This is a genomic window from Allobosea sp. 10L417 (assembly GCF_056395485.1).
In genome coordinates this window covers 337401-562989 of record NZ_JBFTJP010000002.1, presented here as the reverse complement: position 1 = coordinate 562989, position 225589 = coordinate 337401, and the positions used below count along the sequence as shown (strand labels likewise).

Here is a 225589-nt window from a genome sequence, read left to right as displayed (position 1 = left end):
CCGGAGCCGGTCGCCCCACCCTCCCCGTTCAGCGCGAGCGCAAAGGCTGGGCGGCGGAAGCGCTCCTTGAGCCGTGCCGCGACCAGCCCGACGATGCCGGGGTGCCAATCGGCGCTGCCGGTGAGCAGGACCGGCAGTTCGGCCATGCCGGCGAGCTCATGCTCGGCCTGCGACACCGCCTCCAGCACGGCGAGCCGCTCGATCTCCTGACGCTCCTGGTTGAGGCGGTTGAGCTCGGCGGCGATGCTGCGCGCCTCGACCTCGTCATCGCTCAGAAGCAGGCGCGCGCCGAGCGCGGCGTCTCCGATGCGTCCGCCCGCATTGATGCGCGGCCCGAGCAGGAAGCCGAGATGCCAGGGCTGGATCGGCCCATCAAGGCCGGAGACATCCATCAGCGCCGCGAGGCCAGGGCGGGCGCGGCTGCGCATCATCGCCAGCCCCTGCCGCACGAAGGCGCGGTTCAGCCCCTGCAGCGGCACGACGTCGGCGACCGTCGCCAGCGCGACGAGATCGAGCATCGCCAGCAGGTCGGGCTCGCCGCCGCGCACCGCCCAATGGCCCTGCCGGCGCAACGCCCGGCTGGTGGCGACCAGCGCGAGGAAGACCACGCCGGCAGCGCAGAGATGGCCAAGTCCCGAGAGATCGTCCTGCCGGTTCGGATTGACCAGCGCCTCGACCGGCGGCAAGCGCTCCGGCGCCTGATGGTGATCGAGCACCACGACGTCGAGGCCGAGCCTGCGGGCCTCTGCCAGCGGCTCCTCGCTGGTCGTGCCGCAATCGACCGTGACGAGGAGCGTGGCGCCCTCGCCCGCGAGCATCCGGATAGCCTCGCTGTTGGGGCCGTAGCCCTCGATCAGCCGGTCGGGGATATGGATGCGCGGGCGCGCCCCGCCCTGTGTCAGAAGGCCGGCGAGCAGCGCGGAGGAGCAGGCACCGTCGACGTCGTAGTCGCCGAAGATCGCGACGCGCTCGCCACGCATCGCCGCCTGCGCCAGCCGCGCCGCCGCAGGCTCCATGTCGGTGAGGACGGCCGGGTCCGGCAGCAGGTCGCGCAGCTTCGGCTCGAGGAAGCGCATCGCCTCGGCCGGCTCGACGCCGCGAGAAGCGAGCAGGCGCGACAGGATATCGGACAGCCCCTCGCGCTGGGACAAGGCCTCCGCCCGGCCGAGACCCGCCGTATCGAGCCGGTCGCGCCAGGGACGACCGAGCACCGAACGGGTGACGCCAAGGAAAACACGGGATTGTTGCATCGGACTCATTGTCCCAACGGCGTCGCGCAAGCCGGGCGCGAGGTCAACCAGTGTCGAGCTTGGCCGTATTGGGAGCGGCCGTCATATTGCGTGCAAGCCACCGGCAGAGGCGGCATCCCGGGGGGATCATGCAGCACGAAACCGATGTGGCGATCGTCGGCGCGGGGCTTTCCGGCCTCGTCGCCGCCTGCGAGATAGCGGAAGCCGGGCGCAAGGTCGTGCTGCTCGATCAGGAACCTGAGCAATCGCTCGGGGGGCAGGCCTTCTGGTCTCTGGGCGGGCTGTTCCTCATCGACAGCCCCGAGCAGCGGCGGCTGCGCATCCGCGATTCCCGCGAACTGGCGCGGGACGACTGGTTCGGATCGGCTGGCTTCGACCGGCCGGAGGATGAATGGCCTCGGCGCTGGGCCGAGGCCTATCTCGACTTTGCCGCCGGCGAGAAGCGCAGCTGGCTGCACGGCATGGGCATGCGTTGGTTTCCGGTCGTCGGATGGGCCGAGCGCGGAGGCGGCCTCGCGACGGGCCACGGCAACTCGGTGCCGCGCTTCCATGTCACCTGGGGCACGGGTCCGGGGGTGCTGGAGCCCTTTCTGCGCCGGGCGAAGGATGCGCAGGCCAAGGGCCTGCTCGCCTTCCATTTCCGCCACCGCGTCACCGGCTTCACGCGCAGCGCCGGGGCGATCGAGGGCGTCGAAGGCGAGGTGCTGGAGCCGAGCCATGTTGCGCGCGGCGAAAAGAGCGGACGCGGCGTCACCGGCTCCTTCCAGTTGAAGGCGCAGGCCGTCATCGTCACCTCCGGCGGCATCGGCGGCAATCACGAGCTCGTCCGGGCGCGGTGGCCGACGCGCCTTGGCAAGCCCCCGTCTCGGCTGCTCTCAGGCGTGCCTGATCATGTCGACGGCGCCATGCTCGCAGTGGCCGAGGCGGCCGGCGGGCGGCTGATCAACGGCGACAGGATGTGGCACTATGTCGAGGGCATCGCCAATTGGGCGCCGATCTGGCCGCGCCATGGCATCCGCATCCTGCCCGGCCCGTCCTCGCTCTGGTTCGATGCGCGCGGCAACCGTCTCCCGGTTCCGCTCTTCCCCGGCTTCGACACGCTCGGCACGCTCGAGCACATCATGACGACCGGCTACGACTATTCCTGGTTCGTGCTGAACCGCAGCATCATCGCCAAGGAGTTCGCGCTGTCGGGCTCCGAGCAGAACCCGGACCTGACCGGCAGAAGCTGGCGGCAGGTCCTCGGCCGCGCCGGCGGCGGCGTGCCCGGCCCGGTACAGGCCTTCATGGACAAGGGCGAGGATTTCATCGTCGAGAGCGATCTCAGCCGCCTCGTCGCGCGCATGAATGCGCTGACCCATGAGGCGCTGATCGACGAGGCGCATCTGCGCGGGCAGATCGAGGCGCGCGACCGGGCCCTCGCCAATCCCTTCGCGAAGGATCTGCAGATCACAGCACTGCGTGGCGCGCGCAACTATCTCGGCGACAGGCTGATCCGCACGGCCAAGCCCCATCGCATCCTCGATCGGGCCCATGGTCCGCTAATCGCGGTCAGGCTCAACATCCTGACGCGAAAATCGCTCGGCGGGCTGATGACGGATCTGTCGTCACGGGTCCTGGATGCGGCGGGCGAGCCCGTGCCGGGGCTCTATGCCGCTGGCGAAGCGGCCGGATTCGGCGGCGGCGGCGTCCACGGCTATCGCGCGCTCGAAGGCACCTTCCTTGGCGGCTGCATTTTCTCAGGGCGCGCCGCCGGCCGCGCGGCCGCTACGGCCATAGCCTGAGGGCGCAACTCCTTCCTTCGACAACTTACGGCGGCGTGTTTCCGAAGAGCCGCGCCACAGCCTGCGCGCGGCTGCGGGCACCGAGCTTACGCTTGGCGTTCTCGACATGGCTGTGGGCGGTCGTCTGCGCAATGCCCAGCTTTTCGGCAATCTCGCCATCGGACAGGCCATCGGCGACATAGGCAAGGCAGTCGCGCTCGCGTTGGCTGAGGCCAACCGCAAGCGGGGTGGGCATCGTCGCGAAGCGTGTCATCCGCTCATGCGTCAGCACAGCCGCCAGGGCGATAATCCGAATGTCTCGCGGCGAGAGATCCAAGCGCTCGAAGCCCATGCTGATGACACCGACGCGCCCGCCCGGTTCATGACAGGGAACGGCAAGGCCATCCTGCAAGCCGATCTCGCGCGCGAGCTTGAGGCCGCGCCAATCCATCAAATCGGGAAAGCCCGGATCGCTCCAGCGAAAGGGTGAAACCCGTCTGGCAGGAGCGAAGATCACGGGATTTCCGCGGTCGAGGCCGAGCCTCGTATATTCTTCGAGCCACCCTGGCGGCGAGAGCTGCGCATAGCGCCGACCGCCCGCGACAATGCGCTCCACGGGCAAAATCGGAGAAGCGGGAAATGAGCCCGCGAAGAAACCGCAATTTCCAAACGGGGCAAGGGCCTGACGCAGAACCAATCCCGCAGCCATTGGCGATGCGGCCTGATCGAGGCCATCGACCAAATCGAGCGCTCGGGCGAATGCGGACAAAAACAAACCCCGGAAAGATTGCTTTCCGGGGCTAGCATACGTTCGGTTATGTCAAAATGTCATTCGACATGCGCAACGCGCTCAGTCGAGCTGGAACTTCGAGAACTCACGGTGCTCGCCATAGATGCGGCGGACCGTGCCGGTGATCGAGCGATAGACCAGCGTCTCGGTCTCGATCACGTCCTTGCCGAACTTCACGCCCGAGAGCAGGCCGCCATCGGTCACGCCGGTGGCGCAGACGATGACGTCGCCCGAGGCCATCTCCGACATGTCGTATTTCTTGTTCGGGTCCTTGACGCCCATGCCCGCCGCGCGCACGCGCTTCTCCTCGGTGTCGAGGATAAGCCGGCCCTGCATCTGGCCGCCGACACAGCGCAGCGCGGCCGCCGCGAGCACGCCCTCGGGCGCGCCGCCGATGCCGAGATAAAGGTCGATGCCGGTCTTCTCTGGCTGGGTGCAGAAGATCACGCCGGCGACGTCACCGTCGGTGATCAGGCGGATCGAGCAGCCGGTCTTGCGGACCTCCTCGATCAGCTTGGCATGGCGCGGGCGGTCCATGATCAGCGTCGAGATCTCATGCGGCTTCACGCCCTTGGCCTTGGCCAGCGCATTGATGTTGTCGGCCGGCGAGGCGTCGAGGTCGATCACGCCCTTGGCATAGCCCGGGCCGCACGCGATCTTGTCCATGTAGACGTCGGGTGCGTAGAGCAGGCTGCCGGCGCCGGCCATCGCCATCACCGCGATCGAGCCCGGCATGTCCTTGGCGCAAAGGGTCGTGCCCTCGAGCGGATCGACCGCGATATGCACCTTCGGCCCCTGCTTGTTGCCAACCTTCTCGCCGATGAAGAGCATCGGCGCCTCGTCACGCTCGCCCTCGCCGATGACGATCTCGCCGTCGATCGGCAGACGGTTCAATTCGCGGCGCATGGCATCGACGGCAGCCTGGTCGGCGGCCTTCTCGTTGCCATGGCCGCGCAGGCGGGCGGCGGAGACGGCAGCGCGTTCGGTGACGCGCACGAGTTCCATCGAGAGATAGCGCTCGATGATCTGATCCGGGGAGATGCGAAGATCGACGGACATGAAATGGTTTCCCCTTGCAATGTTACGGGTAGAATCGACCCGAAGGCCTATTCCCGCTCTATGCGGATAACTTGCGGCGGTTCCGCGACATGGCCGTCCGCGGTGACCTTTTCGAGCGCGGTGCGGATGGCCGACTCGCTCGTGGCATAGGTGATCAGCACGACCGGAACCGGCGCGCCGGAACGGCCTCCCGGATCGCGATTGGCGGCTTCGGGCGAGCGGCGCTGGACGATGCTCTCCAGCGAAATGTCGGCCTCGGCCATGCGGGTGGCGATCGCGGCCGCCGCGCCCGGCCGATCCGCGACGGCGAGGCGGACATAGTAGCCGCCTTCGTGACGCTGCATCGGCGCGCGCTTGGCTTCCTCGAGACGGGCAACGGGCAAGCCGAACGGCAGGCCAGCCGTGCCGCGCGCGACATCGGCGATGTCGGCGACGACCGCCGAAGCGGTCGGATCGCCGCCGGCGCCGGGGCCGACCAGCGTGATCTCGCGAACCGCATCGGCGTCCACGCTGACGGCGTTGAGCACGCCCATCACCTGCGCGATGGCGGAGGATTTCGGCACCATGGTCGGATGCACGCGCTGCTCGATGCCAGTCTTGGTGCGCTCGGCGACGCCGAGCAGCTTGATCCGGTAGCCGAGCTCATCGGCCATCTTCAGGTCGAGCGGCGTGATCGCGGAAATGCCTTCGACATGAATCGCTTCGGCGTCGATCTTCGTGCCGAAGGAGAGGCTGGTCAGGATGGCAAGTTTATGGGCGGTGTCGAAGCCCTCGACGTCGAAGGTCGGGTCCGCTTCGGCGTAGCCCAGGCGCTGGGCGTCCGCCAGGCAGGCCTCGAAGGTCAACCCTTCCTGCTCCATCCGCGAGAGGATGTAGTTGCAGGTGCCGTTGAGGATGCCTGAGATGCGGCTGACATTGTTGCCGGCGAGCGCCTCGCGCAGCGTCTTCACCACCGGGATGCCACCGGCCGACGAGGCCTCGAAGGCAAGCGCCACGCCGTTGCTTTCGGCCAGTTCCGCCAGCGCGACGCCATGGGCCGCGAGCAGGGCCTTGTTGGCGGTGACGACATGCTTTCCGGCCGAAAGCGCGGCTTCGACCGCCGCCTTGGCCGGGCCGTCCGAGCCGCCCATCAGCTCGACCACACAATCGACGTCGTCGGATTTCGCCAGCGCGACAGGATCATCGAACCAAACCAGGCCGCCAAGATCGACGCCGCGGTCGCGCTTGCGATCGCGGGCCGAGACTGCAACCACACGGATCGACCGGCCGCAACGTGCCGCCAGCGCATTCTCCTGCCGTTGCAGGATCTTCAGGACGGAGGCACCGACCGTGCCGAGGCCGGCGAGGCCGACACGCAGAGGCCGGGAAGCGTTCGAAAGTGCAGCGCTGGTCATGGGCGCGGGGTCGCATGCGGCGCGATGCGAGTCAACGGAGGGCTAAGCCGTAACGCCCCGCAAATGCCGTCAGAGCTACTCGCGCTGGGCCGAAACAACGAAGGCGGCGAGGCCTCCTTCGATCGGGCCCAAGCCGAACCGGCGCTCCAGCGCCTTCGCGACGGCCTCGGTCGCCGCCATGAGCCCCGGCCCGCCTCGTGCCTCGATCTCTCCGCGGATCGGTGTCCCCTGGCAGAACGCCGTCGCGACATCGATCGCGGAATCGGCGCGGGCGCGCTTCTCGACACGCTCGATCGCCGGCCTTGCGAAGCCGCCGGCCATGAGATCGAGCTCTATCGTCCCGATATCATGGTAGCCATGCGGCGTGCGCTCGATGAAGCGAGGAGGATCGGCCGGGAAGGTTTCGGCGAGCGCCTCCAGGAGCACCACCGTGAAGTCGTTGCTGGCGACCGCGTCCCAGACATTGAACAGATAGCGTCCGCCCGGCCGCAGAACACGCCACACGCCGCGATGGCTTTTCGGCTTGTCGGGAAAGAACATCACCCCGAACTGGCAGGCCGCGACATCGAAGCTCCCATCCGCGAACGGCAGATCGAGCGCGTCCGCCTGCTGCCAGGCGACCCTGCCATCGCCCGCAAATTGCGCGGCGGCAAGGTCGAGCATCGGCTGATTGAGATCGGTAGCGAGGATGCTCGCCCCGCCGAGACGCGCCGCCATCGCCCGCGTCAACGCGCCCGTGCCGGCCGCAAGCTCGAGAATCTGCGAGGGCTGCGATGCCATGACGCGGGCGGCCAAATCGTCAGCATAAGGCCGAAAGATCAGAGGTACGAGCAGCCGATCGTAGATCTGCGGGATGGGACCGGCGAAAACCTTGTCCGTCGCTTCCATGGCAGCACCTGTGGCAGCGCCCCCTGGACAACATAGCTCAGCGCCTGACGCAACGAAACCGCGTTGTCAAAGCTGTCGCGCCCGAAGGGCGCAGGTGAAGCACCGGCCCCAAGGGCGCAGCGCCTCGGCGATTTCAGCAAGCGGTCTCAGCCGAAATGGCAGACCACTTCCGCAGCGACGCGCTTCACCTTTCCGTCCTCGAAGCCGAGATAGATGCGCAGCAGGTTGCTGCCGAAGGCCGTCGCCTTGATGGTGTGCAGCGCCTCGATGGAGTTGCCTTCGGAAACCGTGCTGTTCTCGACCGCCGGCGTCCAGAACCAGGGTTTCGGCGGATCGATCGTGATCTCGGTAAGCCTGCGCTCGGCCTCGGCCCGCTCCGTTCCGACGGGGATGAAACGGGAGACGATATCGGTCGCGTCGCGGGCGCATTCGCGCCCTTTCGTGACCGACAGCACTTCGGAAACCAGCGCCGAGCGCGTCTCCGGGATGCGCCCCTTCGAGTAGTCATAGGTCGCGACGAGGCAGACCAGGGCGAAGACGGCGAAAGCAACGCCGAGCAAGCGGCCTTTTCGGAGCATGGAGACGGGCCTCGGACGCGGTGCGGAGCAGGCTGTCCGCACCGCATCGGTTCCCATGTTTTGCGCCTCCGAGTCCAGAGGCCGCAGCACCACAGTCCCGGAGAACCGCCCTACCCCGCCTTCGGCATCTGGATGACGTTGTGCAGCGTCGCGTCAGCGCCCTTCAGGAAGCGGCCGATATTGCGCGCCGCCTGGCGGATGCGCTGCTCGTTCTCGACGATGGCGATGCGGACATAATCATCCCCGTGTTCGCCGAAGCCGATACCGGGAGCGACAGCGACCTCGGCCTTCTCGATCAGAAGCTTCGAGAACTCCAGCGAGCCGAGATGGCGGAACTTTTCGGGGATCGCGACCCAGGCGAACATCGAGGCCTCCGGCGCCGGGAAGTCCCAGCCGGCCTTGCCGAAGCTCTCCACCAGCGCATCGCGGCGCTTGCGGTAGATATCGCGCATCTCGCGGATGCAGTCGTCCGGGCCGTTGAGCGCCGCCGCGGCCGCGACCTGGATCGGCGTATAGGCGCCATAGTCGAGATAGGATTTCACCCGCGCCAGCGCCGCCAGCAGGCGTTCGTTGCCGACGGCGAAGCCCATGCGCCAGCCTGCCATGGAGAAGGTCTTCGACATGGAGGTGAATTCGACCGCAACGTCGATCGCGCCCGGCACCTGCAGCATCGAGGGCGGCGGGTTGTCGTCGTCGAAATAAACCTCGGCATAGGCGAGGTCCGACAGCAGGATGATGTCGTGCTTCTTCGCGAAGGCGACGAGGTCCCGGTAGAAGTCGAGCGTCGCGACATAGGCCGTCGGATTCGCCGGATAGCAGGTGACGAGCGCGATCGGCTTCGGCACGGAATGCGCCATCGCCCGCTCCAGCGCCGGGAACATCGCCGGCGTCGGCTCGGCCGGAACCGAACGAATCACGCCGCCCGCCATCAGGAAGCCGAAGGCGTGGATCGGATAGCTTGGATTGGGCACGAGCACCACGTCGCCCGGCCCGGTGATGGCCTGCGCCATGTTGGCGAAGCCTTCCTTGGAGCCGAGCGTCGCGACCACCTGCGTCTCGGGATTGAGCTTCACGCCGAAGCGGCGCTCATAATAATTCGCCTGGGCGCGGCGCAGGCCGACAATGCCCTTCGAGGCGGAGTAACGGTCGGTGCGCGGCTTGCCGGCAGTCTCGACCAGCTTCTCGATGACGTGCTTCGGCGCCGGCAGGTCGGGATTGCCCATGCCGAGATCAATGATGTCGACGCCCTTGGCGCGCTCGGCGGCCTTGATCTTGTTGACCTGTTCGAAAACGTAGGGCGGCAGGCGCTTGATACGATGAAAATCGGTCATTTCGAACAGGTCCTTGGCCGGGGGCGCCGGCAGTCATCCTCAGGCGCTGGTCACTTCTTTGCGCCAGAGGTGCTTAGCACCGCATCTTTCGTCCGCACAGAACAAAAAACGCAATATTTTGCCGCTGCGACGAAATGGCGACACGCGCGCCGAAAGCCCTCCTTTCGCCGAGGCTGGAAATCAGTTCTGCGGAATCTTCGCAGGCTGGGGAGCCGGCGTCTCGCCCAGCGACTTGGCCTGCGTGCCGGCGCTTTCGTTGGCCTGGCGCTTGGCCTCGAGCTGGGACTCGATCTTCTGGAAGTCCGAGCGCTTCTTGCAGGGATCATTGGGGCCGCGGGTCGGCTTGGGCGCCGCAAAGCGGGCCGCCTGCCCCGTCGGCACGTAAGGAGCCGGCGGATTCGGGCCCGGGCAAAGCTGATCGACCCCGATCGTGCTGCCGACGGGAATGTATTGCGCGTCCGCGGGCCGTGTCTCCCGGACGAAGCTCCTGGCCTCTTGCGGCGTCGTCGCCATGCCGGCCGCTTCCGCAACGCCCTTGATGCCCTCATTCCCGGCGCAGCCCGCCAGGGCGATGCCGGCAGCGGCCATCACCACCGCGATCCGGAGCGGCTTCGTCGCAGGCATCTCGATCGGCATGGGTTCTTCCAGCAGGTTTGTCGAATGTGCTTGGTAAAGCACAGCGGTTGCGTCCTTAATAGGACCAAAATGGGAAGCCATGCGCTATCCTATGACGACAAGGGGGAAGACGACTCATGAACCGCCATGTCGACGACCGCGCCAAGGACCACAAAGGTTCCGCCGAGTCCCCGGTTCCTGACTTCGACCAGTTCGCGCAGAACATGGGACGGCTGGTCGAGGAATACGGCAAGGTCACCGCCGCCTATCTGAAGCCCCTGGAACGCGGCCAGCCCAAGACAGGCCAGGCCGATGAGGCGAGCGACATGGTCAAGACGCTCGGCCGCGTCGCCGAGCAATGGGTCAATGATCCCGCCAAGATCATCGAAGCGCAGGCTTCGTTGACCCGCGACTTCATGAATCTGTGGAGCGCGGCGCTGAAGCGCGCCAGCGGCGAGGAGGTAGCCCCGGTCGCCGAGCCAGATCAGCGCGACAATCGCTTCAAGGATCCGGACTGGACGAACCTCCCGACCTTCGACTTCATCAAGCAGGCCTATCTCATCGGCTCGCGCTGGGCCGAGACCATGGTCGAGAAGGCTGACGACCTCGACCCGCATACGCGCAACAAGGCGCGCTTCTACATCAAGCAGATCGCCGGAGCGCTCTCGCCGACCAATTTCGTCGCGACCAATCCCGAACTGCTGCGCGAGACCTTGCAGCAGAACGGCGAAAATCTGGTGCGAGGCATGAAGATGCTCGCCGAGGACGTCGAGGCCGGCGGCGGCGAGCTCAAGATTCGCCAGTCCGATGCCAAGGCCTTCGAGGTCGGCGTCAACATCGCCACGACGCCCGGCAAGGTGGTCTTCCGCGACGAGGTCATGGAGCTGATCCAGTACGCGCCGTCGACGCCGCAGGTGTTCAAGCGACCGCTGCTGATCGTGCCCCCCTGGATCAACAAGTTCTACATCCTCGACCTCAATCCGGAGAAGAGCTTCATCCGCTGGTGCGTCGAGCAGGGGCTGACGGTGTTCTGCATCTCCTGGGTCAATCCCGACGCCCGGCATGCCACCAAGGATTTCGAAAGCTATATGCACGAGGGCATCTTCGCCGCCCTCGATGCGATCGAGCGCATAACGGGCGAGAAGCGCGTTTCGGCCATCGGCTACTGCGTCGGTGGCACGCTGCTCGGCATGACGCTGGCCTATATGGCCGCCATCGGCGACAAGCGGATCGAGAGCGCCACCTTCTTCACCACGCAGGTCGATTTCTCGCAGCCGGGCGAGCTTTCGGTCTTCGTGGACGAAGAACAGATCCACGCAATCGAAGAGCAGATGGCCAAGACCGGCTATCTCGATGGCTCACGCATGTCGGGCGCCTTCAACATGCTCAGGCCCAACGACCTGATCTGGTCCTATGCGGTCAACAATTACCTGAAGGGCAGGACGCCCGCGGCATTCGACCTGCTCTACTGGAACTCGGATTCGACCCGGATGCCGGCGGCGAACCATTCCTTCTATCTGCGCAACTGCTATCTCGACAACACACTCGCCCGGGGCGAGATGACGATCGGCGGGAAGAGACTCGATCTGCGGCGCGTGACGATGCCGGTCTACAATCTCGCCACGCGGGAGGATCACATCGCCCCGGCACAATCCGTCTTCAACGGCTCGCAATGCTTCGGCGGCCCGGTGGAGCACGTCGTGGCGGGCTCCGGCCATATCGCCGGCGTCGTCAACCCGCCCAGCAAGGTGAAGTACCAGTACTGGACGGGCGGGCCGGCCAAGGGGAGCTATACCGACTGGCAGGCGAAGGCCGAGGAGCACCCGGGCTCATGGTGGCCGCATTGGTTCGCCTGGCTCGAAGCGCAGGCGCCGAAGAAGGTGGCGGCGCGCGAACCGGGGGGCGGCAAGCTGCCCGCGCTCGCCGATGCGCCCGGCACCTATGTCAAGGTCCGGGTCTGAGACGATCAAGGGGATGCATCGTCGGCTGGCGAGGCCAATGCGCCGCGCCGACCTTCGCCACCTCGCCCGCGTCATCGCGCGGGCCCTGCATCGGGACCCGGCCATCGGCCAGTGGATCGGCACGCTCGCGAAGAGATGAATCAGCGGGATCTTGGCGACTGATCGCCGAGATCCCCGGAACCCTTGCTGGCGGATCGCCTCCGGCAACCTTGCCGAAGTCGGAAACAGAAAAGCCGGCCTGTCGGGCCGGCTTTTCCGAGCGCGTTCTGCGCCGAAATCAGTATTTGCGCACGACCGGATGGACCGGCACGGTCTGGGTCGGGTCGTCCCAGCGATAGGTGATGCCGACCGAGGCGATGTTAACATAGGGCTTGGCCTCGGCGGTATAGAACACGGCGCCCTGCTGCGGATGCGCGCCGTCGTAATTCACCTTGGCCTTCTTCACGTCGATAAAGGTGTAGCCGAGGTCAAGCTTGATCTTGTCGGTGAGCTGGTAGCTCGCACCCGCCGAAAGCCAGAGGCGATCATTGTCCGAGATGAAGATCGTGCGGTTGCGGTCGTTGACCGCCGAGAGTTCGTAGCCGACACCGGCGCGCAAAGTCAGCGCATTGCTGTACTTGTATTCCGCGCCGAGCGTGAAGAACCAGGCGTCGTCATACTGGAAGTTCAGGCTCGTCACCGGGATGCCGCCGAGCTTGCTGACGACCGGGATGTTGCGGAAGCGGCTCCAGTTCGTCCATTCGACGCCGGCATGGACCTGCCACTGGTCGTTGATCACCTGCGAGACGCCGAACACAACCGAGTCCGGCAGGTTGAGGTTCGCCTTGACGGGAACGACCGCGAGCGGCGTGCGGAAGGTGCCTTCCAGCGTCTGGCGGATTTCGGAACGATAGGCCAGGCCGATGCTGGTGCCCTGGAACGGCGTCAACGTGAAGCCGAAGCGGTAGCCGAAATCGATCGTGTCGCCTTCGATGATGACCGGCGGCGCCGTCGGGCCGATGCCGGCGGCCTGCTTGAGGCTCGCGCTGAAGTACTGAACCTGCAGCGCGGCACCGATCGAGAGCCAATCATTGACCTGATAGCCGACGGTCGGCGAGACGTTGATCGTCGTCACCTTGGCGGAGCGGCCATAGATCTGGGCGGCGTGCACCTGGTCGTCGGGCTTCGACCGGAGGCCGTAGGGCGCCCCGGTGTGCATACCGATCCAGAGCCGGTCGGTAAGCTGCCAGGCCGAGTAGGAGGCCGGGATGAAGCCGCCATCGCCCCCGATATTGCCCGTGCCGTTCTGGATCGGGCTCGCCGGGCCGTTGGGCGAGCCGAGGCGCGTAACCGAAGTCGGATCGTAGCTCGCATTGGCGTTGAGGTAGGTGAAGTTCCAGTTGCTGTTGCGGCCGGGGAACATCGTGATGGTCGCCGGGTTCCAGGCCATCGAGCCCATGCCGATGCCGCCGGACGCCGCACCGGCATAAGCCATACCCAGGCCTTCGGCGCTCTGGCCGCTGCGGATCGCGAAAGAGCTCGCGGAAGCGGCGCCAGCGGCGAGGAGAGCGGCAACCGAAACCGTGGCGGCTGCAGCAGTACGAACAAGGCCCTTCATCGAATCCATCCCGGTTAAGCTTTTCCGAGGCGCGCGGACCTCGGTTGATTCGAAGCATGACGCGAGCCGTTTCCTGCCGCAATCCCGCCTGCATCGCCCAAAATCCGTCTCCGGATCTCCTTATTCGCGGATACGAACGGCGAAAAACGGCCAAAAACTGCCCTTTCTGCGATGCCGACTGGCCGACCGTTCAGAAAAGGATGGTTTACATGCAAACTATTGTGGGTTTTGCGCGGGGGACATTCATGCGGGCCGGTTGCGTGCTCGCGGTTGAGAGAGTCGCTTTGGAGCGCGCAGTTGCAATCGGGCAACATCTTGGGCACCCTCCTGCTGCGGACGGCCATGCACAGAGACGGACTTGTGTTTCGCCGACACATCCGGTCAGAGTCGAAAGCCCATTTAGATCGTTTGAAACGGGGGAAACACCTTGAAACTGCTCCGCTACGGCGCGCTCGGCCAGGAAAAGCCGGCCCTTCTCGATGCCCAGGGCAAGCTGCGCGACCTGTCCGGCGTCATCCCTGATGTTGCCGGCAAGGCGCTGAGTTCGGCCTCGCTCGCCAAGGTCAAGGCGGTTTCGGCTGAATCGCTGCCACTGGTTTCGGGTTCGCCGCGCATCGGCGCCTGTGTCGGCGACGTCCGCAACTTCATCGCCGTCGGCCTCAATTTCGCGGACCACGCTGCCGAGACCGGCGCGGAGATCCCGAAGGAGCCGATCCTTTTCAACAAGGCGCCGAACTGCATCGTCGGCCCCAATGACGACGTCATCATCCCGAAGGGCTCCAAGAAGACCGATTGGGAGGTCGAGCTCGCGATCGTGATCGGCGACGGCGGCTCCTACATCGAAGAGAAGGATGCGATGGCCGCAATCGCGGGCTTCTGCGTCTGCAACGACGTCTCCGAGCGCGAATTCCAGCAGGAGCGCGGCGGGCAATGGGCCAAGGGCAAGGGCTGCCCGACCTTCGGTCCGCTCGGCCCCTGGCTGGTGACCACCGACGAGATCAAGGACATCCAGAACCTCGGCATGTGGCTCGAAGTCGACGGCGAGCGTGTCCAGAACGGCTCGACCAAGACGATGATCTTCGGCGCCGCCTATCTCGTCCACTATATCAGCCAGTTCATGCGCCTCGATCCAGGCGACGTGATCACCACCGGCACGCCTCCGGGCGTCGGCCTCGGCTTCAAGCCCCCGCGCTTCCTGAAGGGCGGCGAGGTCGTGGCGCTCGGCATCGAGGGCCTTGGCGAGCAGAAGCAGAACTTCGTCGCCTACAAGGGCTGAGTTCTCTCGCCTAGCGAGCCAACCGCCACTCAGGAACAGCATCGGACGCCGGCCATTGCCGGCGTCTTTTTTGGCGGTGGAGGCGGATAAAAAACGCCGCCAGAGCCGCTTGACCCGGCTTTGACGGCGCAAAGTTTCGTTCGCGGACGGCAAAGCCGTCTCTGCCTCGACACTCTCGCCCGCTTTCGCCGGGCTGGCATCCCCCAAATGGGGGGTCCAAGGCTCACCGCGGCGGCGCGGCGCTCTTGAGCAGCCCGACGAGATCCGCCTGCCGGCGCGAGCCCGTCTTCGCCAGAATGCGCTTCAGCGTCGTGCGGGCCGTCGCCTCGGTCACGCCGAGGCGCTGTGCGGCTTCGCGGGGCGTATGCCCGCCCGCGATCGCGGCGGCCAGACGCGCCTCCGCCGGGGTCAGGTCGAAGAGCCCGCCGATCAGGCCGGCCTCGAGCCCGGCCCCCGCCGTCACCGGCGTCGCGACCACGATGGCGCTGGCGAAGGAAAACACATCGCGCGCCTGCCCGCGCACCGGCGAGAGATGCAGCACCATCGGCACGCCGCCCCGCCGTGCCGGTATCGGGAGGGACCGTACCGGTTGCGGCAGATCGGGCCGCGACAAGGCCGCGATGGCCGCGGCCAACAGATCGTCCGCGGGGGCGTGCGCAACCGCGAGCCTTGCCGCGCGATCCTGGAAGACGCCCGGCATCAGATCCTGAAACAGCGCGTTGGCGTCGATGACCTGCCCCCGCAACCCCAGCACGGCCGCGGGGAGGCCCATCATCTCGAGGGCCTGCGACGCGGCTCGCGCCCGCTCCATCGCCAACCGGCGCCCCAGCAAACCGGCGCGCGCGAAATGCGACCGCAGGCTTTCCAGGGCGGAGATGCCTTTTGCATCCACATAGCCTTCGGTCACGGACCGCTCGCAATGAACAATCGTCAGGTCGCCGGACGGCGCCGCTATGGCGGTGGCGACAGCGGAACCATAGCCGGCCGGAATCAGGATGTCCTGATAGAGCGGCGCGCTTGCGATCTCGTCCTGGCTGAAAACGTCCTTGTCAGTGATGAAGCCAAGCCGGCCATGGACGAGCAGACGCTGCGCCCGCTCGTTGATGCCGAACGGGATGCGCCGCAGCAATTCTTCATAAGCTTGCCCGAACTCGGGAGAGGACGCGATCAGGCGGGCGTCGTCATCGAGGACCGTGCCGAGCAGCGCTTCCTTGCAACCGGCGAGCCGGGCCGTATCCCGCAGGACGCGGGACCAGCCCTCAGGCACGATCGCGGCTTCATAAATGCCGTCGATCAGCGCGTTTTCGAAATCGCTGCCCGCCACGTCTTCCTCTTTGACCGGCAGCATAGTCTTGCCACGACAACTTGGCCTCCCCTGTTTGGGGGAGACCAACTAAGCCTTTCGACGCAATCGGCGGTTGAAGTGCCCCGCGCGGCCTCAGCCTTCCGGCAGGCCGAGCATCAGGCGGATATTCTGGACAGCCGCGCCCGAGGCGCCCTTGCCGAGATTGTCCAGGCGCGCGACGAGCACGGCCTGGCCGAGATCGTCCTGCCCGAAGACGCGCAGCTCGAGCTTGTTGGTATCGTTCAGCGCTTCCGGCTCGATCTTGCCGCCCATCCCCTCCTGGGAGTGCACGCTGACATAGCTCGAGCCGGCATAGCGCTCGGCCAACGTATGATGAAGATCGGCGATGCTCGGCCGCCCGGGCAGCGTGTCGAGATGCAGCGGAATCGAAACCAGCATGCCCTGCCGGAAATTCCCGACGGAGGGCACGAAGATCGGCCGCCGCGTCAGCTTGGCATAGGCTTGCAGCTCCGGCAGGTGCTTGTGGCGCAGGCCGAGGCCGTAGAGCTCGAAGGCCGGTGCGACACCGGTCTCGTACTCCTCGATCATCGACTTGCCACCGCCGGAATAGCCGGAGACGGCATTGATCGTGACGGGATGGTCGTGCGCCATCAGTCCGGCATCGACGAGCGGGCGCAGCAGCGCGATGGCGCCGGTCGGATAGCACCCCGGATTGGCGACGCGATCGGCCTTGGCGATCTTCTCGGCATGGCCCGGCTCGAGTTCGGCGAAGCCATAGATCCACCCCGGCGCGACGCGATGGGCGGTGGCGGCGTCGACGATCTTGGGCGCGTTCGTGCCGAGTTCGTCGGCGAGCACAACCGATTCCTTGGCGGCGTCGTCCGGCAGGCAGAGCACGACGAGATCGACGCTCGCCATCATGTCCTTCCGCGCGGCCGGATCCTTGCGCTTGCCGGGGTCGATGCTCTTGACCGCGACCTCCGGCACCGCACCCAGCCGCTCGCGGATGCCAAGCCCGGTCGTGCCGGCTTCGCCGTCGATGAAGATGGTTTTCAGGTTCTGGCTCATCAGGACCCCCGATCGCTGGGTAGGCACGTCAATGGATGGGCTTCAGGCATAAAAAAACCGCGCTTCTCGGCGCGGTCGCGGGCGTTCGGTCATCGGCCGAGCGTCATCGCGGGCGCGCCGGAGCGGCCGAGTACGGGCGACGTCGGGACAGGTTACTGACCATCGCTTCGATATGAGGGAGCCACCGGGCCCTGTCAATAACGGCAGGCTTCGGCCCGAAGCATAACCGCACCGCGCCACGCTCGTGCCGGTTCGGCGGATCGAAGGCGGCGTTCCTCTTTTCCGAGTCGCCGCAACGGCTTGCGGGCAGCGGCTCGGAATTCGATTCCACCTGTTCGCAAACCGATTCAACCCGCCTGCTTCAGCGCCAGTGCCTGAATGTGATGCTGCACGATGGTCGAGGCGGCGATCGCGGTGATGTCGGCGTGGTCATAAGGCGGCGAGACCTCGACGACATCCATGCCGCGAATGTCGAGGTCTCGGAGCGCCCAGAGGGCACGCAGAGCCTGATCCGCACTGAACCCGCCCGAGACCGGCGTGCCCGTACCCGGGGCGAAGGCAGGGTCGAGCGCATCGATGTCGAAGGTGAGGTAGGCCGGACCCTGCCCTACCCGCTCCCGGATGCGCTGCGCCATCCCGGCGACGCCGAGTGCGTGTGCCTCATAGGCGTCGAGGATGGCGATGCCGCAGTCGCGCGGTGCGACGGTGCGGATGCCGATCTGGATCGAGCGCTCGACATCGATCAGCCCTTCGCGGACCGCCTCCAGCACAAAACTGCCATGACCGATCCCGCCGGGGCCGTCATCCCAGGTATCCTGATGGGCATCGAACTGGATCAGCGCCAGCTGGCCATGGCGGGCGACATGGGCGCGCAGCAGCGGCAGGGTGATGAAATGATCGCCGCCCAGCGTTATCAGATGCGCGCCGCCAGCAAGGATGGCGGCGGCCTCCGCCTCGATCGCCCCGGCACAACCCGAAAGGTCACCGCGCGGCAAGGCACAGTCGCCGTAGTCCATGGCCGAAAGACGGGCGAAGGGGTCGATACCCGACGGATATTGCGGATCGCCGTCGAAGATCGCGCTCGCGCGCCTGATCGCCTGCGGGCCGAACCGCGCACCGGGCCGGTTGGTGACGGAAAGATCGAAGGGCACGCCCCAGATCACGAGATCGCAGCCCGCGACATCCTTGCCATAGGGCCGGCGCATGAAGGAGAGCGCGCCTGCATAGGTCGGGTCGGCCGCGCCGCCACGCCGCTCGCCCGTGAAGGCGTGGTCGATCGGCGGCTTGTCGCTGGCTTCGCTCATGACGGTCCTTCGAATCAACGGCGCGCGTTGAACCAGACGAAGAGGCACCAGGGCAGGATCAGCGCCAGCGCCGTCAGCACGAGACGCAGCATCGTCCAGGCGTTGGGGTTGTTGATCGCGCGCCCGTCGAGCTCCGGGACGCCATGGATGAAGCCGAGCGCCACCGCCGGAGCGAGGAAGATGGCCAATGCCCTGCCTATCCGCCGAGCGCGCGGCAGATCCTCTTGCGCCAGCATCAGCAAGGCCGGCACCGCGATCATGCCGAAGGCGATCAGAATGAGGAGGACGCGCATAGGCTCTTGCTACATCAGCGGCGAACGACGCGCGAGAGGCGGCGCTCCCTACGCCCCGTCGGCTTCATATGCCTCCGTATAATAAGCACGCACATCATTGTGATCCTTGCCGCGAAAATGCCACGGATCAAGCTGCGGAGCGTCTTTTTTCCGGAAGCATCCTTGGGTGTTCCTGCAAGCGTGCAGGAACGAATAACCCCTTGCTTATCGATGCAGTGGTTTCGGAGACAGCGATGAAGAAGACACTGGCCGCAGCGGCGTTCGCCCTGACTTTTGCCCTTGGAGGCATTGCCGTGCAATCGGCAGCCTCAGCCCATCCGGCAACGCCGAATCCGACGCTGAGCAGTGCCGGCAATCTGGTCACCCCCATAGCCGCCAAGGCACATCAGCCGGCTGCGAACCAACTCGCTCCGCAACCCCAGGAGGAGCCGCAGGAATATCCAAAATACCATGATCAGGCGACGGATGCCTATTACTCGCCGCCCTTGAAGGCCAATCCCTGCCGATTCACCCAGGCTCCCATCGATGGCGCGATGAAGCAGGTCGAGGTCTGCGACTGACACTGTCGGGGCCCGAGGAATTCCTCGCCCCGCGACGAGTTGTTGCGTGCAAAGTAGCGTTGCGTAGCGTCGCGAGCGGGTCGTCAGACCCGCTCGCTCCCTGATCGCCCGCCGCGCGCTCCCGAAGCGGCCGGGCTCCCCGCTCCAGCGCAGCCCGGCATCGGCGTCAGCGGCCGCCAGATACTTTCAGGATCACGCCCGTCGTATAGCTGGATGCCTCCGACAGGAGGAACAGCACCGCCTCGGCGATCTCTTCGGCGGTGGCTGCGCGCTTGAGCGGGATCAGCGGCGCGATGCGTGCGACGCGGCCGGCTTCTCCGGTCGAAAGAGCGTGGATCTCCGTCTCGGTGATGCCGGGCGCCACCGCGTTGACGCGGATGCCATGAGGCGCCAGCTCCTTGGCGAGGCCGAGGGTGAGGGAATCGACGGCCCCCTTCGAGGCCGCATACCAGACATATTCGCCGGGCGAGCCGAGTTCGGCCGCGACCGAGGAGATGTTGACGATCGCCCTCCCCGGCGCCGCCTCATGGGCGATCAGCGCGCGGGCCGCCTCGCGCGCGACCAGAATTGCACCGGTGACATTGACGTCGATGCACTCACGGATCACGGCGGCATCCGCTTCGACCAGGGAACTCGACTTGCCGGTGATGCCGGCATTGTTGACGACATGGGTGAGCGCACCGAGCGCCGCCCTGGCTTCAGCGAAGACGCGGATGATGTCGGAGACATCGGCCATGTCGCCCTGCAATGCGAGAGCCTTTGCGCCGGCCGCCTCGCAGGCCTCGACGACCGCGGCTGCAGCCTTGCCGTTGCTTTGGTAGTTCACAGCAACATCATAGCCGCGCCTGGCCGCCATGATGCAGGTCGCCGCGCCGATCCCGCGGCTGCCGCCGGTGACGAGGAGGACGGGACGGCTCACGGCGGACTCCGGCTGATCTGGCGCGAAACTGCAGCCAATACGAAAAGGGCGGCTCTTGCGAGCCGCCCTTCCGCATAACGGTAATTCCGGAAACGATCAGCGCTTCGAGAACTGGAAGCTGCGGCGGGCCTTGGCCTTACCGAACTTCTTACGCTCGACGACACGCGAGTCGCGGGTCAGGAAGCCTTCCTTCTTGAGCGGGCCGCGAAGCTCCGGCTCATAGAAGGTCAGGGCCTTGGAGATGCCGTGGCGGACAGCGCCGGCCTGGCCGGAGAGACCGCCGCCCTTGACCGAGACGATGACGTCGTACTGGGTCAGGCGATCGACATGCTGCAGGGGCTGCTTCAGGACGAGACGCAGCACCGGACGGGCGAAATAGATCTCCTGATCGCGGCCGTTGACCGTGACCTTGCCGGAGCCGGGCTTGATCCAGACGCGGGCGATGGCATTCTTGCGCTTGCCGGTGGCATAGGCGCGGCCCTGGGCATCGACCTTCTTGACGTGGACCGGAGCTTCCGGCTGAGCGGGCTTGGCTGCATCGCCAAGCTGGGAGAGAGACTGAAGAACCTCGGCCACGGTCAGACCCTCTTGTTCTTGCTGTTGAGCGCGGCGACGTCGAGCGCCTCCGGCGACTGGGCAGCGTGCGGATGCTCCGCGCCCTTGTAGACGCGCAGATTGCCGAGGATCTGGCGGAAGAGCGGGCCGCGCGGCAGCATGCGCTCGATGGCCTTCTCGACGACGCGCTCGGGGAAGCGGCCTTCCAGGATGAACTTGGCCGAACGCTCCTTGATGCCGCCCGGGAAGCCAGTGTGGTGGTAGTACACCTTCTGGTCACGCTTGCGGCCGGTCAGGGAGACCTTCTCGGCATTGATGACGATGACGTTATCGCCGCAGTCGACATGGGGGGTGTAGGCGGCCTTGTGCTTGCCGCGCAGACGCATCGCCACCACGGAGGCGAGACGGCCGACGACGAGCCCGGAGGCGTCGATCACAACCCACTTCTTTTCGACATCGGCGGGCTTGAGCGAGACGGTCTTCATCGCGGGCACCCTTCGGTTGCGTAAGAAAAGGACAAGCCGCCGGAGGTCCGGCGGCGGTGTGGGCTGGCAATAGGAGGCGTGGAGCCGGCTGTCAAGCCGCTTCTAAAGTGCAGGTTTCCGAAAAACGCAATTTTCTCATAGCGATGAGAATAAAGGTATCCTGATACCGCATCATTCTTCCACGCAGGACCGGGGATCAGCGTGCGGGGATCGAATAGGTCCCCGTCGCGTGGCAGACCATCTCGGTCTCGCCCTGCGAATAGAGGCAGACCTCGCCGACGGCGAGCCGCTTGCCGAGCTTGAGCAGCTTCGCCTCCCCGATCAGGGCTGCCTGCCCGGGCTTGCGCAGGAAATTGAAGTTGAGGCTCGTCGTCACCGCGAGACCGACCGGGCCGATCTGGGCGAGGATCGCCGCGTAGAGCGCGAGATCGGCCAGCGCCATCATCGTCGGCCCCGAAATGGTCCCGCCCGGGCGCAGATGCTTCTCATGGTAGTCGCAGCGCATCCGGGCCGTCATCGGGCCGACCTCCTCGATGAAGTAGGTGCGGCCGCCATGGTGGAGCTGCGGAAAGACCTCGTCGAGATAGCTCTCGATCTCGGCGGCGCTCATGCGGATCGTCATGCGAAAAACCGAAGGCTAAGGCGGAAGTTCTCCCCTTGCAGCATGGCCGGCTGCCCCCGACAATAGGCCTAAACGCGAAGGCGGCTCGCGCAAATAGGGCAGCGCAGGCGGCGCCGGGAAGGATCGTCATGAACGCGCATCACCAACCGGCCACCGCCATCCTCCTGCGGCGGGATGCCGAGGGTATCGCGACGCTGACGCTGAACCGCCCGCAGGCTCGCAATCCTCTGAGCGAAGCAATGCTGACCGCGCTGAGCGAGGCCTTCACCGCGATCGCCGCCGACCGCTCGGTGCGCGTCGTCATCCTCGCCGCCGCCGGCCCCGTCTTCAGCGCCGGGCATGATCTGAAGGAAATGACCGCCCATCGCGCCGATGCAGATTGTGGGCGGGCCTATTTCACGGATATCCTCGGGCGCTGCTCAGGCGTGATGCAGCAGATCACCGCCCTGCCCCAGCCGGTGATCGCGGCCGTCGAGGGCACGGCGACTGCCGCCGGTTGCCAGCTCGTAGCGAGCTGCGACCTTGCTGTCGCCGGCAGCGACGCCCGTTTCTGCACGCCGGGCGTCCATATCGGCCTGTTCTGCTCGACGCCGATGGTCGCGCTCTCGCGCAATCTCTCGGCCAAGCATGCGCTGGAGATGCTGCTGCTCGGCGAGATGGTGCCGGCAACGGAGGCAGCCCGGATGGGGCTCGTCAACTGCGTCGTGCCGGCCGGCGACGCATTGGCGGAGGCGCAGCGGCTCGCCGGCATCATCACCTCGAAATCACCGGCAACGGTCAAGATCGGCAAGCGCGCCTTCTACGAGCAGCGCGAGATGGGGCTGAAGGCCGCATACGACCACGCTACGGCGGTCATGGTCGAGAACATGCTCGCGCGCGACGCCGAGGAAGGGATCGGCGCGTTCATGGAAAAGCGCGCGCCGATCTGGGAATCATAGCAGGCCCGGCGCATCGACTGCCGGGCTTATCTGCAGCGCATTCAGACGATTTCCCGATAGTGGTGTTCCACGACCGGCGCAGGCGTGGCGGCCTCGCCCTCGCGCGCCGGCTCGGCCGGCAATTGCAGGACCGTGGCGCACTGACCCTCCACCAGGCTCGTCACCATGACCAGGCGTCCATCCGGCAGCTCGAGTGCGTCGTGATGGACATAGGGCTTGTCGAGGTCGACCTGGCGGAACCGTGCGACCCGGGCGCGATATCTCCGGTTCGGCAGCAGCCCCATGCCACGATCACACTCGATATCGGCCGCGAAGGCCAGCTCCGTGCCGGGCATCACGCAGACGGCCACGTCCGGCCGGCCGACAGCGCAAAAGCCGCGGGTGCTCGCTTGCGGAAAGCGGGTCGAAACCAGTTCGTCGCCGACCTTGGCTGGAGTGGACATCACATTGTGCAGGCTATAGTCGCACATGGCAGGCCCTCCGTTTCTACTGACAAGTCGGGGGCCATCCCCGACGCGCCAGCAAAGCACCAAAGCATGGCGGGCCTATGTTGAGCGTACGTTGATATGCCGTTGGAGCGTTCCGGTACCCTTCACTTTTCTGCGAGTGCCCGCAATTGAGCCACGAATCCTACGATGACACCGCGATCCGTCGCATTCTGCGCGAAACGAAGCGGATCGCGCTTGTCGGTGCCTCCGCGAATGAGGCGCGCCCTAGCTGGATCGTGACGAAATACCTGCTCGACCGCGGTTACGACGTCGTTCCTGTCAATCCCGGCCTCGCCGGGCAGACCATCCTGGGCAGGACGGTCTACGCCTCGCTCAAGGAGGTTCCCGGCCCGATCGACATGGTCGAGATCTTTCGCAACTCTCAGGCAGCTGGGCCGATCACCGACGAGGCATTGGCGCTCGATCCCCTGCCCAAGGTGATCTGGATGCAGCTCTCGGTGCGCAACGACGAGGCCGCGGCCCGCGCCGAGGCGAAGGGCGTCACAGTCATCATGAACCGCTGCCCGAAGATCGAGTATGCTCGGCTGTCGGGCGAGATCGGCTGGCAGGGCATCAATTCGCGCATCCTCTCCGCCAAGAAGCCTGCGCTCGCAGGCAAGGGCTTCCAGAAGCTGACGATCAACCGGCCGGGGACATAAATCCGCGTCATTCTCGGGCTTGACCCGACCATCTCGGAGACCAGAGAGCTGGTCACGAGATTCTCGGGTCAAGCCCGAGAATGACGCGCAAGGGAGAGGCAGGACAATGCGCGAGCTTGCGACGACCTGCTGCATCGCCGGCGGCGGCCCGGCGGGGATGATGCTGGGCTTCCTGCTGGCGCGGGCCGGCGTCGATGTGACGGTGCTCGAAAAGCACGCCGACTTCCTGCGGGATTTTCGGGGCGACACCATCCATCCCTCGACGATGCAGCTGATGCAGGAGCTCGGCCTGCTCGACGACTTCCTCAAGCTGCCGCATACCGAGGAGCGCAGCATCGTCGCCCGCTTCGGCGATCAGGACGTGCCGATCGCGGATTTCAGCCATCTGCCGGTCGCGGCGCCCTATATCGCCTTCATGCCGCAATGGGACTTCCTCGATTTCCTGGCCGATCGCGGGCGCGAGCTGCCGCACTTCCATCTGCTGATGCGGGCCAAGGCGACGGGGCTGATCCGCGAGGGCGGGCGCGTCACCGGCATCACCGCGCAGACGCAGGATGGCGAGACGACGATCACCGCCGATCTCGTCGTTGCGGCGGATGGCCGCCATTCGGATCTGCGGCAGGCCGGCGGCTTCTCGGTCCACGAGATCGGCGCGCCGATGGATGTGCTCTGGTTCCGCCTGTCCCGGCGCGCGAGCGATGCGGCGCAGACCTTCGGGCAGGTTGCGCGTGGACGCTTCGCCGTGATGCTGAACCGCGGCGACTACTGGCAATGCGCCTATGTCATCCCGAAAGGGGCGCTGGAGAAGCTCCGGGCTGCCGGGCTCGACGCCTTCAGGGCGAACCTCGCCGAATTGCTGCCGATCCTGGCCGACCGTACCGGCGAGATCGCGAGCTGGGACGATCTCAAGCTGCTTTCGGTCGCGGTCGACCGACTGGCGCAATGGTGGCAGCCGGGGCTGCTCTGCATCGGCGATGCCGCGCATGCGATGTCGCCGATCGGCGGCGTCGGCGTGAACCTGGCGATCCAGGACGCGGTCGCGGCCGCCAACCGGCTTGCCGCGCCATTGCGCGAGAAGCGCGTCGCCGACAGCGATCTCGCCGCCGTGCAGGAACGCCGGGCCTTTCCGACAAAGGCGACGCAAGCCTTGCAGGTCGCGATCCAGAATCGCTTGATCACCCCGATCCTTGCCGGCAGCGGGCCGGTGCAGCCGCCCTTCCCGCTCAAGCTCCTCCGATGGTTCCCGCTGCTGCGCCGCATCCCGGCGCGGCTCGTCGGCATGGGCTTGCGGCCGGAGCATATCGGGCCGGAACTGGCGCCCCGCCCCTGAATTGACGCTGCCGACCGCGTTCGTTAAATCGAACGAACGGTTTCGTCAGAAGTGCCAGGGAGAACGCCATGTCCGATCGCGCACCGGGTTTCAGCACACTCGCCATCCATGCCGGGGCGGCTCCCGATGCGGCGACAGGCGCACGCGCCACGCCGATCTACCAGACGACCTCCTTCGTCTTCGACGACGTCGACCACGCAGCCTCGCTGTTCGGGCTGCAGGCCTTCGGCAATATCTATTCGCGCATCGGCAACCCGACCAATGCCGTGCTCGAAGAGCGTGTCGCGGCGCTTGAAGGCGGCACGGCTGCTCTTGCGGTCGCCTCAGGCCACGCCGCCGAATTCCTGTGCTTCCACGCACTGATGCAGCCCGGTGACGAGTTCGTCGCGGCCAAGAAGCTCTATGGCGGCTCGATCAACCAGTTCAACCACTCCTACAAGAACTTCGGCTGGAGCGTGATCTGGGCCGACTCCGACGATCTCGAGAGCTTTGCCGCCGCCATCACGCCCAAGACCAAAGCGATCTTCATCGAGTCGATCGCCAATCCCGGCGGCGTCGTGGTCGATATCGCCGGCATCGCGGCCATCGCCAAGAAGCACAACATCCCGCTGATCGTCGACAACACGATGGCGAGCCCCTATCTGATCCGCCCCTTCGAGCACGGTGCCGACATCGTCGTGCACTCCGCCACGAAATTCCTGGGCGGCCACGGCAATTCGGTCGGCGGCGTGATCGTCGATGGCGGCTCGTTCAACTGGGTCGGCGACGAGCGCTATCCGATGCTGTCCAAGCCGCGGCCGGAATATAACGGCATGGTGCTCGGCGAAACCTTCGGCAATTTCGCCTTTGCCATCGCCACCCGCGTGCTCGGGCTGCGCGACATGGGTCCGGCACTCTCGCCCTTCAACGCCTTCATGATCCTGACCGGCATCGAGACGCTGCCGCTGCGCATGCAGCGCCATTGCGAGAACGCGCTGACGGTCGCCAAGCATCTGTCGACCCATCCCGCCGTCGATTGGGTCAGCTATGCCAGCCTGCCGGGGAACAAGTATTACGAACTCGCCCAGCGCTATTCGCCCAAGGGCGGCGGCGCGGTCATGACCATCGGTCTGAAGGGTGGCTACGATGCCGGCGTCAAGCTGGTCTCGGATCTGAAGCTGTTCTCGCATCTCGCCAATATCGGCGACACGCGCTCGCTGGTGATCCACCCGGCCTCGACCACGCACCGACAGCTCAGCGATGCACAGAAGACGGCCTCCGGCGCGGGCCCGGAGGTGGTCCGGCTCTCGATCGGGCTCGAGGATGTCGCCGATCTGATCGACGATCTGGATCAGGCGCTGGCCTGAGCTTCCGCGTCTTGGAGCGGAGCCACGCACCTCCCGAGACCTGCAGACCAAAAAGGCGCCGGCGACGGCGCCTTTCTGTTTATGCGACGGTCGGCGAAAATCTCAGCAGCGCGCCGCCTGCTCAGTGCGCGTGAGGTGCACCACGCCCATCGCCAGAACGGCGAAGCCGAGCGCCTGATGGGCGAGCCCGGCCCAAAGCGGTACGACCAGCAGCAACGTAACGATGCCGAGCGCCGATTGGGCCAGCACGAGCCCGGCGATGGCGGTCGCGCGCTTGGCGCTGCCCGATCCCGGCGCGGCGCGGCGCAGCCGCAGGACGTTCCAGAGCGCGACGGCAAAAAGAACGTAGGCGCCGATGCGGTGGTCGAACTGCACGAGCGCAACATTGTCGACGAAGTTCTCCCAGAACGGCGTCTGGGCGAAGAGCAGCGAGCCGGGCGGGACGAGCGTGCCGTCCATCAGCGGCCAGGTGTTGAAGGTGAAGCCCGCCTTGGAGCCGGCGACGAGGCCGCCGAGCGCAACCTGCACGAAGAGCAACAGCAGGAGCAGCCAGGCGGTCGCCCTGCCCCGCGCCGGTTCGACCCGCCGCAGCGGCGTCAGCGTCGTCGCGAAGGCCACGACCGAAGCAAAGAACAAGCCGGCGAAGGTGAGATGCAGCGTCAGCTTCACCGGAGCGACCGCGACCATGCCGGGCTGGAGGCCGGACGCGACCATGATCCAGCCGATCGCGCCCTGCAGGCCGAGCAACAGCCCCATGCCGAACAGCGTCGCGATCTGCCGCGCCGGCAGCAGGCGGCGCAGCGCCACGACGAGGAAACCGGCGAGATAGATCAGCCCGATCAAGCGGCCGAGCTGGCGATGGCCCCATTCCCACCAGTAGATGAACTGGAATTCGCCAAGGCTCATGCCGTTGTTGAGGATCTGGTACTGCGGGCTCGCCTGATACTTGGCGAACTCCTCGGTCCAGGCCCCGGCCGAGAGTGGCGGCAGCGCACCTGTGATCGGCTTCCATTCGGTGATGGAGAGGCCCGAGCCCGTCAGCCGTGTCGCGCCGCCGACGACGACCATCAGGAAGACGAGGCCCGCCACCGCCCAGAGCCAGCGGCGGATGCCGGCATGAGCGGCCTTGGCGTCGGCGCGGGTCTGGTCGAGGGCGAGGGTCACGGGCGGGCTTTCGGTCGCAGATGCTGGCTGGCGCTTCACAAGCGCTGATTGCGGTGACATAGACCCGTCGCGACAGCGCGACAACGCCTGCAATGCCGCAGGAGCGATGCAAGGCCCGAGCGAGCGGCGGAGAACCCGATGAGACAACGCAACCGCAAGCTGCTCGGAACGGTGCTGATCCTCGTCTTCGTCTGCGTCTACGCGCTGGTTGCGATGGCGCTGGCGCAGGGCCGGATCACCGAGGCGCCGAAGCTCGTCCAGACGATCGCCTATGTCGCGCTCGGCCTCGCCTGGGTGCTGCCGCTTCTGCCACTGATCAAATGGATGGAGCGCAAGGACGAGGCCTGAGCCTCGTCAGGCGATATCAAGGCTGCGTCCCCGGTTCCGCAGCCAGAACGGCAGCCCTGACAACAGCGCCCGCAGCGCAGCCTCGTTCTGGTGGAGGCCGTTGAGCGAGACGCGCGGCAGGGCATGGAGATGGGCGGCGTGCTCGGCAAAAAGATGCCCCGGCCGCGTCGTGACAGCGCTTTCGAAGCCCGCCTCCCGCGCCAGCGCGAATTCGCGCGGCCCAGCCGAGCCGGGATCACCGACAGGATAGGCGAAATGGCGGATCGGCATTGCCAGTTCCGCCTCCAGCCGCGCCTTGCTCTCGGCGATCTCGCGGCGCGCGGCCTCGGCATCATGTTTGGCTAGCATCGGATGCGTCAGGGTGTGGGCGCCGATGGTGATGCCCGGCGCGCCGGAGAGCGACCGTAGCGTCTCCCATGGCAGGCATTCGCGCTCGACCAGAGCCGTGGCATCGATGCCGGCCTGCGCGGCAAGCTGGGAAATCGCCGACAGGAGAATCGTCTCCGGCCCTTTGCGCAGACGCCAATAGAGCCTGTCGAAAGCACGATTCTTCTCGGCGTCGGTCTCGGTGCGGGCCGTGCAGGGGCCTTCAGGCAAGGCGATGTCGAGCCGCGGCAAGATACGGATCGCCTCTTCCAACTCCAGCCACCAGAGCCGCGCCGTGCGATCGGCAAAGCCCGGCGTAACGAAGAGCGTCCACGGCGCGCCATGCTTCGCCAGCACCGGCCACGCGTGATCGACATTGTCGCGATAGCCGTCGTCGAAGGTCAGCGCGACGAAGAAACGGCCGCGCTTCGGCTGCTGCAGGCGCAGGACGGCCTCGTCGAGCGAAACGATGTCGTAGCCCTCGGCCCGGATGAGGCTGAGAGCCTCGTCGAGAAACTCGGGCGTGATCTCCAGCAACGCGTTGGGCGCGAAGCCACGCGCCAGCCGCGGACGGACATGGTGCAAGGTCAGGATCATCCCTGCGCCTTGCGCAAAGCTGCGGCCCCAGCGATCCGCGCCCGTCGCCGCCATCAGCTTGAATGCGGCCGCGATGGCCTTGTGACGTCCGTTCATCGCCATTCCGTGCAACCACCCGCTAACGCTGTTGCACAATGGCGCTGCCGGGCCGGAGGATCATGACCGATCCGTTCACAATGACGGGTTAAGGAGGATACGCCTCAATCCGCCGAGGGGCCGAGAAGCCATGCCTGCCATCGCCGCCGAAACATCGCACCCGCGAACCGATGCCGCTGCCAGCCATGCAGAGATGCGGCCCTGGGCATCGATCTCCGTGGAGAGCGACATCCGTTCGCTCGAGGGGGCCTGGCTTGAATTCGAGGCGCAGGCGCTGGTCACGCCCTATCAGGCCTATGGCTGGGTCCGCCCTTTCGTCGAGACGGTGGGCGCCGCCGAGCTAATGACATTCCGCTACGCGTTGCTTCGCGACGCGCAGGGAGCGCTCTGCGCGCTGCTGCCGCTGGTCATCACCCGTCGCAACGGCATCCGCTTCGCCGAGTTCATCGGCGGCAAGCATGCGAACTACCATATGGGTCTCTATGCTCCTGCCTTCGCCGCCAGGCTCGATGCAGCGCTTGCGCAGCAGATGCTCGCCGAGATCGGCGCGGCGATCGGCGGTCTGGACGCGCTCGTCTTCGTCAATCAGCCGGCGCGATGGCAAGGCCAGGCCAATCCGCCTGCCCTTCTCGCCGCCGGCCCGAGCCCGAGCCGGGCCTACAAGCTCGCGCTGATCGCTGGCGACGGCGATGCCACGCTGAAGCGCTCAATGAGCAGCCATGCGCGCAAGAAGCTCAAGAACAAGCACAGCCGCTTCAGGGATTTCGGCCCTTCGACGATGATCCGCGCGGGAACGCCCGACGAGATCGAGCGCGTCCTGTTGGCGTTCCTAGAACAGAAGGCGGCGCGCTTCCGCGCGATGGGTGTGCGAGATCCGTTTGCCGAGCCGGCAGTGCGCGCATTCCTGTCGCGCGCGGCAGTCGGCACGGATGAGGCGGCGCCGAGGATCGAGCTCTACTCGCTCGATCTGGCGGGGAAAAGCGTCGCCACCTATGTCGGCGCCGCGCAAGGCGAGCGGTTCTCGGGGATGGCGACCTCGTTCGACATGGACAGCGAAACCATCCGGACCAGCCCGGGAGAATTGCTGCTGGCCGAGCTGATCCGGCAGAAATGCAATGATGGGTCGGCCGTCTTCGATCTCGGCGTGGGCGAAGCACGCTACAAGACCACCTTCTGCGACGACCATGACGATCTGGTCGACACCTTTCTGCCGCTCACCTTGAAGGGCCGGCTCTTCGCCGCGACGGCCCGGGCGAAGCGGGAGCTCAAGCGGCGGATCAAGGCCTCTCCCTTAGCGCTCAGGCTGGCGCAGCGAGCATCGGGCTGGCTGCACGGCAAGAAGCGCGACGAGGAATAAGCTCCGCCGAGGCGATCATGCCCCGGCCGACACCTCGGTGCGCGGCGACGAGACCGCGGGAACGCCGCCTTCGGCATCGAGGACAAGCGTGACCGGCGCCTCGGTGAGCTCGCTCAGGCGATAGGCCGCTTCGAGGGCGTGGCCATTGCCGAACTGGCCGCTCATCACCAGCCCGCCCTGGGCGCGGCGGGCGACGGGGCTCAGCATGGCGCCATCGTCGCTGGAAGCCGCGGCGACCAGCACCCAGTCATAGGTTTCGCAGAGCGCATCGAGTGCTACGTCGACGAGATCGGGCGCCGCCAGCACGGCGGCACGGCCGGCACGGCCGGGCCCGATGCTGTGCAGGCGTGAGCCCGGCGCGCGCATGATGATGTCGGAGAACAGCGCCTCGCCTGCAAGGAGCTCGGAGAAGCCGGGCTCGTCGTGCTCATCATCTGCCGCCAGGTCGATAAGAATGCAGCGGCAGCGCTGCGCCAGCAGCTTGGCAAGGTCACGCGCGTTGGCAGCCCCCTCTCCGCCGCCATCGAGCACGAGCATCATCGGGGCCATGCCGCGCGGCGCCTCCTGCGTCCGCTCGGCGATCTCCGCGAGCACCCGCTCCGGCCGGTCGAGGTCGAGCCGCAGCTGACCCAGGCGCCCGGCATGGGTCAGCAAGCCGGCGACCCGCTCGTGCCGAGGCTCTTGCGGCGCAGGCCTTGCCTGCTCCGCCTCGTCCTCGTTCGTGCCGGCTGCGACCCAGCGCGGCCGGCGCGGAGAGTCCGGCAGCGGCCGGCCCTGGCCGTCGAGCAACTCACGCGTGACGATCGTCGCCAGCGCGACCAGGAAGGTCGCGAGCGTGGCAACCAATATGACGGGAACCTTCTTCGGGAAGGACGGCTCGGTCGGCTCGACGGCGCGCGAGATGATGCGGGCATCCGCCGGCGTGGCATTCAGCGTGTCCCGCGCCACCGCCTCGCGATAGCGCTGCATATATTGCTCGAGCTGATCGCGCAGGGTGCGCGCCTCGCGCTCCAGTGCCCGCAGCTGCACCTCGCTGTCATTGGCGGACGACACATTCTTCTTCTGTCCGTCGAGCGCCGCCTGGAAACTCTCGACGCGCTGGCCCGCGATCTTGGCTTCGTTCTCCAGGGTCCGCACGGTCCGCTCGGCTGCGGCGCGCAGCTGCCCTTCGAGGTCGAGAAGCTGGGCGTTGAGCTCCTTGATCCGTGGGTGCTCGGGCAGGAGACTGCGCGATTCCGCCGCGATCTGCGCGCGCAGATTGACCCGCTGCTCGATCAGGCGGCGGACGAGGTCATTGTTCGCGACATCGGGGATCTCGAAGGTCCGCCCCTGCTTGATCGCATCGCGGATCAGGCCGGCCTTGGCCTGCGCCTCGGTCTGCTGGCTGCGGGCGGCCGAAAGCTGGCTCGAAAGATCGGTGAGCTGCTGCGAGGTGATGGTCGTGTTGTTGGAGCCGACCAGAAGGCCGTTTTTGGAACGGAAATCCTCGACTTTCGCCTCGGCCTCGGCGACGCGCTTGCGCAGCGGCTCGATCGTGGTCGAAAGCCAGTTCGAGGCGCTGCGGGCATTCTCCTGCTTCGCCGCCTCCTGGAACTCAAGATAGGTCTCGGCGATGGTGTTCGCCGCTTTCGCAGCCAGAGCCGGATCCACCGAGGTGAACTCGATCGACACGATGCGTGAACGGCCGACAGGGAAGACCAGCAACCGGTCAAAATACTTTTCGAGGACGCGATCCTCCGGCGAGCGATCGGCGGGGTGCCCCCCCAACCCGATCATGACCGCCAGCTTGCGCACGCTGCTCAGCGCGCCGACGCCGGAATCGAACTCGGGGTTCCCGACGAGACCGATGCGCTTGATCGCCTCGCGCGCCAGATCGCGCGACATGATGACCTGGACCTGGCTCTGCACCGCCTCGGCATCGAACTGACCGGAGGTGTCCGGCAGCGACTGGCCCGGCAATGCGTAGAACGTGCCGCGGCTTTCCAGCAGCAGCCGCGCCTCGCCCGTATAGCGCGGCGTCACGACGTTGACCGCAAGGAACGACAGGCCGAGCGCCGCAACCGTCGGCCCGATGATCCAGAGCTTGCGCCGCTTGATCGCGGCCCACAACGCGGAGAGGTCGAGCATGTCGCCCCGGCCATCGCCGACGCTGCGCGCTTCAATCCCTGCCTGAGCGGTCATGACACACCTCTGAACGCAATACTCACGCCTCCCGGACAGGGACGCGGCCGTCATTGAAGCCTCAGTAAGGTTATTGCCCGGTTAAGACGGCCTTCCGCCGCTTAACGCAGGCGGCCGGGAAGCCTTTTTTAACCATATGGCGCCTAAAGCTCGGGCGTATTCTGCACGGATAGCCTTGTGATGAGTCGACGCCTCGCCTCTCTCGCTTTGGCCGCCGCCATGCTGGCGGGCGCATGCGCGCCCCAATATGTGGCGTCGGACTATACACTTGCCGAGCCGGCGGGCCCCTACAGGCTCGCCAGCGGGGACAGGCTGCGCATTATCGTCTTCGGGCAGGATAATCTGTCGAACATCTATGCGGTCGACGGTTCGGGCCGGATTTCCATGCCGCTGATCAACACCGTCGAAGCGCAGGGCCGCACCACCCAGCAGCTCGCACAGGCGATCGAAGCCAAGCTGCGTGGCGGCTATCTGCGCGAGCCCAAGGTCTCGGTCGAGGTCGACACCTATCGCCCCTTCTTCGTGCTGGGCGAAGTCACCACCTCGGGCCAGTTCCCCTTCGTCAACGGCATGACCGTGCAGACCGCAGTTGCGATCGCTGGCGGCTTCACCCCGCGCGGACAGCGCTCCTCGGCAGAAGTCACCCGGCAGATCGACGGCCAGACTGTCACCGCGACCGTGCCGATCACGTACCCCGTCCAGCCCGGAGATACGATCGTCATCAAGGAACGCTGGTTCTGAAGCACAGCGGATTCCTGCCATGACGGACGCTGCCGGCACGCGCCCCTTACGAATTCTGCATGTCTTCCGCGCGCCCCTCGGCGGACTGTTCCGGCACGTCCTCGACGTGGCCCGCGGTCAGGTGGAGCGTGGGCACGCCGTCGGCATCTTCTGCGACTCGAACACCGGCGGCCCGAGAGCCGACGAAGTCTTCCGGGAGCTGTCAGGCCAGTTGGCACTTGGCGTGACGCGCGTGCCGATGTCTCGCTATCCGAGCATGACCGACGCCAAGGCGCAGCTCTCAGCCGTCGCAGTGCGGCGCAGATTGGCCCCCGACATCGTGCACTGCCATGGCTCGAAAGGCGGCGTCTACGGCCGGTTCCCGGCGCTTCTCTCGCCCGGACGACGCTATGTCACCGCCTATACGCCGCATGGCGGCAGCTTCAATTATAACCCCGGCAGCCGCGAGCACGGGGTCTATATGGCGGTCGAACGCCTGCTCGAGGGCGCAACGGACATGTTCCTGTTCGAAAGCCGCTTCATCGCCGGGCGTTTCGAAGCGCATATCGGGCATGCGCCGCGGACCGGCCATCGCGTTGTCCTGAACGGGGTCTCGGATGCCGAATTCGAGCCGATCGATCATGCGCAGGCCCAATTCGATCTGCTGTATCTCGGCGAACTGCGCTCGGCGAAAGGCGTCGACACGCTGATCGACGCACTGCAGCTGCTGCGTCAGCGCGACGGGCTGAAGCCGCGCCTCCTGATCGTCGGCTCGGGGCCGGACGAGGCCGAACTGCGGCAGATGACGCATCAGCGCGGCATCGCCGATCAATGCGTGTTCGAACCTCCGGGCCCCATTCGCAAGGCGCTGGCGCAAGCGCATGTGATGGTGATCCCGTCACGCGCCGAGTCCCTCCCCTACGTCATCCTCGAGGCGGCGGCCGCGGCGCAGCCGCTGATCTCGACAGATGTCGGCGGGATCGCTGAAATCTATGGAGAGCGGCACCGCAACCGGCTGATCAAGACCGACGATCCGCAGATCCTCGCCGGTGCGATTCGTACGATGCTCGAAACACCGGAATCGGAGCGGCTGGCCCAGGCGGTCGATCTGGCCGCACATGTCCGCCAGAACTTCTGCATCCATAACATGGTCGACGGCGTCATCGCCGCCTATCGCGACGCCATAGATCGCCGCGCGTCCTATCGGACGCGGTAACAGCGATCTATCTATTTGTTATCGAATCGGATTTTTTCGAAAAGTGGATTCCACTTTTCGGTCCGATGCTATGGTCGCGCGCGGCATGGCCTGAGGCGGCGTCAGACCAGCTTCAGCGCGGCGACGCCGGCAACGACCAGCACAATGCCGAGCCAGCCAACGGGCCGGATGCGCTGACCGAAGACCAGCGCACCGACGACCGCCGTGATCACCAGACCAGCGCCGCCCCAGACGGCATAGGCGACAGCCAGATCCATGCCCTTGATCGCCTGAGCCAGGGCAGCGAAAGCCCCCATGACGAAGACGATGCCCCCGGCGCCGGCCACGCGATGGCTCATGCCGTCCGACAGCTTCAGCAGATAGGTGCCGGCGATCTCGAAAGTGACCGCCAGCAGCAGCCAGAGGAAGGGGGCGGCCTGAATGAACGAGACATTCACACAAGCCTCCCCTCAGCGACCGGCTCATCCTGCTTGCGGCCATGGCCGACGCCGTTCTCGATGAGCAGGATGCCGCCCAGGATCGAAGCAAGGCCGAGGGCGCGGCCGGCCGTGAGATGCTCCCCGAAGAGGAGATGGCCGATGACGGCGATGCCGACGATGCCCACCCCCTCCCAGACGGCGTAAGCCACCGCCATCGGGATGACGCGCAGCGCAATGCTGAGCAGGATGAAAGAAAAGCCGATCAGGACCAGCGGCAGGGCGCCGATGAGCCAGGGTGCGGAGACGGCCGACTTCAGCGCGGCCGTCGCGACGATCTCGACGGCAATGGCCGCGAGCAGAACCAACCAGTGAAAAGACATTTTGCACACGGGCGAAGCCGGCGCTGAACATCGCAGATGCGACGCAGGGACAGCCAAGCAATCGTTAGAGTTTTAAATCGACAGTTCCGAAAAGAAGCGATTGCGGAGGCTTGACCTCGACAATCGGCGCAAGGAGAAAAATAACGCTCCCGACGCCATGCCCCAAGCGGGCGATATATGCTTCTCAGACACTCATCGCAGAGGAATATGCCGGCGCCAATCGCGATTGTCAACTCTCGATAACTTGCAATAACAACGACTTACGAGAATCCGGCTGATTTTTACGTAGCTTTACCCCCGAGCAAGCCATTGGCCCGCCACGACAAAATCGGGTTTTCGCATTATGCTTTTTCAGGCCCCGTCGCACGGGGCATTTTGAGGTCAGGGACGCCTCCGTCTCGCCCGATCCCTTTCCGATCCTGCGAAAGAAGAAGCGGCCGGGTTAAGCGTTCCGTGAGCAATTTCGGATAGACCGCGACCGGGACCGCCGCGCCCGGCGCTGCGATCCGGCTTGAGGATTGGACGCTATGGGGACTTTCGATGTCCGCGATATGATGAAGGCGGACGCGGCCGCCTCGGCAACGCCGACGATGTTCGGCGGGGCGGAAGCGGGCCAGACGCGGCGCTTTCACCCCCTCGCCGAGCGCATCGCCGCCATCCCGGTCAAGCCGACATTATCACCCGTCATGATCGAAGGTGTCGCCCGGCTGGTCGACGCGTTCGCCGTGATCGCAACAGGCGCCCTGATCTACTGGCTCTACGTGGCGGGCAGGCACGAATATGCCCTCCCCTATCAAATCGCCATCCCGGCACTCGCCGTTTCAGCTCTCGGCACCTTCCAGGCGTTGCAGCTCTACCCGATCGGTGCGCTGCGCAACCTGATCGCCAGCGCCGTGCGTCTTCTCACCGGCTGGACGATGCTCTTCCTCGTCACAATGGCGGTCTTCTTCATCCTCAAGATCAGCGATCAGGTCTCGCGCGGCTGGTTGGTCGGCTTCTACTTCGCCGGCGCCGCCGCCTTGTTGAGTGGCCGGATCGTCGTCATGCTCGGCGTGCGCCACCTGACCCGCAACGGCCGGCTGGAACGGCGCACCGCGATCGTCGGCGGCGGCGAGGCGGGCGAGGCGCTGATCCGGGCCCTCGAAAGCCAGAAGGATACGGGCCTGCGCATCTGCGGCGTCTTCGACGACCGCAACGACGAACGCTCACCCGATCTTGTCGCCGGCTACCCCAAGCTCGGCACGATCGACGACCTCGTCGAGTTCGCGCGCCGCACCAAGCTCGATCTGGTGATCTTCACCCTGCCGATCTCGGCGGAGGCGCGGCTGCTGACCATGCTGCGCAAGCTTTGGGTGCTGCCGATCGACATCCGTCTGTCGGCGCATCTCTCCAAGCTGAGGCTGCGGCCGCGCTCCTACTCCTATTTCGGCACCGTGCCTGTGCTGGATGTCTTCGACCGGCCGATCGCCGACTGGGACATCGTCGTCAAATGGATATTCGACAAGGTCGTCGGCGTGCTGGCGCTGATCGCGCTTTCACCGGTGATGCTGGCGACAGCCATCGCCATCAAGCTCGATTCCAAGGGACCGGTTTTCTTCCGCCAGAAGCGCTACGGCTTCAACAACGAGATGGTCGAGGTCTTCAAGTTCCGCTCGCTCTACCATGACAAAAGCGACTATGCGGCGGCCAAGCAGGTGACGCGAGGCGATCCGCGCGTGACCCGCGTCGGCCGCTTCATCCGAAAGACCTCGATCGACGAGCTGCCACAGCTGCTGAATGTCGTCCTCAAGGGCAACCTGTCCCTGGTCGGGCCGCGCCCGCATGCCATCCACGCCTCGACCGCCAATCGCGCCTATGAGCAGGTCGTCGACGGCTATTTCGCGCGGCACAAGGTGAAGCCCGGCATCACCGGCTGGGCCCAGATCAATGGCTGGCGCGGCGAGACGGATACCGACGAGAAGATCCAGCGGCGCGTCGAGCACGATCTCTACTACATCGAGAACTGGTCTGTGCTGCTCGACCTCTACATCTTGTTCAAGACTCCGTTCTCGCTGCTGACCAAGAACGAGAACGCGTATTGAGCACCTTCGCCGAGCACCCGTCGCATGAGGCGCCGGGCCCCCGGCTCGCGATCTCATATGCGGCGATCCAGCGCGGGACGCTCTGGCTCCTCGGCGCCTCCAGCGGCTTCGCGCTGGTCGAGCCCTCGCCCTACGAACTCGTCTTCCTGCTGACGCTCTTCGTCTTCGCCCTCGCCGGCATCCGCTTCTCGCAGAAGCTGCTGCCGCTGGCCGTGCTGCTGCTCCTCTACAACATCGGTGGCATCTTCTCGCTCATTCCATGGATGGACGAGATCGATTCGGTCCGCTTCACCGCCGTCTCCGTCTATCTGATGATCACCGGCATCTTCTTTGCGGCAATCATGGCCGAGGATGCGACGAGCCGGCTGGAGACCCTGTGGAAGGGCTACCTCTTCGCTGCCTGGTATGCGGGCATCGCGGGCGTGCTGGGCTATTTCGACGTCGCCGGCCTGGGCAGCCTCTTCACGCTCTATGGACGCGCGTCCGGCACCTTCAAGGATGCGAATGTGCTGGGCCCCTACCTCGTCCTGCCGATCCTCTATGTCCTGCACCGGATCCTGACCGGCCGGTCCGGCCTCCTCCGCGGGCTCACCTTGATCAGCGTACCGTTGTTCGCGCTGTTTCTGACTTTCTCCCGCGGAGCCTGGGGCAATCTGGTCGCTTCCGCGCTGCTGATGATCGGGCTCGCATTCCTGACCGCCCCCAATGGCACGCAGCGCAGCCGCATCGCGCTGCTGACGCTTGTCGCCTTCATGGCCGCGGCAGCCGCACTTGCCGTCGCGCTCTCCTTCGAGAACATCCGCAGCGTCTTCGAAACCCGTGCGAGTCTCGACCAGAGCTACGATCAGGGCGTGACCGGGCGCTTCGGCAACCAGTTTCGCTCGATCTCACTTCTGCTCGAAGCACCGAACGGGTTCGGTCCCCTGCGCTTCCGCTGGCATTTCACGGAAGATCCCCACAACGTCTACATCAACGCCTTCGCTTCCTATGGTTGGCTGGGCGGCGTGGCGTGGCTCGGGCTGATGGCCGCGACCTGCTATGTCGGCTGGCGCCTCGTGTTTCAGCGCCGGCCGTGGCAGCAGCATGCGATCGTGCTGTGGCCGGTCTTGTTCGTGACGATCCTGCAGGGCCTTCAGATCGACACCGACCATTGGCGGCATCTCTATCTGATGATCGGCCTCGTCTGGGGGCTCGCGGCCTTGCCGAAGCCGGCCTCACCGGCAGAAGCCGCCGCGCGGTACGAATCCGGCCGCAATCAGCGATAGCGTCGATAGTCCTGCGGGCGCCGGCATGGACCCAAGCTGCGAGGGCGACAGCTCAAACCCCGGCTGCGCCGCATCCGATCGGATCCGCCACGATGACGCGGCTCGTCTTGCGCGCCTGCTCCGCCCGCAGAGCCAGATCGACATGACGGCGATACTCTGCCCAGGTGCCTATCCTGTAGCCGCAATTGGCGCATGAAACGATGCTGGCATCGGTGAGAGCCTGGGGAATCGACACCCCCGGCGAGCCGCAATCCTCGCAATGGAACCAGTCCAGCCTCAACACGACCTCGCCTGCATTCACTTTCGCGCGGCGACAAGGCGTCGCCGACGGTCGCATCAGAGGCGGCAGCGGATGACTGATTGCTGAACGGCCGCTTCGCCGGCAAGAGAATCGGGCCGCCTATTCGCGGGAGCGCGACGATCCCTCGCCTCCGCACGTAGCCTTGAGATGCTGGATGTTGTCGTTGGAGAAAACCAGACGGAGCTTCGGGCGCTCGGCCTCCTGAAGCCGGGATGCGTCCTTCCTGCTGGCGGCCGCGCGGCGAATCTGGGCACGCCGCACGATCAGCGACATTTGATGCCTGCGTTTCATGGATGTTCATTCCCGCGCCGCGCAATGATGATTGCAGCAGGGGGCTCGATCGGCACCCCCCATATGGGGGAGGCCGTCCAGATTTTTGCACTGCGAAACAAGGCTGGGTGCCGCCCGGGAATGGCCATTCTTCCAATGCGTGCAAGATTGCTGCGAAGCGCATTGCATCTGCCGCGGCCGGCCACTATAAGCCGAGCCGTCGGAGCGTAGCGCAGCCCGGTTAGCGCACTTGTCTGGGGGACAAGGGGTCGGAGGTTCGAATCCTCTCGCTCCGACCATAAAAATCAAGCACTTAGGCTTTGACCGGAGCCACTGGCTAAAAACTTTTTTAGCCACATCGTAGCCAGCCCCCCCAACGAATCCCGCTAGCGCTTGCAATTGAAGCGCGGACGCTCGAAGGGCGGTTGCAAACCAACCTGGCGCAGTTTTCCCGCGCGCCACTGATTGAACCCTCCTGCTTTGCTGCCACCGCGGAAGCTGTCGCCTCGGCACTCCGGCCACGGAACTGCAAGCTTGCCGAAGGAATCTGCCTGGTTATCGCCTGTCTGATGGCCGTGGGCACCTATGCCCGTTTCCGGAGCGCCGGAAGTTCGAACTGGGCAGTTTAGGTTGACGGCGTCGGAGACAATTTTCCCTTTGGGCACTGTGGGTGACGGTTTCGTCATGCATTGCGGGAGGATATCTCGCCGGCCGGATGCGGCAACCAAGCTTCGACGCGACCAGCGACGAGCGGAAGCTTCGGGACGTGCGCCACGGCCTTCTCGTATGAGCGACTGGCGCATTGCCGATTTCGGTTCTCGCAACGTCTTCCCGGCCAGGATGGGTGTCGGGCATCGGGACGAGAATCTGGCGGCCGAGATGGAGACGGAGGTTTAGCCGACGGTCGGTCGCTGGCTGAGCCCGCAGATGCGACGACGACAAGGCAGAGAGGATTCCGAGAGGTGTTCGATTTCGGACATCGAGCAAGGGCTGGAGGCCCGTGAACCCCGGCGTTCGTAACTCCCGCACCAACTGATCGATTCCATAGGGAACCAATTCTCGCTCTGTTCGTTTGCCACTCGTTTGTAGCGGTGACGTTGATGGTCGCGCAGCAGTGCTGCCTAGGTTACGCCTACTTTCTCGTCTCAGCCAGGAACGTCTCGCGAAAGAAAGGAAGATTGTTTCGAGTCAAAATCCGGCTTATGTTATTGATATGACAATCAAAAGCCAATAATATCGATCTTTCCTTCGGGGGTTACCTTTGACCGTTCGGCCCAAAATGTTTGTGGCTATAGAAGGACTTCGAGGCATCCTTGCCTGGTCGGTCGTGTTTTCTCACCTCGCCTACATCTCGGCGTTCAACGCCAATGGCGTGAGCTCGCTTCTTCGAGCCGTCGGTCTTCCGTCCGTGCTGGTCTTCATTATCATAAGTGGGTTTGTCATAACCCATGTCATTCTGGAGAAGCAGGAGGGCTATGTCCCCTATATTATTCGAAGGTTTGCTCGAATTTTTCCACTGTTTGCGGTGACATGCTTTTTCGGTTTCTTCACAAGTGAGTTGCTTGCGTCGGCCCTCAGCGCGCCGGGTTTTGGCGATCCAGAGTTCGCAAGAGTAGTGAACGAGGTCGCATCGAGCGATCGAGCTCATYTGCCGATGCATSTATTCTCTCATCTTTTCATGATGCATGGCGCCATTTCAAATAACATCCTTAGCTATTCCGAATACGCCTTCAACATGCCGGCTTGGAGCATATCGCTTGAATGGCAATTTTATCTGGTCGCGCCATTGATCCTATTCGTGCTGCGTGACAAGCGGCAATGGGTTATTCCGATGGCGATTGCTGTTGCGGCTTCAGAAGTGGCGGTMCGAAAATTTGGCCTCTCAACCGTCCAGCCYGGTGCCTTGCCCCTTGCGGCTTCCTATTTTGCAATCGGCATCCTAAGTCGCCTGATCTATTCGGAGAAGCTCTGCAATCCGCAAGGACTGTTATTCGCTACCGCGCTGGCCATCGTGTTGTTGCCGTTTGAGCCATTGCGTCCCGTTTTGGTTTGGATGGTCGTGTTYTTTGGCCTCTCCAACACAGCAGTTCACCACAAGACAGCGTTGGATGAACTCTATGCGGTTACTCTCAAGAGTCCGGCTGCGCTATATTTTGGACAACGATCATATTCAATTTACCTTTGTCACTATCCGGTCATYTCGGGCGTCGCGTGGGTGCTCTTTCGGTTGTCTGTGCCMTCGAACATGCTCGTTCTGACGATCGTCAGCATCCCCCTCATCATTGTGACCGCCGATCTGGCGTACCGGTGGATCGAGAAGCCGGGCATTGCAGCGGGCAGGATACTCGCCGCAGCAATCCAGAGAAGGCAATCGATGGGGCCGTCAGAAGCAGACGGGCTGGCAGGACGAACTGCGCAGCAGGGAGAGGCCGAGATGGCAGAGAMCGATTATTCCCGCGGCCCGCAGGATCACTCAGTTATCAACCTCTCCAGGGACCACGAAGTTAGGTATTGGGCCGACAAATTTGGCGTGTCGCAGGCTGCACTTGAAGACGCGGTGCGGAAGGTCGGTTCTTCGGCTCCCGCCGTCGAGGAGGAGCTTTGGAACGCCCGCTAGACAATGTCTGGTTGAGCGTTACCGCGCCGGGAACATCCTCGGCGGATCGAGGTTGTTGGGCAAAGCGGAGGAGGCAGCCGTGGCAAAGCAACCTGAATCTCTCGCCACTTTCTCGGCGACAGCGAAGAACGCCGGAAAGAAGCCCAAGGACGTTGCGCTGACGGCGACTCCCGAAACAATGCCCATCCCAACTGACCCAACGAAAAAGGCCGATGCTGCCACGAAGGTGTTGCGCGAGGGCGTGCTTCACCGGGACCAGGGCGCCGACAAGGCTATCGATGCATTACCCGATCGGACGCGCACCACGGGGAAGTCGCAACGCTAGCGAGTAATGCCCGGCTCAGGTCCCATTGCCAATCATCCCTACGCGATCATTCTAGAAACCGGTGACGAGCCGGTGGGCTGTCTGAAGCAGGTAGCGGTCGAGCTGTACAGCTCGACCGCTACCTTCAAGGCCAACGGTGGTGCTTCAGTCCGGCCGATCTCAGCTATTTCGACTGGGAATGGGTATATCCCGCCCCGTACAGGAGCAGGTTGAAGTAGCGGCTCTGACCCCAGACATCGCGTGAGCCTGACGAACTGCCGGGAGTCTATGTGCACGCCGTTCTTGGAAAGCGCGATGGCAGCACCGTTTCCGGTCACCTCGACGAGGGCGTTGTCCCCCACGCTCGACCTCATGCTCGAGCAAACGCCTGCGCATCTGTGGAAGCGTCGCGACGCCCTGACTGATCAAATGCTGATCGGCTTGGATGGCTGACTCACGCGCTTGTTACTTCTCGACATGTGCGCCCTTCACGTACCGCCCTGTTAGCGCGGCGATCTGATGTCTACTCCCCCGCGCCGGTTGCCGGCTTGGACGGAGCCATTTCGTCGTGCTCCCCAGAGGATGCTAACTTCGTTCGGTTCGGATCAATCGACACTTTGTCGAGGGAACTCTTGTCCGGTGTTCCCTGAATTGATCTTACCTTTTGCTCCTCTTCGAGGGAGAGCTTGTTCCCTTCTCCATCTCGCATGAGTGCCTCCGTATGTGCTGCTAGCCGTGCAACGAGCGGCTCGCTCGATGGTTCCGGATCTCCTCGCTCGCTCCTCGCGCGATCAACGATGCAAGCGTAACCGGCGCTCCCGCCAGATCTTGGTTTGCGAACACGTCGCCGAGAGGGGGAACGAGGTCGAGCTGCGCGCGTTCAGCCTCCGCAGCCTACCCAGGAGTTGGAGGGAAAGATGGCGAATGATAACAACCCCGCGGTCGAAAGTCTCCGGCAGGAGCAGAAGGCCCAACGGAAGGACGAGCGGGAATTGACCTCGGACCAAAAGCTCGAACGGGCGCTTAAGGATACCTTTCCAGCGAGCGATCCCGTGGCGGAGCAGGTTCCAACTACACCCGGCAGCGCGGAGGATCAGAAATGATCAGGGCAGCTTTTTCCGGCTTGGCGGGGGCCTGGATCGCGCGAAACGTTGAACAGGGAGAGATTCCCGAGAAGTTAGCGGTCCCGCTATCTCTCTTGGCGACCCGGCTTCCGACGCCCGTCATCCTCGCTGGCGCCATTGGCTATGCATTCTATCGGGCAAATTTGGAAGTACGGGCGCGGTTGGCGAAGGATATTTCGCCGAAACGGCGCGCACGACCGACAGCCCAAAGACCAAAGGCTCCTTCTCGCCGACCGTGGCGCCAGGCCCGGAAAGCCGAAACAAGCGGTGGTGGCAATGTTTAAGCTGTTCCGTGAAATGTCGATGCTAACATTCGAAGCTCAGCAGGCGATCTGGCTCAGGAGCATGAAGATCGCTACTGGCGGCGCGGCGGGAAAGCACGAAGCCAGTTTGATGGTAAAGGAGAAGGTTTCAGCCGCTCAGGCCGCGGTTATGAATGCGGCGACCGGGATGGCGCCGGTCGACATTGTCCGCGGATATCGGCGCAAGGTGCGCGCGAACATTCGGCGTTTGTCGAGATAGATGATGTCGATGCGGCGAAAATGGTCGAGCGACGTTTGCGGTCGCTGCATCCCGAGCGGGTAGAATACCTCTGAGGAAACGCCAGCTAGGCTAGGGAACCTGGTGCCGAAGGGAAGCGTTTGCTCCGGATAACTGGAGCATCTCATGAAACGTCGACTGATTGTGCTGGCGGCCGTGCTTGTCGTTGCCGGCGTCGCCATTGCCCAGACGATCCACCCACCGACCAAGGAAGGCGCCGGAGCGAAGCCTGATTCCGCGGAATCTCAGCGCGGTCGTATCCCCGAGCCGGCAGGAGCAAATCGCCCCGAGGCGCAGGGGGGCGCCAATTCCCAGCAGAACCGGGACTATGGGAAAGAGACGCAGCCGGAAGGTCAGAAATTGCACGAAGGCCAGCCGGCGAATGCGAAGCCTTAGCGGGCAAGACCCCTTGAGCAGATCGCGCCTATTTTTCCAAGCGAGCGATGGGGATCTCAAGTGTGACCACCAATCCTGACGATCGCCAATCAAACGTCATCTCCGCGCCCAATTGAGATTTCGCCGCCCGGTCGACCAACAAGCTGCCGAAGCCCCGCCGTCCCGGCATTTCGCCAATCGGGGGACCGCCGACTTCGCGCCACGTCAAACGCACGGTTCCGGCGGCGGTAGCAGCGTCAATCTGAACTGTTCCGTGGGGGGTCGAAAGCGCTCCATATTTGACGGCATTGGTGGCAAGCTCATGAATCACGAGCGCAACCGCCGTTGTCGAGGAGCGGCCAACCGCGACATTGTCACCCTGAGTACTTATTCGCTGATCCAGCTCGGCGTTATACGGCTCGATCAGCCTGGCGATAAGGTCGCAAAGATGGTCCGCGGGGCGGTCCGCGTTGCCATCCAAGACAATGCTGTGAGCTCGATAGAGAGCTCCGATTCGTGCAACGATGTCAGCGGCAAATTTCCGGGCGCTAGGCTCCGCCCGAGCTGACATTGTGATCAGACTGCCGATCACAGTGAAAACGTTCGAGATGCGGTGCTGCAATTCGCGAGCAATCAGTTCTCGCTGCTCTTCAGCCTGACGTCGGGCAGTGATGTCGATATGGGCCCCCACCAGCTTTAGGGGCCTTCCAAGCTCATCCCGTTGGATTTCTGCCTTGGCAAGTATCCAACGTACTTCCCCATCTGAGGGGCGAATGATCCGATACTCCGCCTCGTAGTCGGTCGCGGGGCTTCGGACACTCTGTTGAAAATGGTCGACGACCCGATCCCGGTCGTCGGGATGAATACGCGCAACCCACTCTTCGTGGGTTTCGTTCGCGGCCTCCGCTGGCAAACCATGAACTGCGAGATATTCAGGGGATCGCGTGTTGCGAAACGCGCCTTCCCACAAATCAACTTCGAGGCCACCGATCTGGCCGATACGCTGAACGCGCGCGAGCTCGGCTTCTCGGGATCGTAGCTGCCTTAAGGCTTCGTTCAACGGCAAGCAGCGCCCCCAGTGCTTTCAGAGCAAGAATACTTGCTTCGGTAACTCTGGTTCCGGGCTTTCGCCATCTTTTTTGACACCTCGGGCCACGATAGCCAGCGATCGGTCAGGGAGCGGACGCTGAAGCGAAAACGCTCGCTCCCATGGCGCGGTCATCCAGGTCTCGCATTCCTCCGGCGTCGTCAGGATGACGGGCATTGCCGTGGGATGGATCGCTTTCACCTCGGCATTCGGATCGGTGGTGAGGAAGGCATAGAGATCGGCTGTGACCTCCCCCTCCTTGACCTTGCGCACACTCCGCCACTGCGGCGTCCACACCCCGGCGAAGAATGCGGTTGGCCGCTCCTCTCCGAAGGCGAACCAGATGTCGCCGCCGGCATCCTTGTTGAACTCCGAGAAGGAAGTGAATGGCACCAGGCAGCGATTCTCGACCCCCAGGAACTTCTGCCAGTGCGAGTATTTCGTATCGCGGATATTCGTGTTGCCCGCGCTCGGCTCCATTCGGATCAACTCGGTCATATCGACGGCTTTGCCCTTCGCGGCGAATTTGTCCGCCCGCTGCTTTGCCGCCTTCTCGATGACGAAGAACGGGGACGGCATGCCCCAGCGCGCCATGGCAAGCTCAGGGACGCCACCTCCCGCCGGATTGCGGATCACCGGAGCAGTGTAGTCGGGGAAGATGCCCGGCTGCGGCACCACCTGCGCCGCTACGTCGAACTTCGCGAACAGCTTGCGCATCGCCTCGACGTTGCGGGTGTGGCTGTAGAGATTACACATCGTCACCGCCAATCGCCGACGCTCGATCGGCGCCGGCTCGGCCGGCAGCATGTCCGCCTTGCCGCCCTCGATCAAGCTGAGCCCCATCATTGGCGCAGGCCAGTGGGGGCGGTGACGCCTGCCATGGCGCGATCTCGGAGAAAAAGCAGAGACGCTGCACTGCCAGACATCCGCCGAGCCCTGGAGCCCTACCTTGAGTTCATGGGGCCGGAAGGCTGCGCTGTCAGGGAGCGGGTCGCCGCAGACCAGACTGGCACAATGGGTGGGGCTAATGCGAGCGGCCTGCAATTACCCGAGGTGGCCATGCAGATCACCACGCAGGCGAAGTATGATGTCGCGGTCAGCCGCATCCAGGAGCTGAGTGGCGCGTCGGAACATCCGAGGAGCGCCTCACTGCGACGCATCAAATGACATAGACAACCGGCGAGAATGGGCAGTTACTCACTCTGCAGTTGTCTCCATGCCGACGTTTGGGAATGACCGCAGCGGGGCGTTTTAGCGCCGCCAGGCGGAGACAAATCATGCATTCCGGGAATGGTACGCTCATCCTGAGTAGCGGGCACCGGCTCCGTGTCGTCTACAATTTCGGCACCGACCACGATGACGCTCGCGCTGGCTACTTGCTCTGCAACACGTCTGGCGTCGATCCGGTCGCGCTCCATGATCGGATGCATATGTTGTGCGACGACGGCACCAAGGTCGTCATGATGGTGACCCGAACGAGCGACCGATACCTCCTGATCACGGGGCGGGTCGCACCTCCGGCAGCCGCTTAAACAAGAAGAATGCCTGAGCCAGCAGATTGGCACCTCAGCCGTCTGAGTTATGGAGGGCAAGATGCATCTCACATCTCAAAGGCCGCGAAGTCGAAATGGGCGCAATCAATCGGACGCGCAGAGCGCGTGCGATCTTCAAGCGCGTTACGAACGCACCATCGCCTTGGCCCGTGGGGCGGAAGCGCTAGGTGACACGATTAATGCTGAACGCCTCTATCAGCAGGCCGATCACTATCGCCGGTTGTTGAACCAAAAGCCGCAAACCATTGGCGCGGTGCAATAAAGCGCTGGGCGGCCTGGCGGTAGGAAAAGACGCCGAGCCACACACGCCATGGGAGGGGGAAGACGGCAGCTCGGCGCCACGCCGCATCGAAGGCGCTCGGAGAGCTTGACCCCAAATCGTAAACGCCAGCCGAACGTCGACCGCGGATACATTCAAGAGCCAAAACGCAAAAATGGCCGCGCGCCATCGAGCCGAATGGCGGTCAGCGCGTGACGCGACGCGTCTCCCGCACGACCGTTGGCGCTGAAACCGCTCCCGCTGCTCCCCCGACGGACCGCGCCAACTGGCCCGCCCACTTCGGCGCCGGGCCGGCACGGCTGCGGCTCCGCCGACACTCTGCTCAGTCGTGCTGCAGGCGGTCGCGACGATCGCGGTAGTTCGCTGCTGCGCTAGCGATCAATATGCTCCGGCATCGCCTTGAGCTGCTCCTTGGTCCAGTTTGTGACGGCATGGACGTTGCCGTCTTCGTCGCGCATGAATTCAAGGTCGCTTATCGAGATCGCGACGGGCTTCGCGCCTATGCCCAAAAAGCCTCCGACATCAACGACGACCTGCGCCGTCGGTCCGGCCCCGTGGACATGCGAAACCGAGCCGATCTTTTCATCGCCAGGGCCGTAGATCGTCGCATCATCGAGGATGTCGGCAGTCAACTCGCTATCGGTTAGACGCGGATGCCTGGAATGGTCCATTGTCATCTCCCCTCGCTCAGAAGCGGATTGAACGAGCTGACGGCCTGGTCGTTCCTAAATGCCTGCGCCGCATGGCTAAGCGACAGAACGGGGGCAATGCTGTCGAGAGGCAGCGCTTTGCGACAATCGAAGTCCGGGAGGTTCGCCCGCGAAGGTGCCGACGTACATCCAGAGCAAGCAGCCCGGCCTCCACTCAGAGACCGGGCCGACCGCTGTCGAAAGGTCTCGACTTATCTCTTCCAGCGGCCCTCATACTTGAATTCCGGAGCAGCCTTCAGAGCGTCCTTCGTAGTGTCCATGGTCGCGGACCATTTCTTGTCGTTCTCCGAATAAACCACCTTCACCGCGGCCGGGGTCACCACGACATAGCGCTCACCGATACCAAGAAATCCGCCGACTGAGACGATTATTCCCGAGAGATGGCCGCCGCTGGAAACGACGAGGTCCTTGATCTCGCCAACATTTTCCTTGGCGTTGTTCTGCACGTTCAGGCCGATCAGGTTGCTGCTCAAAACATCCGTCGGCTGCGCTTTGATGTAGACTTCGCGCGTGGCAGTCGTCGCAGTCTGAGCTTGAGCCGCAGGCACTCCAGCAAACGCTGTGGCGAGAGCGATGGCGACGAGCGAATTACGCATCGAGAAATCTCCAAGGTGTTTTTCCATTGTGCGTCAATAACGTTCGCTCCTTGCGCTTGTTCCTTTCAACTCTCCGAGAAACGAGAACAAACCGATCATATTTCTGAGGCCGAGCAGTCGGGAACGAGCGTCGGGGTCGGCCACTCGTCAGGGAGGCTTGAAGCCAAAGCCCAGCGCTTCAAATGCTGTGGGATGAATTGCGCGATAGGCCGTCGTCCGCAGAGTGAAAACCAAAAGACCGTCGCAAACGGCGACGCGCCGACACGCCCTCCGCTATCCCCAGGCAGTTAAGACTCTTGGCGCTTTGCCGTTGCGTCAGTTTCGGTTCCTTCCGTATTTCGACGAGGTGCTGCAAGCCATCTCCATGGTTTGGCAAATGAGACCCTCTCGATGTCCATCACTCGCATCGCCGCCGGCGCCCTCATGCTCGGGCTCCTCGCGTTTCCAGCGTTCGCCAAGAACTTCGCCGTCCCGGCCAAGAACCCGTCGATCACCATCACTCTTCCCAACGATTGGTCGACCGAGGAAATCGAGTACGGCTTCCAGGCACGGCCGAAGGATGAGGGGGTCTTCCTCTCCGTGGAATCCGCGGAAGCACGTCAGATCGACAAGATGATCGGCGATACCCAAAAATGGATGCGCGACAACAAGATCAAAGCTGTCGAGCCGATCAAGGCCGACATGAAACTCAACGGCATCGACTCGACGGTTTTCCAGTTCCGCACGAGTGACGAGAACGGCCCCACGACGGTCGATCTGATCCTGATGCCAGCGGGCAATAATCGCGTGATGATGTTGACCGTCTGGGGCAACGACGAGGAGCGCGGGACCAACGGCAAGGCGTTGGACGCGATTTTCGGCAGTATCAAGTCGATCAACTAAACGGCTTGCCTGGGGCTGAGCGGCTAAGGCGGCGATGGCTGCGCCAGCCGCTCAGGCTCCAGATCATAACCGTCCTTTGTTCGCGCCGGGTGCGCCGATTTGCAACCGCCCCGCACGGCAACCCACCCCGCGACCAGGGCCGCGGGGTTTTTCGTGTCTGGAAGCGAAGACCGAACTCAGCTGCCGAGCGGGTTGAACTTGGTGACGCCGCGGAAGAGGTTGCGCAGGAAGCTCTGCTCCTCGCCACCGGTCGCGGTGGTGCGGCCGATGAAGTCGAAGATCACGCCATCCTGCAGGCCGTAGCGGGCGATGCGCTCCACCTTGAAGCCCTTGTTGAAGTAGATCACCAGCACCTGCTGGTCGATGATCTGCGGATCCTGGAACTGGAAGCGACGCCGCACCGTTTGGCTGATGTAGTAGAAGGTGCGATTGCCGACGGTCGAGGTCGTCGAGGGCGTGCCGAGGATCTGCAACACGGACTGGACGTCCATGCCCGGCTTGATCTGCGCGACCAGCCCGTCGTCCATCACGAAGCCGCGGGTGAAGGTATCGTTCAAACCGGTCGAGGTGGGCAGCACGAAGCCGCCGGCGTCGGGCCCGCAGCCGGCAAGCAAAAGGGAAGAGGTCGCGAGGGCTCCGAGCAGAGCCGCGCGGCGGGTGATGTGGGTCATGCGGGCACGATCCAAGGCAGCACGGCTCAGGAAAACCCCAAGCCGCTTGTCAAAAGGGTGAGGGTTGGCGTAACGCCCGAGGATGGCTTTGGCAAGGCAAGGACGCCCGCATGAATGGCGGGCGGAGGCAAACAGGTGATTTTCGGGTTGTTTGGCAAGCGCGCCCAGCGGCGTGCCCCTGTGGATGTGTTGTTTGGGCGCGTCGCGGAAGCGTCGCGCCAGCCTGGCCTCTATCTGGCCGGCGGCGTTCCCGACAGCTTCGAGGGCCGTTTCGAATCGCTCACCCTGCATGTCCTGCTGGTGCTGCGGCGTCTGCGCGAACTGCCGTCCCCAGCCTCCGAGCTGGCGCAGGAGCTCGTCGATGCCTGCTTCGCCTATCTCGAACTGGGCTTCCGCAATGGCGGTGTCAGCGATATCGCCGTGCCCAAGCGCATGAAAAAGATCGGCCAGATGTTCTATGGCCGCGTCCAGGCCTATGAGGCCGCCCTGGCTCAGCCTGGAGTCGACGCCCTCGCCGACGCGTTGCGCCGCAATGCCTGCACGCCGGAGGGCGCCCCGCGCCTCGCTGCTTATGTCCGTGAGGCGCAGGCAGCCCTCGCGAGCTGCGAGCTCACCGCGCTTCTCGAGCGCGATCCCCTGTTCCCGGCCTTTCCCCATGAGGAGGCTCGCCATGACGCCTGAACACGCGCCGGCTTCTCCGCTGCGCCATCCCATCCGCGTCGAGGCCATCCGCCTGCGCGGCACCGAAACCACGGTCCGCGCCGAACCTGAGCAGTTCGCCGCGATCGCTCGGCTGCTTGGCCTTGCCTCGCTCGAATCCCTGGAAGCGCGCTACCTGCTCTCGCGCAATGGCGACCGGGTGAAGCTCGAAGGCCGGATTGCAGCGCAACTGCATCGGACCTGCGTCGTCACGCTCGATCCTTTCCCGGTCGAGCTCGACGTGCCGGTAAAGCTCGACTTCGCGCCCGAGCAGGAGGCAGAGGTCGCTGGGCGCCGCGCGGAACGGGACGATGCCGAGATCGACATCGAGGTGCTGCTCAACGAAGACGACCCGCCGGAGCCGATCCTCGACGGAGTCATCGATCTGGGTAGCGTCACGCTCGAATTCCTGGCGCTGGCGCTCGATCCGTATCCGCGCAAGCCGGGTGTGGATTTCGAAGCCCCGGCCGGCGAAGCCGGCGCGGAATCGCCTTTTGCTGCCCTCGCGAAGCTGAAACGCGGTGACTGAAACTTTCATCGGCCCTTGCGCGTCTTGCGGCATCCGTCCAAGTCGCTATTGTCCGGCCGGCCGTGAGCCGTCCCGGATCGAAGGTCGGCCATTTCCGGGATACGCCAGAATTCCATGACAAGACCGGTTACAATCGCGCTCGATGCGATGGGCGGGGACCACGGTCCCTCCGTCGTCATTCCAGGCGCTGCCCTCATGCTGGAGCGCCGCCCGGACGCCCGCTTCGTGATCTTCGGCGACGAGAAGCAGGTGCTGCCGCTGCTCGAGCAGCATCCGAAGCTCAAGGCGGTGACGACGTTCCATCACACCGATGTCTCGGTGAAGATGGACGACAAGCCGAGCCAGGCGCTGCGCTACGGCCGCTACAAATCCTCGATGTGGCGGGCGATCGACGCGACCAAGACCGGCGAGGCCGATGTCACCGTCTCCGCCGGCAACACCGGCGCCCTGATGGCGATGTCGAAGTTCTGCCTGAAGTCGATGCCGCAGGTCGATCGGCCGGCGATCGCGGCGCTGTGGCCGACGCTGCGCGGGGAGAGCATCGTGCTCGATGTCGGCGCCACCATCGGCGCCGATGCACGCCATCTCGTCGATCTCGCGGTGATGGGCGCGGCGATGGCCCGTGTCGTCTTCGATCTCGACCGGCCGACCGTCGGCCTGCTCAATGTCGGCGTCGAGGAGATCAAGGGTGTCGAGGCGGTCAAGGAGGCCGGCCGCATCCTGCGCGAGAGCAACCTGCCGCACCTCACCTATCACGGCTTCGTCGAGGGCGACGATCTCGGCAAGGGCACGGTCGATGTCGTGGTCACGGAAGGCTTCACCGGCAATATCGCGCTGAAGACCGCCGAGGGCACTGCCCGGCAGATCGCCTCATACCTGCGCGCGGCGATGAACCGCTCGCTCATGGCCAAGATCGGGTATATCTTTGCGCGTGGTGCCTTTGCAGCCTTGCGCGAAAAGCTCGATCCGCGCAAATCGAACGGCGGCGTCTTTCTGGGGCTCGAAGGCATCGTCATCAAGAGCCATGGCGGGACTGACGCCATCGGCTTCGCAAGCGCCGCCGAACTCGGCTATGAGATGGCGCGAGAAGATCTGATGGCGAAGGTCCGCGAGATGGTCGCCGCAAGCACGCGCCCCGAGCTGCCCGCCGCGCAGCCGGCCGACGCCGAATAGGGAACGGTTTCCTTGTCCATTCTGCGCTCACAAGTCGTCGGTTGCGGCTCCTATCTGCCCGCCCGCGTCGTCACCAATGCCGAACTCGCAAAACAGGTCGACACGAGCGACGAATGGATCGTCCAGCGGACCGGCATCCGCCAGCGCCACATCGCCGCCGATGACGAGCCGACATCGATCGTTGGTCTCAAGGCCGCGCAGGCGGCAATCGCTGACGCCGGCATCGATCCATCCGAGATCGACCTGATCATCGTGGCGACGGCCACGCCGGACCACACCTTTCCGGCAACCGCCACCCAGATCCAGGCGGCGCTCGGCATCCATGGCGGCGCCGCCTTCGACGTGCAGGCCGTCTGCTCGGGCTTCGTCTTCGCGCTGGCGACTGCCGACAAGTTCCTGACGACGGGCGGAGCCCGGGCGGCGCTCGTGATCGGCGCCGAGACCTTCTCGCGCATTCTCGACTGGGAAGACCGCGCCACCTGCGTGCTGTTCGGCGACGGAGCCGGTGCGGTCGTACTCAAGGCGGTGCCGGGAGAAGGCACCCTTGCCGACCGTGGCATCCTGACGACCCATATCCGCTCGGATGGACGCTACAAGGACAAGCTCTATGTCGATGGCGGCGCGGGCTCGACCAAGACGGTCGGCTTCCTGCGGATGGAGGGCAAGGAGGTCTTCCGCCACGCCGTGACTAATCTCGCCGAAACCGTGCGCCACACCTTCCAGCAGACCGGCCTCACCGGCGCGGATATCGACTGGTTCGTGCCGCACCAGGCCAACCGGCGCATCATCGACGCCACGGCCGACAAGCTCGGCATCAGCCATGACCGGGTCGTCGTCACCGTCGACCGCCATGGCAACACCTCCGCGGCCTCTATCCCGCTGGCGCTGGCGGAGGCGCACGCCGATGGCCGCATCAAGCCGGGCCAGCTCGTCCTGATCGAGGCGATGGGCGGCGGCTTCACCTGGGGCTCGGCCCTGATCCGCTGGTGACGCAGCGGCAGCAAATTCGCGAAAATTGTCACTTTTCGTCGCCAATCCGGGTTGATTCAGGCCAAATCCGGCTCCGCGAGGGCGCTTAAGGATTGACCCGCGCGGCGCGGACGCCTAGCGTCCGCCATCCGTAATGGCGAAAGGCCGGCGGTTGCCGCCGATGCCTGCAATACGCCTTGGAGGATATGAATGGCGGGGCAAACGGTCACTCGCGCGGATTTGTGCGAGGCTGTCTACCAAAAGATCGGCCTGTCGCGGACGGAATCGTCGAAACTCGTCGAAGCCGTGCTCGACGAGATCTGCGATGCGGTCGCGCGCGGCGAGAACGTGAAACTCTCGTCGTTCGGTTCGTTCGTCGTGCGAGACAAAGGCGAGCGAATCGGGCGTAATCCGAAAACGGGTGTTGAAGTCCCGATCGAGCCGCGTCGGGTGATGGTCTTCAAGCCCTCGAATGTGATGAAGGCCCGCATCAACGGGCAGAGTGGCGAGGGTGAGACTGAGTGAATCTGGAGTTCCACGCCGGCGAAACCGAGGCCGAATTGGACACCAAGAGCCCAGATGCCTTCCGAACCATCAGCGAGGTCGCCGAAGACCTCGACATTCCCCAACATGTGCTCCGTTTCTGGGAAACCCGCTTCAGCCAGATCAAGCCGCTGAAGCGCGGTGGCGGACGCCGCTACTATCGGCCTGACGACGTCGCCCTGCTCAAGGGCATAAGGCGCCTGCTCTATGGCGAAGGCTATACGATCAAGGGCCTTCAGCGCATCCTGAAGGAACAGGGGCCACGCCACGTCCAGGCGATCGGCCGCGGCGCCCCCATTGGCGCCGCCAGCGGAGCACTTGCTGCGGCTGCAGCCGAGTCCCCGTCCGCCATGCAGGCCGACGAGGCGGCCGGCTGGGTGCCGCCGCGTACGCAGATCGTGCCGGAAGGGCTCGACGACATCACCGTGCTGACAGCGGTGATGGATGAGCTCGGTGAATGCCGGCGCATCCTGGAACGCGCCCTGGAGCCGGCAGCCGACGCTTCCTGAGCCCGTCAGTCAGCTTTGCGGCGTTCCGTCATCGGCACCCGGCGTTTCGGTGCGCTCGCGGCGGGCGACCGGCTTGTGTTTCCGATGCCGGGCAGTTGCGGCCTTCTTTTGCGGCACCAGGCTCGCCAACACCGGGTTTGGATAATGCTCCAAGGTAGAGCCGGTTGCGGCATCGACGCCCATGCCGACGAGGCCGCCGACGAGAACATTCCCGGCGAAGCCCACGGCACCTGCCTCTGCGATGCGCGTCGAAACCGGAACCTGAACGTCTTCATAGCCATTCTTCGTAAAATTGACGACGAATTCCGATTTGCGGCTCACCTCCCAGGTACAGGGCGTGGCCGTGCAAGCGTGCCCGAGGGACGACCGCGCCTCAGCTCCCGCCGGCTCGCTCGTGATCGTCACCTGGCTCGTCGTTCCCCGCGTAACCGTCGCGCAACCGCCCAGCGCGGCCGCTGCGGCGGCCGCTACAAGAACATTTATTTTCAGCATGTTAGCCCCCTTCAACCCCACATGACAGCTAGGTGGGGCACAAGGAGACGTGCAAGCCTTGCGTGCAAGCCAGCTGTGCACAACTTGCACACACGCCAGTTTCTCCCGGTTGACGTCATCGGCCTGCAACATAGCTCAAGTCCGAAAATCGGCTCGCTCGCTCCCATCGGGCGCGGACGGCAGCGCCACATCGCTTGGGAGTGCCGGAATGCCTTGGCTCTATCTCTTTGTCGCGGGTCTGTTCGAGGTCGGCTGGGCGATCGGCCTGAAATACACGCAAGGCTTCACCCGGCTCGTGCCGACGCTGTTCACCGCGATCAGCATGGTCGTCAGCCTCGGACTTCTCGGCCTGGCGCTGAAGTCTCTGCCGGTCGGCACCGCCTATGCGGTGTGGACGGGCATCGGCACGATCGGAACGGCAATCCTCGGCATCATCCTGCTCGGCGAGCCTGCGACCGTCCTGCGGCTCCTCTGCATCGGCCTGATCGTCGCCGGCATCGCCGGGCTCAAGCTGGTTTCGCCCTGAGGGCGCCGGCTCAGCGGCGCCAAGCCTCGGGCCAGTAGCCCCCGCGATCCAGCGCGACGATCAGGATGACGATCGCGAGCGTAACCACGATCGTCATCAGCTTCGCATTCCACGGCACGCCCCGGCCGATCAACCAGATCAGGCTCAGGCCGATGACGAGAGGGACCAGGATCTCCATGACGGGATCGTAGCCCGCGCATTGGTCGCACGGCAATCCGCCCGCCGCTTCGAAGCGCCGCCCTGCCCCTCCGATCAGGCGCCTTACTCTGCAGGCAGTTCCTTCGGCGGCGGGTTGCGCCCGATCGGGAGTGCGCCCTCGATCAGCGGCCGCAGCTTCGCGACCTCGGCGGCAAGAAAATCGAGGAACAGCCGAACCCTGGGCGTGTGCCGCAGATCCGGATGGGTCAGCAGCCACAGATCGGCCGATAGTTCGGGATCGGGCGGCGCCAGCCGGGTCAGGCCCGGGCGGGTGTCGCCGATAAAGCAGGGCAGGAAGCCCACCCCGATGCCGGCTTCGACCGCCTCCGCGAGCCCCAGCACCGTGTTGAGCTTGTAGACCACGCGTTCGGGCGCGACATGGCGGGCAAGGTAGCGGACGGCGCTCAGCATGGTGAACTGCTCGCCGAGCGAAATCCAGCTGCGCTCCCACAGGCTTTCCACGCCCGGCAGCTCGGTATCGGAAAAATCGGCGGCACGGCCATAGAGCGCCCAGGCGATGCGGGCAGGCTTGCGGCCGACCAGCGTCTCCGGCGGATTGTCGGTGGCGCGGATCGCGACATCGGCGTCGCGCTTGGACAGATTGGCCGCCTGATTGCCGATCAGCATGTCCAGCCGGATATCCGGGCATTGCCGGAGAAACTGCGCGAAGAGCGGCGTCAGCAGGTCGACCAACAGGGAATCGTTGGTGGCAACGCGCAACTCGCCAGCGGGCTTGATCTCCTGCCCGGCGAGCTTGCGGGCGAAGGCGGTGATGTCGTCGTCGACGCGCCCCGCGAGCTGGACCATCTCCTCGCCGGTCGGCGTCGCGACATAGCCGCTGCGGTGGCGCTCGAACAGCCTGACGCCAAGCGCCTCCTCGATCTGGCCGAGGCGGCGGAAGACGGTGGAGTGATTGACGCCGAGCGCCGCGGCGGCTGCCGGCAGCGCTCGCTTCTCGGCGATGGCCTTGATCAGGCGAAAATCGTCCCAGGCCAAGGGTGTCGCGGATTGATTCATCCGCGCACTCTTGGCCAAGGTTTCGATCCCAGCAAGTGCCGTCGGCTCAGGCAATGGCGGGCTTCGCCTGCCAATCGCTGCGACCGGACTTCAGCGCCAGCGCGCCGTCGCCGATGAGGGCATGGGCGAAAGCGGTGAGCGCCAGGAAAGCGGGGTATTCCCAACCGCCATTCGGAGCGTTGAAGACCCAGCCGTTCGGGGCGTGCACCGAGAGGGCGCCGAGCAGGATCGGGATGAGCGCCAGCGAGACATAGCGGCCGTAGAAGCCGAGGAGGATGGCGATGCCGCCGAGCAGCTCCGCGAGCATGATCGGCCAGGCGAGAGCGCCCGGCAGGCCGACCTGGCCGAGGAAACCGGTGAAGCCCGCAGGGGTGAAGATCACGAGCTTCAGATAGGCGTGGGCGATGAACATCAGGCCGAGCGCGACGCGCAGGCTGAGGGCGCCGTAAGGAGCAAGACGAGAGTCGATCATGGTGGTGTCTCCTGAGAACGGGACCGGTTGGTCTCGGGTCAGGATTTTGGATGAGCACGCACGCAAATCAAATTGTAAATCGATGCATCTTACATTGCAACAATGCAATGAATTACCTCTGGCGCTTTTGCGGTTCCGGGCCAATCTTTCGGCCAACAGGGCAGCCGCCCCGCATTATCCGGAGGACATTCACCATGCAGACCAACGGTCTTCACCACGTCACCGCCATTTCCGGCCCCGCCCGCCGCAATCTCGACTTCTACACCCGCGTGCTCGGCCTGCGCCTCGTCAAGAAGACGGTGAATTTCGATGATCCCGGCACCTATCACCTCTACTTCGGTGATGCCGATGCGGCGCCGGGCTCGATCCTGACCTTCTTTCCGTGGGAGCATGCCGCTCCGGGCCGGCTCGGCGTCGGCGAGACCCAGGAGACCGTCTTCCGGGTTCCCGAAGGCTCGATCGGCTTCTGGGCTCACCGCTTCGTCGAGCTGGGCGTGCCGCATGAAGCGCCCGCCAAGCGCTTCGGCGAAAGTGTGCTCAGCTTCCGCGATCCGGACGGGATGAGGCTCGCCCTCGTCGGCCTGCCCGGCGTCGAAAAGGAGCCGGCCTGGTCCGAGGGCAACATCGCGCCGGAGAACGCCATCCGCGGCTTCCACAGCGTCAGCCTGCTGCTGGCCGATGCGGCCCCGACGGGTGCAATCCTGAGCGACGTCTTCGGCTTCACCGAAGCGGCTCGCGAGGGCACGCTGATCCGCTACGAGGCCAAGGGGACCGCGATCGGCGGCGTGATCGACCTGCGCGTTGCCGGCGGATTCCTGCCGGCCCGCCAGGGCGCAGGCTCGGTGCACCACATCGCCTTCCGGGCCGGCGACGACGCCGTACAGGAGGAGATGGTGCGTCGCCTCGGCGAGAACCACGGCATCCGCACCACGGAGCAGCGCGACCGGAACTACTTCCGCTCGGTCTACTTCCGTGAGCCCGGCCATGTCCTGTTCGAAATCGCGACCGACATCCCCGGCTTCGCGGTCGACGAGCCGGCTGCCGAGCTCGGGCGGTCGCTGAAGCTGCCTGCCGGCCTCGAGGCCCATCGCAAGCAGATCGAAGCGGTTCTGCCGGAGCTTGCCTGACGACATCCTGCCGCCCGGCCGCAATCGGCGGGCGGCAGGCGATCATGCGAGGCGGATGGCCCGGCCCGCAATCCCACCGCCCTGCCCGCCCTTGTCGGGGGCAGGACGGCTCCGCTTTCCGAAGGGAGAATGACCATGAGCGATACGAAGACCGATACGGACTTCATCCATGTCTTCGAGGAGGGCAGTGATCCCACCCGCAAACCGCTGCTGTTGCTGCACGGCACCGGCGGCGACGAACGCGATCTCCTCTCGCTCGGCCGCACGGTCGCGCCGGGCGCGAGCCTGCTTTCGCCACGCGGCAAGGTGTTGGAAGGCGCGGCCCCGCGCTTCTTTCGCCGACTCGCGGAAGGTGTCTTCGACGAGGTCGATCTGCGTCGCCGCACGGACGAGCTGGCGGATTTCGTGCTGCAGGCGCGGGAGCGTTACGGCCTTCCCGCCCCGATCGCGCTTGGCTTCTCGAACGGCGCCAATATCGCGGCGGCGATGTTGCTGCAGCGTCCGGAAGCTCTGGCCGGCGCGGCGCTGCTACGCGCGATGATGCCCTTCGCGGATGCACCACGCGGCAGCCTCAACGGCAAGCCCGTGCTGATCCTCTCCGGAGCGCTCGATCCGATCGTGCCGGCGGCCAATGCCGATGGCCTGGCCTGCCAGCTCGAGGACAGCGGCGCGCAGGTCGAGCATCGCGTGCTGCCGGCCGGGCATGGCCTCGGACAGGCCGATCTCGGCTTGCTGCGCGACTGGCTGGCGCGGGTCTGAGAAGGCGGCGGGTTTTCCCGCCGCCGCTTCGGCTGGTATCGTCAGCCCGTGAGCGGAACGATGATCGCCAAGGCCACGGCAACGACGACAAGCGCGCGCAGCAACATGGCGCGGTGGCTCGAAAGTGGAATATCCGACGTACGCGATAGAGCGTGCATGACCGACTCCCATCAACGCGACAACGGCCGATGGTGACCTAGCGTTAGGTTAGTTGGCAAGCAGTATCGCCCCGTTAAGCGTGGACAACCACGCTTTCAGGCCGGTTTCATCGTCAAAAGGCCTATCTGCGGCTGCTTCAACCCCTGTCCTTGCGCACGACGGCATAGGCGTAGGTCGTGACGAAGCTCCAGCCTGTCCGAGCCGCCAGCGCATTGAAGGCATGGTCGAGCTGCTTCAGGCCGGGCATGCGATCGAAATAGCCATGCCCCCAGAAGCGCTGGATGTGGACATCGGTGAAGCCCGCCCGGTTCAGCATGGGTGTGAGCAGTGCCGGATTGCCGCGGCACCAATCATAGAGAGCCGGAAATTTCGGGTCGCCTCCGCCGTCGCGCCGCGCCGGAAAGAGCGCGTGAACAATGGCCCGTGAGGCCGTCTCCGGCAGGATATGGTTCAGAGCGAAGACCGGCGCCCACAATGTCGGGAAGAAGGCGAGCGCGACACCGCCTGGCGCTAGCAGCGCGTGGATGTTGCGCCAGGCCTGCTCGACGCCGTCGATATGCTCGAAGACCATGCGCGAGACCATCATGTCGTAGCTTCCGCGCGCGACATCCGGCTCCGAAAGATCGCCGGAGATATCGAAGCAGGCCGTCTTCAGGCCCGGGGGCGTCAAGGCGAGCTCGCCGGCGTCGATATCATTGACGATGAATTCGATGCCGGCAGCTCCCGCCTGCTCCCTCGTGAACAGCGGATCGCGCCCGCCGCCGATCTCGCAGATGCGGCGCAGGCCGAACTGGCGCGCCAAGGCGAGGATCGTCGGCTCGTAATTGTCCCATGCCCATTGCGAGTGCCAGTCCGGCGCAATGCGGTCAAAGTACTCGGCCATCGAGCCCGTTGCGGGACCGGACGCTTGCGAGGCCGGCTGCAAGCGAGCCGGTGCCGTGCTTGCCAGGGACATGCTTGCCTTCGCCTCCGTGTGCCCACGCTTCGGCATGTAAAATGGCCCTGCCCTAAGACGCCTGCAATCCTAGCCTTAATCCAAGGTTAACCGAAGGGTTGCGGTCACCTGCGGCAAGGCCTCTCCGCATGAGGTATCCCCAACGAACGGCACAAGCCGGGCTCAGCGCGGCGTGTCCGCGCGCCGTTCGGGCAATGTCATCGCCACCACTCCGAGCACGACGAGGCCGAGGCCGGTCCAGGCCGTCGAGCTCAGCCTCTCCCCCAGGAAGCCTATGCCGATGGCCACGCCGATCGGCACGCGCAGATAGGACACGGCCGTCGTCCCGACCGAGCCGAGCGAGCGGATCAGGCGGAAATAGATCGCGAAGGCGAGCGCCGTCGAGAAGACCGAGAGCGCCAGCAGCGCCAGGATCGATTCCTGCGATGGCGCCAGCGTCCAGGGCCGATCCACGACCAGCGCCGCCGGGATGAGCAGAGCCGTGCCAGCCAGCATCGAGCCCGCAGCCGGCAGCAGCGGGTCCATGCCGGCGAAATTGCGCCCGAACAGGGCCGCGCAGGCATAGGCGACGGTCGCCGCGACGATGGCAAGTTGCGGCAGGACGGCATGGCCGAGGCCGGAGAAGGCGTCGACGCCGACGATCAAGCTGACGCCGGCAATGCCGGCGACGACCCCGATTCCCTTGCGCCAATCCGGGCGCTGGCCCGGCTTCAACACCAGCGAGATCAGGAAGACGAAAACCGGCGTGGTGCCGTTGAGAATCGAAGCGAGGCCAGCATCGACGCTGCGCTCGGCCCAGGCGATCAGGGTGAATGGCACGACGCTGTTGAGCAGGGCCTGCGTCAGAAAGCGCTGCCATGACGCCGCATCCCGCGGCATCCGCAAGCCACGCCAGCGAATGACGGCAAGCAGGATCAGGCCTGCTATCAAGGTGCGCGCGGCGATCAGGGTCAACGGCGGAATCGTCTCCACGCCGATTTTGATGAAGGTGTAGGAACCGCCCCAGAGCGTGGCGAGCACGAGCAGCAGGGCAAGTTCGGTGGAGCGGTTCGGCACGGCGGCCGGGCTATCGAGCGCTTGCGTGGACATGATCTCTCCTCGGGTTGGCGAGACCATGCCAGCAACTCTGCGCGACAGCATGCGGCAACACTACGGTTTCGGCCGTAGCTTCAGAGCGTGATTCAACGGCCTATGGGATTGAATCAATCGCACCCGATAAGCCTTTGCTAGAAAAGAAGAACCCGCGGCTTTCGCCGCGGGTTCGGTCGTCACGACGACGCCTTCGGTCAGGAATGCGCCAGGATCGCCAGCAGCAGCAGGGCGATGATGTTCGTGATCTTGATCGCCGGGTTCACGGCGGGGCCCGCCGTGTCCTTGTAGGGGTCGCCGACGGTGTCGCCTGTGACCGAGGCCTTATGCGCCTCCGAGCCCTTCATATGGCGCACGCCGTCCTTGTCGACGAAGCCGTCCTCGAAGCTCTTCTTGGCGTTGTCCCAGGCGCCGCCGCCCGAGGTCATCGAGATCGCGACGAAGATGCCGGTGACAATGACGCCCAGCAGCATGGCACCGACGGCAGCGAAGGCCTGGTTCTTGCCGGCGATGGCGTTGATGACGAAGAAGGTCACGACCGGCGCCAGGACCGGCAGCAGCGAGGGGATGATCATCTCCCTGATCGCGGCCCGGGTCAGCATGTCGACGGCGCGGCCGTAATCCGGCCGGTCCTTGCCCTCCATGATGCCGGGCTTCTCGCGGAACTGCCTGCGCACCTCCTCCACCACCGAACCGGCGGCACGTCCGACGGCAGTCATGCCCATGCCGCCGAAGAGGAAGGGGATGAGTCCGCCGAGGAGCAGCCCGACGACGACGAAGGGGTTCGACAGCGAGAAATCGACTGTGACGCCCTTGAAGTACTGGAAGGTGGTCGAGCCCGCCTTGTTGGCCTCGGCCACGAAGAAATTCAGGTCCGAGGTATAGGCGGCGAACAGCACGAGGGCGCCGAGGCCGGCGGAGCCGATCGCGTAGCCCTTGGTGACGGCCTTGGTGGTGTTGCCGACCGCATCGAGCGCGTCGGTGGAGTGGCGGACTTCCTTGGGCAGGCCCGCCATCTCGGCAATGCCGCCGGCATTGTCGGTGACCGGGCCGAAGGCATCGAGCGCCACGACCACGCCGGCCAGCGCGAGCATGGCGGTCGTGGCGATGGCGATGCCGAACAGGCCGGCCAGGCTGTAGGCGACGATGATGCCGGCGACGATGACGATGACCGGCGCAGCGGTCGATTCCAGCGAGACCGCGAGACCCTGGATGACGTTGGTGCCATGGCCGGTGACCGATGCCTGGGCGATCGAGACGACCGGGCGCTTGCCGGTGCCGGTATAGTATTCGGTGATGATGACGATGCAGAGCGTCACGGCGAGGCCGACCAGCGCGCAGCCGAAGAGATTGCCTGAAGTGAAGCTGACGCCCTGCACGGTGGTGAAGGAGGCCGAGAAGCCGCCGAACATCAGATAGTTGACCACCGCGATCGCACCGACGGAGAGCACGCCCGCGGCGATGAAGCCCTTGTAGAGCGCGCCCATGATCGACTGGTTGGCACCGAGCTTCACGAAGAAGGTGCCGATGATCGAGGTGACGATGCAGGCCGCACCGATCGCCATCGGATAGAGCATCATTGTGCCCAACACTGGCTGGCCGGCGAAGAAGATCGCGGCGAGCACCATGGTCGCGACCAGCGTCACCGCATAGGTCTCGAACAGGTCGGCGGCCATGCCGGCGCAGTCGCCGACATTGTCGCCGACATTGTCCGCGATGGTCGCAGGGTTGCGCGGGTCATCTTCGGGGATACCGGCCTCGACCTTGCCGACGAGGTCGGCGCCGACGTCAGCGCCCTTGGTGAAGATGCCGCCGCCGAGACGGGCGAAGATCGAGATCAACGAGGCGCCGAAGCCGAGCGCCACCAGCGAATCGATCACCGTGCGGCTGGAGGGCTCGAAACCGAGATAGGATGTCAGGACGCCGTAATAGACGGCAACGCCGAGCAGCGCGAGGCCAGCCACCAGCATGCCGGTGACCGCGCCGGCCTTGAAGGCGACGTCGAGGCCCTCGCCCAGCGACTTCATCGCGGCCTGGGCCGTGCGGACGTTGGCGCGCACCGAAACGTTCATGCCGATGAAGCCGGCCGTGCCCGAAAGCACCGAACCGATCAGGAAACCGATCGCCACCCATTTGCCGAGCAGCCACGCGAGAACGAGAAAAAGCACGATTCCGACCATGGAAATCGTGAGATATTGGCGCTTGAGATAGGCTTGCGCGCCCTCGGCCACCGCGCCGGAAATCTCCTGCATGCGCTGGTTGCCGGCATCGCGCTTCATCACGTCGCCATAGGCCCAGATGCCGTAGGCTATCGACAGCGCACTCAATATGATGATGAGAAGCAGAGCTGACATTCGTTTTCCTGACCTTGAGCTTCCGAGCCGTCGGGAGCGCTGCCGCTCCTCTTTTGCAGCGTTGGACGTCAGGCAACGAAAAACGGGCCCTGAAGACTACAAGGCCCGCTCCGCGTCGCCAGTGTCAGGCGAATTTGTGGCAAGTTTCGGCGAAGAGCGCAAACGGCCACGCTTACAAATTTCGTCGAATGTCAGGCGAGCCTTGTCGCGCCTCAGAGTGCGACGTCGCGGTTGACGTTCTTGTAGAGCAGATAGCAGGCGTCGTCTTGGCCGGTCGGATAGAATTGCTGGGGGCAATAGCCGCCCATCCAGATGAAATCCTGCGCCCAGATCTCGTGCCATTCTTCGCCGAGCAAGTAGAGCCCCTGCCCTTCCAGCATGTAGAGGCCGTGCTCCATCACATGCGTCTCGACTGCCGGGAAGCAGACTCCAGGCTTGAACCACATCAGGTTCATCTCGAAGTCGAATCGCATGTCGCCATAGGGCAGCAGGAACTGGAAGCCGCGCCCTTCCTTGCCGGTGTGATTCGTCATCGGCACGGCGTCCTGATGCGACAGGATCGGCTCGGGCACGGCGAGGCCGGGGGCCGGCTCGTAGCGCTTGCGGAGCGCAAGAACGCGCGCCGGTCCCCCGCTCTCGTTGCGCAGCGTGAATAGCGTCGCCGGCGGGAGATAGGCGAAGCCGCCCGGTGCCAGCCCCCCTGCCGCCGCGCCGTCGATGGACAAGGCGACCTCGCCGGACAGGACGTAGAAGAAGTGCTGGACGCCATCCTCGCCGAAAGAAGCCGGCGTGCCGCCGCCCGGCGCGATTTCGAGAACATATTGGGCGAAGGCTGCGCCAAGGACCGGGGCGGCGAGCACGCGGACGATGGTGTCCTTATATTGCGGCAGGCGGCTGATCAGCACGCCTTCCGGCGGCATGAACGCATAGTTGGGGCGTACGACGCCGCGATTATGGCCAATCGCTCCCGGCGGCACGCGGCCGGTCGCGGGGGGAAACGCGCGGTTGCTCATCGGAAACTCCCGGAAGAAAGCGCCTCGCCCCTCAGGCGACGGCCGGACGCTGGAGACGCGCCCAGGCCACCATCGCCAGCGCGATTGCAACAGGCGGGAAGACGAGCCAGTTCACGCTGTCCCAGCCGCCATGGCTGAGCAGCCCGCCAGCCGAGAAGGAGGCGATGGCGACCGAGCCGAAGACGAGGAAGTCGTTGGCCGCCTGCACCTTCACCCGCTCCTCCGGCCGGTAGCAATCGGTCACCAGGGCAGTCGCGCCGATGAAGCCGAAATTCCAGCCGAGGCCGAGGAGGATCAGGGCCAGCCAGAAATGACCGACACTGAGACCGGTGAGGCCGACGACGGCAGCCAGTGCCGTCAGCACGAGACCGACGGATGTGATCGTGCCCTTGCCGAAGCGGGCGATCAGCCGGCCGGTGAAGAAGCTCGGCCCGAACATCGAGAGCACATGCCATTGGATGCCGAGGGCGGCATCGCCGACCGAATGACCGCAGGCAACCATCGCCATCGGCGCAGCCGTCATCACGAAGCTCATCAACCCATACGCAACCAGCGAGGCGGTGACGGAGGCGATGAACTTCGGTTGACGCATGATTTCGCCGAGCGGGCGCCCGCCACCGGAACGGACGGCCGCAACCCGCGGTGCACGGAGGCGGGAGACGATCAGGATGGCGATCAGCGCCAAGACGCCCTGCGCGAGGAAGCTCGCCGCGAACGGGGCCGAAGGCGTGAGATCGCGTGTCCAATAGACCGATTGCGGCCCGATGATGCCGGCGGCAAGACCGCCGAACATCACCCAGGAAATGGCGCGGGGCCGAAATTCCTCGCTCGCCGTATCGGCCGCGGCGAAGCGATAGCTCTGGACGAAGGAGCCGTAGAGCCCGCAGACAAATGTGCCGATGCAGAACAGCCAGAACAGGCGCAGCGTCGCACCGCCGGCGGCGAGGCTCGCTCCCGTTGCGCCGACGAGCGCGCCGATCAGATAGCCGCTGCGCCGCCCGATGCTTCGCATCACCATCGCAGCCGGAATTACTCCGACGGCGATGCCGAGCTGAAGCAGGCTGACCGGCACCGTCGCGAAGGCCTGGTCGGCGACGAGCTGCGCGCCGACGATGCCGCCGAGAGAAACGATGATCGCGGGATTGGCACCGCCGAGCGCCTGTGCGCCGGCCAGCACCAGAGCATTGCGCTTCGCGAGCCTGTCGCCATCGAGGACCGGAACATGCTGGTTCATCACAATGCCGCCTCGCGGTCGCAGTGACGCGCCGCTGTCAGAAGTGAGAGAAGGAGCCTTGCGCGAAACTGCGCAATCCACCCTTCTCGCGATATTCAACCACGCCGGCCTCTGCGGTGATCCGCCCGATCGGCGTCAGCGGAAGCATTGCCTCCTTTGCCGCCGCGATCAGAGCAGGATATTCCCCTTCTGAGGCCGTACAGAGAATTTCGTAGTCGTCTCCGCCGGTCCAGGCCAGTTCCGCCAGTGCGGGATCGGCCATGACCGCCGCGCGGACCGCCGACGAGAGCGGGACGGCATCGAGAGTGATCTCGGCGCCCACCCCCGAGGCCCTCAGCAGCTTGGCGAGATCACCGACAAGACCGTCCGAGACGTCCATCGCGGCCGAGGCGTGGCGCTGCAACGCCGTCGCAAGCGCATGGCGGGACTGCGGATGCAGATAGCGATCGATGAGGAAGGCGCGGTCCTCGGAGACGAGTGCAGCGACCCAGCCCGGTTTGTCCGGGCCGTGCACCTTCAGCCCAAGCGCGCCGTCTCCCATAGTGCCGGAGACGAGCACCACATCCCCCGGCTTCGCGCCGGAGCGCCGGACCATCCGCCCTGCCGGAACGGTGCCGAAGGCGGTGATCGACAGGGTGAGCGGCCCCGCCGTCGAGACGGTGTCACCGCCAATCAGCGGGCAGGCGGCGGCTTCGGCGATGCGGGCGAGGCCTGCCACGAAACCGGCGAGCCAGGCTTCGGTCCAGCCGCGCGGCAAGGCGAGCGTGAGGACGAAGCCCTCGGGCTTCGCGCCCTTGGCCGCGAGATCGGAGAGATTGACGGCCAGTGCCTTCCAGCCAATCGCCTCCGGTGGATCGTCGGCAAAGAAGTGCACGCCGGCGACCAGCGCATCGGCCGTGACGACGACCTCATAGCCGCGGCCCGGCCGCAGCAGGCCGGCATCATCGAGCAGCCCAAGCCCGCCCGGCCCGGCGATCGGCGCGAAATAGCGGGCGATCAGCTCGAATTCACCCGGGCGGGAGGTTTCGGACATCAGGCCGCCGGTGCGTCGAACTCGTCGGCGCGGAAGTCGCGGGCCATGCGGTCGAGCACGGCGTTGACCATGCCGATCTCGTCGCCCTCGTAGAAGGCGCGGGCGACCGCGACATATTCGGAAATGACGGCGCGAGCCGGCACGTCCTTGCGGAAGGCAAGCTCATAGGCGCCGGCGCGCAAGATCGCGCGGACCACGGCCTCGACCCGCTTCAGCGGCCAGTCCTTGGCCAGCAAATCGTCGACAGTGCGATCAACCAGGCGCTGCTCACGGACGACGCCGCCGAGAATGTCGCGGAAGAAGGCGATCTCCGCCTCCGGCAACTCGATCTCCTCGACCTCCTTGCCGATCCAGAAATGCTCGAACTCGGCCATCGCCTCGACGACGCCACGGCCGCCGATTTCCATCTCGTAGAGCGCCTGCACGACCGAGAGCCGCGCCCCGCGCCGCTTCTCGGCGCGGCTCATTGCGATTGCTCCACCAGGGAGCGCTTGTAGCGCAGCACGGCGAGCGCGGCTTCCGCCGCGCCACCGCCCTTGTTCATGTCCGAGCGGTTGGCACGGGCCCAGGCCTGAGCGTCGTTCTCGACGGTCAGAATGCCGTTGCCGAGCGGCAGAGCGAAGGCGACCGAGAGATCCATCAACGCGCGCGAGCTTTCGCCGGCGACGATGTCGTAATGGCCGGTCTCGCCGCGGATCACCGTCCCGAGCGCGACGACGGCTTCATAGGGATCGACGGCCTCGTCGGCGGCGCGCAGGCCGATGACGATGGCGGAGGGGATTTCCAGCGCGCCGGGGACGGTGACGACATCGACGCGGCAGCCGGCTTCTTCCAGCACGGCKACGGCGCCGGCCAGCAGCTCATCGGCGAGCTTGTCATAGAATCGCGCCTCGACGACGAGGACGCGGGCGCCGTCGATCTCGACGGCGGAAGTTGCGGCCTTATCGGCCGAGGTCTGCCGGGGTCCGGCCATTTCTTCTATCCTTCTTGCACACGGTCCAGTCGACGCGATCGGGCCGCACAGCGCTCGTCACGAGGAGCCATTTCGACAGAAATGGCGTCTCGAAGGATGATCCAGAGCGGGCTGGAACATCCGTCGAGACGCCGCTTCGCGGTTCCTCAGGATGAGGGCTCGAATTCTTGAGTTGAAGCAGGCTCTTACCCCTGCGGGCGCGCCTCCGCAAGCCGCGCGGCATACCGTGCCATCAGATCGACCTCGAGATGAACGGGGTCGCCCTCCTTGCGCTGTCCCCAGGTGGTGACGGCGAAGGAGTGCGGAATCAGCAGAACAGTGAAGACATCGTCCTCCACCGAATTGACCGTCAGCGAGGTGCCATCAAGGCAGATCGAGCCCTTGGTCGCGATAAAGCGGGCGAGCTCCTGCGGCGCGCGGATGTGGAAACGCGCGGTCGCGCCCCAGGGCTCGTCCGGGTCGGCCTCGATCGCATCGATCTTCAGGATGCGGGCGATACCGTCGACATGGCCGGTGACGAGATGGCCGCCAAGCTCCTCGCCGACCTTGAGCGAGCGCTCCAGATTGACCTGCGTGCCCGGCTCCCAATCGCCGACGGTCGTCTTCGCCAGCGTCTCCGCCGCGGCCTCGACCTGGAACAGGCAACCCATCGCGCCGTCCGTGCGGGGCCTCAGCGCCGTGACCGTCAGGCAGACGCCAGCGCAGGCGATCGAGGCGCCGATTGCGATGCCTTGCGCCTCATAGGGGCAGGCGATGGCGAAGCGCTTGAGGCTCGGCCCCTTGCGCTCAGCCTCCACGACCTCGCCGATGGCGGTGACGATGCCGGTGAACATCAGCCTCTCCTCACGAAATGCTCGAAACGGTCCTGACCGATCAGCCCGGTCTCGGCAAGGGCGTATAGATCGGGCGCGGCCAACAGCCCGGCAAGCCCCGGACGCACGGCAACGATGCCGGGCTGCCCCAGCGTTTTTGGCGAAGTGGAGACGATCACCTCGTCGGCAAGACCAGCCAGCGCCAGCTTCTCGCCTATGCGCGGGCCGCCCTCCGAGAAGACGCGGGTGATTCCGCGCGTGCCCAGCAGCGTCAGCGCTTCGCGCAGATCGAGATGGCCGTCGCTACCGGCCGAGACGCGCATGACCTCGACGCCGGCGGCGACCAGGGCCTCTTCGGGCTCGACCGGCGCGGTCTCTGCCGCGATGATCCAGACGGGCACCTCGCGCGCCGTGCGCACGAGCTTCGAGTCAAGCGGCAGGCGCAGATGCGTGTCGAGGATGACGCGGATCGGCGAGCGCGCGGCCAGACCGGGCAGGCGCACGGTGAGCTGCGGGTCGTCCGAGAGCACCGAGTTGACGCCGAGCATGATCGCATCGTGATGGGCGCGCTGCAGATGCACCCAGCCGCCGGCCACCGGGCTGGAGACTGCGATGGGCGTGCCCCCTGCCCCCCCGGCATAGCCATCTGCCGTGCGGGCGATCTTGAAGGTCACCATGGGCCGTCCCTGCGTGATGCGCAGGACATGGCCGCGATGGGCGCGCTGCGCCTCGTCCTCAAGCACGCCGACGGTGACCTCGATACCCGCCGTGCGCAGCAGCGCATGCCCGAGACCCGCGATGAAGGGGTTGGGGTCCGACATCGCCGAAACGACCCGCTTCACGCCCGACAGGATGGTGTGTTCGACACAGGGAATGCCGCCGCGCACCGAACGATGCGAGCAGGGTTCGAGCGTGACATAGAGCGTGCCACCCATCGACGCAGCACCGGCCCGCGAAAAGGCATGCGCCTCGCCATGCGGCCGCCCACCGGGCTGGGTCAGGCCGCGAGCAACGACGATCGGCCCATCGGGGGTGTCGCGGGTGATGAGGGCGCCGACGGAGGGATTCGGCCAGGTCGCGCCGAGATTGCGGGCGCCATAGGCGAGCGCCTGCGCCATGAAGGCGCGATCGACCGCGCTGCGGTCAGTCATCGGCGCGGCGCGGTGGGGCGGAGACGCCCTCCTCCTCGACGGTGCCGAGCTGGCCGAGCAGTTCCTCGAAGTCCTTCGCCTCGCGGAAATTCTTGTAGACCGAAGCGAAGCGGACATAGGCGACGTCGTCGAGGCCCTTCAGCCCCTCCATCACCAATTCGCCGATGGTCGAACTCGGAATCTCCGTCTCGCCCGAGCTCTCAAGCTGGCGGACGATGCCGTTGACCATGCGTTCGATGCGCTCCGGCGCGACGGGGCGCTTGCGCAGAGCATGCGCAATCGAGGTCTCCAGCTTATCCCGATCGAACGGCGCACGCCGGCCCGAGCGCTTGACCACCGTCAATTCGCGCAGTTGCACGCGCTCGAAGGTGGTAAAGCGGCCGCCGCAATCGGGGCAGACCCGGCGGCGGCGGATCGAGGCGTGGTCGTCGGTGGGACGGGAGTCCTTCACCTGCGTATCGAGGGAGCCGCAATAGGGACAGCGCATTCCGGTTCGCCAGCTTTTCTCAGAGCCCCTTCGAAACCGCCCTCAATAGATCGGGAAGCGCGCCGTCAGCGCCTTGACCTTGACCGTCACGGCCTGCTCGACCGCGGCATTGCCTTCCTCGCCATGGGCGGCAAGACCGTCGAGCACCTCGGCGATGAGCTCGCCGACCTGCTTGAACTCGGCGATGCCGAAGCCGCGCGAGGTCGCAGCCGGGGTGCCGAGGCGGATGCCCGAGGTGGTCATCGGCTTCTCCGGGTCGAAGGGGATGCCGTTCTTGTTGCAGGTGATGTGGGCGCGGCCGAGCGCGGCCTCGGCCGCCTTGCCGGTCAGCTTCTTCGAGCGGAGATCGACCAGCATCAGGTGGTTGTCGGTGCCGCCGGTGACGAGGTCGAAGCCCTTCGCCTTCAGCGTCTCGGCCAGCGCCTTGGCGTTGGCGACGACAGCGTGGGCATAGGTCTTGAACTCCGGCTGCAGCGCCTCCTGGAACGAGACCGCCTTGGCGGCGATGACATGCATCAGCGGCCCGCCCTGAATGCCGGGGAAGATCGCCGAGTTGATCTTCTTCGCCAGCGCCTCGTCATTGGTCAGGATCATGCCGCCGCGGGGGCCGCGCAGGGTCTTGTGCGTCGTGGTGGTGACGACATGGGCGTGCGGGAATGGCGAGGGATGCGCGCCGCCGGCGACGAGCCCGGCGAAATGGGCGATGTCGACCATGAAATAGGCGCCGACCTTGTCGCAGATCTCGCGGAAACGGGCAAAGTCCCAGTGGCGGGCATAGGCCGAGCCGCCGGCGACGATGACTTTCGGCTTGTGCTCGATGGCGAGGCGCTCCATCGCGTCATAGTCGATGGTCTGGTCGACGACGCAGACGCCGTAAGAGACGACGTTGAACCACTTGCCGGACTGGTTGACCGGCGCGCCATGGGTCAGGTGCCCGCCGGCGGCGAGATCAAGGCCCATGAAGGTGTCGCCGGGCTGCATCAGCGCCATGAAGACGCCCTGGTTGGCCTGCGAGCCGGAGTTCGGCTGGACATTGGCGAAGTTGCAGTCGAACAGCCGGCAGGCGCGCTCGATGGCGAGCTTCTCGGCGATGTCGACGAACTGGCAGCCGCCATAGTAGCGCCGGCCCGGATAGCCTTCGGCGTATTTGTTGGTCATCACCGAGCCCTGCGCCTCGAGCACCGCGCGGGAGACGATGTTCTCGGAGGCGATCAGCTCGATCTCGTCGCGCTGGCGGCCGAGCTCCAGATCGATGGCGCGGGCGATCTCGGGATCGGCGTCATGCAGCGAAGCGCCGAAGAAGGAGTTCGAGAGGTGCTTGTCGGCGGCGGCGTCATGGCTCATGGCGGGGCTCCATCGGCGCTGTATCATCGCCCACCAACGGCGTGCGACCCTGCGCGGCATGCGGTGCGAAGGCTTTGCGGAATCCGCGCGCGCGATCCCGCTGTCGCGGGTCCCGTAGCACTCGGGGCGCGCCTTTCCAAGCGTGAAGCGGATGACACGAGCGCAAGCAGCTCAAAAAATCCAAGGCGCCTCCCCGACCGACCAAGGAGCACGGCCCCGGGTCGCGATGACGGCCGGCCCGGAACCATGCCGGTGAAGACGAACGCTCCGCAAATTTAGGGCATCGCCTGCTCGGCTGCAGCGGTTTCACCACGAGTCTGCTCTCGGGCGCGCCGGCTTTCGCCGACAACCCCGAATCGGATGAGGCAACCGGGCTTCGCCTGCTGGCCGGCTCGCTTCTATCGGCGCCGGGGGACTGACATTCGCAGCCGGGCGAAAAGGGACGGCAAGGATCGCCAGCACCGCCGATCGTGCCGAACACATGATGCCGCGCGGTGGCCCGCTACCAGGTCGCGCGCAATCCCGCCGTCACGGCATGGGCGGTGTCATCCGCGTTGAGACGGACATCGTAATCGGCGATGAGCGTCACATTGCGGCCGGCCCGCGTCGACAGGCCGATGCCCAGGATCGCGCTATCGCGCGCCACCCGCGCGCCCTGCACGGCGAAGCTTGCCGCCGACGCCCCGATGAAGGCGGTGTCGAGGACGACGGCATCGTCGAGGAATTCGTGCTGCCAGCGGCCGCGCGCCTCGATCGCGATCCGGTTCGCACCAAGGTCGAACTGCCGGGTGAGACGGGCGCCGAGGCTGCCGAGCAGGCTCGATGCCGATTGCCAGCCGCTGGTCAGGCCGATGCTGCCGGCGCCGGTCTCGGCAAAGCCATCCTGCCGCACGTAGGTATAGCGCAGCCCGGCCAGCGGCTCGATCGTCGACCAGCCGAGTTCGACGGCATAGGCCGCCTCGAGAGCGCCGGTGAAGCGGTCGCCGCCGTAATCAGCGTCGGCTCGACGCGAGATGCCGCCGAAGCTGATGCTGCGCTGGCTCTCGAGATCGAGGCGGGCATAGCCGAGGACACCGTCGAGGCGCAGCGGCCCGCTCGCATAGCTGCCATAGAACGCGCCGTCATAGGCCTTGATGCTGCCCTTGCCGGCGAACTGCCGGAAATCGATATCGGTGCTGGACAGGCCGAGGCTGAAGCCGAGCAGCAGAGCGGGCGTGACCTGCCGATCGAAGCCGCCGGCCACGCCGCCGCCGCGGTAATCGGCGCCGCCGGCATTGGCATCGCCGCCGACCCTGCCGGCGAGGCCATAGCCACGCAGCCAGGCATTTTGGGAGGCCCCAGCCTCGCCCCAGGGTGCAGCCTGGCCGGAGGGCAGCCGCGCCAGCAGCGCCGCAGCCGGGCTGATTGCCCCACCCGACGCATAGGCCATCGCCGTATGCCCCGCCGTCGGCTCGACCTGGCCGGAGCGCAGATCGGTCAGGCGTTGCGCGATCATTCCGCCGAAGGGCGCGAAGCCGCCGAGTGCGATCGTACTGAGGCTGGCATGCGCCGCGCCCGAGAGGCCGGACAGCGCCGCGCGGGCGCCGTCGCGCGTGCCGGCGGCCTGGAGCAGGGTGGCCACGCCGCGCAGATCGGCATCGGCACCGACAAGGCCGCGCTCCAGAGCGGAGCCGGCAGCGCATTGATTGGCCGAGGCGCAGACGCCGGGCGCGTCGAAGGGGAGCGTACGGATGTCGAGATGCGCCGTGTTCGGCTCGTAGCGCAGGCTGGCCTGGACGAAGGGTGCCGAGCCGTCTCCGAAGGGACCTTCGACGCCTTCGAAGCGGCCGATGAGGCCCTGCCCGGCGGTGATCACCGGCATGGTCAGGAAGCGCGGCAGCAGTTGCGGGCCGCCGGCCAGCGCTACCTGACCGGCAAGGCTAGCCGTTCCCGTCACGGCGAGACGATTCTGCCCGCCCGTCGCGTCGAGCTGCTGGACCAGGAATCCGCCGGCCTGCTGCACATAGCTGCCGTTGACGGTCAGCGTCCCGACGCCGCGGTTGTTGCCGGCCCAGACCGCGCCGGCATTGTCGACATAGCCGTTGACGACGCCGGTGCCGGCAAGCGTGCCCGCCGGCGCGACGCTGGTGGCCGAGGCGATGCTGCCCATGACGGTGAGAAAGCCGCCCTCGACCCGCGTCGCGCCGGCATAGGCGCTGTGGCCGGTCAGGACGAGTTCGCCGTCGCCGCGTTTGACGAGGCCGCCTGCGCCGACAATATCGTTCTCGAAGAAGGCGACGCCGCCGGGCTGTTCGACGACGAAGTCGCCCCAGTCGAAGCGGCCGGGGCCGAGCACAGCCTTGCCGACATCGAGCAGGCCGTATCCGAAGATTTCGTCGACGCCCGGCGGGCCAATGTCCTTGGCTGTGCCGAGCAGGGTCTGGCGCACCTGGTCGGCGCTGAAGAAGGGAAACATCTGCCAGACCAGCGCCGCTGCGCCCGATACATGGGGAGCGGCGAAGGAAGTCCCGTAGACCCTGGAATAGCCGCCGCTGTTGTTGGCCACGACAATGGGATCGTTGGGATAAGGGTCGGGATACCACCAGTCGCCGCCGCCGGGGGCCGCGAGGCACCAGTTCTTCGCCACACCGCAGCGGTTGGTGTAGAACGGCTCATAATCGGGGCCGAGGGCCATAACCGCCAGCCAGCCGCGCTCCAACTCCGGGAAGAGATAGGGCAGCCCGGCCTCGGCGCTCGGTTGATTCCGGCCTTCATTCGCCGTGCCCCAGATGCTGAGAATTCCTGCGGCAACAGCGCGTCGATAGGCGGGGATGCCTGCCGGGTACTCCGACTGGTAGCTGCCGCTCGTGAATGCCGTAATCGGGCGTTCATCGCCGTAGCTGTTATTGATGATGCGGACGCCGCGCGCCTGCAGATCGGCATAGGCTCTCATCGTGAAAGCCACTTCCGTATATCCCAACTCGACTTCCGTTCCAGCGACGACGAGCGAGGCGCCGGGCGCGACCCCGTGCACGCCCTTGCCGTCACGGTTGGCGGCGATGACTGATGAAACGCTCGTGCCGTGCCCGCTGCGATCGATCGGCTGCGCCGTTTCGGTGGGATAGTCGTAACCCCCGGCATATCGGCCGATGAATTCAGGATGTGCGGCAAAGATCCCGGAATCGATGACTCCGATCAGCACCCCCGTACCATCGACGCCGCGCGCATAGGCATTCGCGGCGTTGATATAGTCGAGCCCCCACTGGGCCAAGTATTCGGGTGTGCGCCAGCTCTGGGGATCGGTGAGCGGGCCGCGCGACTGAGCCGCGGCGACATTCGTGAGAGCCGTCGACACCAGAAAGGCTGCAACGGTAGGCTTAGCCAGGAAATTCACGCAGCCCCCGAGACATCGGCGCAAGGCTCCATCCGGACGCGCCGGCTAAGAACCTGCCCACAGGCGGCCGGAGGGTCAACGCGAACCAGTGGCCGGCGCCTAGGCCGACAACGCATGGCTTCGGTTAGGGCCGCGGAAGCGCCGGGTGCTTTCTGTCACCTCGATCGCAGTGCGCCGCACTGGCTCCGGCCAGCAAAAAGCCCGCCGTCTCCGGCGGGCTTCATCGCTCTCGAGAGCCTCTCGGCCGTTCAGATGTCCTGATCGCCCTGAAGGGCCGCTACCGGCGCCGGGCCGAGGCCGTCCTTGTTGTAGATGTCGTCGCGGAACTGCACGCCGCCATCGGCCGTCGCCCACGCCGTGACATAGACCCAGTAGCAGGCCACCGGGTCGGAAATGCGGGCGTTGACGCGCTGCCCCGACTGAATGACCTCGTCGATCTTGGCGCGGTCCCAGCCGGGGGTGTTCTTCAACAGCCAGGCGACATAGTCGCGCACGTTCTGGACGCGCATGCAGCCTGAGGAGACGAAACGGTAATCGTCGCCGAAGATGCCCTTCGACGGCGTGTCATGCATGTAGACACCGTGCGGGCTGGGGATGTTGATGCGCACGAAGCCGAGCGAGTTGAAGTCGCCGCCCGGATCCTGCCGGAAGGTATAGCGCGTCGCCTCGTCCGAGTTCCAGTTCACGCTGGCGGGCGAAATCTCGCCGCCGCTCGGCGAGATGATGCGGATCTTGTTCTCGGCAAGATAACCCGGCTCCTTGCGCATCTTCGGGATCAGATCCTTGCGGATGATCGAAGCGGGAACCGTCCAGGTCGGGTTGAAATTGACTTCGGGAATCCGGGTCTGCAGCAGCGGCGACTGGCGGTCGATCTTGCCGACGCCGGCGGCGTGACGCGTCGCGACATGGCCGTTCTCGACGGTCTCCACCATCGCCGCGGGGATGTTGGCGACGACATAGCGGCCGCCGAGATTGCCGGACCAGGTGCGCAGGCGCACGACATTGGTCTCGAGCTGGCGGATGCGGCGGTCGATCGGGACGTTGAGCGCGACCACCGTGGCGCGGTTGATCGTGCCGGTGGTGGACAGGCCGACGCGCGACTGGAAGCGGCGCACACCTGCCTCGACATAGGAGTCATAGACTGCGCTGTCGCCTGCGGCCGCATCGAGGTCGCCGGTGACGATCAGGCGCTGGCGCAGAGCCACAACGCCCGGCCCCCTGGCGCCGACGCCCATGCGCTCCGGCAGCTGGACCTGCGGCCAGCCGCCACGGGCGGCGAGATCCCGATAGGCGGCGATCGCCTGCTCGGTAGCCTGCAGCGATTCCGGCGAAAGCATCGGCGTGGAGGAGCGGAGGACGGCGTTGCGCGGACCCGCATCGTAGCTCTGCCGCCACTCCGCCTGCTGGGCGAGCGCCGGGGCTGCGGCGGCCGTGGCGGCGCCCGAGAGCAGGGCCAACACGGTTTCGCGGCGAGTCAGGCTCAGTTGCGACATCTCATCCCTCTTCAAGACTTCACGCATGCAGGCAGGCCGCATAAAAACGTCGCCAAGAAGGCGACGCTGGCGCCGGACTGCCACAACAACCTCATGGCCGATGACGGTGTCCTAGCACGGTTAACGAGGCGTGATGACAGAGGCGAATTTAGGGCATGGCATGGTTTTGCCCCATGCATGGCAACAAAGTCACAGTCGATCCCGAAGCCCTGCGGGAATCGCGCCGACGCGGCCGAGACAGGTCCCAGCCGCGCAACAGGCAGGCAGATCGGCGAAGCCGTCGTTAAGCGACGGAGACGTCAGAGCTTGTAGCGGATCTGGTCGGTCCAGAAGCGCTCCAGGCGCAGCAGCGCGTTGTTCATGCGCTCGAAGTCATCCGCCGCGATGCCGCCGATCTGCTCGACGGTGCGGACATGCTTGTCGTACACGCCCTTCACGATATCGTGCACTTCGGTGCCCTTGTCGGTCAGGCTGATCCGGACCGAGCGACGGTCGATGCGCGAACGGGCGTGGTGGAGATAGCCGAGTTCGACCAGCTTCTTCACATTGTAGGACACGTTCGAGCCGAGATAGTAGCCGCGGGTGCGCAGCTCGCTGGCGGACAGCTCGGCATCGCCGATGTTGTACAGCAGCAGGGCCTGCACGCTGTTGACGTCGTCACGGCCGCGGCGCTCGAACTCGTCCTTGATGACATCGAGAAGCCGGCGATGCAGCCGCTCCACCAGGGTGAGCGACTCAAGATAAAGAGGCTTCACGTTGAGTTCGGCCTCTTTAGTCTTGGCAACATCCAAAGTCTTGACGCTCGCTTTCATGGTATATCCTGCCTGTTGTGTGTCGGCCAGGATTTGTCTCCCGGTCCGCTTCTGAAAAACACCATAAGCAGGGGCGGATGAAAACGAGTTTAAATATCAGGATGAATCAGGGATTTACCCCTTTGGGTGAATCGTAAGTGAAGCTAGAAACGCTTAAGCTAAAGCGATTCTTACCATGACTCGACGCAATCGAAGCGCTGGCCGCCGCGTTTGGAGCGCTGCGAGAACGCCGTGCGAGGGGAAGATCGTAGCGGCGATCGATCGCTACTCCGCCTCGTTCTCCGCCGCCCAGGTGGCGAGGAAATAGACGGCCATCAGCCCGACATAGAGCACTACGAGCCATGCCGTCATCGGCACGAAGCGCGGGAAGAAGAAGCCCAGCAACATCTGGCTGATCGCCGCCAGAAGCCAGAGCACGCCACCCCAGGTGGAAGTCAGCCAGAGGCCGACAGCAGCGACGAGGTCGATCACGGCGAAGTAGACGATGATGGCCTGATAGCTCAGCAGCCGGTTTTCGAAGGGCGGCTGCGGATTGCCGGGCAGGCCAAAGATCACGGCCCAGGCGGTGAGCCCCTTGGCGAGCCAGAAGGCCGAGAGCAGGCGCAGGAACCAGACGAGCAGGAGCTGCCACCGGCCTCGCCGCTTCTCGCCATCCTCGCCGGACCTCGCACCGCGCAGAGCCTCGCCATCGCCACCCAGACCCAAGCTCAATCCTCCAGCTCGAGTTCGTCGGCGCCGAGCGGCGCAAAATAGGCGTCGATATCGGCCTGCCTGACGGCATCGAGCGTCGCCGGCTGCCAGCGCGGCGCCTGATCCTTGTCGATCACGACAGCGCGCACGCCCTCATAGAAGTCATGGCCGCGCGCAATGCGCGACACGATGCGGAACTCGGTACGCATCGCCTCGGCGAAATCGAGGCCGGCGCCACGCCGCATCTGCTCGAAGGCGATGGCGACGCTGGTCGGCGATTTGGTGGCGATGGTCTGCAGCAGCTTGGCTGCGAAGGCGCTGCCGCTGGCGGCGGCCTTGTTCAGGCCTGCGATCACCACCGGCAAGGTCTCCCCGCCGAAGGCATCTGCGATCACCGCGCGCTCAGCCTGCAGGGGGCCCGGCCCTCGCTGGAGACTGAAGGCGGCGAGGATCTCGTCGAGCGCGCCACGACCCGTCAGCGCATCGGCCAGTTCCGCCATCCGCTCGCTCGGCACGCCATGGGTGGCAAGCCCGACCGTGAGCGCATCGGCGGCGCCGACACGCTCACCCGTCAACGCCAGGAAGCGGCCGAAGCCGTCGTCGAGACGCGGCAGCGCATAAGTCGCGCCGACATCGGGGAAGAAGCCGATGCCGACCTCGGGCATGGCGAAGAGATAGCGATCGCCCGCGATGCGGTGGCTGCCATGCAGCGATATGCCGACGCCGCCGCCCATGACGATGCCGTCGATCAGCGCGACATAAGGCTTGGGATAAGTCTTGATGCGGTGATTGAGGATGTACTCCTCGCCCCAGAAGGCGAGCATCTCGTCACGTCGCCCGGCCTTGCCGCAATCATGCAGCCAGCGGATGTCGCCCCCTGCCGAGAAGGCCTTCTCGCTCGTGCTGATGACGACGATGCGGGTGACCTGCGGATCGTTCTCCCAGGCGTCGAGCGCGCGTGCGAGCTCGCGGACCATGCCGAGGCTCAGGGCATTCAGCGCATTCGGCCGGTTGAGCACCACGACGCCGGCGGCGCCGCGGATCTCGCAGATGATCTCCTGGTCCTGCGTCATGGTCCGATCCTGCTTCCGTGGGCAGCGGTTCTGGAAGGCGGGGGCAGGCTTGTCAACGCGACGGAACGGCAAGTGCGGCTTGGCCCCGCCGCACCGCTCGGCTCGGCGCGCCCTGCGCCCGGCTGGCAGCAGCCTTGCGACCAAGCGCCCTGTTTTGGAATGGTTCCGATGTGATATGTAAACGGCTTGCCGACATCGCCCCTTCGACGAATGCCGGGCCGTTTTCGTTCATCGCTTGAGGCAAAGTCCATGGAATCCCGGGTCGTGCGGCCTTTCCCCGCTCCGCAGTCGCATCAGGACGAGGCGCACGGCGCGCCGTCGCTCGGGCTCACCCGCCGGATGCGCCGCAACCGCAAGGCCGACTGGTCGCGCCGGCTGGTGCGCGAGTCGCAGCTCACGACCGACGACCTGATCTGGCCGATCTTCCTGATGGACTCGGCCGAGGCCCGCTTGCCGGTCGAATGGATGCCGGGCGTCGACCGGCTGAACATCGAGGAAGCCGTGCGGCAGGCGGCGGAGGCTGCGGCGCTCGGCATTCCGGCGATCGCGCCCTTCCCCTATGTCGACAAGGCGCTGCGCGATCCCACCGGCTCGGAAGCACTCAACACGAACAACCTGATGTGCCGCGCAGTGCGCGCCATCAAGTCGGCGGTGCCGCAGATCGGCATCATCTGCGACGCAGCGCTCGACCCCTATACCTCGCATGGCCATGACGGCGTGATGGATGGCGAGCGCATCCTGAACGATGCCTCGGTCGCAATCCTCGTCGGACAGGCTCAAGCGCTCGCGGATGCCGGGGCCGACGTGATCGCGCCCTCCGACATGATGGACGGGCGCGTCGGCGCGATCCGTGCCGCGCTCGACGGCGACGGCCATGAGGATGTGCAGATCATGGCCTATGCGGCGAAATACGCTTCGGCATTCTACGGCCCGTTCCGCGACGCGATCGGCACCAACGCCACGCTGGTCGGCGACAAGCGCACTTACCAGATGGACCCGGCCAATACCGACGAGGCGATCGCCGAGGTGATGCTCGATCTCGAGGAAGGCGCCGACATGGTGATGATCAAGCCCGGCATGCCCTATCTCGACGTGGTCGCGCGGGTGAAGGACCATTTCCGCGTGCCGACCTTCGCCTATCAGGTCTCCGGCGAGTACGCGATGATCATGGCGGCGGCGAACAATGGCTGGCTCGACGGCGACAAGGCGATGCTGGAGAGCCTGCTCGCCTTCAAGCGTGCCGGCGCCGACGGCGTGCTGACCTATTTCGCGCCGCGCGTGGCGAAGAAGCTCAAGGCGGGCTGAACACGCCCGTCGCAGCTGCTAGAACAGCTCCTTCAGGCCGGCAGGCGTATTGATCCGGGCGCGGTAGCGCAGGCTATCGCCTCCCGTGATGGTAGGCCCGCGGTCGAGCGCGAGCTCGCGATAGAACTCCATGAGTGCGGCGGCGTCGGGGTGTTCGAGCGAAAAGCCCTCCAGCCGCGCGCCCATATCCGCGATCGTCGCCATCGAACGCGGCTTGCCACGCCTGTCGATCAGCGAAGGGGCCGCACCGCCAAGGGGCAGGGAGCCGTCATCCGGGATCGCAAAATCGAAGGCAGGTTCGGACCAGGGGAGCGAGACCTTCTTGCCGAAGACATCTTCGCGGCCGGCGAGCATCAGATCGATCGCATCCGTCCTCGCCACCCAACCACGCAGACGGCGGCCCGCATCCCAATCGGCCCTGACCGATTTCTGATCGTCCAGGCCGAACCACCGCGCGCGAGCCGGCCTGACGCCATCGGGATCCAACGCCACGATCTCCAGATAGATCCCCTCCCCCAGCCGCAGCAGATGGTTATGGGTGCCCATATAGGCGTGGCGCTGGCCGAAGGGGACGTCGAGCTCCAGACAATCCCGAACATGCGCGACGCCTTCCGACAAGGTCGGCGCGATGACCGTAAGATGATCGAGATGGAGCATGGCTGAACCGGCAAGGGAGCGGAGATAGGATGCTATTCTAGGCAGGGACCGGCGACGTTTTCCAGAATCCGGCTCGATTGGCCAGCGACTCGTTCGGCTCGCGGCAAGCTCCGAGATGCGTGTGTTTCAAACCAACCGCGCAAGCGCTACCGTCGCGCGGCATGCGTCCGCTCATCTTGCCGATTCTGGCCGTTGTCCTGCTCGCCCTTGCGGGGTGCGGCGCGGATTTCGACACCGATCAGATGCGGCTCTGCCGCCAGGCGATCCCACCGCTCAATCCGCCGAATGCCCGCATCGAGATCGAGCGCGCCACGAAAGGGCCCGTGCCGCGGGCGCTGAGGCTGCTCTACAGGGTGCAACTGGGCGACGACATCTCGCGCCACCGCAGCATCGATTGCCTGTTCGCCGGGGAAGGCGGCGGCCCCGGTCGCGGCGCGCTGGTCGGTATCGCCTCGGACGGGCGCCCGATGGCCGATGCCAGCTTCTATCTGCTGCGCCGCTTTTATCTCGAGGACAGGGCCGAGCCGCCGCCTGATCCGGCCGCCCCCTCCGCCGAGAACCTGCCGGCGATCCCGATCTCGGTCGCCTACGGTTTTCAGCAGGGGCTGAGCGCCCTGCCGTCGGCGGCGATCTACAGTCTGCTCGCCGCGGCCTATGCCCTCGTCTACGGGCTGACCGGGCGGATCATCCTGTGTTTCGGCGAATTCGCGGCGCTCGGCGCGCTTTCCTCCGTCGTCGGCGTGGCGCTGCTGCTCTCGCTCGCGATCTCGACGCCGCTTTCAGGGCTCGTGGTGGCCTTCGCCGTTGCGATCCTCGTTTGCGCCCTGCACGGCTTCGCCATGGGCCGCTTCGTGCTGCGTCACCTCGAACGCGCCAGCGGCCAGCAGATGCTGATCGCCACGATCGGGCTCGCGATCGCGCTGTCCGAATATCTCAGGCTGGTGCAGGGTCCGGAACTGCGCTGGCTGCCGCCGGTGTTCAACAGCCCGATTCCCCTGGCCCATTCCGGGACCTTCATCGTCACCTTGAACCCGCTGGCGCTGGCGCTCGCCGTCATCGGCCTCGCCGTCACGCTCGGCCTCGTCGCGCTGATCCGCCGCACGGCCTATGGCCGGGCCTGGCGGGCCGTCTCCGACGATGCGCGCACTGCGGCCCTGTTCGGCGTCGACGCCCGCGCCGTGCATGACGTCGCCGTCATCATCGCCTGCGCCGTCTGCGGCATGGCCGGCGTCATCGTGACCGCGATCTATGGCGGCATGGGTTTCGCCGGCGGTTTCTCCCTGGGTCTCAAGGCACTCGTCGCCGCCATTCTCGGCGGTATCGGCTCGGTCAGCGGCGCGGCGCTGGGCGGCCTGTGCATCGCCATATTCGAAGCCGCGTGGTCGGCGACGCTGCCGATCGAACAGCGTGATCTCGCCGTCTACTCCCTGCTGGCCGTTGTATTGATCTTGCGCCCCGGCGGCTTCTTCGGCGATGCAGACCTGACACCGCGGCAAGTCTGACACGCACGAGCTTGACGACATGACACCGGGATGGAGCGCATCATGAGCGAAGCCTTCGCCATCACCCCCGAGGATATCGACGCGGCGGCGAACCGCATCGAAGGGCATGTGCTGCGCACGCCGCTCGTGCCGGCGCCGCGCCTGTCCGAGCTGACGGGCGCGACCGTTCTGGTGAAGCACGAGAACATGCAGGCGACGGCCTCGTTCAAGGAACGCGGCGCCGTCAACAAGTTGCTGACGCTCAGCGAGAGCGAGCGGGCGCGCGGCGTCATCGCCATGTCGGCCGGCAACCACGCCCAGGCGGTGGCCTATCATGCCAAGCGCTTCGGCATTCCCGCGACGATCGTGATGCCCGAGACGACACCGCTGGTGAAGGTCGAGAACACCCGCGCCCATGGCGCCCGTGTCGTGCTCCACGGCGAGACGCTCTTCGAATCCAGCCAGAAGGCGCATGAGCTTGCCGGCGCCGAGCAACTCGTCTTCGTCCACCCCTATGACGATGCAGCGGTCATGGCGGGCCAGGGCACGGTGGCGCGCGAGATGCTGGCCGACGAACCCGATCTGGACGTGCTGATCATCCCGATCGGCGGCGGCGGGCTGATGGCCGGCAACGCCGTTGCCGCCAAGGCGATCAAGCCCGGGATCGAACTCATCGGCGTGGAGGCCGATCTCTATCCCTCCTTCTTCAATGTCGTGCATGCGCAGAACCGGCCGATCGGCGGGCCGACCCTGGCCGAAGGCATCGCGGTCAAGACGGTGGGCCAACTCACCCTGCCGGTGGTCTCCAGCCTGGTCAGCGATATCGTCCTTGTCGGCGAAGACCTGATCGAGCGTGCGGTCAACGCCTATGCCAGCCTGCAGCACAGCCTCGCGGAAGGCGCGGGCGCCGCCGGCCTCGCCGCGATGCTGAAGGACCCGCAGCGCTATGCCGGGCGTAAGGTCGGGCTCGTGCTCTGCGGCGGCAATATCGACACGCGCCTGCTCGCCGCGATCATGGTGCGCGAACTCGAACGCGAGGATCGCATCGTCGCCTTCCGCCTGACCAGCAACGACCGGCCGGGCCTGCTCGGCAAGATCGCCAGCCTGCTCGGCGATGAAGGCGCCAATATCCTCGAGGTCAGCCATGGCCGCTTGTTTCTCGACGTGCCTGCCAAGGGCGTCTCGCTCGACGTCACCGTGGAGACGCGGGGCGAAGCGCATTCGCGCGCGATCGAGAACATGCTTGCAAAAAACGGCTTCGCGCCAAGGCGAATCCTGCCACGCGGCCTTGCGGAACCGATGCGCTGATCAAACATATCCGCTCGGGCTACGCATCCCGCGCGCCGATGAAGGATTGAAGTCTCGATGAGCGATACCCGCTACAGCCAGCCGATCACGGCTCTGGAGCAGCGCCCCTACCAGAACGTCAGCGGCGTTCTCGGATCGCGCCTGTTCGCCTGGCTCGTCGATATCGTCGTGCTGTTCTTCCTTGGCTGGCTGGTCGTCTTCCTGCTGTTCGTGCTCGGCATCGTCACCTTCGGCGCGACCTGGCTGCTTCTCCCGATCGCGGCGTTCGCGACGGCGCTGGGCTATGCCGCGCTGACGATCGGCGGGCGGCGTCAGTCCACCTGGGGCATGCGCGTCGCGGGCCTGAGGGTCGAGACCGCTAATGGCGGCCGCCCGGACGGGCTGACCGCCGCTGTGCATGCGCTGCTGTTCTACGTCGCCGCTGGCACTTTCCTGCTCTGGCTTGTCGACGTCGCCTGCGGCTTCGCTCGCGAAGACCGGCGCATGGGCCATGACCTCCTGACCGGGCTGGTCGTCGTCCGGGCCTGATCAGAAGCGAAAGCGCAGCAGGCGCGCCATCTGCGACAGCGCGGGAATCCATCCGAACATCTGGATGGTCGCCCGCGCCGTGAGCGACATCCGCGCGACCTGTCGTAGATCGTACCCGTTCGCGCCATAGCCCGTGAGCTCCTGAACGAGCTTGAGTCGGGGGAGTTGTCGCATCAGCTCCCGGGGATCATCGAGCGCCCAGTGCAGCGCCGCGCCGGTCGAGCGGATGGCGGGCTGCCAGGCGATCAGCGTGAGGCCCACCCGGCTATAGGCATCGAAGGCAAATTCGCCGCCGGGGACGTGCCCCATCACCCGCGCCAGCAGAAGCACCACCTCTTCCTCGGGCAGATAGGGCAACAGGCCCTCGGCGATGATAAGAGCTGGCCGATCCCGCGGCACCGCCTCGAGCCATCCCGACTCGATCACCGACGATCCCAGCAAGGTGCAGTTTTCTCGGTCCGCATAGAGGCGCTGCCGCAAAGCGATGACATCGGGGTAGTCGACCTCGAACCAGCGGATGCTGGCGGGGGGCTCAAGCCTGAGAACGCGCGAGTCGAGCCCGCAGCCGAGATGCAGCACGGTAGCTTCGGGGTGCCGGGCAATGAAATCCCGCGTCCAGCCATCGATCACATGCGCCCGCAAGGCGACGCCGATCATCAAATCCCGATCGATTCCGAGCCGCGCGAAGTCGTAGTCGACCCACCCCATCGCCTCCGCGGCGAAGCGATCCTTCAGGAGCGAGTCGGGCAAACGGCTCTCGCCTGCCTTCGCGCAGAGCGTGATCAGGAGCGTTTCCTTCGCTCCTCTGAGCGCCACTTTCTCGCCGGGCATTTCAACTCCCGAGGCCAATCCGTTCGCAGCCCAGTCGACGCCGGGAAGTTGTCGGCAGCAAGATCGCCGCACATGCCGCCTCGCGCTTGTTGCCGCCGCCACCGATGCTACATTGAAGGCGCGCAGCTTTTTCGGAGCCCGCCGACGTGACGCGCCCATTGCGGGACGCCCCGCAATTCTACCTCACTTCCCCAACCGCGTGTCCCTATCTGCCAGGACGCGAGGAGCGGAAGGTATTCACGCATCTGGTCGGCTCCCGGGCGCGCGAGCTCAACGATGTGCTGTCGCAAGGCGGCTTCCGCCGTTCGCAGAGCATCGCCTACCGCCCGGCATGCGAGATCTGCCGGGCCTGCATCTCCGTCCGGATCTGCGTCGACGATTTCCGCTATTCGCGCAGCTTCCGCCGGGTGCTGGCGCGCAACAGCGACCTGATCGGCGAGGCGCGGCCGCCGCAACCGCGCTCCGAGCATTATTCGCTCTTCCGCGCCTATCTCGACGAGCGCCATCCCGATGGCGGCATGGCGACGATGTCGGCCCTCGACTTTGCGATGATGGTCGAGGACACCCATGTCGAGACGCATCTCATCGAATACCGCCGGCGCGGCCCCGATTCGGGTTTCACCGGCCGCGGCGAGGGCGATCTCTTCGCCATGGCCCTGACCGATACGCTCAAGGACGGGCTGTCCATGGTCTACTCGGTCTATGATCCCGGGCTGGAGCCGCGCTCGCTTGGCACCTTCATGGTGCTTGAGCACATCGCCCGGGCGCGGCGGCTCGGCCTGCCCTACGTCTATCTCGGTTACTGGGTCGAAGGTTCGCCCAAAATGGCCTACAAGGCGCGCTTCCTGCCGCAGGAGCGCTTGCTGCCGCAGGGTTGGGAACGCGTCGACCGCACTGATTCAACCGATTGAAACGCATCAGCGACGCGCGCAGAACGCGCTTGCGACGCCCAGCCCCTCCCGGCACTGTGCCGCCAACGGCCAGCGCGGCAAACCCGCCGCGACAAATGCCGACCGGAGGAAACATGAGCGAAGACCTGACGCAGCGGCTGGAGCGTTGCTACACCGGCATCATCCACGACACGATGCGGGCGATGGGCCTGAGGGACTTCGTGCTGCCGCCGGAACTGCGTCCGCTCCTGCCCGGCCAGAAGCTTGCAGGACCCGCCTTCACCGTCGAAGGCAAGACCGGCGAATTCGACGCGCATGAGACGCTGCTCGGCTGGACCGGCCTGCTCTCCGCCGCCAAGTCCGGCCATGTCTGGGTCTGCCAGCCCAACACCAACGAGATCGCGCTGATGGGCGAGCTCTCGGCCGAAACGTTGAAGAACAAGGGCGTGCGCGGCTGCGTCATCGACGGGCTCTCGCGCGACACCGAATTCCTGGTCGAGATGGGCTTCCAGGCCTATTTCAAGGCCTACACGCCGCGCGACATCGTCGGCGCCTGGCTGCCGAAGGCCGTCGACGAGCCAATCAAGATCGGCGATGTCTGGATCCGGCCCGGCGACTACATCCTCGCCGATCGCGACGGCGTCGTCCGCATCCCCGCCGAGATCATCGAGGACGTTCTGGAGAAGTCGGAAACCGCGATCTCGGCCGAGAACAAGGTCCGTACCGCGATCCTCGCCGGCACGGACCCTCAGCAGGCCTACCTGCAGTTCGGCAAGTTCTGAGAGAGTTGCAGCCCTCATCCCGAGAAGCCGGGCAGCCGCGCCTCGAAGGATGATCCAGATGGTTCAGGAGCCTCCGCGAGCATCCTTCGAGACGCCATTCCAAGGGAATGGCTCCTCAGGATGAGGGCTCCCTCCCAGGAGGACTCGATGTCATGTCCCACGATCCGCGCCTCATCCTGCTCGATCCGCGCGACAACGTCCTGGTCGCGCGGGTGCGGCTGAAAGCCGGCGAGAGCGTCGAGACTGGCTCAGGTCCCGCAGCGCTGGACCGCGACATCGCGCTCGCCCACAAGATCGCGCGCCGCGCCATCGCGGCCGGAGAAAAGATCCTGAAATACGGCGCGCCGATCGGCGTCGCGACCGAGGCGATCGCGCCGGCCGCGCATGTCCATGTCCACAACATGCGCAGCGACTACACGCCGACCTACCATCTGGAAGATGAACGCAAGGCGGGAGCCTCGGCATGAGCGAGATGCGCGGCTATCTCCGGTCCGACGGGCGCAAGGGCATCCGCAACACCGTCGCGGTCGCCTATCTCGTCGAATGCGCCCACCATGTCGCACGCGAGATCGCCCTGCCCTGGCGCGAAGAAGGCGTCCATGCCATCGGCTTTCCCGGTTGCTATCCGAATTCCTACGCCGAGCGGATGATGGAGCAGCTTTGCACGCATCCGAATGTGGGCGCCGTGCTCCTAGTTTCGCTGGGCTGCGAGAGCTTCAACAAATACGCGCTGGAGCGGGCGATCCACGCCAGCGGCCGGCCGGTGACGACCATCATCATCCAGGGCACGGGCGGCACCCGCTCGTCTATCCGCGAGGGCCGAGCCTGGGTCGAGGAGCAGCGCATCGCGCTCGACGCGCAGGAGACGGTGCCGATGGCGGTCTCCGAGCTGGTCGTCGGCACGGTCTGCGGCGGCTCTGACGGCACCTCCGGCATCACCGGCAATCCGGCTGCGGGTCGCGCCTTCGACAAGCTGATCTCGGAAGGCGCCGCCTGCATCTTCGAGGAAACCGGTGAGCTGATCGGCTGCGAGCACATCATGGCGGCGCGCGCGGTCACGACGGAGCTCGGCGTGGAGCTGGAGAAGTCCGTCGCCAAGGCAGCGCGCTACTATGCGACGCTGGGCTATGGCTCCTTCGCCGCCGGCAACGCCGAGGGCGGGCTCTCGACCATCGAGGAGAAGTCGATGGGCGCCTATGCGAAATCCGGGGCATCGCCGATCTCCGGCCTGATCAAGCCCGGCGACGTGCCACCGCATGGCGGGCTCTACCTGCTCGACGTCGTGCCGGATGGCGAGGTGCGCTTCGGCTTCCCCAACATCAACGACAATGCCGAGATCGCGGAGCTGATCGCCTGCGGCGCGCATTGCGTGCTGTTCGTGACGGGCAGAGGCTCGGTCGTGGGCTCGGCGATCTCGCCCGTGGTGAAGATCTGTGCCAACCCGGAAACCTATCGCCGGATGTCCGAGGATATGGACGTCGATGCCGGGCGCATCCTCGAAGGCCGCGCAGGCCTCGACGCGATCGGCCAGGAGATCCGCGATCTCGTGGTCTCGCTCGGCCAGGGCGGCAAGACGAAATCCGAGGAGCTCGGCCATCAGGAATTCATCCTGACCTATAAGAGCTTCGAGCCGCTCGGCCCTGCCTGCCTGCCGGCAGGATGAAGGCCGACGTAGCCAGCCCCCCGAGAAAACCTGCCCGCCCTCCAGAAAAAGAGCGAGACGCCTTAAGAGTAAATCAAGCTCGGCCGGGCATGATGGCGCCGCTGCTTTGCCGTGGGGGCCTTCATGTTGCGTAACCTGACCCGGATGCCGGCCGACATGTCGTCGGATTCGCGCCGGCAGTTGCTTCATGCGGTCACGGATCTGTTCCTCCTCGATCAGGAACCGAGCGAGACCGTCAAGGAACACTACGGGGAGATCGCGACGACTTCGCTCGGCCAGCTCGGCGACGATGAGCGCAAGGGCTATGCGGACCGCGTGGCGAGCATGCCGACCCTGCCGAACAATGTCGCCGTTACTCTCGGCAGCGATGGCAATGCCGACGTCGCGCGGCTTGTCCTGACCCTTTCACCGGTTCTCACCGACACCGACCTCGCCGCCATCGCCGTCAGCCAGTCGCAGCAGCATCTCGTCGCCATCGCCGAGCGCGCGCGCCTCTCCGAAAGCGTCACCGACATCCTGGTCGAGCGTGGCGACCAGAAGGTGCTGCACACGGTCAGCGCCAATGAGGGCGCAGCCTTCTCCGACCGGGGCTTCGATCGGCTGCTCGAGCGCGGCCACGGCGACGCCGATATCACCGACGCACTGGCCCGCCGCTCGGACCTTGCGCCGAACCGCGCCCAGCGCGTCCTGCGGATCGTCGAGCAGTTCGCGGAAGGGGCCGCTCCCGGCGCGAGCGCAACGCAGGAGGCCGCCTCCCTCGCCCGCCAGGCGCGCCAGCAAAGGCTCGAGGTCAAGCTCCTGCTCTCCGATCTCGTTGCGAAGGTCCGGGAGGTCGACGATGTGCTGACCATGCTGGCCGACGAAGACCGCGCCTATCATCTCGCGCAGGTCCTCGCGCAGATCGCCGACATCACGATCGACCAGGCGCTGCGCGTGCTGATGCAGCGCGATGCCAGCGGCATCGCCGTCACCTGCCGCTCGCTCGGGATCGGCACCACGGCCTTCCGCGCCATCCTGCAATTGCGCGCGCGGCGGCTCTACTTCTCCTCGCGCGACATCGACGACGATGTCGATGCCTACGCCAAGCTGGACCTTGCGACCGCCGAGCGGACGCTGCGTTTCCTCAAGCTCCGGACGAAGATCGCCTGAGCGACCGTGGCCGCGCCACAAAACCGCGACATTCACCCCGCCTCATGCTAGCTTCCCGCAGGGCGCTTCTGCGCGAGGATGGCTTCGACGTGAGATTTCCGCTTCTTTCGGCTGCGGCGCTTTCGGTTCTTTTCGCGGGCGCAGCGCAGGCAGAGACCCTCCTGCCCCTCACCGGTTTCGCCGCCTTGCCGTCCTTCGCCTGGGACGAGCCGATGATCTCGCCGCGTTGGGAGGGCTCCTACGCCCGCATCTCGTCAGGCTTCCAGGTCACAAGCTCGAAGCATATGCGCACGAACGCCGGGCCGACCTTCGGGCTCGAGGCCGGGACGATGCGACGCGAGGGCAACTTCGTTTACGGCATCGTGGGCGCGATCGACTACGCCCCCGCGATCGGCGGCTATGGCTATCCGAGCTTCGGCAACGTGGCCTACACGCGCGACTTCGCCGGCGCCTTCCAGGTCAAGACCGGCGTGCTGGTAGCGCCTGACGTGCTGCTCTACACCAAGGTCGGGATGTCGGCCGCCAACGAAACCTGGCGCTATGGCGCAACGCCATTCTCGGCGCCCTTCAACCAGAGCGAAATCGCCGTGCGGCCCGAGGCTCGCGCCGGCGTGGAATGGGCCGTCACCGACAAGATCACGCTCAGCCTCGAAGCCGGGATCCTCGGCCGGCCGATCCGCTGAGGATTTGATTCAGGCGGCTGCTGGGTTGATTCAGGAAGTCTGCGTAAGTTCCTGACAGCATTGACATTTGACAATGAAGGCGCAGGGAACCCCTCTGCTGCATCGAAGTCGGCTGTTGACGGCCTCGACACTTCAAGCGCCGATCTCGGGCAAGCCCGAAGACAGGCGCAGGGGTGAGTGTAGGCCGTTGGACAAGCGAGACGAGCCCTCACCGCGGCAACCGTCAGGTCACGGCTAAAGCGCCAACGGCGGTTCTGCGTTGCGGTTCTCGCGACTTCTCTGCGAGCATGAGGACGTCCTACTGGCTAGGCGCCCTCACCCCCCGAAGGTATTGCTCTTCGGGAAGCCCTTGGGTGGCAGGCGCCCGGCCTCGGCGCGATGGCCGAGCCATTCCAGCAGATCGGCCTGCGTCACCGTCCAGGTCCGGCCGGAGGTGTCGAGCCAGGTCAGGCCGTCAGCGAGGTTGAAGGTCTTGGCGTCGGAGAGGCCGCCATCCTTGTAGCGCTGCAGGCGCACGCCCTTGCCACGGCCCATCTCCGCCACTTCCGAGATCGGGAAGCAGAGCAGCTTGCGGTTCTCGCCGATGATCGCGACATGGTCGCCATCAGCCGGCACCGCTAGCACGGCGACGTGCGTGCCATCGACATTCAGAACCTGCCGCCCCTTGCGGGTGTTGGCGACGACATCGTCGGCGGGAGCTACGAAGCCCCTGCCCTCGCTCGTCGCCATCAGCAGCTTGGAGCCCGGCCTGTAGGGGAAAGCGGAGACGATCTCGGCCGTCTCCTCCAGTTCGATCATCAGCCTGATCGGATCGCCGAAGCCGCGCCCGCCCGGCAGCTTCGAGGCGTCGAGCGTGAAGACCTTGCCGTTCGAGGCGAGCACAAGCACTTTCGCGGTCGTCTCGGTGAAGAACGCCGTCTGGAGCGCATCGTCGCCCTTGAAGGAGAAGCTGGAGCGATCCTGCACATGGCCCTTCAGAGCGCGGATCCAGCCCTTCTTCGAGATGACGACGGTGATGGGCTCGCGCTCGACCATGGCCTGGGTCAGGTCGATATCGGCGGTGTCGGGCATGTCGGCGAAGTCGGTGCGGCGCTTGCCGATCGCCGTCTCCGGGCCGAAGGTCTTCTTCACCTGGCGGATGTCCCAGGCGATCGTCTTCCACTGTGTCGCCTCGGAGCCGAGCAGCTCCTCGATCTGCCCCTTTTCCTTGGTCAGTTCGTCAAGCTCGGTCTTGAGCTGCATCTCCTCAAGCTTGCGCAATGCGCGCAGGCGCGTGTCGAGAATGGCATTGGCCTGAACCTCCGTGAGATCGAAGACCTTCATCAGCTCGATCTTCGGCTCATCCTCCTCGCGGATGATTTTGATGACCCGGTCGAGATCGAGATAGACGATCAACAGGCCGCGCAGGATCTCCAGCCGCTTCTCGATCTGGCCGAGCCGGAAGCGCGAACGCCGCTGCAGCACCTCGCGGCGATGGTCGAGCCAGGCGCGCAGGGCCTCCGAAAGGCCGAGCACGCGCGGCACGAGGCCGCCGGTCAGCACGTTCATGTTCATCGAAATGCGCGCTTCCAACTCAGAGAGCCGGAACAGCGATTCCATCATCAGGTTGGGATCGACATTGCGGGCGCGCGGCTCGATGACGACGCGGATATCCTCCGCCGATTCGTCGCGCAGATCCGCGACCAAAGGCAGTTTCTTGTCGTTGAGCAGCTCGGCGATCTTCTCGATCAGCCGGCCCTTCGAAACCATGTAGGGGATCTCGGTGACGACGACCTGCCAGGCACCCCGCTCAAGATCCTCCTTCACCCAGCGCGCGCGGGTGCGAAAGGCGCCGCGACCGGTGCGATAGGTCTCCGCCATCGAGGCGCGGCTCTCGACGATGATGCCGCCGGTCGGAAAATCCGGGCCGGGCACGAAGGTCATGAGCTGCTCGGAGGAGGTCTCCGGGTGCTGGATCAGGTAGAGCGCGGCGTCGCAGAGCTCGGCGGCGTTGTGCGGCGGGATCGAGGTCGCCATGCCCACAGCGATGCCCTGCGAGCCATTGGCGAGCAGGTTCGGGAAGGCGGCCGGCAGGACGATGGGCTCTTCGTCCTCGCCGTTGTAGGTCTCGCGGAAGTCGACCGCGTCCTCGTCGATGCCGTCGAGGAGCAGGCGCGCGACCTCGGTCATGCGCGCTTCGGTATAACGGTAGGCGGCGGCGTTATCGCCGTCGATATTGCCGAAATTGCCCTGCCCGTCGACGAGCGGATAGCGCTGGGCGAAATCCTGCGCGAGGCGCACCAGCGCGTCGTAGACCGACTGGTCGCCATGCGGATGGAACTTACCGATGACGTCGCCGACGATGCGGGCGCATTTCTTGTGGACCTGGCCCGGATCGAGCCGCAGCAGCCGCATGGCGTGCAGGATGCGGCGATGGACGGGCTTCAAACCGTCGCGCGCATCCGGCAAAGCGCGGTGCATGATGGTGGAGAGCGCATAGGCAAGATAGCGCTCTTCGAGCGCCGATTTCAGATCGATGCGCTCGGATTCGTCCTCCGGCGGCGGATCGACCGGTTTGCCCATGCGTCTTCAGCCCTCGTCTCGTCGAAAATTCGCGCGGCTTCTATGGCACAGCGCGAATCAGCCCGCCAGAACAATGCAGGTACGCCGCCATGCGTGCAAACGCCGGCGCCGGCATTTTGCGCTCAATCAGTGGATGAATCCGCAGCGGGTGAATTCGCTGCGATGCGCGTCGCCAGTTCGATCAATCGCGCCCGCTCCGGCGGTTCGCGAAGCCCCCGAGGCTCGTAGAGGTGACGGCGCAGGAAATGCCCGGTCAGGGCGAAGCCCGCCAGAAGCTCGGCCGCGGACGGTTCACGCCCGCCCTGCCCCTCGACCAGGAAGGCCGGCAGCGCCAGCAGCCGGTCGAGATAGGGTTGCGCCGCCCGGCGGCTGACGGCCTTGCCCGATTTCGGCGAGACATGGCTGAGATCGTCGGGGGAGCCGGTCACGGCGCAGCGCGCAAGATCGAGCCCGAAGCCGAGTTCCGAGAGCATGGCGAGTTCGAAGCGCACAACCAGCGCCGGCGTGAAGCGCTGTTCGTCGAGATGAGCGATGAGGACGGCGAAGCCCTCGTAGAGGCCCGGATGCGGGTCCCGCTCAGGCAGCAGGCGAAGAAGCGCAGCGATCGTCCCCAGCCCGTAGAGCGCGACCGGGACCGCCATCAAACGGGCGGCATGCGAGGTCAGCAGTTCCACCCTGTACTCGCCGAGGTGTTCGTCGAGCCGGGCGCGCCATGTCACAGCGACATGATTGCCCGGCTGGAGCTGCGGCTGCGCCTTCCGCGAACGCCCGCCCCTGACGAGGCCGAGGTGACGGCCATGGTCGCGGGTCATCACCTCGAGGATCACGGCGCTCTCGCCATGAGCCTTGAGGCCGATGATCGTGCCTTCATCCGTCCATTCCATGGACAGGATTTAGGACAGGCGGGCGCAGGAAGAAACCGCGTCATGGCCGGGCTCGCCCCGACCATCGCGGAAACCGGCGCCCTCCCGCCCGGCACTTCCGGATCGACGCGACGCTTCCGCCAAGCAAGGTCGCTCTCAGGCCACGTACTGGGCGATTCCGCCCCCAAACGACCAGTCCTCGCGCTTGACCTCGACAAGGTTGATGAAGATGTCGTCCGGCTTCAGCCCGGGGTCGCGAGCAAGGTTCGCCGCGATCGCCGCATAAAGCTTCTTCTTCTGCGTCACGCCACGTGTGTTGGCCACCGTGATTTGGATGATGACCAGACCCGCACTGCGGTTGAAGCCGAAATAATTGGCATCGAAGACGAATTCGTCGGCGTCATGCTGATGCACGACGGCGAAGAGATCCTTCTCCGGCACCTCGAACGTCTCGCGCAGCGCCTTGTAGACACCGTCGATGATCGCCGCAGGTTCGGAAGCGGGCCGGCCGCGACGCATGGAAATCCGGATCAGAGGCATGGTTCTCTCCATCTGCGGTAGCCGGATGGCTGCCGGTCGATGGCCAGAAGCTAGCCTTGAATCATAAAGCAATAAACCGTATCGTACGAGATATCATAAATACGGATTTCTGATTTATGAGCACTCCTGCCCTCGATGTCGAAGCGGTTGCCGCCTTTCTTCAGGCCGCCGAATTGTCGAGCTTCACCCGCGCTGCCGAAGCGCTCGGCTCGACGCAGTCGCTGGTCAGCACGCGGATCAAGCGGCTGGAGACCACGCTCGGGAAGCTTCTTTTGCAGCGGCATCCGCGGCTGGTTCGGCTCACCTCCGAAGGCGAGCGCTTCCTGCCGGCCGCCCGCGCATTCCTCGCCGCCCACAGCCGGGCGCTCGCTGCCTTCAGCGAGGCGCCCGAGCGGATCGCCATCGGCATCAGCGAACAGGCGGCCGGCGCCGATGTGCCGGCCCTGCTCGCCCGACTGGCCGCGCGCGACCCCGACCTCATCGTCAATCTGCGCATCGAGCCGTCGAGCCAATTGGAGGCGGCTTATGAGGCGGGCGATCTTGATGCGGTGCTCGTGCGCAGGATCGGCGCCGGCAAGACCGGAGAGGTTCTGCGCGAGGACAATCTCGGCTGGTTCGCCTCTCCAGACTTGCCGCGCCGGGGCGACTCGCCGCTGCCGCTGATCAGCCTCGTCTCCGAGTGCCGCCTGCGGCAGCACGCCATCGCCGCGCTCGACCGGCGCGCCATAGGCTGGCGCGAAGCCTTCATCGGCGGCGGAATGGCCGCTGTGCAGGCCGCGCTTGCCGGCGGCTTCGGGGTCGCTGCGCTGGCAACCCGGGTCGCCCCGCCGGGCGCCGTCGATATCGGCGCGGATTGGGGGCTGCCGCCGCTCGGGCGCTCGCATGTCGTGCTGCGCAGCAACGCGGCCACGCCACGCGGCCGGGCCTTCGTCCGCGAGCTGGCAGCCGCGTTCCGGAACTAGCCGACCACCCGCTCGACGCGGCTTATCACGCGCTTCTCACGCAGCTCGCTGATGATCGCGGAGAGGTGCTTCAGATCCCAGACGGTGAGATCGATCGTGACATCGGTGAAATCCGGGTTCGGACGGTTCATCGAAACCGAGTCGATATTGCCGTCATGCTCGGCGATCGTCGTGGTAATCTGGGCGAGCGAACCTGGCTCGTTCAGCGACTTCAGCGCAATGCGAGCCGGGAAACGCTGCGGCACCTTGTCGTCGAGATCCCAACGCACATCGAGCCAGCGTTCGGGCTCGTTGTCGAAGGCGGCGAGCGCCGGCGACTGGATCGGATAGATCGTCACGCCCTCGCCCGGCGTCAGGATCCCGACGATGCGATCGCCCGGCACCGCGCCCCCCTGCGGAGCGAAGCGCACCGGCAGGTCACGGCCGAGGCCGCGGATCGGGATGGCGCTGTCGTCGGAGGGCTCCTCGCCCGGCAGTTTGAACTTCAGGTTTTCGCCCTGACGCAACTCGAACCAGCCTTTTCCGCTGGCCGCGGCGCCGGGCTTGGTCTCGGCCGAAGCGCGCTTCTCCGGCTCGAGATCGGGATAGACCGCCTTCACGACGTCGCCGGAATACATCTCGCCACGACCGACGGCGGCGAGCACGTCATCGACCGTGCTGCGGGCGAGGCGCCTGAGCGCAGCCTTGAGCTTGTCGTCGGAGAAAGCCCGCTCGGCGCGGGAGAAGGCACGTTCAAGGATCTGGCGGCCCAGGCCCGCATATTGCCGGCGCACGGCAGCGCGCGTGGCACGGCGGATCGCGGCACGGGCCTTGCCGGTGACGACGAGCGACTCCCAGGCAGCCGGCGGCGCCTGGCCCTCGGCGCGGGTGATCTCGACCTCGTCGCCGTTCTGCAGTTCGGTCAGGAGCGGCGCGATGCGTCCGTTGATCTTGGCGCCGACGGCGCTGTTGCCGACATCGGTATGGACGGCATAGGCGAAATCGATCGGCGTCGCCCCGCGCGGCAGGGCGATCAGCCGGCCCTTCGGCGTGAAGCAGAAAACCTGATCGTGGAAGAGCTCGAGTTTGGTGTGTTCGAGAAACTCCTCGGGGCTGTCGCCCTCGTTCAGCAAGTCGACGGTGCGGCGCAGCCACTGATAGGCGCGGCTCTCGTCGCCGAGCCGGATCGGCGCGCCGGGGCGGCCATCCTTGTAGTGCGCATGCGCGGCGATGCCGTATTCGGCGATGCGGTCCATGGTGTCGGTGCGGATCTGCAGCTCGACGCGGCTATGGCCGGGGCCGACCACGGTGGTGTGGATCGAGCGATAGTCGTTCTGCTTGGGCGTCGAGATGTAATCCTTGTAGCGCCCAGGCACCATCGGCCAAGTCATATGGACGATGCCGAGGACGCGGTAGCAATCCTCCGGCTTCTCGACGATGACGCGGAAGCCGAAGATATCCGAGAGCTGCTCGAAGGAGACTGACTTCCGCTCCATCTTCTTCCAGATCGAATAGGGGCGCTTGCGCCGCCCCGAGACCTGGGCCTGGATACCGCTGGCGGCAAGCTTCTCCTTCAGATCGCGCTCGATCTCGCCGATCACCTTGCCCTCGCGCGCGGTGACCTCCTCCAGCCGCTTGGTCACGGTGGCATGGGCTTCCGGCTTGATGTGGCGGAAGGAAAGCTCCTCCAGCTCCTCGCGCAGCTCCTGCATGCCCATGCGCCCGGCGAGCGGAGCATAGATCTCGATCGTCTCCTCGGCGATGCGCAGCCGCTTCTCGGGAGGGACGAAATGCAGGGTGCGCATGTTGTGCAGCCGGTCGGCGAGCTTGACCAGCAGCACGCGGACATCGTCGGCGATGGCGAGCAGCAGCTTGCGGAAATTCTCGCCCTGAGCCGCCTTCTTGGAGACGAGGTCGAGCTTCTTGATCTTGGTGAGGCCGTCGACGAGCCGGCGGATATCCGGCCCGAACATGCTCTCGATCTCCTCGAGCGTCGCGGCGGTGTCCTCGACCGTATCGTGCAGCACCGCTGCGACGATGGTGGCATCGTCCAGCTTGAGATCGGTCAGAATCGCTGCAACTTCGAGCGGATGCGCGAAGAAGGGATCGCCGGAGGCGCGCTTCTGGGTGCCGTGTGCGCGCATGGCATAGACATAGGCCCGGTTGAGCAGGTCCTCGTCGGTATTCGGATTGTAGCTCCTGACCCGGTCAACGAGCTCATACTGCCGCATTATGCCCATGCGGGCCCCTGCCTCGACATTCTCTTGTTGCAACTCATGATTATTTGCGCAGGCATGGACGGCAGCAAGGCGTTTTCCGGATGGCGGGCATGAAAAAGCCCGGCGGTGCCGGGCTTTAACTTCAAACTATGAACAATCGATTCACGCGGGCCGAGGATCAGTCCTCGTCGTCGGCGCTCTCGGTCGGCGGCACGAGGCCGTCGAGGCCGCGCAGCAGGTCCTCTTCGCTCATCCGGTCGAACTGGACTTCGCTGTCGGGCGTCGTTGCGCTGGCGGGGCTGGCGAGCAGCGGAACGGTCTCCTGCTCCGGCTCGTCGACCTCGACATGCTTCTGCAGCGAGTGGATCAGGTCTTCCTTGAGATCCTCGGGCTTCAGCTTCTCGTCGGCGATTTCGCGAAGCGCGACGACGGGATTCTTGTCGTTGTCGCGCGTGACGAGGATCGACGAGCCCGACTGGATCATCCGCGCGCGGTGGCTGGCGAGCAGCACCAGCTCGAAGCGGTTCTCGACCTTGTCGATGCAGTCTTCAACGGTAACGCGAGCCATGGGCGGCTTCTTCCGATCTCAGCGATGCAGGGGATAGGTTGAGCAGGCCCTTACAGCCAAAGCCGCCGGGATGCAAGAAATTCGCGCTCAGGCCCGCATGCGCCGGACCATGTCGTCCAGGGTCGGCTCCAGCCGGCCGCCGCCCTCGCCCGCGCGTCCGCCCATCGCCGGCAGCTCATGCGGCTTGAGCTCGGCGAAACGCATCCGCATCGTGGTGGCGACCCCCTCGCCGAAGGCGATCGCCTCGCGGTTGCCGATCGAGGAGAGGAAATTGATCGTGCTGGCCGAAGCGTCGGAAATCGCCGAGCGAATGATCTGCTGGTCGCGCTCGTTGGCCAGCCGCATGGCGAAGACGGTCGAGCACTGCGACAGGATGGTCGGGTCGAGTTCGCCCGGGCGCTGCGTGACCACGCCGAGATAGGCGCCGTATTTGCGCCCTTCCTTGGCGATGCGCGCGATCGCCTGGCGGGTTGGCGCGAAGCCGAGCGCCCGGTCGGACGGCACATAGCGATGTGCCTCTTCGCAGAGCACCAGGACCTCGCAGGCGCCCTGGCTCGCCATTGCGATGTCGAAGGCAAGCCGCGACAGCACCGAGGCGACGGCATTGACCACCTCGCCCGGCAGGCCACCGAGCTGGAAGGCGGTGATCGGCCGGCCATGCATCGGAATGCGGAAGATCTGACCCAGTATCGGCGCCACCGTCTCGTACATATTGGCGCGCCCGAACATGAAGCGGTAGCGCGGATCGGCGTGGAGCGATTCCAGCCGCACCTTCAGCGAGCGCAGCGCCGCCCTCGGCCAGCGCTGCTCGTGCAGGCCGATCATTTCGTCGATAACGGCAAAGGCGTCCTTCAGACGGTAAGGCGTCGATGCGTCGACACCGCCCGTCGACGGCGCCGGCTCCGAGCCGCTGCGCCCCGTGCCGAGATCGAGCGGACGCTTGAGCAGGCTCGATCCGAGGTCGCGCGCCAGTTCCTGACCACTGGGAACACGGTAGCGGGTTCGGGCTGCTGCGACGACCTCCCGCAGAATGTCCGGCTCGTCGTCCAGCGCAGGCCGGCCGCGAAAGACGATATCGGCAAACTCCTCCTGCTTGAACATCCAGAACGGCAGGTCGAGCGCATCGCCATCGATGGTCAGGGCGAGATCCGGAAAGGCGACGGAATATTCGTTGTGCGGATCGAGGATCAGAACGCGCAGGCGCGGGCGCGCCGCGACGGCACGGCGCAGCAGGAGCGAGACGGCGCTCGACTTGCCGACACCCGTGGTGCCGACGAGGGCGAAATGACGCGAGAGCATGTCCTGGATGCTGACGGTCGCGGCGATGCTGGCATCCTGCGTGACATGGCCGATCTCGGCACCCGTCCGGTCACCAAGGTCGTGAACGAGCGCAAGATCGCCGGCGCGGATGCGGTGAGCTATGGCGCCGATCGGCGGATAGGTGGTAATGCCGCTCTGGAAGCGCGCCGAGCCATCCGGCTTCTCGAGAACCTCGCCCAGAAACTCGACCTCGACCTGAATCGGGTTCTCGCCGTCCGTCCAGGCTGGCTCGACCGCGTGCAGCTTGTAGACCAAGGCCACGATGCGGCTTGGACCGAGATTGATCGAGATCATGCGGCCGATCGCCCAGGCGTCGCTTGCCTGCCAGCTGCCTGTCGAGACCGCGCTCAGGATCGTGGCACGCGATCCGTCGCAGGCGATCACCCGCCCAAGCGCACGCTCGGGCGGCTGACCGGCATTGCGTCGGTCCGGCGTAATGTCTGCATGGAAGGCCGCGTTATTTACGGTTAGTTGCATATCTCAACTAGCTCAACCAAAGGTTTAGTTGATTTATGTCTTGATATTGCAGCGCGCCGGTTACGATTACCTTCACGGAGACCGAACAACCATTCGCTGTTGTCAAATCAGCAATCGCGCCTGCGGATGGTCGCACAGATCACAAATCGTGAGGCCGCCATCACAATCCCTGCATTGAGCCGATGCCGTGCTTTCGTCTAAGCACGGGTAGCTTCAAAGAGGGCTTGCACAATGGCCGAAGGGCTGCGTCTCGGCGTCAACATCGACCATGTCGCCACGGTGAGGAATGCGCGCGGCGGTGCCCTGCCCGATCCGGTCCGCGCCGCCCATCTCGCCATCGCCGCAGGCGCTGACGGAATCACCGCCCATCTGCGCGAGGACCGCCGCCATATCCGCGACGCCGACATGGAACGGCTCGCCGCCGAGCTGACGAAGCCGCTCAATTTCGAGATGGCCGCCACCGACGAGATGATCGCGCTGGCGGAGCGCCTGAAGCCGCACGCGGCCTGCCTCGTGCCGGAAAAGCGGGAGGAGCGTACCACCGAGGGCGGGCTCGACGTCGTCGGGCAAGAAGAACAGCTTGCGCCACGCATCGCCCGCCTGAAGGCCGCCGGCTGCCGCGTTTCGCTCTTCATCGAGCCCGACAAGGCGCCGATCGCTATGGCGGCCAAGCTCGGCGCCCCCGTCGTCGAGCTCCATACCGGCAGTTGGTGCCATGCGGTTGCGGATGGCAGAACGGCCAAGGCGGAGGCCGAGTTCCAGCGACTTGCCGATGGCGCGGTTTATGCGGCCAAGCTCGGGCTTGAGGTCCATGCCGGCCATGGGCTCGACTACGACACCGCGCGCAGGCTTGCCGGCATACCGGCCTTCGTCGAGTTCAACATCGGCCACTTCCTGATCGGCGAGGCGATCTTCGTTGGGCTGGACGCGGCGATCCGCCGGATGCGGCAGGCGATGGATGATGGGCGCGGCACCGGAGGCTGACCGTTCCGGAAACCGGTTTCCACTTTCCCGGCCAATGCTCTAAACGCGGAGCATGATCCTCGGCATCGGCTCCGACCTCTGCGACATCCGCCGCATCGAGCGCTCCCTCGAGCGCTTCGGCGAGCGCTTCACCCAACGCGTCTTCACTGACGGGGAGCGGGCGAAGTCCGACCGCCGCGCGACGCGCGCCGCCTCCTATGCCCGCCGCTTCGCCGCCAAGGAGGCTTGCTCGAAGGCGCTCGGCACCGGCATGCGGCTGGGCGTGTTCTGGCGTGACATGGAGGTGGTCAATCTGCCGGGCGGGCGCCCGACCATGCGCCTGACGGGCGGCGCGCTTGAGCGTGTGAAAGCCATGACGCCGGCAGGTTTCGAGCCGGTCGTCCATGTCTCGCTGACCGACGACCCGCCACTGGCACAGGCCTTCGTCGTGATCGAGGCCCGTCCGATCATCGGCGATCGCCCGGCCTAGTTCCGCAGCCATGGAACAGGGAAGGCCGGTGCGGCGGCACCAGCCTTCCCTCAGCAAATGTCGAGCTGGCCTACTCGGCCGGCTGGGTACCGCTGACGACACCCTGCGGCTCGTCGCTCAGCCAACGATAGATTGCGCCGCCGAGCACGCCGCCGATGAGCGGCGCGACCCAGAACAGCCAGAGCTGCTGAATGGCCCAGCCGCCGACGAACAGCGCCGGCCCCGTGCTGCGCGCCGGGTTCACCGAGGTGTTCGTCACGGGGATGCTGACGAGGTGGATCAGGCACAGGCCGAGGCCGATGGCGAGCGGCGCAAAGCCGGCCGGAGCCCTGCCGTGGGTCGCCCCCATGATGATGAAGAGGAACATCATCGTCATCACGACTTCCATGAGGAAGGCCGAGGCCAGATTGTATTTTCCCGGTGAATGCTCGCCAAAGCCGTTCGAGGCGAAGCCGTTGGCGAGATCGAAGCCCGGCGCGCCGCGGGCGATCTGATAGAGAACGGCCGCGGCCACGATCGCGCCGACGACTTGCGCGACAATGTAGGGAACGATCTGCCCCACCGGAAAACGACCGCCTGCAGCGAGCCCGACCGTCACGGCCGGATTGAGGTGGCAACCGGAAATATGGCCGATGGCGTAAGCCATCGTCACGACGGTGAGGCCGAAAGCGAGCGAAACGCCGAGCAATCCGATGCCGACATTTGGAAAACCTGCAGCGATGACCGCACTGCCGCAACCCGCAAAAGTCAACCAGAACGTGCCGATGGCTTCGGCGACATATTTCTTCGTGCTCATGGTGATTCCCCCAAAGGTCGGAAACGCGGGAATGCTGTTCGTGAAACACGATATCGTCAACGCATCTAAGTGGGTATTCGCTCTGCGAATTTGGCCCATCTCCCGCCGTTTTCTCGCATTGTAATTGTTCTCACCATGTATTCGCCATCCGCCAGTATCATCTCACCAGACTGCTCTTGCGCGTTGTCGCAGGCGCGATAGTCGGCTAGACCGCGCGCTGGATTGCAGTCCCAGGAGCGCCCCGCGTGGCCAACGAAGTCGAAAGCAAGAACAAGACGACCAAGGAAGAGGGCGGCGTCTTCGAGACGATCAAGGTCGTCGTCCAGGCGCTCCTCATCGCGTTGGTCATCCGCACCCTGCTGTTCCAGCCCTTCAACATCCCTTCGGGCTCGTTGATCCCGACCCTGCTGATCGGCGACTATCTCTTCGTGTCCAAGTACACCTACGGCTATTCCAAGCACTCGATCCCGTTCAGCCCGCCGCTGTTCTCAGGGCGCGTCTGGGCGGCCGAGCCCAAGCGCGGCGACATCGCCGTGTTCAAGCTGCCGAGCGACAATTCGACGGATTACATCAAACGCGTCATCGGCCTGCCCGGCGACCGCATCCAGATGATCGACGGCATCCTGCACATCAACAACCAGCCGGTGAAGCGCGAGCGCATCGCCGACTATGTGACCAGCGACAATTGGGGCCGCAGCGTTCCGGTGATCCGCTACATCGAAACGCTGCCGAACGGCGTCCGCCACGAGATCATCGAGCGCGAGGGCGACACCGGCACCTTCGACAACACTCAAGTCTTCGTCGTGCCGCCCGGCCACTTCTTCATGATGGGCGACAATCGCGACAACTCGCTCGACTCGCGCGACCGCAGCGTCGGCTATGTGCCGTTCGAGAACTTCGTCGGTCGGGCCGAGATCATCTTCTTCTCGATCGAGGACGGCGCCTCGGCCTGGAAGATCTGGGAATGGCCCTATACGGTTCGCTGGAACCGTCTGTTCAGCACCATCAAGTGAGCAAGAGCAGCGAAGCCGCGCGCAAGGCGCCGGACACAGCGCGGCTGGAAGCCGCGCTGGAGCACAACTTCAGCGACAAATCCCTGCTGATCACGGCGCTTACCCATATGAGCGCCGAGGAATCGCGGCTGGCTAGCTATCAGCGCCTCGAATTCCTCGGCGACCGTGTGCTCGGCCTATCGGTCGCCGACATGCTGTTCCGGCGCTACCCGCAATCCGAGGAAGGCAATCTTTCACGCCGCCTCGCCGATCTCGTGCGCAAGGAGACCTGCGCCGAGGTGGCGCAGGGCTGGAATCTCGGCCATTTCATGCGGCTGGGCGATGGCGAGATCCTCGGCGGCGCCCGCAAGAACAAGGCGATCCTGGCCGATGCCTGCGAGGCGATCATCGGAGCGGTCTTCATCGACGGCGGCTACGAGGCGGCCCGCGCGCTGGTCGAACGCGCCTTCGGCGAGCGGCTGATGAAGCCGGTGCGCCCGCTGCGCGACGCCAAAACCGCGCTGCAGGAATGGGCTCAAGGCAAGGGCTATCCGACGCCGACCTACAGCGAGCGCGGCCGTTCGGGGCCGGACCATGCGCCGGTCTTCGTCGTTGCTGCAAAGATCACCGGGCTCGCGGACTCCGAGGCGCGCGGCCCCTCCAAGCGGCTCGCCGAGCAGGCCGCGGCCGAAGCCTTCCTGCGACGCGAAGGCCTGTGGAACGAAAACCCGGAAGGCGAGCATGTCTAAAACCGATCAACCCACGCGCTGCGGCTTCGTCGCGCTGATCGGCGCGCCGAACGCCGGCAAGTCGACGCTGCTCAACCAACTCGTCGGCGCCAAGGTCTCGATCGTCTCGCGCAAGGTGCAGACGACGCGGACGCAGGTGCGCGGCATTGCCCTGTCCGGCCCGGCGCAGATCATCTTCGTCGATACGCCCGGCATCTTCGCGCCGAAGCGCCGGCTTGACCGCGCGATGGTGACGAGTGCCTGGGGCGGCGCGACCGACGCCGACCTGATCGGCGTGCTGATCGACGTTGGCCGCTTCGAGCACGAGGAGAACACCGCGCTGCTGGAGAAGCTCGCCGAGCTGAAGCAGCCGAAATTCCTGATCCTCAACAAGATCGACACGGTGGCGAAGGAAAAGCTGCTCGAGATCACCACCAAGGTGAACGAGCGCGGGCAGTTCGAGGCGACTTTCATGGTCGCTGCGCTCACCGGCTATGGCGTGAAGGACATCCTGGCCTGGCTCGAAAAGCGCCTGCCGCTCGGACCCTGGCTCTACCCCGAGGACCAGATCTCGGATGCGCCCTTGCGCTTCCTCGCCGCAGAGATCACCCGCGAGAAGATCTTCGAGCGGCTGCACGATGAACTCCCCTACCGCTCCACGGTCGAGACCGAGAGCTGGCAGCAGAAGCCGGACGGCTCAGTCCGTATCGAGCAGACGATCTATGTCGAGCGCGAGGGCCAGCGGAAGATCGTGCTCGGCGAAGGCGGCCAGACGATCAAGGCGATCGGCCAGAAGGCCCGCGCCGAGATCGCCGAAGCGGCCGAGGCCAAAGTTCACCTCTTCCTGTTCGTGAAGGTTCGCGAGAACTGGAGCGACGACCCTGAACGCTATCGCGAGATGGGATTGGAGTTCCCCAAGGGCAAAGCCTGAGCTACGCGGAGGACGGCGATGCGCAGCGAGAGGGACAAGATGCTCGCGGGCGAACTGTACCGTGCGGACTGCCCGGAGCTTATCGCCGATAATCGCCGCATTAGCGACTGGATGGAGCGTTTCAACGCAACCACGGCCACGCCTGAGCAAAGGCCCGCATTGATGCAGGAGGCGTTTCGCCATGTCGGGCGGAGCGTCACCATCCGCCCGCCCTTCCATTGCGACTATGGCTACAACATCAGCCTGGGCGACGGCGTCTTCCTCAACTTTGGCTGCGTCATCCTCGATGTCGTCGCCGTGACCATCGGCGACGACACGCAGATCGGCCCGGGCGTCCAGATCCTCACCGCGGATCATCCGCGTGATCCCGCTCAGCGCCGGCAGATGCTGGAGTTCGGCCGCCCGGTCAGCATCGGGAGCAATGTCTGGATCGGTGGCGGGGCGATCGTCCTCCCCGGCGTCACGATCGGTGACGATGCGATCATCGGCGCGGGCAGCGTGGTCACGCGCGACGTGCCCAAGGGGCGGACGGCGCTCGGCAATCCCGCACGGCTGCGGCCCTGATCTCCCGAACAGTCGAACCCGAGAGTTGAGCCCGGTCGTCGGCGCGATCGAACGGCGCGACACTGCCGCAGCCGCATGGCCGCACTGCGTCAAGAAGCCACGGTTCCTGCTTGAACCTTGTCAAATTTCCTTCATGAACGACATTGTTCGAACGCCTTTTGCTTCCATCTTTATTGCTTGAAGTCATTTGAGCAGGAGTCATTGCCATGAACGGCGCACCGCGCATCGCGCTTTTCATCGACGGCGCCAATCTCTACGCGACCTCGAAGCAGCTCGGCTTCGACATGGATTATCGTCGCCTGCTGCGTGAGTTCCAGAGCCGCGGCAATCTGATCCGCGCCTTCTACTTCACCACGCTCGTCGAGAGCGAGGAATACTCCTCGATCCGCCCGCTCGTCGACTGGCTCGACTACAATGGCTACCGCGTCATCACCAAGGCAGCCAAGGAATTCACCGACGCCACGGGCCGGCGGCGCGTCAAAGGCAACATGGACATCGAGCTGGCGATCGAGATGCTCGAGCTCGCGCCGCATCTCGACCAGATCTACCTGTTCTCCGGCGATGGCGACTTCCGCCCGCTGGTCGAGGCAGTGCAGCGCAAGGGCGTCAAAATCTCGGTCGTCTCGACGATCTCGACCAACCCGCCGATGGTCTCGGACGATTTGCGCCGGCAATGCGACGAGTTCGTCGATCTTGCCCAGCTCATGCAGAAGATCGGGCGCGATCCGTCCGAGCGCAGCCCCCGCAGCGCCACGCCCGGCGCCCCGGCCGCACCCGGCAATCCCGCGCTCGAACGGCGCTACGGTATCCGCCAGGGCGACGAGCCGGTGGAAGGGTGAGGCTCCTTTTGGAGAGCTGCCGCCTCTTCCCTTCTCCCCCTGCGGGAGAAGGAGAAGCACGGCCCTGATCCAAGCCTACCCGCCTGTTTTCAAGATCCGCTGCTTGTCGCGGTTCCAGTCGCGGGTCTTCTCGGTCTCGCGCTTGTCGTGGAGCTTCTTGCCCTTGCCGAGACCGAGCTCGACCTTCGCCCTGCCCTTGTCGTTGAAATAGACCTTGAGCGGGATCAGAGCCATGCCCTCGCGCTGGACTGCGCCCATCAGCTTGTTGATCTCGCGACGATGGAGAAGCAGCTTGCGCGGCCTGCGAACCTCATGGTTGAAGCGGTTCGCCTCCAGATATTCCGGGATATGGGCGTTGAACAGGAAGAGCTCCTCGCCCATCGGGCCGGCATAGCTCTCACCGATCGTCGCCTTGCCGCCGCGCAGCGACTTGATCTCGGTGCCCTGCAGCGCGATGCCCGCCTCCAGGGTTTCCTTGATCTCGTAGTTGAAGCGCGCCTTGCGGTTGTCGGCGGCGAGCCGATAGCGGGCGGGATCAGGCTTCTTCATGCAGTTTCACTGAATCCGTGCTTTTTCACCAGCGAGGCCATCGCCTGCGAATCCGTTGCGGGATCGGCGCTCAGGCCGTCGAGGACGCCGAGCTTGTCGTCCTCGCGCCGGTTCTGGCTGAGTTTGAACTTGCCGATGATCGAGGCGATCTCGATCTCGACACCGACGATGCCACGCGCCTGCGCGACGATGAAGGGCTCCGGCGCGTCCGAGACCGCCCAGGGCTCGGTGCGGGGCGCCTCCTGCTGCTGCGTCAGCGACTCGAGCTGGGCACGCAGCCATGCCGGCTCTTCGATTGCCCGGGCGGGGCCGCGCACCTGGACGGTGACGTAGTTCCAGGTCGGCACGACCTTCCCGGTCTCGCGCTTGGTCGCGTACCAGGCCGGCGTGACGTAGCGCTCGACGCCAGTGAAGATCACCAGCGTCTCGGCACCCGCCGCGATCGCCTTCCACTGCGCGTTGGGCCGCGCGACATGGGCGCGCAGCACACCGTTCTCTCCCTCATCCTCGTGAAGGATAAAGGGAACCAGATTGGCGATAAGGCCGCCCTCGCCCACTGTCACCAGCGAGGCGAGCGGGTGCTGGCGAATGACGGCGTGGAGCTGCGCGCGGTCCTCGACCTTGAAGTGACTGGGCTCGTACATTCCGGATTTCCCTGGCGTCGCCGGGGCGACCGGACGAACGCAATCCCTATCTAAGCATTCAACAGCCCGGCGAAAACCATGGCGTCTCGGATCACCTTGCCGGTGGCCGGTGTCACCGGCATCAAGGGCAGGCGGATTTCCTCCTCGATGCGGCCGAGCAGCTTCAGGCCATGCTTGGCGCCGGCGAGGCCGGGCTCCTTGAAGGTCGCGTCATGGAGCGGCACCAGCCGGTCCTGCACCTTCAACGCCCCAGCGTAATCGCCCTTGAGCGCGGCCTCCATCAGATCGGCGCAGAGGCGCGGCGCGACATTGGCGACGACCGAGATGCAGCCATGACCGCCGGCAGCCATATAGGCCAGTGCGGTCATGTCCTCGCCGGAGAGCTGGATGAAATCCGGGCCCATGGCGTGGCGCTGCTGCGAGACGCGGGCGAGATTGGCGGTGGCATCCTTCACGCCGACGATGTTCTTGAGCTCATAGAGCCGCGTCATCGTCTCGACGGACATATCCACCACCGAACGCGGCGGGATGTTGTAGATGATGATCGGAATCCCGATTGCATCGTTCACCGCCTTGAAGTGCTGGTACATGCCCTCCTGGGTGGGCTTATTATAATAGGGCGTGACCACGAGAACGGCGTCGGCGCCGGCCTTCCCGGCATGAACGGCGAGATCGATAGCCTCGATCGTGTTGTTGGAACCAGCCCCTGCGATCACCGGAACGCGGCCCTTGGCCTGATCGACGACGATTTCGACGACGCTCTTGTGCTCGTCATGGGAGAGCGTCGGGCTCTCGCCGGTGGTGCCGACCGGGACCAGGCCGGTCGAACCGCTGGCGATCTGCCATTCGACCAGCGCGCGCAGCGTCTCCTCATCGACCTTGCCGGATTTGAAGGGAGTGACCAGAGCTGGCATCGAGCCGGTAAGGGCAATGTGCTTGGTCATCGGGCTGATCCTGAAGCGAAACGCGGGTTGTCGGGCCGCCACACATAAACCGTCGTTTGGTCAAGGCAAAGCCGGCAATGCATGAAAATGCGTAGCCTCATAGTTAAGCCTTCATCAACCCCCTTCCCCGACCATCGTTCCCGAATGCCTGCCCCAGGATGGAGACCCGCCATGGCCTCGCCTGCTGCCGCGAGGAGATTGATCGGCCTGCTGTTGCCTGCCGTGCTCTCCGCCTCGACCACACAGGCGGGTGACGACGGCATGCTGGCGAGCCAGCGCAAGCTCGCCATGATCGGCGACGTCGAGACCACGGGCGCGCTGCTGCCCTATCCGTCCTCCACCCTGCGGGGCGATGATGCAACCAATCTGGACGCCGTGAAATCTGCCGTCGCCGCCTATAGACGCGGCGCACTCGGCGAGGGTGATGAGCTTGCGGCGCGGATCGACGACCGCGCCGTTCGCACGCTGCTCGAATGGGTGGCGATCCACGCCAATGCCGGCACCGTGTCGTTCACGCGGATCGACGCCTTCCTGCGCGAGCATCCGAACTATCCCGCGACGACCCGTTTTCGACGCCGCGCCGAAGAGGCGCTGATCGCCGAGAAGAAGAGTCCGCTGATCGTCCGCGCCTTCTTCCACGGCCAGCAGCCGGTGTCGCCGGCCGGGCGGATCGCGCTCGCGCTCGCGCTCAAGGACGAGGGGCGAGCCGAAGAGGCTGCCGCCCTCGTGCGCCGGACGTGGCGCAAGGACCCGTTCGGGCAAGCGCTGGAGAAGATCGTCCTCAAGGAATTCGACGCCGTGCTGACGAAGGACGACCATCGGCAGCGTACCGAGCGCTTCCTGTTCAAGGACAATGACGGGGCAGCCTTGCGCAATGCCGCCCGGGTCTCGGCCGACTATGTCGTGCTGGCCAGGGCGCGGCTCGCCAGCGCCGGAGCGCGCCAGCCGATCCCCGAAAAGCAGATCGCGGCAGTGCCAGCCTCCGTCCGCAGCGACGTTTCCTTCGCCTTCCTGCGGGCGCAGCAGGCCCGCCGGGCCGACAAGCTCGACGATGCCGTCAAGGCGCTCGCCAGTGTTCCGCGCGACGCAGCCATGCTGGGCGATGGCGACGGCTGGTGGGAAGAGCGGCGCATCATCTCGCGCAAGCTCCTCGATGCCGGCCAGCCAGCGAAGGCCTATGAGGTCTCGGCTGGCCACGGCGCCGAGGACGCAGCGGAGCGTATCGAGGCGGAATGGCATGCCGGCTTCATCGCACTGCGCTTCCTGAAGAAGCCGGAAGTCGCGCTGAAGCATTTCGACGCCGCTGCCGCCATCAGCGAAACGCCCATCTCGGTCGCCCGCGCGGCCTATTGGCGGGGCCGCGCCTTTGAGGAGATGGGGCAAGCCGATGAGGCCAAGGCCGCCTTCGGCAAGGCGGCAGAGCAACCTGTCGCCTATTACGGTCAACTCGCGCGTGCGAAGCTGGGGCTGGACCGCCTGCCGCTCCGAAGCACTTCGGCCGCCGCCCTCGAGGGATTGCCGGGCCATCGCGGCGTGCGGCTGCTCTATCGCATCGGCGAGCGCGACCTCGCCACGCTGATGCTGAACGATCTGGCACAGCGCCTGCACACCACCGAAGCGCTGGAGGCGATCGCGGCAATCGCGCAGCGCGAAGCTGATGCCCGTGCGCTCGTCGGCATCGGCAAGGCGGCGCTGCAGCGCGGCTTCCCGCTCGACATGGCTGCCTATCCGGTCAACGGCATCCCGGAATTCGACGTGCTCGGCGACCCGATGGAGCGCGCCATCGTCCACGCCATCGCCCGGCAGGAGAGTGCCTTCGACCCGGCCGCGATGTCCGGTGCCGGGGCACGCGGGCTGATGCAGATGATGCCGGCGACGGCACGCGAGACGGCACGTCGTGCCGGGCTGCCCTTCGACTGGCAGAAGCTGGGCCAAGACCCGCTCTATGCGGCGCAGATGGGTGCAGCCCATCTCAACGACCTGCTGAAAGAGTGGCGCGGCTCCTACATCCTGACCTTCGCGGCCTATAATGCCGGCTCGCCGAATGTGAAGAAATGGATCGCCGCCTATGGCGACCCGCGCGACCCGGAGGTGGATGCCGTCGATTGGGTCGAGCGCATCCCCTTCTCCGAGACGCGCAACTACGTCCAGCGCGTGATGGAGAATCTGCAGGTCTATCGCGAGCGGCTGAACCAGCGCACCGCCTATCTGATCGACTACGATCTGAAGCGCGGCGGCAAGCGCGATTAGCCGCTGGCCCCTCACCTGCCCCGCCATCCCGGGCGCGGGCCAAGCGAGGACCTGCAACCCATCGCAGTCGCAGCGGCCTTCAACGGATTCCACATCGGCGTCGAGCTGCGAAAGCCGGCTTCCGCCCTCGGCCGGAGCATGATTAGGTGCGCGGGAGATAGCTTCCTCGAGTTCCGCATGATCCCGGCTTCCGCCTTTACCTCCCGCTTCGTCAGCGCTCGCGACGGTCTGAAACTCCATCTGCGTGACTATGGTCCGCTCGAAGGGACCGCACTTCCGGTCGTCTGCCTGCCGGGTTTCGCGCGCACGGCCGCCGATTTCCACGAACTGGCAATGGCTCTCGCGCAGGACGAGACCAAGCCGCGCCGCGTGCTGGCGCTCGATTATCGCGGCCGCGGGCTCTCGGATTACGACCGCAACTGGAAGAACTACGACATCCGCATCGAGCTCGACGACCTCATGCAGGTTCTGGTCGCGATGGGCATAGAACAGGCCGTTTTCGTCGGCACCTCGCGAGGCGGGCTTCTCACAATGGCGCTCGCGGCGGCCCGGCCGGCCGTGATCAGCGGAGCGGTCCTCAACGATGTCGGCCCGGTGATCGACGCGCGCGGCCTGTTGCGCATCCGCGGCTATGTCGGGAAATTGCCGGTGCCGCGCAGCTTCTCGGAAGGCGCCGAGATTCTGAAGCGGCTCTCCGACCAGCATTTCCCGGCGCTCAGCCAAGCGGAGTGGGAGATCATGGCCCGCCGCACCTGGACGGATCGGGACGGGCCGCTCAAGCCGGATTACGACACGAAGCTGATGAAGGTGCTGGAGGAGCTCGACCTCGAAGCGCCCCTGCCGGTGCTCTGGACCTATTTCGACGGGCTCAAAGCGGTGCCGCTGCTGGCGATCCGCGGAGCGAACTCCGATCTGCTGGCCGAAAAGACCCTGCAGGAGATGGCCGAGCGCCATCCCGACTGCGAAATCTTCACCGTCGCCGGACAAGGCCACGCCCCTCTATTGGGCTCGAGAGACATGGCCCGGCGCATCGGCAAGCTGATCGCGCGGGCCGAGCGTCGAGCGGCCTGACTTTAGGGTTTCGACGGCTCCTTCGTGGCCTCGCTGGAGATGGCTGCGACATTGCCCTGTCCGGCGGAGCCGTCGTCGCGGGACGTCTCGACCAGCCCCGCCTGGGCGCGAGCGGCAAACTCCGTCACGACGCCCGTCGCCAGAACCTTCGCCTGGCCGACCCAGTCTTCACGCTCGATGCGACCGGGAAAAGCAAGGTAACTGCCGACCCATTCGACGTTGTCGGGCGCCCAGGCGGCGATCTGCTCGAAATGCCAGATGCCGAGGCCGTGCAGGCGACCTTCATTCTGCCGGCCGACACCCTTGATCAGCTTCAGATCGTCGGCTTTTCCATCGCGAGCCACCGCCTGACCCGCGGGCCGACGGCCGGGCAGATCGGCCTCGTTCTCGACGGGCGGAAGCACATCGGCCGTCACCCGGGTTACGCTCACCGCTGTCGGCCTGTGAAACAAACTAGCACAGGCGCAACCTGCCCAGTACGCAGCGATGAATAGCAGCGCGGTCTCCAACCATGTCGCAACGGCCCCGTTGAGCCATTGGAACCAGGCCAGGGCTGCACCAAGGGCCCAGAACGCAGCGACAACCGTCCAGGCACCGTTCCACAGCCGGACTCTGCCGCCACCTTGGCTGATCCGGCCCATAGCGAGCCCAAGGCCGAAGGCGCCGAGCAGGAACCAAACGAACTGGCTGGCGAGATAGAGCATGACCGCCTCCTACTTCGCCACGGTGAACTGCACGCGGCGGTTCATCGCTTTGGCTTCCTGCATGTCGTAGGGCAGGATCGGGCGGGCGCTGCCATAGGCTTTGACCGTGAGCTTCGCGGGGTCGATGCCGCGGTGCGCGAGCTCCTCACGGACACGCGTGGCCCGGCGCAAGGACAGGTCCACATTGTCGAAGCCGCGCCGTTCGCCGTCGCGGTTGGCATGCCCTTCGATGGTCACCGAAGCGTCGGGGCACCTCTTGAGAATGGCCGCCGCCTCGCCGATTACTCGCTCGGTCGTCGCATCGAGTTCGACGACCGAGGTGCCCTGCCCGAACAACACGGCGTTGCGCCGGGTCAAGCCATCGAGATCGTTCTGGCAGCTCGCCGGCGGGTCGACGACGCAGCCGGTCTGGCGCAGGCTGATTGCGGCATCGGCCTTGAACCCCGCCGGCAGGCCGGACGCCGCGCTCGTCTCGATTTCGCTCCTGATCAGTTCGCGACAGGTCAATCCGCGGATGCTGACGCGATCATCCTCGATCGAAGCAGAGCCCAGATCCAACCTGAGCAGATCCGCGAGCATCACTCTCGCGGCAGAGCCGAAATCGGACGGCGCTCCCGGCACGACGACCAACCCGTCGTCGAGCCGATCCTTCAGGGGAGAATCGGCTACGACGGAACGGAGATTGGCGCGCGTTATTTCATCAGGAACATAACCGCTGAGCCGCAAGCCGGTGCGATCCATCGACAACGTCAGCCCATAAGGCCGCACCACGATGCCTTCCGGCAGAGACGCGACGGCAAGCCCTGCCGGAGCGCCGCGAGCAAGCAAATCATGCAGCGCCGCCAGGCCCGCCGCATCTGCAACCTCCCCGACTACGGCGAAGTCCTTGTCGCGGATCGTCACAGATCCCGACTTCAGCCGCGACAAGGCCTGAAGTGCGAAAGACAGCGATGCGGGAATATCGAGCTCGGAGCGCAACGCAGATTCGATGCTCATGCGGTCCTCGAGCGCTGCCTCCCCGAACAGACGCCGCGCCGCGGCCATTGCGTTGTCGCGCTGCGCCTCGCTCGCCACCACGCCGCCCAGTGAGACGCGCCCATCAGCGCGTCCAGCGTTCCAGTCGAGCGGCACCGGGGCTGCCGCTACCGGCGCGTCTGTCTGCCTGGCGGCTGACACGGGAGGCGCGCCCGATTGCTCACCAGCTCCGGAAGCGAGAGGGGCAGCGGAAGCCGAGGTGGGGCGATCGGCCGCGGGATTTGCCGGAAGTACGTCCTTCAGGATCAGGCCCGGCACCTCGGGCGGTGGCACGACGACAGGCGCCGGCGGCGGTTCCGGAGGACAATCGATCTCGACACGCGCGACCGAATCGGGACCGTCCTGCTGCGCAATCTGCAGGCGTAGCGACTGGCATGCCTCATAGCTGTCCGGTCCCTTGCCGGAGAGCGTATAGATGTCGCCGTCGAGCTCGGCCCTGCCTTCCCGAAGCCGAGCGAGGTCGGCCGCGGCGCGAGCGATCTTCTCCAGAAATGCAGACGGTGCGCCATCCCCCGGCTGCAATTCGTCACGCAACATGATCGCCGCCCCGAAGGCGCGTTGCACCGCCTGCAGGAGCTGCCTGTGGACCTCGTCGTTCGGGTAGTAGCCCCGCAGGACGAGTTCATCATCGGCGCGGTGCTCGGCGCTCCATCGATATGGTGCCACGATCGGGGGCTCAAGATCGCATTTCACGGCCTGGAAGCCAGGCCGCGCCAGCTGCACGATAGCAGCCTCGAGGGCCCGGAACGAAACGGGGCTCACGGCCCTCCCTTCGATGCAGAAGCGACTGTCGTCGAGCGCGATCCGTCCGGAAGCCAGTTTCGGCAGTTCGGCGATCATCGCGGCGGTCATGGCCCCGAAGCCGTCCGGCGCGCCGAACGCGATGGTCTGGCGATCGTCGACATGCAGGCCGGGCAGCGCCGCGCCTGCCGCAACGAGATTGGCTTCGGCCGTCTGGACATCCGGGACGAAGCCGCCGAGCGTAACGCTATCCGATAGCCGCCCGGCGAACCATGAATAGGGCTTCTGCGCAACGACCTGCGACAGACCGCCCAATGCCCGCCGCACGCCGAATTCGGCACGCAGATGCGCCATCGCGCGGGTTGCGCCGTCGGTCGACAGAACCTCGCCTGCAATCGTGACGTCGCGTCCCTCGACCTGCGCCACGACAGGACGGGCCCCTGGGGTCCGGCCGGCCACTGCCGCAACGGCCCTCACCGCGCGCGCGCCGACATCCTGCTCGATAGCTGCGTCCAGCCCGACATTCCCGGCTCCCCACAGCAGGACCAGTGGGATCAGACCCCAGAACCAGCGCGTCGGCTGCGACATGTCACGCCCCTATTCACCCGTTCCGGCCAATGCTCAGGCCCAGGCATCCGACAACCGCGACCGTTCCATTCTAACAATAATTCGCCTGACGATCCGCAGGCTTTGTTTTAAGCGCCGCCAAGATTCACCCGATCCAAGCCGCCAACGCGAACGATGGATCGTCCCGATTCAACCGGATCGTGAAAGCCCCTCGGCCGCGGCGTGCTTCAATCCACAGGCAATAAAAAAGCCCCGGGTTTCCCCGGGGCTTCCGACTGAGATCGGAGACCGATCAGAAGTCGCGCTGGATGCGGAAGCGGCCAGCAACGGTGTCGTCGGACTTGATGCCGAGCACGCCGCTGCGGACGTTGTTGTTGCTGATGACACCGACCGGCGAATTGACGTCGAGATGCGAGTAGAGCACTTCGACACCGATATCGAGACCGGAGACCGGCGACCAGATCAGAGCGCCAGCGAGCAGGAACTCCTTCGGGTCTGCCGAACGGGCGAAGACGCCGTTGAAGGCTGCCGAGGCTGCGTCGTTGTACTTGAACTTCAGCTCAGAGTACGAAGCGCTGATCTCGGTGCGGATCGTCGGGGTGAAGAAGTGGCGGAACGCCGCAACAAGCGACCAACCGGTCGAGTTGTTGATGTTGCCGGTGATCGGGTTGATCGCGGCGTCGGCGAGCGTCAGGGCACCAACGCGGCCGAGACCGAGGCTGTTCGGCGACCAGCCGAGGTAGCCGAGGGCGCCGTCAGCATAGGCAGCCTGCAACCACAGAGCGTCGCCAGCGGCGAGCATCGGCAGGTTGATCTTCACGCCGCCCTGGATGGCCCAGACCATCTCATCGCCGTTGACCGCAGTGATGTTGGTCGCGGTGGCGTAGCTACGCTGACCGACCATACCGGACAGCTGAGCGGAGCCCCAGCCCTGATCGACGCGCAGCGAGGCGACGAGATCGGGGAAGTTCTGACCCTGAGCGGTAACCGCAATACCGCCGACGCCGGGGGTGAGCGGGTTGAAGATTGCGCCCGCGAGCTCGCGGCCCGAGGTGCCCGAGGTACGATCTTCAGCCGAGATCGTAGCCGAGAAGCCCGAACCGAAGGTCGCGGTGTAGGCCAGCAGGTTGACGCGCGAGTCAGCCGTACGGATCGAAGCGAAGTTCAGGTCCGAAGCGTAGAAGTCGAAGAACGACTGAGCGCGACCAGCGGTGATCGGGCCGAACTGCACGAAGGCCAGGTCAACCAGCGAGCCGGTCGAGGTGGACGACGGACCGCGGACGAGGCCGGGGACGGTCGAACCAACGTTGAACGGAGTCACGCCGCCAGCATTGTAGATGCCGGTGTTGTTGGTCAGCTCGTAGCGGATGAAGGTACGCAGGGTGCCGTAAGCGGTCTGCGTGCGGACGTCGACGTTCAGACGGCCACGGGCGCGGGTGCCGTAGGCATCCTGGAAGTCGCTGTAACGCGTGCCGATGGCGTACTCGGCGCGGACGCGGCCCGAGATGCGCAGGCAGGAGTCAGTGCCCGGGATGTAGAAGAAGCCGGCACCGTAGGCAGTGCAGACGCGAACGTATTCGACCGGAGCGGCCTTCCGCGAGGGAAGGTCGGCGGCCTGAGCCCCGGCGACCGCGGCGATGCCGGCGGCGGAACCGAGGAGGAGGCTCTTAACGAGCTTCATTTGGTAACCTCCAAAAGAGTTTCGAGACCCTCGGGCTTCAGCCTGCCCCCCGCCCCAGACTTTCAGCCTGATCGCAGAACCTGCCTATTCCCGGTCTTTCGCCCGCGTCACCGACCTATTTCGGAGGCGAGGACGAAAAACAGCGACCGGGAACGTCCCGACGCATTTCCACCATACGAATGCGCCCTCGCCGATCAACCATGATCCGCCGCCAAGGGCTGTGCATGGGGTGCTTTGAAATCCGGTGTTGCAGTCGAGCCACGCTTTGAAGCCCGAAATTTACGAAGCATTAACGCTCGACGGCCCGACGGGCTGGTTTTGAAGCGATCCAAAGGGGAAACATGAAGCCGGCGAGCCTTCCGGGCGGCGAATCTCGCGGTGCGTGATTCCCCGCCGCGCCGGCTGCTCAGTATTCCCACTCGGCGCCGATTCCGACGGCCGCGCTGCCGTCCGCCCCCGTCTCCGCCTGGAGCTTCAGGCGCTTCGTCACGTCGATGCCGACTGAGACACCGCTATCCTCGGGCTTCGTCCCCACCTTCACACCGATGGAGACATTGTCGCTGATGTAGCGCGAGGCCCCGAGGGTCGGGCCGCCTGCGCCCATCTGGATATCGAGATTGTCGACGCCGAGCGACTTGCGCAGCCGTTCGAAGGTGTCATCCCCGCCTCCGCCGGCGAACTGGGCTGCAGCCTGGGCAAGCTGCAGCGCCTGGAAGGGCGAGAGCGAGCCGGAGGCGCGGGCGAAAAGCAGCCGGGACAGCACCTCGTCCTGCGGCAATTCAGGTTGGGAGGTGAAGGCGAAGCTCGGCTGGTCGGCCGGGCCGCTGACGGTGATCCTTGCCGTCACGTCGCCCGCGCTGGTTTCAGCTACAAAGTCCAGTTCCGGAATCAGCCCTCCGGCGAAAGTGAGCCTGCCACGGCTGAAGTCGAGGCGTTGCGTGAGCACGCTGATGCGGCCTCGGCGCAATTCGAAGCCGCCGTTCAAGACCGGCGCCGAAGAGGTCCCGGCCACGCGGATCTCGCCGCCAAGTTCGGCATCGATGCCGCGGCCACGGATGAAGACCCGGCTGGGCGCCGAGACCGTCAATGCCAGCGTGGCGTCGAAGGGGGGCGCTGCTCGTCCGCGGCCGCGCGCCTCCCGTGCCTTGCGTTCTGCCGCGAGCCTTGCGGCAGCGGTCCCACGCGCATGGATGTGCCTGATGCCGTCGACCGGACGAAGCGAAGCCGGCAACCGATCGGGAACCGTGACCTCGAGCGAGACGATGTCGATGCGCCCGCCGAGCCGCGGACGCTGCGCCAGCGGACCGCTGATCTCGAGATCCAACCCGGCAACCGCGGTGACGAGCCCGCTCGAGACAAGTTGGGCACGATCGCCGCGGATGCGAATGTTGCCGGGGAATCCCGCGGCGGGGTCCACCTTGACCTGCCCGCTGGCCGTGATCGTGCCACCATTCGGCGCACGCGCCGAAGCGCGTTCGACGGTCAGATTATCGCCATTCGCCGCGACGCGGGCTTCGATGGCGTTAAGCCGGATCCCCTGCAGCGCATCCGTGAAGCTGCCGTTCGACAGGGTCGCGTTACCGCTCAACCGTGGCGCGGACGCCGTGCCTCCGGCGCGCATGTCGACGGCGACGCTGCCGGTCACGCGTTGCCCGTTCACGGCCAGCAGCGGATTGGCGAGCCCGGCATCGACGCGGCCCTGCGCGGCAAGATCGAGCGGCCCCGTCGCGTTGAGAGGCGCGGTTCCGCGCAATGTCAGGCTCGCGCCCCGGCCGGCATTCACAGTGGCGGAAACGCTGGTCGCATCGCCTTTGAAGGCCCCCTCACCCGCGATCTCGACTGGAGGCAAGCCTGCCTGACGCGTCTCGGGCGTCACGAGCTGGGCGATCCTCACCTTCCAGGGGCCGGCGAGATCGCCCGGCTTGCCCTTGACCTGCGCCTCGGCGTTCAGGGTGCCGGAGAAATTCAGACTGGGCGATGCGATGCGGGCGGCTGCGAGCGGCACGTCGCGGGCCGTGAAGCGCAGATCGAGCGTCTCACCGGCCCGGCCATCGAGCGTCACCTTGCCCTTGTCGATCGTCAGGGCGAGGCCGGCGATCTCGACCCCGGACGCCGGGAAGCTGAAGGTCGCGGGATTCGCGAGCGTGATCGCCCGGCCGTCGCGGCGGGCATCGAAGGAGGCGAGTTCCAGCTTGAGAGGCTCGCCGGGCACGAGCCGGCCGGCGCCTTTCAGGGCAAAGCCACGCGCATTGGCGCTCAGCGTGAAGGCGCTGGCGTCGGGCGCGCCTTTCGAGTCGAAGCGAATGGCGCTGATCGTCTCGCCGGCGGCGATGGCGCGATCGATGGCCACGGCCGCATCGAGCATCGGCCGGCCGTATATGTCGCGGGCGCCGATCTTCGCATCGAGCTTTTCGATCGAAACTGACGGCCCGGCGAGGCGCGAGCCCCGTGCGGTCAGGTCGATATCCTGCCGCCCATCCGGCGTGGCGAGGACGATGTCCGCGTCGAGCTGGCCGCCAAGCTTGGTCAGCGCCAGCGCCGACAGGTCATCGAGATTGCGCGCGGCCAGGGTCAGCCGCCCGGCCGCGCGGCTCGCCGGATCCAGCGTGAGACCTCCGTTCAGCCGGACCGAGCCGATCGACAGATCGAGGGTCGAGAGGTTCCAGCCGTCGTCGGGCTGGCGCGCCAGCTGGATATGGCCGGACGCCGGCTTGGCATCCACTTCGCCAGTCAGGTTGACGCTGGCGCTCAGTGCGCCCTGCAGATCCTTCGCGACCGCATCGACGGTCAGCCGCGGGATCGGCCGGGCGAGCGCAGTCGCATTGGCAATGGCGATGCGGGCGGTCGCGTCGAGCTTGTTCTGCGGGCCGGTGATCTCGGCGGTGATGTCGCCGCGGCCAGAGAGACGCGGGTCAGCGCGCTTGAGATCAGGCAGCGCAAGCGCCAGCTTCAGGCTGGATTGCTGCCGGCCGAGCGAGCCATCGGCGGTGAAGGCCGCATGCTGCCCGGCCACACGCAGGCCGTCCACCGTGTAATCTCCGGCAAGCGCATTGACACGCCCGGCCAGGGTGAGGTTGCCCGCCAGCAATCGGTCCACGACGGCGGTGCCGGTGGCGAGGTGCTCGGCCTTGCCATCGAGCGTCGCGGCGTAGTTGTTGAGACGCGGTGTCGCGTCGAGATCGGCCGTGACCTCCGCCCTGCCCCCGAGCGGGCGCTCGGCAAGTCCGCTAAGGCGCGAAAGATCTGGCAGGACGGCCTTGAGCTTGCCGAGCACACGCGCCTGTCCGAGCTTGCCCTTATAGTCGAGCTCGACGCCGGAGAGGGCGAGCTTCAACGTTTCGAAATCGGCTGTGCCATCGTCCTGGCCGACGCCACGCAGGGTAAAGGTGACCTTGTCGCCAACCGCGCGCGCGAGCGCCTTGTCGGTCAGCGCGACCCCGCTGGCCTCGCCGTCGGAGGTCAGCGTGATCCGGGTGCCCGGCTCGCCGATGGTCCCGGTCGGTGTCGCGTTGAAGGCGAGCGCGACCTTTCCGAACCGGCCGGCCGGCATCTTGGCATCCTGCGCGTCGAGGGTCGCGACCACGGTCGGGCCCGCAACGGGCCCGCGGATCGTCGCATCGAAGGCGAGCTTTCCGATCTCGGCGCCGGAGGCGACGGTACGGCCATTGGCATTCGGGCGCGAAGCCGCGCTGACGCGGATATCGAGCGTCTTGTCGGCGTTATAGCGGCCGAGCACGTCGAGACGCGCCAGCGCGGAGACCAAAGCGAGATTGCGGATATCGACGCCGCCATCGTCCCGAAGGCCGACCGCGCCGTCGAGGCGGGTCGAGCCCGCGAAGACCGGAGCAACCGGCGGCGGCATCAGCCCCTCGATGCGCGCCTCGAGCGCAAGCGCGAGCTGACGCTCGACGCCGGCGCGGTTGAGCGTCGCCGAGCCTTCGGCACCGATGGTCGGCCCTGCGGTGAAGGTCAGGTTCGAGCGGAAGGAGTCGAGCGGCCCGTCGCCGTTGAGATCGAGCTTCACCGGTGGCTCGCCTGGAAGGCCAGCGACCTTCGAGATCAACCCGCCGGCCGGCTCGTCGAGCTTGGCGGCGAGCCGAAGACGTGTCGTCTGCGGGACGAAGGCAAGATCGACGTTGAAGGTGCCGCCCATGTCGAGGCGGCGCGCCTCGAATTTGAGGTCGAGCCCTTCGCTCGGCGGACCGAGCGAAGCCGAGCCGGTCGCGCCAAGGCGCGCGGCGACGCCGAGAACCGGCTCACCCAAAGCCAGTTCATTGAGTTGGAAGGCGCGCAAGATCACCTTGAGCGGCAGCTCCGGCAGGATCGGCTCATTGCTCGCAGGCGCGGTGCCGGCCGGCTGCGGCGCGGGCCTGCGCAGCATCTCCAGCTTGCCGATTTCGAGGCGGTCGACATCGAGCCTGCGCAGAAGCAGCGCGCTGCGAGTCCAGATCAGGCGGACGCGATCGAGCCGCAGCCAGACGCCATCGCGATCCGACAGGACGATGTCGCGGATCTCCACATCGGAAGAAAGCGCGCCATTGACCTCGCCGATCGAGACCTGACTGGTGTCGCTGGACAGCGCCTTTGAGATGAGATCGGCGACGATGCCGCGATCGGTCTGTGCGTTCTGGGCGAAGCCGCCGAAATGGGCGGAGGCCAGGAACCCCGCCGTCAGCAGCAGGGCGAAGAGCGCCAGACGCGGCATGGTGAGAAGGCGGCGCATCAGAAGGCCTGCCCGATGCTGACATAGAGCGCGACCGGCTTGTCACCCTTGCGCGGGTTGAGCGGCGCCGCGACGTCGACCCGGATCGGCCCGATCCCGGTGTAGTAGCGCAGGCCAAGGCCGGCGGCCATCTGCAGCTGCTGCTTGCCGTCCGGGAAGCTCGATTCGAAAGCGGTTCCGGCGTCGAAAAAGGGCACGATGCCGATGGTCTCGGTGATCTTGATGCGCGCCTCTGCCGAGAGCTCCAGCAGGCTGCGCCCACCCACGACCTGATTGAACGGCCCCAGCGGCGCAATGCTGCGATAGGCATAGCCGCGCACGGAGCCGCCGCCGCCGGCAAAGAAGAGCCGCGTGGGCGGGATCTCGTTCAGGCTCGCGCCCGAGATCGAGCCGAAGCCGACGCGGCCGGCCAGGACATAGCGCGCGTCCTCGTCGAGTGCGTAGTAGGCGGAGACGGTCGCCTTGGTCTGGTAGATGCCGACCGTCGAGCCGAGGAAGGTCGGATAGGGCGCGAAGGACGCGTTCACGCGAAAGCCGCGCGTCGGATCGAGCAGGCTGTCGGTCGAATCGTATTTCACCGAGAGCGGAATGCCGACCAATGTGTAGGTTATCTGGCCGAGCACGTCGCTGGTCTGGCCGCGCTCGACCTCGAGACCGGCCTGGACCGAGAAGGTGTCGCTGAAACGGCGCATGATCGCGGTGGTCACATTGGCGTAGCGGGCCGTGTAGCCGCCATAGCGCTCGGTGCCGACGCGCTCGCGCGTTGCGACGCCGTCGATGAGCCAGTCGTAACGGCTGCCGCCCAATGCCGGCTTCAGGAAACTGAAGCCAAAGCGCCCGCCGATGTCGGATTCCTCGAAATCGCCGAAGCTCTTGATCTTCGTGCCGTCAATGCGCGGCGCCAGAAAGATGCTGCCCTCGAGCCGCAGCCGCTCGGCGCCTCCGAACAGGTTGCGGTGCTCCCAGTAGGTTTTCACCGTCGGGCCATCGATGGTCGAATAGCGGGCGGAGAAACCGAGCAGGCGCTTCGGCCGCTCGGTGACGTCGACGAAGATCGGCAGGTTGCCGGCGCGGTCGAGCTTGTCGCCCTCGCGGATGCGGACGGAACCGACAGCAGGGATCCTCGCGATCGAGCGGCGCATATCGGCCAGCGCCTTGGGCGAGTAGGGATCGCCGGGCTCGAGATAAATGAAGGAGCGGACCACCTCGGGCGGAATCTCGTCGGTCTGGCCAAGCGTGATGTCGCCGAAGCCCGCGAGCGGGCCGGGATCGAGGACGTAGGTGACGTCCATGATGCCGGTGGCGTGATCGACGACCGGCCTAAGCTCGACCATTTTGGCGAGCGGGTGCGACTGGGCGCGCATGTAATCGACCAGCGCCGCCTGCGCGCCGCGCAGCGCAGCCGAGGTCGCCGCCTCACCCTCTTTCAGCTTCGCGACCTTGAGCGGATCGGAGATCACGGCTCCTCCCGCCTCGTCGCGCTCGACCACGTCGATCTTGCGCAGGCCGAAGACCTTGCCCGGTCGGACCCTGATGGTGATCGGCACCGCATCGCGATTGCGATGCGCCTCCAGCGCCCGGATCAACGCCGCGTTCGGCTCTACCCCGAGCGTGAGCGAAACGCCGTCGACGACCATGGAGAGTTCGGCGTTGAAATAGCCCTGCGACCAGAGCGCATCGACGAGCGGGTTGAAATCGGCGGCCATGCGCCGCGCCAGCGTCTCGCCGTCCGGCGGCGCATCCTGGCGCAGCCGGTAGAGCAGAGAAGCGTCCTGCAGGGTACGGGTCAGCGCCTTGGCGTCTTCGGCATCGCCAAGATCGAAGTCGAGCTTGTAGGGCAGGCTCGACGCGCTCGCCGCCGGTGGCTCGTCCTTCTCGGTAAAGAGACCAAACACGTCCAGCGACGAAAGATCGAAAGCCCGGGCGGATTCAGCCTGCAGGCCCAGCAGTGTGGCAAACGCACAGCCGCCGCTCAGCGCGACAGCACGCCCTGCCCTACGCCACAACCGCATCCGCCCTCCAAGCCACCCCGCCACGCAATCGAAACCGTGTCCGATACCCGCCGTCATCATAAGGCGGGAGCGAGCATGCGCAATGCTCAAGGACCTGTAATCCTTCGGCCTGCCCACCGGATTCGAAAGAGCCTGTCGTGAAAAGACTAAGCATTGGTTTTCAAGAGCACGAAGGTTAATAGCTGAAAGTCACCACCGTTGCCGGGTGCGCTATCGGGCTGAACACCGTTGATCCCTCGTTAGAACCAACCGTGATAGACACTCAGCATGCCCGGCACCCTCCTGCTGCTCACGCAAGCCCTGATCTATTTCGGCGTCATGGCCGCGCTGTTCCGGCTGCGGCACGTGATGGGGCTCGGCGCCTTCCTCTGCGCGCTCGGCGTGATGCACTTTCTGGAGACCTATCTCGCCGCCGTCTTCTTCATCGAACTGCCCTTCGGCCTGCTCTCGCCGGGCTCGACAGTGCTGTTCTCGGGCAAGCTCGCGATCATCCTGCTCTTCTATATCCGGGAAGACGCCGAGACGGTGCGGCAGCCGATCTACGGACTGCTGATCGGCAATTTCCTGATGGTCGCGCTGGTGGCGACCCTCAGGCTCTACGGCCCGCCGGTCACGCTGCCCGGCTACAATCCGGACCTCGTGCTGATCGATCAGATGGGCGCGCTGATGGTCTGGGGCACGACGCTGCTCTTCATCGATTCCATCGCGCTGATCCTGCTCTATGAGAGGTTGCGCCTGCTGCTGCCGCGATCGCTGGTTCTGCGCTCCTGCCTGAGCCTCGCGATCATCCTGACCTTCGATCAGGTCGGATTCTTCATAGGGCTGCATATGGTGACCGGCACGCCGCTCGGCGCGCTGTTCGGCGGCTGGGTGGCAAAGATGGGCGCAGCCGCGACCTATGCGATGCTGATGGGCCTCTATCTCAACCTGTTCGAACGCCGGACACCGGAACTCGCGCCGCAGCCGCTTTCAGACGTCTTCCACAAGCTGACCTACCGGCACAAATATGAGGAGCTGCTCGGCAAAAGCGGCCGCGATGCCCTCACAGGCGCGCTGACCCGTGAACGCTTCGAGACGCTCGGCCAGACCATTCTGGCGCGAGGCATCGCAACGCAGCGGCCCGTCAGCTTGGCGATCCTCGATGTCGATCACTTCAAGAGCATCAACGATCGCTACGGCCATGTCGTTGGCGACGAGGTACTCCGGCGCGTCGTGGAGTGCCTGCGCGCGGAAATCCGCAGCGACGATCTCATCTTCCGCTATGGCGGCGAGGAATTCGTCGTGCTTTGCGAGAACATGTCGCATCCCGCAGCGATGGTGTCAGCCGAGCGGATGCGGATCGCCGTCCACCGCACCTTGGCGCAGGAATTCGCAGGCGCCCCGACGATCAGCGTCGGCGTCGCCACCTTCCCCGACGACGCCAAGGATATTCGCGGCCTCGTCGCCCATGCCGATGCGCATCTCTACGAAGCCAAGCGGCAGGGACGCGACCGCGTGGTCGGCAACGAGACGCCGCCACAGGAGCTGAGCGCCTAGCGCCTGCGGAAAAGAAGGCGGCGGCAGCGCGTATGCCCGCCGCCCCCGTTTCTTATCGGAGCGTCAAAGAAACCGTCGCCAGCGGCGAGAGCTTCGTCACGACCTCGCCCTTTCCGGGCGAGAGCACGCCGCCGCAGAGGCTGCCGGTGGTGATGATCTGCCCGGCGCGCAGACTGCCGAGGTTATCGTGCTGGCGATTGGCCCAGGCCAGGAAGGGCACCATCGGATCGCCGTTGCCGTGGACGGCGGGCTGGTCATAGATCGTCACCCCGTTGAGCGAGATGAAGCAGCCGAGACCGGTGAGGTCATCGAGCGTCTTGATGTCGACCTCCGGGCCGAGGAAATAGCCGCCATGGCCCATCGCGTCGGCGAGCCAGAGCGGAAAGGCGACCTTGCCGTGCCAGTTGGCGAGGCGGCTCTCGACGATCTCGATGCCGAGAAAGGCCTTGTCGCAGCAGGCGAGCAGCTCCGCCCGCGAATAGGGCTGGGCCGGGCGGAAAGGCACGTCACGCACGAGCCGGAGCGCCAGTTCGATCTCGACGCGAAGCTCCGCCCCGATGGCGCCCTCGTAGACGTCGCCCGGCGCGAGATAGGGGCCGGGCATCAGGCCCGCGATCGCCGTGCCGTCCTCGGCGATGCCGACCTTCCACCCGGCATCCGGCAGGTTGAGCGCCCGAATGACGGCCGCCTGCGTCACGTGTCCATCAGCGATCGAATCCGGCACCGGCAGGGCTGCCGTCTCGATCAGGGAGCGGTCGCGGCGGGCCCGGACGAGCGCATCGCGCACGGTCTCGACAGTGGTCGGCATTGAATTCCCTCAGCATCGGGCAAGGCGGAGCGCCTTCGCCCTGCTAACGCAGCACCCAGAACGCGACAAGGCGCGCTGCGAAAAGGGGCCTATGCGATGGAACCTCCGGCCTTCTTCCCGGTTGCCGAAATATGACCTTGAAGCATCACCGTTTTCCGGGAGCGTTTGCGCTCGGCCTTGCCGGACTGGCGCTGGTCTCCAGTGGAATCGTCCGCGCTCAGCAGCCGATTCCCGCGCAGGACTTCGTCACGCAGACGGCGGTCGCCAACATGTTCGGCATGGAGTCCGCGACGCTCGCCCTGCACAAAACCAATTCCGCGGCTATCAAGGATTTCGCCCATCGCCTCGCCGACGATCATGCCGCGGCGACGAGCAGCCTGCGCCGCATCATTTCCAAGCGTTCCGACATCGCCCTGCCCGATCGCCCCGACGGCAAGCATCTCGACCTGTTGCGTGACCTCTCCGACAAACAGGGCGCCGATTTCGACAGGGCCTATGTCGATGCCCAACGCAGCGCGCACCGTGAATCGACCGTCTTGATGGAACGCTACGCCGGCGAGGGTGCCGACCCGGAACTGAAGAGCTTCGCCGCCCAGACGCTGCCGGTGTTCCGCGAACTTGAACGAAAGGCGAGAGAACTTCCGGCGCCATAGAATGGCCCGGCGTATCCGTCAGGCCTTGGATCGTTGGGCCGCATCGCGTTCGTAGACCGCGAGGAAGGCCTTGCCCATCAAGGAGCTTTCCGTCCCGATCAGAGTCCGAAGCACCTCGGCCCGGATCGCCTGAATCCGCCCGTTGTCCGGCGCGGCAGCGCCGGCAAGTTCAGCCAGTTCGACGGCCAGCCGTGTCTGCCCTTGCCCCGCAAGAACTTGGGCTCGCGCGGCCAATTTGTCCGCGCCTCCAGCGAGACCGGCCAGTTCGGCTGCCAGTTCCGCCGCGGGGGCGGGTTTGAGATGCGCCGCGCTCCCGTCAAACCAGCCTGCATAGAAGTGATAGATGCCCCGGACGAGGAACTCGGGATCGTCGTATTTCGCGAGGAGATAGGGCTTCGTGAGATATTCCGCAGGAACCTTCACGCCATGCAGGATCTCGTCGAGCGTGGCCCCCCGGTTCAGCAGCGCGAGCGTTTCGCGCACCAGGTGCTCAAGCGCTTCGGCACCGTCCTGGAGCATCTGCCTGGCCCGCTCCGCGCCGAAGACCACCGGCCCGTGCCCGGGGATCAGGATGTCGGGCTCGAGCTGCTCCATCCGCCGCAAGGCCGAGGCCCATTCTGCCGCATAGCGCTGGACCTTTCGCGGATTGCCGGCATTGGGGAAAACCCAGATCACGAAATCGCCGCTCGCCAGAACCCGGCGCTCGGGCAGCCAGACGAAGGTGGCGTCGTCCGTCTCCCCCCGGCCGTGGAAGAGCTCGATCCGCTCTCCGCCGATCGCGAGGGACAGCCTGTCGTCATAGACCTCGTCGGGACGGCGCTGGCCGATCGGATAGACGTAGCCGGGCTTGTCGAATTGCTGGCCCTGAACGAGGCTGTTGAAGCCGTGAGTGTCCTCGTAACGCTGCATGCGCCGCGCGACGTTGCGGTGGGCGACGATCCGCGGGCGCGGCCATCCTCGCGCATCCGCCTCCTCATCGATGACCTTGATGCCGCTGGTATGATCGATATGGCCGTGGGTGAAGATCACGGTATGGATTGGGCCATCGTCCCAGGAGCGGATGACATCCAAGGTCTGTTTGGCGGTGTCGGGCTTGGCGGTGTCGATCAGCACGAGGCCCTCCGCCGTGCGGATAGCCGTGACGCTACCGCAGAAATAGGTGGTGTGGACGGTGATGATGTTGTCGTCCACCTGCGTGATCGCGCCATGCGAAACCGCAGCGGTCCACTCTTCCATCGCGGCGGAGCCGTCCCAGAGGCGCTCGAACAACGGGTCCTGTTTCATGCGGGTTCCTCCGGCACAGCCATTCCTGTTTAGCACCATCGACCCGAGGCGACAGGCCGCCGGCGCCCCCTGCTGACAACCAGCGTCAGCGGCCCTCCTGACACCATCCCCGGCAAAGCGGAAACGCCTGCCCCACCCGGCCTCTTCGCCTCTGGACATCCCGGCCCAAAGCCCTGCAAGAAGCGAGCGGACGCCGCGGCTTGAAGATCGCGCGTGTGATGAGAAACGTTCGGGAGAAGCAGACAATGAAATCGCTCTGGGTCATGGCCGCACTCGGCGCCGCCCTCAGCCTGCCCGCGCAGGCGCAGGACAAGGTCAAGCTGGTCGACGTCATCGAATTGTCGGGCGCGGGCGCCGCCGCCGGCACCAACTGGAAGAACGGCGCCGACATGGCCGCCGCCGACATCAACGCCAAGGGCGGCATCCTCGGCAAGCAGGTCGAGATCGTCCATTACGACACGCAGACCAATCCGGGGAATACCCGCGCCGCCGTGCAGCGCGCCATCGACGAGAACGCCTATGCCATCCTCGGCCCGATCTTCTCGGGCCCGATCGGCGCCTCCATGCAGATCTCGCAGCGCGCCGAGATCGCCCAGATCGTCGGCGGCGAGGCGGCTGGGTTCACCCGCCAGGGCAACCCCTACATCTTCCGCACCTCGATCAGCCAGGCGGCGGCGATGCCGAAGATCGCCAAATACCTGAAGGACACCGTCAAGGCGGGCTCGATCGCCGTGGTCTGGGTCAATAATGACTTCGGCAAGGGCGGGCGCGACACCATCCTGCCCGAGCTGGAAAAGGCCGGCATCAAGGTCGCCGTCGACGTCTCGACCGAGCAGGGCCAGGCCGATTTCACCGCCGACGCGATCAAGGTGAAGAACGCCAATGCCGATGCCGTCTTCGTCTATCTGAACGAAGAGGAGAGCGCCCGCTTCCTGCGCGCCGCCAAACAACAGGGCATCACCAAGCCGATGATCGGCGAGACCACCCTGCTCGGCGCGAAGGTGCTGGAGCTGGCGGGTGACGCCGCCAACGGCGCGAAGGGCCATGTCGGCCTTTCCACCGACGCGCCGATCCCCGCATTGCAGGAATTCGGCAAGCGCTACCGCGAGAAATACGGCTTCTCCTCCGACCATAACGGCGTGAAGGGCTACATGGCCGTGTTCATGGTGAAATGGGCTACCGAGAAGCAGAAGAAGCTCGACAAGAAGGGCGTAGCCGACACGCTGCGTGGCGCGACCATCAAGGCGAGCGAGGAGCCGGGCATCCTGATGGATACCGTCATCGAGCAGAACGGCGACCTCGACCGCGAGAGCTTCCTCGCCGAAGTCGTGAACGGCAAGCAGGTGATCAACACCACCCTGCCGCGGATCAAGCCGTAGCCACCGAACGTCATTCCCGGGCGGCGCGCTACGCCGACCCGGGAATCTCGTGACGAGAAGACTGGTTTCCGAGATGGCCGGGTCAAGCCCGGCCATGACGTTGCAGACCCGAACCCAGATCAGCCATGGCCGAATTCATCGCCTATCTCATCGCCGGCATCGCCACGGGCTCGATCTACGCGCTCGCCGCGATCGGCTTCACGCTGGTCTGGCAGACCTCGCAGACGATCAACTTCGCGCAGGGCGAGTTCGTCATGCTGCCGGCCGTTCTGATCCTGCTCGCGGTCAAGCTCTTCGGCCTGCCGCTCTGGGCCGGCGGCCTCATCGGCATCGCAGTCTTCCTGCTGGTCTTCGGTGCGGGCTTCAAGCTCGTCGTCGTCGATCCGATGATCAAGCATGGCGTGCTGCCGCTCGCCATCGCCACCATGGCGCTCTCGATCATCATGAAGGAAGGCGCCAAGGATGGTTTCTCGGCGGAGGCGCAGAGCTTCCCCTCGCTGGTCCCCACGGACATGATCAACCTGCTCAGCGTATCGATCTCGCTGCAGCATCTCGCGATCATCGTCGTCGCCTTCGCCGCCATCGGCCTGCTGCAATGGTTCGTCGGCAGCACGAAGCTCGGCCGGCAGATGCAGGCGACGGCGCAGAACCCGACCGTCGCGCGCATTCTCGGCATTCCCGTCGAGCGGATGGTGCTGCTCACCTTCCTCCTCAACGCAGGGCTGGCCGTCGTCGCCTCGCTGCTGATCTCGCCGATTTATCTGGCGAAGTTCTCGAATGGCGAGACCATCGGCCTCTTCGCCTTCATCGCGGCCATCGTCGGCGGCTTCAACCAGGTGCGCGGCGCGCTGGTCGGCGGGCTGCTGATCGGCGTCGCGGATTCGCTCGCGGCAGCCTACATCTCGACGCAGTATCGGCTGGCCGTGCCGCTCGTACTGCTCGTCATCATCATCCTGGTGAAGCCGGAAGGATTGATGGGCCGCAAGGAGGAGCGCCGCGTATGAGCGCCCCCGCCGTCCAGAATTCCGCGGCTTCGCGTCGCCCGGCCCGCCGGATCGATGCCGCGCTGATCGCGCTCGTCCTCGGCGCCGTCATCCTCTGGTTCGCCCCGGTCGGGATGGGCCGCTACGGCACCTATGTGCTCTCGCTCTGGCTGGTGATGAGCATCGGCGTGATGGGGCTCAACCTGACGCTCGGCTATGCCGGGCAGAGCTCACTGGCGCAGGCCGCCTTCATGGGGCTCGGCGCCTATGCCACAGCGATCCTGACCACGAAATACGGCGTGAGCTGGTACGCCGCCTTCGCGTTGTCGGGCCTGCTGACCTTCGCGGTCGGCCTCCTGCTCGGCTTCCCGGCGCTGCGGGTGCGGACACATTACCTCGCCTTCGTGACGCTCGCCTTCTCGACGCTGATCTGGCTGCTCATCCGCAACGAACAGTGGCTGACCGGCGGCGTCTACGGCATCTCCAACATCAACCGGCCTGATTTCTTCGGCATCAAGCTGTTCGGCGCGCTGGAATTCCACCGCTTCGTCGTGGTCGTCACGCTGATCTTGTCGCTGAAGCTGTGGTGGCTGGTGCGCTCGCCGTGGGGCCGCGCCTTCACGGCGCTCCGCGAGAATCCGGTCCGCGCCGCGAGTCTGGGCATCGATACGCGCGCCTATACGCTGCTCGCCTTCGCCATCGGCTCGGCCTATGGCGGCTTCGCCGGTTCGCTCTATGCGCCGCTGGTCGAGTTCATCGACCCCTCGCCCTTCTCGCTGTCGCAGAGCCTGTTCCTGCTGCTGATGGTCGTTGCGGGCGGCTCCGGCTATCTGTTCGGGCCCTTCGTGGGTGCGCTGCTCGGCGTCGTGCTGCCGGAATGGCTGCGCTTCGCCGGCTCGCTCTACCTCATCATCTTCGCGACGATCGTGCTCGCATTGCTGGTCATCTGCCCGCAGGGCGTCTGCGGCCTCATCGAGCGCGGCTGGCTCGCATTGCGGCGCAATACGGGAGGCGCCCAATGAGCCCGGTCCTCGAAGTCCGCGACCTGCACAAGGCCTTCGGCGGCATCAAGGCCGTGAACGGCGTCTCCTTCTCGGTCAGGGAAGGCGAAATCCTCGGCATCATCGGGCCGAATGGCTGCGGCAAGTCGACCCTGTTCAACTGCATCCTCGGCCAGCTCGAACCGACGCAAGGCGCCGTGAAGCTCGACGGTCTGGACGTCACCAACATGCGCCCGTCCGCGCTCAACCGGCTCGGCGTCAGCCGCACCTTCCAGCTGCTGCAGGTCTTCCCCGAATTGTCGGTGCGCGAGAACCTGATCCTCGCCGGGCAGGAGCATCAGGGCTCGATGCTCGGCCGCCTGTTCGGTGCGCACGATGCAGGTCTCTCCGACAAGGCCCAGCAGATGATCGGCTTCTTCAAGCTCGGGCATCTCGCCGAGGCCAAGGCGGGCGGACTATCCTATGGCCAGCAGAAGCTGCTCGACGCGGCGATGGCCTTCATGGCGGGACCGCGCCTCGTGCTGCTCGACGAGCCCGCCGGCGGCGTCAACCTCACCATGCTGGGCGACCTCAAGGAGCGCCTGCGCGCGATCAATGCCGAACAAGGCGCGACCTTCGTGGTGATCGAGCACAACATGGATTTCGTGATGAGCCTGTGCTCGCGCGTGATCGTGCTGGCCGAAGGCAAGGTGCTGGCGGAGGGCACCCCGGCCGAGGTGCGAGCCAACCCGGCCGTGATCGAAGCCTATCTGGGACACTAGGGAACGTCATGCTCGGGCTTGATCCGAGCATCTCCTGCAAGAGATGCTCGGGTCTGCGCTGCGCTTCACCCGAGAATGACGCGGAAGAGGGCGACAAGGAATGACCACCCCCATCCTCGAACTCGACGGCGTAGTCGGCGGCTATGGCGCCATGACCATCCTGAACGGCACCAGCTTCGCGGTGAAGCGGGGCGCGATCACGACCGTGATCGGGCCGAACGGTGCCGGTAAGTCGACCGTGTTCAAGGCGATCTTCGGGCTGCTCAAGCTGCGCGAGGGCCACATCCGCTTCGGCGGCCGCGACATCACCGGCTGGAACCAGCGCAAGCTGCTCGAAGCCGGCATCTGCTATGTTCCGCAGGGCCGCAATATCTTCCCGGAGCTGTCGGTGCGCCACAATATCGAGCTCGGCGCGGTCGCCGCCGGCTCCGGCATCATCGATATGCCGCAACGGCTGGAGGCAGCGCTCGACCGCTTTCCGGCGCTCAGGCGCAAGGCCGATGCGCAGGCCTCGACGCTCTCCGGCGGCGAGCAGAAGCAGCTGGAAATCGTGCGCGGCCTGCTGCTCGACCCCCAGCTCGTGCTGATCGACGAGCCCTCGATCGGCCTCTCCCCGCTGATGGTGCAGGAGACCTTCGGCATCCTCAGGGAGTTGCGCGCCAAGGGCGTCTCGATCCTCATGGTCGAGCAGAACGCCCGCTCGGCGCTGGAGATTTCCGACGAGGGGTTGGTGCTCGAACTCGGTCGCACGCGCATGCAGGGACCAGCGGCCGAAATCCTGGCGGATCCACGTATTGGCCAGCTCTTCCTCGGCGGCACGCTGAGCGAAGTGGCCTGAACGGCGCCCGAATATCCTCCTCGTCATTGCGAGCGCAGCGAAGCAATCCAGGGGGAGCGAAAGCGGCACTTTGACAGCGGCGCCCTCTCCTGTCGGGATGGCGCCGGATCACGAGACCGGAGCTTGCGCCATGAAGATTCGCGCCGCCGTCCTGAACGCGAGCCCGGTTGCGGCGCCTTATGCGCAAAGCCGCCCGCTTGGCATCGAGGAGCTCGACCTCGCCCCGCCCGGCCGCGACGAGGTGCTGGTCAGGGTCCGTGCTGCCGGGCTCTGCCATTCTGATCTCTCGGTCATCAACGGCAACCGCCCGCGCCCGGTGCCGATGGTGCTCGGCCATGAGGCCGCAGGCGAGGTCGTCGAGACCGGCGAAGGCGTCGATGACCTCAAACCCGGCGACCGGGTGGTGATGGTGTTCGTGCCTTCCTGTGGCCATTGCGCGCCCTGCGCCGAAGGCCGCCCTGCCCTCTGCGAGCCCGGCAATGCCGCCAATGGGCGCGGCGAGATGCTCGGCGGCGGGCGCCGGCTCTCGGCTCATGGCCAGCCGGTGCATCACCATATCGGCGTTTCCGCCTTCGCAGAGCATGCGGTGATCTCGCGCCGTTCGCTGGTCAAGGTCGAGGCCGATATCCCGCATGAGATCGCCGCGCTGTTCGGCTGCGCCGTTTTGACCGGGGTCGGCGCCGCCGTGAATACGGCGCGGATCAAGGCGGGCGAGACGGTTGCGGTTGTCGGTCTCGGCGGCGTCGGGCTCTCCGCGCTGCTCGGCGCCATCGCCTGCGGCGCCTCGCGCGTCGTCGCCATCGATCTCGCGCAGGACAAGCTCGATCTCGCACTGGCGCTGGGCGCAACCGATGCCTTCAAGGCCGATACGCCGGATGTGGTCGAGGCGATCAAACAAGCGACCAAGGGCGGCGTGGATCACGGGCTGGAGATGGCGGGCTCGGTCAGGGCGCTCGACCTCGCCTACCAGATCACGCGGCGCGGCGGCACGACCACGACCGCTGGCCTCGCCAATCCCGCCCATACGCTCGCGCTCTCGCCGGTGCGGCTGGTTGCGGAGGAGCGGACGCTGAAGGGCTCCTATGTCGGCTCCTGCGTACCTTCGCGCGACATCCCGCGCTTCATCGAGCTCTACCAGCGCGGAAGGCTGCCGGTGGACAAGCTCTGGACCAGTTCGGGCAGTCTCGACGAGATCAACGAGGGTTTCGACGCGCTGAACGAAGGCCGGACGATCCGGCACATTGTGAGGATGTAACGGGTCACTGCCGTCATGCTCGGGCTGGACCCGAGCATCTCTTGAAGGAGGAGGCTCCCGCGCCGTCCTCGGCCTGAGATTCTCGGGTCGAAGCTGCGCTTCGCCCGAGAATGACGGCTAGCCTCAGCCGTGCTTGTGCACGATGGTCTTGGTCACCGCGAACTCCTCGAGCGCGATGAAGCCCTTCTCGCGACCGTGCCCGCTCTTGCCGGTGCCGCCGAAGGGCAGTTCGATGCCGCCGCCGGCGCCATAGCCGTTGATGAAGACCTGACCAGCGCGGACGCGCTTCGAAACGCGCTGCTGGCGCCCGCCATCCTTGGTCCAGACCGCGGCGACGAGGCCGTAATCGGTGCCGTTGGCGGCCTTGATCGCATCTTCCTCGTCATCGAAGGGGAAGGCCGCGAGCACGGGGCCGAAGACCTCGTCCTGCTCAAGCCGGTTGCCGCGCGGCACCGGGCCGAACAGGGTCGGCTGCACATAGAAGCCGCCATTCGGCACGCCCTGCGCGATCTGGCCCTGCGCGATCACCGGGATGCCGGCCTCGCGGCTCTGGTCGATGAAGCTCTGGACGCGGCCGCGCTGCTTGGCGTTGATCACCGGGCCACAGTCGAGGTCCATCTCCGGCGTGCCGGCCCGGAGTTTGGAAAATTCCTTGGCGACCGCGGAGATGACGTCGTCATAGATCGACTTCTGCACCAGCAGGCGGCTACCGGCCGAGCAGGTCTGCCCGGTGTTCTGGACGATCGCCTTGCAGGCGATCGGCACCAGCGCGTCGAGATCGGCATCCTCGAAGACGATCTGAGGCGACTTGCCGCCGAGTTCCAGCGTGCAGGGGATGAGATGCTCGGCGCAGGCATGCTGCACCATCTTGCCGACCTCGGGCGACCCGGTGAAGGACATGAAGCCGATGCCGTGATGGGCGGAGAGCGCCGCACCCGCCTCATGGCCGCGGCCCGCAACGATGTTGATGGCGCCGTCGGGGAAGCCGACCTCGCTCGCCAGCTCCGCGAGGCGGAAGGCGGTGGCACAGGCATCCTCGGCCGGCTTCAGAACCACCGCATTGCCCATGGCGAGCGAGGCGGTGAGCGAGCGGCCGATCATCTGCGCCGGATAGTTCCAGGGCAGGATGTGGCCGGTAACACCATGCGGCTCATGGATGACGCTGACATGATATCCGTTCAGGAAGGGAATGACGTGGCCGTGTACCTTGTCGGCGGCGCCGCCATAGAACTCGAAATAGCGAATGGTGGCGTCGATATCGGCACGGGCCTGGCTCATCGGCTTGCCGGTATCGCGTGCTTCCAGCTTGGCGAGCTCGTCGAAATGATCCTGCACCTTGAGCGCAAGCTTCGAGATCAGGCGCCCACGCTCGGCTGCCGTCAGCTTGCCCCAGGCGCCGTCGAAGGCGGCGCGCGCCGCCGTGACCGCGGCGTCAATATCCGCGGCGTTTCCGCAGGCGATGCGGGCGAACTCCTCGCCGGTCGCGGGGTTCAGCTTGGCGATGGTTTCGCCAGTCTGGCCAGGCACATAGCGGCCATTGATGAAATGTTGATTCATGTTCGTTCCCGATCGCTCTGGCCGAAGGCGCAGCCCCGGCGGAATCGGCAGGCAAGCTGCCGGCTGGCGGCCTCCGACGCAAGGCGGTAGCGATCCGGGCTCCCCCGCGACAGGCGCAGGGCCGGGCTGCCAAGGCAGATTTGACAGCGCCGCAGGGCATCGTTCTCCTCTGCGCGCAATCGAAGGATGAGGTCCGGATCGACCATGACACAGGCGCTCGAAGGTATCGTGGTGGTCGCGCTGGAGCAGGCGGTGGCCGCCCCCACGGCGACCTGCAAGCTCGCCGATGCCGGGGCGCGCGTGATCAAGCTCGAACGCCCCGAGGGCGATTTCGCGCGCGGCTATGACGGCTTCGCCAAGGGGCAATCCTCCTATTTCGTCTGGATCAACCGCGGCAAGGAATCGTGCCGCGTCGACCTGCGACGACCAGAGGATCTGGCGCTGGTGGGGGCGATGATCGCCGGCGCCGACGTCTTCATCCAGAACCTTGCTCCCGGCGCTGCGGAGCGTCTTGGCCTCGGCAGCGCGACGCTCCGCCAGCGTCACCCGCGGCTGATCACTTGCGACATCTCCGGCTATGCGCCGGGCACGCCGCACGAGCTTCGCAAGGCCTACGACCTGCTGATACAGGCCGAATCGGGGCTCGCTGCGATCACCGGCACGGCCGATTCCGGTCCCTCAAGGATCGGCATCTCGATCGCCGACATCGCCACCGGCCAGGCGGCCTATGCCGCCATCCTGGAGGCGCTGCTGCGGCGGGCCCGCACCGGCGAGGGTTCCGCGATCGCGCTGTCACTCTTCGACACGCTCGCGGAGCTGATGAACGTGCCCTACATCACGCGCCGGCATGGCGGGATCGAGCCTGCGCGCATCGGCCTCGCCCATCCCTCCATTGCGCCGTACGGCGTCTTTTCGCTGCTCGATGGGGAGGTGCTGATTTCGATCCAGAGCGAGCGGGAATGGCGCGTCTTCGCCCGCGACGTGCTGGAGAGCCCGGAGCTTGCGAGTGATCCGCGCTATGCTTCCAACGTCCTGCGGGTCGGGGCTCGCGCCGCGCTCGACGGCGAGGTTCAGATACGCCTCGGCCAGCGCCGTTTCGCGGACGTCACCGCCGCGCTCGACCGGCATGCGATCGCCTATGGCACGGTCTCGACGGTCGGCGGTCTGATCGCGCATCCGGCAGCCACGGCTGTGCCGGTTCCGACCCCGAACGGCTCCATCGAGATGCTGGCACCGCCGGTCATCGTCGACGGCCGGCGCATCGCGATGCGGCGGGTTCCCGCGCTCGGCGAGCATGATGCGGCGCTGCGGGCGGAATTCGCCGGCGCCGTGACGGCGACCGCCATCTGATCCGCCGCTTTCAAGCGGGCGGGACGAAAGGCTGCGAAACGTCCCGCAACACCGGCAACACTTCGAGCGCGGCGGCATGCGCCGCCAGTGCCGGGATATCCTCCTCCGCGACCAAGCCCGGATGCGCCTCCCTGATGAAGCGCAACGAGACAGCGACGGCGATGTCGGCATGGCTCATCGAACCGCCGAACCAACAGGGAGAAGTGCGGCTCGCCCGGTCACGCTCGAGCGCAGCGAGCGTCGAGAGGATCTGGCCGCGGCAACGATCCGCCCAGACGGCCGAGACCTCCTCGTGAAGCCGCAACTCATAGAACAGGCTGACGGCCTTCTCGGCTGCGCCCATGGCGAGCGCGACGACGCCGAGAATGTGGCGGCGCCTCGGACCGGCACGCGGGCAAAGCGCGCGTTCCTCCCCGGCCAGCTCATCGAGGCAGTCGATGATGCTGACGCTGTCGAACAGGACCTCGCCATCATCGAGCGCCAGCGTGGGCACCCGCATCAGCGGGTTGAAGGCGCGGACCCGGTCGCCTTCGCCGAAAACGGACCAGGGCCGATGCTCGAAGGCGAGGCCATAGAGCGCCAGCGTGATGCCGACACGGCGAACGAAAGGCGAGTCGTACTGGCCGATCAGGATCATGGCGGGCCTCGTTCATCATGTTCCGAAACGACGACGGGGCCTGCATCTTTCCCCTGTCATGGGCTTGCCGCAATGCTACCGTCCTGCTCCGTTGCGCGAAGCGGGAGCAGGGCATGGCACAAGGTCGTCGGGCGCGAGGTCACTATCTCAACCGGCGCGAGACGCTGAAGGCCGGAGCCGCAATCGTCGCGAGCGCCGCCCTGCCCGCTTCCGCCCAGACGCCGGCGCGGCTCAAACTGCGGGTGCTTGAAACCACCGATCTCCACGTCAATGTCGTGCCCTACGACTATTTTCGCGACGGGCCGGACGACACCGTCGGCCTCGCCAAGACCGCGAGCCTGATCAAGGTGGCGCAGGGCGAGGCCAAGAACAGCCTGCTCTTCGACAACGGGGATTTCCTACAAGGCTCCTCGCTCGGCGACTATGTCGCCTACAAGAAGGGGCTGAAGGCCGGCGAGACCCATCCGATGCTCGCCGCGATGAACGCCCTGCCCTATCTCTGCGGCACCCTCGGCAACCACGAATTCAACTACGGGCTGGAGTTCCTCGATCACGGCCTCGCCAAGGCCGAATTCCCGCTGGTCTGTGCCAATGTCGAGCGGGTCGGCGGCGGGACACTGGCCGATGCCTGGCGCCTGTTCGAGCAGAGCTTCGAGGACGAGGCCGGAAACCGGCATGTGCTGCAGATCGGCGTGATCGGCTTCGTGCCGCCGCAGATCATGCAATGGGACAAGGCGAATATCGACGGCAAGCTCGTCGCGACCGACATCGTCGATGCGGCCGAGAAGCATATGCCGGACCTGCTCGATGCCCAGCCCGACCTCGTCATCGCCCTCTGCCACTCCGGCATCGCCGGTGGCGAGCGGCGCGGCATGGAGGAGAACGCGGCGCTGCATCTTTCGAAGGTCGAGGGCATCGACGTCATCCTGACCGGCCATCAGCATCTGGTCTTCCCCGGCGGCAAGGCCTTCGACGACATTGCGGGCGTGGATAACGTCAAGGGCGCGCTGAACGGCAAGCCGGCATGCCAGCCGGGCTTCTGGGGCTCGCATCTCGGCATCGTCGATCTCGAACTGGAGAAGCGCGGCGAGCGCTGGAGAATCGCGGATTTCAAGGTCGAGGCAAAGCCGATCTACGAGCGCACGCCGGACCGCAAGATCGTGCCCAAGGCCAGTGCGGAGCCGGCGATCCTGGCGACGGTGAAGGCCGACCACGAGGCGACGCTCGCCTATATGCGCGAACCGGTCGGCAGCACCGCCTCCCCGATCAACTCCTACTTCGCCCTGGTGACGGACGACCCGTCGATCCAGATCGTCGCCGAGGCGCAGATCGCCTATGCCAAGCCATTGATGGCGCAGACGCGTTGGAAGGACCTGCCGATCCTTTCGGCGGCGGCTCCGTTCAAATCGGGCGGGCGCGCCGGTCCGTCCTTCTACACCGACATCCCAGTCGGGCCGCTGGCCCTGAAGAACATCGCCGACATCTACCTCTACCCGAATACGGTGCAGATCGTGAAAGTCACCGGCACCGAGATCAGGGAATGGCTGGAACGCTCGGCCGGAATCTTCAACCGCGTCGATCCTGCGAAGACCGAGGAACAACCGCTGATCAACCCGGCCTTCCCGGCCTTCAACTTCGATGTCATCGACGGCGTCGCCTATCGGATCGACGTCACGCAGCCCTCCCGCTACGACAATGACGGCAAGCTCGTCGCACCGAATGCGCACCGCATCATCGATCTCGCCTTCGCGGGTCAGCCGATCGACGAGCAGGCCAGTTTCCTCGTCGTCACCAACAATTACCGCGCCTCGGGCGGCGGCAATTTCCCGGGCACAAGGACAACGGTCGTTCTGGAAGCGCCGGACCTCAACCGCGACGTCATCGTCCGCCACATCGTCGGGCAGAAGGCGATCGAGCCGAAGGCGGACGGCAACTGGTCGCTGGCGCCGCTGCCGGCGGGCGTCAACGTCACATTCACGACCTCGCCGGCAGCCGCCGGCAAACTGCCGGCGAGCCTGAAGGCCGAGCCCGCGGGTGAAAGTGCGGAAGGTTTCATGAAGTACCGACTGGAAGCAAAAGCCTGAATACTAAGCGTAATTTGCATAAATTATCGGCGAACCCGCAGAAATCACATACCGTTCCTTAATAGGTTTTTATCGAGAATGGAGCGTTCGTCGGGTCAATTCGGACCTGATGACAGGGCGCTCCCATGATCGTTGATGTTCATGAAAACGACATCGCGATGAAATCCGAACTGGTGGCAGCGCTTTACGCGACACCGGGCACGATTCTCATCGGCACCGTGACCGTCACGGCGGTCATGATCGCGGCCGGGCTTTTGACCGGCAACGACCCCACCTTCTATGCGATGGCCGCCGCCATGGTTGGTATCGGCTGCTTCCGCCACATTTCGCACCACCACTACAAATCCATCCACCTCGCATCTGCGAGCGTCGGCGATATCGACCGCCTCGAGAAGCTCGCGATGGCCGGTGCCTGGTCGACGGCCGCCTTGATCGCAGCCTTCGGTGCCTACGCGATCCTGCGCTACACCCATGATCCCGTCGCGGTGCTAGCGATCGCACAAACCATCGGTTATCTCGCCGGCATATCGGGGCGGAACAGCTCACGGCCGATGATCCCCCGCGTTCAGGTTCTCGCGGTTGCAGTGCCGTTCACGCTGGCCCTGCTCTGGACGAAGGACCCGGCCTATCTGGTCATCGCGCTATCGGTGGCGCTGACCGCCGTGCTGACGTTCTCCAGCGCGCAAGTGATCCATCGGATCTTCCTTGCCCGGCTGCGCTCGATGCGCGAGCTGGAGCATCTCGCCGTCAACGACACGATCACCAGCCTCTACAATCGCCGCGGCTTCATGCGCGAGATCCGGACCATGGCGGCGGCCGGCGGTCCCGTGACGTTGATCTCGATCGATATAGATCGCTTCAAGGGCATCAACGACAGCCTTGGCCACGATGTCGGCGACGCGCTGCTGAAGGCGGTCAGCGAGACGCTGATCGCGGAATTCGAACCCTGCGACATCGCAGCCCGCACCGGGGGCGACGAATTCATGGTCGCGACCACGCGCAGCATCGACGGCGCGACGGCGCTGGCGGCCAGGCTCGTCATGCTGCTCGCGAGCCAACGCTTCATCGGCGGGCGCTACATCACGGCGACGGCCAGCATGGGGATTGCGCCCGCCGGTTGCGCGCCCTCGATCGAGGAGGCGCTGAAATGCGTCGATATCGCGCTCTATCGCGCCAAGCTCGACGGCAGGAACCGCTTCGTCGTGTATACCGCCGCCATTCGCGACGAGCATGAGGACAGCCTGGCGCTCGAAACCGAACTGCGGGAGGGGCTGCGCCGCGGCGAGTTCGAGCTGCAATTCCAGCCGATCTACAATCCGCGCTCCGGCTCGGCGACGCTGGTCGAGGCGCTGCTGCGCTGGAACCATCCTCACCGCGGCATGGTGCGCCCCGATATCTTCATTCCGTTGGCCGAACGGACGGGCCTTATCACCGTGCTCGGTTCCTGGGCGCTCGGAGAAGCCATGCGGACCGCCCAGTCATGGCCGCGCAGCGTCGGGGTCAGCGTCAACGTCTCGGCGCGTCAGTTCGATCATGGCCACGATCTCGTCGGCACGGTCGAGGCGCTGATCCGGATGAACGGCATCGAGCCGGCGCGCCTGACCATCGAGATCACCGAGAGCTCGCTGATCGACGACCCCGCCCATGTCGTCTCCCGCCTGATCGCGCTGCGGAAGCTCGGTGTGCGGATCGCGCTCGACGATTTCGGCACCGGCTACTCCTCGCTGAGCTATCTGGCGCATCTGCCGATCGACACCATCAAGATCGACCAGGCCTTCACGCAGGAAGTAGGCACCTCGCGCAAGGCCGATTCGCTGATGAACGCGATCACCCAGCTCGCACACGACCTCGAACTGCGCCTGATCGTCGAGGGCGTGGAAACGCAGGAGCAGCTCGAAATCATCAAAAAGCATGCCGTCCATGGCATTCAGGGGTTTGTTTTCGCTCGGCCGATGACAGCGGAGGAATTGCTGCCCATGATCGGCACTCGTGTAGCGACGGGACGGACGAGGGCAGGACGCTCACGCTCCGGCTGGCGCAAGCCGGATCGCTTCAGCCAGTTTGCCTGAAACGCTCCGGCTGCAGACGCCCGCGCGAGCCGGAGGCCTTGGATGCAGCGCCCGAACTATCCGAGCGGGAAGGATCTGCTGAGCGCCGACGCCGTTTCGCGCTTCGACCTCGACGACATCATCGAACGCGCCGAGCGGCATCTGCGCGAGGAGGAGATGGAAAAGGGAGGGCTTCCGCTTCCAGAGCAGCCACCGGCGCCGCGGAGACGCCCGAAGGTGATCGCCACCCTGTTCGACCAGCGCAGCACGCGCACGCGGCTCGGCTTCCAGGCAGCGGCCGCCCGGCTCGGCCACCAGTCGATCGACGCCTACGACACCGATCGCAGCCGCATCGGCAACACCACCGGCGAATCCATCGAGGACCATATCCGCACCGTCGAGCTCTATAGCGACCTGCTCGTGGTCCGCTCGCATCTGGAGGACATGCCCTATCGCGTCGGGCGGCTGAGCTACCTGCCCGTCATCAACGCCGGCAACGGCGCCGACGAGCATCCGAGCCAGGCCCTCGTCGACATCTTTTCCATCCGGCAGATGCGCGGCGACATCGAGACGCTGAGCATCGCCCTGTCGAGCGATACGCGGGCGCGCTTCGCCGTCTCCTTCGTCAAGATGCTGCGGATCTGCCCGCCCAGGCGCTTCACCCTGTGCTGCCTGCCCGACGTGCCGATCAATCCGGCGATGCGCGAGGCGATGACCGTGCTCTCCGACCTCGGTACCGCGGTCGGCACCGTTCACGACATCCGCCACACGCTCGATCATGACGTTCTCAGCATCCAGATGCAGGATATGAGCAAATTCGCGCATGCCTCGCTCGGCACTGAGGCCGTCGATAAGGAAAAAGAGAGCGAGCCCTTCACCCTCACCGCCCGCAAGATCCTGGATGCCCGCTCTGACACTCTGATCCTCAACCCTCTCCCGCGCTTCTCGGAGCTCGACCCCTCATGCGACAGCCTTCCGAACGCAGGCTATTTCCGCCAGGTTCAGCTTTCGGTGCCGATGCGGATGGCCATCCTGGAGCGCATGCTGCTGGGCATTCCCTGGACCGGCCAGGCCGACAATTTCCGGCGTTCTTCGGGTGGATGAGCGCCTATCTCGCCTCCTACCTCGCCATCGCCGTGTCGATCCGCCTTCTCGCGGGCTATCTCACCATCATCGAAATCGGCCTGCTGCGCTCGATCGGCAGCCTGGCCATCGCCGGCTCGATCGTCTGGGCGAGCGGCAGCGGCCGGCAGCACGGCTTTCTGCCCGCGAAGCCGCGCGACGACATCCTCCGCAGCGTGCTGCATCTGGCCGGCTCGCTGGCGCTGATCTGGAGCCTGTCGCATCTGCCGCTGGCGCTGGTCACCACCATCGAGTTCACCGGGCCGCTTTTCGCGGGAGTGCTGCTGTTCCTGACGCTTCGCCGGCGACCGGGTACGGTCCCCGCGCTGGGCCTGGCGCTCCTCGCGAGCGGCATCAGCCTGTTGCTGCTGAAGCTGAATGCCGTTCCCAACAGCGACATCGCGATCGCAATCGCAGCCGTCGCCGTCCTGACCACCACCAACCTCATGCTGGCCAGCCTCGCCGCCAATCGCAGCACCTTGTCGATCGTGTTCCTGATGCATGCGATCCAGCTGCCGCTCTACCTGCTCCTCTGGCTCTTCGTCCCGGAGCTGTGGTCGCCGCCGCCGCAGCCCTATCGACTCGCCTTCCCAGCGCCGGAACTGGCGGTGATCGGCGGGGCCGTGCTGGCATTGATCGTCGGCGGCTTCGTCTCGCAGGCTGCGCTGGCCAATGCATCGCGCCACGGCACTCCGCTCCAGCTGTGCAGCGCCGACACGTTGCGCGTGCCGCTGATCACGCTGGCAGCCTATTTGATTCTGGCGGAGCTGCCGCCGAAAGATCTGCTTCTGCCGGGACTTGTGGTCCTGTGCGGCGTCATCGTCGCCAGCCTGCCGCAGCAGGCTGGCTCCCGGGTGCGCCGTGGTCTGAACGATATGCCCGGCCGGCTCTCGCGGGTCAGTTCGCGATCTCGAAGACCACGTTGACCTGCGTGCGATAGGCGTTCTCGCCGGCCGCCAGCGGCACGAAGGCATCGCTTGCCGCCATCTTCATCGGCCCGCCATAGGGCATCGGACGCGGCAGGCTCGACTGCTCCTCGATCGTCAGGATCCGGCCGAGCTTGATGTCGGCCGCTTCCGCCAGCGTCCTGGCCCGGGCGACGGCGTCGGCGACCGCGAGCTTGCGCGCTTCCGTCAGCGTCGGCTTGAGATCGTCCTTCACGAAGACGATGCCGCCGCCCTGGTTGACGCCCAGCGTCACCGCCTTGTCGAGGATGGCGCCGGCATCCGCCAGCTTGCGAACGCGAACGGTCAGACCATTGCTGACGGCGTAGCCGGTGATCTTAGGCTCGACATTCCGATCCTTGCCCGGCTGGGCGAAGCGCGGCTGGATGCTCAGGCCCGAAGTCTGCAGGTCGCGCTCGGCGATACCAGCCTCCTTCAGCGCCGCCAGCACCTGCTTCATCGCCTCGCTGCTGGCGGTGAGCGCGGCGCGCGCCGTCTCGCCCTCACGCAGCACCGTCAGGTTGAGGATCGCCATGTCGGGCGCAACGCTGACCTCGCCCTCACCCGTCACGCTGATGCGCGCAGGCTGCTGGCCGGGCGGGTTCTGCTGGGCCATCGCAGGGGCGGAGAGCAATGCGGCTGCGCCGACAAGCACGGTCCCGGCCAGAGCGAAGGCAAGGCGGTTCGACATGATGACTCCTCGTTCACGCCCGGCCTCCGTGGCCGGGCGCATCATCCGAGCAGGGACATCTTGTCGAAATTATCACGACGAGGCCCGCAAACCCCGCGGATGGAGCGTCCGGGAGGGCCGGGATGACGAAGCGCGAAGATGGACGAATTGTAACTTTGATCTGATACGCAGCTCTCCTACATTGTAGCGATTCTAATCTAGGAGAGAGTGCCTTTGACCTCCGTCCCGATCGCCGCTCGAGAATCCTATGACCCAATCGCGCGGTTTCTCCACTGGTCGATGGCGCTCCTGATCGTCCTGGCCTTCCTGCTCGGACTGACGATCGATGCCTTCCCCAGCACCTGGAAACGGGCAGCGATCGAGAGTCACAAGGCCATCGGCATCCTGCTGATCGTCTTGCTGGTCGCGCGCTGCGGGTGGCGTCTGACACATCGCCCGCCCGAACCGGAAGCGTCGTCGCCTCTCCTCGCGGTCGCGGCGCGCCTCGGTCATGCCGGCTTGTACGTGCTGATGCTCGTCGTCCCGGTGATCGGCCTCGTCTATGCGATCAAACGCGGGCAAGGGCTCGATCTCGGCCTGTTCAGCATCCCGCCCCTGGCTGCGCCCGCACCGCGCGCCGAGACGCGGCCCATTCGCGAATGGCATGAATGGGCATCATATACGCTCATCGCGCTGGCGGTGCTGCATGCGGTCGCCGCGCTCTGGCATCATACGGTCCGCCGGGACGATACGCTTCGCCGCATGTTGCCGCTTCGGTAAGGAGCCCCCCGCCCCCCCGCGCGCCCTATCGACATAAAGCGCCGATCTATCCCGTCGTCCGGGCATCGGATTTTCCGAACAGTGGCTTCCACTTTTCAGTCCGATGCTCTGACGTCACCCTTCCACCAGCCGGCGCGCGATGACCTGCGCCTGGATCTCGGCGGCGCCCTCGAAGATGTTGAGGATGCGGGCGTCGCAGAGCACGCGGCTCACCGGATATTCCAGCGCGAAGCCGTTGCCGCCATGGATCTGCAGGGCGTTGTCGGCCGCCGCCCAGGCGACGCGGGCGCCCAAGAGCTTGGCCATGCCGGCCTCGAGGTCGCAACGCCGCTCGGCATCCTTCTCGCGGGCGGCGAAATAGGTGAGCTGGCGCGCGATCAGGATCTCGGCCGCCATCATGGCGAGCTTGTCGGCGACGCGCGGGAAGGCGATCAGCTTCTTGCCGAACTGGATGCGCTCCTGCGCATAGCGCAAGCCGAGATCGAAGGCGCACTGCCCCACGCCGATGGCGCGGGCCGCCGTCTGGATGCGCGCCGCCTCGAAAGTCTGCATGAGCTGCTTGAAGCCCTGCCCCGGCACGCCGCCGAGCAGGTTCTCGCGCTTGACCGCGAAGCCGTCGAAGGCGAGCTCGTATTCCTTCATGCCGCGATAGCCGAGCACCTCGATCTCACCGCCGGTTAGGCCGGCGACGGGAAACGGATCCTCGTCGTTGCCGCGCGGCTTCTCGGCGATCAGCATCGACAGGCCCTTGTAGCCGGGTTCCGAGGGATCGGTGCGGACAAGCAGCGTCATGATGTCGGCGCGGACGGGATGAGTGATCCAGGTCTTGTTGCCGCTGACCTTCCAGACAGCATCCGCCCCCTCGCCTTCCTGCACTGCTTTGGTGCGCAGCGACGCGAGATCCGAACCGGTATTGGGCTCCGTGAAGACGGCCGTCGGCAGGACTTCGCCGGAAGCGATCTTCGGCAGCCAATGCTCCTTTTGCGCGTCAGTTCCGCCGCAGAGGATGAGCTCGGCCGCGATCTCCGAGCGGGTGCCGAGCGAACCGACGCCGATATAGCCGCGCGACAGCTCCTCCGAGACGACGCACATCGAGACCTTCGACAGCCCCATGCCGCCGAACTGCTCGGGGATGGTCAGGCCGAAGACGCCGAGCTCGGCCATCTTCTCGACGACCGGCAGGGGGATGTATTCGTTGGCGAGGTGCCATTCATGGGCGTGGGGCGTGACCTCCGCGGCGCAGAAGCGGCGCATCTCGGAGCGGATCGCCTCCAGCGTCTCGTCGAGGCCGGGATCGCCGACGCTGTGGGAACCGTCGCTCTGGCTGAACAGGGCGACGAAGCGGGCGCGGTTCTCCGGGGTGTTGCCCTCGGCGATCAGCGCCTCGGCCGCATCCGAGCGGGCGGCTGAAACAGCCTTCTGCGAGAGGCCGAGCGCCGACAGGCGCACGATCTCGCCCTGGCTCATCGGGATGCCGCCAAATATCTGGGCGGCGTATTCGCCGGCGCCGATCCGCAGAGCATAGTCCTCGACGGCGCCGTAGCGCTCCTCGGCCTGAAGGCGCTCGCCATAGGCCTTGAGTTCGCGCAGCGCCGTGACATAGGTCGCAAGCCAGGACAGCCCATGGGCGGCATGCTGCTCCGCCTCGAGCCGAGCCGAGGAAATCCGGCCGTCGACGAGCACTTTCTGCCGCACAGCGGCGACAGCATCCTCGAACAGCCCCTCGAAGCCCGGCAGCGCAGCGGCAATCAGCGCGACCGCATCGGCTCGAGCCTCGGTTTTAGCGGCGGTGTTGGCGCTCATCGTTTCGGCCTCCCTTTGTTGCGACGCAGCATAAGAGGAGTTCCGGTGAAACCGAAATCCTCCTTTTTGCGGAGGAGCCGGCAATGACCGCCAGCCTATTTGCGGCTGGCGAGCGCCACGCCGAGCACGGTCACCGCCATGCCGCCGATCTGAAACGGCGTCAGCGTCTCGCCGAAGAGCATCCAGGCTTCCACGGCGACCAATGCCGGCACCAGATAGAGAAAGGTCGCGATGCGCGAGACCTCGCCGCGGCGGATCATGAACAGATAAAGCCAGATGCTGCCGATCGACAGCACGATGACCGACCAGGCGAGGACCAGCAGCATGGTCAGGTTCCATTCGATCCGCATAGGCTCGAACAGAAAGGCGAAGGGCACGACGATCAGCGCCGCCGCCGTGTATTGGATCGCGGTCATCGTGCGCAGATCCCCGGAGACGATCCGCGCCTTCTGATAGAAGGACCCGAAAGTCACCGCGAACATGCCACCGATATTAATGAGCATCGGTGCGAGCACGCCCCAGAGCGCGGCCGGTTCGACGCCGGCGAGCTGCGGCTCCAGCACCAGCGCAATGCCGAGGAAGCCGCAGGCGATACCGAGCCAGCGGATTCCGGAAATCCGCTCTCCGACCAGGGCCGGCGCAAACAGCGCCGTCAGGATCGGCTGCAATCCCGCGATCAGCCCGGAGATGGCCGCCGGCAACCCGTGGCGCACGGCCCACCAGACACCGGCAAGATAGATGCCGTGCAGCAGGATGCCGGTGACGGCGATGTCCAGCACGGCGCGCCGCCCGCGCGGCCAGGGCGCGCTGGTCGCGAGCGCTATCGCGGTCAGGAGGGCGGCAGCGCAGGCAAAACGGACGACGAGGAAGGTCAGGGCATCGGCATAGCGCGCCGAATAGCCGGCCACCACCCAGCCCGTGGACCACAGGAAGGTGAAGAGCAGCGGCATCGCGCGCAGAAGCAGGGGCGGCATGGGAACCCGCGAGGCAAACGGAAACGGCCGTCTCTAGCCCGGTTCCGCCGGACGCGACAGGCCGTCAGCGCCGCCAGGCCATGCCGGAGCCGCCTGTCAATCCCGGTCCGGAGCGCCCGGCGGGAAGAGCTTGCGGTAGGGCCGCGCCTCGTCGACCGCACGAGCGACGGAAGGCCGGGCCAGGAGGCGGCCCCGATAGGCGCGGGCGTGGCCGAAGGCCGTGTCGATCTCATGAACCCAGTCGGCATAGAACAGTGACGGAGCAGCCGCGCAGTCGGCCAGGGTGAAAGCCTCACCGCAAGCCCATTCGCGCTCGGCCATCGCCTCGTCGAGCCAGCGATAGGCATCGTCGAGCTGCTCGCGCGCCTGCGCCATGCCGTAGGGATCGCGCTCGCCGTCCGGCCGCAGATGGTCGAGGACGATCTTCTGCATCGGCGTCATCACATAGTTGTCGAAAAAGCGATCCATCATGCGCGCCCCAAGCGCGGCCTTGGGATCATCCGGCAGGAGCCGAACCGGCCCCGGATGATGGAGGTCGAGATGCTCGATGATGACGCTCGATTCCGCGATGGTCGCGCCGCGATCAACGAGAACGGGGAAGCGCTTCAGCGGCCAGAGGCCAACCCATTCCGCCCCGGCCTCCGGATCATCCGGACCGAGCACCCGATAGGTGAAGGGCGTCCCGTTTTCGTAAAGCGCGATCAGCACCTTCTGGCTGTAGGACGAGAAGGGATGGGCGTAGAGCGTCAATGTCATGGCTTCCTCCGACCGCTTGTTTTTCGCAAGCAGTCTGTAGCCAAACCGATTTCGCTTTGCAACCGGATACGCGCGCCTAGCCTCCCAGCGCCTCGGCGACATCCTCATAAGTGCGCAGCCCCGTGCGCGGAGCATAGACCAGCACGGACATGTTGCCGGGCGCATGCTCGTTCTTCCACATCTTGTGGTGGGCGAGCGGAATCTTGTCCCAGGGGAAGACCTCGGACATGCAGGGGTCGATGCGCCGGTCGATCACGAACTGGTTGGCGGCGCTGGCCTGCTTGAGATGGGCGAAATGCGAGCCCTGGACGCGCTTCTGCCGCATCCAGACATAGCGGGCATCGAAGGTGATGTTGAAGCCGGAGGTTCCCGCGCAGAACACCACCATGCCGCCGCGCTTGGCGACGAGGCAGGAGACCGGGAACGTCGCCTCGCCCGGATGCTCGAAGACGATGTCGACATCCTTCTTGCCGGTAATGTCCCAGATCGCCTTGCCGAACTTGCGGGCTTCCTTGGTCCATTCGGCGTATTCGGGCGAATTGACCTTGGGCATCTGGCCCCAGCAGTTGAAGTCCTTGCGGTTGATCACGCCCTTGGCGCCGAGGCCGAGCACGTAGTCGCGCTTGGTCTCGTCCGAGATCACGCCGATGGCGTTGGCGCCGGAGGCCGCGCAGAGCTGGACGCCGAAGACGCCGAGGCCGCCCGAGGCGCCCCAGACCAGGACGTTATCGCCCGGCTTGATGGCGTGCGGGGCATGGCCGAAGAGCATGCGATAGGCTGTCGCCAGCGTCAGCGTGTAGCAGGCAGCCTCCTCCCAGGCGAGGTGCCGCGGCTTCTGCATGAGCTGGCGCGACTGCACCCGGCAGAACTGGGCGAAGGAGCCGTCCGGCGTCTCATAGCCCCAGATGCGTTGGGAGGGCGAGAACATCGGGTCGCCGCCATTGCACTCCTCGTCGTCGCCATCGTCCTGGTTGCAGTGAACGATGACCTCGTCGCCGACCTTCCAGCGCTTCACCTTGGAACCGACGGCCCAGACGATGCCGGCGCAATCCGAACCTGCGACGTGGAAGGGAGCCTTGTGGACGTCGAAGGGTGAGATCGGCTGGCCGAGGCCGGCCCAGATGCCGTTGTAATTGACGCCGCCCGCCATCACGAGGAGCAGCACCTCCTCCTCGCCAATCGTCCAGGTCGGCACGACCTCGACCTGGAAGCTCTCCTGCGGCGGCCCGTGGCGCTCGCGCCGGATGGCCCAGGCGTACATCTTTTCCGGGACATGGCCCAGCGGCGGCAGTTCGTCGAGTTCGTAGAGATCCTTGAGCGGATTAACGGCGGCCTGCGACTGCGACATGGTCGTCCTCCCTGCTCTCATCCGTCCTTGACTGAGCCTGGGCGCGTCCTGCGGATGTGGGTGCCGATCATGCACCATATGCTGCGCTGCGCCATTGATCTAAGGAATTACACCGCGGCGCAAAATTCCCTGCCTCAGCCAGCCGGAGCGCTTGCGTTTTCTTCACGCTTCCAGGCGATCTTCGGTGCCGGCGCGGCCAGGAGAAGAACCCATGCGCAGTCTGCTGATGATGGTCGGCCTGCCTGATCTGCCGATGCTTTCCGTCATCCTCATCGTCACGATGATCGTTCTGACCGTACTCCTGTTCGGCTGGATTTCCGACCTGCTGCTCGGGAATGCCGGCTTCGGGACGCTCTTTAACGCCGGGCTCATCCTGATCGGCGGCTTTGCCGGGGCGTGGCTGTGGCATCGCTTCGGCGTTCCGACGCGCCTGGACCCCGACGCCTTGCGGGCAGCGATCGCGCTCGCATCGGGCCTGTTCCTGCTCGTGGTCGCGGCCGTATTCAGGCCCTAGACGTCAGTCCGGCAGCGCGGCGGCGAAGCTGTTCAGATACTTCATGCCGGTGTCGCACAGGACGGAGACGATCGTCGCGCCGGCCCCGAGCCGTTCCGCAAGGCGCAGCGCCGCGACGAAGTTTCCGCCGGTGGACGTCCCGCAGAACAACCCCTCCTCCCGCGCCAGCCGCAGCGCCATAGCCCTCGCCTCTTCGGTCGAAACCGGCTCGATCGCATCGACGAGATCGGGCCGCCAGAGCGGCACGACATAGCCCGCGCCGACGCCATCGATCTTGTGCGCGCCGGTCGGGCCGCCCGAGAGCACGGCCGATTCAGCCGGCTCGACCGCGACCAGCGCGACCGACGGCGTCAGCCGGCGAAGCGCCTCCCCGGTCCCACGCAGCGAGGCGGCGGTGCCGACGCTCTGGACGAAGCCATCGATCCGGCCGCCGGTCTGCTCCCAGATCTCCCCAGCCAGCCTGTTATAAGCGGCGAGCTGGTCGGTGTTGCGCATCTGGTCGGTCCAAAAGGCCCCGGTCTCGGCCGCGATGACGCGTGCGGCTTCGATCATGTCCCGCGTCAGCTTCTCGGTCATCCGGCCGGATTCGCTCGGGATGATCGTCAATTCTGCGCCGAGCAGACGCATATGGGTGAGCTTCTCGCGGGCGAAAGCGTCGGAGGTCACGATGTGCAGCCGATAGCCTTTCACCGCGCAGACTTGGGCGAGCGAAACGCCCGTGCTGCCGCCGGTATATTCGACGACGCTGCCACCGGGTTGGAGCCGCCCATCTGCTTCGGCGGCCTCGATCATGGCGAGTGCCATGCGATCCTTCATCGAGCCGGTCGGATTCTCGCATTCAAGCTTCAGCAGAATGCGGGCGCCGTTCTCGGGAAGGATGCGGCGTAGCGGGAGCAAGGTGGTGCCGCCGATGCGGCTCAGAATATCGGCGGGCATGGCAGGCATCGGAAACCTCGCGATCGGCAGGCAGTTAGATGTATATGCAATTATTGTATCTGCATGTAAATTGCTGGCATGCGAAGACTGCACGGATTGCGGGAAGAGGTGCGCCAGTTGGCGGCGAGCTGCGCCGGGCTGACAATCCGGCAGGCCGCGCGGCGCGTGACGCGGATCTATGACGAGGCGTTGAAGGATAGCGGGCTGAGCGTCGCCCAGCTCGGCCTGATGGCGGTGATAGCGACGAACGAAGACGACCGGATGGCGGCATTGGCGGAGCAAGCCGGGCTCGATCCCTCGACACTCTCGCGAAACCTCCGCGCTTTGGAGCGCGACGGGCTGATCGAGATCGCGACTGTCGAGCAGGATCTGCGCCGCCGTGCGGTCTGGCTGACGGAAGAAGGAGTCAGGCGGCTAAAGGCAGCTCTTCCGGCCTGGCGAGGCGCACAGGCTCGCGTGACGGCGACGCTGCCTCCCGATCTCCTCCAGCGGCTTGCAGCGGCCAGCGCCGCGATGGCAGCGCCGGAAGACTAACGTCAGAGCTAAACGTCAGGCCTGGCCGCTGCGGCTGGCGGCGAGCATGTAATTCACGTCCATGTCGCGGGCGGCGCTCCAGCGGCCGGTCAGCGGATTGAAGACCACGCCAGTCTGCGTGCCCAGCGTGAAGCCGTTGCCTTCGATGGCGCCGCCAAGTTCGGCCGGGCTCACGAACTTCTCCCAGTCATGCGTGCCCTTCGGCAGCCAGCGCAGCACATATTCGGCACCGACGATGGCCAGCGCATAGGATTTCAGCGTGCGGTTGATCGTCGCCATGATCAGCAGACCATCAGGCTTCACCGCCGCGCAGCAGGCGGCGATGAAAGCCTCGACATCGGCGACATGCTCGACGACTTCCATCGCCAGCACGATGTCGAAGCGCTTGCCGGAGGCGACGACCGCCTCGATCGTCTCCTCGCGATAGTCGATGGTCAGGCCGCTCTTCTCGGCATGGGCGCGCGCGACGCTGACATTGGTCGGCGCCGGGTCGAGCCCGGTCACCTCCGCGCCGAGCCGAGCGAGCGGCTCCGACAGCACGCCGCCGCCGCAACCGATATCGACCAGAGTCAGGCCTTCAAGCGCCCGCATCCGCTTCGGATCACGGCCGAAATGCGCGCAGGCTTCGTCGCGGACATAGGCGAGGCGCACGGGATTGAACTTGTGCAGGACAGCCATGGGCCCTTTCGGGTCCCACCAGTCGCGCGCGATCGCATCGAAGCGCGCGACTTCGGCCGGATCGATCGTCGATCCCTTTCGCTCAGCCGCAGCCGCCATGAACCCGTCCCTCGTTTATGCGATGCCACATTGACACCGCGCCTGACGCCCGTCATCTACACCCGCCCCGCCGCCAGTGCGAGGGCGACGTTTCGACCCGGCTTTTCCAGCCGGGGACAGCTATCGAGAGCCCGAATACCGTCATGGCCCGTCTGGTGATGAAATTCGGCGGCACCTCAGTCGCCACTGTCGAGCGCATCAAGAACGCGGCGCGGCACGTCAAACGCGAGTTCGACGCCGGCAACGAGGTCGCGATCGTCGTCTCGGCGATGTCAGGCAAGACCAACGAGCTCGTCGCCTGGTGCAAGGAAGCCGCGCCGCTCTATGACCCGGCCGAGTACGACACCGTCGTCGCCTCCGGCGAGCAGGTCACCTCCGGCCTGATGGCGATCGTGCTGCAGGAGATGGGGCTGCCGGCCCGCTCCTGGCAGGGCTGGCAGATCCCGCTCTATGGCTCGGACGCGCATGGCTCGGCCCGCATCGAAGGCGTCGACGGCGCCGGCATCCTCGCCGGCTTCGACCGCAATCGCGAGATCGCCGTCTGCTCCGGCTTCCAGGGCGTCAACCCGCGCACGCACCGCATCGTCACGCTCGGCCGCGGCGGCTCGGACACCAGCGCGGTCGCGCTCGCGGCCGGCCTCAAGGCTGATCGCTGCGATATCTACACCGATGTCGACGGCGTCTACACGACCGATCCGCGCATCGTCCCGAAGGCCAAGCGCATGGACAAGGTCTCCTTCGAGGAAATGCTCGAAATGGCCTCGCTCGGCTCCAAGGTTCTGCAGGTGCGCTCGGTCGAGATCGCCATGACGCAGCGCGTGCCGACCTATGTGCGCTCCTCCTTCGACGACCCCGAAAACCCCAATCCTGGCACCCTCATCTGCGACGAGGACGACATCGTGGAACAGCAGATCGTCACCGGCATCGCCTTCTCCCGGGACGAAGCCCAGATCACCCTCCGGCGCGTGGCCGACAAGCCCGGCGTCGCCGCGGCGATCTTCGGCCCGCTCGCCGATGCCAACATCAATGTCGACATGATCATCCAGGTCGTCTCCGACGATCAGGCGACGACCGACATCACCTTCACCGTGCCGACTGCCGATTACGAGCGCGCCAAGACGCTGCTCGAGAGCAAGCACGATGTGATCTCCTACCAGGAGATCCAGGGCGCGATCGACGTCGTGAAGATCTCGGCGATCGGCGTCGGCATGCGCAGCCATGCGGGCGTCGCGGCCCGCGCCTTCCGCGCGCTGGCCGAGAAGGGCATCAACATCCGCGCCATCACCACCTCCGAGATCAAGTTCTCGGTGTTGATCGACGCGGCCTATACCGAGCTCGCGGTCCGCACCCTGCACTCGCTCTACGGCCTCGACGCCGCCTGAGCATTCCGGACGACGACCTAAAAAAGACGCCGCCGGCTTCACGCGAAGCCGGCGGCGTTTGCGTTTTGATCCGACCTTACTCCGCCGGATGCGCTGCGTGTTCCGGCTCGCGCTTGCCGAAGAACAGCCGGGTCAGCCCGTCCGAAAGCCTGTTCATGTAGAGGAACAGGACGGGCGTGATGAACAGCGTCAAGACCTGCGAGATCATCAGGCCGCCGACAACGGCGATGCCGAGCGGCTGGCGCAACTCGGCGCTCGCGCCGGCGCCCAGCGCGATCGGCAGCGTGCCCATCAGCGCCGCCAGCGTCGTCATCAGGATCGGCCGGAACCGCATGAGGCAGGCCCGGTGGATCGCCTCCTGCGCCGACGCGCCTTCGCGCAACAGCACGAGGGCTACGTCGATCATCATGATCGCGTTCTTCTTGACGATGCCGATCAGCATCAGGAGGCCGATGATGGCGATGACCGAGAGGTCCATGTCGAAGAGCCTGAGCGCCCCGAGCGCGCCGATCGCGGCCGAAGGCAGGCCGGTCAGGATCGTCAGCGGGTGGATGAAGCTCTCGTAGAGGATGCCGAGCACGATGTAGATCGTCAGGATCGCGCCCGCGATCAGCAGCCCCTGGTTGGCCAAGGAATCCTGGAAGGTCTTGGCAGTGCCGGCGAGCGTGGTCGAGAGCGACTTCGGCAAGCCAATCTGCTCCTTGAGCGTGTTGATGCGGTTGACGCTGTCGCCGAGCGCCACGCCGGCCGGCAGATTGTAGGAAATCGTCACGGCGGGGAGCTGGCCGAGCTGGTTGACCGTGAGCGGGCCGGCCGTCCGCTCGACCCGGGCGACGGCACCGAGCGGGACCAACGTGCCGTTCTTGGCGCGCACCCGAATGGCGTTCAGATGCTCGGGCGTCCAGTGCTCGTTGGGATTGAACTCGACGACGACGTTGTAGTTGTCGCCGGTGGTGTAGATCGTCGAGACCTGCCGGACGCCGAAGCCCGAATAGAGGGTCGAACGCAGGATGTCGGCACCGATACCCAGCGCGTTGGCCTTGTCGCGGTCGATCGTCAGCGTCGCCTGCAGGGCGTTGTTCTGGAGATCGGTCGTGACGTCGGCGAAGATTGCACGATCGCGGCTCATCGCATCGGCGAGCCGCAGAGCCCAATCATTCATCAGCGCCTGGTCGAGCCCCTGAATGACGAGCTGGTACTGGCTCTTCGAGGCGCGTGCGCCGATGTTCAGGTTCTGGACCGGCACCATATAGGTGTTGATGCCCGCCACCTGTCCGAGATCGCGCCGCAGCGAGGCGAGCACCTCCTGCAGCTTGGGGCGCTCGTCCAGCGGTTTCAGCTCGACGAAGAGACGCCCGGCGTTCAGCGCGCTGCCGCCACCGCCATTGCCGCCGACCGACGAGGCGACATGCGCGACATAGGGCGACTTGCGAAAGATGTCCGCAACCTCAGACTGCAACTTCAGCATCGCATCGAACGAAATGTCCTGACGGGCTTCGGTCGAAACCTGGAGCTGGCCGATATCCTCCTGCGGAAAGAAGCCTTTCGGCGTCGTCTGCAGCAGCCAGACGGTGCCGGCCATCGTGAGAAAGAACGCGAGCAGCATCAGCGGCTGAAAGCGCAGGCAGAATTTCAGCCCACGGTCATAGCCCGCCAGCACTGCATCGAAGCCCTTCTCCAGCCAGCGGCCCAGCATGTTCTCTTCATGGTGCTCGGAGTAGCCCGAGAGCAGCCGCGAGCACAGCATCGGGGTCAGCGTCAGCGAGACGAAGGCGGAGGCGAGGATCGCGACCGTCACCACCACCGCGAATTCGTTGAAGATGCGGCCGATGACGCCGCCCATGAGCAGCACAGGGATGAAGACGGCGACCAGCGACAGCGAGATGGAGATAATGGTGAAGCCGATCTCGCCGGCGCCCTTCAGGGACGCCTCATAGGCCGAAAGCCCATCCTCCTCCATGTGCCGGACGATGTTCTCCAGCATGACGATGGCGTCGTCGACCACCAGGCCGACCGAGAGGGTCAGCCCGAGCAGCGAGATGTTGTCGATCGAAAAATCCAGCATGTACATCGCGGCCAGCGTCGCGATGATCGAGATCGGCACCGCCACGGCGGGGATGAAGGTCGCGGCGATCCGGCGCAGGAAAACGAAGATCACCATGATCACGAGCGCGATGGTGAGCAGCAGCGTGAACTGCACATCCTCCACCGCCTGGCGGATCGAGGTCGAGCGGTCGTTGAGCAGGGAGAGCCCGGCTGCGGCCGGCAGCTGTTCCTGGAAGGTCGGGATCATCGCCTTGACGCGATCGACGACTTCGACGGTGTTCGCGTCGGGCTGGCGTTGCACCGCCAGGACAATCGCCGGCATGCCGTCATAGGTGCTGCGGGTCTGGGTGTTCTCGACGGAGTCGATCACCTTGGCGACGTCGCCCAGCCGGACCGGCTTGCCGGAGCGCGTCGCGATGATGACGTTGGAAAACTGGGCGGCATTGGCGAGCTGGGTCTGCGCCTGGATGGTGAGCTGCTGGGCCGTGTTCTGGAGGGTGCCGACCGGCGTGTTGGCATTCGCGGCCGTGATCGCAAGTTGCAATTCGTCGAGGCCGATGCCGCGCGCCGCCAGCGCGGTCGGGTCGATCTGGATGCGGACCGCGTATTTCTGGCTGCCCCAGATCAGCACCTGGGCAACGCCTTCCACGGTGGACAGCGCCGGCGAGATGACCTGCTGGGCGAAGGCGTCCAGCTGCGACAGCGGCACGACATCGCTCTTCAGCGCCATCAGGATGATCGGCGCGTCAGCCGGGTTCACCTTGCGATAGCTCGGCGGCGTCGTCATCTCGATCGGCAATTGCCGGAGGGTGCGGGTGATCGCGGCCTGCACGTCGGCGGCGGCGGCGTCGATGTCGCGGTTCAGCACGAACTGGATGGCGATCGAGGTCGCGCCCTGCGAGTTCGTGGTCGAGATCGAGTCGATGCCGGCGATGGTGCCGAACTGCTTGACCAGCGGCGTCGCGATCGAGGTCGCCATGGTGTCCGGCGAGGCGCCGGGAAGCTGGGCGGAGACGTTGATGACCGGAAATTCGGCGCGCGGCAGCGCTGCGACCGGCAGGAAACGCCAGGCGAACAGGCCCGCCAGCACCAGCGAGACCGACATCAGGATGGTGGCGACCGGATGCCTGATGCAGAAGGAGGAAATGTTCATGAGCGCGCGCCCTCGGCCACCGGCGTGCTGGCCGGCGGCTTCTCGCTCGTTGCGGCGCGCTCGCGCACCCGCGTCCCCTGCTTCAGCCGCATCTGGCCGTCAATGACGACCCGCTCCCCCGGAGCGATCCCCTCGGACACCGCCGTCTTGTCGCCATCGCTCAGCGCGACCTTGATCTGACGCAGATCGACGGTCGAGTCAGGCTTCACCACGAAGGCATAGGGGCCCTTCTGCCCGGTCTGAACCGCCACCGTCGGAATCACGGCGATGCCCATCAGCGTTTCCGGGACGATCTCGACATCGACATACTGGCCGGGCCAGAGCGTGAGATCGTCATTGGCGAAGGCTGCCTTGGCCGTGATCGTTCCCGATGTCATGTCGACGGTCGAATCGACGAAGTTGAGCTTGCCTTCCGCCGGCGGACGGCCGGTATTCGGCACGCGGGCCGTCACCGCTATCGGTTTGGCGGCCGCGAGCGCGGCCTGCAGGGTCGGCAGCTCATGCTCCGGCATGGCGAAGGTCACGCGCAGCGGCTTCATCTGGGTGATGGTCAGCAGGCCCGTGCCGCTATTGTTGTTGCTGGCGTTGACGAGATTGCCCGGCGTGACCTGGACGGCGCCGATACGTCCGTCGATGGGGGCCGTGATCCGCGTATAGCTCAGCTTCAACCGGTCCGCGTCGAGCGTTGCATGGTCGCCCTGGATGCTGGCGGCGGAGCTGCGCTCGTCGGCGATTGCCTGGTCGACCTGCACCTGCGTGCCGGCATTGCGCGCCAGGAGCTGCTTATAGCGCTCGAGATCGGCGAGGTTGCGCGTATGGGTCGCCTCGTCGCGCGCCAGCATCGCCTCGTCCTTGGCGATCTGAGCCTTGATGTCGCGATCATCGAGGGTGAAGAGCAGATCGCCGGTCTTGACGAACTGCCCGTCTGTGACGTGCTGCTGCATGATCTGGCTGTCGATCCGCGAGCGCACGAGCACGCTCGCAGGCGTCTCGACGAAGCCGATGGCGCGCTTTCGCACCGGGAAATCGACCTGGACTGCCGCGGCGGAGGCGATCGCGACGGGCGCGCCATCTGCACGCCCGCGCGCCGCCTGCGCGTTTTCCGAGCCGTGCGAGCGCCAATACCAGACGCCCGCGGCCGCGGCCGCGACGAGCATCAGCCCGGTGACAAAACCTGAACGCTTCATGTTCGCCCCACTCGTTCAGGCGGTCTGGCCGGCGGAAGCCGGCATCTGCATCTTGTCTTCCCGCTGGGGGCGGGTCTGTTCACGGATCGTGGCCAGCGTATCCAGCGCGGAAAGGATCGATCTTTCCTCCACCCCGCCAAGAACCTCCTGAGCAATCGCGGTGCGCACCTCATCGAGGTCGTCGACCAGCGCCCGGCCCTCCGGCGTCAGGTAAAGGCGATAGGCGCGGCGGTCGGCCGGGTCCTCGCGGCGCTCGATCAGGCTCTGCCCCTGAAGCCGGTCGAGCAACCTTGCGAGCGAAATCGGCTGCAGATCCATCTGCTCGGCCAGTGCCGCCTGGTTCAAGCCTTCCTGCCGCCGCAAGCGGGACATCACGCCCCATTGCGCCCGCGTCGTACCGTGCTGGCGCGCACGCTGATCGACATAGGTCCGCAGCAGGCGGGAGGTTTCGACAAGCTGGAACATGAATTCCCGCCGCAGTGGTCGCTTCATACAGAATCTCCGGAACGTAAGCCTGCTTATCGTATGCCAGATTACGGCGGTTTCGCGGTCGCACAATGTCGAACGCGGAATCGTGAGCAGTGCCGCAGCGTGGCGCGCATCCGATTTGCAAGGCTTGCTCTGGCCTCACGGGGGAAAGCGCTTCTAGACTGCGTTCCAACCTTCCCTCTTTGAGAAGCCTTTCCGACATGAGCCAGCTCTTCAGCCCCTATCAGCTCGGCAGCCTCACGCTCGCCAACCGCATCGTCATCGCGCCCATGTGCCAGTATTCAGCGAAGAACGGCTGCGCGACGGACTGGCACACCATCCATCTCGGGCATCTCGCGCTTTCCGGCGCGGCGCTGCTCATCATCGAAGCCACCGCCGTGGAGCCGGACGGGCGCATCAGCCCGTTCGATGTCGGCTTGTGGTCGGACGAAACGGAAGCAGCGCTGGGCAAGGCACTGGAAGCCGCCCGCTCCTGGTCCGACATGCCGATCGCGATCCAGCTCGGCCATGCCGGCCGCAAGGCCTCGGTGGCGCAGCCCTGGAAGGGCGGCGGCCAGCTCGGCCTCGACGAGGGCGGCTGGCATGTGCATGGGCCTTCGGCGGTCGGCTTCGAAAGCTATCCGCGCCCGCCGCGCGCCCTCACCCGCGATGACATCGCCCGTCTCATCGAGGCATTCGCGGATTCGGCGCGGCGGAGCGTCCGGCTTGGACTCGCGGCGATCGAACTGCACGGCGCCCATGGCTATCTGATGCATCAATTCCTCTCGCCGCTCTCGAACAAACGCGAGGACGAGTATGGCGGCTCTCTCGAAAATCGCATGCGCTTCCCGCTGGAGGTCCTCGACGCTGTGCGCTCGGTGGTGCCGGCTGGCTTCCCTTTGGGCTTCCGCATTTCGGGGACCGACTGGGTCGAGGGCGGCTGGGATGTCGAACAGAGCATCGCCTTTTCCATGGCAGCCAAGGCACGGGGCGCCGACTTCATCCACGTCTCCAGCGGCGGCCTGTCCACGGCCCAGAAGATCCCGCTCGGCCCGAGCTATCAGGTCCCGCTGGCACGGGCCGTGAAGCAGGCGACCGGGCTTCCCACGATCGCCGTCGGCCTGATCACGGAGCCGGAGCAGGCCGAGGCGATCATAGGCACTGGCGAGGCCGATCTCGTCGGGCTGGCGCGCGGCATCCTCTATGACCCGCGCTGGCCCTGGCACGCCGCGGCGGAGCTGGGCGCCAGCGTCAAGGCGCCCGACCAGTATCTGCGCTCGCAGCCCCGGCAGTATTCCAAGCTGTTCGCCTGACCAGCATCCCCCTCGTCATTCCGGGCTTGCCCCGGAATAACGGCGCATTTCCATGCAGAACGATCCCCCGTTCAAGGACGCCCATGACCGCCTATTCCGACCTCGCCGCCCATTTCGGCCGCATCGCCGCGCTCTCCAACGCCATCGGCATCCTGCAATGGGACAACGACACGATGATGCCCAAGGGCGCCGCCGAAACGCGGGCCGAGAGCATGGCGCTGCTGCATGTCATGCGCCACGGACTGGCGACCGACGCCCGCATCGGCGGCTGGCTCGCGGATGCCGAAAGCGACGACAGCCTCAGCGCCTGGGAGAACGCCAATCTGCGCGAGGTCCGGCGCGTCTGGACGGTCGACACCGCGCTGCCCACCGATCTCGTCGAGGCATCGAGCAAGGCGATCTCGGCCTGCGAGATGCGCTGGCGCCAGGCGCGGGCGGATTCCGACTTCGGCGGCCTGCTGCCCTATCTCGGAGAGGTACTGAACCTGCAGCGCCAGATCGGCAAGGCGAAGGGCGAGAAGCTCGGCGTCTCGCCCTATGACGCGCTGCTCAACGACTACGAGCCCGGCGGCAGCTCTGCGAAGATCGACGCGCTGTTCGACGACCTCGCTGCCTTCCTGCCCGGCTTCACCCAGGACGTGATGGCGGTGCAGGCGCGCCGGCCGGCCCTGCCGGCCCTCGAAGGCCCCTTCCCCACCGAGACACAGCGGGCGCTCGGCCTGAGGCTGATGTCGGCTTTGGGCTATGATTTCGAGCGCGGGCGCCTCGATATCTCGACACACCCGTTCTGCGGCGGCGCCGACAACGATGTCCGCATCACCACGCGCTACGACGAGGCCGACTTCACCAAGGCTCTGATGGGCGTCCTGCACGAGACCGGCCACGCGCTCTACGAGCAGGGCCGGCCGCAGGGCTACATGAACCAGCCGGTCGGCGCGGCGCGCGGCATGAGCGTCCATGAGAGCCAGTCGTTGCTGATGGAAATGCAGGCCTGCCGCTCACGTCAGTTCCTCGCCTTCGCCGCCCCGCTGATGCGGGAGAGTTTTGGGGGTCATGGCCCGGCATGGGAAACCGAGGCGATGTGGCGCCGCTATACCCGCGTCGAGCCCGGCTTCATCCGCGTCGATGCCGACGAGGTCACCTATCCCGCCCATGTCATCCTGCGCTACAGGCTGGAGAAGGCGCTGATCGCCGACGAGATGCCGCTGGCCGAAATGCCCGCCGCCTGGAACGCCGGGATGAAATCCCTGCTCGGCGTCACCGTCCCGGACGACCGCGTCGGCTGCCTGCAGGACATCCACTGGCCGTCTGGCGGCTGGGGTTATTTCCCGACCTATACGCTCGGCGCGATGACCGCGGCCCAGATCTTCGACGCAGCCTGCCGGGCCGAGCCCGCTATCCTGCCCGGCATCGGCAAGGGCGATTTCAGCCCGCTCGTCGGGTGGCTGCGCGCCAATATCCACGGCAAGGGCTCGTTGCTCTCGACCGACGATCTGCTCACCGAAGCGACAGGCCGGCCGCTCGACGCCTCGGTCTTCAAGGCGCATCTGCGCCGTCGCTATGTCGAGGAGGTGTGACGGCCGCGACGTTTCCCGTCATGCTCGGGCTTGCCCCGAGCATCTCGTGATATGCGGGGTCCCTGGCCTCCTCCGGCAAGAGATCCCCGGGTCTGCGCTTCGCTCCGCCCGAGAATGACGCCCGTTGAAAGGATGGCCGTTTCTCGATTCTCCTCAGCGGTTTGAGCAAGTCGGCTGCGACGAAACGCGAATCCCTTAAACCAGAACGGCCGGTCCTTACGGACCGGCCGATGCTTTATCGGAAGAGTGTCGGCTCAGCGCTCGATCATCTTGTTCCAGCGGCTGTTCCACTCCGGGCGCTTGGCGTTGATCGCGTCCCAATCCAGCACCACGGCAGTCTTCATGTTGGTGTGGAAGGCCTCGAGCTTCTTCTCGGCGTCCGCCGTTTCGGCCTTGGCCTGCGGGTTCGAGGGCACGACATTGCCGGCCGCCAGCGCCTTCGACTGCGCCTCGGGCGAGAGCAGGTAGGCGGCGAGCTTCTGCGCCAGCTCCTGCTCCGAATTGTTCGCGATGACGCACTGCGCGACCATCAGCACGACCGAGCCTTCTTTCGGCTGGGCGTATTCGACCGGGATGCCCTTTTCCTTGAGGGTGGCGACGGCGGTCGGCGTCAGCGGGAAGATCGCGGCCTCGCCAGTCTGGACCATCTCGGAGATCTTGGCCGAGTTGGGGATGAACTCGAGCACGTTCTTGCCGATGGTGTCGCGGAATTTGCCGAAGCCCGGCTCGACATTGGCCTCGGTGCCGCCCTGGATGCGGTTGAACATCAGGAAGGCGTGCAGGCCGAAGGACGAGGCCGAGGCCGACTGGAAGACGACCTTGTCCTTGAACTTGGGATCGGCGAGGTCCATCCAGGAGGTCGGCGCCGCCCAGCCCTTCTCGTCGAACATCTTCTTGTTATAGGCGAGGCCGGTCATGCCCATGTCGATGCCAACCGCCATGTCGTCCTTCATGCGGGCGCCCTTGTCGAGCTGAGCCAGCCCGGGGCTGTCCTTCATCTTCTCGCAGAGGCCGGCGCCGATGGCGCGGACCATGACACCGTCATCGAGGAACATGATGTGCATCTGCGGCTTGTCCTTGGCCGCGGTCGCCTTGGCGAGGATGTCCGAGGAGGTGCCGGGCACCACCACGATCTTGACGTTGTTGGCCTTCTCGAAATCCGGGAAGACGGCCTGGGTGAAGGTTCGCTCGAAATTGCCGCCGTTCATGCCGACATAGAGCGTCTTGGTCTGGGCGAAGGCGCTGCCGGCAGCGGTCAGCGCGAGCGCGGCGACGGTACCGGCCAAGGCGGTGCGACGAGTGATCATGAGTGGGCTCCCCTGCTTTGCGGCTCTGATTGCGAACGCGCATCCGAGCCGTGGCTGATGCGGTCCTGACCCGCCGGCCCGGAAGGCCGGCTGAAACGGGCGATGGAAAAGGCTTCGATCGGCGTGGAGGTGCGGCCATCGCGGACAAGCTCGGCCAGCACCTCGCCGACGCCGGGCGCGATCTGGAATCCAGCGCCGGTGAAGCCGAAGGCGTGGATCAGGCCGGGCGTGGTGCCGCTGAAGCCGATCACGGGATTCCGGTCCGGCATCGACGCCTCGGTCCCCGACCAGAAGCGGATCGCCTGGGCATGGCGCAGCACCGGGAAGATCTCGGCCGTGCGGTTCATGATCGCCAGCGCCCCAGCGCCGCGCGGACGCGAGAAATCGGCATCGTCGAGCGGCAGGGCGCGTTCGCCGCCGACGACGCAATTGCCGCGCTCGACCTGCCGGGCATAGATGCCGCCGCCCTCCATGCCGATATTGACAGTCATCACCGGCGCCAGCGGCTCGGTGACGATCATCGAAGGGTAGATGCGCGAGAGCGGCACCGGCTCGCCGAAATCGGCAGCGAAGCGATCGGCCCAGGCACCAGCGCTATTGATGACGATGCTGGCCGTCAGGCTGACGCCCTCGCCGGCCTCCAGCGCGAAGCCCTCGCCGTTGCGCGCGATGCCGGTGACCGGCGTGTTCTCCAGCACATGCGCACCGGCACGCCGGGCGGCGCTGGCGAAGGCCGCCGAGACGAGACGCGGATTGGCATGGCCGTCGCCGGCACAGAGCGAGGCACCGAGGATGCTGCCGTCGATCCAGGGGAAGCGCTCGCGCAGGCCGTTATGGCCGATGAGTTCGAGGCCGAGGCCCTGATCGGCAACCTCGGCCGCATAGGCTTCAAGGGACGCCATGTCGCCCTCGCTGCATGCGAGCTTGAGATGGCCGGAACGCAGGAACTCGCCGTCGATGCCGATCAGTTCCTTGAGGCGTGGCCAGACGGCATGGGCACGTTGCGACAGCGGCAGCTGCTCGCGCGGGCGGCCCTGCCGGCGAACGCCGCCATAATTCACGCCGCTGGCCTGCGCGCCGCAGAAGCCCTTGTCGAGCAGGGCGACGCTGAAGCCCATATTGCGCAGGGCCAGCGCCGCCGAAGAGCCGACCAGACCGCCGCCGACAATGGCGACGTCGATGTCGAGATGCCGGTTCATTCTGCCGCCTCCGGCAGCTCGGCCGCCAACTGCAGGGCGAGCGGGATCGGCTTTACCGGAGCCTGCGCCCTCAGCCTGCCGATGGCAGCGATGGGCTTGCCCGTCGCGGCGGCCAGCACCTCGGCGGAAGCCGCAGCGCACATCCGCCCCTGGCAACGGCCCATGCCGACACGGCTCACCGCCTTCAGCCGATTGATCTCGCTGATGTCCAGTCGGCTCGCGGCCTCTCGCACCGTCCCGGCGGTGATCTCCTCGCAGCGGCAGAGCGTGGTGGCGTCGTCGATCGCCCCCGCCCAATGGGCCGGGAAGGGAAAGGCAGCTTCGAGCACGTCGCGCAGCCGGCCGATGCGGGCAAGCTCGGCTTCGAGCGCAGAAGCACGCGTCTTATCGAACGCCAGGCCGCTGTCTTCCAGCAGTGCCAGCGCAGCACGCTCGCCGGCCCGTTCCGCCGCATCGGCTCCGGCGATGCCGGCGCCATCACCCGCGAGATAGACGCCCGGGACCGAGGCGCGGCCGGCGGCATCCCGTGTCGGCAGCCAGGCACGATCGCGCTCATTGAAGCGGAAGGCGCAACCAGCGAGATCGGCGAGTTGCGCCTCGGAACGGAGCGCAAGGCCGTAGCCGACGCCGTCGCAAGCAAGGCGCCGCTCGCGGCCGCCTTCGCGCCAGGCGACACCGGAGACCCTGCCCTCGCCCTCGATGCGCAAGCCCTCGATGCCGGTGCGGATGGCGACGCCCCGCAGACGCAGCTCAGCGACGAAGCGCATTCCACGCAGCACGATACCGGGATCGAGCGGCAGGGCCTTGAGCAGGTTGAGCTTGGCAGAGCTGGGGGCGGCGTCGAGCACCGCCGCGACCTCCACACCGGCCTTCATATACTGCCAGGCGACGAGGTAGAGCAGCGGGCCGGAGCCGGCGAAGACGATGCGGCTGCCAATCGCGCAACCCTGCGCCTTGAGTGCGACCTGCGAGCCGCCGAGTGTGAAGACGCCGGGCAGCGTCCAGCCGGGGATCGGGAGGACACGGTCGGTGGCGCCGGTCGCGAGGACCAGTCCGTCATAGGTGGCCCGGCGGGTCACGCCGGCAACTGCGATGTCGGCGGTGCCGTCGCGCAGGTTCCAGAGCAGTGCCTGCGGCCAGTAGTCGATTTTGCCGTCGAGCGCGGCGAAGGCGGCGTGAAGCCGCCCGGCCTTGCCTGCCTCGGAGCCGTAAAGGTCCTTGGTCGAGCGGCCATCCTGCACAAGGCGCTGCCGATAGATCTGGCCGCCGCAGGCAGGCGCCTCGTCCACCACCAGCGGGCGCAGGCCGGCGGCGACCAGCGCCTCGGCGGCCCGAATGCCGGCTGGCCCAGCGCCGATGATCAGGGGTTGCGGACGCGTGCTCATGCCGCCCTCCCGACGCCGGTCACGATCCGCATTCCCGGCTGCAACGGCGTCGTGCAGGCGCGCAGGCGCTCGCCCGTCTCGGTGGTGACCCAGCAATCCTGGCAGGCGCCCATCTGACAGAAGCCGGCGCGCGGCTCACCGCTGAACTCGGTGCGGCGCAGGCTGTCGACGCGGTTCAGGATCGCACTCAGCAGGGTGTCGCCGGCCCGGCCCTCGCAGGGCTCGCCATCAAGGGTGAAGGCGATGGCTGCATGATCCTTGCGGGTGATGCGATGGAGCAGCGGCTGCTTCTGGTTCGAAGACATGGCGATCACTTCTGACCGACGAGGATCTTGTCGAGCCCGAAGGCGCGGTCGAGGATCAACATGGCGCCAGCCGTCAGCGCGATCATCAGGGCCGAAACCGCCGCCATCATCGGGTCGATCGACTCCGTCGCGTACATGTACATCCGCACCGGCAGCGTTACCGTCTGCGGCGAGGTGACGAAGATCGACATGGTCAGTTCGTCGAAGCTGTTGATGAAGGCGAGCAGCCAGCCACCGGTGATGCCGGGCAGGATCATCGGCGCGGTGATGCGCCGGAACACCGTCCAATGCGAGGCGCCAAGCGTCATCGCCGCCTGCTCGGCGCTGCGGTCCATGCCCGACAGCCCCGCCATGACCAGGCGCATCACATAGGGCGTGACCACGATGACATGGGTGACGACTAGCCAGGCGAAGGAGCCAGTCGCGCCGATCAGGGCGAAGAGACGCAGGAAGGCGACGCCCAACACCAGATGCGGAATGATCAGCGGCGAGAGGAAGAGCCCGTTCAACGCATCGCGGCCGGGGAAATGGTAGCGGTCGATGGCGAGCGCGGCGGGCACCGCGAGCGCGACGGAGAGCGTCGCGGCCAGCGTCGCCAGCCACAAGCTGTTGTGGAAGGACGGCACGAAATCGGGGTGTTTGAAGATCGCCTCGAACCAGCGCAGCGAGAAGCTCGTGGTCGGGATCGAGAGCGTGTTCTCCGGTGTGAAGGCGACGAGGCAGACGACGACGAGCGGCGCCAGCACGAAGGAGACGACGAGGCCGTGGAAGAGAAGCGCGACGGGACCGTTGCGATGCATGGCGCGTCCCCTCAGCCCAGAGCCCGGCGGGCGCGCGTCTCGACGAGACGGTTGTAGCCCAGCATGATGACGAGGTTGGCGGCGAGCACGATGATCGCGATCGCGGCGCCCAGCGGCCAGTTCAGCTCGGACATGTATTCGTCATAGACCAGCGTCGCCGCCATCTTGAGGCGCCGGCCGCCGAGCAGGCCGGGAATGGCGAAGGCGCTGGCCGAGAGACCAAAAACGATCAGGCTGCCGGAGAGCATGCCGAGCGAGACCTGCGGCAGCACGATCCGGCGCAGCGCCGTGAAGCGCGAGGCGCCGAGGCTCCAGGCCGCGGCCTCGACCATCGGGTCGAGCTTCTGCAGAGACGTCCAGACCGGGATGACCATGAACGGCAGCATGACGTGGACGAGCGCGATCACGATCGCGGTCTCGGTGTAGAGCAGCCGGACGGGATTCAGGCCCAGCGACTGTAGCGCCTGGTTCAGCAGGCCGGCGGAACCGAGCAGCATGCTCCAGCCGAAGGCGCGGACCACCACCGAGACGAGCAGTGGGCCGATGATGACGAGCAGGAAGATCGAGCGCCAGGGATCGCCCATGCGCGCCAACACATAGGCCTCGGGTGCGCCGATCACGGCGCAGATCAGCGTCGTCAGCGCAGCCAGGCGAAGCGTGCGCCAGAAGATCGTGAGGTAATAATCGTCGGATGCGACGGTCAGGTAATGCTTGAGGGTGAAGCTGTCCTGGATGCCCGTGGTGTGATCATAGGCATGGAAGGACAGGATCACAGTCAGGATGAGCGGCAGGACCACCAATCCGAGGAACAGCAGCGTCGCCGGCGAGACGAGCAGCCATGGTGCCAGACCGCGCTGCCCGGTCATGCCGCCGCTCCCGCAGTCGCGACGACGGCACTGTCCGGCTGCCAGTGGAGCGCAACGCTTTCGCCTTCGCCAGCCGGCTCGCCACCCTGGTTCGGCGCCGAGACCAGGATCGGCCCGACCGGCGTCTCGACATTGAGGAGCCAATAGCTGCCGAGGAAGAAGCGGCTGGTGACCCTCCCGTCCAATAAACCCTGGCCGGCCGGCTTGAGCAGGATCTTCTCGGGCCGCAGCGTCAGGATAGCCGCAGAACCATCGGGCAGGCTCGCCGCCTCGCTGGGCAGCGCGACGCCGCCGGCCTCGGCCCTGCCCGCGCGCCAGACCGCATCGATGCGGTTCATCTTGCCGACGAAGGAGGAGATGAAGGCCGTCGCCGGGCGCTCGTAGAGGCGATAGGGCGCGTCGATCTGCGTCATGCGCCCCTGCTCCATCACCACGACGCGGTCGCTGATCGAGAGCGCCTCGGCCTGGTCGTGCGTGACCATGATCGTGGTCGTGCCGACGCTGCGCTGGATGCGGCGCAATTCGAACTGCATCTCCTCGCGCAACTTGGCATCGAGATTGGAGAGCGGCTCGTCGAGCAGCAGCACCGGCGGCTCGATGACGAGCGCGCGGGCGATGGCGACGCGCTGGCGCTGGCCGCCCGAGAGCTGACGCGGATAGCGCTCGGCAAAAGGCGCGAGATGGACGAGGCCGAGGATCTCCTTGACGCGCCGGTCGCGCTCGGCCTTGGCGACCTTGCGCATCTCCAAGCCGAAGGCGACGTTCTCAGCCACCGTCATATGCGGAAAGAGCGCATAGCTCTGGAAGACGATTCCGAGACCGCGGCGGCTCGGCTTCTCGCGGGTGATGTCGCGTCCGTCGAGGGTGATCGCGCCCTTGGTCGGCTCGACCAGCCCCGCGATCATCTGCAGCGTCGTCGTCTTGCCACAGCCGGAAGGGCCAAGCAGCGAGACGAACTCGCCCTTGGCGACGCTGAGATCGACATCCCTGACGGCGGTGAAGTCGCCGAAGACCTTGCTCAGCGATTGCAGCGTCAGGAAGCCCATGAACACCTCGATCGGCAGGCTTTCCGTTCGCCGGAAAAGCCGGACTGCGATGGCTCCAAGCAAAGGGAGACGACACAAATTCGTCAATCTTCAATTCCGCATTAGAGAATTTATGTTGACAAAATTTCTCTATGTAGAATTTTTATTGCTCCATGTCTCATCTGATTTTCTCAAATGCAAGCTGTCGACGAACCCGTTTCCTCGCTTCGCCGCGCGCTGGGGCTGTTGCGCATCCTGTCGAAGGGCGCTGGCGACGGCATGCGGCTGAAGGACATCGCGGAGGCTGCCGGCTGCGGCCAGCCGACGGCGCATCGCGCGCTGCGCGACCTGATGGCGGAGGGCTTCGTCGAACAGGCGGCGGGCGGCAAGCGCTACCGGCTCGCGCTCGATTTCTTCGTGATCGCCGCCCGCGCCGGACAGGCCGGTGGCCTGCGCGAGCTCGCCCGGCCCGCGCTGCTGCGGCTCTCGGCGACGCTGAGCGACACGATCTTCCTGCTCGTCCGCAACGGCTATGACGCGGTTTGCCTCGACCGGATCGAGGGCCCCTTCCCGATCCGCTCCTTCACCGGGGACATCGGAGGCAAGGTGCCGCTCGGCATCGGCCAGGGCAGCCTCGCCATGCTGGCCCATCTGCCGGAGGACGAGCGCGAGGCAGTGATCCGCTTCAACATGCCCCGCCTGCTCGATCGCGGCTTCTTCGATGAGGCCGCGTTGCGGAACGCCATCGCGACGGCCCGTGCGCAAGGCTCGGTCAATCTCAACACCGGCCTCATCCCTGGCATGGCCGGCGTTGCCGTGCCGGTCTTCGATGCGCGGGGGCGCGTCGTCGCGGCGCTCAGCGTCGGCACCCTCGCCGAGCGGCTGCGCGAGGACCGGCTGCCGAACGTCATCGCCATGCTACGCAGCGAGGCGGAGGCGCTGGGCGCCAAGCTCAATCCCTTCGACGTCGCACTGCGCTATCCCTCACGCAGCCTGAGCACGCTGGCGGGCTGACGGCGCCGGGCCGCCATGCGGCTTTCAGGCTTGCATCGCGGCGATGGAAGCGGGATGTCGGGGCGAACTCCTCTCGGATGGTAGCCTGTCATGACCCAGACCAAGCCCGCCCCCCGCATCGCCATCACCTATTGTTCGATGTGCAACTGGATGCTGCGCTCGGCCTGGCTCGGCCAGGAGCTGCTCTCGACCTTCGGGCAGGACCTCGGCGAGGTTGCGTTGATCCCGCGCACCGGCGGGATCTTCCAGATTCATTACGACGGCGAATTGATCTGGGACCGCAAGGCCGATGGCGGCTTCCCGGATTCCAAGGTGCTGAAGCAGCGCGTGCGCGACCGGCTCGACCCCGAGCGCAGCCTCGGCCATGTCGACGGCCACACGATGTCGGCGGAGGCGGAGAGCTGAAGCGCTGCCTCGCCGTCATGGTCGGGCCTGACCCAACCATCTCGGACACCAGCGCCTTCTTGTCATGCGATTCTCGGGTCTGCGGTTCGCTCCGCCCGAGAATGACGCCTGTCAGGCGAGGCGCCCGCGCGTCGCCGCGACCCAGGCCTTCAGGCGCCCCTCGGGATCGGCATTCAGCGTGATGTCGGTCACAGCTGCGACGATGTCGGCGCCGGCCTCGAAGACCCCAGGCGCGCGCTCCAGCGAGATGCCGCCGATGCCGACCAGCGGCAGATCGCCGATACGGCGCTTCCATTCGCCCAGCCGCTCCAGCCCCTGCGGGCCGAAGCGCATCTGCTTCAGAATCGTCGGATAAACCGGACCGAGCGCGACATAATCGGGCTTTGCCGCCAGCGCGCGTTCCAGCTCGGGCTCGTCATGGCTGCTGATGCCGAGCCTGAGCCCCGCCTTACGGATCGCATCGAGATCGGCCTCGTCGAGATCCTCCTGGCCGAGATGGATGAAGTCGCAGCCCTCGGCGATGGCGAGCTTCCAGTAATCGTTGACGACAAGCACGCAGCCGGCCGCGGCGCAGAGCGTCTTCGCCCGCGCGATCTCGCGTGCGACTTCGATCTCGGAACGATCCTTGACGCGCAGTTGCACCAGCTTGACGCCGAGCGGCAGCATCCGCTCCAGCCAGTCGGCGCTTTCGAAGATGGGGTAGAACGGATCGAGCTTCATGCGAGAGCAGACTTTCAGGCCAGGAAGGCTTTGCCCATGACGGGGGTGGAAGGAGCGGCCATGTCGCGCGCTTCGATCGGCTGCGCGGCGAAGGACTGGCGGCCGGCACGGATGGCAAGCGCGAAAGCCTCTGCCATCGCGGCCGGATCGCCCGCCTTCGCGACGGCGGTGTTGAGCAGGATGCCGTCATAGCCCATCTCCATCGCCTGCGCGGCGTGGGAGGGCAGGCCGATGCCGGCATCGACGACGAGCGGAATGTCGGGGAAGTGCTGGCGCATGCTGCGCAGGCCGTAGGGGTTGTTGAGTCCCCTGCCCGATCCGATCGGCGCGCCCCAGGGCATCAGCACCTCGCAGCCGGCATCGAGGAGGCGCCCGCCGACGACGAGGTCCTCCGTGGTGTAGGGAAAGACCTTGAAACCGTCATCGGCAAGGATGCGGGCCGCCTGGACCAGCGCGATCACGTCCGGCTGCAGCGTGTCGTCCTCGCCGATCACCTCGAGCTTGATCCAGTCGGTCCCGAAGACCTCGCGCGCCATCTGCGCGGTGGTGACGGCTTCCTTGACGGTGTGGCAGCCCGCCGTATTCGGCAGCACCCTGACGCCGAGCTCGCGGATCAGCGCCCAGAAGGCCTGACCGGCACCGCCGGCCGATTCCCGGCGCAGCGAGACGGTGACGACCTCGGCGCCCGAGCGCTTCACCGCCTCGGCCAGGATGGCGGGCGACGGATATTGCGCCGTGCCGAGGAAAAGCGGGTTCTGCGGCGCGAAGCCATAGAAGGATGCCATCTCAGCCTCCCTGCATCGGTGCGACGATCTCGATGCGGTCGCCCTCGCTCAAGGCGACGTCAGCCCGCTTGCGCGCCGCCACGAAGTCTCCATTCACCGCCGTCGCAACGATGCGGTCGGCAAAGCCGAGCTCGGCCAGCGCCTCGGCCAGCGTCTTCGCCGCGATCTCCTGCGGCGCGCCGTTAAGCAGCAAGGTCATGCAGCATCTCCGGTGTTGCTTGCGGGTTCAGCACGGCCTCCGCCGCCATCCGCGCCATGGCGGGGCTGAGCAGGAAACCGTGGCGATAGAGCCCGTTGACATGGATCACGCGGCCGCGGCGCGTCAGCCGCGGCAGGTTGTCGGGAAAGGCCGGGCGGGCATCGGTGCCGATCTCGACGACCTCCGCTTCGCCGAAGGCGGGATGCAGCGCATAGGCCGCGCCGAGCAGCTCCAGCATGGCGCGGGCGGAGATGCGGCTGCGCTCGCTGCTCTCGATCATCGTCGCGCCAACCATGAAGAGGCCGTCTGCGCGGGGCACGATATAGAGCGGGATGCGCGGATGCAGCAGCCGGACGGGCCGCGACAGCTGGATCTCGTCGCTCCGGAGGAGCAGCATCTCGCCCTTGACTCCGCGCAAATCGGGCAGGACATCGCGCGCCGCCAGCCCGCGGCAGTCGAGGACGATATCGGCATCGAGATCGGCCGGCTCGACCGTACTGCCGAAATGAAGGGCGGCCCCATTTGCGACGAGGCGTTCGGCCAGGGCTGCTATGGCTTGGCGCGGATCGAGATGCGCCTCGGCGGAGAAGAACAGGCCGCGCGAGAAGCGGCCGGCGAGATCGGGCTCCAGCCCGGCGATGGCCTCGCTGTCGATCTCCTCGAAATGGTCGGTGCGCTGACCGAAGCGGCGCAGCTCCGAACGGTCCCGGCTCGGCGCAACCACGAGCGTGCCGTTGCGAGCGACGCCGCCGGCATGGCGCTCCCACCAATCGGCCGCCTGCTGCCCGAGCCGAATCACCGGTTCTTCGGCGCTCTCGCCCTCGCACCAGGGCGCGAGCATGCCGCCGGCATACCAGGAACAGGCTTCGGCGCCGATACGCGGGCCGCGTTCATGCAGGACGACCTGCACACCCCGCGCCAGCAACTCGGTGGCACAGGCCAGACCGACGACGCCAGCGCCGACCACAGCGGCTGTCAGGACTGAGTGAGGACGTTCTGGCGTCATGCTTTCCCTGCTTCCGGGAAGGCAGCGGCCTGAGGCGCGAGCGAGGTGTCTGCGAGCCGAAGACCGTTCCCTTCGCCGGCATTACCCGGATCAGGTGCGATGGGTTGGCGCGAGCCACGCCTCTCAGCCTTTCGGCACCCCAACGGACAGCGTCAATTTAATGGCAGCGCCGCCGGGGAGCAAGCGGAGCCGGCGCAAGGCTCCGTTGCGGCGGCCTCGCACCTCCCGACCACGCCCTTCGCACGGGAGTGATCGGGAGGTGCGCCCGCGCGAATACACAGGTCGCGCGAAGGAAGTTGTCGGCGAGACTTGTCAAAGGCCTCTGCAATCGGGCATAGAGCCTCTCGCCGGAGACGTGGCCGAGAGGCTGAAGGCACTCGTTTGCTAAATGAGCATACCCCACAAGGGTATCGAGGGTTCGAATCCCTCCGTCTCCGCCATTTCCCCTAAGCCCTTGAGTGTCCTGAAAAAGCGTTGTTCCCCAACGGCTTTTCACATACCTCTGCTACAAATCTTGCTACAAAATCGCTCTGGCAGAGGGCACGATGGCCGGCAAAATCAGGAACCTGCTCCCCCGGAATGGCCGATACTATGCTCGGCTAACGGTGCCCGCTCCGCTTCGCCCGATCGTAGGTAAGCGGGAACTGACTGAGCCCTTGGGGGCCGACCGCACCGTCGCGATTCGCCTGCTCTCTTCTGCGATCCATCGCATGCAGATGGAACTTGATCAGGCCCGCGACCGCGTGACAGCCCTCAACCCTGCCGCACCGTCCCGCCGCCGCCCCATGAGCGTTCGGCAGATGGCCCTCGCCCACTATGGCCGGGAGCTTGAACAGGACGATGCGGCCCGGAGCCTGCCGACCGGCTATGATCCGGCACACGCGGCGATGTTCCGCCCGACCTACTTTTACGCGCTTAAGAGGGCGGCGAGCGGTGGCGCTGAAGATGACGAGCTTGCCGCCCTAATCCAATGGGCCGTTGACGAGTTCGCGAATGATGGCAGCCCCGTTCCGGTCAAGGGCACCGAGGAATGGCGAACGCTCGCGCGGATGCTCGCCGGCGTGAAAGCCGAGACGATCGAAAACCAGAACCGGCGCGACCGTGGCGAGCCGGATGGTCCTGCCAAGCATCCAATGCTGATCCCGGCGACGGAACTCCCCTCGACTGTCGCCGAGGCGAAGCCGGCCTATCGGATCACCCGGCAGGACGTGCTGGCCTACAAGAACGCCCTGCTCGAAACCTCTGCGAACTATACGAAGCGCTTCCCCGACAAGACGCTCCCCGAAGCGATCCGGTCGAACAAGGCTCGCAAGGAGCCCTTCCCGACGCTCAACGCCACAACCATCAATGACAAGTGGCTATCCCGGCTCAGCGCCATGCTGACGTGGTGCGTCAACAACAGCGTCATTCCCGACACCCCCGCGAAGGGCGTCCGCGTCGATCAGAGCAATCGCGATCCTGACGAGGACCGCGACTATTTTCGCGAAGCCGACCTCCAGAAGATACTCGCCGCGCCCCTGTTCGATCCGTCGCCGAAGCTAACTGAAAAGCGTTGGGCGATGCTCATCGCGCTCTATAGCGGCATGCGCACATCGGAAAATTATATAGGATATTATACCTATTATAGGCTTTCGATCTTGATGAACTGACATTCATGTGTCAGAATCTTCGCCGTTGAGTTGGTGAAGGTCGAGTTGTGTTCCGCGAGTTAGTCGGCAGCGTAAAGAAGTCGCTTCGTTTCGGATTTGAGAGGAAGTCGATTCCCCTTTCTGATCCCGTCGTGGCTGAGCTATTCGGCGCGCTGCCGACTGCTTCTGGTGTTTCGGTTACTGCGCATACCGCCCTCAAGGTTCCCGCAGTTCTTCAGGCCGTGCGCCTGATTGCCGAAACTGTCGGCTCGCTTCCTTGCAAGCTCTATCGAGACGCTAACGGCAGCAAGGAGGCTGCAAAGGATCACACCGGCAACCGCCTCGCGCACAACCGCGTCAATGGCGTTGCGGATCACGTAGACGATGCCGCTCACCACGCGCCGGTCATCCACCCGTGGCACGCCATGCGAGAGCGGAAAATACGCCTCCATCTGCGCCATCTGACGCTCGCACAGCAGAAAAAAATCATCCATCACAGCATCCTCCCGGACACCGTGAATCACAGATCGATCCAAATTGGCAGGTCCTGAGCCTAGATTGCCCGGTTCTCCGCCAGATCATCGGAGTCTGCGATCAGGCGATCTGGCGATTCAGCGTACCGTCTTCTTGTCCCGATTTTCCCGGGAACCGCAATCCGCGTCTGCGACGCACGGCGCTGCGGCGGTGCACATTTGACCTGTCTCATATGGATGCTCCGGAAAATCGCTCGAGGCGGACGCTCCGTACCGGCTGCCAGGTCTCGATGATGCGCCTTCGGTCCTGCGCGGTGTCGAGCGGCAGGCTCAACCCGGCGGGATAGGCTGCGTAGCGCCCGCACCGAGCGACCTTTGAACCATGACGCTGTCGGACCATTTGCCATAGCGATAGGCGACCGCCGGCAGCAGGCCGACGCGGGCGAAGCCGAAGCGCTCGTGCAGCGTCAACGACGCCGTGTTCTCGGCGTCGATATAGCCGATCATCTGGCGGAACCCGGCGGCGGCGCAGGCGTCGATAAGGGCCTGCATCAGCAGCCGCCCGACGCCGCGGCCGAGATGTTCGTGATGGACGTAGATCGAATGCTTCACCGTGAAGCGGTAGGCCGGGCGTTTGCGAAACAGCACGACATAGGCATAGCCGACGACGTCGCCGCCCCGCGTCGCCACCAGATGCGGCAGCCGGCGGTTGCGCAGGTTCTTGCGCCGGTCGCGCAGATCGTCGGGCTCCGGCGTGCCGGTATCCTCGACGCCGGCCTCGATGCCGCGGCGGATATGCCGGCGATAGATCGCCAGCATCGGCTCGACATCGGTATCGCGCGACGGGCGGATGAGGATGGGGAGGTCGCTCTCCATGGTTTGTCGCGACCTCAGCCCTGGGCCTGCTCGCTGACGACATAGGTGTGGAGGCGCACCTGGCCGGCGGCATCGACCTCGCGATAGATGCCCTGAATCTCGACATCGAAGCCGGGAAAGGCGTTGAAGCTCGCCTCGAACATCTTGAGGTAGTCGATCATCGGCTTGGCCCGCGCGCAAAGCCTTTCGCCCGGGACGATGGTGGCGATGCCCGGCGGATAGACGACGAAAGGCGTCACCGCGATGCGGTTTTCGATGGCCCCGATCGGCAGGTAGTCGACATCGTTGCGCACAAGGCAGCGCGCCGCGTCATGCGGCGACATCGCCATCTCCGGCAGATGCTCGGGCGAGAACTGCCGGTTCTGCAGCCCGCTGACGTCATGGTCGCGGAAGAAGCGGTGCATCTCGCCGCAGAGATCGCGCAGCCGCACGCCGGCATAGCGGCCCGGCCGGCGGCGGGAGAACTCGGGGATGGCCTCCTCGAGCAGCGCGTTGTCGTCATGCAGCTTCTTGAAGGCGACGAGACCGCTGATCAGCGTGCCGGCCTTGCTCGCCTCGACGCCCGGCGTCAGCAGAAAGAGGAGCGAATTCAGGTCGTTCTTCTCGGCGACGATCCGGTTCTCGCGCAGGAACTGCGCGACGACCGGTGCGGGAATGCCGTGCTCGGCATAGGTCCCGCTCTCGCGGTCGAAGCCAGGCGTCAACAGGGTCAGCTTGTTGGGGTCGGTCATGGCGAAGCCCGACTCCATCCGCGTGAAGCCGTGCCAACTCGCATGGGGCGCGAGCTGCCAATAGGCCGGATTGCTTGCGAGCTGGTCGGTCGCGACCATTTCCCAGGCGACATCATGGACGGCGCCCTCGCGCGAGGCGTCGGCGATGCTGACCCGATCCGGCACGAAGGGCTCGAAGAACCAGCGCCGCTCGGGCCTCGTCTCCTTCTCCTCGAATTCGCGCCTGACCGCCCGGATCTTCTTGCGGAGCTCGATGCCGAGCCGGATCGTGTCGTCCCAGAGCACCTCTCCGGAACGGCCCTTCATCATCTGCGCGCCGACGTCGAGCGAGGCGAACAGCGGATAGAACGGCGAGGTCGAGGCATATTGCATGAAGCTCTCGTTGAAGCGCCGGTGCTCGACGCGCCGCTTCTGGCCCCTGATATGCCGATCCTTCATGTGGATCTGGGACGCCTGGCTGAAGCTCGCGAGCTGCTTGTGCGTCGACTGGGTCGCGATGATGCCGGGGGACTCCGGGCCGAGGCCGGAGAGGCCCATGGCGAAGCGGCCCGCATAGAGCGGATGGAACTTCATGAAGCCGGCCCAGGCTTCGTCGAAGAGGATGTAGTCGCAGAGGTGGCCGATCCGGTCGAGGATCATCTGCGCGCTGTGGATCGTGCCGTCATAGGTGCACTGTTCCACCACTGCGACCCGGAACGGGCGCGGCTTCCTCCAGGCGTCCGGGTCCTTGATAAGCGGATTGGTGCGGATGCGCTCGCGCAGCGCCTCCTCGTCGAAGCTCTCCCAGAGCATCGGGCCGATCAGCCCCCAGGCGTTGCGCGCGGTCGGGATATAGACCGGAATGCCCCCGGCGATCAGCAGCGCGCCGTGATGAGCCGCCTTGTGGTTGTTCCGGTCGAACAGCACGAGGTCGCCGTCCGAAACCAGCGCGGCGAGCGCGACCTTGTTGGAGGTCGAGGTGCCGTTCAGGACGAAATAGGTCTTCTCCGCCCCGAAAATTTGCGCCGCTTCCTTCTGCGCCTTCAGGGCCGGCCCCTCATGGGTCAGCAGGTCGCCGAGATCGAGCACGGAATTGTCGAGGTCGTCGCGGAACACAGCCTCGCCGAGATGCTCCATGAAGACGCGTCCGATCGGGCTACGGCTGTAGAAGACGCCGCCATTGTGTCCCGGGCAGGTCCAGAGATGGTTGCCTTCCTCGGCATAATCGACGAGCGCGCCGAAGAACGGCGTCTTCAGCGTCTCGGCATATTGCTTGAGACGGCTGATCAGGCTCTTGGCGATGAAGGGCGGGGTCTCCTCCGAGAGGAAGATATAGCCGTCGATGAAATCGAGCACCTCGACCGGTACGTCCTCGAAGCGCTTGCGGCGGATGAGCAGGATGATCGGAAAATCGAGGCCGCGCCGGCGCATCAGATTGATCAGCGCGGCAGTCTTGCCCTCAAGACCCTTCTTGCCCCAGTCGACCACCATGCAGCCGATGGCGGCATCGGTCTGGACCGCGATCTCGGCATCTTCGAGCTTGCGCGCCTTGACGACCTCGAAGCCCGAGCGCTCGATCTCCTCGATGATTTGGTTGAAGCGGATCCCTTCGAGATCCTCGGCATCGAAATTCGGCGTCGCGAACAGAAAGGTGAAGCGCCTGAAATAATCCATGCCGTCTCCGCTGGCGTGAACTTACGACACTGAGTGAGTCTTGCGACAATCCGGCGACCAACGATGCAACTGCATCAGCGAGGTCCCGGTGCCCCATCTTTCCCCGGAATTCAGGCCAAAGATGCGCAGCCCCGGCCGGAACGTCGGCTGGCCCGATCCCGTCTCGCCGGGGACTGTAGCAGATGGTGGTCTGCTGTCGCTGCAGCGCCAAGCCGGTTTGACGCGGCCGCATTTCCGCCCTAATCGTCGCCGCGACGGTTCCTTCACGGGATCAAAAGGGAACGCGGTGCGGGCGAATTTCTGCCCCATGCCGCGGCTGCCCCCGCAACTGTAAGCGGCGAGCCTTTCGCCAGACGCCACTGGGACCTCGGACCTGGGAAGGCGGCGTGAAGGCACCGACCCGCGAGCCAGGAGACCTGCCGTCAACCGTGGTCACACGCGAACACGTTCGGACGGGGTGCGCCGATCGCTGATTAGACTGTTTGCCGCCTCCCGCGCGGCCGATGGGAGATCGCGTTCGCGGTGACGTGCCACTGACGTCAACCGCCCGAGGTCTCCATCGTGAACGTCTTCTCTCCAGCCGCAGGACGCGGCCGCCTGCTGCTTTCCGCCTCCCTTCTCGCCCTCGCCTGCTCTGCCCCTGCCCTGGCGCAAAGCGACGCCGGCCCGGTCGCGCTCGACGAGATCGTGGTCAGCGCCACGGGGACGCCGACCCCGGCGCGCGAGATCGCGAGCTCCGTCACCGTCATCACTGCGAAGGAGATCGAGCAGCAGCAGCGCCGCACCCTGCCGCAGGCGCTCGCGACGGTGCCCGGCATGAACATCGTGCAGACCGGCGGGCCGGGCGGGCAGACCTCGGTCTTCATGCGCGGCACCAACTCGAACCACGTCAAGGTGCTCATCGACGGAATCGAGGCCAACGACCCCGCGACTCCCAATCGCTCCTTCGATTTCGGCTCGATGCTGACGGACGATATCGAGCGCATCGAGGTGCTGCGCGGCCCGCAGAGCGGCCTCTATGGGGCCAACGCGCTCGGCGGCGTGATCTCGATCACGACGAAGCGCGGCGAGGGTCCACCAAAGGCAACGGCACGCGTCGAGGCCGGCTCTCACGGCACATTCAACCAGTCTGCGGGCTTCAGCGGCGGCGACGACCGCTTCAACTACGCCTTCAACGCCGCCCACTTCCGCTCGGACGCGACCGATGTGACGCCACCGAACCTTGTCCCGCCGGGCCGGCGCATCAACCCCAATGCCTTCGACAATTACAACTATTCAGGCCGCGTCGGCGTTGCGCTCAGCGACACGCTGACACTCAACTGGATCGGCCGCTATCAAGACGGGCAGCTGCGTTTCACCAGCGACACCGGCTTCCCGAGCCGGCCTGCGCCCTATCGCTCGCTGCAGAACTACGCCCAGGCCTTCACCCGCGGCGAGGTCGTCTGGGACCCGTTCGGCGGGCGCTTCGTCAACACCTTCGGCGTCTCCTACACCAACCAGGACCGGGCAACGCGGACGGCGAACGGAACGACCGGCATCCTCGGCCTGCCCAACGAGAATCTGGGCGAGCGCACCAAGCTCGACTGGCGCGGCAATTTCGAGATCGCCAAGGGCCACAACCTGCTCATGGGCCTGCAATACGAGCGCGAGCGCCTGGATACGGGCCTCGTCGCCTCCAACGGCAACAAGGCTGGCTTCCTCGAATATCAGGGCAATATCCAGGACCGCTTCTTTCTGGTGGCCAATATCCGACGCGACGACGACGACAGCTATGGCGGCCACACCACCTACCGCATCGCCCCGGCGCTGATCATCCCCGGCACCGAGACCAAGCTGAAGGCGAGCTACGGCACCGGTTTCAAGGCGCCGACGCTCAACGAGCTCTTCGTCGACTATCGCCCCGGGTTCAATTTCCATGGCAATCCGAACCTGAATCCGGAAGAAAGCCGCGGCTGGGATGCCGGCTTCGAGCAGCCGCTTTTCGACCGGAAGCTGCAGTTCGGTGCGACGTGGTTCCAGAACGACATCGACAACCTGATCGTCACCAACGCCACCTTCGATTCCTATGCGAATGTCGGAAAGGCCAGAACCAAGGGCGTCGAGGCCTTCGCCGCGCTGGAGATTTCGCCGCAATTCCGCATCCGCGCCGACTACACCTTCACCCTCGCCAAGGACGAGATCGCGCGACAGGAGCTGCTGCGCCGGCCGCGACACAAGGCGAGCGCAACCGCGACATGGACGCCGACCGACAAGCTCACGCTCTCGGCGACGCTGCTCTACGTCGGCTCCTGGGTGGACGGCAATCGCGACTTCTCGGTCGCCCGAATGAACGCGAAGGGCGCGACGCTGGTCAATCTCGCGGCCGAATACAAGGCGACCGACAAGGTCACCGTGTTCGGCCGCATCGACAATCTCTTCGATAAGCGCTGGGAGAACCCCGTCGGCTTCCTGTTTCCGGGCCTCGGTGCCTTCGGCGGCATCAAGGTGGCCATCGGCGGCTGAGCGCGCCCCGCGCCCCGCGCGATTTTCGTGGCGTTGCCATGACGGCCTCCGCCGCCATGGCAATCGGCGTTGCGCCGGACGATGACACGCGCGACCGCCACGCCCGGCGCGGGCTGCCGCGAATGCGCCGGTCGATTCAGCGCTTCTCCATCTCCGCCAGATAGGTCCGCACGGCCCATTCAGGCCCGTGCCAGGAGGCGCTGCCCTTGCCCTGCAGCTCGGGCGCGTCCTTCCAGCCCGGCTCGATGCCGGTCATGTCCGGCAGCAGATGGGCGATGCCCTTGTGGCAGTCGATGCAGGTCTTCTCGCCGGTCACCAGGAAGCGGCTGTGGATCTCGGCCGCACGGCGCGTCTGTTTGGTGAAGTCCATCGCGACCGAGGAATGGCAGTTGCGGCATTCGAGCGAGTCGTTCGCCTTGAGCCGCGCCCATTCGTGCTTGGCGAGCTCGAGCCGGTGATTGAGGAACTTCTCGCGCGTCGAGATCGTGCCGAAGATCTTGCCCCAGACCTCCTTGGAGGCCTGCATCTTGCGGGCGATCTTGTCCGTCCAGTTATGCGGCACATGGCAGTCCGGGCAGGTCGCGCGCACGCCCGAGCGGTTCGAGAAATGCACCGTCGATTGCAGCTCCTGATAGACGTTGTCGCGCATCTCGTGGCAGGAGGTGCAGAACTTCTCGGTGTTGGTGATCTCCAGCGCGGTGTTGAAGCCACCCCAGAAGAGCACGCCCCCGACAAAGCCGCCGAGGGTCAGGAAGCCGAGCGGCAGATAGGCGCTCGGCCGGCTGATGATGCGCCAGAAGCGCACGACGACGCTCCAGCACCAGAGACAGAAGGATTTGAGTCTGGCCATGATCCGTCCCGCCTAAGGCTTCCGGCCGACGTCTTTGGCGTCCTGGAACCGGTTCTGGACGAGCGGCGCGACATCGGTCTGCTGGACATGGCAAGCGGTGCAGAAATAGCGCCGCGGCGTCACGTCGGAGAGCACCTGCCCGTCGCGATCCTGGAAATGGGTGATGCTGATCATCGGCGCGCCCGAGCCCTCGGTGAACTCACGCTTGTGGCAGTCCATGCAGCGGTTGGTGTTGAGAGTAAGCTGGTAGCCGTCGATCGAATGCGGGATCACCGGCGGCTGCTCCGGATAGTTCCGCATGCGCCTGACGTCGTCGACGATCGGCCGGCCCAGCGCCGGCACCCGTTCGAGCGCCATCGGGTCGGCCGTTCCAGTCAGCCGCGGCACGATCTTCACCGGCGCCCCCTCCTGCGAGAAGGCGGCGCCGAAGGCGAGGACGAGGCCCGCCGCCATGGCGGCCCCGAGGAAGGTCCGCGAGCGCATCAGCCCGAGACCGGTACGATCTTGACCGCGCATTTCTTGAAATCCGTCTGCTTGGAGATGGGATCGGTGGCGTCGAGCGTCGTCTTGTTGATGAGCTGGCTGGCGTCGAACCAGGGCACGAAGACCACGCCGGGCGGCATACGGTTACGCCCGCGCGTCTCGACACGGGTGCGCATCTCGCCGCGGCGCGAGATCACCGTGATCTCGGCGCCCTGGTTGAGTCCGCGCTTGCGGGCATCCTCCGGGTGCATGAAGCAGCGCGCGCCGGGGAAGGCCTTGTAGAGCTCCGGCACGCGCATGGTCATCGAGCCGGAATGCCAGTGCTCCAGCACGCGGCCGGTGACCAGCCAGAGATCGTACTCGGCATCGGGCGACTCGGCCGGCGGCTCGTAGGGCACCGCGATGATGCGGGCCTTGCCGTCCTTGTTGCCGTAGAAGTCGATGCCCTTGCCGGGCTTCACATAGGGGTCGAGGCCCTCGCGGTAGCGCCAGAGCGTCTCCTTGCCGTCGACCACCGGCCAGCGCAGGCCGCGGACCTCGTGATAGAGCTCATAGGGGCCGAGATCATGGCCGTGGCCCCGGCCGAAGGTAGCGTATTCCTCGAACAGACCCTTGTGGACGTAGAAGCCGAAATCCTTCGACTCCTGATTGTCGTAATCCGGGCTGATCTCGGAGAGCGCGAACTTGTCGACATTGCCGTTGCGATAGAGCACGTCGAACAGCGTCTTGCCGCGATAGTTCGGGTTGGCGTCGAGGATCTCCGCCGGCCAGACCTCCTCGGTGGTGAAGCGCTTGGAGAACTCCATGAGCTGCCAGAGGTCCGAACGCGCCTCGCCCGGCGCCTGCACGAGCTGGTGCCAGACATGGGTGCGCCGCTCGGCATTGCCGTAGGCGCCCTCCTTCTCGACCCACATCGCCGCCGGCAGGATCAGGTCGGCGGCCAGCGCCGTCACCGTCGGATAGGCGTCGGAGACGACGATGAAGTTCTCGGGGTTGCGGTAGCCCGGATAGGTTTCGTTGCTGCTGTTCGGCGCGGCCTGCAGGTTGTTGTTGACCTGGATCCAGTAGAAATTCAGCTTGCCGTCCTTGAGCATCCGGTCCTGCTCGACGGCGTGATAGCCGGGCTTCTCGGGGATGATCCCGTTCGGGACGCGCCAGATTTCCTCGGCATGTTTGCGATGCTCGGGATTGACCACGGTCATGTCGGCCGGCAGGCGATGGGCGAAGGTGCCGACCTCGCGCGCCGTGCCGCAGGCCGAGGGCTGGCCGGTGAGCGAGAACGGGCTGTTGCCGGGCTCGGAGATCTTCCCCGTCAGCAGATGCAGGTTGTAGACGAGCTGGTTGGCCCAGACGCCGCGCACATGCTGGTTGAAGCCCATGGTCCAGAGCGAGACGACCTTGCGCTTGGGATCGGCGTAGAGCTCGGCGAGCTGCTCCAGGAAGCCGGGCTCGACCCCGGTGAGGGCTGAGACCTTCTCCAGCGTGTAGTCCTTGACGAAGGCGGCATAGGCCTCGAAATCGATCGGCGTCGTCGCGGTGGGATCCGCAGCCTTCTTCGCCTTGACCTCGCGCGGGTCGTCGGGCCGCAGGCCATAGCCGATGTCGGTCGCACCCTTCACGAAGGTGGTGTGCTTGCCGACGAAGTCCTTGTTCACCCGGCCCGTCGAGATGATGTGGTTGGCGATGTAGTTCAGGATCGCCAGATCGGTGCCCGGCTTGAACACGATCGGAATGTCGGCGAGGTCCGAGCTGCGGTGGGTGTAGGTCGAGAGCACCGCGACTTTCACATGCGGCTGGCCGAGCCGGCGGTCCGTCACCCGCGTCCACAGGATCGGGTGCATCTCCGCCATGTTCGAGCCCCAGAGCACGAAGGCGTCGGCATGCTCGAAATCGTCGTAGCAGCCCATCGGCTCGTCCATGCCGAAGGTGCGCATGAAGGCGTAGGCGGCCGAGGCCATGCAGTGGCGGGCGTTCGGGTCGAGATTGTTGGAGCGGAAGCCGGCCCGCATCAGCTTGGTCGCGGCATAGCCCTCGAAGATCGTCCACTGCCCGGAGCCGAACATGCCGAGCGCGGTCGGCCCCTTGGCCTTAAGCGTCGCCTTGGCCTTGGCGGCCATGGTGTCGAAGGCCTCCTCCCAGGAGACCGGCGTGAACTCGCCGTCCTTGGCGTAGGCGCCGTTCCTCTTGCGCAGCAGCGGCTGGGTCAGCCGGTCGCTGCCGTACATGATCTTGGAAAGGAAATAGCCCTTGATGCAGTTGAGGCCACGATTGACGTCGGCCTTCATGTCGCCGTGCGTGGCGATGACGCGGCCTTCCTTGACGCCGACCATCACACCGCAGCCGGTGCCACAGAAGCGGCACGGCGCCTTCGACCATTTGATCTGCAAGGTGTCGACGCCGCCGCTGACCGGCTGGGCATCAGCCGGAACGCTCATATTGGCGGCAAGCGCGGCGACGCCAGCCGCCTGCGCCTTCAGCATCTCGCGACGGGACAGGGTCATGGGGTTACTCCGGGGTCGTCGAGGGTTTCGAGGTCTTCGATCTGTTCGAACACCATGTTGGCCGAGAGCACGCCGTCGATCAGGCTGATCGCGGCCAGCCGGTCGCCGATCACGCCGGTGCTCGATCCCTCCAGCACGATCACGATCTTGCCGTTCTCGACGCGATGGACCTCGGTCTCCGGCAACTCGCGGATGCGGGCGAGCACCGCATCGACACGCGCCGGCAGGGCCGAGACGACGGCGCTCGAAATGTGATGGAAGCGCGGGCGCGATGGCTCAGCCATGGGGTGTCTCCGACGGGCGCGCTCCGGCGCTGATGGCCCCGGCCGGGCAGCCCGCGATGCAGGCGCCACAGCCGCTGCAGAGATCGGCAGCCAGCTCCGGCACGGCCGGCCCGCCGAGCCGCGGACGAAAGCGGATCGCGCTCTCCGGACAGGCATCGCCGCAGCTCTGGCAGACGATGCCGCGGCTGGCGAAGCATTCCGCCCCGATCACGGCGACATGCTCAAAGGCGGACATGGCGCGATCGAAGACCGGCTCGGGGCAGGCATCGGAGCAGGCGCCGCAGAAGCTGCATTCGCCTCCCGTGAAATCGAGGGCGGCCCGGCCGGACTCGTCGAGCGCGATGATGTGCTGCGGGCAGGCGGGCAGGCAGGCGCCGCAACCGGTACAGGCCGCAGCGATCGACGCGGCGCGGGACCAGGGTGGGCGAACCCTGTCGGGCAATGAGAGGCGCCGGCCGGTCAGGAAGTTGCGGCGCCCGCGATCAATGGCGGTGCGTTCCATGGCCCGGCCTCAATGCGGAGGTCCGGGCGGACCGACAATCAGCTGGAACATCCAGACCAGGAAGCCGTAACCGCCGACGACACCGATCGCCACAATCGGCCAAATGAGCACCGCCAGCGTGAGGAAAGCCAGAAGTTCGGCTCGCCTTGTCGGCCTTTCCGAAGCGGTTTCCGGGCCACTCGCCCCCGCGGTCTCCATCGTCATCTCTCGTCCTTTCGCGTGCGGGGCGTTCACAAACCGCGCCGTCACCAGATTTGAGATCGAAGAAATAGAAACTGAAATACTGTTCCTTGTCTACTGTCGTCGTCGCCCGAAAACGCGCCCGCCTCAGGACCTTGATCTAGCGCAACACGTCTTCGCAACGGTCGCGGCCGCAATTGCTTGGCGCTGTTCTTGCTAAGCGGGCAACATATATCCCTCCGCCGACAAGACATTTCGTCTTTTCGGCGGCGGGACTGCGCTCAAACGGCACCTCCAGGATCGCGCTGCGCCGTTCGATCGATAACGTCAGGCCGGGCGTTCACCCCTGGCCTGAGATTGGGCCGCCCGGTGATCAGTTCGTCATGTCGAGCACGATGCGCCCTTCGATCTGGCCCTTGTGCATCCGATCGAAGATGTCGTTGATTTCCTCGAGCCTTGCCGTGGTGATCGTGGCCTTCACCTTGCCCTCGGCGGCGAAGTCGAGCGATTCCTGCAGATCGAGCCGCGTGCCGACGATCGAGCCGCGCACGGTGATGCCGTTCAGCACCATTCCGAAAATGTCGAGCGGGAAGCCGCCGGGCGGCAAGCCGTTGAGCGAGACAGTGCCGCCACGCGCCACCGCTCCGATCGCCTGCTCGAAGGCCTTGGGGCTGACGGCCGTCACCAGCACCCCTTGGGCGCCGCCGCCGGTCTCGCGGCGGATTACGGTGCCGGGATCCTCATTGCGCGCATTGACGGTGACGGTAGCGCCGAGGCGCCGCGCGAGATCGAGCTTGGCATCGTCGACGTCGATCGCGGCGACGTTGAGCCCCATCGCCTTAGCGTATTGGACCGCCATATGGCCGAGCCCTCCGATGCCGGAAATCGCGACCCAGTCACCGGGCTTGGTGTCGGTGACCTTGAGCCCCTTATAGACCGTGACGCCCGCGCAGAGCACCGGCGCGATCTCGTTGAAGGAGATGTTGTCCGGCAGATGGCCGACATAGTTGGGATCGGCGATGACATAGTCCGCGAAGCCGCCATTGACCGAGTAGCCGGTGTTCTGCTGGCTTTCGCAGAGCGTCTCCCAGCCGCCCAGGCAGTGCCGGCAATGGCCGCAGGCGGTGTAGAGCCAGGGCACGCCGACGCGATCGCCCTCCTTCACATGCTTCACGCCTGCACCGACGGCCGAGACATAGCCGACGCCTTCATGGCCGGGAATGAATGGCGGGTTCGGCTTGACCGGCCAGTCGCCTTCGGCGGCATGGAGATCGGTGTGGCAGACGCCCGATGCCTGGATCGCAACCTGGATGGCGCCGGGGCCGGGCTCAGGAACGGGCACCTCCTCGATCGTCAGCGGCTTGCCGAACATCCGCACCACGGCGGCCTTCATCGTCTTTGCCATGACCAGTCGTCTCCTTCGATGCAACACCCCTGAAGCAGGAACGGCCTGCTTGCGAGCGAATGGCTTGTTCGGTGCCGGCACAGTGCGGATGCGGTGTCTTCAGCGCGGCTTCGGCCCAATCGATCGAGAAATCATCAAATACTTGTCAGAAATAAGCGCCGACAATCGCGTTGTCCGCATGGATATCAGCAAGTATCAGCGCCGCCATTGACCGATATCAAACGAGATTTATCTCAGCCTCGTGACATCGTTTTCCGGCGTGCGCTTGCGGCGTGACGCAGGCAAGCTCTCTCGACGGGCAGGCTAGCTGAAACCGACGAGGCGTCAAACTCTGTCGTCCCGCCCGATTTTGCGGGCGGGTCAGAAAAAGAGAGCCCTCCAACCCGACATGAATCGGGCTGGAAGGCTCGGCATTTCCGCGGCGTCAGGCGCCTTAAACGGCGCCGTTCGCGCCGATGTGCCGGATCGCGATCCGATCGAACCGGGGCTCGGTCTCGCCCTCCTGATGGATTTCGATCTCGCCCCCCCGGACGCAGAAGCGGATGATTGTCCCGCCGGCGCCGCGCCAGTCGCTGGTCTCGCCATCGTCCTCGTAGAGTTCGCCGGAAGCGCCCTCGACGACCCCGCAGACGAGGAGCTCGCGCTGGTCGTCGATGCCTTCGGCGTTGCCGAGCGGGATCAGCGCGCCGGCGCGGACGAAGACCGGGAGGCGCCCGAGCGGCGCGGCGACCGTTGCAATCGCGCCACCGGCGAAATGCTTGCCTTCGTGCCAGTCATACCAGCCACCCTCGTGCTCCGGCAGGTAGACGCTGCGCTCACGGGCACCCTCCTCCAGCACGGGCGCGACCAGCACATCCGGCCCGAGCATGAACGCGTCGTCGGTCTTCACCGCTTGCTGGTCTTTCGGGAAATCCCAGAGCAGCGGGCGGATCGCCGGGGTGCCGTCGCGGCTGGCGCGCCACATCAGCGTGTAGAGATAGGGCATCAGCCGGTAGCGCAGCGAGATCGCCTCGCGCACCTGCGGCACCATCTCCGGGTACATCCAGGGCAGGTTGACGACGCCGTCGTCGTTCCAAGAGTTCATCACCATGCGCGGCCACAGGGCGCAGAATTCGTTGAAGCGTACGAAAAGCTCGGGGCCAGGCGTCGGGCCATGGAAGCCGCCGACATCGTGGCCGATGCTGAACATGCCCGACAGGCTCATATTGAGGCCTTGCGTCAGGTTGTAGCGCAGCGTCTTCCAGGCGGTCTCGTTGTCGCCCGACCAGGTCTGCGCATAGCGCGAGATGCCGGCGCAGCCGCCGCGGGTGATCGCATATTGCCGCTTGCCGGGCTGGCGATCGGCCTGCGCCTCATAAGAGAGCTTGGTCATCAGCAAAGGCTGGGCGGGCCGCGCCAGCGCCTGCCGGAAGGGGCGGCCGTCGCCATCGCAGACGGCATCCTCGTCCCAGATCTCGTATTCGTTGTTGTCGTTCCAGACCGTGGTGAAACCGTAATCGAGCAGCGCTGTCTCGATGCCGCCCCGCCACCAGGCACGGCCCTTCGGGTTGGTGTAGTCGAGATGGAAGCCGAGCCCATCCCAGAATTGGGCAACGGCCGGCGCGCCGGTCTTGCCGTCCTTGACCAGGAAGCCGTCGTCGAGCGCTTCCTGCAGGCGCGGATGGTCGTCCAGCAGGCAGGGCTTGAGATTGGCGACCGTGAAGATGCCGGCATCGTTCAGCCGCTGCATCGTCGCCTTCGGGTCGGGGAACTTGTCGCGGTTCCAGTTGAAGGCGTAGCGGCGATGGCCGATCTGGGTGTAGCCCGAGCCGAAATGGAAGCTGTCGCAAGGGATGCGATGCGTCTCGAGCTTGCCGATGAAATCGCTGATGCGGGCATCGGCATCCGGCGCATCCGCGATCGCCATCGAGGTGACGCCGAAGCCGAAGGACCAGAGCGGTGCAAAAGCCTGTCCGCCGGTGAGCCAGGAGAAGCGCCTGACGACATCCGGCACGGCCGGGCCGGCGATGACGTAGTAGTCGAGATCACCGTCGTCGCCTTTCCAGGAGCGGAACAGGCCGTGGTAATTGTCGAGCGTGCAGCCGAAATCGACGCTGCCGGTCGAGAGGTTGTCGTAGTAGAGACCATGCGCGCCCGTCGGCCCATCGACGATGAAGAACGGCAGCATCTTGTAAAGCGGGTCGGAGAGTTCGGCGTCGAAGCCGCAGGGGTCGACAGCGTCGATGGCGAAGCGGCGGCCGGTTCGGTCGAGCGGGCCGGCCTTGTCGCCGAGGCCGTAATGCCGCTCAGTGTAGTCGCGCGCCATGAAATGCGCGAGCGCGCCGGTGCGCGGCGAAACCAGATAGGCCTGGGTCGTGCGGTCCTGGAGGAAGGGCTTGTCCTCGCCGTCGCGGCGCCAGGCGATGCTGAACGGCTCAAGTGCGATCTCGGCCGTGAGGCCGCCGGCGGACAATGTGACCTTGCCGCTCCCCTCGCTGACGCTCGCCTTCGGGCAGGCGAAGCCGGCGAGGCTGTCGCGCGGACGGCCCTCATAGGGCGGCTCCAGCCCACCGGGCGCGATCGACCAGCCGCGATCGAGCCGGTAGCCGTCCTGCGGCTTCAGCGTCACCCGGCCGATATCTCCTTCGAGGATACGCACGGCGAGCGTATGGCCGAGCCCGACATCGAACAGGGCGGCTTCGCCATCGCGGCCGAGATAGCGGCCTTGCGTGAGGGCTTTCATAGGGATCTCTCTCGGAGTCTCAGGGTCGGACCGCGTGGCCGGCTTCGTCGAACAAGTGCAGGCTCTGTTGCGGGAAGGCGAGTGGAACCACGTGGCCGCGCTCATGCTCGCTCTGGCCGTCGAGCCGGAGTGTGATCTGCGGCAGGCCGGCGCTAGCCCCGTAGAGGTAGCTCTCGCCGCCAAGGCGCTCGACCAGATCGACGGCAAGCGGCAGCCCCTGCCCTTCCGGCGCCAGCGCCAGATGCTCCGGCCGGATGCCGAGCGTGATCTTGGCTCCAGCGGCAAGGCTGCCGGTGGCGCAGGCGACCTCATGGCCTCCCTCGCCCAGCGCGACCTTACCCGCTGCGGTCACGCGGCCGGGCAGGAGGTTCATGCGCGGCGAACCGATGAAGCCGGCGACGAAGAGGTTGTCGGGGCGGTTGTAGAGTTCGAGTGGCGTGCCGATTTGCTCGATCCGCCCGCCCTGCAGCACGACGATACGGTCGGCCAGCGTCATCGCCTCGACCTGATCGTGGGTGACGTAGATCATCGTGCCGCCGAGTTCGGCATGGAGCGCGGCGAGCTCCTTGCGGGTGGCGACGCGCAGCTCCGCGTCGAGGTTGGAGAGGGGCTCGTCGAAGAGGAAGATCTTGGGGTCGCGCACGATGGCGCGGCCGATGGCGACGCGCTGGCGCTGGCCGCCGGAGAGCGCCTTGGGCTTGCGCTCGAGATAATCGGTCAGCCGCAGCATCTCAGCCGCGCGCTTCACGCGCTTGTCGATCTCGTCGCGCTTGAAGCCCATGTTCTCCAGCGCGAAGGCCATGTTCGCGTAGACGCTCATATGCGGATAGAGCGCATAGGACTGGAACACCATGGCGAGTCCGCGCTCGGAGGCGGGCAGACCGGTGACATCAGCGCCATCGATCGCGATCGTGCCGCCGGTGATCTCCTCCAGCCCCGCAATCGAGCGCAGCAGGGTCGACTTGCCGCAACCGGAGGGGCCGACGAACACGACGAACTCGCCGTCGGCGACAGCGAGGTCGATGCCGTGGAGCACCGTCGTCGCGCCATAGGCCTTGCGGACGGCGGAGAGCTTCAGTTCGGCCATGCGGAACTCACTTCCCTCATTTCATGCCGGTGTTGGCAATGCCGGTGGTGATGAAGCGCTGCAGGAAGACGAAGACGAGCGCGACCGGCAGCAGCGTCACCACGGTCATCGCGAGCAGGTAGTGCCACTGCGTCTGCAACTCGCCCTGGAAGGCGTTGAGGCCGATCTGCAGCGTGTAGGCCTCGGTCTTGGTCAGCACGGCGAGCGGCCAGAGGAACTCGTTCCAGCGCCACATGATCGAGAAGATCGCGAGCACGGCCAGCGCCGGCATGGCGAGCGGCATGACGATGCGCCAGTAGATCTGCCACTCCGAGGCCTTGTCCATGCGCGCTGCCTCGATCAGATCGCGCGGCAGAGTCAGCATGTACTGGCGCAGCAGGAAGACGCCGGTCGGTGTCGCGGCTCCCGGCAGGATCACCGCCCAGAGCGAATTGACGAGACCAAGCTTGGTGATGACCAGATAGACCGGCACGAGGATGATGGTGATCGGAATCATCAGCGTGCCGACAACCATCAGCATTACCGCCGTCTTGCCTTTGAATTCGTAGATCGACAGGGCATAGGCGGCCATCGAGTTGATGATCAGCGTGATGATCGTCGCGACCAACGTGACGAAGACCGAGTTCCAGAGGAAGCGGGTGAAGGCGAAGCGCTCCAGCGGCTCGGTGTAATTCTCCGTGGCGAGCTTGAACTCGCGCACGGGCGTGCGCTTGTCGATGGGGACGCGGATCGTCTCGCCCGGATTGGCCGGATCGACCATCTGTGCCTGGATGCCGATGCGGCGCACCTGTGCGAGCACGCGCTTGCTGCCATCGGGCATCTCGACCTCGAAGAGCGGCAGCTTCTGGGACTGGCCGGGAACGACCACTTCCTTCTGCGACATCGGCAGCAGCGAAGGCGGGAATTCGAGCAGGCCGGCCTGGGTCTTGAACGAGGACATTCCGAGCCAGAGCACCGGCCCGAACATCAGCACGACGCCGACGAGGAGATAGGCGTAAGCCGCGATGTCGGTCCAATGCCAGCGGCCGGGTTTGCGGCGCGCGGTCATCATGGCGACGGCCTTGTTGGCGTGAACAGCCTGGCTCATGCGGCCCCCTTGCGGCGACTCGCCGCGAGCTGGGCCAGCGTCAGCGCGAAGAGCACGACGCCGAGCACCACGGAGGCCGCCGCCGCCAGACCGAAATTCTGGACCTGATTGGCGAAGGCGGTCTCGTAGATGTAATGCACCACCAGCAGCGTCGCGGTGCCCGGCCCGCCGCCGGTGAGCACGAAGACCTCGTCGAAGGTCTGCACGCCCTTGATCAGCGCCAGCACGATCACGACGATCATGTTCGGCCAGAGCAGCGGCAGAGTGATGCGCCAGAACATGCGCCAGCGCGGCGTCGCGTCCATCTCGGCGGCTTCATAGAGATCGGCCGGGATCGCCTGCAAGCCGGCGAGCAGGATCAGCGTGTAGAAGCCCATATGGGCCCAGACCGAGACGAAGACGATCCAGAACATCGCCCAGCTCGGATCGACCAGGAAGAGGATGCGCTCGCCGCCGAGCGAGGTGATGGCGGCGTTGAGCAGGCCGTCGCGCTGGAGAATCCATTTCCAGGTCAGCGCCACCACCACCGGCGAGAGCAGCACCGGGAAGAAGTAGACGGCGCGGAAGAAGCCGCGCGCCCGGATCTTCATGTTCAGAACGACGGCGGTCAGGAGCGAGAACAGCACCATCGCCGTGACCTGAAAGGCGGTGAAGCGGGCGGTGTTGTAGACGCCGCGCCAGAAATGATCCTCGCGGCAGGACGATGGGTCGAGGAAGGAGCCGCAGTCGAAAAGATAGGCGTATTGCTGCGCCCCGACATAGGGCCGCTCGGTCGGGAAGAGCCCTGCCCCGCCCGTCACCGAGAAGATGAAATTGATGACGAGCGGCAGGAAGACGAAGAGCGAGAAGAAGGCGAGGTTGGGCAGAATGAAGACATAGGCCATCCGCCGCTCGCCGATCAGGCGCTGGAGCGCCCGCATCGGCCAGTCGACGAGACGCATGAGCAGCGCGAGCGGCGCGGCGAGAGTGCCAGCGGCGCCCGCCCCCTCGCGGCGCGGGTTCATGTCGGCGGAGGCCATCCGTCTTACTTCTTACGCTCGGCGATCTGCTGGGCGATGTCGGATTCGATCCGCTTGAAGGCCTCGTCGAGCGTGCCTTCACCCGAGATCGCCTGGCCGAGACGGCTGATCGTCGCGTTGAAGATGACGCGGTTGTTGACGTAGCCCTGCAGCTTGTAGGCGACCGGCGAGAGCTGCGCGACCTGATCCGAGAAGACCTTGAGCGCGGCCTTGGCCTGCGGCTTGGCATCCTTGTAATCGAGGCCCTTGGCGGCGATGCCGAGATGGCCGGGAACGAAGAGCGAGCGGGCATAGAACTCGCTCAGCACCGACTCGCTCGCCAGATAATCCATCACCTTGGCGACGGCTTCCGGGCTCTTGGTCGTCTTGATCGCGACGAGGCCGGCGCCACCCGGCATGCCCGAGCAATTGCCCGCGCCGCAAGGCGAGGGAACCGCGACCCAGTCGAAGGCATCGCCGACCGTCTTGTCGAACTGGGCGATCTGCCAGGAGCCGGAGTGGTACATCACCACCTGGGCGTTCTTGAACTCGTCATTGGCGCCGCGATAGGCGGTGCCGGAGACCGAGCCCCAGAGCTCCTTCTTCATCACGCCGTCATTGTGCCAGTCATAGACCCGCTTGGCGGCGCGCTTGAAACCCTCGTCGACCACCGCGGGCTCGCCCTTGTCGTCGAAGACCTTGGCGCCCTCGGAGACAGCGACCGAGAAGAAGCGGTGGCCGGAACGGTCCATCGCCAGCGGGAACGGCGCCTGGACCTTGTCGGCCACGGCCTTGGCCGCCTTACCCCAATCCTCCCAGGTCGCCTTCGCACCGGGCATGGCGATACCGGCCTGCTCGAACAGCGTCTTGTTGACGAAGGGGCCGGTGACGGTGAGCTGCGTCATGAAGCCGGTGATCGCGCTGGAATCACCCTCAGGGCGCATCCAGGGCAGGAACGGGCCGAAATTCTTCTCCCAGTAGGAGGCGTCCTTCAGATAGGGGCGCATGTCGAGCGCATAGCGGGCGATGCCCCCGAGATCGACGACGCGGGCGATGTCCGGGCCCTGCCCCGAGGCGAGCTGGACCGGCAGATTTTCGGTGATCGCCTTATAAGGCACCTGATCGAGGACGACCTTGATGTCCTTGTTCTGAGCCTCGAAGCGCTTCAGCAGATCGGAAACGACCTCGCCCTCATTGCCGTCGGAGTACCAGGCGATACGCACCGTGGTCTGGGCGAAGGCCCCGCTACCGGCGACGAGGCCAACCGTCAGCGCGAGCGCGGAAATCCACTGCTTCCTCTGCATCTGCGTTCCATCCCTGAATGACGACGCCTCAACGAGCGTCTTGACAACTACTAAGGCAAACGTTTGCCTTGCTTGTCAACGGGCGACGCGCACGCCATTGCTGCGTGCGGCCGGCTTATGCCCACCCACCGGCGTCAATGCCGTGCGAAGGGATCGGGGAGGATCATGACGGCGAAGGCCGCAAGACCGCAGCAGAGCCTGGCGTCGCTGGCGACCGTCGCGCACGACACCGGCGTTTCGGTCGCGACCGTTTCCCGGATCGTCAACGGCAAGGCCGGCCGGGCTTCCGCCGATACGATCGCCCGGGTCGAGGAAGCCATCCTCCGGCTGGGCTACCGTCCGAACCCGGTCGGGCGGGCACTCAAGCGCCGGGCCAGCCGCGTCGTGGCGATGCTGGCGCCCAATCTCGACAATCCCGCCATGGCCGCGATCGCAGTCTCGACCGAAGCCGCGCTGCGCGGCGCCGGCTTCGTGATGATCCTCTGCGACACGCATGACCGGGCCGATCTGCAGGACGACTATCTGCGCGCGATGCGTGATCAGTTCGTCGCCGGCTATGTCATGGTTAGCGCAGTAAGCAGCCCCGGCCTTGCCGACGCATCGAAGCGCGGCGATCCGATGGTCTTCGTGGCGCGGCGCAACCCGCTGGGCGGTGGGGCGTATGTCGGCATCGACAACCGCGCCGCCGGAGCGGACGCAGCCGATTACCTGCTCGCGCGGGGCATCGACAGCACGGCCGTGCTGATGGCGGCCGAGAACGCCTCCAGCACAGCCGAGCGTGCCGACGGCTTCGTCGACAGACTGATCGCGCGCGGGTTTGGGGTCGATCGTATCCGCCGTGCGAGCGCGCCCGGCCTGTCGCATATCGAGATCGGCTATGCCGCCGCGCGGAATATGGTCGCGGCCGGCGGCTGGCCGGACAGCGCCCTCTGCGTCAGCGACATGATCGCCTACGGCGCCTATCGCCTGGCGGCCGAAAGCGCCGTCGCCATTCCCGAGCGCTGCGCGCTGATCGGCATCGACGGCAATGCGATCAATCGCTGGATCGCGCCCTGGCTGACCTCGATCCGCATCCCCTACGAGCATTTCGGCCAGTACGTCGTCGCGCAGCTCAGATCATTGTGGAGCGGCGCAGCGACGCAGGAAGTCAATGTGCCTCATGACCCGCCACCGATGATCGAACGGCTCAGCGCCTGATTCCGTCCACGGAACAGCCTCGCATGGTGCGGGGCCGCAACGGCCCGCCGCCCCGCAAGTCACGATCGCGTCATGTGGCGTACCGCGCGCGCTCCGGCCGGCGCGCCCTATCGATCTCTTCAGCCTCGGATCATCACGCAACGCTCGCCGCTTCGGAGCCGCAGGGGCGCTCACAAGAGCTGCTAAACACCTGTATAACTTCGATATAGCGGATCACGCTCCAATCTTGCGAAGCGACACCCGCGAGCCCCTGGAGCCACGACGGCGCGCAGCGTTCCACCTCGCGCTCTCCCGCAACCGAGGCGTACGCCTAAAGTCTAGCATCGCGTGCCATTGCCCAGCGGATGGGCAGCTTGACGCCCTCAGGGCAGAGTTTCACTATTCCAAAGAGGAACAAGACGCTCTTGTTCGCCTGGGAGGTTGAGATGCTGCATGAGCTCTCGCGTCGCCAGTTCCTGAAAGCCGCAGGCGCGGGTCTGGGCGGTTCTGCCGTCGCCGCGCTGGGGTTCGGGGGTGCCGAAGAGGCGCTTGCCCAGGCCGTGCGGCCCTTCAAGCTGGCGCGCACCACGGAAACGCGAAATACCTGTCCGTACTGTTCCGTCGCCTGCGGCGTGATCATGTACAGCCTGGGTGACAACTCCAAGAACGCTCACCCGGCCATCATCCATATCGAGGGCGACCCGGACCACCCGACCAATCGCGGCACGCTATGCCCGAAGGGGTCCGCCCTCCTCGACTTCGTCCATTCCGAGACGCGCACCAAATTCCCGCAATATCGCGGGCCCGGCCAGCGCGAGTTCAAGCAGATCAGCTGGGGCGAGGCGCTCGACCGCATCGCGCGGCTGATGAAGGATGACCGCGACAAGAACTTCGTCGCCACCAACCAGGACGGCGCGACGGTCAACCGCTGGCTGACCACCGGTTTCCTGGCCGCTTCGGCGACCACCAACGAAACGGCCTTCCTGACCTACAAGGTCGTGCGAAGCCTCGGAGTCTTGGCGTTCGACAACCAGGCGCGTGTTTGACACGGACCGACGGTGGCCAGTCTGGCCCCAACATTCGGTCGCGGTGCGATGACCAACTCCTGGACGGACATCAAGAACACCGACCTCATCATCGTCATGGGCGGCAACGCCGCCGAGGCGCACCCTTGCGGCTTCAAATGGGTCACTGAGGCCAAGGCTCAGCGTGGCGCCAAGCTGATCGTCGTCGATCCGCGCTTCACGCGCACGGCCTCGGTCGCCGATTTCTATGCGCCGATCCGGCAAGGCACTGACATCGCCTTCCTGCTCGGGGTGATGAAGTACCTGATCGACAACGACAAGATCCAGCACGACTACGTGCGCATGTTCACCAATGCGCCCTATATCGTGAAGGAGGGCTTCAGCTATCAGGACGGCCTCTTCACCGGCTATGACGAGGCCAAGCGCGACTATGACCGCTCGACCTGGGAGTATGAGCTCGGTGCGGACGGCTATGTGCAGGTCGATGAGACGCTGCAACATCCGCGCTGCGTTTACCAGCTCCTGAAGAAGCATACCGCCGTCTATACGCCGGAGATGGTCGAGCGCATTTGCGGCACGCCTAGGGACAAATACCTGGCAATCTGCAAGATGATCTCGGAGTGCTCGGCGCGCGACAAGACGATGACGTCGATGTATGCGCTCGGCTGGACGCAACACTCGAAGGGCTCGCAGAACATCCGCTCGATGGCGATGGTGCAGCTGCTGCTCGGCAATATCGGCGTGCGCGGCGGCGGCATGAATGCGCTGCGCGGCCACTCCAACATCCAGGGTCTGACCGATATCGGCCTGATGTCGGACCTGATCCCGGGTTATCTGGCGATACCGAAGGACAGGGAGGTCGATTTCGCGACCTATATGTCGACGCGCGGCTTCAAGCCGTTGCGCCCCAACCAGATGAGCTACTGGCAGAACTACAGGAAGTTCATGGTGAGCTTCCTGAAGTCGATGTGGGGCCCGGCCGCGACGGCGGAGAACGATTTCTCCTATCAGTGGCTGCCTAAGCTCGACGTGCCCGGCTACGACATGCTGCGCACCTTCGACCTGATGTATCAGGGCAAGGTCAACGGCTATTTCTGCCAGGGCTTCAATCCGCTCTTGTCCGCGCCCAACCGGGGCAAGATCACGGCGTCGCTGTCGAAGCTGAAATTCCTCGTGGTGATGGATCCGCTGCAGACGGAGACAGCGCGCTTCTGGAAAGACGAAGGCGTCCATAACGACGTCAAGCCGGAGTCGATCCAGACCGAGGTCTTCGAACTGCCGACGAGCTGCTTCGCCGAGGACGAGGGCTCGCTGGTCAATTCCGGCCGCTGGCTGCAATGGCACTGGCCGGGTCAGGAACCTCCGGGCGAGGCCAAGGCCGACACCTGGATCATGGCGCAGCTCCACATGCGCCTGCGGGCGCTCTACCAGAAGGAGGGCGGGGCCTTCCCCGACCCGATCGTCAATCTGCACTGGCCCTATCGCGATCCGCAGGACCCGCAGCCCGACGAAATGGCCAAGGAGCTGAACGGCTACGTCGTCTCCACCGTCGCGGACCCGGCCGATCCGAACAAGGTGCTGCTGGAGAAGGGCAAGCAGGTCGATACCTTCGGCCAGTTGCGCGATGACGGCTCGACCGCCTGCGGCTGCTGGATCTATTCGGGCAGTTGGACCGAGCGGGGCAATATGATGGCCCGGCGCGACACCAACGATCCCGGCAATACCGGCGCCTATTCGAACTGGGCCTTCTCCTGGCCGGCCAACCGGCGCATCCTTTACAATCGCGCCTCGGCCGATATCGACGGCAAGCCCTGGGATCCCAAGCGCAAGCTGATCGAATGGAACGGCACGGCCTGGACCGGCTACGACGTGCCGGACATCGCGCCGACGGCCAAGCCGCAGGATGTGGGCCCGTTCATCATGAACCCCGAGGGATCGGCCCGCCTCTTCGTTCGCGGCATGATGCGGGACGGCCCCTTCCCGGCGCATTACGAGCCCTTCGAAAGCCCCGTCGTCAACGTGACGGCGCCGAAGATCCGCGGCAACCCGGTCGCCCGCATCTTCAAGGAAGACCTCGCCGCGCTCGGAACCTCGGACAAGTTCCCGTATGCGGCGACGTCCTACCGCCTGACCGAGCACTTCCACTTCTGGACCAAGCATGTCTGGGTCAATGCGGTGCTGCAGCCGGAGTTCTTCGTCGAAATCAGCGAACAGCTGGCGGCGGAAAAGAACATCCAGAAGGGCGGGTGGGTGAAGGTTTCCTCCAACCGCGGCTCGGTCTATGCCAAAGCCGTGGTGACCAAGCGCATCAAACCGCTGATCTGCGATGGCAAGACCATCCATGTGGTCGGCATCCCGCTCCACTGGGGCTTTACCGGTGCGGCCAGGAAGGGCTTCGGCCCTAACAGCCTCACCCCGTTCGTCGGCGACGCCAACACCGATACGCCCGAGTTCAAGGCGTTCCTGGTGAATGTCGAGCCGTCCAACGGGCCAGCGGTCAGCTAGGGAGGGTCCGATGGCAGGATTGCAGAGTCAGGACTTCGCCCGCATCTCGGCGACCACTTTCAGGCCGCCGGACGTCCGCCATGATTTCGAGGTGGCGAAGCTCATCGACGTCTCCAAATGCATCGGCTGCAAGGCGTGCCAGGCGGCCTGCCTCGAGTGGAACAATCTGCGCGAGGAGATCGGCATCAACCGGGGCGTCTACGACAACCCGCATGATCTGACGCCGAACACCTGGACGCTGATGCGGTTCACCGAGTGGGAGAACCCCGAGAGCGGCAATCTCGAATGGCTGATCCGCAAGGATGGCTGCATGCATTGCGCCGATCCGGGCTGCCTCAAGGCCTGCCCGGCCCCTGGCGCGATCGTGCAGTACAACAACGGCATCGTCGACTTCGTCTCGGAGAACTGCATCGGCTGCGGCTATTGCGTGAAGGGCTGCCCCTTCAACATCCCGCGCATCAGCCAGTCCGACCACAAGGCCTATAAATGCACGCTCTGCTCAGACCGGGTCTCGGTCGGCCAGGCCCCGGCCTGCGCCAAGGCCTGCCCCACCGGCGCGATCGTGTTCGGCACCAAGCAGGCGATGCTCGACCATGCGCAGACGCGGCTGACGGATCTCAAGTCCCGCGGCTTCAGGAACGCCGGCATCTACGATCCGCCGGGCGTCGGCGGCACCCATGTGATGTATGTGCTGCATCATGCCGACCAGCCGCAGCTCTACGCCAACCTGCCGGCGAACCCGCGGATCAGCCAGGTGGTCGAGCTCTGGAAGGGGCTGACCAAATATGCCGGCATGGCAGCGGTGGGCTTCGCCGCCGCCTTCGCCTTCGTCCATGCGACGGTGGCGCGACGCAACGATGTCAGCCGCGCTGAGGATCGCGAGGCCGAGCATCTGATCGACGAGGAGGCTGCCCGTGGCCGTGAGGCGTGAAGAGGAGCGCACGACCGTCGACCGCTATCCCGGCCGCGTGCGCGTCAATCACTGGATCACCGCGATCTCGCTCATCCTGCTCGCGTTCAGCGGTGCCGCGCTGTTCCACCCCACGCTGTTCTTCCTGTCGAGCCTGTTCGGCGGTGGTTCCAACACGCGGGCCCTGCATCCCTGGATCGGCGTCGTGCTGCTGGCGAGCTTCGCCATCCTGTTCATCCAGATGGTCCGCTACAATTTCTGGACGAAGGCCGATACCCGATGGATGGGCCATATCGGCGAGGTGATGTCGGGCCGGGAGGAAAGCGCCCCGGAAGTCGGCAGGTACAATGGCGCCCAGAAGATCGTCTTCTGGCTGATGACGCTCCTGATCCTCGTTCTGTTCGGGACGGGCCTGATGATCTGGTACGAGTATTTCGGAGCCAGCTTCACCATCGAGCAGCAGCGCTTCGGCCATATCATCCATGCGCTCGCAGCCATCGCGATGCTGCTCGTCGTCATCGTCCATATCTATGCCGGCTTCTATGTGCGCGGTACGATCAACGCGATGACCGAGGGCAAGGTGACGGGCGGCTGGGCCTTCCGGCACCATCGACTCTGGCTGCGGCACGAGGCGCGGGAGGGCGTGATCGACGAACGTCAACTACCGCCGCGCGGCCACAGCGCCGGCCCGGCCGAATAGATCCGATTGCGGGACGGCTCCGGCCGCTCCGCCTCCCGTGACCGGTGCGGTTCGAGAGGACAGTGAATGAGTGACGATCCGGGCTTCGCCGCCTTCGAAGATGTCGGTATCGCCGAACGCGACAAGCCGCCTTTCGTCAGATTGCCGAAGCCGGAAAGCCTGTTCGGCCTGCGCGCGATGCGCTTCGCGGCGCTCGCTCCGGGCCATCAGCTCGAAGCCTATCTCCTCTTCCTCTCCGAGCTTTCGAAGGTGCAGGACAAGCTGGCGCGCGAGCTGCCGCCCCCTGCCCTGCCATCACTGGCGCAGATGCGCCAACGCGCCGGCCACGCGATGCCGATCCTGCCGCGTGAGGAGTTGGCCGACGATCCCACCACTTCGGAAGCCTTTGCGCGGCTCGTGACGCTGCTCGCCGATGTCGCGATGCCCGATCTCGCCCGCGCCGCGCTCGATCGTGCCGGCAAAGCCGACGACGAAGGTCGGCGGGCGATGTTCGCTGCGGTTCTGGCGGATGCCGTCCCGGTCGAGGCCTTCGCCGAGCACATCTTCGCCGCGGCGGCCGTGCAGATCGTCGCGGCGCAACGCGCGGCGCAGCTCGACCCTGTCCTGCCGCAACCTGTCGCCGACGGCGTCTGCCCCTGCTGCGGTGGACCGCCCGTCAGCAGCACGGTGGTCGGCGACGCCAATATCGAGGGCGTGCGCTATGTCCAGTGCTCGCTCTGCGCGACGCAATGGAACCATGTCCGGGTCAAGTGCGTCTCGTGTGGGTCGACCAAAGGCATCGCCTATCAGGCGATCGAAGGCATCGCCGATACGATCAAGGCCGAGATCTGCGACGAGTGCCGGACCTATGTGAAGATCCTGAACCAGCGCAAGGACATGGAGTTGGAACCCGTAGCGGACGATGTCGCAAGCCTCGGCCTCGACCTGCTGGTGAAAGAGGCCGGCTGGCGGCGCGCGGGAGTGAACCCATTCCTGCTCGGCTACTGATCAAGCGTCTCCCGGAGGGAGCCTGATGAACAAGCCCGAACGCTTCCGCCCGCCATCGGTTGACACCGTGCTGCACAGTGCCGGCGGCGAACTCGCCATCGCTCGCCATGGACGGGCAGCGGCCACCGATGCGATCCGGCAGGTTCTGGAGCAGTTGCGTGCCGGCGGCCAGCCGCCCGCCGCCTCCCTCGAACAGGTCAGCCGCATGGCGCTGGATTGGCTGGAAGAGCGCGGGCGGCCCTCGCAGCGCCCGGTCATCAACCTGACCGGCACGGTGCTGCACACCAATCTAGGCCGCGCCCTCCTCGCCGAGGAGGCGATCGAGGCCGTGGTCACCGCCATGCGCGCGCCAACCAATCTCGAATACGAGATCGAAGCCGGTCAGCGCGGCGAGCGCGACGCCCATGTGCGCGATCTGATCCGCGAACTGACAGGCGCCGAGGATGCGATCCTCGTCAACAACAACGCCTCGGCCGTACTGCTGGTGCTCAACACCCTCTCAAGGAACCGCGAGGCCATCGTCTCGCGCGGCGAGCTGATCGAGATCGGCGGCGCCTTCCGCATGCCGGACATCATGGCGCGTGCCGGCGCCGTGCTGCGCGAGGTCGGCACGACGAACCGCACGCATCTCAGGGACTATGCCGAAGCCATCGGCCCTGAGACGGGGCTGCTGATGAAGGTTCACACCTCGAACTATGTGGTGCAAGGCTTCACCGCCGAGGTGGAGCCGGCGGCGCTGGCCAAGCTCGCAGACCAGCACGGCCTGCCCTTCGTCGACGATCTCGGCTCGGGCACGCTGATCGATCTGTCGCGCTGGGGTTTGCGCAAGGAGAAGACGGTCCAGGACGCGCTGAAGGGCGGCGCCGATCTCGTCACCTTCTCCGGCGACAAGCTGCTGGGTGGGCCGCAGGCCGGCATCGTCGCCGGGCGCAGGGATCTGATCGCCAAGCTGGCGAAAAACCCGCTGAAGCGGGCGCTGCGCCTCGACAAGCTCAGGCTGGCGGCGCTCGAAGCCACGCTACGGCTCTACCGCGATCCCGACCGCCTGTCGCAGCGCCTGCCGACGCTCAGGCTGTTCACGCGGACGGCGGCGGAACTGCGAACCGCAGCGGAGCGTCTCCTGCCCGGCCTCATCGGCTCGCTCGGCCCAAGCTGGCAGGTCGAGGTCATCGACTGCGCCAGCCAGATCGGCTCCGGCGCGCTGCCCCTGGAGACGCTGCCGAGCGCTGGTCTTGCGCTGCGCCCGGCCGGCAAGACGACCGGTTCGGCCATCGAGAAGCTGGCTGCGGCCTTTCGGGCCGTCCCGGTGCCGATCATTGGAAGGATCGCGCAGGGAGCGCTGATCTTCGACCTGCGCTGTCTCGAGGACGAGGCGCTTTTCGCCGCGCAGCTCGCTGCGCTAAACGCGGAGCCGAGCAATGGGCTGGCTTGAGCGCTTCTTCCGCAAGGATTCCATGGGCGTGCCCGAGAGCGGCCATGATGTGGCGGCGGCCATGGCCGAGGCGGCCGCCGCTGTCGAGCGCTGCGATCATGCGGCCGCGCTCGCGATCTGGGGTCCGCTCGCCCATGCCGGCTTCAGTCGTGCCCAGAACAATATCGGCGCCTGCTTCGCCGAAGGCTACGGCGTCGACCGCGACCCGGCGCTGGCCCTGCGCTGGCTGACGCTTTCAGCCGAGGGCAGCGATCCGGTCGGGCAGCGCAATCTTGCGGCCCTTCATTTCAAGGGCGATGGCGTTGAGCAGAACGACGACGAGGCGCTGCGCCTCTACCGCCTCGCAGCCGAACAGGGCGACGCCCCCGCCCAGGACATGCTGTCGTGGATGTTGCTGGAAGGCGGGCGCGTCACCGATCGCGCCGAGGCTCTGCGCTGGGCGCAGGCCGCGGCCAAGAGCGGGATAGCCACCAGCATGACCAGGCTCGGCATGATGCATCACGATGCGCTCGGCGTTGAGCGCGACGCGACGCTGGCCTCGCAATGGTGGCAGCGCGGGATGGCGGCAGGGGACCCGGACTCCGAAGCGATGCTCGGCGCCGCGACCCTGCTCGGCCAGGGCGTGCCGCAGGATGCCGGCCGCGCGCTCGCCCTCCTGCTCGCCGCCGAGGCGAAGGGCAGCCTGCTCGCGGCTCCCTTCATCAAAGCCGCACGGGTTGCCGCTGCCCCGGCGGAGGCCGGGTCATGATCATCGGCACGGCCGGTCATATCGACCACGGCAAGACTTCGCTGGTCAGGCGACTGACCGGCGTGGATACCGACCGGCTGAAGGAGGAGAAGGCGCGCGGCATCAGCATCGCGCTCGGCTTCGCCTATTGGCCGCAGGCGGACGGCAGCATCATCGGCTTCATCGACGTGCCCGGCCACGAGAAGTTCGTCCATACGATGCTGGCCGGCGCCTCCGGCATCGACCTGCTTCTGCTCGTCGTGGCGGCGGATGACGGGGTGATGCCGCAGACGCGCGAGCATGTCGCCATCGCCCGGCTGCTCGGCATCGGACAGGCTGTCGTGGCGCTCACCAAGGCGGATCTGGCCGATCCGGATCGGTTGGCCGCTGCCACAAACGAGATCGCAAACCTGCTCGCCAAGACGCCCTTCGCGGAGGCGCCGATCCTGCCCGTCTCGACCGTGACCGGTGACGGCATCGCCGCGCTATCTACATTGCTTGCCGAGAAAGCGCATGCGAGCCGGCCGCAGCATAGCGATGGCGCCTTCCGCCTCGCCGTCGATCGCTGCTTCACCCTCCAGGGCACGGGCACGGTGGTGACCGGCACCGTGCTGTCCGGCAATGTCGCCGTGGGCGACAGCGTCATCGTTTCGCCGGCCGGGACAGTGGCACGTGTGCGCTCGGTCCACGCCCAGAACCGCCCGGCCGAGCGCGGCGCAGCGGGAGATCGCTGTGCGCTCAACCTCGCCGGGCCGGGCATTTCCAAGGACGCCATCCGGCATGGCGACATCGTGCTGGTACCCTCCCTTCATGCACCGACACTGCGGCTCGATGCAGAGGTTACGGTGCTGCCCACAGAGGCGAAGCCGCTGACGATGTGGCAGCCGGTGCGGCTGCACCATGCGGCGGCGGAGGTCGGAGCGCGCATCGTGCTGCTCGGGGAGGAGATCGTCCCCGGCGCCACGGCTCCCGTTCAGCTCGTCCTCGACACCCCTCTGGCCGCCTCGGCGCTCGACCGCTTTGTGCTGCGCGACGCCAGCGCCTCGCGCACCATCGGCGGCGGACGCATTCTCGACCTCCGCGCGCCGGAGCGCCGGCGCCGCAGCCCGGAGCGGCTGGCACAGCTCGCGGCGCTCGGGCTGTCCGACCCGGCCGAGGCGCTGCGCGCGCTCCTGTCCCTGCCGCCGCATCACATCGACCTCGACGGTTTCGTCCGAGATCGCGCGCTCGGAGCCGCGGCGAACGGCGAACTGGCTGCCGGGCTTGGTCTTGTCCGGATCGGCTCGCTCGCGATGCTGCCCGAAAACTGGCGGGACCTCTCGCAGGCGACGGTCGAGCGGCTCGACGTCTGGCATGCCGAGCATCCCGATTTGCCCGGCATGGGCCTGGAGCGCTTGCGCCTTGCCGTCGCGCCACGCCTGCCTGCGCCGCTCTTCCGGATGGTGCTGGGGCGATTTGCCGATAGCGGCTTGCTCGTCATGGCCGGTTCATGGGTCCGGCGCCCTGAGCACGAGGTCAGGCTCTCGCCCGAGGACGAGGCGCTCTGGTCGCGGATCGCGCCGCTGATCGATGCGCAGGAGCGGTTCCGGCCTCCGCGCGTGCGCGATATCGGCCAGATGCTTGGCCACCGCGAAGAGGACATCCGCCGCTTGTTCCGGCTAGCTGGCCGGCGCGGCGATGTTCACGAGGTTGCGCTCGACCACTTCTTCCTGCGGGCGACCTTGACCGAGATGGTCGGCATCGCCGTGGAGCTTGCAGGCACCGATCCGGCCGGCTTTAACGCCGCGCAGTTTCGCGACAGGCTCGACAACGGCCGAAAGGTGGCTATCCAGATACTCGAATTCTTCGATCGTCATGGCCTCACCATCCGCCGCGGCGATCTCAGGCGCATCAACCGGCAAAGGCTCGATCTGTTCGGCCCGCAGCCGGGGATGCCCGATGGAGGAGAAGCGTCCCCGGTGGGGCGTCCGGACTTCAAATCCGGGAGGGGCCGTCAGACGGTCTCTGGTGGGTTCGACTCCCATTCTCTTCCGCCAATTCACTGAGGCGGCATGATCGATAGCGCGGCCCCTGCCCTCGACCCGATCTTGCATTTCGAGTGCGCCGCCGATGCGGCCTGCCCGACCGAGGGTTCGCCGCGTGTCGACATCTAAAGGTCTTGGAACCGATTTCGACCGCTGGCTCGGAAAACTCTTCCGCAAGGGCCCGTTCACCGCGCTGATCGTGCTCGTGAAGATCACCGAGCCGAAGGTGGAGCCGCTGCGCTCGACCTTCGTCCATGTCGTCGGCGACGAGATCGACTGGGGCGATATCGTCCTGATGCTGCGCGGTGCCGGCGTGAGCTGGGACGGAGCGGCCTTCTTTCCGACGCGCGACGAGGGCGGCGGCCTCGTGCCCGATGACCTGGCCCGCAAGCGGCTGCGCGAGCTGGAAGACACCCTGCGCGAAGACCGGTTGGTTCTCAACAAGGGCGCCTTCTTCGACGTCTGGGGGCGGAATCTGGAAATCAGGGAGGCCTGAGCAGCCTCCATCGCCATGCTCGGGCTTGATCCGAGCATCTCAGGCAGGAGAAGGCGCCCTCTTCGGGAAGAGATTCTCGGGTCTTCGCTATCCTCGGCCCGAGAATGACGGAGTCTCTCTTGTCAGGCCGCCACGACCCGCCCCGGTCCCGCCTCGACCGCGCCGATGATCCGCGCGGCCGGATAGCCCGCCGCCTTGATCCGCGTGAGGATGTCCTGCGCCCGCTCCGCCTTGCAGGAGACCAGAAGCCCGCCGGAGGTCTGCGGATCGGTCAGCAAATGGCGCCGCCAGTCCGGCAACCCGGCCGGCAACTCGGCGCCTTCGCCATAGCTTGCCCAGTTGCGGTGCGAGGCGCCGGTCACCCTGCCCTCCTGCGACAGCCGTTCTGCCTGCGAAAGGAACGGCAGATCGGCCAGTTTCAACCGCAGCGTGGCTCCGGAACCGCGCGCCATTTCCAGCCCGTGGCCGAGGATGCCGAAGCCGGTGACATCCGTGATGGCGTGGACATCGTCATCCTCCGCCAATTCGGCGCCGATGCGGTTGAGCAAGGTCACAGATGCGATCATCTCGTCATAGGCCGCCGGCGAGAGCTGTTCCTTCTTGAAGGCGGCCGAATAGATGCCGACGCCCAGCGCCTTGGTCAGGATCAGCGCATCGCCGGGCCTTGCCCCGCTGTTGCGGCGCAGATTCCGTGGATTCAGAAGCCCGATCACCGCCAGGCCGTAGATCGGCTCGGGCGCATCGATCGAGTGGCCGCCCGCGACGGGGATGCCGGCCTCGGCGCAGATCGAGGCGCCGCCCATCAAAATCTCGCGTGTCGTCTCGATCGGCAACTTGTCGAGCGGCATGCCGAGGATCGCCAGCGCCATGATCGGCTTGCCACCCATGGCGTAGACATCCGAGATCGCATTGGCCGCGGCGATGCGGCCGAAATCACGGGGGTCGTCGACCATCGGCATGAAGAAATCCGTGGTGGCGACCACACATGTATTCTCATCGACCTGCCACACGGCCGCATCGTCACCTGTCTCGGTGCCGACGAGAAGCTGCTTGTAAGGCCCCGCGGCCGGATGCTCGGCCAGGAGCCGCTGGAGCACCGAGGGCGCCAGCTTGCAGCCGCAGCCGCCGCCATGCGCCAGGCTGGTCAGCCGGGGGGCGGCAGGCTTCGCCGGCGTTTCAAGCTCGATCGTGTCATTCATCATCGGTCTCCGGGCGGCATGGCCGGGCGCCGACGCGGCCCCGGCCGGGGACGACGTCGTCAGGCGGTGATCTCGGCCGCCCTGATCGTGTATTTGAAGGTGTCGGGATCGAGGCAATCGAGCAGCGCCCCGGCCACCTCCGCCTGTGGATACATCAGGAAGCCGACCTTGTGCTTCGAACCCGGCAATTCGAGGTCATGCGCCATGTTGTAGCCGAGCCAGTTGCCCTCCCAGGCGCCGAACAGGGCCTCGCGCGCGGCGACGACCTTCGGATTATCGACGGCATTGTTGCCGGGCGGCTCCTCGAGCACGACCTTGCGGACGTCGGCGGGATCGGTCGCGACCCAACCATGGCCTTCGAGCCAGATTTCGGCGCGGCAGTGCTGGGCCTTGGTGATGACTTCCGAACCGGCGCCCAGGCTCTTGTAGCCGAATTGAGAAGGCGCGACGCGAATGCCGTAGATATCGCGCGCGGGGATGCCGACCGAGCGCACGAGCGCGACATAGAGCGCATTGAGATCGGCGCATTTGCCGCCGAGGTTGCCGCTGCGCAGCATCGAGGCGACGTCGCCGGTGCCGCAACCGCGGGTTTTCGCATCGCGGAAGGTATTCGCGACGACCCATTGGTAGATCGCGCGCGCCTTGTCGATATCGCTGGCGTTGCCGGCAGCGGCCTTCTCGGCGGTTTCCTTGACGATGCCGTCCGTCGGCATGAGCTCGGTCGCCTCCAGATAGAGCCTGCGCTCGGCCGCGCCCAGCGCCGGCGCCGTGCCCGCAGCGAAATCCTCGGCGCGGTCGCGCAAGGCGAAACGGCTGCGGACCTCGACGGCCGGGGCCGCCGCCCCCTCCTTGAAGACGACATGCAGCATCCGTGCGCCGTATTTCGGATCGCTGACGACCTCGGCGGAGGCCGCATTGGTCTGCCAGTCGTTGCGAGCCGGCTTGATCCAGTCGACCTCGGTGACGGAGGGCAGCGGAACCCAGGCCTGCGCCTTCCCCCGCCCAGCCAGATCGAGCCGCGTCACCACCTCGAAATCGCGCCATTTGCCGGGCTTGGGAGCGAAGGCGGGTGCCTGCGCGATGCCCGCGCGCGGCAGCACAAGTGCCGCCCCCGCGGCGGCACCGGTCCTGAGCATATCGCGACGGCTGATCATGGTGTGCTCCTTCCCTTGTCGTCGTTGGCGTCGGATGGGCTTGATTTGGCTCCGACCATGGCTTCGAGCGCGGCCAGCACCGGCGGGCTGATCCAGTCGAGCGGCTCGGCGGCGAGCGCGACGGGGCGCAGATCGCGATCGAGCACGAAACTCGTCGGCAGCCCCTCCACCCGCCAGCGTTTCATGGCCGCACGGTCGCGGTCGAGCAGGATCGGGAAACGCACCGGGCGCTGCCGAAAGAAATTGCGGACCCGCGCATCGACCTCGCCGACATCGACGGCAAGGATGCTCGCACCCGCGCCGAGCCGCGCCGCCAGCGCATCGAGCGAGGCCAACTCCTCGACGCAGGGCGCGCACCATGTCGCGAAGAAATGAACGATGACGGGGCGGCCGCGCAGATCGGCGAGATCGATCGCCGGGCCATCAAGACGGTCGAGTGCAAGCGCCGGCGACGCTTCGTCGGGCCATGGCAGCAAATCTCCCGCAAATGCCCGCGCCGCTGCGAGGCACAAGGGGAGACCGGCCAGCGCCAGGAGAAAGCGCCTCCGCGGTCGATCCGATCGATGAGCGCCCCGGCACGCGGGAGCTGCGACGGCAAGCACGCGCCATCCTTTCCCGCGCGGTTGCCAGCGTCAATAGCGCCTTTTGGTGGGTGGTGGGCCTCAGCCGCCGCGATTCATGCGGACACGCGCTGCGGCGCCGAAACCAAAAGTCAGCTGCATTGCACCATCCCCTTTCCCCTACCCCGAAGCAGGATCATCCGGCACGATGATGAAGCTCGAAGCTCCTGCTTGTCATCGGAAACGCCGCGAGCTGTGGCCTGGCGCTGTAGCTGGCGCTGGAGGGAAACGCCGTGATGGCGCTCCGCTGGTCATCGTGGTGGCCGCTCTGGTCCGGACGCTCGTGCGCATCGTCAATGGCAAGTATTTTCGCCCTGCGGAAACGCCGATCGCCCAGGATTCCGAGGATTGAGCCGGCTGGGACCCGAGCACATCTCCTCTCCGATCAAATTTGCCGCAAGCTGAAATGGCCGCCGTACAGAAGCAGGTAACCAAACGTCATGCTTGGCGCTGATCGGCGCTGCCTTCGGTGCTATTTTCGATCTGGCCGACAGAACAATCTCCTTCTGAGGGGGAACCATGGCTGAGAGGGTGAAGGAGCTGCTGGCGCGCGACATAGAGACCCTGCGCGCCGATGTGCTCAAGGCTGGCGTCCTCAATGCGAAGGCGTTGCAGGAGAGTGCCGAAAACCATGTGGCGCACCTCTATGAGGTTCTCCGCGAATCCCAGGCTCTGCAGGATGCGTCGTTCCTCGTGGTGAACCGTGTCATTGCCTTCGCCCGGCTCCTCTACGGCCAGGCGGCGATCCTCGAATCGGAGCAGGCGCGACGCGAAGCACTGATGGCGGTGGATCGCCTGGCGACGGTGATCGACCGCGCCGCGTGGCGGGAAGAAGCCCAGATGCCGGCCTGAGGCCGGCACCATTCCCGCCATTTCCCAGCTCGCGGGGCCAGATTTCTCCACACTTGCACAGGGACTGTAGAAAGCCGGCTGAAGTGACTGGACAGGCCTGACGACAGCCTCTATATCGCCCCCACCAACACGGACGGCGCGTCGCGCCCCGGGGCGCCCAGGTAGCTCAGTTGGTAGAGCATGCGACTGAAAATCGCAGTGTCGGTGGTTCGATTCCGCCCCTGGGCACCATTCACGCTTCCAAGCGCTTCCACAGACCTCCAAAAAGCCCGCATTTCCGGCGGTTTTGGCCTAGCTTGAGCCTTCAGACTTCAACTGCCGTCCATTGACATCCAATCAGGGTGTTGGCCACGTTGCTCCCTATCGGCCAACAGGCGATTTGGAGCGGCCAACAATGGCGGGTTTGACGGACGTAAAAGTTCGCTCGGCGAAGTCTCCCGATCGTATCTCGAAGCTCTCCGACGGCGGCGGTTTGCAGCTCTGGGTGACCCCCGCTGGCGGCAAACACTGGAAGCTGGCCTATCGATTCGACGGGAAGCAGAAAAAACTTCCGATCGGTCCATACCCCCAGATCGGGTTGGCCGATGCCCGTGATCGCCGAGAGGTTGCGAAGCGGCTGCTGGCCCGCGGGATTGACCCACTCGTCCACGAGAAGACGGAGAAGGCCGCAGAGGAGAAGGCCGCCGCCGTCACCTTCCGGCTGGTCGCCGGCGAGCTCGTCGAGCGGAAGGAGCGCGAAGAGCGAGCTGCATCCACTATCGTGAAAACGCGCTGGCTTCTCGATTTCGCCTATCCCGATATCGGTGACCGCCCGATCACGGAGATCAAACCCGCCGATGTCCTGGCCGTGCTCCGCAAGGTCGAGGCGCGCGGCCGGTTGGAATCCGCTCGCCGCCTCCGTTCGGTCATCGGCGAGGTGTTCCGGTACGCCATCGCGACCGCGCGCGCAGAGCATGACCCGACGGGACCGCTGAAAGGCGCTCTCCTCACCCCCAAAGCCAAACATCGCGCCGCGCTGGTCGACAGGAAGGCTCTGGGCGCGCTGCTAGGCGCGATCGATGGGTACGACGGCCAGCCCGTGACGCGGCATGCTCTGAAGCTCCTCGCCATGCTCTTCCCCCGGCCCGGTGAGCTTCGACTTGCGCACTGGAGCGAGTTCGATTGGGAAAAGGCGATCTGGACCATCCCCGCCGCCCGCACGAAGATGCGCCGGCCGCACAAGGTTCCGCTCCCCCGGCAAGCACTCGACGTGCTCACCGATCTCCACCGGCTCACCGGCTATGGCAAGCTCTGCTTCCCTGGTGTCGGGAGAGGCAGCCGTGCCGGCCTTCCTGTCGAGCCTCGCCCGATCTCAGAGAACACGCTGAACGGCGCGCTGCGGCGCCTGGGCTATGGTTCGGATGAAGCGACAGCCCACGGCTTTCGCGCCAGCGCTTCAACCCTCCTCAACGAGTCGGGGCTCTGGAACCCCGACGCGATCGAGCGCGCCCTTGCGCATGTGGAAGACGACGATGTCAGGCGCGCCTACGCCCGAGGCGAGCATTGGAACGAGCGGGTCCGGATGGCTCAGTGGTGGGCCGATGAGCTTAATGCGATGCGTGCTGATCGGAGGAAAGACTGATGTTGGTCGATCCCCCGCTCCAATATCATCTGCCGCAGCACGGGTGGATTAGGCTCAATAGAGCGATCGATGGGATTCCTGAGATCCGAGAAGAATTCGTCGACTGGCTTGAGTACGGGCTCGCGGATGCCCTGCCGAATGCCACGGTGTTGGATATAGATTTCATCGAAGTCACTCATAACGAACTCTGTGTGATCTTTGATGGCTCTGGGCTGCATTCCCCCCCTCCACCGCCCGGGAGCGCTTCAGAGGATGCATACCGAGCCATCGAGCGATGTGCTTGGCGCGCTGAGAGGGTGGCGGCAGAAGCATTGAACTCGCTGGTCAGTGACGGTCGAACCGTCGTCTTCGCGAGGAAGCACGAGCACGATGCCGACCTTCAGCAGGTGCCGGCGTTCGTATGGTCAGCAATGCAGCACACCAGTATGCGCGAGGCCAGCGCAACGTTGCCTTCGGGTAAGACATACTACGACGTCCATCTGCAGCTTCAGCCCGAGTTGCGATCGGAGGCAGAGGCGCAGGACCTTACGGTACTGGACGAAGATTTCAGCCGCGCTGCAGCGACGCTGCTGGTGACGCGGCTCGAGGATGCGATGCGCGCAAAGGCGCCGAGCCGGTTGAAGAAGGAAGAAGCGAAATCGCTGCTCGGATTCGTCAAAGATCGCCGGGCGAAGCTCTTCATGGAAGTGTGGCGGACAGCATGTGGGCGCCTGAACCCCCTCCAAGAAGCCGGCGCGATCAGTTTCGTCGGACGGTACGGTGAACCGAGCGGCAATCCTGCCCACATCAAGGATAATGGGTAACAGCAAATCTTTTAGGGGTTAAATTTCCGGAGTTTATCGCCGACGATCATCTGAGCATCTTCCATGCGTCAACACCGATGCATGGAGACGGCCGGTGACTACCAAAGCAATCAAGTATCATACCCTGAAAGCTGCCGCTGACCTTCTGAGCTGCAGTGTCTCGCAGATCTACAACTATGTAGCCGCCGATCGCATCGTCGCTGTGAAGATGGACGGGAAGACGCTGATCTCCGATGAGGAGATTGCGCGCTTCCAGTCTTCTCTGCCTCGTATGGTCAGCCAGATGCGAGCGCCTGGCGGCAAGCCTGGCAAGGCAGCTTGAGGCTCGGCAATGTCCAGCTTCTCCGCTGCCGAGCTCGATGAGCTACTCGCCGATCACGACACGCTCGCGAACGTCGACGAGACGGTCGGAATCCTTCGCACCCTCGGCCTCGAGCCGCGGCCGGCGATCATCCGCGGTCAGGCCGCGCTGTACGAGGTCGAGCCGGAGCGCACCGAGCTTCTGGTCGCGCTGATCGGCCGGCGACTGCAGGCGGTTGGCTGATATGGCGATCGCGCCCATCGCTGAGCTTCGGACGGTCGACTGGACCGTTCAGGAGTTCTACCCCGCCCGCGCCGCGTGGCAGTCATGGGTCCGGTCTGACGCCAAACTCTCGATGACCGCCCGCTGCGTAGCCTTCGAAATTTCCGATCGCATGGGCCCAGACAACAATGGCTCATGGCCGAGCCAGAAGTTCATCGGTGCCCGGCTCGGCTGCAAAGAGCGGACGGTGCGCGAGGCTATATCCGAGCCAGCCTGCGCCCGGTGTCGAGCCCTACGACCCACCAAAGCGCCGCACATGCCGCCATGGGGATCTGCAGCCACCATCGGGCGATTAAGCTGGGCTCTTTCAAGTCACACTGCCCGTCGGCGCTTGCCTTTGGGGCGATCGCGTTCCAAGCGCTCCTTGAGCCTTTCAAGGCTCCGAAGGGCCGAATCCGGTCCCGGTCGGGTCTTCGTGATGTCGAACGACGTAGACGGGCTGGCGGCCTTTTCTCGGCTAGCGGACGCGGCGCGCGGCGCAGTGCGGCACAGCTCGATCATCTTCGCGATGGCAGCGAGCGACGTGTATTCACGCTTCCCGATGATCCAAGTCTCGAGGCGACCTCTGTCGCGCTCAGCTCGCAGCGTGCGGACCGTCATAGTGCCATCAGGGAAGGCGCGCCCCGCAGCCGCCTTGAGCGTCAGCGGGGCTTCCCGGTCGACCTGATCGACAGCGGTCACGCCTGCTGGCGCCGCCTGGCTCGCATCTTGATTGTTCATCGCTTCCGGCGCTCCCCTCGCTTCGGCAGCGATTTCAATCTCGCCTCCAAAATTGCTTGTCGAATGGATGGATCCACGGACGCATCGATAGCCATGGCATCCGCTCGCCCTACGGTGACATCTCCGCTCGCCAAGCGCTGCGCCCAATACTCGTTCGCATTGCGAGCACCCCCGCCGGGCTGCATCGCCATCTGGCTATCTAGCCAGGCGTCGATCGCCTTCAAGTCGAAATTGCCGATGTCCGGGTCCCGTCGCGGAAATCCACGCGCCAGGAGCTTGGGCAGAACGCGCTCGAACTCTCCCTCTGTGAGGTGCAGGCGGCGCACGGCCTTCGTGGCCGGCACCATGCGCGGATCAACCGGAAAGCGGACCTGATGCTGTCGCGGGGGTGTAGACATTGTAGCGATTTTCGCGACGACTCTTGTTGCCATCCCTGGCAGCGGTGGTCATGATGGGGAGGAGTTGAGGGGCGCGACGGCCGCCCCTCAACTCCTAGCCCCTGCCAGTCAGGGTTCCCCGCTGGGAAAAGCGCCGGGCATGTCTTTCTCAGGGGCCATGCCCGGCCGCTCCGTCGTCCTGACTCGCGCAGAATGCCTGTGGCACTCAGGCCCCCGCAAGGAAGCTGCTTAGGAAATTCGGCTTTTCGTTTAGAAAAAGCACGCGCGCGGTTTTCCGAATGGCTGGGATGTGCCTTGCAACCCGCTGGGAACAAAAGGGGTTTGTTCATGCTCGCGCTGTTGATCTGCCCCGAATCTTTTTTTTAGGCGCTGTGGACACAACCCGTTGTTTTCGTTGCGAAAATCGCAACGATTCCCGGCTCGTAAATCCTTTATCCATCAAGTATTTGATTTGTAACGGCTTTTCATGAGCGGCAATGAGTCGTCGTTGACCGGTGTTCCGCTTTGTTTCTCCCGGCCAAGTCAAGAGATGCGGCGATCGACGATCCAGCTCTCCACGAGCTGGCGCGGACCCGACATATAAAGCGGCACGCATAGCCCTGGCGCTTCGTCGACTGAGACGAAAAGCTCTTGATGCGGTTTCGACAAAACGTGTGCTGGCACCAGCGTGATATGCGCCAGGTGGGCGCCGGCGGGGAGCCCGTTCACTGAATTCCCTGCGATCTGATAATCGCCGTCTATGAAGGGCTGGTCAGGCAAGCCGATAGCGGCCGCCGAGTCGGTGCTCGTCGTCATGGTTGACCTCTAATGGTGATAAACGCACCATTAGTGATATTTCTATGTTCGGTTTGATGTCAACCGCATTCGGTGATAATTTCACCATATGAAGCCAGTTCAATGTCGTATGGCGCGAGCCGCCCTATCTTGGAGCACCACCGATTTGGCCAAAATGGCCGATGTCGGCTCCAACACGGTCAACCGTTTTGAGGCCGGGCAAGACGCTCGGCTTAGCAGCATCGATAAAATGCGGATCGCCTTGGAAAATGCGGGCGTCATTTTCGTCGCTGAGAATGGCGAGGGCCCGGGCGTGCGTCTACGCAAGGCGCGGCCGGTATCATCTGAGGCCGAGCAGGTCGCTAGTGCCGATGACGCGCGTTCTCAAGCCGCTGACGCCGCCGATGCGATGATGAGCGATATGGGTGGCAGCGCCGGCGAGAAAGCCGATCGTCGAGGCACGCTGACCGATGAACCCGCAATGGTGGCAAAGGCCAAGGGCCGCAAGAAGAGCTGACCGATCATCCAGTGCGACAATCTGTCCAGGAATTGGGAACCGAACCACGTGCGTAGCGGGGCGTGTTGGCCGATGCGTTGGCCGATTTGTTGCTAAACGGGAATCAAACTCCCTAATGCGTCAACAACTTAGCTCGAAAACGCATCTCCGCCCCTGGCACCATTCGTTTTTCCAAAAGGTTTGAAAGACTGTTTTTGGGCGGCGCCAGCTTGCGGCAAGCAGTCGCTGCCCGGCCACGCGCGAGAGCCTTGGGATTCTCAGAACAGGAAGTGCCAGGCGCCGTAGCCGATCAGTCCGATCCAGGTGGTCATCGTCAGCGCGATGGCAGCCAGATAGAGCGAACCAATCAGACGATCCATGTCGACCTCGCCAGCTTGAGAACGACCGACCGCCACGCCGAACAATCAAACCAAAGATCTGGCGCGGCATCAGACTGGTCGGGCTTTGACGCTACCTAGCGTGCGAGAACGACATCTTCCTCCTTCAATCGGATGATTGCGTCAGAACGCCGCGCCCCGGCCGGCCGGCGCTGCAAGACTTCGATGTGTTGGAGAGGGAGCGATGCCGCCTCCCAACGGCGCGCTCCCTCTCCGCAGGCGCCGGCGCCGGACTCGCCTGCGAGGGCCATGTCTGGCTGGCCCATTCCGAAGACGAGTGGCTATGCTCTTAAATGGGAGGAACCCGCCCGGCGGTTACGGCCGGATTAAATCGGCGTCAGGCGCCAAAGCTAATGCGCTACCACCATCGGCACGACGACGGCAGCAAAGATGACGGCGACAATGGCCGTTCTCATCCAAACAGCGAGGAAACGACTGTTGAACAGCACCTGGGCCTCCCTGCATTTCTCGTTCGTCGACCGAAGACGAACACAGGCGGGACGCCGCGGCAATCGACCATTCGATGTCGAATCGCGACCCCGATCGCGTTGGGAAGGCCCGCCCCGAAACGCTGCGGGCATCGCCAGCGGACGGGGCCGCGAGGCGTCGCAGGCAGCCTCAGCCCAGGCGCCGGTCGCGCATATCCTCGATGCGCTCGACGATGCCGCGATGCTCCGCTAGCAGTTCCTGGAGCGGACCGATGGGCCTGAAGGCCGCCAGATCCTGCTGCTCCTCGCCTTGCGCACACCATGCCGCGATGGCGGCATCGGCAGCGGCCAAGGCCTCTTCCGTGAGGTTGAGGTCAGACGCTATCCCGGTCTCTTCCCCCAGGCGAATGGCGATCTGCCGGCGAAGCCGCTGCTCGCAGGCGATGACCGCGTCGAGCTCGTCGGTATAGGCCATGATATCGCCGTTCAGTGCACAGTCGCGAGATCGTCCTCGTCGGGGTCGATCAGCTTCGCCAGGCCGAGTTGCTCGACGCCGTCGGTGAATTCCGCGAAGGCCTCGGCGTCCGTCGCGAAGCTGTCCTGCCAGACCGTCGAGCCGCCCTCCTCGTCGATGAGCTCGAGCGTCCAGCCCTCTGTCCCGTCGACCCGGTAGATCTCGACCTGGACGGTGACGCCGTCTTCGGTGAAGCGCTGTGACAATGGCGAGCGGATGATGTCGGGAAAATCGGTCATTCCACAGCCTAGCAGGTCCCAGTCCGGCTTGCAGCATGCGATCAGGCAGCGGTCGCAACCCGCCTATTCCCGCCGCGCCGAGTTCTGGTCGCAAAAAGGCCGACCGGATCTCGTGCCGGTGGCCGCGAGAAACATCGCCGCATCATCCGCCGCCGCGGTTCTCACGCCCGGAGCGAGGCCGTCCGGACGGGCCAGCGCCTCAATTCTCGCGATCAGGCTGGGGCGGAGCCTCTTCAGCCTCCTCGATCGGTTCGCCGGGAATCACATAGCTTCCCTTCAGCCAGCGGCCGAGGTCGATATCGGCGCAGCGCGCCGAGCAAAACGGTTTGAAGCGCGCCACCGCGGGCTTGCCGCAGATCGAGCAGGGCTTCGCAGCCGGCGCCGGCTTGTCGGTTTCAGTCATATTTGAGCGTGATGCCTCCATCCACGGCCAGTTCGACCCCGGTGCCATAGATCGCCATGCGTCCTATCGGATGCAACGGCGGCGATCCACCCGTCTGTGATGGCACCGGCCGGCCCCACTTTTCAGTCGAAAGCAGCGCACTCATCGTGCCGGGACCCGACGTCGTGTGCGGGCAACCCCCTCAGGCGGCGTTCATCCAGCCGAAGCGGATCGGGAAGCCTTCTCCGCCCAGCAGATTGACTGTCTCATAGAGCGGAAGGCCGACGACGCCGGTATAGGAGCCCACCAGCTTGATGACGAAGGAGCCGGCTATGCCCTGAACGGCATAGCCGCCCGCCTTGCCGCGCCATTCTCCGGAGGCGAGGTAGTGCTCGATGTCCTCAGTCGAGAGCCGCTTGAAGCGCAGCCGGGTCTCGACGATGCGGTCCCGAATCGTTCCCGAGGGTGTTACGAGTGCAACGCCCGTATAGACACGATGCGCGCGCCCGGAGAGCAGGCGCAGGCAGGCCGCCGCCTCGTCCACGATCTCGGCCTTGGGCAGGATGCGCCGGCCGACAGCGACCACCGTATCGGCCGCGACGATGTAGCAGCCCTCCAGATCCGCGCGCGCCTTCGCCCCTTCTCGCGCAGCCTCCGCCTTTTCGCGCGCCAGCCGCCGGGCGAGATCGCGCGGGCGCTCACCCTTGTGCGGCGTTTCGTCGAGATCGGCCGGCAACAGCGCATCGGGCTTCAGCCCGGCCTGCTCGAGCAATGCGAGGCGGCGCGGGGAAGCCGAGGCGAGCACCAGCATCGGGCGCCAGCCGGGATGTTTGGGGGAGGAGAAAAAACTCAAAAGACAGCCCGACACTTTTCCGTCACCGGAGACGCCCGGCGCGTGACCAGCCTTAATGTATTTCGGCGCAGCGATAAATCCGCAACCGCGGCGCGAACCGTCTGTGTCAACGGTCGTTGGAGCCCGCTGCCCCGCGCTTCCTGCATAAAGCAGGGCGGGAGAACTGGTATACTACTGGTTGCCAAGTCGAGCCAGCAACGGCAGGATCGATTCCCCTCGGCATGACGCCGCATCGTTTTGGGAGTTTGTCCATGCCGAGCACGCGCAAGTCATCGCGCTCCGCCATCGCGACGGGAGCAGATGCACAAGTGCTTGCCGCGCGCGTGCTGACCATGCAGGCCGAAGCCGGCCTCACCATCGCGATGCGGATGCCGATCCTGATGAAGGGCGCCTTCGGCGACAGCCACGGCCAGCGCGAAGCGACCAAGGCCGTGATGGAGAAGGTTTCCGCGGTGGTTGAGAGCAGCGTGGCCGCGACGCAGGCAGCCACGGCGTTCTGGTGGGGACTGGCGCTGCATCTGCCAGGCCAATTCGACTTCGCGGCAGCGGCGGTCCGCGTCGCCGACAGCACGCTGGAGCCCTTTGCGCGGCGCACCCGGGCCAACGCCGCCCGGCTCAGTGGCGGCCGGCGCTAAAAGCGCGCGCCTGGAGACCGTTTTACCGATCGGCTTGCACCGCGAACCGATCGGCGAATCCGTCTCTGGCTTACATCTCAGACTGGTTCTTGCGGAGCGTCACTGCCCACGGCGGCAGCGGGTGACGACAAGCCATGCTCGCGCTCGAGCTTGCGGTAGCGCGCCACGCTCACCGGGATGAGCGCGAGATAGGCCAGAACCACGACGGTCAGCACCTCGAAAGTGTAGGCGAAGAGCAGCCCTGCCACGATCACGACAGCGACAAAGATCGGCAGCACCTGGGTTCGCGGGATGCGCGTTCCCAGCGTCTTGCCGGCATAGCAGGGGATGCGCGAGATCGTCAGGAAGGCGATGAACAGGATGTAGATGCCGACGAAGATCGCGCCATATTCCTGCACGGGAACGCCGATGATGTGCAGATAGACCGGCAGCATGGCCGTGATCGCCCCAGCCGGCGCCGGCATGCCGACGAAGAACTCCTTCTGCCAGTCCGGCCGGTCCGGATCGTCGATCATGACGTTGAAGCGCGCGAGGCGCAGCGCCATGGCGCAGGCCAGCGTCAGCACGATGATCCAGCCGAAGGACTTGAGGTCGTGCAGGACGAAGATCCACAGCACATAGCCCGTGGCGACGCCGAAATTGACGAAATCCGAAAGCGAATCGAGCTCGGCTCCGAAGCGGGACGTGCCCTTGAGCAGGCGCGCCAGACGGCCATCAACGCCATCCAGCCCCGCAGCGATCAGAATGCAGATCGTCGCCGTTTCAAGCTTGCCCTCGACGACGAGGCGCATCGCCGTCAGGCCGAGGCAAAGAGCCAGCAGCGTAATGACATTGGGCGCCAGCAGCCGGAAGGGGATCGGCTTGAAGCGAGCGCGCTTTGATTCGGCGCGCTCGGGCTCGAAAGGAGGAAACAGGTCGCTCATGCCTGCCGAAATACGCGGTTTCTCAAATCCGCGCTAGCAGCGGAGGACGTGGCGAGGCACGTCGTCCCCACCCTACCCTCTCAGAGGTCGCGGAAGCTACGCGCGACCGGCTCGTTACCGCTCATATCGGCCAGCACGGTCTCGCCGGCGATCGCGGTCTGCCCGACGCCGACCAGCGGCACGACATGCGTCGGCAGATAGACGTCGACGCGCGAGCCGAAGCGGATGAGGCCGAAACGCTCGCCCGTCGCGAGCGTATCGCCCTGCTTGACGAAGGGAACGATGCGGCGCGCCACCAGGCCCGCGATCTGGACGACGCCGACGATGCCGGAGGCGGTCTCGATCGCCAGCGCGTTGCGCTCGTTGTCGTCGCTGGCCTTGTCGAGTTCGGCATTGAGGAAGAGGCCCGGCGTATAGGCGATCTTGGCGATGCGGCCCGGCACCGGCGTGCGGTTCACGTGGCAATCGAAGACGTTCATGAAGATCGAGATGCGCGTCATCGGCTCGGCCGGCAGCTCGAGCTCCGGCGGCGGCAGGGACTGGGCGATTTGGCTGATGCGGCCGTCGGCGGGCGAGATCACCAGCCCTTCTCGCTGCGGCGTGACGCGGACGGGATCGCGGAAGAAGTAGCAGATCCAGACCGTGATGATCGCGCCGACCCAGCCAAAGGGCGACCAGAGATTGGCGAGGATGATCGTGGCCACCAGCCCGATGGCGATGAAGACATAGCCCTCCTTGTGGATGGGCACGATCACCTTGCGGACGGAATCGACGAGAGACATGAGGCGGTATCCGTTGAACCTGTCGGCGCATCGAGCGCGCGTGAACGACGATGCCCTGGCATGCACGGCCACGGGCGTTGCGCTGATTTAGGGCCTTCTGCCCGCCAGGGAAAGCCCGGAAGCTGCGACATTGCGGCGGATTCACCGCTCAAACGTGCTGCAGGCCGGAATCCACGTCGTCCCCCCGTGCACCGGAGTGGAAACCGATGGAGAGGTATGGCGCCAGCCGCGCGACCGGAAGCAGGCCGCGCCGCGGACACCGGACCTCAGAAGCCGCAACCCCTCCCCTAGACGATCCGTGGCATCTGGACGAAGCGAACCGCCGCTCTCCAGGTCAGGAAGCCGAAGGCGAACAGCACTATTGTTTCGGCGATGGCGAAGGGAGGTTCCGACTGGGTCGGGGCCAACGCCCGCAGGGCCGGGATCTTGCCGAACATTTGCGCCACCAGCACGAAGACCAGCAAGTAGAACGACAGCATCGCTGTGATCGCATAGGTACGGCGCCAGCCTCCTTCCAGCCTCCGTCCATACAACGCGAAGGCCGCAATTGCGACCAGAGCGATATGGATCGCGCCGATGATGTGGGATGGCAGGATGCCGCTGAAGGGAAAGCCGAAGCCGGTCGCGCTGGTGGCGAAGGCGGTCGACAGGAAAACGCCTGTCCAGCCCGGCCGTGTATGTCCGTGGAGCAATCCGGCCGCGACCGGAATCCCGGCCACGATCGCGATCAGGCTGAGCCAGGTGTGAAAGCCTACGAATGTCGTCGGATCAAACATGGCAGCCGCTCCCCCAATGCCTTTGCCCTGCGGCCGGAGCATGCAGGAAACACGCCGAAGTTGCGAGCGGTTTTAAACTGGCGAGAGGCGCATGGCTGACGGCATATCCGTCATGGTCGGGCTTGTCCCCGACCATCCAGGTCCTCCTCTGGCGAGGCCAGTGTTCAAGACGTGGATGCTCGCCACAAGAGCGGGCATGACGGGGCGCCGACCGCGCCGCTATGTGGCCAGGCTCACCCTGACGCTCTCGCCTTCCGCCTCGGTGGCGCGCTGGAGCGTGGCCTTGGCCTCGTCGACCTCGCGCTGGCGGTTCCACATCGCGGCATAGACGCCGTCCGCGGCGAGCAGGTCGCGATGATGGCCGCGTTCGACGATGACGCCCTTGTCGAGCACGATGATCTCGTCGGCATTCACCACGGTCGAGAGCCGATGCGCGATGACGAGGGTCGTGCGGCCCTCGCTGACCCGGTCGAGCGCGTCCTGGATTTCCTTTTCCGTGAAGGAATCGAGCGCCGAAGTCGCCTCGTCAAGGACGAGCACCGGCGGCCCCTTCAGGATCGTCCTGGCGATGGCGACGCGCTGCTTCTCGCCGCCCGAGAGCTTGAGGCCGCGCTCGCCGACCGATGTCGCATAGCCCTCCGGCAAGAGGCGGATGAAGCGGTCGATCTGGGCGAGGCGAGCGGCCTCCTCGACCTCCTCCGCCGTCGCATCGGGGCGGCCATAGCGGATGTTGTATTCGATGGTGTCGTTGAACAGCACCGTGTCCTGCGGGACCATGCCGATGGCGGCGCGCAGGGAGACCTGCTGGATATCGGCGATAGGCTGGCCGTCGATCAGGATGCGGCCCTTCTGCGGCTCGTAGAAGCGGAAGAGCAGGCGCGAGATCGTCGACTTGCCGGCGCCCGACGGGCCAACGATCGCAACCGTTTGCCCCGGCAGGACCTTGAACGAGACGCCGCGCAGGATCGGCCGCTCCGGCACATAGGCGAAATGCACGTCCTCGAAGGCGACCTCGCCGGCAGGGACCTGCAGCGGCTTCGCGCCGGGCTTGTCCTGGATCTCGGGGTCGCGGCCGATCAGCGAGAACATCTGGGCGATGTCGAGCGTCGCCTGCTTGATCTCGCGATAGACGGTGCCCATGAAATTCAGCGGCAAATAGAGTTGGATCAGCATCGCGTTGATCAGGATGAGATCGCCGACCGTGTTGGTGCCGGCCTGAAAACCGCGCACCGCCATCACCATCGACAGCGTCAGCCCCACCGCGAAGATCGCGGCCTGGCCGAAATTGAGCCAGGCAAGCGAGGTGTAGGACTTGATCGAATTACGCTCGTAGCGCGCCATCGACTGGTCGTAGCGCGCGGTCTCGCGCGCCTCGGCGCCGAAATACTTCACCGTCTCGTAGTTGAGCAGCGAGTCGATTGCCTTGGCATTGGCGTCGGTATCCGACTCGTTCATCGCCGAGCGGATGGCGATGCGCCACTCCGTCGCCTTGATGGTGTAGGTCATGTAGGCCGTGACCATCGTCACCAGCACCACGACATAGCGCCAGTCGAACAGGTACAGCAGCACGGCGATGATCAGCACGACCTCGATGATCACCGGCACGAGTTGGTTGAGGCCGAGGCGCACCATCTCCTCGATGCCGTTGCGGCCGCGCTCCAGCACGCGGGTGAGCCCGCCCGTCTTGCGCTCCAGATGGAAGCGCAGCGAGAGATGGTGGAGATGGCCGAAGGTTTGCAATGCAAGCGTCCGCACCGCATGCATGAAGACCGGCGCGAAAATGGCGTCGCGCATCTGGACGAAGGCGGCTGCGCCGACGCGGGCCAGACCATAGAGGACCGTCAAGGCCAGCGGTGCGCCGACCAGCCAGGGAAGCCATTTCTCAAGATTGGAATAGGTGCCGGCGAGCGCGTCCGTTATCCATTTGAAGGTGAAGGGCACGCCCATCAGCACCAGCCGCCCGCACAACATCAGGGCGAAGGCCGCGACGACGCGGCTGCGCAGGTCGGCACGTTCCGCCGGCCAGAGATAGGGCCAGAGCGCGCGGAAGGTCGCGAAGAAGCCGGAGCCCGGCTGGATGGCGGCAGAACGGTGGAAGCTCGACGCCGGAGGGGGCGCTGACGGCGCGGACATTTTCAAACGATTCCAGTTGGCGCGCCCGTATAGACCCAATTGCGCGCCGATGCATGCGGGATCGCATCGCCATCCGTTGCGGTCTCGCCTGAAAGCCGCCTTGCTCTCGTCGAAAGCCCGGTGTCTGATCCTGCCAGAGCGTTCGACGCTCGGGATCGGGGACAGAAACAACCATGAGAGATCAACATCTTGTCGCCAAGGGGCTAGGCGCCGCCGCCGCGCTCATGCTCGCCATCCTGCCCGCCACCGCGCAGTCCGGCAAACCGCATGCGCAGATCACCATCAGCAACCAGCGCAGCGTTCCGCTCAACAGTTTCGAGATCGCGACGCCCGGAGACCAGCAACGCCTCGTCGCCAAGCTCGCCAAGCCGCTGGCGCCCGGCAAGAGCGTCGCACTCAAGCTCAACAAGCCGCAGGGCTGTTCCTATACGGTTCAGGCGCGGTTCGAAGACGAAGCCTCGAGCGACGCCGACATGGACCTGTGCAAGGATCGCGTCATCCGCCTGACGGAGTGAGGCTGAACCCCGTCATTCTCGGGCGGAGCGAAGCGCAGACCCGAGAAGCTCGGGACAATGGAGGTTCCAGCGCCTTCATCGGTAAGAGATGCTCGGGTCAAGCCCGAGCATGACGGCGCGAGGTTTCAAGCCGTCGCGCCGGCCTTCACCAGCTTGTAGGTGATCGAGTCGACCAGCGCCTGGAACGAGGCGTCGATGATGTTGGCGCTGACGCCGACCGTCGTCCAGCGCTCGCCGGTCTCGTCGCCCGACTCTATCAGCACGCGGGTCACAGCGTCGGTGCCGCCCTGGAAGACACGCACCTTGTAGTCGACCAGGCGCAACCCCTCGATCAGCGACTGGTAACGGCCGAGATCCTTGCGCAAGGCGATATCGAGCGCGTTGACCGGGCCGGCATCGCCCTCCGCCGCCGAGATCAGCAGGTCGTCACCGACCTTCACCTTGACGATCGCCTCGGAGAAGGTGACGAGCTCGCCCAGCGCGTTGTAGCGGCGTTCCACATTCACGGCGAAGCGCTCGACCGCGAAGTAGTCCGGCACCTCGCCGAGAATGCGCTTCACCAGCAGGAAGAAGGAGGCATCGGCGCCCTCGAAGGCGTAGCCCTGCGCTTCCTTGTCCTTGACCTCCTGCAGCACGCGGTTGAGCCGCGGATCGTCGCGGCCGAGCGTGACGCCGATGCGTTCCAGCTCAGCGACGAGGTTCGACTTGCCGCCCTGATCGGAGATCAGGACCTTGCGCATGTTGCCGGTCGCCTCCGGCGCGACATGCTCATAGGTGCGCGGATCCTTGAGCACGGCAGAAGCGTGGATGCCGGCCTTGGTCGCGAAGGCCGAGGCGCCGACGAAGGGCGCGTGGCGGTTCGGCGCGCGGTTCAGCATCTCGTCGAGCGCGCGCGAGACATGGGTGAGCTCCCCGAGCTGGTCTTCGCTGACGCCGAGTTCGAAACGGTCGCGATAGCGCTCCTTGAGCTTCAGCGCGCCGATCAGCGTGACGAGATTGGCATTGCCGCAGCGCTCGCCCAGCCCGTTCAGCGTGCCCTGGATCTGCCGGGCGCCGGCCTCGACCGCCGCGAGCGAATTGGCGACGGCGCAGCCGCAATCGTCATGGGCGTGGATGCCGAGATTGTCACCCGGGACGACCTTGGCGACCTCGCGGACGATGGCGCCGACCTCGTCGGGCAGCGTGCCGCCATTGGTGTCGCACAGCACGACCCAGCGGGCGCCGGCCTCATAGGCCGTGCGGGCACAGGCGAGCGCGTAGTCGGGATTGGCCTTGTAGCCGTCGAAGAAGTGCTCGCAATCGAGCATCACCTCGCGACCCGCGGCCTTCGCGGCCTCGACGCTCTCGCGGATGCCGGCAAGGTTTTCTTCCAGTGAAATCTCGAGCGCGACATGGACATGGTAGTCCCAGCTCTTCGCAACGAAGACGATCGCATCGGCTTTCGCCGCCAGCAGCGCGGCGATGCCGGGGTCGTTGGCAGCGGAGCGCCCTGCCCGCTTGGTCATGCCGAAGGCGGCGAACTTCGCCTGCGTGGTCGCCTTCTCCTCGAAGAAGGCGGTGTCGAGCGGATTGGCGCCAGGATAGCCGCCCTCGACATAATCGACGCCGAGCCGGTCGAGCAGCGCGGCGACGGCGCGCTTGTCGTCGAGCGAGAAATCGACTCCGGTGGTCTGCGCCCCGTCGCGCAACGTCGTGTCGAAGAGATGAACGCGGGGCGCGCTCATCGCTCCCGCCTCAGTTTGAAGCGGACAACGCGCGGCACGACCATCGCCAGCATGACCATCTTGATGGCGAAGGAGAGCGAGCCGGCGGGGCGGATTTTCGGGCTCATCGCTTCACCTCCCAGCTGGTCGTCGGCTCGCCGGTGGCGGGGTCCTTGCCGTCCTTGAGCGCGATGCCCATGGCGGTCAGCTCATCGCGGATGCGATCGGACTCGGCGAAGTTCTTCGCGCGGCGGGCGGCGAGGCGGGCGGCGATCAGCACCTCGACGTCCACTCCCGCAGCTTCTTCCTCTGCGCGCAGGGCTGCGCTGTTTCGCTCTGCCTCTTCGCGAGCGAATTTCCAGATATCGATCCCGACCAGTTCCAGCATCGCGACAAGAGTGCGCTGGCCAGTTCCATCCTTGAGCGCCCCCTCGATTGCTTT

At 65.7% G+C, this 225589-nt stretch carries 214 protein-coding genes, 4 tRNA genes, 2 pseudogenes and 2 riboswitches (2 of these 222 only partly in view); of the genes and pseudogenes, 97 read left to right on the top strand and 123 right to left on the bottom strand.

Features of this window, described 5'->3' with window-relative positions:
• Positions 1 to 1250: the 5' portion of a single-stranded-DNA-specific exonuclease RecJ gene (recJ, locus tag AC1DE3_RS08875; RefSeq protein WP_441511239.1), read on the bottom strand. The gene continues 547 nt to the left of window position 1, outside the view; only the first 1250 of its 1797 coding nucleotides appear in the window; it begins with the start codon at positions 1248 to 1250; its stop codon lies beyond the left edge, outside the window.
• Positions 1251 to 1378: 128 nt separating this feature from the next.
• Between recJ and AC1DE3_RS08870 the strand changes: the two genes are divergently transcribed.
• The gene (locus tag AC1DE3_RS08870) at positions 1379 to 3034 is read left to right on the top strand and encodes an FAD-binding dehydrogenase (protein ID WP_441511238.1); all 1656 of its coding nucleotides are present in this window, start codon (positions 1379 to 1381) and stop codon (positions 3032 to 3034) included.
• Positions 3035 to 3059: 25 nt separating this feature from the next.
• On the opposite strand, the gene AC1DE3_RS08865 is transcribed toward AC1DE3_RS08870, so the two are convergent.
• From AC1DE3_RS08865 to AC1DE3_RS08835, 7 genes are all read right to left on the bottom strand, one after another.
• Complete coding sequence (locus AC1DE3_RS08865) at positions 3060 to 3629, bottom strand: helix-turn-helix transcriptional regulator (protein WP_441511237.1); 570 nt, start codon at positions 3627 to 3629, stop codon at positions 3060 to 3062.
• 234 nt (positions 3630 to 3863) lie between these two features.
• The gene (gene glpX / locus AC1DE3_RS08860; RefSeq protein WP_441511236.1) at positions 3864 to 4862 is read right to left on the bottom strand and encodes a class II fructose-bisphosphatase; all 999 of its coding nucleotides are present in this window, start codon (positions 4860 to 4862) and stop codon (positions 3864 to 3866) included.
• 47 nt (positions 4863 to 4909) lie between these two features.
• Complete coding sequence (locus AC1DE3_RS08855) at positions 4910 to 6256, bottom strand: homoserine dehydrogenase (RefSeq protein ID WP_441511235.1); 1347 nt, start codon at positions 6254 to 6256, stop codon at positions 4910 to 4912.
• Between the two features lie 75 nt (positions 6257 to 6331).
• Entirely contained in the window at positions 6332 to 7144 is an 813-nt protein-coding gene (locus tag AC1DE3_RS08850) for a class I SAM-dependent methyltransferase (RefSeq protein ID WP_441511234.1), read from the bottom strand.
• 146 nt (positions 7145 to 7290) lie between these two features.
• Positions 7291 to 7704: a hypothetical protein gene (locus AC1DE3_RS08845; RefSeq protein WP_441511233.1), complete on the bottom strand. Its 414-nt coding sequence runs from the start codon at positions 7702 to 7704 to the stop codon at positions 7291 to 7293.
• Positions 7705 to 7832: 128 nt separating this feature from the next.
• Positions 7833 to 9053, bottom strand: coding sequence for an LL-diaminopimelate aminotransferase (locus AC1DE3_RS08840; RefSeq protein WP_441511232.1), 1221 nt, complete (start codon positions 9051 to 9053; stop codon positions 7833 to 7835).
• A 180-nt stretch (positions 9054 to 9233) separates the two neighbouring features.
• Positions 9234 to 9689 carry a hypothetical protein gene (locus tag AC1DE3_RS08835; RefSeq protein WP_441511231.1) on the bottom strand — a complete coding sequence of 152 codons (456 nt, stop codon included), beginning with the start codon at positions 9687 to 9689 and terminating at the stop codon, positions 9234 to 9236.
• A 116-nt stretch (positions 9690 to 9805) separates the two neighbouring features.
• Between AC1DE3_RS08835 and AC1DE3_RS08830 the strand changes: the two genes are divergently transcribed.
• Entirely contained in the window at positions 9806 to 11629 is a 1824-nt protein-coding gene (locus tag AC1DE3_RS08830) for a PHA/PHB synthase family protein (RefSeq protein ID WP_441511230.1), read from the top strand.
• Positions 11630 to 11906: 277 nt separating this feature from the next.
• Here AC1DE3_RS08830 and AC1DE3_RS08825 read toward each other — a convergent pair whose 3' ends face one another.
• Entirely contained in the window at positions 11907 to 13226 is a 1320-nt protein-coding gene (locus tag AC1DE3_RS08825; RefSeq protein ID WP_441511229.1) for an OmpP1/FadL family transporter, read from the bottom strand.
• A gap of 427 nt (positions 13227 to 13653) precedes the next feature.
• On the opposite strand from AC1DE3_RS08825, the gene AC1DE3_RS08820 reads away from it, so the two are divergent.
• A complete protein-coding gene (locus AC1DE3_RS08820; RefSeq protein WP_441511228.1) occupies positions 13654 to 14502 on the top strand; it encodes a fumarylacetoacetate hydrolase family protein in 849 nt (282 codons plus the stop codon).
• A 223-nt stretch (positions 14503 to 14725) separates the two neighbouring features.
• On the opposite strand, the gene AC1DE3_RS08815 is transcribed toward AC1DE3_RS08820, so the two are convergent.
• From AC1DE3_RS08815 to AC1DE3_RS08800, 4 genes are all read right to left on the bottom strand, one after another.
• On the bottom strand, positions 14726 to 15826 hold the full coding sequence (locus AC1DE3_RS08815) for a helix-turn-helix transcriptional regulator (protein ID WP_441511227.1): 1101 nt from the start codon (positions 15824 to 15826) through the stop codon (positions 14726 to 14728).
• Positions 15827 to 15940: 114 nt separating this feature from the next.
• Positions 15941 to 16876, bottom strand: a complete 936-nt coding sequence (gene argC, locus AC1DE3_RS08810) for an N-acetyl-gamma-glutamyl-phosphate reductase (protein ID WP_441511226.1) — start codon at positions 16874 to 16876, stop codon at positions 15941 to 15943.
• Between the two features lie 347 nt (positions 16877 to 17223).
• Entirely contained in the window at positions 17224 to 18180 is a 957-nt protein-coding gene (gene speB / locus AC1DE3_RS08805; protein ID WP_441511225.1) for an agmatinase, read from the bottom strand.
• Positions 18181 to 18194: 14 nt separating this feature from the next.
• On the bottom strand, positions 18195 to 18473 hold the full coding sequence (locus AC1DE3_RS08800) for a hypothetical protein (protein WP_441511224.1): 279 nt from the start codon (positions 18471 to 18473) through the stop codon (positions 18195 to 18197).
• A 233-nt stretch (positions 18474 to 18706) separates the two neighbouring features.
• Between AC1DE3_RS08800 and AC1DE3_RS08795 the strand changes: the two genes are divergently transcribed.
• Positions 18707 to 19033, top strand: coding sequence for a hypothetical protein (locus tag AC1DE3_RS08795; RefSeq protein WP_441511223.1), 327 nt, complete (start codon positions 18707 to 18709; stop codon positions 19031 to 19033).
• Between the two features lie 166 nt (positions 19034 to 19199).
• On the opposite strand, the gene AC1DE3_RS08790 is transcribed toward AC1DE3_RS08795, so the two are convergent.
• The 4 genes from AC1DE3_RS08790 to AC1DE3_RS08775 all read right to left on the bottom strand — a co-directional run bounded on the left by AC1DE3_RS08790 (position 19200) and on the right by AC1DE3_RS08775 (position 21614).
• Positions 19200 to 19952: an SDR family oxidoreductase gene (locus AC1DE3_RS08790; protein WP_441511222.1), complete on the bottom strand. Its 753-nt coding sequence runs from the start codon at positions 19950 to 19952 to the stop codon at positions 19200 to 19202.
• A 96-nt stretch (positions 19953 to 20048) separates the two neighbouring features.
• Positions 20049 to 20528 carry a 30S ribosomal protein S9 gene (gene rpsI / locus AC1DE3_RS08785; protein ID WP_441511221.1) on the bottom strand — a complete coding sequence of 160 codons (480 nt, stop codon included), beginning with the start codon at positions 20526 to 20528 and terminating at the stop codon, positions 20049 to 20051.
• 2 nt (positions 20529 to 20530) lie between these two features.
• On the bottom strand, positions 20531 to 20992 hold the full coding sequence (gene rplM, locus AC1DE3_RS08780) for a 50S ribosomal protein L13 (RefSeq protein ID WP_441511220.1): 462 nt from the start codon (positions 20990 to 20992) through the stop codon (positions 20531 to 20533).
• Between the two features lie 196 nt (positions 20993 to 21188).
• Positions 21189 to 21614, bottom strand: coding sequence for a PaaI family thioesterase (locus tag AC1DE3_RS08775; protein WP_441511219.1), 426 nt, complete (start codon positions 21612 to 21614; stop codon positions 21189 to 21191).
• A gap of 128 nt (positions 21615 to 21742) precedes the next feature.
• Between AC1DE3_RS08775 and AC1DE3_RS08770 the strand changes: the two genes are divergently transcribed.
• Positions 21743 to 22552, top strand: a complete 810-nt coding sequence (locus AC1DE3_RS08770; RefSeq protein ID WP_441511218.1) for an enoyl-CoA hydratase — start codon at positions 21743 to 21745, stop codon at positions 22550 to 22552.
• A gap of 41 nt (positions 22553 to 22593) precedes the next feature.
• Here AC1DE3_RS08770 and AC1DE3_RS08765 read toward each other — a convergent pair whose 3' ends face one another.
• Entirely contained in the window at positions 22594 to 23022 is a 429-nt protein-coding gene (locus tag AC1DE3_RS08765; protein WP_441511217.1) for a hypothetical protein, read from the bottom strand.
• Between the two features lie 146 nt (positions 23023 to 23168).
• On the opposite strand from AC1DE3_RS08765, the gene AC1DE3_RS08760 reads away from it, so the two are divergent.
• The 3 genes from AC1DE3_RS08760 to AC1DE3_RS08750 all read left to right on the top strand — a co-directional run bounded on the left by AC1DE3_RS08760 (position 23169) and on the right by AC1DE3_RS08750 (position 26375).
• Positions 23169 to 23699: a CoA-binding protein gene (locus AC1DE3_RS08760; RefSeq protein ID WP_476779675.1), complete on the top strand. Its 531-nt coding sequence runs from the start codon at positions 23169 to 23171 to the stop codon at positions 23697 to 23699.
• A 106-nt stretch (positions 23700 to 23805) separates the two neighbouring features.
• Positions 23806 to 25029, top strand: coding sequence for an FAD-dependent oxidoreductase (locus AC1DE3_RS08755; protein ID WP_441511215.1), 1224 nt, complete (start codon positions 23806 to 23808; stop codon positions 25027 to 25029).
• A gap of 68 nt (positions 25030 to 25097) precedes the next feature.
• Positions 25098 to 26375 (top strand): O-acetylhomoserine aminocarboxypropyltransferase, encoded by a 1278-nt coding sequence (locus AC1DE3_RS08750; RefSeq protein WP_441511214.1) that lies wholly within the window; start codon positions 25098 to 25100, stop codon positions 26373 to 26375.
• A gap of 102 nt (positions 26376 to 26477) precedes the next feature.
• Here the strand turns inward: AC1DE3_RS08750 and AC1DE3_RS08745 are convergent, their stop codons facing one another.
• A complete protein-coding gene (locus AC1DE3_RS08745) occupies positions 26478 to 27599 on the bottom strand; it encodes a COX15/CtaA family protein (protein ID WP_441511213.1) in 1122 nt (373 codons plus the stop codon).
• Positions 27600 to 27677: 78 nt separating this feature from the next.
• Between AC1DE3_RS08745 and AC1DE3_RS08740 the strand changes: the two genes are divergently transcribed.
• On the top strand, positions 27678 to 27887 hold the full coding sequence (locus AC1DE3_RS08740; protein WP_441511212.1) for a DUF2842 domain-containing protein: 210 nt from the start codon (positions 27678 to 27680) through the stop codon (positions 27885 to 27887).
• Positions 27888 to 27893: 6 nt separating this feature from the next.
• On the opposite strand, the gene AC1DE3_RS08735 is transcribed toward AC1DE3_RS08740, so the two are convergent.
• Positions 27894 to 28946: a polysaccharide deacetylase family protein gene (locus AC1DE3_RS08735; RefSeq protein WP_441511211.1), complete on the bottom strand. Its 1053-nt coding sequence runs from the start codon at positions 28944 to 28946 to the stop codon at positions 27894 to 27896.
• Positions 28947 to 29076: 130 nt separating this feature from the next.
• On the opposite strand from AC1DE3_RS08735, the gene AC1DE3_RS08730 reads away from it, so the two are divergent.
• Complete coding sequence (locus AC1DE3_RS08730) at positions 29077 to 30303, top strand: GNAT family N-acetyltransferase (protein ID WP_441511210.1); 1227 nt, start codon at positions 29077 to 29079, stop codon at positions 30301 to 30303.
• A 15-nt stretch (positions 30304 to 30318) separates the two neighbouring features.
• On the opposite strand, the gene AC1DE3_RS08725 is transcribed toward AC1DE3_RS08730, so the two are convergent.
• Entirely contained in the window at positions 30319 to 32484 is a 2166-nt protein-coding gene (locus AC1DE3_RS08725; protein ID WP_441511209.1) for a GumC family protein, read from the bottom strand.
• Between the two features lie 180 nt (positions 32485 to 32664).
• On the opposite strand from AC1DE3_RS08725, the gene AC1DE3_RS08720 reads away from it, so the two are divergent.
• Both AC1DE3_RS08720 and AC1DE3_RS08715 read left to right on the top strand, forming a co-directional pair.
• Positions 32665 to 33225, top strand: a complete 561-nt coding sequence (locus AC1DE3_RS08720) for a polysaccharide biosynthesis/export family protein (protein WP_441511208.1) — start codon at positions 32665 to 32667, stop codon at positions 33223 to 33225.
• A gap of 19 nt (positions 33226 to 33244) precedes the next feature.
• Positions 33245 to 34420, top strand: coding sequence for a glycosyltransferase (locus AC1DE3_RS08715; RefSeq protein WP_441511207.1), 1176 nt, complete (start codon positions 33245 to 33247; stop codon positions 34418 to 34420).
• Positions 34421 to 34521: 101 nt separating this feature from the next.
• Here the strand turns inward: AC1DE3_RS08715 and AC1DE3_RS08710 are convergent, their stop codons facing one another.
• Positions 34522 to 34857 carry an SMR family transporter gene (locus AC1DE3_RS08710; RefSeq protein ID WP_441511206.1) on the bottom strand — a complete coding sequence of 112 codons (336 nt, stop codon included), beginning with the start codon at positions 34855 to 34857 and terminating at the stop codon, positions 34522 to 34524.
• A complete protein-coding gene (locus AC1DE3_RS08705; protein WP_441511205.1) occupies positions 34854 to 35219 on the bottom strand; it encodes a DMT family transporter in 366 nt (121 codons plus the stop codon). The genes AC1DE3_RS08710 and AC1DE3_RS08705 overlap by 4 nt, the downstream gene beginning before the upstream one ends.
• A gap of 527 nt (positions 35220 to 35746) precedes the next feature.
• On the opposite strand from AC1DE3_RS08705, the gene AC1DE3_RS08700 reads away from it, so the two are divergent.
• Positions 35747 to 37300, top strand: coding sequence for an undecaprenyl-phosphate glucose phosphotransferase (locus AC1DE3_RS08700; protein ID WP_441511204.1), 1554 nt, complete (start codon positions 35747 to 35749; stop codon positions 37298 to 37300).
• On the top strand, positions 37297 to 38565 hold the full coding sequence (locus tag AC1DE3_RS08695) for an O-antigen ligase family protein (protein WP_441511203.1): 1269 nt from the start codon (positions 37297 to 37299) through the stop codon (positions 38563 to 38565). The genes AC1DE3_RS08700 and AC1DE3_RS08695 overlap by 4 nt, the downstream gene beginning before the upstream one ends.
• 400 nt (positions 38566 to 38965) lie before the next feature.
• Here AC1DE3_RS08695 and AC1DE3_RS08690 read toward each other — a convergent pair whose 3' ends face one another.
• A complete protein-coding gene (locus AC1DE3_RS08690) occupies positions 38966 to 39139 on the bottom strand; it encodes a hypothetical protein (RefSeq protein ID WP_441511201.1) in 174 nt (57 codons plus the stop codon).
• Positions 39140 to 39357: 218 nt separating this feature from the next.
• Between AC1DE3_RS08690 and AC1DE3_RS08685 the strand changes: the two genes are divergently transcribed.
• The 6 genes from AC1DE3_RS08685 to AC1DE3_RS08660 all read left to right on the top strand — a co-directional run bounded on the left by AC1DE3_RS08685 (position 39358) and on the right by AC1DE3_RS08660 (position 44117).
• Positions 39358 to 39435: transfer RNA gene (locus AC1DE3_RS08685), tRNA-Pro, on the top strand.
• Positions 39436 to 40397: 962 nt separating this feature from the next.
• Positions 40398 to 41753 carry an acyltransferase family protein gene (locus AC1DE3_RS08680; RefSeq protein WP_476852312.1) on the top strand — a complete coding sequence of 452 codons (1356 nt, stop codon included), beginning with the start codon at positions 40398 to 40400 and terminating at the stop codon, positions 41751 to 41753.
• A gap of 79 nt (positions 41754 to 41832) precedes the next feature.
• Entirely contained in the window at positions 41833 to 42078 is a 246-nt protein-coding gene (locus AC1DE3_RS08675; protein WP_441512551.1) for a hypothetical protein, read from the top strand.
• A gap of 294 nt (positions 42079 to 42372) precedes the next feature.
• Positions 42373 to 42510 (top strand): hypothetical protein, encoded by a 138-nt coding sequence (locus AC1DE3_RS08670; RefSeq protein ID WP_441512550.1) that lies wholly within the window; start codon positions 42373 to 42375, stop codon positions 42508 to 42510.
• Between the two features lie 947 nt (positions 42511 to 43457).
• A complete protein-coding gene (locus AC1DE3_RS08665; RefSeq protein ID WP_441512549.1) occupies positions 43458 to 43703 on the top strand; it encodes a hypothetical protein in 246 nt (81 codons plus the stop codon).
• A gap of 144 nt (positions 43704 to 43847) precedes the next feature.
• Positions 43848 to 44117: a hypothetical protein gene (locus AC1DE3_RS08660; RefSeq protein WP_441512548.1), complete on the top strand. Its 270-nt coding sequence runs from the start codon at positions 43848 to 43850 to the stop codon at positions 44115 to 44117.
• 28 nt (positions 44118 to 44145) lie between these two features.
• On the opposite strand, the gene AC1DE3_RS08655 is transcribed toward AC1DE3_RS08660, so the two are convergent.
• Both AC1DE3_RS08655 and AC1DE3_RS08650 read right to left on the bottom strand, forming a co-directional pair.
• Positions 44146 to 45162, bottom strand: a complete 1017-nt coding sequence (locus AC1DE3_RS08655) for a sensor histidine kinase (protein WP_441512547.1) — start codon at positions 45160 to 45162, stop codon at positions 44146 to 44148.
• A gap of 18 nt (positions 45163 to 45180) precedes the next feature.
• Complete coding sequence (locus tag AC1DE3_RS08650; RefSeq protein WP_441512565.1) at positions 45181 to 45939, bottom strand: SOS response-associated peptidase family protein; 759 nt, start codon at positions 45937 to 45939, stop codon at positions 45181 to 45183.
• 521 nt (positions 45940 to 46460) lie between these two features.
• Here AC1DE3_RS08650 and AC1DE3_RS08645 point away from each other — a divergent pair.
• Positions 46461 to 46715 (top strand): hypothetical protein, encoded by a 255-nt coding sequence (locus tag AC1DE3_RS08645; RefSeq protein ID WP_441512546.1) that lies wholly within the window; start codon positions 46461 to 46463, stop codon positions 46713 to 46715.
• Positions 46716 to 46776: 61 nt separating this feature from the next.
• Complete coding sequence (locus AC1DE3_RS08640; RefSeq protein ID WP_441512545.1) at positions 46777 to 46998, top strand: DUF4167 domain-containing protein; 222 nt, start codon at positions 46777 to 46779, stop codon at positions 46996 to 46998.
• 389 nt (positions 46999 to 47387) lie between these two features.
• On the opposite strand, the gene AC1DE3_RS08635 is transcribed toward AC1DE3_RS08640, so the two are convergent.
• Both AC1DE3_RS08635 and AC1DE3_RS08630 read right to left on the bottom strand, forming a co-directional pair.
• Positions 47388 to 47687, bottom strand: coding sequence for a PRC-barrel domain containing protein (locus AC1DE3_RS08635; RefSeq protein WP_441512544.1), 300 nt, complete (start codon positions 47685 to 47687; stop codon positions 47388 to 47390).
• A gap of 230 nt (positions 47688 to 47917) precedes the next feature.
• A complete protein-coding gene (locus tag AC1DE3_RS08630; protein WP_441512543.1) occupies positions 47918 to 48322 on the bottom strand; it encodes a PRC-barrel domain-containing protein in 405 nt (134 codons plus the stop codon).
• Positions 48323 to 48712: 390 nt separating this feature from the next.
• Here AC1DE3_RS08630 and AC1DE3_RS08625 point away from each other — a divergent pair, with 390 nt between their 5' ends.
• The gene (locus AC1DE3_RS08625; RefSeq protein ID WP_441512542.1) at positions 48713 to 49204 is read left to right on the top strand and encodes a hypothetical protein; all 492 of its coding nucleotides are present in this window, start codon (positions 48713 to 48715) and stop codon (positions 49202 to 49204) included.
• 176 nt (positions 49205 to 49380) lie between these two features.
• Here the strand turns inward: AC1DE3_RS08625 and AC1DE3_RS08620 are convergent, their stop codons facing one another.
• Positions 49381 to 49875 carry an outer membrane protein assembly factor BamE gene (locus AC1DE3_RS08620; RefSeq protein ID WP_441512541.1) on the bottom strand — a complete coding sequence of 165 codons (495 nt, stop codon included), beginning with the start codon at positions 49873 to 49875 and terminating at the stop codon, positions 49381 to 49383.
• 180 nt (positions 49876 to 50055) lie between these two features.
• Between AC1DE3_RS08620 and AC1DE3_RS08615 the strand changes: the two genes are divergently transcribed.
• The 6 genes from AC1DE3_RS08615 to AC1DE3_RS08590 all read left to right on the top strand — a co-directional run bounded on the left by AC1DE3_RS08615 (position 50056) and on the right by AC1DE3_RS08590 (position 54297).
• Entirely contained in the window at positions 50056 to 50556 is a 501-nt protein-coding gene (locus AC1DE3_RS08615) for a ubiquinol-cytochrome C chaperone family protein (RefSeq protein ID WP_476780619.1), read from the top strand.
• Positions 50546 to 51103, top strand: a complete 558-nt coding sequence (locus tag AC1DE3_RS08610) for a YceD family protein (RefSeq protein ID WP_441512539.1) — start codon at positions 50546 to 50548, stop codon at positions 51101 to 51103. Before AC1DE3_RS08615 ends, AC1DE3_RS08610 begins: the two co-directional genes overlap by 11 nt.
• 114 nt (positions 51104 to 51217) lie before the next feature.
• Positions 51218 to 52276 carry a phosphate acyltransferase PlsX gene (gene plsX / locus AC1DE3_RS08605; RefSeq protein WP_441512538.1) on the top strand — a complete coding sequence of 353 codons (1059 nt, stop codon included), beginning with the start codon at positions 51218 to 51220 and terminating at the stop codon, positions 52274 to 52276.
• Between the two features lie 12 nt (positions 52277 to 52288).
• Positions 52289 to 53266 carry a beta-ketoacyl-ACP synthase III gene (locus tag AC1DE3_RS08600; protein WP_441512537.1) on the top strand — a complete coding sequence of 326 codons (978 nt, stop codon included), beginning with the start codon at positions 52289 to 52291 and terminating at the stop codon, positions 53264 to 53266.
• A 189-nt stretch (positions 53267 to 53455) separates the two neighbouring features.
• Positions 53456 to 53770, top strand: a complete 315-nt coding sequence (locus AC1DE3_RS08595) for an integration host factor subunit alpha (protein WP_055726295.1) — start codon at positions 53456 to 53458, stop codon at positions 53768 to 53770.
• Entirely contained in the window at positions 53767 to 54297 is a 531-nt protein-coding gene (locus AC1DE3_RS08590; RefSeq protein ID WP_441512536.1) for a MerR family transcriptional regulator, read from the top strand. The genes AC1DE3_RS08595 and AC1DE3_RS08590 overlap by 4 nt, the downstream gene beginning before the upstream one ends.
• Positions 54298 to 54306: 9 nt before the next feature.
• On the opposite strand, the gene AC1DE3_RS08585 is transcribed toward AC1DE3_RS08590, so the two are convergent.
• The gene (locus AC1DE3_RS08585) at positions 54307 to 54921 is read right to left on the bottom strand and encodes a translation initiation factor 2 (RefSeq protein WP_476780618.1); all 615 of its coding nucleotides are present in this window, start codon (positions 54919 to 54921) and stop codon (positions 54307 to 54309) included.
• A gap of 76 nt (positions 54922 to 54997) precedes the next feature.
• On the opposite strand from AC1DE3_RS08585, the gene sugE reads away from it, so the two are divergent.
• Positions 54998 to 55315, top strand: a complete 318-nt coding sequence (gene sugE / locus AC1DE3_RS08580; RefSeq protein WP_441512534.1) for a quaternary ammonium compound efflux SMR transporter SugE — start codon at positions 54998 to 55000, stop codon at positions 55313 to 55315.
• Positions 55316 to 55325: 10 nt separating this feature from the next.
• Here the strand turns inward: sugE and AC1DE3_RS08575 are convergent, their stop codons facing one another.
• The 3 genes from AC1DE3_RS08575 to AC1DE3_RS08565 all read right to left on the bottom strand — a co-directional run bounded on the left by AC1DE3_RS08575 (position 55326) and on the right by AC1DE3_RS08565 (position 57002).
• Positions 55326 to 55493 carry a hypothetical protein gene (locus tag AC1DE3_RS08575; RefSeq protein ID WP_441512533.1) on the bottom strand — a complete coding sequence of 56 codons (168 nt, stop codon included), beginning with the start codon at positions 55491 to 55493 and terminating at the stop codon, positions 55326 to 55328.
• Between the two features lie 83 nt (positions 55494 to 55576).
• A complete protein-coding gene (locus AC1DE3_RS08570; RefSeq protein ID WP_441512532.1) occupies positions 55577 to 56530 on the bottom strand; it encodes a LysR family transcriptional regulator in 954 nt (317 codons plus the stop codon).
• 46 nt (positions 56531 to 56576) lie between these two features.
• Positions 56577 to 57002, bottom strand: a complete 426-nt coding sequence (locus tag AC1DE3_RS08565; protein WP_441512531.1) for a DoxX family protein — start codon at positions 57000 to 57002, stop codon at positions 56577 to 56579.
• A 194-nt stretch (positions 57003 to 57196) separates the two neighbouring features.
• Between AC1DE3_RS08565 and AC1DE3_RS08560 the strand changes: the two genes are divergently transcribed.
• Positions 57197 to 58129: a ring-cleaving dioxygenase gene (locus tag AC1DE3_RS08560; RefSeq protein ID WP_441512530.1), complete on the top strand. Its 933-nt coding sequence runs from the start codon at positions 57197 to 57199 to the stop codon at positions 58127 to 58129.
• 135 nt (positions 58130 to 58264) lie between these two features.
• Positions 58265 to 58888, top strand: a complete 624-nt coding sequence (locus tag AC1DE3_RS08555) for an alpha/beta hydrolase (RefSeq protein WP_441512529.1) — start codon at positions 58265 to 58267, stop codon at positions 58886 to 58888.
• Between the two features lie 295 nt (positions 58889 to 59183).
• Here the strand turns inward: AC1DE3_RS08555 and AC1DE3_RS08550 are convergent, their stop codons facing one another.
• The 17 genes from AC1DE3_RS08550 to AC1DE3_RS08470 all read right to left on the bottom strand — a co-directional run bounded on the left by AC1DE3_RS08550 (position 59184) and on the right by AC1DE3_RS08470 (position 78933).
• Positions 59184 to 59930: a class I SAM-dependent methyltransferase gene (locus AC1DE3_RS08550; protein WP_441512528.1), complete on the bottom strand. Its 747-nt coding sequence runs from the start codon at positions 59928 to 59930 to the stop codon at positions 59184 to 59186.
• 234 nt (positions 59931 to 60164) lie between these two features.
• Positions 60165 to 61091 (bottom strand): DMT family transporter, encoded by a 927-nt coding sequence (locus AC1DE3_RS08545; protein WP_441512527.1) that lies wholly within the window; start codon positions 61089 to 61091, stop codon positions 60165 to 60167.
• A gap of 197 nt (positions 61092 to 61288) precedes the next feature.
• Complete coding sequence (locus AC1DE3_RS08540; protein WP_441512526.1) at positions 61289 to 63445, bottom strand: sodium-translocating pyrophosphatase; 2157 nt, start codon at positions 63443 to 63445, stop codon at positions 61289 to 61291.
• A 212-nt stretch (positions 63446 to 63657) separates the two neighbouring features.
• A complete protein-coding gene (gene allE, locus AC1DE3_RS08535; RefSeq protein ID WP_441512525.1) occupies positions 63658 to 64458 on the bottom strand; it encodes a (S)-ureidoglycine aminohydrolase in 801 nt (266 codons plus the stop codon).
• 31 nt (positions 64459 to 64489) lie between these two features.
• On the bottom strand, positions 64490 to 65692 hold the full coding sequence (locus AC1DE3_RS08530) for an MFS transporter (protein ID WP_441512524.1): 1203 nt from the start codon (positions 65690 to 65692) through the stop codon (positions 64490 to 64492).
• A gap of 37 nt (positions 65693 to 65729) precedes the next feature.
• Positions 65730 to 66725 (bottom strand): thiamine-phosphate kinase, encoded by a 996-nt coding sequence (thiL, locus tag AC1DE3_RS08525; RefSeq protein WP_441512523.1) that lies wholly within the window; start codon positions 66723 to 66725, stop codon positions 65730 to 65732.
• Positions 66725 to 67192 (bottom strand): transcription antitermination factor NusB, encoded by a 468-nt coding sequence (nusB, locus tag AC1DE3_RS08520; protein ID WP_441512522.1) that lies wholly within the window; start codon positions 67190 to 67192, stop codon positions 66725 to 66727. Before nusB ends, thiL begins: the two co-directional genes overlap by 1 nt.
• Positions 67189 to 67698, bottom strand: coding sequence for a 6,7-dimethyl-8-ribityllumazine synthase (gene ribH, locus AC1DE3_RS08515; protein WP_441512521.1), 510 nt, complete (start codon positions 67696 to 67698; stop codon positions 67189 to 67191). The genes nusB and ribH overlap by 4 nt, the downstream gene beginning before the upstream one ends.
• 185 nt (positions 67699 to 67883) lie before the next feature.
• Positions 67884 to 68531 carry a riboflavin synthase gene (locus AC1DE3_RS08510; protein WP_441512520.1) on the bottom strand — a complete coding sequence of 216 codons (648 nt, stop codon included), beginning with the start codon at positions 68529 to 68531 and terminating at the stop codon, positions 67884 to 67886.
• On the bottom strand, positions 68531 to 69661 hold the full coding sequence (ribD, locus tag AC1DE3_RS08505) for a bifunctional diaminohydroxyphosphoribosylaminopyrimidine deaminase/5-amino-6-(5-phosphoribosylamino)uracil reductase RibD (protein ID WP_441512519.1): 1131 nt from the start codon (positions 69659 to 69661) through the stop codon (positions 68531 to 68533). Before ribD ends, AC1DE3_RS08510 begins: the two co-directional genes overlap by 1 nt.
• The gene (gene nrdR, locus AC1DE3_RS08500) at positions 69654 to 70148 is read right to left on the bottom strand and encodes a transcriptional regulator NrdR (RefSeq protein WP_441512518.1); all 495 of its coding nucleotides are present in this window, start codon (positions 70146 to 70148) and stop codon (positions 69654 to 69656) included. The genes ribD and nrdR overlap by 8 nt, the downstream gene beginning before the upstream one ends.
• Positions 70149 to 70190: 42 nt before the next feature.
• Entirely contained in the window at positions 70191 to 71492 is a 1302-nt protein-coding gene (gene glyA / locus AC1DE3_RS08495) for a serine hydroxymethyltransferase (protein WP_441512517.1), read from the bottom strand.
• Between the two features lie 502 nt (positions 71493 to 71994).
• Positions 71995 to 74826, bottom strand: coding sequence for an autotransporter domain-containing protein (locus tag AC1DE3_RS08490; protein WP_441512516.1), 2832 nt, complete (start codon positions 74824 to 74826; stop codon positions 71995 to 71997).
• Between the two features lie 287 nt (positions 74827 to 75113).
• Positions 75114 to 76358, bottom strand: coding sequence for a L,D-transpeptidase family protein (locus AC1DE3_RS08485; RefSeq protein WP_441512515.1), 1245 nt, complete (start codon positions 76356 to 76358; stop codon positions 75114 to 75116).
• Positions 76359 to 76657: 299 nt separating this feature from the next.
• The gene (gene ldtR, locus AC1DE3_RS08480; protein WP_441468360.1) at positions 76658 to 77170 is read right to left on the bottom strand and encodes a transcriptional regulator LdtR; all 513 of its coding nucleotides are present in this window, start codon (positions 77168 to 77170) and stop codon (positions 76658 to 76660) included.
• A gap of 264 nt (positions 77171 to 77434) precedes the next feature.
• The gene (locus AC1DE3_RS08475) at positions 77435 to 77875 is read right to left on the bottom strand and encodes a DUF6163 family protein (RefSeq protein ID WP_476780616.1); all 441 of its coding nucleotides are present in this window, start codon (positions 77873 to 77875) and stop codon (positions 77435 to 77437) included.
• 2 nt (positions 77876 to 77877) lie between these two features.
• On the bottom strand, positions 77878 to 78933 hold the full coding sequence (locus AC1DE3_RS08470; protein WP_441512513.1) for an enoyl-CoA hydratase/isomerase family protein: 1056 nt from the start codon (positions 78931 to 78933) through the stop codon (positions 77878 to 77880).
• A 249-nt stretch (positions 78934 to 79182) separates the two neighbouring features.
• On the opposite strand from AC1DE3_RS08470, the gene hemB reads away from it, so the two are divergent.
• Positions 79183 to 80238 carry a porphobilinogen synthase gene (hemB, locus tag AC1DE3_RS08465; RefSeq protein WP_441512512.1) on the top strand — a complete coding sequence of 352 codons (1056 nt, stop codon included), beginning with the start codon at positions 79183 to 79185 and terminating at the stop codon, positions 80236 to 80238.
• Between the two features lie 18 nt (positions 80239 to 80256).
• Here the strand turns inward: hemB and AC1DE3_RS08460 are convergent, their stop codons facing one another.
• Entirely contained in the window at positions 80257 to 80895 is a 639-nt protein-coding gene (locus AC1DE3_RS08460; protein WP_441512511.1) for a VOC family protein, read from the bottom strand.
• A gap of 161 nt (positions 80896 to 81056) precedes the next feature.
• On the opposite strand from AC1DE3_RS08460, the gene AC1DE3_RS08455 reads away from it, so the two are divergent.
• Genes AC1DE3_RS08455 through AC1DE3_RS08445 form a run of 3 tightly spaced genes read left to right on the top strand, consistent with a single transcriptional unit; the run spans position 81057 to position 84212 of the window.
• Positions 81057 to 82397, top strand: coding sequence for a branched-chain amino acid ABC transporter permease (locus tag AC1DE3_RS08455; protein WP_476780614.1), 1341 nt, complete (start codon positions 81057 to 81059; stop codon positions 82395 to 82397).
• Between the two features lie 42 nt (positions 82398 to 82439).
• Positions 82440 to 83684, top strand: a complete 1245-nt coding sequence (locus tag AC1DE3_RS08450) for a threonine ammonia-lyase (protein ID WP_441512509.1) — start codon at positions 82440 to 82442, stop codon at positions 83682 to 83684.
• 57 nt (positions 83685 to 83741) lie between these two features.
• Positions 83742 to 84212: an RDD family protein gene (locus AC1DE3_RS08445; RefSeq protein WP_441512508.1), complete on the top strand. Its 471-nt coding sequence runs from the start codon at positions 83742 to 83744 to the stop codon at positions 84210 to 84212.
• Here the strand turns inward: AC1DE3_RS08445 and AC1DE3_RS08440 are convergent, their stop codons facing one another.
• The gene (locus AC1DE3_RS08440) at positions 84213 to 85043 is read right to left on the bottom strand and encodes a class I SAM-dependent methyltransferase (protein ID WP_476780613.1); all 831 of its coding nucleotides are present in this window, start codon (positions 85041 to 85043) and stop codon (positions 84213 to 84215) included.
• 146 nt (positions 85044 to 85189) lie between these two features.
• On the opposite strand from AC1DE3_RS08440, the gene AC1DE3_RS08435 reads away from it, so the two are divergent.
• The 6 genes from AC1DE3_RS08435 to AC1DE3_RS08410 all read left to right on the top strand — a co-directional run bounded on the left by AC1DE3_RS08435 (position 85190) and on the right by AC1DE3_RS08410 (position 90210).
• Positions 85190 to 85954 carry an arginyltransferase gene (locus AC1DE3_RS08435; RefSeq protein WP_441512506.1) on the top strand — a complete coding sequence of 255 codons (765 nt, stop codon included), beginning with the start codon at positions 85190 to 85192 and terminating at the stop codon, positions 85952 to 85954.
• Positions 85955 to 86067: 113 nt separating this feature from the next.
• Positions 86068 to 86715: an RraA family protein gene (locus AC1DE3_RS08430; RefSeq protein ID WP_476780612.1), complete on the top strand. Its 648-nt coding sequence runs from the start codon at positions 86068 to 86070 to the stop codon at positions 86713 to 86715.
• A gap of 152 nt (positions 86716 to 86867) precedes the next feature.
• On the top strand, positions 86868 to 87182 hold the full coding sequence (locus tag AC1DE3_RS08425) for a UxaA family hydrolase (protein WP_441512504.1): 315 nt from the start codon (positions 86868 to 86870) through the stop codon (positions 87180 to 87182).
• Positions 87179 to 88378, top strand: coding sequence for a UxaA family hydrolase (locus AC1DE3_RS08420; RefSeq protein WP_441512503.1), 1200 nt, complete (start codon positions 87179 to 87181; stop codon positions 88376 to 88378). The genes AC1DE3_RS08425 and AC1DE3_RS08420 overlap by 4 nt, the downstream gene beginning before the upstream one ends.
• A gap of 123 nt (positions 88379 to 88501) precedes the next feature.
• Entirely contained in the window at positions 88502 to 89527 is a 1026-nt protein-coding gene (locus AC1DE3_RS08415) for a DUF2336 domain-containing protein (protein WP_441512502.1), read from the top strand.
• A gap of 89 nt (positions 89528 to 89616) precedes the next feature.
• Positions 89617 to 90210: an outer membrane protein gene (locus AC1DE3_RS08410; RefSeq protein WP_476852311.1), complete on the top strand. Its 594-nt coding sequence runs from the start codon at positions 89617 to 89619 to the stop codon at positions 90208 to 90210.
• 315 nt (positions 90211 to 90525) lie between these two features.
• On the opposite strand, the gene parC is transcribed toward AC1DE3_RS08410, so the two are convergent.
• From parC to AC1DE3_RS08395, 3 genes are all read right to left on the bottom strand, one after another.
• On the bottom strand, positions 90526 to 92772 hold the full coding sequence (gene parC / locus AC1DE3_RS08405) for a DNA topoisomerase IV subunit A (RefSeq protein WP_441512500.1): 2247 nt from the start codon (positions 92770 to 92772) through the stop codon (positions 90526 to 90528).
• 122 nt (positions 92773 to 92894) lie between these two features.
• Positions 92895 to 93656: a DNA repair protein RecO gene (recO, locus tag AC1DE3_RS08400; protein ID WP_441512499.1), complete on the bottom strand. Its 762-nt coding sequence runs from the start codon at positions 93654 to 93656 to the stop codon at positions 92895 to 92897.
• 135 nt (positions 93657 to 93791) lie between these two features.
• Positions 93792 to 94175, bottom strand: a complete 384-nt coding sequence (locus AC1DE3_RS08395; RefSeq protein ID WP_441512498.1) for a tautomerase family protein — start codon at positions 94173 to 94175, stop codon at positions 93792 to 93794.
• Between the two features lie 116 nt (positions 94176 to 94291).
• On the opposite strand from AC1DE3_RS08395, the gene AC1DE3_RS08390 reads away from it, so the two are divergent.
• Positions 94292 to 95137, top strand: a complete 846-nt coding sequence (locus AC1DE3_RS08390; protein WP_441512497.1) for a LysR substrate-binding domain-containing protein — start codon at positions 94292 to 94294, stop codon at positions 95135 to 95137.
• On the opposite strand, the gene AC1DE3_RS08385 is transcribed toward AC1DE3_RS08390, so the two are convergent.
• The 3 genes from AC1DE3_RS08385 to AC1DE3_RS08375 form a co-directional block, all read right to left on the bottom strand.
• Complete coding sequence (locus AC1DE3_RS08385; RefSeq protein ID WP_441512564.1) at positions 95134 to 97350, bottom strand: RelA/SpoT family protein; 2217 nt, start codon at positions 97348 to 97350, stop codon at positions 95134 to 95136. The genes AC1DE3_RS08390 and AC1DE3_RS08385 overlap by 4 nt on opposite strands.
• A gap of 163 nt (positions 97351 to 97513) precedes the next feature.
• Positions 97514 to 97903, bottom strand: coding sequence for a DNA-directed RNA polymerase subunit omega (rpoZ, locus tag AC1DE3_RS08380; protein WP_441512496.1), 390 nt, complete (start codon positions 97901 to 97903; stop codon positions 97514 to 97516).
• An 87-nt stretch (positions 97904 to 97990) separates the two neighbouring features.
• Positions 97991 to 99700, bottom strand: a complete 1710-nt coding sequence (locus tag AC1DE3_RS08375) for an ATP-binding protein (RefSeq protein ID WP_441512495.1) — start codon at positions 99698 to 99700, stop codon at positions 97991 to 97993.
• A 231-nt stretch (positions 99701 to 99931) separates the two neighbouring features.
• On the opposite strand from AC1DE3_RS08375, the gene AC1DE3_RS08370 reads away from it, so the two are divergent.
• Complete coding sequence (locus AC1DE3_RS08370; RefSeq protein ID WP_441512494.1) at positions 99932 to 100684, top strand: pyridoxine 5'-phosphate synthase; 753 nt, start codon at positions 99932 to 99934, stop codon at positions 100682 to 100684.
• A gap of 52 nt (positions 100685 to 100736) precedes the next feature.
• On the top strand, positions 100737 to 101153 hold the full coding sequence (gene acpS, locus AC1DE3_RS08365; RefSeq protein ID WP_441512493.1) for a holo-ACP synthase: 417 nt from the start codon (positions 100737 to 100739) through the stop codon (positions 101151 to 101153).
• 70 nt (positions 101154 to 101223) lie between these two features.
• On the opposite strand, the gene aqpZ is transcribed toward acpS, so the two are convergent.
• Complete coding sequence (gene aqpZ / locus AC1DE3_RS08360) at positions 101224 to 101949, bottom strand: aquaporin Z (protein WP_441512492.1); 726 nt, start codon at positions 101947 to 101949, stop codon at positions 101224 to 101226.
• A gap of 245 nt (positions 101950 to 102194) precedes the next feature.
• Here aqpZ and lepB point away from each other — a divergent pair, with 245 nt between their 5' ends.
• The 5 genes from lepB (at position 102195) to AC1DE3_RS08335 (ending at position 106003) form a co-directional block, all read left to right on the top strand.
• On the top strand, positions 102195 to 102962 hold the full coding sequence (lepB, locus tag AC1DE3_RS08355) for a signal peptidase I (RefSeq protein WP_441512491.1): 768 nt from the start codon (positions 102195 to 102197) through the stop codon (positions 102960 to 102962).
• Entirely contained in the window at positions 102959 to 103690 is a 732-nt protein-coding gene (rnc, locus tag AC1DE3_RS08350; protein WP_441512490.1) for a ribonuclease III, read from the top strand. The genes lepB and rnc overlap by 4 nt, the downstream gene beginning before the upstream one ends.
• Positions 103683 to 104600: a GTPase Era gene (era, locus tag AC1DE3_RS08345; protein ID WP_441512489.1), complete on the top strand. Its 918-nt coding sequence runs from the start codon at positions 103683 to 103685 to the stop codon at positions 104598 to 104600. Before rnc ends, era begins: the two co-directional genes overlap by 8 nt.
• An 18-nt stretch (positions 104601 to 104618) precedes the next feature.
• The gene (locus tag AC1DE3_RS08340; protein WP_441512488.1) at positions 104619 to 105164 is read left to right on the top strand and encodes a sugar O-acetyltransferase; all 546 of its coding nucleotides are present in this window, start codon (positions 104619 to 104621) and stop codon (positions 105162 to 105164) included.
• 206 nt (positions 105165 to 105370) lie between these two features.
• Positions 105371 to 106003 (top strand): LabA-like NYN domain-containing protein, encoded by a 633-nt coding sequence (locus AC1DE3_RS08335; RefSeq protein WP_441512487.1) that lies wholly within the window; start codon positions 105371 to 105373, stop codon positions 106001 to 106003.
• Positions 106004 to 106078: 75 nt separating this feature from the next.
• Here the strand turns inward: AC1DE3_RS08335 and smpB are convergent, their stop codons facing one another.
• Genes smpB through dapA form a run of 3 tightly spaced genes read right to left on the bottom strand, consistent with a single transcriptional unit; the run spans position 106079 to position 108140 of the window.
• Positions 106079 to 106552 carry an SsrA-binding protein SmpB gene (gene smpB, locus AC1DE3_RS08330; protein WP_441512486.1) on the bottom strand — a complete coding sequence of 158 codons (474 nt, stop codon included), beginning with the start codon at positions 106550 to 106552 and terminating at the stop codon, positions 106079 to 106081.
• Positions 106549 to 107196: an FMN-binding negative transcriptional regulator gene (locus tag AC1DE3_RS08325; RefSeq protein WP_441512485.1), complete on the bottom strand. Its 648-nt coding sequence runs from the start codon at positions 107194 to 107196 to the stop codon at positions 106549 to 106551. The genes smpB and AC1DE3_RS08325 overlap by 4 nt, the downstream gene beginning before the upstream one ends.
• A 50-nt stretch (positions 107197 to 107246) precedes the next feature.
• Positions 107247 to 108140 carry a 4-hydroxy-tetrahydrodipicolinate synthase gene (gene dapA, locus AC1DE3_RS08320; RefSeq protein WP_441512484.1) on the bottom strand — a complete coding sequence of 298 codons (894 nt, stop codon included), beginning with the start codon at positions 108138 to 108140 and terminating at the stop codon, positions 107247 to 107249.
• 171 nt (positions 108141 to 108311) lie between these two features.
• Here dapA and AC1DE3_RS08315 point away from each other — a divergent pair, with 171 nt between their 5' ends.
• Both AC1DE3_RS08315 and AC1DE3_RS08310 read left to right on the top strand, forming a co-directional pair.
• Positions 108312 to 110390: a transglycosylase SLT domain-containing protein gene (locus AC1DE3_RS08315; protein ID WP_441512483.1), complete on the top strand. Its 2079-nt coding sequence runs from the start codon at positions 108312 to 108314 to the stop codon at positions 110388 to 110390.
• 177 nt (positions 110391 to 110567) lie between these two features.
• On the top strand, positions 110568 to 111461 hold the full coding sequence (locus AC1DE3_RS08310) for an alpha/beta fold hydrolase (RefSeq protein ID WP_441512482.1): 894 nt from the start codon (positions 110568 to 110570) through the stop codon (positions 111459 to 111461).
• A gap of 2 nt (positions 111462 to 111463) precedes the next feature.
• On the opposite strand, the gene AC1DE3_RS08305 is transcribed toward AC1DE3_RS08310, so the two are convergent.
• The 5 genes from AC1DE3_RS08305 to AC1DE3_RS08285 all read right to left on the bottom strand — a co-directional run bounded on the left by AC1DE3_RS08305 (position 111464) and on the right by AC1DE3_RS08285 (position 122924).
• Entirely contained in the window at positions 111464 to 112165 is a 702-nt protein-coding gene (locus AC1DE3_RS08305; RefSeq protein WP_441512481.1) for a hypothetical protein, read from the bottom strand.
• Positions 112166 to 112174: 9 nt separating this feature from the next.
• Positions 112175 to 114529, bottom strand: coding sequence for an OmpA family protein (locus AC1DE3_RS08300; RefSeq protein ID WP_476852310.1), 2355 nt, complete (start codon positions 114527 to 114529; stop codon positions 112175 to 112177).
• A gap of 271 nt (positions 114530 to 114800) precedes the next feature.
• Entirely contained in the window at positions 114801 to 116189 is a 1389-nt protein-coding gene (locus AC1DE3_RS08295) for a porin (protein WP_441512479.1), read from the bottom strand.
• Between the two features lie 406 nt (positions 116190 to 116595).
• Positions 116596 to 120912, bottom strand: coding sequence for a translocation/assembly module TamB domain-containing protein (locus AC1DE3_RS08290; RefSeq protein WP_441512478.1), 4317 nt, complete (start codon positions 120910 to 120912; stop codon positions 116596 to 116598).
• Complete coding sequence (locus AC1DE3_RS08285) at positions 120912 to 122924, bottom strand: autotransporter assembly complex protein TamA (RefSeq protein ID WP_441512477.1); 2013 nt, start codon at positions 122922 to 122924, stop codon at positions 120912 to 120914. The genes AC1DE3_RS08290 and AC1DE3_RS08285 overlap by 1 nt, the downstream gene beginning before the upstream one ends.
• A 267-nt stretch (positions 122925 to 123191) precedes the next feature.
• Between AC1DE3_RS08285 and AC1DE3_RS08280 the strand changes: the two genes are divergently transcribed.
• Positions 123192 to 124460, top strand: a complete 1269-nt coding sequence (locus tag AC1DE3_RS08280; RefSeq protein ID WP_441512476.1) for a GGDEF domain-containing protein — start codon at positions 123192 to 123194, stop codon at positions 124458 to 124460.
• 52 nt (positions 124461 to 124512) lie between these two features.
• Here the strand turns inward: AC1DE3_RS08280 and AC1DE3_RS08275 are convergent, their stop codons facing one another.
• On the bottom strand, positions 124513 to 125268 hold the full coding sequence (locus AC1DE3_RS08275; RefSeq protein WP_441512475.1) for a hypothetical protein: 756 nt from the start codon (positions 125266 to 125268) through the stop codon (positions 124513 to 124515).
• Between the two features lie 131 nt (positions 125269 to 125399).
• Between AC1DE3_RS08275 and AC1DE3_RS08270 the strand changes: the two genes are divergently transcribed.
• Positions 125400 to 125921, top strand: a complete 522-nt coding sequence (locus AC1DE3_RS08270; protein WP_441512474.1) for a DUF4142 domain-containing protein — start codon at positions 125400 to 125402, stop codon at positions 125919 to 125921.
• 18 nt (positions 125922 to 125939) lie between these two features.
• Here the strand turns inward: AC1DE3_RS08270 and AC1DE3_RS08265 are convergent, their stop codons facing one another.
• Entirely contained in the window at positions 125940 to 127205 is a 1266-nt protein-coding gene (locus AC1DE3_RS08265) for an alkyl sulfatase dimerization domain-containing protein (RefSeq protein WP_441512473.1), read from the bottom strand.
• Between the two features lie 245 nt (positions 127206 to 127450).
• On the opposite strand from AC1DE3_RS08265, the gene AC1DE3_RS08260 reads away from it, so the two are divergent.
• The 6 genes from AC1DE3_RS08260 (at position 127451) to AC1DE3_RS08235 (ending at position 133422) form a co-directional block, all read left to right on the top strand.
• Positions 127451 to 128584: an ABC transporter substrate-binding protein gene (locus AC1DE3_RS08260; protein WP_476780609.1), complete on the top strand. Its 1134-nt coding sequence runs from the start codon at positions 127451 to 127453 to the stop codon at positions 128582 to 128584.
• Positions 128585 to 128709: 125 nt separating this feature from the next.
• On the top strand, positions 128710 to 129588 hold the full coding sequence (locus tag AC1DE3_RS08255; RefSeq protein WP_441512471.1) for a branched-chain amino acid ABC transporter permease: 879 nt from the start codon (positions 128710 to 128712) through the stop codon (positions 129586 to 129588).
• On the top strand, positions 129585 to 130589 hold the full coding sequence (locus tag AC1DE3_RS08250; RefSeq protein ID WP_441512470.1) for a branched-chain amino acid ABC transporter permease: 1005 nt from the start codon (positions 129585 to 129587) through the stop codon (positions 130587 to 130589). Before AC1DE3_RS08255 ends, AC1DE3_RS08250 begins: the two co-directional genes overlap by 4 nt.
• The gene (locus AC1DE3_RS08245; protein WP_441512469.1) at positions 130586 to 131329 is read left to right on the top strand and encodes an ABC transporter ATP-binding protein; all 744 of its coding nucleotides are present in this window, start codon (positions 130586 to 130588) and stop codon (positions 131327 to 131329) included. The genes AC1DE3_RS08250 and AC1DE3_RS08245 overlap by 4 nt, the downstream gene beginning before the upstream one ends.
• A 100-nt stretch (positions 131330 to 131429) precedes the next feature.
• Entirely contained in the window at positions 131430 to 132167 is a 738-nt protein-coding gene (locus AC1DE3_RS08240; protein ID WP_441512468.1) for an ABC transporter ATP-binding protein, read from the top strand.
• A gap of 130 nt (positions 132168 to 132297) precedes the next feature.
• Entirely contained in the window at positions 132298 to 133422 is a 1125-nt protein-coding gene (locus AC1DE3_RS08235; protein WP_476852309.1) for a zinc-dependent alcohol dehydrogenase family protein, read from the top strand.
• Between the two features lie 123 nt (positions 133423 to 133545).
• On the opposite strand, the gene AC1DE3_RS08230 is transcribed toward AC1DE3_RS08235, so the two are convergent.
• The gene (locus AC1DE3_RS08230) at positions 133546 to 134979 is read right to left on the bottom strand and encodes an aldehyde dehydrogenase family protein (protein WP_441512466.1); all 1434 of its coding nucleotides are present in this window, start codon (positions 134977 to 134979) and stop codon (positions 133546 to 133548) included.
• 204 nt (positions 134980 to 135183) lie between these two features.
• Between AC1DE3_RS08230 and AC1DE3_RS08225 the strand changes: the two genes are divergently transcribed.
• Positions 135184 to 136329, top strand: coding sequence for a CaiB/BaiF CoA transferase family protein (locus AC1DE3_RS08225; protein WP_441512465.1), 1146 nt, complete (start codon positions 135184 to 135186; stop codon positions 136327 to 136329).
• Between the two features lie 10 nt (positions 136330 to 136339).
• Here the strand turns inward: AC1DE3_RS08225 and AC1DE3_RS08220 are convergent, their stop codons facing one another.
• Positions 136340 to 136966, bottom strand: a complete 627-nt coding sequence (locus AC1DE3_RS08220; protein WP_441512464.1) for a glutathione S-transferase family protein — start codon at positions 136964 to 136966, stop codon at positions 136340 to 136342.
• A 113-nt stretch (positions 136967 to 137079) separates the two neighbouring features.
• Here AC1DE3_RS08220 and AC1DE3_RS08215 point away from each other — a divergent pair, with 113 nt between their 5' ends.
• From AC1DE3_RS08215 to AC1DE3_RS08200, 4 genes are all read left to right on the top strand, one after another.
• Positions 137080 to 139050 carry a bifunctional 2',3'-cyclic-nucleotide 2'-phosphodiesterase/3'-nucleotidase gene (locus AC1DE3_RS08215; protein ID WP_441512463.1) on the top strand — a complete coding sequence of 657 codons (1971 nt, stop codon included), beginning with the start codon at positions 137080 to 137082 and terminating at the stop codon, positions 139048 to 139050.
• A gap of 125 nt (positions 139051 to 139175) precedes the next feature.
• A complete protein-coding gene (locus AC1DE3_RS08210) occupies positions 139176 to 141119 on the top strand; it encodes a putative bifunctional diguanylate cyclase/phosphodiesterase (protein ID WP_476780607.1) in 1944 nt (647 codons plus the stop codon).
• A 42-nt stretch (positions 141120 to 141161) separates the two neighbouring features.
• Complete coding sequence (locus AC1DE3_RS08205; protein ID WP_441512461.1) at positions 141162 to 142202, top strand: aspartate carbamoyltransferase; 1041 nt, start codon at positions 141162 to 141164, stop codon at positions 142200 to 142202.
• Entirely contained in the window at positions 142199 to 143146 is a 948-nt protein-coding gene (locus AC1DE3_RS08200) for a hypothetical protein (RefSeq protein ID WP_441512460.1), read from the top strand. The genes AC1DE3_RS08205 and AC1DE3_RS08200 overlap by 4 nt, the downstream gene beginning before the upstream one ends.
• Here the strand turns inward: AC1DE3_RS08200 and AC1DE3_RS08195 are convergent.
• The gene (locus AC1DE3_RS08195) at positions 143118 to 143855 is read right to left on the bottom strand and encodes an SIMPL domain-containing protein (protein ID WP_441512459.1); all 738 of its coding nucleotides are present in this window, start codon (positions 143853 to 143855) and stop codon (positions 143118 to 143120) included. The two genes, AC1DE3_RS08200 and AC1DE3_RS08195, sit on opposite strands and share 29 nt — an antisense overlap.
• 213 nt (positions 143856 to 144068) lie before the next feature.
• On the opposite strand from AC1DE3_RS08195, the gene AC1DE3_RS08190 reads away from it, so the two are divergent.
• Complete coding sequence (locus AC1DE3_RS08190; RefSeq protein ID WP_476780605.1) at positions 144069 to 144614, top strand: cytochrome b; 546 nt, start codon at positions 144069 to 144071, stop codon at positions 144612 to 144614.
• 114 nt (positions 144615 to 144728) lie between these two features.
• On the opposite strand, the gene AC1DE3_RS08185 is transcribed toward AC1DE3_RS08190, so the two are convergent.
• The 4 genes from AC1DE3_RS08185 to ccrA all read right to left on the bottom strand — a co-directional run bounded on the left by AC1DE3_RS08185 (position 144729) and on the right by ccrA (position 149495).
• A complete protein-coding gene (locus tag AC1DE3_RS08185) occupies positions 144729 to 146417 on the bottom strand; it encodes an acyl-CoA dehydrogenase family protein (RefSeq protein ID WP_441512457.1) in 1689 nt (562 codons plus the stop codon).
• Between the two features lie 95 nt (positions 146418 to 146512).
• Positions 146513 to 147391, bottom strand: a complete 879-nt coding sequence (locus tag AC1DE3_RS08180) for a DMT family transporter (protein ID WP_441512456.1) — start codon at positions 147389 to 147391, stop codon at positions 146513 to 146515.
• A 96-nt stretch (positions 147392 to 147487) separates the two neighbouring features.
• Positions 147488 to 148147 carry a glutathione S-transferase family protein gene (locus tag AC1DE3_RS08175; protein WP_441512455.1) on the bottom strand — a complete coding sequence of 220 codons (660 nt, stop codon included), beginning with the start codon at positions 148145 to 148147 and terminating at the stop codon, positions 147488 to 147490.
• 76 nt (positions 148148 to 148223) lie between these two features.
• Positions 148224 to 149495 (bottom strand): crotonyl-CoA carboxylase/reductase, encoded by a 1272-nt coding sequence (gene ccrA / locus AC1DE3_RS08170; RefSeq protein WP_441512454.1) that lies wholly within the window; start codon positions 149493 to 149495, stop codon positions 148224 to 148226.
• A gap of 226 nt (positions 149496 to 149721) precedes the next feature.
• On the opposite strand from ccrA, the gene AC1DE3_RS08165 reads away from it, so the two are divergent.
• Positions 149722 to 150009, top strand: a complete 288-nt coding sequence (locus tag AC1DE3_RS08165; protein WP_476852308.1) for a hypothetical protein — start codon at positions 149722 to 149724, stop codon at positions 150007 to 150009.
• A gap of 3 nt (positions 150010 to 150012) precedes the next feature.
• On the opposite strand, the gene AC1DE3_RS08160 is transcribed toward AC1DE3_RS08165, so the two are convergent.
• On the bottom strand, positions 150013 to 150954 hold the full coding sequence (locus tag AC1DE3_RS08160; RefSeq protein WP_441512452.1) for a PLP-dependent cysteine synthase family protein: 942 nt from the start codon (positions 150952 to 150954) through the stop codon (positions 150013 to 150015).
• A 69-nt stretch (positions 150955 to 151023) separates the two neighbouring features.
• Between AC1DE3_RS08160 and AC1DE3_RS08155 the strand changes: the two genes are divergently transcribed.
• A complete protein-coding gene (locus tag AC1DE3_RS08155; protein ID WP_441512451.1) occupies positions 151024 to 151479 on the top strand; it encodes a MarR family winged helix-turn-helix transcriptional regulator in 456 nt (151 codons plus the stop codon).
• Positions 151480 to 151494: 15 nt separating this feature from the next.
• Here AC1DE3_RS08155 and ubiG read toward each other — a convergent pair whose 3' ends face one another.
• Positions 151495 to 152256 carry a bifunctional 2-polyprenyl-6-hydroxyphenol methylase/3-demethylubiquinol 3-O-methyltransferase UbiG gene (ubiG, locus tag AC1DE3_RS08150; protein ID WP_441512450.1) on the bottom strand — a complete coding sequence of 254 codons (762 nt, stop codon included), beginning with the start codon at positions 152254 to 152256 and terminating at the stop codon, positions 151495 to 151497.
• A 143-nt stretch (positions 152257 to 152399) separates the two neighbouring features.
• Between ubiG and AC1DE3_RS08145 the strand changes: the two genes are divergently transcribed.
• Positions 152400 to 153638: an aspartate kinase gene (locus AC1DE3_RS08145; RefSeq protein ID WP_441512449.1), complete on the top strand. Its 1239-nt coding sequence runs from the start codon at positions 152400 to 152402 to the stop codon at positions 153636 to 153638.
• 76 nt (positions 153639 to 153714) lie between these two features.
• On the opposite strand, the gene AC1DE3_RS08140 is transcribed toward AC1DE3_RS08145, so the two are convergent.
• From AC1DE3_RS08140 to AC1DE3_RS08130, 3 genes are read right to left on the bottom strand one after another with little or no spacing between them, the layout of a single operon-like run.
• Positions 153715 to 156837 (bottom strand): efflux RND transporter permease subunit, encoded by a 3123-nt coding sequence (locus AC1DE3_RS08140; RefSeq protein WP_441512448.1) that lies wholly within the window; start codon positions 156835 to 156837, stop codon positions 153715 to 153717.
• On the bottom strand, positions 156834 to 158024 hold the full coding sequence (locus AC1DE3_RS08135) for an efflux RND transporter periplasmic adaptor subunit (RefSeq protein ID WP_441512447.1): 1191 nt from the start codon (positions 158022 to 158024) through the stop codon (positions 156834 to 156836). The genes AC1DE3_RS08140 and AC1DE3_RS08135 overlap by 4 nt, the downstream gene beginning before the upstream one ends.
• 15 nt (positions 158025 to 158039) lie before the next feature.
• Positions 158040 to 158516, bottom strand: a complete 477-nt coding sequence (locus tag AC1DE3_RS08130; protein ID WP_441512446.1) for a MarR family winged helix-turn-helix transcriptional regulator — start codon at positions 158514 to 158516, stop codon at positions 158040 to 158042.
• 197 nt (positions 158517 to 158713) lie between these two features.
• Here AC1DE3_RS08130 and AC1DE3_RS08125 point away from each other — a divergent pair, with 197 nt between their 5' ends.
• Together AC1DE3_RS08125 and AC1DE3_RS08120 are read left to right on the top strand one after the other, a co-directional pair.
• On the top strand, positions 158714 to 159805 hold the full coding sequence (locus tag AC1DE3_RS08125; protein WP_441512445.1) for an NADH:flavin oxidoreductase/NADH oxidase: 1092 nt from the start codon (positions 158714 to 158716) through the stop codon (positions 159803 to 159805).
• 83 nt (positions 159806 to 159888) lie between these two features.
• On the top strand, positions 159889 to 161382 hold the full coding sequence (locus tag AC1DE3_RS08120) for a carboxypeptidase M32 (RefSeq protein WP_441512444.1): 1494 nt from the start codon (positions 159889 to 159891) through the stop codon (positions 161380 to 161382).
• 254 nt (positions 161383 to 161636) lie between these two features.
• On the opposite strand, the gene AC1DE3_RS08115 is transcribed toward AC1DE3_RS08120, so the two are convergent.
• From AC1DE3_RS08115 to AC1DE3_RS08085, 7 genes are read right to left on the bottom strand one after another with little or no spacing between them, the layout of a single operon-like run.
• Entirely contained in the window at positions 161637 to 162689 is a 1053-nt protein-coding gene (locus tag AC1DE3_RS08115; protein ID WP_441512443.1) for an ABC transporter substrate-binding protein, read from the bottom strand.
• On the bottom strand, positions 162686 to 163888 hold the full coding sequence (locus AC1DE3_RS08110) for an NAD(P)/FAD-dependent oxidoreductase (RefSeq protein ID WP_441512442.1): 1203 nt from the start codon (positions 163886 to 163888) through the stop codon (positions 162686 to 162688). Before AC1DE3_RS08110 ends, AC1DE3_RS08115 begins: the two co-directional genes overlap by 4 nt.
• Entirely contained in the window at positions 163885 to 165273 is a 1389-nt protein-coding gene (locus AC1DE3_RS08105) for an FAD/NAD(P)-dependent oxidoreductase (protein ID WP_441512441.1), read from the bottom strand. Before AC1DE3_RS08105 ends, AC1DE3_RS08110 begins: the two co-directional genes overlap by 4 nt.
• Positions 165270 to 165578 carry a (2Fe-2S)-binding protein gene (locus AC1DE3_RS08100; RefSeq protein ID WP_441512440.1) on the bottom strand — a complete coding sequence of 103 codons (309 nt, stop codon included), beginning with the start codon at positions 165576 to 165578 and terminating at the stop codon, positions 165270 to 165272. Before AC1DE3_RS08100 ends, AC1DE3_RS08105 begins: the two co-directional genes overlap by 4 nt.
• Before the next feature lie 5 nt (positions 165579 to 165583).
• The gene (locus AC1DE3_RS08095) at positions 165584 to 166378 is read right to left on the bottom strand and encodes an ABC transporter permease (RefSeq protein ID WP_441512439.1); all 795 of its coding nucleotides are present in this window, start codon (positions 166376 to 166378) and stop codon (positions 165584 to 165586) included.
• Positions 166379 to 166389: 11 nt separating this feature from the next.
• Entirely contained in the window at positions 166390 to 167244 is an 855-nt protein-coding gene (locus AC1DE3_RS08090; protein WP_441512438.1) for an ABC transporter permease, read from the bottom strand.
• A complete protein-coding gene (locus AC1DE3_RS08085; RefSeq protein WP_441512437.1) occupies positions 167241 to 168290 on the bottom strand; it encodes an ABC transporter ATP-binding protein in 1050 nt (349 codons plus the stop codon). The genes AC1DE3_RS08090 and AC1DE3_RS08085 overlap by 4 nt, the downstream gene beginning before the upstream one ends.
• A 174-nt stretch (positions 168291 to 168464) precedes the next feature.
• Between AC1DE3_RS08085 and AC1DE3_RS08080 the strand changes: the two genes are divergently transcribed.
• Positions 168465 to 169283, top strand: coding sequence for an IclR family transcriptional regulator (locus tag AC1DE3_RS08080; RefSeq protein ID WP_441512436.1), 819 nt, complete (start codon positions 168465 to 168467; stop codon positions 169281 to 169283).
• Positions 169284 to 169373: 90 nt separating this feature from the next.
• The gene (locus tag AC1DE3_RS08075; protein WP_047580587.1) at positions 169374 to 169688 is read left to right on the top strand and encodes an Rdx family protein; all 315 of its coding nucleotides are present in this window, start codon (positions 169374 to 169376) and stop codon (positions 169686 to 169688) included.
• A gap of 111 nt (positions 169689 to 169799) precedes the next feature.
• Here AC1DE3_RS08075 and AC1DE3_RS08070 read toward each other — a convergent pair whose 3' ends face one another.
• From AC1DE3_RS08070 to thiO, 4 genes are read right to left on the bottom strand one after another with little or no spacing between them, the layout of a single operon-like run.
• Positions 169800 to 170408, bottom strand: a complete 609-nt coding sequence (locus AC1DE3_RS08070) for a thiamine phosphate synthase (RefSeq protein ID WP_441512435.1) — start codon at positions 170406 to 170408, stop codon at positions 169800 to 169802.
• Positions 170409 to 170422: 14 nt separating this feature from the next.
• Positions 170423 to 171193, bottom strand: a complete 771-nt coding sequence (locus tag AC1DE3_RS08065) for a thiazole synthase (RefSeq protein ID WP_476780603.1) — start codon at positions 171191 to 171193, stop codon at positions 170423 to 170425.
• A 1-nt stretch (position 171194) separates the two neighbouring features.
• Complete coding sequence (gene thiS / locus AC1DE3_RS08060; protein ID WP_441512433.1) at positions 171195 to 171392, bottom strand: sulfur carrier protein ThiS; 198 nt, start codon at positions 171390 to 171392, stop codon at positions 171195 to 171197.
• Positions 171376 to 172371 (bottom strand): glycine oxidase ThiO, encoded by a 996-nt coding sequence (gene thiO, locus AC1DE3_RS08055; RefSeq protein ID WP_441512563.1) that lies wholly within the window; start codon positions 172369 to 172371, stop codon positions 171376 to 171378. The genes thiS and thiO overlap by 17 nt, the downstream gene beginning before the upstream one ends.
• A gap of 77 nt (positions 172372 to 172448) precedes the next feature.
• Positions 172449 to 172550: riboswitch (TPP riboswitch) on the bottom strand.
• 197 nt (positions 172551 to 172747) lie between these two features.
• On the opposite strand from thiO, the gene AC1DE3_RS08050 reads away from it, so the two are divergent.
• Positions 172748 to 172838 (top strand) — tRNA-Ser (locus tag AC1DE3_RS08050).
• Between the two features lie 105 nt (positions 172839 to 172943).
• Entirely contained in the window at positions 172944 to 174047 is a 1104-nt protein-coding gene (locus AC1DE3_RS08045; protein WP_441512432.1) for a DUF6538 domain-containing protein, read from the top strand.
• Positions 174048 to 174187: 140 nt separating this feature from the next.
• Here AC1DE3_RS08045 and AC1DE3_RS08040 read toward each other — a convergent pair whose 3' ends face one another.
• The 3 genes from AC1DE3_RS08040 to AC1DE3_RS08030 form a co-directional block, all read right to left on the bottom strand.
• The gene (locus tag AC1DE3_RS08040) at positions 174188 to 174520 is read right to left on the bottom strand and encodes a hypothetical protein (protein WP_441512431.1); all 333 of its coding nucleotides are present in this window, start codon (positions 174518 to 174520) and stop codon (positions 174188 to 174190) included.
• 309 nt (positions 174521 to 174829) lie between these two features.
• Positions 174830 to 175375, bottom strand: a complete 546-nt coding sequence (locus AC1DE3_RS08035) for a GNAT family N-acetyltransferase (protein ID WP_441512430.1) — start codon at positions 175373 to 175375, stop codon at positions 174830 to 174832.
• 14 nt (positions 175376 to 175389) lie between these two features.
• Complete coding sequence (locus tag AC1DE3_RS08030) at positions 175390 to 177759, bottom strand: Orn/Lys/Arg family decarboxylase (RefSeq protein WP_441512429.1); 2370 nt, start codon at positions 177757 to 177759, stop codon at positions 175390 to 175392.
• Positions 177760 to 177997: 238 nt separating this feature from the next.
• Positions 177998 to 178197, top strand: a riboswitch (cobalamin riboswitch).
• Positions 178198 to 178320: 123 nt separating this feature from the next.
• On the opposite strand from AC1DE3_RS08030, the gene AC1DE3_RS08025 reads away from it, so the two are divergent.
• Positions 178321 to 180261 (top strand): TonB-dependent receptor plug domain-containing protein, encoded by a 1941-nt coding sequence (locus AC1DE3_RS08025; RefSeq protein WP_476852307.1) that lies wholly within the window; start codon positions 178321 to 178323, stop codon positions 180259 to 180261.
• Between the two features lie 136 nt (positions 180262 to 180397).
• Here AC1DE3_RS08025 and AC1DE3_RS08020 read toward each other — a convergent pair whose 3' ends face one another.
• From AC1DE3_RS08020 to AC1DE3_RS07965, 12 genes are all read right to left on the bottom strand, one after another.
• Positions 180398 to 181111, bottom strand: a complete 714-nt coding sequence (locus AC1DE3_RS08020; protein WP_441512427.1) for a cytochrome c3 family protein — start codon at positions 181109 to 181111, stop codon at positions 180398 to 180400.
• A gap of 12 nt (positions 181112 to 181123) precedes the next feature.
• The gene (locus AC1DE3_RS08015) at positions 181124 to 181627 is read right to left on the bottom strand and encodes a nitrate reductase cytochrome c-type subunit (RefSeq protein WP_441512426.1); all 504 of its coding nucleotides are present in this window, start codon (positions 181625 to 181627) and stop codon (positions 181124 to 181126) included.
• Positions 181594 to 184095 (bottom strand): periplasmic nitrate reductase subunit alpha, encoded by a 2502-nt coding sequence (gene napA / locus AC1DE3_RS08010; RefSeq protein ID WP_441512425.1) that lies wholly within the window; start codon positions 184093 to 184095, stop codon positions 181594 to 181596. The genes AC1DE3_RS08015 and napA overlap by 34 nt, the downstream gene beginning before the upstream one ends.
• Positions 184092 to 184379, bottom strand: coding sequence for a chaperone NapD (locus AC1DE3_RS08005; protein ID WP_441512424.1), 288 nt, complete (start codon positions 184377 to 184379; stop codon positions 184092 to 184094). Before AC1DE3_RS08005 ends, napA begins: the two co-directional genes overlap by 4 nt.
• Positions 184372 to 184881 (bottom strand): ferredoxin-type protein NapF, encoded by a 510-nt coding sequence (gene napF / locus AC1DE3_RS08000; protein ID WP_441512423.1) that lies wholly within the window; start codon positions 184879 to 184881, stop codon positions 184372 to 184374. Before napF ends, AC1DE3_RS08005 begins: the two co-directional genes overlap by 8 nt.
• 9 nt (positions 184882 to 184890) lie before the next feature.
• Positions 184891 to 185079, bottom strand: a complete 189-nt coding sequence (gene napE, locus AC1DE3_RS07995) for a periplasmic nitrate reductase, NapE protein (RefSeq protein ID WP_441512562.1) — start codon at positions 185077 to 185079, stop codon at positions 184891 to 184893.
• Between the two features lie 355 nt (positions 185080 to 185434).
• Complete coding sequence (adhP, locus tag AC1DE3_RS07990) at positions 185435 to 186466, bottom strand: alcohol dehydrogenase AdhP (RefSeq protein ID WP_441512422.1); 1032 nt, start codon at positions 186464 to 186466, stop codon at positions 185435 to 185437.
• A 433-nt stretch (positions 186467 to 186899) separates the two neighbouring features.
• Complete coding sequence (locus AC1DE3_RS07985; RefSeq protein ID WP_441512421.1) at positions 186900 to 189188, bottom strand: glycoside hydrolase family 31 protein; 2289 nt, start codon at positions 189186 to 189188, stop codon at positions 186900 to 186902.
• Positions 189189 to 189207: 19 nt separating this feature from the next.
• A complete protein-coding gene (locus AC1DE3_RS07980; RefSeq protein ID WP_441512420.1) occupies positions 189208 to 190275 on the bottom strand; it encodes an ABC transporter ATP-binding protein in 1068 nt (355 codons plus the stop codon).
• 16 nt (positions 190276 to 190291) lie between these two features.
• Entirely contained in the window at positions 190292 to 191362 is a 1071-nt protein-coding gene (locus AC1DE3_RS07975) for a carbohydrate ABC transporter permease (protein ID WP_441512419.1), read from the bottom strand.
• On the bottom strand, positions 191359 to 192381 hold the full coding sequence (locus tag AC1DE3_RS07970) for a carbohydrate ABC transporter permease (RefSeq protein WP_441512418.1): 1023 nt from the start codon (positions 192379 to 192381) through the stop codon (positions 191359 to 191361). The genes AC1DE3_RS07975 and AC1DE3_RS07970 overlap by 4 nt, the downstream gene beginning before the upstream one ends.
• 5 nt (positions 192382 to 192386) lie before the next feature.
• The gene (locus AC1DE3_RS07965; RefSeq protein WP_441512417.1) at positions 192387 to 193664 is read right to left on the bottom strand and encodes an ABC transporter substrate-binding protein; all 1278 of its coding nucleotides are present in this window, start codon (positions 193662 to 193664) and stop codon (positions 192387 to 192389) included.
• A gap of 165 nt (positions 193665 to 193829) precedes the next feature.
• On the opposite strand from AC1DE3_RS07965, the gene AC1DE3_RS07960 reads away from it, so the two are divergent.
• The 10 genes and pseudogenes from AC1DE3_RS07960 to AC1DE3_RS07915 all read left to right on the top strand — a co-directional run bounded on the left by AC1DE3_RS07960 (position 193830) and on the right by AC1DE3_RS07915 (position 205646).
• Positions 193830 to 194861 (top strand): LacI family DNA-binding transcriptional regulator, encoded by a 1032-nt coding sequence (locus AC1DE3_RS07960; RefSeq protein WP_441512416.1) that lies wholly within the window; start codon positions 193830 to 193832, stop codon positions 194859 to 194861.
• 425 nt (positions 194862 to 195286) lie between these two features.
• Positions 195287 to 198370, top strand: a complete 3084-nt coding sequence (fdnG, locus tag AC1DE3_RS07955) for a formate dehydrogenase-N subunit alpha (RefSeq protein ID WP_441512415.1) — start codon at positions 195287 to 195289, stop codon at positions 198368 to 198370.
• A 10-nt stretch (positions 198371 to 198380) separates the two neighbouring features.
• Positions 198381 to 199301: a formate dehydrogenase subunit beta gene (gene fdxH / locus AC1DE3_RS07950; protein ID WP_441512414.1), complete on the top strand. Its 921-nt coding sequence runs from the start codon at positions 198381 to 198383 to the stop codon at positions 199299 to 199301.
• Positions 199285 to 199980 (top strand): formate dehydrogenase subunit gamma, encoded by a 696-nt coding sequence (locus AC1DE3_RS07945; RefSeq protein WP_441512413.1) that lies wholly within the window; start codon positions 199285 to 199287, stop codon positions 199978 to 199980. The genes fdxH and AC1DE3_RS07945 overlap by 17 nt, the downstream gene beginning before the upstream one ends.
• A gap of 66 nt (positions 199981 to 200046) precedes the next feature.
• Positions 200047 to 200967 carry a formate dehydrogenase accessory protein FdhE gene (gene fdhE, locus AC1DE3_RS07940; protein ID WP_441512412.1) on the top strand — a complete coding sequence of 307 codons (921 nt, stop codon included), beginning with the start codon at positions 200047 to 200049 and terminating at the stop codon, positions 200965 to 200967.
• 25 nt (positions 200968 to 200992) lie between these two features.
• The gene (gene selA, locus AC1DE3_RS07935) at positions 200993 to 202399 is read left to right on the top strand and encodes an L-seryl-tRNA(Sec) selenium transferase (protein WP_441512411.1); all 1407 of its coding nucleotides are present in this window, start codon (positions 200993 to 200995) and stop codon (positions 202397 to 202399) included.
• A complete protein-coding gene (locus AC1DE3_RS07930; RefSeq protein WP_476780585.1) occupies positions 202386 to 203147 on the top strand; it encodes a tetratricopeptide repeat protein in 762 nt (253 codons plus the stop codon). The genes selA and AC1DE3_RS07930 overlap by 14 nt, the downstream gene beginning before the upstream one ends.
• A pseudogene (gene selB, locus AC1DE3_RS07925) lies at positions 203144 to 204961 on the top strand (selenocysteine-specific translation elongation factor); the annotation flags it as partial. The gene AC1DE3_RS07930 and the pseudogene selB, both read left to right, overlap by 4 nt.
• Before the next feature lie 105 nt (positions 204962 to 205066).
• Positions 205067 to 205162, top strand: a tRNA-Sec gene (locus AC1DE3_RS07920).
• A gap of 103 nt (positions 205163 to 205265) precedes the next feature.
• Positions 205266 to 205646 carry a hypothetical protein gene (locus AC1DE3_RS07915; protein ID WP_441512409.1) on the top strand — a complete coding sequence of 127 codons (381 nt, stop codon included), beginning with the start codon at positions 205266 to 205268 and terminating at the stop codon, positions 205644 to 205646.
• Between the two features lie 122 nt (positions 205647 to 205768).
• Here AC1DE3_RS07915 and selD read toward each other — a convergent pair whose 3' ends face one another.
• From selD to AC1DE3_RS07900, 3 genes are read right to left on the bottom strand one after another with little or no spacing between them, the layout of a single operon-like run.
• Positions 205769 to 206845, bottom strand: coding sequence for a selenide, water dikinase SelD (gene selD / locus AC1DE3_RS07910; protein WP_441512408.1), 1077 nt, complete (start codon positions 206843 to 206845; stop codon positions 205769 to 205771).
• A gap of 59 nt (positions 206846 to 206904) precedes the next feature.
• Positions 206905 to 207999: a transglutaminase-like domain-containing protein gene (locus AC1DE3_RS07905; RefSeq protein ID WP_441512407.1), complete on the bottom strand. Its 1095-nt coding sequence runs from the start codon at positions 207997 to 207999 to the stop codon at positions 206905 to 206907.
• On the bottom strand, positions 207996 to 208475 hold the full coding sequence (locus AC1DE3_RS07900; RefSeq protein WP_441512406.1) for a TlpA disulfide reductase family protein: 480 nt from the start codon (positions 208473 to 208475) through the stop codon (positions 207996 to 207998). The genes AC1DE3_RS07905 and AC1DE3_RS07900 overlap by 4 nt, the downstream gene beginning before the upstream one ends.
• A 292-nt stretch (positions 208476 to 208767) precedes the next feature.
• On the opposite strand from AC1DE3_RS07900, the gene AC1DE3_RS07895 reads away from it, so the two are divergent.
• The 8 genes and pseudogenes from AC1DE3_RS07895 to AC1DE3_RS07860 form a co-directional block, all read left to right on the top strand.
• Positions 208768 to 208971, top strand: a complete 204-nt coding sequence (locus tag AC1DE3_RS07895; protein ID WP_441512405.1) for a hypothetical protein — start codon at positions 208768 to 208770, stop codon at positions 208969 to 208971.
• 179 nt (positions 208972 to 209150) lie between these two features.
• Entirely contained in the window at positions 209151 to 209471 is a 321-nt protein-coding gene (locus tag AC1DE3_RS07890) for a hypothetical protein (protein WP_441512404.1), read from the top strand.
• 155 nt (positions 209472 to 209626) lie between these two features.
• A tRNA-Phe gene (locus tag AC1DE3_RS07885) sits at positions 209627 to 209702 on the top strand.
• A gap of 163 nt (positions 209703 to 209865) precedes the next feature.
• Entirely contained in the window at positions 209866 to 211092 is a 1227-nt protein-coding gene (locus AC1DE3_RS07880) for a tyrosine-type recombinase/integrase (RefSeq protein WP_476852306.1), read from the top strand.
• Positions 211092 to 211895 carry a hypothetical protein gene (locus AC1DE3_RS07875; RefSeq protein ID WP_476852305.1) on the top strand — a complete coding sequence of 268 codons (804 nt, stop codon included), beginning with the start codon at positions 211092 to 211094 and terminating at the stop codon, positions 211893 to 211895. The genes AC1DE3_RS07880 and AC1DE3_RS07875 overlap by 1 nt, the downstream gene beginning before the upstream one ends.
• Positions 211896 to 211989: 94 nt before the next feature.
• Positions 211990 to 212217 carry a helix-turn-helix domain-containing protein gene (locus AC1DE3_RS07870; protein WP_441512401.1) on the top strand — a complete coding sequence of 76 codons (228 nt, stop codon included), beginning with the start codon at positions 211990 to 211992 and terminating at the stop codon, positions 212215 to 212217.
• A 9-nt stretch (positions 212218 to 212226) separates the two neighbouring features.
• The gene (locus tag AC1DE3_RS07865) at positions 212227 to 212439 is read left to right on the top strand and encodes a hypothetical protein (protein WP_441512400.1); all 213 of its coding nucleotides are present in this window, start codon (positions 212227 to 212229) and stop codon (positions 212437 to 212439) included.
• Position 212440: 1 nt separating this feature from the next.
• A pseudogene (locus tag AC1DE3_RS07860) lies at positions 212441 to 212671 on the top strand (hypothetical protein); the annotation flags it as partial.
• A gap of 119 nt (positions 212672 to 212790) precedes the next feature.
• On the opposite strand, the gene AC1DE3_RS07855 reads toward AC1DE3_RS07860, so the two are convergent.
• From AC1DE3_RS07855 to AC1DE3_RS07845, 3 genes are all read right to left on the bottom strand, one after another.
• Entirely contained in the window at positions 212791 to 213198 is a 408-nt protein-coding gene (locus AC1DE3_RS07855) for a hypothetical protein (protein ID WP_441512385.1), read from the bottom strand.
• The gene (locus AC1DE3_RS07850; RefSeq protein WP_441512384.1) at positions 213195 to 213545 is read right to left on the bottom strand and encodes a hypothetical protein; all 351 of its coding nucleotides are present in this window, start codon (positions 213543 to 213545) and stop codon (positions 213195 to 213197) included. Before AC1DE3_RS07850 ends, AC1DE3_RS07855 begins: the two co-directional genes overlap by 4 nt.
• Positions 213546 to 214118: 573 nt before the next feature.
• Positions 214119 to 214391, bottom strand: a complete 273-nt coding sequence (locus AC1DE3_RS07845; RefSeq protein ID WP_441512383.1) for a hypothetical protein — start codon at positions 214389 to 214391, stop codon at positions 214119 to 214121.
• A 154-nt stretch (positions 214392 to 214545) separates the two neighbouring features.
• Between AC1DE3_RS07845 and AC1DE3_RS07840 the strand changes: the two genes are divergently transcribed.
• Entirely contained in the window at positions 214546 to 214887 is a 342-nt protein-coding gene (locus AC1DE3_RS07840) for a hypothetical protein (protein WP_441512382.1), read from the top strand.
• A gap of 995 nt (positions 214888 to 215882) precedes the next feature.
• Here AC1DE3_RS07840 and AC1DE3_RS07835 read toward each other — a convergent pair.
• The 4 genes from AC1DE3_RS07835 to AC1DE3_RS07820 form a co-directional block, all read right to left on the bottom strand.
• Positions 215883 to 216167: a hypothetical protein gene (locus tag AC1DE3_RS07835; protein ID WP_441512381.1), complete on the bottom strand. Its 285-nt coding sequence runs from the start codon at positions 216165 to 216167 to the stop codon at positions 215883 to 215885.
• A gap of 11 nt (positions 216168 to 216178) precedes the next feature.
• Positions 216179 to 216445 (bottom strand): hypothetical protein, encoded by a 267-nt coding sequence (locus AC1DE3_RS07830; RefSeq protein WP_441512380.1) that lies wholly within the window; start codon positions 216443 to 216445, stop codon positions 216179 to 216181.
• A gap of 199 nt (positions 216446 to 216644) precedes the next feature.
• The gene (gene yacG / locus AC1DE3_RS07825) at positions 216645 to 216848 is read right to left on the bottom strand and encodes a DNA gyrase inhibitor YacG (RefSeq protein WP_441512379.1); all 204 of its coding nucleotides are present in this window, start codon (positions 216846 to 216848) and stop codon (positions 216645 to 216647) included.
• 181 nt (positions 216849 to 217029) lie between these two features.
• Complete coding sequence (locus AC1DE3_RS07820) at positions 217030 to 217638, bottom strand: Maf-like protein (RefSeq protein ID WP_441512378.1); 609 nt, start codon at positions 217636 to 217638, stop codon at positions 217030 to 217032.
• 293 nt (positions 217639 to 217931) lie between these two features.
• Between AC1DE3_RS07820 and AC1DE3_RS07815 the strand changes: the two genes are divergently transcribed.
• Positions 217932 to 218315, top strand: a complete 384-nt coding sequence (locus tag AC1DE3_RS07815) for a hypothetical protein (protein ID WP_441512377.1) — start codon at positions 217932 to 217934, stop codon at positions 218313 to 218315.
• Positions 218316 to 218392: 77 nt separating this feature from the next.
• Here AC1DE3_RS07815 and AC1DE3_RS07810 read toward each other — a convergent pair whose 3' ends face one another.
• From AC1DE3_RS07810 to AC1DE3_RS07795, 4 genes are all read right to left on the bottom strand, one after another.
• Complete coding sequence (locus AC1DE3_RS07810) at positions 218393 to 219238, bottom strand: CDP-alcohol phosphatidyltransferase family protein (RefSeq protein ID WP_441512376.1); 846 nt, start codon at positions 219236 to 219238, stop codon at positions 218393 to 218395.
• A gap of 80 nt (positions 219239 to 219318) precedes the next feature.
• Positions 219319 to 220020 carry a phosphatidylserine decarboxylase gene (locus tag AC1DE3_RS07805; protein ID WP_441512375.1) on the bottom strand — a complete coding sequence of 234 codons (702 nt, stop codon included), beginning with the start codon at positions 220018 to 220020 and terminating at the stop codon, positions 219319 to 219321.
• Positions 220021 to 220307: 287 nt separating this feature from the next.
• Positions 220308 to 220796: a hypothetical protein gene (locus AC1DE3_RS07800; RefSeq protein ID WP_441512374.1), complete on the bottom strand. Its 489-nt coding sequence runs from the start codon at positions 220794 to 220796 to the stop codon at positions 220308 to 220310.
• A 219-nt stretch (positions 220797 to 221015) separates the two neighbouring features.
• Positions 221016 to 222929: an ABCB family ABC transporter ATP-binding protein/permease gene (locus AC1DE3_RS07795; protein WP_441512373.1), complete on the bottom strand. Its 1914-nt coding sequence runs from the start codon at positions 222927 to 222929 to the stop codon at positions 221016 to 221018.
• Positions 222930 to 223102: 173 nt separating this feature from the next.
• Here AC1DE3_RS07795 and AC1DE3_RS07790 point away from each other — a divergent pair, with 173 nt between their 5' ends.
• Positions 223103 to 223444 (top strand): hypothetical protein, encoded by a 342-nt coding sequence (locus AC1DE3_RS07790; RefSeq protein WP_441512372.1) that lies wholly within the window; start codon positions 223103 to 223105, stop codon positions 223442 to 223444.
• 125 nt (positions 223445 to 223569) lie between these two features.
• Here the strand turns inward: AC1DE3_RS07790 and cimA are convergent, their stop codons facing one another.
• Entirely contained in the window at positions 223570 to 225168 is a 1599-nt protein-coding gene (gene cimA / locus AC1DE3_RS07785; RefSeq protein WP_441512371.1) for a citramalate synthase, read from the bottom strand.
• A gap of 103 nt (positions 225169 to 225271) precedes the next feature.
• A protein-coding gene (gene cysS, locus AC1DE3_RS07780) for a cysteine--tRNA ligase (RefSeq protein ID WP_441512370.1) crosses the window boundary here: on the bottom strand, positions 225272 to 225589 show its 3' end. It continues 1206 nt past the right edge of the window; the window shows 318 of its 1524 coding nt (coding positions 1207-1524); its start codon lies off the right edge, out of view; its stop codon occupies positions 225272 to 225274.

Coding starts and splice junctions, on each gene's coding strand:
- AC1DE3_RS08800 (WP_441511224.1), bottom strand. CDS start 18,473: ATGCGCGTCCTCCTCATTCTGATCGCCTTCGGCATGATCGCGGTGCCG.
- glpX (WP_441511236.1), bottom strand. CDS start 4,862: ATGTCCGTCGATCTTCGCATCTCCCCGGATCAGATCATCGAGCGCTAT.
- AC1DE3_RS08275 (WP_441512475.1), bottom strand. CDS start 125,268: ATGCCGACCACTGTCGAGACCGTGCGCGATGCGCTCGTCCGGGCCCGC.
- rplM (WP_441511220.1), bottom strand. CDS start 20,992: ATGAAGACCGTCTCGCTCAAGCCCGCCGATGTCGAAAAGAAGTGGGTT.
- AC1DE3_RS08745 (WP_441511213.1), bottom strand. CDS start 27,599: ATGTCACCGCAATCAGCGCTTGTGAAGCGCCAGCCAGCATCTGCGACC.
- AC1DE3_RS08120 (WP_441512444.1), top strand. CDS start 159,889: ATGACCGCCTATTCCGACCTCGCCGCCCATTTCGGCCGCATCGCCGCG.
- allE (WP_441512525.1), bottom strand. CDS start 64,458: ATGAGCAACCGCGCGTTTCCCCCCGCGACCGGCCGCGTGCCGCCGGGA.
- AC1DE3_RS07830 (WP_441512380.1), bottom strand. CDS start 216,445: ATGACCGATTTTCCCGACATCATCCGCTCGCCATTGTCACAGCGCTTC.
- AC1DE3_RS08130 (WP_441512446.1), bottom strand. CDS start 158,516: ATGAAGCGACCACTGCGGCGGGAATTCATGTTCCAGCTTGTCGAAACC.
- AC1DE3_RS08285 (WP_441512477.1), bottom strand. CDS start 122,924: ATGCGGTTGTGGCGTAGGGCAGGGCGTGCTGTCGCGCTGAGCGGCGGC.
- nrdR (WP_441512518.1), bottom strand. CDS start 70,148: ATGCGCTGTCCCTATTGCGGCTCCCTCGATACGCAGGTGAAGGACTCC.
- napA (WP_441512425.1), bottom strand. CDS start 184,095: ATGACCCTGTCCCGTCGCGAGATGCTGAAGGCGCAGGCGGCTGGCGTC.
- AC1DE3_RS07975 (WP_441512419.1), bottom strand. CDS start 191,362: ATGAGCCAGGCTGTTCACGCCAACAAGGCCGTCGCCATGATGACCGCG.
- AC1DE3_RS08540 (WP_441512526.1), bottom strand. CDS start 63,445: ATGTCAGCTCTGCTTCTCATCATCATATTGAGTGCGCTGTCGATAGCC.
- AC1DE3_RS07960 (WP_441512416.1), top strand. CDS start 193,830: ATGACGGCGAAGGCCGCAAGACCGCAGCAGAGCCTGGCGTCGCTGGCG.
- AC1DE3_RS08230 (WP_441512466.1), bottom strand. CDS start 134,979: ATGAATCAACATTTCATCAATGGCCGCTATGTGCCTGGCCAGACTGGC.
- AC1DE3_RS08305 (WP_441512481.1), bottom strand. CDS start 112,165: ATGCTCTATCTCGCCAGCCAGTTCGTTTGGTTCCTGCTCGGCGCCTTC.
- AC1DE3_RS08255 (WP_441512471.1), top strand. CDS start 128,710: ATGGCCGAATTCATCGCCTATCTCATCGCCGGCATCGCCACGGGCTCG.
- AC1DE3_RS08595 (WP_055726295.1), top strand. CDS start 53,456: ATGGCGGGGCAAACGGTCACTCGCGCGGATTTGTGCGAGGCTGTCTAC.
- AC1DE3_RS07980 (WP_441512420.1), bottom strand. CDS start 190,275: ATGGCCGAACTGAAGCTCTCCGCCGTCCGCAAGGCCTATGGCGCGACG.
- adhP (WP_441512422.1), bottom strand. CDS start 186,466: ATGGCAAAGACGATGAAGGCCGCCGTGGTGCGGATGTTCGGCAAGCCG.
- AC1DE3_RS08165 (WP_476852308.1), top strand. CDS start 149,722: ATGATGGTCGGCCTGCCTGATCTGCCGATGCTTTCCGTCATCCTCATC.
- AC1DE3_RS08335 (WP_441512487.1), top strand. CDS start 105,371: ATGAACGGCGCACCGCGCATCGCGCTTTTCATCGACGGCGCCAATCTC.
- AC1DE3_RS08550 (WP_441512528.1), bottom strand. CDS start 59,930: ATGGCCGAGTACTTTGACCGCATTGCGCCGGACTGGCACTCGCAATGG.
- AC1DE3_RS08135 (WP_441512447.1), bottom strand. CDS start 158,024: ATGAAGCGTTCAGGTTTTGTCACCGGGCTGATGCTCGTCGCGGCCGCG.
- AC1DE3_RS08575 (WP_441512533.1), bottom strand. CDS start 55,493: ATGGAGATCCTGGTCCCTCTCGTCATCGGCCTGAGCCTGATCTGGTTG.
- AC1DE3_RS08570 (WP_441512532.1), bottom strand. CDS start 56,530: ATGAATCAATCCGCGACACCCTTGGCCTGGGACGATTTTCGCCTGATC.
- AC1DE3_RS08200 (WP_441512460.1), top strand. CDS start 142,199: ATGAGCGCCTATCTCGCCTCCTACCTCGCCATCGCCGTGTCGATCCGC.
- plsX (WP_441512538.1), top strand. CDS start 51,218: ATGACAAGACCGGTTACAATCGCGCTCGATGCGATGGGCGGGGACCAC.
- AC1DE3_RS08530 (WP_441512524.1), bottom strand. CDS start 65,692: ATGAACCAGCATGTTCCGGTCCTCGATGGCGACAGGCTCGCGAAGCGC.
- AC1DE3_RS07810 (WP_441512376.1), bottom strand. CDS start 219,238: ATGAGCGACCTGTTTCCTCCTTTCGAGCCCGAGCGCGCCGAATCAAAG.
- AC1DE3_RS07800 (WP_441512374.1), bottom strand. CDS start 220,796: ATGTTTGATCCGACGACATTCGTAGGCTTTCACACCTGGCTCAGCCTG.
- AC1DE3_RS08020 (WP_441512427.1), bottom strand. CDS start 181,111: ATGGCCAGACTCAAATCCTTCTGTCTCTGGTGCTGGAGCGTCGTCGTG.
- hemB (WP_441512512.1), top strand. CDS start 79,183: ATGGAATCCCGGGTCGTGCGGCCTTTCCCCGCTCCGCAGTCGCATCAG.
- AC1DE3_RS08325 (WP_441512485.1), bottom strand. CDS start 107,196: ATGTACGAGCCCAGTCACTTCAAGGTCGAGGACCGCGCGCAGCTCCAC.
- AC1DE3_RS08470 (WP_441512513.1), bottom strand. CDS start 78,933: ATGACGCAGGACCAGGAGATCATCTGCGAGATCCGCGGCGCCGCCGGC.
- speB (WP_441511225.1), bottom strand. CDS start 18,180: ATGAGCGAAGCCAGCGACAAGCCGCCGATCGACCACGCCTTCACGGGC.
- napF (WP_441512423.1), bottom strand. CDS start 184,881: ATGGAACGCACCGCCATTGATCGCGGGCGCCGCAACTTCCTGACCGGC.
- AC1DE3_RS08725 (WP_441511209.1), bottom strand. CDS start 32,484: ATGACCGCTCAGGCAGGGATTGAAGCGCGCAGCGTCGGCGATGGCCGG.
- AC1DE3_RS08160 (WP_441512452.1), bottom strand. CDS start 150,954: ATGCCTGCCATGCCCGCCGATATTCTGAGCCGCATCGGCGGCACCACC.
- ribD (WP_441512519.1), bottom strand. CDS start 69,661: ATGACTGACCGCAGCGCGGTCGATCGCGCCTTCATGGCGCAGGCGCTC.
- AC1DE3_RS07930 (WP_476780585.1), top strand. CDS start 202,386: ATGGGCTGGCTTGAGCGCTTCTTCCGCAAGGATTCCATGGGCGTGCCC.
- AC1DE3_RS08270 (WP_441512474.1), top strand. CDS start 125,400: ATGACCTTGAAGCATCACCGTTTTCCGGGAGCGTTTGCGCTCGGCCTT.
- AC1DE3_RS08715 (WP_441511207.1), top strand. CDS start 33,245: ATGACGGACGCTGCCGGCACGCGCCCCTTACGAATTCTGCATGTCTTC.
- AC1DE3_RS08140 (WP_441512448.1), bottom strand. CDS start 156,837: ATGAACATTTCCTCCTTCTGCATCAGGCATCCGGTCGCCACCATCCTG.
- AC1DE3_RS08510 (WP_441512520.1), bottom strand. CDS start 68,531: ATGTTCACCGGCATCGTCACCGCCATCGGCGAGGTCGTGGAGGCTGAG.
- thiL (WP_441512523.1), bottom strand. CDS start 66,725: ATGTCCGAAACCTCCCGCCCGGGTGAATTCGAGCTGATCGCCCGCTAT.
- AC1DE3_RS07805 (WP_441512375.1), bottom strand. CDS start 220,020: ATGTCTCTCGTCGATTCCGTCCGCAAGGTGATCGTGCCCATCCACAAG.
- selD (WP_441512408.1), bottom strand. CDS start 206,845: ATGAATGACACGATCGAGCTTGAAACGCCGGCGAAGCCTGCCGCCCCC.
- AC1DE3_RS07815 (WP_441512377.1), top strand. CDS start 217,932: ATGCCGAGCACGCGCAAGTCATCGCGCTCCGCCATCGCGACGGGAGCA.
- AC1DE3_RS08220 (WP_441512464.1), bottom strand. CDS start 136,966: ATGATCCTGATCGGCCAGTACGACTCGCCTTTCGTTCGCCGTGTCGGC.
- AC1DE3_RS08390 (WP_441512497.1), top strand. CDS start 94,292: ATGAGCACTCCTGCCCTCGATGTCGAAGCGGTTGCCGCCTTTCTTCAG.
- AC1DE3_RS08630 (WP_441512543.1), bottom strand. CDS start 48,322: ATGCGTAATTCGCTCGTCGCCATCGCTCTCGCCACAGCGTTTGCTGGA.
- AC1DE3_RS08640 (WP_441512545.1), top strand. CDS start 46,777: ATGCATCTCACATCTCAAAGGCCGCGAAGTCGAAATGGGCGCAATCAA.
- AC1DE3_RS08125 (WP_441512445.1), top strand. CDS start 158,714: ATGAGCCAGCTCTTCAGCCCCTATCAGCTCGGCAGCCTCACGCTCGCC.
- AC1DE3_RS08370 (WP_441512494.1), top strand. CDS start 99,932: ATGGCCGAAGGGCTGCGTCTCGGCGTCAACATCGACCATGTCGCCACG.
- AC1DE3_RS08485 (WP_441512515.1), bottom strand. CDS start 76,358: ATGTCGCAACTGAGCCTGACTCGCCGCGAAACCGTGTTGGCCCTGCTC.
- sugE (WP_441512534.1), top strand. CDS start 54,998: ATGCCTTGGCTCTATCTCTTTGTCGCGGGTCTGTTCGAGGTCGGCTGG.
- thiS (WP_441512433.1), bottom strand. CDS start 171,392: ATGACCTTGCTGCTTAACGGCGCGCCGCAGGAGATCGCGGCGAAGACG.
- AC1DE3_RS08460 (WP_441512511.1), bottom strand. CDS start 80,895: ATGCTCCATCTCGATCATCTTACGGTCATCGCGCCGACCTTGTCGGAA.
- recO (WP_441512499.1), bottom strand. CDS start 93,656: ATGGAATGGACGGATGAAGGCACGATCATCGGCCTCAAGGCTCATGGC.
- yacG (WP_441512379.1), bottom strand. CDS start 216,848: ATGACTGAAACCGACAAGCCGGCGCCGGCTGCGAAGCCCTGCTCGATC.
- AC1DE3_RS07855 (WP_441512385.1), bottom strand. CDS start 213,198: ATGAACAATCAAGATGCGAGCCAGGCGGCGCCAGCAGGCGTGACCGCT.
- AC1DE3_RS08210 (WP_476780607.1), top strand. CDS start 139,176: ATGATCGTTGATGTTCATGAAAACGACATCGCGATGAAATCCGAACTG.
- AC1DE3_RS08115 (WP_441512443.1), bottom strand. CDS start 162,689: ATGATCACTCGTCGCACCGCCTTGGCCGGTACCGTCGCCGCGCTCGCG.
- AC1DE3_RS08660 (WP_441512548.1), top strand. CDS start 43,848: ATGAAACGTCGACTGATTGTGCTGGCGGCCGTGCTTGTCGTTGCCGGC.
- AC1DE3_RS08005 (WP_441512424.1), bottom strand. CDS start 184,379: ATGGCTGAGCCATCGCGCCCGCGCTTCCATCACATTTCGAGCGCCGTC.
- AC1DE3_RS08250 (WP_441512470.1), top strand. CDS start 129,585: ATGAGCGCCCCCGCCGTCCAGAATTCCGCGGCTTCGCGTCGCCCGGCC.
- AC1DE3_RS07845 (WP_441512383.1), bottom strand. CDS start 214,391: ATGACGACGAGCACCGACTCGGCGGCCGCTATCGGCTTGCCTGACCAG.
- AC1DE3_RS07865 (WP_441512400.1), top strand. CDS start 212,227: ATGTCCAGCTTCTCCGCTGCCGAGCTCGATGAGCTACTCGCCGATCAC.
- AC1DE3_RS08280 (WP_441512476.1), top strand. CDS start 123,192: ATGCCCGGCACCCTCCTGCTGCTCACGCAAGCCCTGATCTATTTCGGC.
- AC1DE3_RS08310 (WP_441512482.1), top strand. CDS start 110,568: ATGATCCCGGCTTCCGCCTTTACCTCCCGCTTCGTCAGCGCTCGCGAC.
- AC1DE3_RS08665 (WP_441512549.1), top strand. CDS start 43,458: ATGTTTAAGCTGTTCCGTGAAATGTCGATGCTAACATTCGAAGCTCAG.
- AC1DE3_RS07895 (WP_441512405.1), top strand. CDS start 208,768: ATGATGAAGCTCGAAGCTCCTGCTTGTCATCGGAAACGCCGCGAGCTG.
- AC1DE3_RS08145 (WP_441512449.1), top strand. CDS start 152,400: ATGGCCCGTCTGGTGATGAAATTCGGCGGCACCTCAGTCGCCACTGTC.
- AC1DE3_RS08240 (WP_441512468.1), top strand. CDS start 131,430: ATGACCACCCCCATCCTCGAACTCGACGGCGTAGTCGGCGGCTATGGC.
- AC1DE3_RS08420 (WP_441512503.1), top strand. CDS start 87,179: ATGAGCGAGATGCGCGGCTATCTCCGGTCCGACGGGCGCAAGGGCATC.
- AC1DE3_RS08175 (WP_441512455.1), bottom strand. CDS start 148,147: ATGACATTGACGCTCTACGCCCATCCCTTCTCGTCCTACAGCCAGAAG.
- fdhE (WP_441512412.1), top strand. CDS start 200,047: ATGAGTGACGATCCGGGCTTCGCCGCCTTCGAAGATGTCGGTATCGCC.
- AC1DE3_RS08735 (WP_441511211.1), bottom strand. CDS start 28,946: ATGAACGGACGTCACAAGGCCATCGCGGCCGCATTCAAGCTGATGGCG.
- AC1DE3_RS08645 (WP_441512546.1), top strand. CDS start 46,461: ATGCATTCCGGGAATGGTACGCTCATCCTGAGTAGCGGGCACCGGCTC.
- AC1DE3_RS08180 (WP_441512456.1), bottom strand. CDS start 147,391: ATGCCGCCCCTGCTTCTGCGCGCGATGCCGCTGCTCTTCACCTTCCTG.
- AC1DE3_RS07905 (WP_441512407.1), bottom strand. CDS start 207,999: ATGATCAGCCGTCGCGATATGCTCAGGACCGGTGCCGCCGCGGGGGCG.
- AC1DE3_RS08650 (WP_441512565.1), bottom strand. CDS start 45,939: ATGTGTAATCTCTACAGCCACACCCGCAACGTCGAGGCGATGCGCAAG.
- AC1DE3_RS08245 (WP_441512469.1), top strand. CDS start 130,586: ATGAGCCCGGTCCTCGAAGTCCGCGACCTGCACAAGGCCTTCGGCGGC.
- AC1DE3_RS08670 (WP_441512550.1), top strand. CDS start 42,373: ATGGCAGCACCGTTTCCGGTCACCTCGACGAGGGCGTTGTCCCCCACG.
- AC1DE3_RS08700 (WP_441511204.1), top strand. CDS start 35,747: ATGGGGACTTTCGATGTCCGCGATATGATGAAGGCGGACGCGGCCGCC.
- napE (WP_441512562.1), bottom strand. CDS start 185,079: ATGGAGACCGCGGGGGCGAGTGGCCCGGAAACCGCTTCGGAAAGGCCG.
- AC1DE3_RS07835 (WP_441512381.1), bottom strand. CDS start 216,167: ATGGCCTATACCGACGAGCTCGACGCGGTCATCGCCTGCGAGCAGCGG.
- AC1DE3_RS08755 (WP_441511215.1), top strand. CDS start 23,806: ATGCGCGAGCTTGCGACGACCTGCTGCATCGCCGGCGGCGGCCCGGCG.
- AC1DE3_RS08730 (WP_441511210.1), top strand. CDS start 29,077: ATGCCTGCCATCGCCGCCGAAACATCGCACCCGCGAACCGATGCCGCT.
- AC1DE3_RS08840 (WP_441511232.1), bottom strand. CDS start 9,053: ATGACCGATTTTCATCGTATCAAGCGCCTGCCGCCCTACGTTTTCGAA.
- glyA (WP_441512517.1), bottom strand. CDS start 71,492: ATGAGCCATGACGCCGCCGCCGACAAGCACCTCTCGAACTCCTTCTTC.
- AC1DE3_RS08555 (WP_441512529.1), top strand. CDS start 58,265: ATGAGCGATACGAAGACCGATACGGACTTCATCCATGTCTTCGAGGAG.
- AC1DE3_RS08105 (WP_441512441.1), bottom strand. CDS start 165,273: ATGAGCACGCGTCCGCAACCCCTGATCATCGGCGCTGGGCCAGCCGGC.
- AC1DE3_RS07985 (WP_441512421.1), bottom strand. CDS start 189,188: ATGAAAGCCCTCACGCAAGGCCGCTATCTCGGCCGCGATGGCGAAGCC.
- AC1DE3_RS08625 (WP_441512542.1), top strand. CDS start 48,713: ATGTCCATCACTCGCATCGCCGCCGGCGCCCTCATGCTCGGGCTCCTC.
- ldtR (WP_441468360.1), bottom strand. CDS start 77,170: ATGAAAGCGAGCGTCAAGACTTTGGATGTTGCCAAGACTAAAGAGGCC.
- AC1DE3_RS08290 (WP_441512478.1), bottom strand. CDS start 120,912: ATGCGCCGCCTTCTCACCATGCCGCGTCTGGCGCTCTTCGCCCTGCTG.
- smpB (WP_441512486.1), bottom strand. CDS start 106,552: ATGAAGAAGCCTGATCCCGCCCGCTATCGGCTCGCCGCCGACAACCGC.
- AC1DE3_RS08340 (WP_441512488.1), top strand. CDS start 104,619: ATGCGCAGCGAGAGGGACAAGATGCTCGCGGGCGAACTGTACCGTGCG.
- aqpZ (WP_441512492.1), bottom strand. CDS start 101,949: ATGAGCACGAAGAAATATGTCGCCGAAGCCATCGGCACGTTCTGGTTG.
- cimA (WP_441512371.1), bottom strand. CDS start 225,168: ATGAGCGCGCCCCGCGTTCATCTCTTCGACACGACGTTGCGCGACGGG.
- AC1DE3_RS08765 (WP_441511217.1), bottom strand. CDS start 23,022: ATGTGCGACTATAGCCTGCACAATGTGATGTCCACTCCAGCCAAGGTC.
- AC1DE3_RS08090 (WP_441512438.1), bottom strand. CDS start 167,244: ATGACCGGGCAGCGCGGTCTGGCACCATGGCTGCTCGTCTCGCCGGCG.
- AC1DE3_RS08750 (WP_441511214.1), top strand. CDS start 25,098: ATGTCCGATCGCGCACCGGGTTTCAGCACACTCGCCATCCATGCCGGG.
- AC1DE3_RS08850 (WP_441511234.1), bottom strand. CDS start 7,144: ATGGAAGCGACGGACAAGGTTTTCGCCGGTCCCATCCCGCAGATCTAC.
- AC1DE3_RS08375 (WP_441512495.1), bottom strand. CDS start 99,700: ATGCAACTAACCGTAAATAACGCGGCCTTCCATGCAGACATTACGCCG.
- AC1DE3_RS08205 (WP_441512461.1), top strand. CDS start 141,162: ATGCAGCGCCCGAACTATCCGAGCGGGAAGGATCTGCTGAGCGCCGAC.
- AC1DE3_RS08415 (WP_441512502.1), top strand. CDS start 88,502: ATGTTGCGTAACCTGACCCGGATGCCGGCCGACATGTCGTCGGATTCG.
- AC1DE3_RS08110 (WP_441512442.1), bottom strand. CDS start 163,888: ATGAACCGGCATCTCGACATCGACGTCGCCATTGTCGGCGGCGGTCTG.
- AC1DE3_RS08610 (WP_441512539.1), top strand. CDS start 50,546: ATGACGCCTGAACACGCGCCGGCTTCTCCGCTGCGCCATCCCATCCGC.
- AC1DE3_RS07795 (WP_441512373.1), bottom strand. CDS start 222,929: ATGTCCGCGCCGTCAGCGCCCCCTCCGGCGTCGAGCTTCCACCGTTCT.
- AC1DE3_RS08620 (WP_441512541.1), bottom strand. CDS start 49,875: ATGACCCACATCACCCGCCGCGCGGCTCTGCTCGGAGCCCTCGCGACC.
- AC1DE3_RS08690 (WP_441511201.1), bottom strand. CDS start 39,139: ATGTCGCTGATCGTGCGGCGTGCCCAGATTCGCCGCGCGGCCGCCAGC.
- AC1DE3_RS08740 (WP_441511212.1), top strand. CDS start 27,678: ATGAGACAACGCAACCGCAAGCTGCTCGGAACGGTGCTGATCCTCGTC.
- AC1DE3_RS08770 (WP_441511218.1), top strand. CDS start 21,743: ATGAACGCGCATCACCAACCGGCCACCGCCATCCTCCTGCGGCGGGAT.
- AC1DE3_RS08265 (WP_441512473.1), bottom strand. CDS start 127,205: ATGAAACAGGACCCGTTGTTCGAGCGCCTCTGGGACGGCTCCGCCGCG.
- argC (WP_441511226.1), bottom strand. CDS start 16,876: ATGAGCCAGAACCTGAAAACCATCTTCATCGACGGCGAAGCCGGCACG.
- AC1DE3_RS08215 (WP_441512463.1), top strand. CDS start 137,080: ATGGCACAAGGTCGTCGGGCGCGAGGTCACTATCTCAACCGGCGCGAG.
- AC1DE3_RS07840 (WP_441512382.1), top strand. CDS start 214,546: ATGGCCGATGTCGGCTCCAACACGGTCAACCGTTTTGAGGCCGGGCAA.
- AC1DE3_RS08185 (WP_441512457.1), bottom strand. CDS start 146,417: ATGAGCGCCAACACCGCCGCTAAAACCGAGGCTCGAGCCGATGCGGTC.
- AC1DE3_RS08295 (WP_441512479.1), bottom strand. CDS start 116,189: ATGAAGCTCGTTAAGAGCCTCCTCCTCGGTTCCGCCGCCGGCATCGCC.
- AC1DE3_RS07820 (WP_441512378.1), bottom strand. CDS start 217,638: ATGCTGGTGCTCGCCTCGGCTTCCCCGCGCCGCCTCGCATTGCTCGAG.
- AC1DE3_RS08720 (WP_441511208.1), top strand. CDS start 32,665: ATGAGTCGACGCCTCGCCTCTCTCGCTTTGGCCGCCGCCATGCTGGCG.
- AC1DE3_RS08855 (WP_441511235.1), bottom strand. CDS start 6,256: ATGACCAGCGCTGCACTTTCGAACGCTTCCCGGCCTCTGCGTGTCGGC.
- AC1DE3_RS08445 (WP_441512508.1), top strand. CDS start 83,742: ATGAGCGATACCCGCTACAGCCAGCCGATCACGGCTCTGGAGCAGCGC.
- AC1DE3_RS08705 (WP_441511205.1), bottom strand. CDS start 35,219: ATGTCTTTTCACTGGTTGGTTCTGCTCGCGGCCATTGCCGTCGAGATC.
- AC1DE3_RS08795 (WP_441511223.1), top strand. CDS start 18,707: ATGAAGAAGACACTGGCCGCAGCGGCGTTCGCCCTGACTTTTGCCCTT.
- parC (WP_441512500.1), bottom strand. CDS start 92,772: ATGGGCAAACCGGTCGATCCGCCGCCGGAGGACGAATCCGAGCGCATC.
- AC1DE3_RS07970 (WP_441512418.1), bottom strand. CDS start 192,381: ATGGCCTCCGCCGACATGAACCCGCGCCGCGAGGGGGCGGGCGCCGCT.
- fdxH (WP_441512414.1), top strand. CDS start 198,381: ATGGCAGGATTGCAGAGTCAGGACTTCGCCCGCATCTCGGCGACCACT.
- AC1DE3_RS07880 (WP_476852306.1), top strand. CDS start 209,866: ATGGCGGGTTTGACGGACGTAAAAGTTCGCTCGGCGAAGTCTCCCGAT.
- AC1DE3_RS08015 (WP_441512426.1), bottom strand. CDS start 181,627: ATGCGCGGTCAAGATCGTACCGGTCTCGGGCTGATGCGCTCGCGGACC.
- AC1DE3_RS08455 (WP_476780614.1), top strand. CDS start 81,057: ATGCGTCCGCTCATCTTGCCGATTCTGGCCGTTGTCCTGCTCGCCCTT.
- AC1DE3_RS08430 (WP_476780612.1), top strand. CDS start 86,068: ATGAGCGAAGACCTGACGCAGCGGCTGGAGCGTTGCTACACCGGCATC.
- selA (WP_441512411.1), top strand. CDS start 200,993: ATGAACAAGCCCGAACGCTTCCGCCCGCCATCGGTTGACACCGTGCTG.
- AC1DE3_RS08635 (WP_441512544.1), bottom strand. CDS start 47,687: ATGGACCATTCCAGGCATCCGCGTCTAACCGATAGCGAGTTGACTGCC.
- AC1DE3_RS08825 (WP_441511229.1), bottom strand. CDS start 13,226: ATGAAGGGCCTTGTTCGTACTGCTGCAGCCGCCACGGTTTCGGTTGCC.
- AC1DE3_RS08075 (WP_047580587.1), top strand. CDS start 169,374: ATGACCCAGACCAAGCCCGCCCCCCGCATCGCCATCACCTATTGTTCG.
- AC1DE3_RS08545 (WP_441512527.1), bottom strand. CDS start 61,091: ATGTCCACGCAAGCGCTCGATAGCCCGGCCGCCGTGCCGAACCGCTCC.
- AC1DE3_RS08040 (WP_441512431.1), bottom strand. CDS start 174,520: ATGGATGATTTTTTTCTGCTGTGCGAGCGTCAGATGGCGCAGATGGAG.
- AC1DE3_RS08260 (WP_476780609.1), top strand. CDS start 127,451: ATGAAATCGCTCTGGGTCATGGCCGCACTCGGCGCCGCCCTCAGCCTG.
- AC1DE3_RS07965 (WP_441512417.1), bottom strand. CDS start 193,664: ATGCAGAGGAAGCAGTGGATTTCCGCGCTCGCGCTGACGGTTGGCCTC.
- AC1DE3_RS08195 (WP_441512459.1), bottom strand. CDS start 143,855: ATGTCGAACCGCCTTGCCTTCGCTCTGGCCGGGACCGTGCTTGTCGGC.
- AC1DE3_RS08450 (WP_441512509.1), top strand. CDS start 82,440: ATGAGCGAAGCCTTCGCCATCACCCCCGAGGATATCGACGCGGCGGCG.
- AC1DE3_RS08080 (WP_441512436.1), top strand. CDS start 168,465: ATGCAAGCTGTCGACGAACCCGTTTCCTCGCTTCGCCGCGCGCTGGGG.
- AC1DE3_RS08775 (WP_441511219.1), bottom strand. CDS start 21,614: ATGACGATCCGCATGAGCGCCGCCGAGATCGAGAGCTATCTCGACGAG.
- AC1DE3_RS08425 (WP_441512504.1), top strand. CDS start 86,868: ATGTCCCACGATCCGCGCCTCATCCTGCTCGATCCGCGCGACAACGTC.
- AC1DE3_RS08095 (WP_441512439.1), bottom strand. CDS start 166,378: ATGCATCGCAACGGTCCCGTCGCGCTTCTCTTCCACGGCCTCGTCGTC.
- AC1DE3_RS08830 (WP_441511230.1), top strand. CDS start 9,806: ATGAACCGCCATGTCGACGACCGCGCCAAGGACCACAAAGGTTCCGCC.
- AC1DE3_RS08155 (WP_441512451.1), top strand. CDS start 151,024: ATGCGAAGACTGCACGGATTGCGGGAAGAGGTGCGCCAGTTGGCGGCG.
- AC1DE3_RS08235 (WP_476852309.1), top strand. CDS start 132,298: ATGAAGATTCGCGCCGCCGTCCTGAACGCGAGCCCGGTTGCGGCGCCT.
- rpoZ (WP_441512496.1), bottom strand. CDS start 97,903: ATGGCTCGCGTTACCGTTGAAGACTGCATCGACAAGGTCGAGAACCGC.
- AC1DE3_RS08100 (WP_441512440.1), bottom strand. CDS start 165,578: ATGTCTTCGAACCAGAAGCAGCCGCTGCTCCATCGCATCACCCGCAAG.
- AC1DE3_RS08560 (WP_441512530.1), top strand. CDS start 57,197: ATGCAGACCAACGGTCTTCACCACGTCACCGCCATTTCCGGCCCCGCC.
- AC1DE3_RS08045 (WP_441512432.1), top strand. CDS start 172,944: ATGGCCGGCAAAATCAGGAACCTGCTCCCCCGGAATGGCCGATACTAT.
- AC1DE3_RS08030 (WP_441512429.1), bottom strand. CDS start 177,759: ATGGATTATTTCAGGCGCTTCACCTTTCTGTTCGCGACGCCGAATTTC.
- AC1DE3_RS08300 (WP_476852310.1), bottom strand. CDS start 114,529: ATGTCGCAGCCGACGCGCTGGTTCTGGGGTCTGATCCCACTGGTCCTG.
- AC1DE3_RS08835 (WP_441511231.1), bottom strand. CDS start 9,689: ATGCCGATCGAGATGCCTGCGACGAAGCCGCTCCGGATCGCGGTGGTG.
- AC1DE3_RS08085 (WP_441512437.1), bottom strand. CDS start 168,290: ATGGGCTTCCTGACGCTGCAATCGCTGAGCAAGGTCTTCGGCGACTTC.
- AC1DE3_RS08315 (WP_441512483.1), top strand. CDS start 108,312: ATGGCCTCGCCTGCTGCCGCGAGGAGATTGATCGGCCTGCTGTTGCCT.
- AC1DE3_RS07790 (WP_441512372.1), top strand. CDS start 223,103: ATGAGAGATCAACATCTTGTCGCCAAGGGGCTAGGCGCCGCCGCCGCG.
- dapA (WP_441512484.1), bottom strand. CDS start 108,140: ATGACCAAGCACATTGCCCTTACCGGCTCGATGCCAGCTCTGGTCACT.
- AC1DE3_RS08395 (WP_441512498.1), bottom strand. CDS start 94,175: ATGCCTCTGATCCGGATTTCCATGCGTCGCGGCCGGCCCGCTTCCGAA.
- AC1DE3_RS08225 (WP_441512465.1), top strand. CDS start 135,184: ATGACACAGGCGCTCGAAGGTATCGTGGTGGTCGCGCTGGAGCAGGCG.
- ccrA (WP_441512454.1), bottom strand. CDS start 149,495: ATGTCGCAGTCGCAGGCCGCCGTTAATCCGCTCAAGGATCTCTACGAA.
- AC1DE3_RS08565 (WP_441512531.1), bottom strand. CDS start 57,002: ATGATCGACTCTCGTCTTGCTCCTTACGGCGCCCTCAGCCTGCGCGTC.
- AC1DE3_RS08440 (WP_476780613.1), bottom strand. CDS start 85,043: ATGCCCGGCGAGAAAGTGGCGCTCAGAGGAGCGAAGGAAACGCTCCTG.
- AC1DE3_RS07850 (WP_441512384.1), bottom strand. CDS start 213,545: ATGGTGCCGGCCACGAAGGCCGTGCGCCGCCTGCACCTCACAGAGGGA.
- era (WP_441512489.1), top strand. CDS start 103,683: ATGTCTAAAACCGATCAACCCACGCGCTGCGGCTTCGTCGCGCTGATC.
- AC1DE3_RS08065 (WP_476780603.1), bottom strand. CDS start 171,193: ATGGCATCCTTCTATGGCTTCGCGCCGCAGAACCCGCTTTTCCTCGGC.
- acpS (WP_441512493.1), top strand. CDS start 100,737: ATGATCCTCGGCATCGGCTCCGACCTCTGCGACATCCGCCGCATCGAG.
- AC1DE3_RS08585 (WP_476780618.1), bottom strand. CDS start 54,921: ATGTTGCAGGCCGATGACGTCAACCGGGAGAAACTGGCGTGTGTGCAA.
- nusB (WP_441512522.1), bottom strand. CDS start 67,192: ATGAGCCGCGCCGAGAAGCGGCGCGGGGCGCGGCTCTCGGTCGTGCAG.
- AC1DE3_RS08035 (WP_441512430.1), bottom strand. CDS start 175,375: ATGGAGAGCGACCTCCCCATCCTCATCCGCCCGTCGCGCGATACCGAT.
- AC1DE3_RS07875 (WP_476852305.1), top strand. CDS start 211,092: ATGTTGGTCGATCCCCCGCTCCAATATCATCTGCCGCAGCACGGGTGG.
- ubiG (WP_441512450.1), bottom strand. CDS start 152,256: ATGGCGGCTGCGGCTGAGCGAAAGGGATCGACGATCGATCCGGCCGAA.
- AC1DE3_RS08870 (WP_441511238.1), top strand. CDS start 1,379: ATGCAGCACGAAACCGATGTGGCGATCGTCGGCGCGGGGCTTTCCGGC.
- AC1DE3_RS08070 (WP_441512435.1), bottom strand. CDS start 170,408: ATGAAGCTCGATCCGTTCTACCCCATCTTCGAAAGCGCCGACTGGCTG.